This window comes from Agrobacterium fabrum str. C58 (genome assembly GCF_000092025.1).
Taxonomy (GTDB): Bacteria; Pseudomonadota; Alphaproteobacteria; order Rhizobiales; family Rhizobiaceae; genus Agrobacterium; species Agrobacterium fabrum.
The window spans coordinates 1,710,910-1,941,595 of record NC_003063.2 but is presented as its reverse complement, the minus strand read 5'-3'; the positions used below and the strand labels follow the sequence as shown (position 1 = coordinate 1,941,595).

197 protein-coding genes and 5 pseudogenes (2 of these 202 running past the window's edge) are annotated in these 230,686 nt (G+C 58.9%); 91 read left to right on the top strand and 111 right to left on the bottom strand.

Going from position 1 to position 230,686, the window contains the following annotated elements; all coding sequences use genetic code 11:
• From ATU_RS22400 to ATU_RS22370, 7 genes are all read left to right on the top strand, one after another.
• Positions 1 to 416 carry the 3' portion of a hypothetical protein gene (locus ATU_RS22400; RefSeq protein WP_010974146.1) on the top strand. 49 nt of this gene lie to the left of the window's left edge, so the window shows 416 of its 465 coding nt (coding positions 50-465); its start codon lies off the left edge, out of view; its stop codon occupies positions 414 to 416.
• A 1-nt stretch (position 417) separates the two neighbouring features.
• Entirely contained in the window at positions 418 to 1,665 is a 1,248-nt protein-coding gene (locus ATU_RS22395) for an oxalate decarboxylase family bicupin (protein WP_010974145.1), read from the top strand.
• Between the two features lie 111 nt (positions 1,666 to 1,776).
• Entirely contained in the window at positions 1,777 to 2,889 is a 1,113-nt protein-coding gene (locus ATU_RS22390) for an FAD binding domain-containing protein (RefSeq protein ID WP_010974144.1), read from the top strand.
• Between the two features lie 92 nt (positions 2,890 to 2,981).
• The gene (locus ATU_RS22385; protein WP_035257174.1) at positions 2,982 to 3,791 is read left to right on the top strand and encodes a cyclase family protein; all 810 of its coding nucleotides are present in this window, start codon (positions 2,982 to 2,984) and stop codon (positions 3,789 to 3,791) included.
• A 138-nt stretch (positions 3,792 to 3,929) separates the two neighbouring features.
• Positions 3,930 to 4,367 (top strand): curlin, encoded by a 438-nt coding sequence (locus ATU_RS22380; protein ID WP_010974142.1) that lies wholly within the window; start codon positions 3,930 to 3,932, stop codon positions 4,365 to 4,367.
• Positions 4,368 to 4,427: 60 nt separating this feature from the next.
• A complete protein-coding gene (gene csgH, locus ATU_RS22375; RefSeq protein ID WP_010974141.1) occupies positions 4,428 to 4,826 on the top strand; it encodes a curli-like amyloid fiber formation chaperone CsgH in 399 nt (132 codons plus the stop codon).
• A gap of 167 nt (positions 4,827 to 4,993) precedes the next feature.
• Positions 4,994 to 5,407: a hypothetical protein gene (locus ATU_RS22370; protein WP_035257177.1), complete on the top strand. Its 414-nt coding sequence runs from the start codon at positions 4,994 to 4,996 to the stop codon at positions 5,405 to 5,407.
• Positions 5,408 to 5,452: 45 nt separating this feature from the next.
• On the opposite strand, the gene phrB is transcribed toward ATU_RS22370, so the two are convergent.
• The 3 genes from phrB to ATU_RS22355 are packed head-to-tail and all read right to left on the bottom strand — an operon-like array spanning position 5,453 to position 8,108.
• The gene (phrB, locus tag ATU_RS22365; RefSeq protein ID WP_010974139.1) at positions 5,453 to 6,976 is read right to left on the bottom strand and encodes a (6-4)DNA photolyase; all 1,524 of its coding nucleotides are present in this window, start codon (positions 6,974 to 6,976) and stop codon (positions 5,453 to 5,455) included.
• 44 nt (positions 6,977 to 7,020) lie between these two features.
• Entirely contained in the window at positions 7,021 to 7,581 is a 561-nt protein-coding gene (locus ATU_RS22360; RefSeq protein WP_010974138.1) for a GNAT family N-acetyltransferase, read from the bottom strand.
• 59 nt (positions 7,582 to 7,640) lie between these two features.
• On the bottom strand, positions 7,641 to 8,108 hold the full coding sequence (locus ATU_RS22355) for an Lrp/AsnC family transcriptional regulator (protein WP_010974137.1): 468 nt from the start codon (positions 8,106 to 8,108) through the stop codon (positions 7,641 to 7,643).
• Positions 8,109 to 8,229: 121 nt separating this feature from the next.
• Between ATU_RS22355 and ATU_RS22350 the strand changes: the two genes are divergently transcribed.
• The 11 genes from ATU_RS22350 to ehuA all read left to right on the top strand — a co-directional run bounded on the left by ATU_RS22350 (position 8,230) and on the right by ehuA (position 20,142).
• Positions 8,230 to 9,708 carry an NAD-dependent succinate-semialdehyde dehydrogenase gene (locus ATU_RS22350; protein WP_010974136.1) on the top strand — a complete coding sequence of 493 codons (1,479 nt, stop codon included), beginning with the start codon at positions 8,230 to 8,232 and terminating at the stop codon, positions 9,706 to 9,708.
• Between the two features lie 13 nt (positions 9,709 to 9,721).
• A complete protein-coding gene (locus tag ATU_RS22345; protein WP_010974135.1) occupies positions 9,722 to 11,125 on the top strand; it encodes an aspartate aminotransferase family protein in 1,404 nt (467 codons plus the stop codon).
• Between the two features lie 160 nt (positions 11,126 to 11,285).
• Positions 11,286 to 12,734: a MocR-like ectoine utilization transcription factor EhuR gene (gene ehuR, locus ATU_RS22340; protein WP_010974134.1), complete on the top strand. Its 1,449-nt coding sequence runs from the start codon at positions 11,286 to 11,288 to the stop codon at positions 12,732 to 12,734.
• A gap of 67 nt (positions 12,735 to 12,801) precedes the next feature.
• On the top strand, positions 12,802 to 13,821 hold the full coding sequence (eutB, locus tag ATU_RS22335) for a hydroxyectoine utilization dehydratase EutB (RefSeq protein ID WP_046033729.1): 1,020 nt from the start codon (positions 12,802 to 12,804) through the stop codon (positions 13,819 to 13,821).
• Positions 13,818 to 14,831: an ectoine utilization protein EutC gene (eutC, locus tag ATU_RS22330; protein WP_010974132.1), complete on the top strand. Its 1,014-nt coding sequence runs from the start codon at positions 13,818 to 13,820 to the stop codon at positions 14,829 to 14,831. Before eutB ends, eutC begins: the two co-directional genes overlap by 4 nt.
• Positions 14,828 to 16,006, top strand: coding sequence for an ectoine hydrolase DoeA (gene doeA, locus ATU_RS22325; protein ID WP_010974131.1), 1,179 nt, complete (start codon positions 14,828 to 14,830; stop codon positions 16,004 to 16,006). The genes eutC and doeA overlap by 4 nt, the downstream gene beginning before the upstream one ends.
• A gap of 3 nt (positions 16,007 to 16,009) precedes the next feature.
• Positions 16,010 to 17,023, top strand: a complete 1,014-nt coding sequence (gene doeB, locus ATU_RS22320) for a N(2)-acetyl-L-2,4-diaminobutanoate deacetylase DoeB (RefSeq protein WP_010974130.1) — start codon at positions 16,010 to 16,012, stop codon at positions 17,021 to 17,023.
• A gap of 60 nt (positions 17,024 to 17,083) precedes the next feature.
• The gene (gene ehuB, locus ATU_RS22315) at positions 17,084 to 17,935 is read left to right on the top strand and encodes an ectoine/hydroxyectoine ABC transporter substrate-binding protein EhuB (protein ID WP_010974129.1); all 852 of its coding nucleotides are present in this window, start codon (positions 17,084 to 17,086) and stop codon (positions 17,933 to 17,935) included.
• A 60-nt stretch (positions 17,936 to 17,995) separates the two neighbouring features.
• Positions 17,996 to 18,661 carry an ectoine/hydroxyectoine ABC transporter permease subunit EhuC gene (gene ehuC, locus ATU_RS22310; RefSeq protein WP_010974128.1) on the top strand — a complete coding sequence of 222 codons (666 nt, stop codon included), beginning with the start codon at positions 17,996 to 17,998 and terminating at the stop codon, positions 18,659 to 18,661.
• A gap of 12 nt (positions 18,662 to 18,673) precedes the next feature.
• Positions 18,674 to 19,366 carry an ectoine/hydroxyectoine ABC transporter permease subunit EhuD gene (gene ehuD / locus ATU_RS22305; RefSeq protein ID WP_010974127.1) on the top strand — a complete coding sequence of 231 codons (693 nt, stop codon included), beginning with the start codon at positions 18,674 to 18,676 and terminating at the stop codon, positions 19,364 to 19,366.
• On the top strand, positions 19,363 to 20,142 hold the full coding sequence (gene ehuA, locus ATU_RS22300) for an ectoine/hydroxyectoine ABC transporter ATP-binding protein EhuA (RefSeq protein WP_006311385.1): 780 nt from the start codon (positions 19,363 to 19,365) through the stop codon (positions 20,140 to 20,142). Before ehuD ends, ehuA begins: the two co-directional genes overlap by 4 nt.
• Before the next feature lie 27 nt (positions 20,143 to 20,169).
• On the opposite strand, the gene ATU_RS22295 is transcribed toward ehuA, so the two are convergent.
• The 8 genes from ATU_RS22295 to ATU_RS22260 form a co-directional block, all read right to left on the bottom strand.
• Positions 20,170 to 21,165 (bottom strand): hypothetical protein, encoded by a 996-nt coding sequence (locus tag ATU_RS22295; protein ID WP_010974126.1) that lies wholly within the window; start codon positions 21,163 to 21,165, stop codon positions 20,170 to 20,172.
• A 149-nt stretch (positions 21,166 to 21,314) separates the two neighbouring features.
• Positions 21,315 to 22,184: a D-psicose 3-epimerase gene (locus ATU_RS22290; RefSeq protein WP_010974125.1), complete on the bottom strand. Its 870-nt coding sequence runs from the start codon at positions 22,182 to 22,184 to the stop codon at positions 21,315 to 21,317.
• Between the two features lie 66 nt (positions 22,185 to 22,250).
• Positions 22,251 to 22,913: a nucleoside triphosphate hydrolase gene (locus ATU_RS22285; protein WP_010974124.1), complete on the bottom strand. Its 663-nt coding sequence runs from the start codon at positions 22,911 to 22,913 to the stop codon at positions 22,251 to 22,253.
• A gap of 37 nt (positions 22,914 to 22,950) precedes the next feature.
• Positions 22,951 to 23,802, bottom strand: a complete 852-nt coding sequence (locus ATU_RS22280) for a sugar phosphate isomerase/epimerase family protein (RefSeq protein WP_010974123.1) — start codon at positions 23,800 to 23,802, stop codon at positions 22,951 to 22,953.
• Between the two features lies 1 nt (position 23,803).
• Positions 23,804 to 24,799 carry an ABC transporter permease gene (locus ATU_RS22275; protein WP_010974122.1) on the bottom strand — a complete coding sequence of 332 codons (996 nt, stop codon included), beginning with the start codon at positions 24,797 to 24,799 and terminating at the stop codon, positions 23,804 to 23,806.
• Entirely contained in the window at positions 24,796 to 25,812 is a 1,017-nt protein-coding gene (locus ATU_RS22270; RefSeq protein ID WP_010974121.1) for an ABC transporter permease, read from the bottom strand. The genes ATU_RS22275 and ATU_RS22270 overlap by 4 nt, the downstream gene beginning before the upstream one ends.
• On the bottom strand, positions 25,805 to 27,295 hold the full coding sequence (locus ATU_RS22265) for a sugar ABC transporter ATP-binding protein (RefSeq protein WP_010974120.1): 1,491 nt from the start codon (positions 27,293 to 27,295) through the stop codon (positions 25,805 to 25,807). Before ATU_RS22265 ends, ATU_RS22270 begins: the two co-directional genes overlap by 8 nt.
• 117 nt (positions 27,296 to 27,412) lie before the next feature.
• On the bottom strand, positions 27,413 to 28,390 hold the full coding sequence (locus ATU_RS22260; RefSeq protein ID WP_035257185.1) for a substrate-binding domain-containing protein: 978 nt from the start codon (positions 28,388 to 28,390) through the stop codon (positions 27,413 to 27,415).
• Between the two features lie 239 nt (positions 28,391 to 28,629).
• Here ATU_RS22260 and ATU_RS22255 point away from each other — a divergent pair, with 239 nt between their 5' ends.
• From ATU_RS22255 to ATU_RS22235, 5 genes are all read left to right on the top strand, one after another.
• Positions 28,630 to 29,709, top strand: coding sequence for a LacI family DNA-binding transcriptional regulator (locus tag ATU_RS22255; RefSeq protein WP_010974118.1), 1,080 nt, complete (start codon positions 28,630 to 28,632; stop codon positions 29,707 to 29,709).
• A 96-nt stretch (positions 29,710 to 29,805) separates the two neighbouring features.
• Positions 29,806 to 30,129 (top strand): tetratricopeptide repeat protein, encoded by a 324-nt coding sequence (locus tag ATU_RS22250; protein WP_006311375.1) that lies wholly within the window; start codon positions 29,806 to 29,808, stop codon positions 30,127 to 30,129.
• A gap of 123 nt (positions 30,130 to 30,252) precedes the next feature.
• A complete protein-coding gene (locus ATU_RS22245; protein WP_010974117.1) occupies positions 30,253 to 32,136 on the top strand; it encodes a sigma-54-dependent Fis family transcriptional regulator in 1,884 nt (627 codons plus the stop codon).
• A gap of 156 nt (positions 32,137 to 32,292) precedes the next feature.
• Entirely contained in the window at positions 32,293 to 33,366 is a 1,074-nt protein-coding gene (locus tag ATU_RS22240) for a 2,3-butanediol dehydrogenase (protein WP_010974116.1), read from the top strand.
• 112 nt (positions 33,367 to 33,478) lie between these two features.
• On the top strand, positions 33,479 to 35,281 hold the full coding sequence (locus ATU_RS22235) for an NAD(P)/FAD-dependent oxidoreductase (RefSeq protein WP_010974115.1): 1,803 nt from the start codon (positions 33,479 to 33,481) through the stop codon (positions 35,279 to 35,281).
• A 53-nt stretch (positions 35,282 to 35,334) separates the two neighbouring features.
• Here ATU_RS22235 and ATU_RS22230 read toward each other — a convergent pair whose 3' ends face one another.
• From ATU_RS22230 to ATU_RS22215, 4 genes are all read right to left on the bottom strand, one after another.
• Positions 35,335 to 35,964 (bottom strand): type B-1 chloramphenicol O-acetyltransferase CatB1, encoded by a 630-nt coding sequence (locus ATU_RS22230; protein ID WP_010974114.1) that lies wholly within the window; start codon positions 35,962 to 35,964, stop codon positions 35,335 to 35,337.
• A gap of 204 nt (positions 35,965 to 36,168) precedes the next feature.
• Positions 36,169 to 36,351, bottom strand: a complete 183-nt coding sequence (locus ATU_RS22225) for a hypothetical protein (RefSeq protein WP_010974113.1) — start codon at positions 36,349 to 36,351, stop codon at positions 36,169 to 36,171.
• A 198-nt stretch (positions 36,352 to 36,549) separates the two neighbouring features.
• Complete coding sequence (locus ATU_RS22220; RefSeq protein WP_010974112.1) at positions 36,550 to 38,493, bottom strand: methyl-accepting chemotaxis protein; 1,944 nt, start codon at positions 38,491 to 38,493, stop codon at positions 36,550 to 36,552.
• Between the two features lie 408 nt (positions 38,494 to 38,901).
• Positions 38,902 to 41,691 (bottom strand): bifunctional aconitate hydratase 2/2-methylisocitrate dehydratase, encoded by a 2,790-nt coding sequence (locus ATU_RS22215; RefSeq protein ID WP_010974111.1) that lies wholly within the window; start codon positions 41,689 to 41,691, stop codon positions 38,902 to 38,904.
• 363 nt (positions 41,692 to 42,054) lie between these two features.
• Here ATU_RS22215 and ATU_RS22210 point away from each other — a divergent pair, with 363 nt between their 5' ends.
• Genes ATU_RS22210 through ATU_RS22195 form a run of 4 tightly spaced genes read left to right on the top strand, consistent with a single transcriptional unit; the run spans position 42,055 to position 46,647 of the window.
• Positions 42,055 to 42,552, top strand: a complete 498-nt coding sequence (locus tag ATU_RS22210) for a Csu type fimbrial protein (protein WP_010974110.1) — start codon at positions 42,055 to 42,057, stop codon at positions 42,550 to 42,552.
• Positions 42,553 to 42,573: 21 nt separating this feature from the next.
• Positions 42,574 to 43,290, top strand: coding sequence for a fimbrial biogenesis chaperone (locus ATU_RS22205; protein ID WP_006311365.1), 717 nt, complete (start codon positions 42,574 to 42,576; stop codon positions 43,288 to 43,290).
• Complete coding sequence (locus ATU_RS22200; protein WP_010974109.1) at positions 43,262 to 45,700, top strand: fimbria/pilus outer membrane usher protein; 2,439 nt, start codon at positions 43,262 to 43,264, stop codon at positions 45,698 to 45,700. The genes ATU_RS22205 and ATU_RS22200 overlap by 29 nt, the downstream gene beginning before the upstream one ends.
• Positions 45,697 to 46,647: a Csu type fimbrial protein gene (locus ATU_RS22195; protein WP_010974108.1), complete on the top strand. Its 951-nt coding sequence runs from the start codon at positions 45,697 to 45,699 to the stop codon at positions 46,645 to 46,647. The genes ATU_RS22200 and ATU_RS22195 overlap by 4 nt, the downstream gene beginning before the upstream one ends.
• Here ATU_RS22195 and ATU_RS22190 read toward each other — a convergent pair.
• The 5 genes from ATU_RS22190 to ATU_RS22170 form a co-directional block, all read right to left on the bottom strand.
• Positions 46,641 to 48,242, bottom strand: a complete 1,602-nt coding sequence (locus ATU_RS22190) for an ABC-F family ATP-binding cassette domain-containing protein (protein WP_010974107.1) — start codon at positions 48,240 to 48,242, stop codon at positions 46,641 to 46,643. The genes ATU_RS22195 and ATU_RS22190 overlap by 7 nt on opposite strands.
• Before the next feature lie 180 nt (positions 48,243 to 48,422).
• Positions 48,423 to 50,225, bottom strand: a complete 1,803-nt coding sequence (locus ATU_RS22185; RefSeq protein ID WP_010974106.1) for an ABC transporter ATP-binding protein — start codon at positions 50,223 to 50,225, stop codon at positions 48,423 to 48,425.
• 459 nt (positions 50,226 to 50,684) lie between these two features.
• On the bottom strand, positions 50,685 to 51,674 hold the full coding sequence (locus ATU_RS22180) for a Bug family tripartite tricarboxylate transporter substrate binding protein (RefSeq protein ID WP_010974105.1): 990 nt from the start codon (positions 51,672 to 51,674) through the stop codon (positions 50,685 to 50,687).
• A gap of 114 nt (positions 51,675 to 51,788) precedes the next feature.
• Positions 51,789 to 52,484: a superoxide dismutase gene (locus tag ATU_RS22175; protein ID WP_010974104.1), complete on the bottom strand. Its 696-nt coding sequence runs from the start codon at positions 52,482 to 52,484 to the stop codon at positions 51,789 to 51,791.
• 193 nt (positions 52,485 to 52,677) lie between these two features.
• Positions 52,678 to 52,998 carry a GCG_CRPN prefix-to-repeats domain-containing protein gene (locus ATU_RS22170; protein WP_006311356.1) on the bottom strand — a complete coding sequence of 107 codons (321 nt, stop codon included), beginning with the start codon at positions 52,996 to 52,998 and terminating at the stop codon, positions 52,678 to 52,680.
• A 182-nt stretch (positions 52,999 to 53,180) separates the two neighbouring features.
• Here ATU_RS22170 and ATU_RS22165 point away from each other — a divergent pair, with 182 nt between their 5' ends.
• Complete coding sequence (locus ATU_RS22165) at positions 53,181 to 53,384, top strand: CsbD family protein (protein ID WP_010974103.1); 204 nt, start codon at positions 53,181 to 53,183, stop codon at positions 53,382 to 53,384.
• A gap of 70 nt (positions 53,385 to 53,454) precedes the next feature.
• Here ATU_RS22165 and ATU_RS22160 read toward each other — a convergent pair whose 3' ends face one another.
• From ATU_RS22160 to ATU_RS22135, 6 genes are all read right to left on the bottom strand, one after another.
• The gene (locus tag ATU_RS22160; protein WP_010974102.1) at positions 53,455 to 55,266 is read right to left on the bottom strand and encodes an ABC transporter ATP-binding protein; all 1,812 of its coding nucleotides are present in this window, start codon (positions 55,264 to 55,266) and stop codon (positions 53,455 to 53,457) included.
• Between the two features lie 4 nt (positions 55,267 to 55,270).
• Positions 55,271 to 57,055, bottom strand: a complete 1,785-nt coding sequence (locus ATU_RS22155) for a gamma-glutamyltransferase family protein (protein ID WP_010974101.1) — start codon at positions 57,053 to 57,055, stop codon at positions 55,271 to 55,273.
• Between the two features lie 21 nt (positions 57,056 to 57,076).
• The gene (locus ATU_RS22150) at positions 57,077 to 57,949 is read right to left on the bottom strand and encodes an ABC transporter permease (RefSeq protein WP_035257191.1); all 873 of its coding nucleotides are present in this window, start codon (positions 57,947 to 57,949) and stop codon (positions 57,077 to 57,079) included.
• Positions 57,950 to 57,959: 10 nt separating this feature from the next.
• Complete coding sequence (locus ATU_RS22145) at positions 57,960 to 58,907, bottom strand: ABC transporter permease (protein ID WP_006311351.1); 948 nt, start codon at positions 58,905 to 58,907, stop codon at positions 57,960 to 57,962.
• A gap of 67 nt (positions 58,908 to 58,974) precedes the next feature.
• Complete coding sequence (locus ATU_RS22140) at positions 58,975 to 60,483, bottom strand: ABC transporter substrate-binding protein (RefSeq protein ID WP_010974099.1); 1,509 nt, start codon at positions 60,481 to 60,483, stop codon at positions 58,975 to 58,977.
• 80 nt (positions 60,484 to 60,563) lie between these two features.
• Entirely contained in the window at positions 60,564 to 61,349 is a 786-nt protein-coding gene (locus tag ATU_RS22135) for a FadR/GntR family transcriptional regulator (protein ID WP_010974098.1), read from the bottom strand.
• Between the two features lie 234 nt (positions 61,350 to 61,583).
• On the opposite strand from ATU_RS22135, the gene ATU_RS22130 reads away from it, so the two are divergent.
• The 4 genes from ATU_RS22130 (at position 61,584) to ATU_RS22115 (ending at position 64,239) form a co-directional block, all read left to right on the top strand.
• Positions 61,584 to 63,062 (top strand): helix-turn-helix transcriptional regulator, encoded by a 1,479-nt coding sequence (locus tag ATU_RS22130; RefSeq protein WP_010974097.1) that lies wholly within the window; start codon positions 61,584 to 61,586, stop codon positions 63,060 to 63,062.
• 139 nt (positions 63,063 to 63,201) lie between these two features.
• The gene (locus tag ATU_RS22125; RefSeq protein WP_010974096.1) at positions 63,202 to 63,381 is read left to right on the top strand and encodes a CsbD family protein; all 180 of its coding nucleotides are present in this window, start codon (positions 63,202 to 63,204) and stop codon (positions 63,379 to 63,381) included.
• Between the two features lie 7 nt (positions 63,382 to 63,388).
• Positions 63,389 to 63,736: a BON domain-containing protein gene (locus ATU_RS22120; protein WP_010974095.1), complete on the top strand. Its 348-nt coding sequence runs from the start codon at positions 63,389 to 63,391 to the stop codon at positions 63,734 to 63,736.
• Complete coding sequence (locus ATU_RS22115; protein WP_006311346.1) at positions 63,733 to 64,239, top strand: DUF992 domain-containing protein; 507 nt, start codon at positions 63,733 to 63,735, stop codon at positions 64,237 to 64,239. Before ATU_RS22120 ends, ATU_RS22115 begins: the two co-directional genes overlap by 4 nt.
• 103 nt (positions 64,240 to 64,342) lie before the next feature.
• On the opposite strand, the gene ATU_RS22110 is transcribed toward ATU_RS22115, so the two are convergent.
• Positions 64,343 to 64,912, bottom strand: coding sequence for a hypothetical protein (locus ATU_RS22110; RefSeq protein ID WP_006311344.1), 570 nt, complete (start codon positions 64,910 to 64,912; stop codon positions 64,343 to 64,345).
• Positions 64,913 to 65,045: 133 nt separating this feature from the next.
• Between ATU_RS22110 and ATU_RS22105 the strand changes: the two genes are divergently transcribed.
• Together ATU_RS22105 and ATU_RS22100 are read left to right on the top strand one after the other, a co-directional pair.
• Complete coding sequence (locus ATU_RS22105; RefSeq protein WP_010974094.1) at positions 65,046 to 65,708, top strand: response regulator transcription factor; 663 nt, start codon at positions 65,046 to 65,048, stop codon at positions 65,706 to 65,708.
• Positions 65,705 to 67,063: a sensor histidine kinase gene (locus tag ATU_RS22100; RefSeq protein WP_010974093.1), complete on the top strand. Its 1,359-nt coding sequence runs from the start codon at positions 65,705 to 65,707 to the stop codon at positions 67,061 to 67,063. The genes ATU_RS22105 and ATU_RS22100 overlap by 4 nt, the downstream gene beginning before the upstream one ends.
• 102 nt (positions 67,064 to 67,165) lie before the next feature.
• Here ATU_RS22100 and ATU_RS22095 read toward each other — a convergent pair whose 3' ends face one another.
• The 8 genes from ATU_RS22095 to ATU_RS22060 form a co-directional block, all read right to left on the bottom strand.
• Positions 67,166 to 68,818, bottom strand: a complete 1,653-nt coding sequence (locus ATU_RS22095) for an OFA family MFS transporter (RefSeq protein ID WP_010974092.1) — start codon at positions 68,816 to 68,818, stop codon at positions 67,166 to 67,168.
• Between the two features lie 115 nt (positions 68,819 to 68,933).
• Positions 68,934 to 69,278 (bottom strand): formate dehydrogenase subunit delta, encoded by a 345-nt coding sequence (locus ATU_RS22090; RefSeq protein WP_010974091.1) that lies wholly within the window; start codon positions 69,276 to 69,278, stop codon positions 68,934 to 68,936.
• Positions 69,279 to 69,352: 74 nt separating this feature from the next.
• A complete protein-coding gene (gene fdhF / locus ATU_RS22085; protein ID WP_010974090.1) occupies positions 69,353 to 72,235 on the bottom strand; it encodes a formate dehydrogenase subunit alpha in 2,883 nt (960 codons plus the stop codon).
• Positions 72,236 to 72,239: 4 nt separating this feature from the next.
• On the bottom strand, positions 72,240 to 73,796 hold the full coding sequence (locus ATU_RS22080; protein WP_010974089.1) for a formate dehydrogenase beta subunit: 1,557 nt from the start codon (positions 73,794 to 73,796) through the stop codon (positions 72,240 to 72,242).
• The gene (locus ATU_RS22075) at positions 73,793 to 74,272 is read right to left on the bottom strand and encodes a formate dehydrogenase subunit gamma (RefSeq protein ID WP_010974088.1); all 480 of its coding nucleotides are present in this window, start codon (positions 74,270 to 74,272) and stop codon (positions 73,793 to 73,795) included. The genes ATU_RS22080 and ATU_RS22075 overlap by 4 nt, the downstream gene beginning before the upstream one ends.
• 116 nt (positions 74,273 to 74,388) lie before the next feature.
• On the bottom strand, positions 74,389 to 75,312 hold the full coding sequence (locus ATU_RS22070; protein ID WP_010974087.1) for a LysR family transcriptional regulator: 924 nt from the start codon (positions 75,310 to 75,312) through the stop codon (positions 74,389 to 74,391).
• Between the two features lie 101 nt (positions 75,313 to 75,413).
• Positions 75,414 to 76,136 (bottom strand): aspartate/glutamate racemase family protein, encoded by a 723-nt coding sequence (locus tag ATU_RS22065; protein ID WP_010974086.1) that lies wholly within the window; start codon positions 76,134 to 76,136, stop codon positions 75,414 to 75,416.
• Between the two features lie 21 nt (positions 76,137 to 76,157).
• A complete protein-coding gene (locus ATU_RS22060; RefSeq protein ID WP_010974085.1) occupies positions 76,158 to 76,787 on the bottom strand; it encodes a flavin reductase family protein in 630 nt (209 codons plus the stop codon).
• Between the two features lie 129 nt (positions 76,788 to 76,916).
• Between ATU_RS22060 and ATU_RS22055 the strand changes: the two genes are divergently transcribed.
• The gene (locus tag ATU_RS22055) at positions 76,917 to 77,594 is read left to right on the top strand and encodes a GntR family transcriptional regulator (RefSeq protein WP_010974084.1); all 678 of its coding nucleotides are present in this window, start codon (positions 76,917 to 76,919) and stop codon (positions 77,592 to 77,594) included.
• 8 nt (positions 77,595 to 77,602) lie between these two features.
• Here ATU_RS22055 and ATU_RS22050 read toward each other — a convergent pair whose 3' ends face one another.
• From ATU_RS22050 to ATU_RS22020, 7 genes are all read right to left on the bottom strand, one after another.
• Complete coding sequence (locus ATU_RS22050) at positions 77,603 to 78,625, bottom strand: ABC transporter ATP-binding protein (RefSeq protein ID WP_010974083.1); 1,023 nt, start codon at positions 78,623 to 78,625, stop codon at positions 77,603 to 77,605.
• The gene (locus ATU_RS22045) at positions 78,622 to 79,605 is read right to left on the bottom strand and encodes an ABC transporter ATP-binding protein (protein WP_006311331.1); all 984 of its coding nucleotides are present in this window, start codon (positions 79,603 to 79,605) and stop codon (positions 78,622 to 78,624) included. The genes ATU_RS22050 and ATU_RS22045 overlap by 4 nt, the downstream gene beginning before the upstream one ends.
• Positions 79,598 to 81,091, bottom strand: coding sequence for an amidohydrolase family protein (locus ATU_RS22040; RefSeq protein WP_010974081.1), 1,494 nt, complete (start codon positions 81,089 to 81,091; stop codon positions 79,598 to 79,600). Before ATU_RS22040 ends, ATU_RS22045 begins: the two co-directional genes overlap by 8 nt.
• Positions 81,091 to 82,284 (bottom strand): amidohydrolase family protein, encoded by a 1,194-nt coding sequence (locus ATU_RS22035; RefSeq protein ID WP_010974080.1) that lies wholly within the window; start codon positions 82,282 to 82,284, stop codon positions 81,091 to 81,093. The genes ATU_RS22040 and ATU_RS22035 overlap by 1 nt, the downstream gene beginning before the upstream one ends.
• Before the next feature lie 5 nt (positions 82,285 to 82,289).
• The gene (locus ATU_RS22030; RefSeq protein ID WP_010974079.1) at positions 82,290 to 83,237 is read right to left on the bottom strand and encodes an ABC transporter permease; all 948 of its coding nucleotides are present in this window, start codon (positions 83,235 to 83,237) and stop codon (positions 82,290 to 82,292) included.
• 18 nt (positions 83,238 to 83,255) lie between these two features.
• Positions 83,256 to 84,224: an ABC transporter permease gene (locus tag ATU_RS22025; protein ID WP_006311327.1), complete on the bottom strand. Its 969-nt coding sequence runs from the start codon at positions 84,222 to 84,224 to the stop codon at positions 83,256 to 83,258.
• 217 nt (positions 84,225 to 84,441) lie between these two features.
• Positions 84,442 to 86,007, bottom strand: coding sequence for an ABC transporter substrate-binding protein (locus ATU_RS22020; RefSeq protein WP_006311326.1), 1,566 nt, complete (start codon positions 86,005 to 86,007; stop codon positions 84,442 to 84,444).
• 162 nt (positions 86,008 to 86,169) lie between these two features.
• On the opposite strand from ATU_RS22020, the gene ATU_RS22015 reads away from it, so the two are divergent.
• Positions 86,170 to 87,687 (top strand): amidohydrolase family protein, encoded by a 1,518-nt coding sequence (locus tag ATU_RS22015; RefSeq protein WP_010974078.1) that lies wholly within the window; start codon positions 86,170 to 86,172, stop codon positions 87,685 to 87,687.
• A gap of 191 nt (positions 87,688 to 87,878) precedes the next feature.
• Here ATU_RS22015 and ATU_RS22010 read toward each other — a convergent pair whose 3' ends face one another.
• From ATU_RS22010 to ATU_RS21980, 7 genes are all read right to left on the bottom strand, one after another.
• Positions 87,879 to 88,946 (bottom strand): porin, encoded by a 1,068-nt coding sequence (locus ATU_RS22010; protein ID WP_006311316.1) that lies wholly within the window; start codon positions 88,944 to 88,946, stop codon positions 87,879 to 87,881.
• 467 nt (positions 88,947 to 89,413) lie between these two features.
• Positions 89,414 to 91,588 carry a putative bifunctional diguanylate cyclase/phosphodiesterase gene (locus ATU_RS22005; protein ID WP_010974077.1) on the bottom strand — a complete coding sequence of 725 codons (2,175 nt, stop codon included), beginning with the start codon at positions 91,586 to 91,588 and terminating at the stop codon, positions 89,414 to 89,416.
• Positions 91,589 to 91,813: 225 nt separating this feature from the next.
• Positions 91,814 to 92,749: a 2-hydroxyacid dehydrogenase gene (locus tag ATU_RS22000; RefSeq protein WP_010974076.1), complete on the bottom strand. Its 936-nt coding sequence runs from the start codon at positions 92,747 to 92,749 to the stop codon at positions 91,814 to 91,816.
• A gap of 23 nt (positions 92,750 to 92,772) precedes the next feature.
• On the bottom strand, positions 92,773 to 93,504 hold the full coding sequence (locus ATU_RS21995) for an amino acid ABC transporter ATP-binding protein (protein ID WP_004431334.1): 732 nt from the start codon (positions 93,502 to 93,504) through the stop codon (positions 92,773 to 92,775).
• Positions 93,485 to 94,144 (bottom strand): amino acid ABC transporter permease, encoded by a 660-nt coding sequence (locus tag ATU_RS21990; RefSeq protein ID WP_010974074.1) that lies wholly within the window; start codon positions 94,142 to 94,144, stop codon positions 93,485 to 93,487. Before ATU_RS21990 ends, ATU_RS21995 begins: the two co-directional genes overlap by 20 nt.
• A complete protein-coding gene (locus ATU_RS21985) occupies positions 94,141 to 94,845 on the bottom strand; it encodes an amino acid ABC transporter permease (protein WP_004431329.1) in 705 nt (234 codons plus the stop codon). The genes ATU_RS21990 and ATU_RS21985 overlap by 4 nt, the downstream gene beginning before the upstream one ends.
• Before the next feature lie 66 nt (positions 94,846 to 94,911).
• Entirely contained in the window at positions 94,912 to 95,715 is an 804-nt protein-coding gene (locus tag ATU_RS21980; RefSeq protein WP_010974073.1) for a transporter substrate-binding domain-containing protein, read from the bottom strand.
• 295 nt (positions 95,716 to 96,010) lie between these two features.
• Between ATU_RS21980 and ATU_RS21975 the strand changes: the two genes are divergently transcribed.
• On the top strand, positions 96,011 to 96,331 hold the full coding sequence (locus tag ATU_RS21975; protein ID WP_010974072.1) for a hypothetical protein: 321 nt from the start codon (positions 96,011 to 96,013) through the stop codon (positions 96,329 to 96,331).
• 156 nt (positions 96,332 to 96,487) lie between these two features.
• The gene (locus ATU_RS21970) at positions 96,488 to 97,510 is read left to right on the top strand and encodes a LacI family DNA-binding transcriptional regulator (protein ID WP_035257198.1); all 1,023 of its coding nucleotides are present in this window, start codon (positions 96,488 to 96,490) and stop codon (positions 97,508 to 97,510) included.
• 147 nt (positions 97,511 to 97,657) lie between these two features.
• On the opposite strand, the gene ATU_RS21965 is transcribed toward ATU_RS21970, so the two are convergent.
• From ATU_RS21965 to ATU_RS21935, 7 genes are all read right to left on the bottom strand, one after another.
• Entirely contained in the window at positions 97,658 to 98,686 is a 1,029-nt protein-coding gene (locus tag ATU_RS21965; protein WP_006700304.1) for a trans-3-hydroxy-L-proline dehydratase, read from the bottom strand.
• A gap of 10 nt (positions 98,687 to 98,696) precedes the next feature.
• Positions 98,697 to 100,406 carry a cis-3-hydroxy-L-proline dehydratase gene (gene lhpI / locus ATU_RS21960; RefSeq protein ID WP_010974070.1) on the bottom strand — a complete coding sequence of 570 codons (1,710 nt, stop codon included), beginning with the start codon at positions 100,404 to 100,406 and terminating at the stop codon, positions 98,697 to 98,699.
• 109 nt (positions 100,407 to 100,515) lie between these two features.
• A complete protein-coding gene (locus ATU_RS21955; RefSeq protein ID WP_010974069.1) occupies positions 100,516 to 101,757 on the bottom strand; it encodes an NAD(P)/FAD-dependent oxidoreductase in 1,242 nt (413 codons plus the stop codon).
• The gene (locus ATU_RS21950; protein WP_006312398.1) at positions 101,757 to 102,479 is read right to left on the bottom strand and encodes an amino acid ABC transporter ATP-binding protein; all 723 of its coding nucleotides are present in this window, start codon (positions 102,477 to 102,479) and stop codon (positions 101,757 to 101,759) included. Before ATU_RS21950 ends, ATU_RS21955 begins: the two co-directional genes overlap by 1 nt.
• On the bottom strand, positions 102,472 to 103,125 hold the full coding sequence (locus ATU_RS21945) for an amino acid ABC transporter permease (protein ID WP_006312400.1): 654 nt from the start codon (positions 103,123 to 103,125) through the stop codon (positions 102,472 to 102,474). Before ATU_RS21945 ends, ATU_RS21950 begins: the two co-directional genes overlap by 8 nt.
• Before the next feature lie 12 nt (positions 103,126 to 103,137).
• Positions 103,138 to 103,803: an amino acid ABC transporter permease gene (locus tag ATU_RS21940; protein WP_006312403.1), complete on the bottom strand. Its 666-nt coding sequence runs from the start codon at positions 103,801 to 103,803 to the stop codon at positions 103,138 to 103,140.
• Between the two features lie 72 nt (positions 103,804 to 103,875).
• Positions 103,876 to 104,682, bottom strand: a complete 807-nt coding sequence (locus ATU_RS21935; protein ID WP_010974068.1) for an ABC transporter substrate-binding protein — start codon at positions 104,680 to 104,682, stop codon at positions 103,876 to 103,878.
• 318 nt (positions 104,683 to 105,000) lie between these two features.
• Between ATU_RS21935 and ATU_RS21930 the strand changes: the two genes are divergently transcribed.
• Positions 105,001 to 106,038 carry an Ldh family oxidoreductase gene (locus ATU_RS21930; protein WP_010974066.1) on the top strand — a complete coding sequence of 346 codons (1,038 nt, stop codon included), beginning with the start codon at positions 105,001 to 105,003 and terminating at the stop codon, positions 106,036 to 106,038.
• A gap of 67 nt (positions 106,039 to 106,105) precedes the next feature.
• On the opposite strand, the gene ATU_RS21925 is transcribed toward ATU_RS21930, so the two are convergent.
• The 3 genes from ATU_RS21925 to ftsZ form a co-directional block, all read right to left on the bottom strand.
• On the bottom strand, positions 106,106 to 107,071 hold the full coding sequence (locus tag ATU_RS21925; protein WP_010974065.1) for a dihydrodipicolinate synthase family protein: 966 nt from the start codon (positions 107,069 to 107,071) through the stop codon (positions 106,106 to 106,108).
• Between the two features lie 109 nt (positions 107,072 to 107,180).
• Entirely contained in the window at positions 107,181 to 107,879 is a 699-nt protein-coding gene (locus ATU_RS21920; RefSeq protein ID WP_010974064.1) for a GntR family transcriptional regulator, read from the bottom strand.
• A 289-nt stretch (positions 107,880 to 108,168) separates the two neighbouring features.
• The gene (ftsZ, locus tag ATU_RS21915) at positions 108,169 to 109,131 is read right to left on the bottom strand and encodes a cell division protein FtsZ (RefSeq protein ID WP_006312408.1); all 963 of its coding nucleotides are present in this window, start codon (positions 109,129 to 109,131) and stop codon (positions 108,169 to 108,171) included.
• A gap of 379 nt (positions 109,132 to 109,510) precedes the next feature.
• On the opposite strand from ftsZ, the gene ATU_RS21910 reads away from it, so the two are divergent.
• A complete protein-coding gene (locus tag ATU_RS21910; RefSeq protein ID WP_010974063.1) occupies positions 109,511 to 109,954 on the top strand; it encodes a response regulator in 444 nt (147 codons plus the stop codon).
• A gap of 484 nt (positions 109,955 to 110,438) precedes the next feature.
• On the opposite strand, the gene ATU_RS21905 is transcribed toward ATU_RS21910, so the two are convergent.
• The 11 genes from ATU_RS21905 to melA (ATU_RS21855) all read right to left on the bottom strand — a co-directional run bounded on the left by ATU_RS21905 (position 110,439) and on the right by melA (ATU_RS21855) (position 125,824).
• Positions 110,439 to 110,585, bottom strand: a complete 147-nt coding sequence (locus ATU_RS21905) for a DUF1127 domain-containing protein (protein ID WP_071241536.1) — start codon at positions 110,583 to 110,585, stop codon at positions 110,439 to 110,441.
• 217 nt (positions 110,586 to 110,802) lie between these two features.
• A complete protein-coding gene (locus tag ATU_RS21900; RefSeq protein WP_035257202.1) occupies positions 110,803 to 111,405 on the bottom strand; it encodes a hypothetical protein in 603 nt (200 codons plus the stop codon).
• A 134-nt stretch (positions 111,406 to 111,539) separates the two neighbouring features.
• The gene (locus tag ATU_RS21895; RefSeq protein WP_010974060.1) at positions 111,540 to 112,658 is read right to left on the bottom strand and encodes an ABC transporter permease; all 1,119 of its coding nucleotides are present in this window, start codon (positions 112,656 to 112,658) and stop codon (positions 111,540 to 111,542) included.
• Positions 112,655 to 115,432, bottom strand: a complete 2,778-nt coding sequence (rbbA, locus tag ATU_RS21890; RefSeq protein WP_010974059.1) for a ribosome-associated ATPase/putative transporter RbbA — start codon at positions 115,430 to 115,432, stop codon at positions 112,655 to 112,657. The genes ATU_RS21895 and rbbA overlap by 4 nt, the downstream gene beginning before the upstream one ends.
• Positions 115,433 to 115,443: 11 nt before the next feature.
• Entirely contained in the window at positions 115,444 to 116,508 is a 1,065-nt protein-coding gene (locus ATU_RS21885) for an HlyD family secretion protein (RefSeq protein WP_006312415.1), read from the bottom strand.
• Positions 116,509 to 116,799: 291 nt separating this feature from the next.
• Positions 116,800 to 118,173: an alpha-glucosidase/alpha-galactosidase gene (melA, locus tag ATU_RS21880; RefSeq protein ID WP_006312416.1), complete on the bottom strand. Its 1,374-nt coding sequence runs from the start codon at positions 118,171 to 118,173 to the stop codon at positions 116,800 to 116,802.
• A gap of 22 nt (positions 118,174 to 118,195) precedes the next feature.
• On the bottom strand, positions 118,196 to 119,863 hold the full coding sequence (locus ATU_RS21875; protein WP_010974058.1) for an ABC transporter ATP-binding protein: 1,668 nt from the start codon (positions 119,861 to 119,863) through the stop codon (positions 118,196 to 118,198).
• A 13-nt stretch (positions 119,864 to 119,876) separates the two neighbouring features.
• The gene (locus tag ATU_RS21870) at positions 119,877 to 121,013 is read right to left on the bottom strand and encodes an ABC transporter permease (RefSeq protein ID WP_010974057.1); all 1,137 of its coding nucleotides are present in this window, start codon (positions 121,011 to 121,013) and stop codon (positions 119,877 to 119,879) included.
• A 1-nt stretch (position 121,014) separates the two neighbouring features.
• A complete protein-coding gene (locus ATU_RS21865; protein WP_010974056.1) occupies positions 121,015 to 122,022 on the bottom strand; it encodes an ABC transporter permease in 1,008 nt (335 codons plus the stop codon).
• A gap of 143 nt (positions 122,023 to 122,165) precedes the next feature.
• Positions 122,166 to 124,253 carry an ABC transporter substrate-binding protein gene (locus ATU_RS21860; protein ID WP_010974055.1) on the bottom strand — a complete coding sequence of 696 codons (2,088 nt, stop codon included), beginning with the start codon at positions 124,251 to 124,253 and terminating at the stop codon, positions 122,166 to 122,168.
• A gap of 104 nt (positions 124,254 to 124,357) precedes the next feature.
• Positions 124,358 to 125,824, bottom strand: a complete 1,467-nt coding sequence (gene melA, locus ATU_RS21855; protein ID WP_010974054.1) for an alpha-glucosidase/alpha-galactosidase — start codon at positions 125,822 to 125,824, stop codon at positions 124,358 to 124,360.
• Between the two features lie 197 nt (positions 125,825 to 126,021).
• On the opposite strand from melA (ATU_RS21855), the gene ATU_RS21850 reads away from it, so the two are divergent.
• Together ATU_RS21850 and ATU_RS21845 are read left to right on the top strand one after the other, a co-directional pair.
• Positions 126,022 to 126,909, top strand: a complete 888-nt coding sequence (locus ATU_RS21850) for an AraC family transcriptional regulator (RefSeq protein ID WP_010974053.1) — start codon at positions 126,022 to 126,024, stop codon at positions 126,907 to 126,909.
• Positions 126,910 to 126,985: 76 nt separating this feature from the next.
• Positions 126,986 to 127,447 carry a hypothetical protein gene (locus ATU_RS21845; protein ID WP_035257209.1) on the top strand — a complete coding sequence of 154 codons (462 nt, stop codon included), beginning with the start codon at positions 126,986 to 126,988 and terminating at the stop codon, positions 127,445 to 127,447.
• 9 nt (positions 127,448 to 127,456) lie between these two features.
• Here ATU_RS21845 and ATU_RS21840 read toward each other — a convergent pair whose 3' ends face one another.
• From ATU_RS21840 to ATU_RS21830, 3 genes are read right to left on the bottom strand one after another with little or no spacing between them, the layout of a single operon-like run.
• Positions 127,457 to 128,368, bottom strand: a complete 912-nt coding sequence (locus ATU_RS21840; protein ID WP_010974051.1) for a DMT family transporter — start codon at positions 128,366 to 128,368, stop codon at positions 127,457 to 127,459.
• Positions 128,365 to 130,767, bottom strand: coding sequence for a PIG-L family deacetylase (locus tag ATU_RS21835; protein ID WP_010974050.1), 2,403 nt, complete (start codon positions 130,765 to 130,767; stop codon positions 128,365 to 128,367). Before ATU_RS21835 ends, ATU_RS21840 begins: the two co-directional genes overlap by 4 nt.
• Before the next feature lie 19 nt (positions 130,768 to 130,786).
• Positions 130,787 to 132,013: an ROK family transcriptional regulator gene (locus tag ATU_RS21830; protein WP_010974049.1), complete on the bottom strand. Its 1,227-nt coding sequence runs from the start codon at positions 132,011 to 132,013 to the stop codon at positions 130,787 to 130,789.
• A gap of 246 nt (positions 132,014 to 132,259) precedes the next feature.
• Between ATU_RS21830 and ATU_RS21825 the strand changes: the two genes are divergently transcribed.
• From ATU_RS21825 to ATU_RS21800, 6 genes are read left to right on the top strand one after another with little or no spacing between them, the layout of a single operon-like run.
• On the top strand, positions 132,260 to 133,525 hold the full coding sequence (locus ATU_RS21825) for an extracellular solute-binding protein (RefSeq protein ID WP_010974048.1): 1,266 nt from the start codon (positions 132,260 to 132,262) through the stop codon (positions 133,523 to 133,525).
• Positions 133,526 to 133,542: 17 nt separating this feature from the next.
• The gene (locus ATU_RS21820; protein WP_010974047.1) at positions 133,543 to 134,484 is read left to right on the top strand and encodes a carbohydrate ABC transporter permease; all 942 of its coding nucleotides are present in this window, start codon (positions 133,543 to 133,545) and stop codon (positions 134,482 to 134,484) included.
• The gene (locus tag ATU_RS21815; protein WP_006312430.1) at positions 134,481 to 135,323 is read left to right on the top strand and encodes a carbohydrate ABC transporter permease; all 843 of its coding nucleotides are present in this window, start codon (positions 134,481 to 134,483) and stop codon (positions 135,321 to 135,323) included. Before ATU_RS21820 ends, ATU_RS21815 begins: the two co-directional genes overlap by 4 nt.
• Before the next feature lie 4 nt (positions 135,324 to 135,327).
• Entirely contained in the window at positions 135,328 to 136,842 is a 1,515-nt protein-coding gene (gene argH, locus ATU_RS21810) for an argininosuccinate lyase (RefSeq protein ID WP_035257217.1), read from the top strand.
• A complete protein-coding gene (locus ATU_RS21805; RefSeq protein ID WP_010974045.1) occupies positions 136,842 to 137,882 on the top strand; it encodes an ABC transporter ATP-binding protein in 1,041 nt (346 codons plus the stop codon). The genes argH and ATU_RS21805 overlap by 1 nt, the downstream gene beginning before the upstream one ends.
• On the top strand, positions 137,879 to 138,772 hold the full coding sequence (locus ATU_RS21800) for a carbohydrate kinase family protein (RefSeq protein WP_010974044.1): 894 nt from the start codon (positions 137,879 to 137,881) through the stop codon (positions 138,770 to 138,772). Before ATU_RS21805 ends, ATU_RS21800 begins: the two co-directional genes overlap by 4 nt.
• A 15-nt stretch (positions 138,773 to 138,787) precedes the next feature.
• Here ATU_RS21800 and betC read toward each other — a convergent pair whose 3' ends face one another.
• Positions 138,788 to 140,299: a choline-sulfatase gene (gene betC / locus ATU_RS21795; protein ID WP_010974043.1), complete on the bottom strand. Its 1,512-nt coding sequence runs from the start codon at positions 140,297 to 140,299 to the stop codon at positions 138,788 to 138,790.
• 14 nt (positions 140,300 to 140,313) lie between these two features.
• Positions 140,314 to 141,267 (bottom strand): choline ABC transporter substrate-binding protein, encoded by a 954-nt coding sequence (choX, locus tag ATU_RS21790; protein WP_010974042.1) that lies wholly within the window; start codon positions 141,265 to 141,267, stop codon positions 140,314 to 140,316.
• A 94-nt stretch (positions 141,268 to 141,361) separates the two neighbouring features.
• Between choX and ATU_RS21785 the strand changes: the two genes are divergently transcribed.
• Positions 141,362 to 142,258, top strand: coding sequence for a choline sulfate utilization transcriptional regulator (locus ATU_RS21785; RefSeq protein WP_010974041.1), 897 nt, complete (start codon positions 141,362 to 141,364; stop codon positions 142,256 to 142,258).
• Positions 142,259 to 142,284: 26 nt separating this feature from the next.
• On the opposite strand, the gene ATU_RS21780 is transcribed toward ATU_RS21785, so the two are convergent.
• Positions 142,285 to 143,736, bottom strand: coding sequence for an aldehyde dehydrogenase (locus ATU_RS21780; protein WP_010974040.1), 1,452 nt, complete (start codon positions 143,734 to 143,736; stop codon positions 142,285 to 142,287).
• Positions 143,737 to 143,859: 123 nt separating this feature from the next.
• Between ATU_RS21780 and ATU_RS21775 the strand changes: the two genes are divergently transcribed.
• Together ATU_RS21775 and ATU_RS26595 are read left to right on the top strand one after the other, a co-directional pair.
• Positions 143,860 to 144,729, top strand: coding sequence for an AraC family transcriptional regulator (locus tag ATU_RS21775; protein ID WP_010974039.1), 870 nt, complete (start codon positions 143,860 to 143,862; stop codon positions 144,727 to 144,729).
• Between the two features lie 122 nt (positions 144,730 to 144,851).
• The gene (locus ATU_RS26595) at positions 144,852 to 145,028 is read left to right on the top strand and encodes a hypothetical protein (protein ID WP_010974038.1); all 177 of its coding nucleotides are present in this window, start codon (positions 144,852 to 144,854) and stop codon (positions 145,026 to 145,028) included.
• Between the two features lie 96 nt (positions 145,029 to 145,124).
• Here the strand turns inward: ATU_RS26595 and katG are convergent, their stop codons facing one another.
• Positions 145,125 to 147,296 carry a catalase/peroxidase HPI gene (gene katG / locus ATU_RS21770; protein WP_010974037.1) on the bottom strand — a complete coding sequence of 724 codons (2,172 nt, stop codon included), beginning with the start codon at positions 147,294 to 147,296 and terminating at the stop codon, positions 145,125 to 145,127.
• 208 nt (positions 147,297 to 147,504) lie between these two features.
• Here katG and ATU_RS21765 point away from each other — a divergent pair, with 208 nt between their 5' ends.
• Entirely contained in the window at positions 147,505 to 148,413 is a 909-nt protein-coding gene (locus ATU_RS21765; protein ID WP_010974036.1) for a hydrogen peroxide-inducible genes activator, read from the top strand.
• A gap of 61 nt (positions 148,414 to 148,474) precedes the next feature.
• Here ATU_RS21765 and ATU_RS21760 read toward each other — a convergent pair whose 3' ends face one another.
• From ATU_RS21760 to ATU_RS21750, 3 genes are all read right to left on the bottom strand, one after another.
• Positions 148,475 to 149,353, bottom strand: a complete 879-nt coding sequence (locus ATU_RS21760) for a DUF3313 domain-containing protein (protein ID WP_035257222.1) — start codon at positions 149,351 to 149,353, stop codon at positions 148,475 to 148,477.
• A gap of 104 nt (positions 149,354 to 149,457) precedes the next feature.
• A complete protein-coding gene (locus ATU_RS21755; protein ID WP_010974034.1) occupies positions 149,458 to 150,792 on the bottom strand; it encodes a sensor histidine kinase in 1,335 nt (444 codons plus the stop codon).
• Entirely contained in the window at positions 150,789 to 151,463 is a 675-nt protein-coding gene (locus ATU_RS21750; protein WP_010974033.1) for a response regulator transcription factor, read from the bottom strand. The genes ATU_RS21755 and ATU_RS21750 overlap by 4 nt, the downstream gene beginning before the upstream one ends.
• A 179-nt stretch (positions 151,464 to 151,642) precedes the next feature.
• Between ATU_RS21750 and ATU_RS21745 the strand changes: the two genes are divergently transcribed.
• Together ATU_RS21745 and ATU_RS21740 are read left to right on the top strand one after the other, a co-directional pair.
• Positions 151,643 to 152,800: an efflux RND transporter periplasmic adaptor subunit gene (locus tag ATU_RS21745; protein ID WP_010974032.1), complete on the top strand. Its 1,158-nt coding sequence runs from the start codon at positions 151,643 to 151,645 to the stop codon at positions 152,798 to 152,800.
• Between the two features lies 1 nt (position 152,801).
• Positions 152,802 to 155,948 carry an efflux RND transporter permease subunit gene (locus ATU_RS21740; RefSeq protein ID WP_010974031.1) on the top strand — a complete coding sequence of 1,049 codons (3,147 nt, stop codon included), beginning with the start codon at positions 152,802 to 152,804 and terminating at the stop codon, positions 155,946 to 155,948.
• A 20-nt stretch (positions 155,949 to 155,968) separates the two neighbouring features.
• Here ATU_RS21740 and ATU_RS21735 read toward each other — a convergent pair whose 3' ends face one another.
• The gene (locus tag ATU_RS21735) at positions 155,969 to 156,508 is read right to left on the bottom strand and encodes an NUDIX hydrolase (protein ID WP_010974030.1); all 540 of its coding nucleotides are present in this window, start codon (positions 156,506 to 156,508) and stop codon (positions 155,969 to 155,971) included.
• A 113-nt stretch (positions 156,509 to 156,621) separates the two neighbouring features.
• Here ATU_RS21735 and ATU_RS21730 point away from each other — a divergent pair, with 113 nt between their 5' ends.
• Together ATU_RS21730 and ATU_RS21725 are read left to right on the top strand one after the other, a co-directional pair.
• A complete protein-coding gene (locus tag ATU_RS21730; protein ID WP_010974029.1) occupies positions 156,622 to 157,266 on the top strand; it encodes a DUF47 domain-containing protein in 645 nt (214 codons plus the stop codon).
• A pseudogene (locus tag ATU_RS21725) lies at positions 157,266 to 157,835 on the top strand (inorganic phosphate transporter); the annotation flags it as partial. The gene ATU_RS21730 and the pseudogene ATU_RS21725, both read left to right, overlap by 1 nt.
• Here the strand turns inward: ATU_RS21725 and ligD are convergent.
• The 9 genes and pseudogenes from ligD to ATU_RS21680 form a co-directional block, all read right to left on the bottom strand.
• A pseudogene (ligD, locus tag ATU_RS21720) lies at positions 157,816 to 160,119 on the bottom strand (DNA ligase D); the annotation flags it as partial. The pseudogenes ATU_RS21725 and ligD overlap by 20 nt on opposite strands.
• A gap of 3 nt (positions 160,120 to 160,122) precedes the next feature.
• Entirely contained in the window at positions 160,123 to 160,956 is an 834-nt protein-coding gene (gene ku / locus ATU_RS21715) for a non-homologous end joining protein Ku (RefSeq protein ID WP_010974026.1), read from the bottom strand.
• On the bottom strand, positions 160,953 to 161,240 hold the full coding sequence (locus tag ATU_RS21710; RefSeq protein ID WP_010974025.1) for a hypothetical protein: 288 nt from the start codon (positions 161,238 to 161,240) through the stop codon (positions 160,953 to 160,955). Before ATU_RS21710 ends, ku begins: the two co-directional genes overlap by 4 nt.
• A 42-nt stretch (positions 161,241 to 161,282) precedes the next feature.
• Positions 161,283 to 162,176, bottom strand: a complete 894-nt coding sequence (locus ATU_RS21705) for an SDR family oxidoreductase (RefSeq protein ID WP_010974024.1) — start codon at positions 162,174 to 162,176, stop codon at positions 161,283 to 161,285.
• A gap of 202 nt (positions 162,177 to 162,378) precedes the next feature.
• Complete coding sequence (locus ATU_RS21700; protein WP_010974023.1) at positions 162,379 to 164,718, bottom strand: bifunctional diguanylate cyclase/phosphodiesterase; 2,340 nt, start codon at positions 164,716 to 164,718, stop codon at positions 162,379 to 162,381.
• 187 nt (positions 164,719 to 164,905) lie between these two features.
• A complete protein-coding gene (locus ATU_RS21695) occupies positions 164,906 to 166,009 on the bottom strand; it encodes a hypothetical protein (RefSeq protein WP_035257230.1) in 1,104 nt (367 codons plus the stop codon).
• Positions 166,010 to 166,301: 292 nt separating this feature from the next.
• Entirely contained in the window at positions 166,302 to 167,840 is a 1,539-nt protein-coding gene (locus ATU_RS21690) for an ABC transporter substrate-binding protein (RefSeq protein WP_370363071.1), read from the bottom strand.
• 125 nt (positions 167,841 to 167,965) lie between these two features.
• Positions 167,966 to 168,946, bottom strand: coding sequence for a mannonate dehydratase (locus ATU_RS21685; RefSeq protein WP_010974020.1), 981 nt, complete (start codon positions 168,944 to 168,946; stop codon positions 167,966 to 167,968).
• Between the two features lie 66 nt (positions 168,947 to 169,012).
• A complete protein-coding gene (locus ATU_RS21680) occupies positions 169,013 to 169,726 on the bottom strand; it encodes a FadR/GntR family transcriptional regulator (RefSeq protein WP_010974019.1) in 714 nt (237 codons plus the stop codon).
• 206 nt (positions 169,727 to 169,932) lie between these two features.
• On the opposite strand from ATU_RS21680, the gene ATU_RS21675 reads away from it, so the two are divergent.
• The 16 genes from ATU_RS21675 to ATU_RS26940 all read left to right on the top strand — a co-directional run bounded on the left by ATU_RS21675 (position 169,933) and on the right by ATU_RS26940 (position 190,535).
• The gene (locus tag ATU_RS21675) at positions 169,933 to 170,961 is read left to right on the top strand and encodes an ABC transporter permease (RefSeq protein ID WP_006312458.1); all 1,029 of its coding nucleotides are present in this window, start codon (positions 169,933 to 169,935) and stop codon (positions 170,959 to 170,961) included.
• A complete protein-coding gene (locus tag ATU_RS21670) occupies positions 170,958 to 171,857 on the top strand; it encodes an ABC transporter permease (protein ID WP_006312459.1) in 900 nt (299 codons plus the stop codon). Before ATU_RS21675 ends, ATU_RS21670 begins: the two co-directional genes overlap by 4 nt.
• Positions 171,844 to 172,689 (top strand): ABC transporter ATP-binding protein, encoded by an 846-nt coding sequence (locus tag ATU_RS21665; protein ID WP_010974018.1) that lies wholly within the window; start codon positions 171,844 to 171,846, stop codon positions 172,687 to 172,689. Before ATU_RS21670 ends, ATU_RS21665 begins: the two co-directional genes overlap by 14 nt.
• A complete protein-coding gene (locus ATU_RS21660; protein ID WP_010974017.1) occupies positions 172,686 to 173,423 on the top strand; it encodes an ABC transporter ATP-binding protein in 738 nt (245 codons plus the stop codon). The genes ATU_RS21665 and ATU_RS21660 overlap by 4 nt, the downstream gene beginning before the upstream one ends.
• Before the next feature lie 266 nt (positions 173,424 to 173,689).
• A complete protein-coding gene (locus ATU_RS21655) occupies positions 173,690 to 175,756 on the top strand; it encodes an ATP-dependent helicase (RefSeq protein WP_010974016.1) in 2,067 nt (688 codons plus the stop codon).
• 144 nt (positions 175,757 to 175,900) lie between these two features.
• A complete protein-coding gene (gene rfbC, locus ATU_RS21650) occupies positions 175,901 to 176,470 on the top strand; it encodes a dTDP-4-dehydrorhamnose 3,5-epimerase (protein ID WP_010974015.1) in 570 nt (189 codons plus the stop codon).
• A gap of 2 nt (positions 176,471 to 176,472) precedes the next feature.
• Positions 176,473 to 177,528 (top strand): dTDP-glucose 4,6-dehydratase, encoded by a 1,056-nt coding sequence (rfbB, locus tag ATU_RS21645; RefSeq protein ID WP_010974014.1) that lies wholly within the window; start codon positions 176,473 to 176,475, stop codon positions 177,526 to 177,528.
• Between the two features lie 4 nt (positions 177,529 to 177,532).
• Entirely contained in the window at positions 177,533 to 178,426 is an 894-nt protein-coding gene (rfbD, locus tag ATU_RS21640; RefSeq protein WP_010974013.1) for a dTDP-4-dehydrorhamnose reductase, read from the top strand.
• Positions 178,423 to 179,289 (top strand): glucose-1-phosphate thymidylyltransferase RfbA, encoded by an 867-nt coding sequence (gene rfbA, locus ATU_RS21635; protein ID WP_010974012.1) that lies wholly within the window; start codon positions 178,423 to 178,425, stop codon positions 179,287 to 179,289. The genes rfbD and rfbA overlap by 4 nt, the downstream gene beginning before the upstream one ends.
• An 86-nt stretch (positions 179,290 to 179,375) precedes the next feature.
• Complete coding sequence (locus ATU_RS21630) at positions 179,376 to 180,257, top strand: glycosyltransferase family 2 protein (RefSeq protein ID WP_010974011.1); 882 nt, start codon at positions 179,376 to 179,378, stop codon at positions 180,255 to 180,257.
• Positions 180,258 to 180,411: 154 nt separating this feature from the next.
• Positions 180,412 to 182,775 (top strand): glycosyltransferase, encoded by a 2,364-nt coding sequence (locus tag ATU_RS21625; protein WP_010974010.1) that lies wholly within the window; start codon positions 180,412 to 180,414, stop codon positions 182,773 to 182,775.
• An 816-nt stretch (positions 182,776 to 183,591) separates the two neighbouring features.
• Positions 183,592 to 184,668 carry an NAD-dependent epimerase/dehydratase family protein gene (locus ATU_RS21620; RefSeq protein WP_010974008.1) on the top strand — a complete coding sequence of 359 codons (1,077 nt, stop codon included), beginning with the start codon at positions 183,592 to 183,594 and terminating at the stop codon, positions 184,666 to 184,668.
• 54 nt (positions 184,669 to 184,722) lie between these two features.
• Positions 184,723 to 185,643 (top strand): glycosyltransferase, encoded by a 921-nt coding sequence (locus tag ATU_RS21615; protein ID WP_010974007.1) that lies wholly within the window; start codon positions 184,723 to 184,725, stop codon positions 185,641 to 185,643.
• Complete coding sequence (locus ATU_RS21610) at positions 185,643 to 187,496, top strand: methyltransferase domain-containing protein (RefSeq protein WP_010974006.1); 1,854 nt, start codon at positions 185,643 to 185,645, stop codon at positions 187,494 to 187,496. Before ATU_RS21615 ends, ATU_RS21610 begins: the two co-directional genes overlap by 1 nt.
• A complete protein-coding gene (locus tag ATU_RS21605; RefSeq protein ID WP_010974005.1) occupies positions 187,496 to 188,614 on the top strand; it encodes an acyltransferase family protein in 1,119 nt (372 codons plus the stop codon). Before ATU_RS21610 ends, ATU_RS21605 begins: the two co-directional genes overlap by 1 nt.
• Before the next feature lie 289 nt (positions 188,615 to 188,903).
• The gene (locus tag ATU_RS26940; protein ID WP_272872550.1) at positions 188,904 to 190,535 is read left to right on the top strand and encodes a rhamnan synthesis F family protein; all 1,632 of its coding nucleotides are present in this window, start codon (positions 188,904 to 188,906) and stop codon (positions 190,533 to 190,535) included.
• 75 nt (positions 190,536 to 190,610) lie between these two features.
• On the opposite strand, the pseudogene ATU_RS21595 reads toward ATU_RS26940, so the two are convergent.
• Positions 190,611 to 190,760, bottom strand: a pseudogene (locus ATU_RS21595) (integrase core domain-containing protein); the annotation flags it as partial.
• Positions 190,761 to 190,834: 74 nt separating this feature from the next.
• Between ATU_RS21595 and ATU_RS21590 the strand changes: the two are divergent.
• Positions 190,835 to 192,024, top strand: a protein-coding gene (locus tag ATU_RS21590; RefSeq protein WP_113519821.1) for an IS3-like element ISAtu5 family transposase whose coding sequence is annotated in 2 segments (ribosomal slippage) — positions 190,835 to 191,087 and positions 191,087 to 192,024 — 1,191 coding nt in all. Because the reading frame shifts where the segments join, the coding sequence is not laid out codon by codon here.
• A 19-nt stretch (positions 192,025 to 192,043) separates the two neighbouring features.
• Here the strand turns inward: ATU_RS21590 and ATU_RS21585 are convergent.
• Positions 192,044 to 192,348 (bottom strand): annotated as a pseudogene (locus tag ATU_RS21585) (transposase); the annotation flags it as partial.
• 74 nt (positions 192,349 to 192,422) lie between these two features.
• Between ATU_RS21585 and ATU_RS21580 the strand changes: the two are divergent.
• Both ATU_RS21580 and ATU_RS21575 read left to right on the top strand, forming a co-directional pair.
• Positions 192,423 to 193,636 (top strand): IS3-like element IS426 family transposase gene (locus ATU_RS21580; RefSeq protein ID WP_111808666.1). Its coding sequence is split into 2 segments (ribosomal slippage): positions 192,423 to 192,759 and positions 192,759 to 193,636, totalling 1,215 coding nucleotides; the frame shifts between segments, so codons are not numbered across the junction.
• 475 nt (positions 193,637 to 194,111) lie between these two features.
• Positions 194,112 to 195,875 carry an ABC transporter ATP-binding protein gene (locus tag ATU_RS21575; protein WP_010973999.1) on the top strand — a complete coding sequence of 588 codons (1,764 nt, stop codon included), beginning with the start codon at positions 194,112 to 194,114 and terminating at the stop codon, positions 195,873 to 195,875.
• Between the two features lie 80 nt (positions 195,876 to 195,955).
• Here the strand turns inward: ATU_RS21575 and ATU_RS21570 are convergent, their stop codons facing one another.
• Positions 195,956 to 196,726, bottom strand: coding sequence for an IclR family transcriptional regulator (locus ATU_RS21570; protein WP_010973998.1), 771 nt, complete (start codon positions 196,724 to 196,726; stop codon positions 195,956 to 195,958).
• Between the two features lie 114 nt (positions 196,727 to 196,840).
• On the bottom strand, positions 196,841 to 197,650 hold the full coding sequence (locus tag ATU_RS21565; protein WP_010973997.1) for an ABC transporter ATP-binding protein: 810 nt from the start codon (positions 197,648 to 197,650) through the stop codon (positions 196,841 to 196,843).
• A gap of 133 nt (positions 197,651 to 197,783) precedes the next feature.
• Here ATU_RS21565 and ATU_RS21560 point away from each other — a divergent pair, with 133 nt between their 5' ends.
• The 6 genes from ATU_RS21560 to ATU_RS21535 are packed head-to-tail and all read left to right on the top strand — an operon-like array spanning position 197,784 to position 202,780.
• A complete protein-coding gene (locus tag ATU_RS21560) occupies positions 197,784 to 198,587 on the top strand; it encodes an ABC transporter permease (protein ID WP_010973996.1) in 804 nt (267 codons plus the stop codon).
• Positions 198,588 to 198,619: 32 nt separating this feature from the next.
• Positions 198,620 to 199,609: an ABC transporter substrate-binding protein gene (locus ATU_RS21555; RefSeq protein ID WP_010973995.1), complete on the top strand. Its 990-nt coding sequence runs from the start codon at positions 198,620 to 198,622 to the stop codon at positions 199,607 to 199,609.
• 60 nt (positions 199,610 to 199,669) lie between these two features.
• Positions 199,670 to 200,419, top strand: a complete 750-nt coding sequence (locus ATU_RS21550) for an SDR family NAD(P)-dependent oxidoreductase (protein ID WP_010973994.1) — start codon at positions 199,670 to 199,672, stop codon at positions 200,417 to 200,419.
• An 8-nt stretch (positions 200,420 to 200,427) separates the two neighbouring features.
• Positions 200,428 to 201,114: a DUF4286 family protein gene (locus ATU_RS21545; protein ID WP_010973993.1), complete on the top strand. Its 687-nt coding sequence runs from the start codon at positions 200,428 to 200,430 to the stop codon at positions 201,112 to 201,114.
• Between the two features lie 8 nt (positions 201,115 to 201,122).
• Positions 201,123 to 201,971: a fumarylacetoacetate hydrolase family protein gene (locus ATU_RS21540; RefSeq protein WP_010973992.1), complete on the top strand. Its 849-nt coding sequence runs from the start codon at positions 201,123 to 201,125 to the stop codon at positions 201,969 to 201,971.
• A gap of 23 nt (positions 201,972 to 201,994) precedes the next feature.
• Complete coding sequence (locus ATU_RS21535; protein WP_035257748.1) at positions 201,995 to 202,780, top strand: 2-keto-4-pentenoate hydratase; 786 nt, start codon at positions 201,995 to 201,997, stop codon at positions 202,778 to 202,780.
• A gap of 98 nt (positions 202,781 to 202,878) precedes the next feature.
• Here the strand turns inward: ATU_RS21535 and ATU_RS21530 are convergent, their stop codons facing one another.
• The gene (locus tag ATU_RS21530) at positions 202,879 to 203,784 is read right to left on the bottom strand and encodes a LysR family transcriptional regulator (protein WP_010973990.1); all 906 of its coding nucleotides are present in this window, start codon (positions 203,782 to 203,784) and stop codon (positions 202,879 to 202,881) included.
• 159 nt (positions 203,785 to 203,943) lie between these two features.
• Between ATU_RS21530 and ATU_RS21525 the strand changes: the two genes are divergently transcribed.
• Positions 203,944 to 204,990: an aldo/keto reductase gene (locus ATU_RS21525; RefSeq protein ID WP_010973989.1), complete on the top strand. Its 1,047-nt coding sequence runs from the start codon at positions 203,944 to 203,946 to the stop codon at positions 204,988 to 204,990.
• Positions 204,991 to 205,038: 48 nt separating this feature from the next.
• Here ATU_RS21525 and ATU_RS21520 read toward each other — a convergent pair.
• Positions 205,039 to 205,989 (bottom strand): annotated as a pseudogene (locus ATU_RS21520) (bile acid:sodium symporter family protein).
• A 78-nt stretch (positions 205,990 to 206,067) separates the two neighbouring features.
• Positions 206,068 to 206,868: a porin family protein gene (locus ATU_RS21515; RefSeq protein ID WP_010973986.1), complete on the bottom strand. Its 801-nt coding sequence runs from the start codon at positions 206,866 to 206,868 to the stop codon at positions 206,068 to 206,070.
• A 138-nt stretch (positions 206,869 to 207,006) separates the two neighbouring features.
• Between ATU_RS21515 and ATU_RS21510 the strand changes: the two genes are divergently transcribed.
• Positions 207,007 to 208,074: a linear amide C-N hydrolase gene (locus ATU_RS21510; RefSeq protein WP_010973985.1), complete on the top strand. Its 1,068-nt coding sequence runs from the start codon at positions 207,007 to 207,009 to the stop codon at positions 208,072 to 208,074.
• An 85-nt stretch (positions 208,075 to 208,159) separates the two neighbouring features.
• On the opposite strand, the gene ATU_RS21505 is transcribed toward ATU_RS21510, so the two are convergent.
• Positions 208,160 to 208,687 carry a dihydrofolate reductase family protein gene (locus ATU_RS21505; protein WP_010973984.1) on the bottom strand — a complete coding sequence of 176 codons (528 nt, stop codon included), beginning with the start codon at positions 208,685 to 208,687 and terminating at the stop codon, positions 208,160 to 208,162.
• 46 nt (positions 208,688 to 208,733) lie between these two features.
• Here ATU_RS21505 and ATU_RS21500 point away from each other — a divergent pair, with 46 nt between their 5' ends.
• The 4 genes from ATU_RS21500 to ATU_RS21485 all read left to right on the top strand — a co-directional run bounded on the left by ATU_RS21500 (position 208,734) and on the right by ATU_RS21485 (position 211,082).
• The gene (locus ATU_RS21500; protein WP_010973983.1) at positions 208,734 to 209,303 is read left to right on the top strand and encodes a TetR/AcrR family transcriptional regulator; all 570 of its coding nucleotides are present in this window, start codon (positions 208,734 to 208,736) and stop codon (positions 209,301 to 209,303) included.
• 164 nt (positions 209,304 to 209,467) lie between these two features.
• Positions 209,468 to 210,067: a superoxide dismutase gene (locus tag ATU_RS21495; protein ID WP_010973982.1), complete on the top strand. Its 600-nt coding sequence runs from the start codon at positions 209,468 to 209,470 to the stop codon at positions 210,065 to 210,067.
• Between the two features lie 104 nt (positions 210,068 to 210,171).
• Positions 210,172 to 210,507 carry a ferredoxin FdxA gene (gene fdxA / locus ATU_RS21490; protein WP_010973981.1) on the top strand — a complete coding sequence of 112 codons (336 nt, stop codon included), beginning with the start codon at positions 210,172 to 210,174 and terminating at the stop codon, positions 210,505 to 210,507.
• A gap of 11 nt (positions 210,508 to 210,518) precedes the next feature.
• Complete coding sequence (locus ATU_RS21485; protein ID WP_035257743.1) at positions 210,519 to 211,082, top strand: flavin reductase family protein; 564 nt, start codon at positions 210,519 to 210,521, stop codon at positions 211,080 to 211,082.
• Between the two features lie 190 nt (positions 211,083 to 211,272).
• Here the strand turns inward: ATU_RS21485 and ATU_RS21480 are convergent, their stop codons facing one another.
• The 4 genes from ATU_RS21480 to ATU_RS21465 all read right to left on the bottom strand — a co-directional run bounded on the left by ATU_RS21480 (position 211,273) and on the right by ATU_RS21465 (position 216,182).
• On the bottom strand, positions 211,273 to 212,229 hold the full coding sequence (locus ATU_RS21480; RefSeq protein WP_010973979.1) for a hypothetical protein: 957 nt from the start codon (positions 212,227 to 212,229) through the stop codon (positions 211,273 to 211,275).
• Between the two features lie 81 nt (positions 212,230 to 212,310).
• Complete coding sequence (locus ATU_RS21475; RefSeq protein ID WP_010973978.1) at positions 212,311 to 213,996, bottom strand: ABC transporter permease; 1,686 nt, start codon at positions 213,994 to 213,996, stop codon at positions 212,311 to 212,313.
• Complete coding sequence (locus ATU_RS21470) at positions 213,993 to 215,078, bottom strand: ABC transporter ATP-binding protein (protein ID WP_010973977.1); 1,086 nt, start codon at positions 215,076 to 215,078, stop codon at positions 213,993 to 213,995. Before ATU_RS21470 ends, ATU_RS21475 begins: the two co-directional genes overlap by 4 nt.
• A 111-nt stretch (positions 215,079 to 215,189) precedes the next feature.
• Positions 215,190 to 216,182 carry an ABC transporter substrate-binding protein gene (locus ATU_RS21465; RefSeq protein WP_010973976.1) on the bottom strand — a complete coding sequence of 331 codons (993 nt, stop codon included), beginning with the start codon at positions 216,180 to 216,182 and terminating at the stop codon, positions 215,190 to 215,192.
• A gap of 283 nt (positions 216,183 to 216,465) precedes the next feature.
• Here ATU_RS21465 and ATU_RS21460 point away from each other — a divergent pair, with 283 nt between their 5' ends.
• On the top strand, positions 216,466 to 217,599 hold the full coding sequence (locus ATU_RS21460; protein ID WP_035257740.1) for an ROK family transcriptional regulator: 1,134 nt from the start codon (positions 216,466 to 216,468) through the stop codon (positions 217,597 to 217,599).
• A gap of 133 nt (positions 217,600 to 217,732) precedes the next feature.
• On the opposite strand, the gene ATU_RS21455 is transcribed toward ATU_RS21460, so the two are convergent.
• The gene (locus ATU_RS21455; protein WP_035257737.1) at positions 217,733 to 218,659 is read right to left on the bottom strand and encodes an AraC family transcriptional regulator; all 927 of its coding nucleotides are present in this window, start codon (positions 218,657 to 218,659) and stop codon (positions 217,733 to 217,735) included.
• Between the two features lie 93 nt (positions 218,660 to 218,752).
• On the opposite strand from ATU_RS21455, the gene ATU_RS21450 reads away from it, so the two are divergent.
• The gene (locus ATU_RS21450) at positions 218,753 to 219,502 is read left to right on the top strand and encodes an SDR family oxidoreductase (RefSeq protein WP_010973973.1); all 750 of its coding nucleotides are present in this window, start codon (positions 218,753 to 218,755) and stop codon (positions 219,500 to 219,502) included.
• 62 nt (positions 219,503 to 219,564) lie between these two features.
• On the opposite strand, the gene ATU_RS21445 is transcribed toward ATU_RS21450, so the two are convergent.
• From ATU_RS21445 to ATU_RS21420, 6 genes are all read right to left on the bottom strand, one after another.
• Positions 219,565 to 220,359, bottom strand: coding sequence for an inositol monophosphatase family protein (locus ATU_RS21445; RefSeq protein ID WP_169539091.1), 795 nt, complete (start codon positions 220,357 to 220,359; stop codon positions 219,565 to 219,567).
• Entirely contained in the window at positions 220,347 to 221,243 is an 897-nt protein-coding gene (locus ATU_RS21440) for a glycerophosphodiester phosphodiesterase family protein (protein ID WP_010973971.1), read from the bottom strand. The genes ATU_RS21445 and ATU_RS21440 overlap by 13 nt, the downstream gene beginning before the upstream one ends.
• A gap of 46 nt (positions 221,244 to 221,289) precedes the next feature.
• The gene (locus tag ATU_RS21435) at positions 221,290 to 222,156 is read right to left on the bottom strand and encodes an ABC transporter permease (protein WP_035257734.1); all 867 of its coding nucleotides are present in this window, start codon (positions 222,154 to 222,156) and stop codon (positions 221,290 to 221,292) included.
• A complete protein-coding gene (locus ATU_RS21430) occupies positions 222,153 to 223,007 on the bottom strand; it encodes an ABC transporter permease (protein ID WP_010973969.1) in 855 nt (284 codons plus the stop codon). Before ATU_RS21430 ends, ATU_RS21435 begins: the two co-directional genes overlap by 4 nt.
• Positions 223,007 to 224,047 (bottom strand): ABC transporter ATP-binding protein, encoded by a 1,041-nt coding sequence (locus tag ATU_RS21425; protein ID WP_010973968.1) that lies wholly within the window; start codon positions 224,045 to 224,047, stop codon positions 223,007 to 223,009. Before ATU_RS21425 ends, ATU_RS21430 begins: the two co-directional genes overlap by 1 nt.
• A gap of 86 nt (positions 224,048 to 224,133) precedes the next feature.
• Positions 224,134 to 225,363, bottom strand: a complete 1,230-nt coding sequence (locus ATU_RS21420; protein WP_010973967.1) for an ABC transporter substrate-binding protein — start codon at positions 225,361 to 225,363, stop codon at positions 224,134 to 224,136.
• Between the two features lie 145 nt (positions 225,364 to 225,508).
• Between ATU_RS21420 and ATU_RS21415 the strand changes: the two genes are divergently transcribed.
• On the top strand, positions 225,509 to 226,657 hold the full coding sequence (locus tag ATU_RS21415) for an ROK family transcriptional regulator (RefSeq protein WP_010973966.1): 1,149 nt from the start codon (positions 225,509 to 225,511) through the stop codon (positions 226,655 to 226,657).
• A 93-nt stretch (positions 226,658 to 226,750) separates the two neighbouring features.
• Here the strand turns inward: ATU_RS21415 and ATU_RS26935 are convergent, their stop codons facing one another.
• Positions 226,751 to 228,733 carry a phosphatase PAP2 family protein gene (locus ATU_RS26935; protein ID WP_010973965.1) on the bottom strand — a complete coding sequence of 661 codons (1,983 nt, stop codon included), beginning with the start codon at positions 228,731 to 228,733 and terminating at the stop codon, positions 226,751 to 226,753.
• Between the two features lie 232 nt (positions 228,734 to 228,965).
• Positions 228,966 to 230,246, bottom strand: a complete 1,281-nt coding sequence (locus ATU_RS21405; RefSeq protein WP_010973964.1) for an ABC transporter substrate-binding protein — start codon at positions 230,244 to 230,246, stop codon at positions 228,966 to 228,968.
• A gap of 194 nt (positions 230,247 to 230,440) precedes the next feature.
• On the opposite strand from ATU_RS21405, the gene ATU_RS21400 reads away from it, so the two are divergent.
• Positions 230,441 to 230,686, top strand: partial view of a hypothetical protein gene (locus ATU_RS21400; protein ID WP_010973963.1) — the beginning only. 2,277 nt of this gene lie beyond the right edge of the window; 246 of the gene's 2,523 nt are visible here — the first part of the coding sequence; the start codon lies at positions 230,441 to 230,443; its stop codon lies beyond the right edge, outside the window.

Below are 230,686 nucleotides of genomic sequence, written 5' to 3'. Positions count from 1 at the left end.
AGGTCGCAGCGGTGTTGGCACTGGGTGCGATTGCAGTGCTCGGTGGCAATGCTCTCCTGATCAGGAATACCGAACCGGCGCTTGCGGCCTCCGAGGACGTCGCATCGGCCAGCGCCTTCCGCATCCTCACGCCGCAGACGATCGACAGGCTGGCCGGACTTTCCGCCCCTGCGGCGACCGGTGGCAATGCGACCGGAGGCGTGGCTGTTCCGGCCGCGGACAAGACGTCCTGCGTCGCCACCCGTGCCGCCCGGAAAACGGACCGGCATGACACGCTCGATCCCAAAGCCTTCTGCCAGCTGCAGCACCGCCTCTTTAATGCCGAGCTGATCGACCGCATCGCCGTGCTCCAGCTCGCATCACAACCCCGCTTTATCGACACCTCGTCCCAACTCGCCATGAACAAGGAGTTCTGAAATGGAAACGTTGACCAGACGCGCAGTCCTCGCAATCGGCGCCGTCGGCGGCACCGCCCTTGCCGCCAGCACGGCCGGAGCAGCATCTTTCGGCAATCCCGATCAGCCAGCCGAAGGAGCAATCAATGCCAATGCCGCAGGGCTCAGCGACCCCGGCCCGAAAAACCCCGCGATCAACGACCAGTTTCCATCATTCCAGAGCCCGCCGGCGACCGATGTCGGCGACATGCAGCTTTTCTGGGCGTCGTTCAACAATGCCGCCAAACGTATCCAGAACGGCGGCTGGGCCCGTCAGGTGACCAAGTCGGACTTCGCGATTTCGGATGCCGTCTCCGGCGTCAACATGCGGCTGGGACCGGGGGGCATTCGTGAGATGCACTGGCACCGGGCCGCCGAATGGGCGATCATGACCAATGGCCGCTGCCGCATCACCGTGCTCGATCCGCAGGGTCGCGCTTATGTGCAGGATGTCGAGGCCGGTGATCTCTGGTATTTTCCGGCCGGTTATCCCCATTCGCTGCAGGGACTTGGTCCTGACGGGTGCGAATTCGTCATCGTGTTCGACGAAGGCGACCAGTCCGAATACGGCACCCTGCTGTTGACCGACTGGCTGGCGCATACCTCCCCCGAACTGCTGGCCAAGAATTTCGGCGTCGCACAGGATGTGTTCCGCAACATTCCGCTGCAGAACCTCTGGATATTCCAGGGCAAGGAGCCGGGTCCACTGTCCAAGGATCAGGAAGCGGTTGCCGGCACCGGTCTTCCGCCTTTTCCCTTCACCTACAAACTTGCGGCATCAAAACCGCTGAAGGAAAATGCTGCCGGCGTCATTCGCCTTGCGGACAGCAGCGCCTTTACCGTGTCCAAAACCATTGCCGCCGCCATTGAAACGATCAAGCCGGGCGGCGTGCGCGAAATGCACTGGCATCCCAATGCGGACGAATGGCAATACTGGATCAAGGGTGAAGGCCGGATGACCGTGTTCGACGCGGGTCCACGCAGCCAGACCGCCGATTTCCGCGCCGGCGATATTGGTTACGTGAAAAGGAGCCAGGGCCACATCATCGAAAATACCGGAAAGACCGATCTGCAATTCGTCGCGGTCTTCAAGGCTGCCGAATACCAGGAGGTTAGCCTGTCGTCCTGGCTGACGCACACCCCGCCGGCGCTGGTCGCCCAGCACCTGAATGTCAGCATTGAGGATGTGGCGAAATTTCCCGCCAACCAGCCGGCGATCATGCCGGGCTGAACATTTTGTTCCTCTATTGACCGGCGTTTCGGCACGTCCAATCCGCCGGTCGTTCCTCATCCCAACAATGCTCCACGCGCCAATATCCATATCAAAAGACAGGAACGGGCCATGAAACCATTGACAATCCGCATCGCCGGCGGCTCGCTTGCCGGTCTCTTCACGGCGATATTGCTTCAGGAGGATGGGCACGATGTGAGAGTTTACGAACGCTCATCGTCCGGCCTCGCCGGGCGCGGTGCAGGACTGGTGCCGCAGCAGGACTTGTTCAAGGTTCTCGGTCAGATCGGCTGCGAAGACGTCGCCCATGTCAGTGTGGTCGCCAGGGAGCGCATCTACCTCGATGCCGGTGGCCGCGTCGCCCAGCGCCAAAACACGCCGCAGATGCAGGTTTCCTGGGACTACCTCTTTGAGCGCGTGTCCTCCCGTCTCTTGGCGGACACCTATCGTCTCGGACACCATGTCGAAGCGGTTCGGGAAGAACCGGAGGGAGTTTCGTTGTCCTTCGCCGATGGCACGGAGGAGCGCGCTGATCTGGTGATCGGCGCGGATGGTCTGGGTTCGGCGATCCGCAGCGCCGTCAACCACCGCTCGGAGAACACCTATGCCGGTTATGTCGCCTGGCGCGGGCTGGTCCCTGAAACAAACCTGCCTGCCGATGCGGCCCTGCTGCTGGACCGCTTCGCCTTCTACATCGCGCCGGGAATTCACGTTCTGGGCTATCTGGTGCCCGGGCCACGCGGCGAGACCCAGCAGGGACAGCGCCGCTATAACTGGGTCTGGTATCGTCCGACAACGGCGGAAGAGCTTGCCCGAACCTTCACCGGCCGCGACGGCAGGCATTTCGAACATTCCTTGCCCCGCGGCGAACTCTCCGAAAGCCGCCGCGCGCAATTGCGCGAAGACGCCTTTTCGTTTCTGCCGCCGCAATTGGCGCTCGCGGTGGAGGCGGAGGAAACGCCATCCATCCAGGGAATTTTTGATTACGAGGCGGAACAGATGGTGTCGCGGCGTATCGCGCTGGTCGGAGACGCCGCCTTTGTTGTTCGTCCCCACACCGCAATGGGCGTTTCCAAGGCCGCGGGCGACGCGATGGCGCTGCGCGATGCCCTGCGGCAAACGGAGGATCTGCCCAGCGCCCTTTCGCGATATCAGAGAACCCGCCTGCCGGTGGGCAAATCAATTGCCGCCTATGGACGACGCCTTGCCGAAACCGCGATGTAAACACGGGTCAAAAATCAGCAACGCTGCCGCCTTGCGTCACTCCACCTTTGCGCTACGCTTGTGCAGGGAATTCTCAATGGAGGGACTGAGGCATGTGCAATACCTGCGTGATCGAGAACGTGAAACGAAACATGCTGTCACGACGCCTGCTGTTCAAGGGCGCCGTGGCGGGAGCGACGGCAATGGCGGCGGGCGGCCTGGCGGCCCCGGTCTTGGCGCAATCAGCGAGACAGGTGATCGACCTCACCCATAGCTATGACTCTACCTTTCCCACATTCGATGGCAAACCGGGCATAGAATTTGAGTGGGCGGCAGAGATTGCCAAAGACGGCTATCAGCTCCACAAGCTCACCATCTATGAACATACCGGCACGCATATCGATGCACCGTTCCACTTCAGTGCCAACGGCGCGAGCGTCGACCAGCTGGAACCGCAGAAACTCGTCGCACCGCTGGTCATCATCGACATCACCGACCGCGCCAAAGAGGATGCCAATTCCACCGTCGAGGCCGAAGACATCGAGCGCTGGATCTCAGCGAATGGCGACATACCGGCAGGTGCGATCGTGGCTTTGCGCTCCGGCTGGGCGACGAAGGTGAAGAGCCCCTCATTCCGCAATGACGACGCCGGAAAATTCGCCTTCCCCGGTTTCGGCAAATCCGCGACCGACCTGCTGCTCGAGCGCGACACGGTGGCCATCGGCGTTGACACGCTGTCGCTGGACCCGGGCAATTCGGCAGATTTTGCGGTTCACAATTCCTGGCTTCCGGCGGGGCGCTACGGGATCGAAGGCCTGAACAACCTTGAGGCTCTGCCGGTCAAGGGCGCGACCATCATCGTCGGCGCACCAAAGCATAGCGGTGGAACGGGTGGGCCGGCGCGCATTCTGGCTCTGGTCTGAGGCCGCCCACTTTGCAAGAGCAACCTGCCGCCGCCGGCGCATGAACTCCGACTGAATAGTCTCTTCAGCTTCCGTTCTAATGGGACCGTCTAGAACAAAGACGTTCAACCGCGGTCCCATCCGCCTGAGGAGACAGTCATGATCCGGAAGTCTTTCATTGCAAGTGCACTCGTTGCTCTCGTTGGCCTCTCTGCTGCGGCGCCCGCCATGGCCAATGATGTGCGCATCGAACAATATGGCTGGTCCAACTCTGCCGGCGGCGCGCAGGAAGGGTATGGCAACCGAATCCGCACCTACCAGAACGGCGGTTACAACCGGATCGTCGGCCACCAGTATGGTCGTCACAACCTTTCGGCTGTCGGTCAGGAAGGGCATGACAATTACGGTTCCACCACCCAGAACGGCAACCGCAACGTGGCCGGCATCGGCCAGTTCGGCTCCAACCACACCACCATCCTGACCCAGGACGGCAATGGCAACATTGCTGCAGGCGTTCAGGTCGGCCGCGGTTGCAGCGCCAATGTAAGCCAGGGCGGCAACGACAATGTCGCGGCCTTCGTGCAGGCCTGCCCGTAACGACATTGCCATGACGTGAAACGATCGAGATCGAGTACCAGATCATCAGGGAGACGTGCCATGCCCCATAATGTCAGAAACCCGCGCCGCCTGGCGGCAATCCTTGCACTGGCCCTGCTTCCTGTCGGCGCCCTTGCGGCCATATCGACCGCGAAGGAACCGGCCGATGGGCGGTTCTGCGAGATCAAGGCAACACCGCAGGCGGGCATGGTGAGACTGGAGGCCGTCGCCAAGGGTGATACCGGTGCTGGCGGGACTTACTCTTTTCACGTCGAAAAATCCGGCGGCAGCGGCAGTTCCGTCATCAGCCAGGGTGGAGACCTCAACGCCGCCGCCGGACGGTCGCAGCTGCTAAGCTCGGTGACGCTCGATGCGAAGGGAGCCCGCTACAAGGCGGTGCTCGATCTCGTGATCGACGGGAAGAGCTTCACTTGCACGAAGCAGATTGGCGGCGATTAAGTCGCCGCACACTATCAATTTTCACCTGAGAGGGCGCCGTTTCTGGCGCCCTTTTCTTTTGCGCGCGCCGAGTGACTGAACGCGATGTGAATGGGTAATTCCGGTCGGGTTCAGTTGCCGGATGCGATTATGGATCATCGGCAAGGCGCTGACAGATGGAGATAAGAATGGCCCGCAACATATTGAAACTTCTCACCGTCACCCTGCTTGTCGGTGGCCTGACGCCGCTCGGATTCGCAGCACCTGCCCATGCCGGCGGCCGCATCTCCTTCGACCTTGCACCCGGCAATAATGCCGATGGCGACCTGCTTTCGACCGGGCTGCGAGCCTATTCGCTTTACCGCAACTTCAAGGATGCCAACATAAAGCAGCTCGGCCGCGGCAATGCGGCGGGCATCGCCCAGAATGGCGGCGGCAATCTCGGCTTCATCCGGCAGCGCGGCAACGGCCATTCCGCGACGCTGCAGCAGAACGGCAACAACAATGCCTATGGCATTTTCCAGTATGGGCGGAATACGGGCACCAATGTGGTGCAGGATGGCGACAATGGCAGTGGCCTGACCTTCAGTTACGGCTGGTAAGGGCGAAAGGCGGCCCGCCGTTATTCGACAAGCCCTTTGCCTGCATCAGTCAAGCTTTCGCAGAAAAGCGGCAGCCTTTGCCCTCAGGTCATGGCGCACATCCTCGCTCATCCTGGCCCAGGTGGCGTAGGGTTGCGCTAGGCGATGGTTGGATTTCAGCTTTTCCCTGTTGCGGGCGAGGAAGTCCCAATAAAGTGCATTGAACGGACAGGCATTGTCTCCCAGACGCTCCTTCGGATCGTAGCGACAGGTATCGCAATAATCGGACATCCGGTTGATGTAATTTCCGCTGGCTGCATACGGCTTCGTTCCAAGAAAGCCGCCATCGGCGAACTGGCTCATGCCGATCACATTGGGCAGTTCCACCCATTCATAGGCGTCCGCATAGACCTCGAGATACCACCGATGCACCGCCTTTGGATCGATGCCGGCGAGCAGCGCGAAATTTCCTGTTATCATCAGGCGCTGGATGTGATGGGCATAGGCATTCTCGATGGTTTCCGTGATAACCTTAGCCATGCAGTTCATGTGGGTCTTGCCCGTCCAGTAGAAAACCGGAAGCGATCTGTCGTTTTCGAAAAAATTGCTGTCGACATAGTCCGGCCCGGCAAGCCAATAGATGCCACGCATATATTCCCGCCAGCCGATGATCTGACGAATGAACCCTTCGACGGCATTGAGCGGCGCTCCGCCTTCATGATAGGCCCGCTCCGCAGCCTTGCAGACATCAAGGGCGTCCAGCAGGCCGCAATTGATATAAAATGACAGAAGCGAGTGGTTCAGGTTGGGGTCATCCTGCAGCATGGCATCCTGCGTGGCGCCGAAGTTGCACAGGAAATCGTCGATGAAGGCACTCAGCGCCCGCTCTGCATCGGTGCGGGTGACCGCAAAACCGAAATTTTCAAGTTTGCCGAAATTGTCCGGAAACAGTCGCTCGACGGTGTCGATGACCTCTTTTGTTATCTTGTCCGGCGCAAAGACAGGATGTTTAGGTCTCAAAAGATCCGGCCTCGCGGGTTGGCGGTTCTCCGCATCAAAATTCCAGCGCCCGCCGACAGGCTGCTCACCATTCATCAACAAGCCGGTCTTGCGTCGCATTTCCCTGTAGAAATATTCCATCGTCAGGCTTTTTCGGCCCGCAGCCCAGTTCCGGAACTCGCCGTGACTGGACAGGAAGCGCCGGTCGGAGCGGATGTCCACCTGGATGCCAAAGGCTCCGGCAAAGCCATCCATCTCTGACCTGACCCGCCATTCCCCGGGTTCGGTCACGCAGATCCTCGAAGGCGTGAGGTCATCTATTGCCCGCTTCACCTCACCGGTAAACGAGCCCGCATTGTCGGCATCGTCAATTCGCGTGTAACGGACCCGGTAGCCCTCGCCTCGCAATTCCTCGGCAAAGTGGCGCATGGCGGAAAAGATGAAGGCGATCTTTTTCTTGTGATGGCCGACATAGCTTGCCTCCGCCATCACCTCGCAAAGCACGATTGTATCCTGCTTCTTGTCGACGCCATCGAGCGCGGCGATTGAAGGCGACAATTGATCGCCCAGGATCAACACCAGCTGAGACACCGAGAACCTCCTTCAAACCGGACACAAACCTCAACCGGGCGACCTCATGAACCGGGGGGCCATTCTGACTTCAGAACGGCATAGATGAACTCGTCGCCCCATGTCCCGTTGAACCGGTCATTCTCGATCAAATGGGCTTCCTTTCGCAGGCCGAGACGTTCGACAACGCCGATCGATCCATGATTGAGGGCATCCAGCCGCGCAAAAATGCGATGATATCCGAGCGTGTCAAAGCCGAGCGTTATCATGGCCCTCACCGCTTCCGTGGCATAGCCTTTCCCCGAAACCACCGGATTGAAAATGTAACCCACCTCGGCCTGCAGAGCCGCCGCGCTGGCGATTTTAAGAAGGACCTCCCCGGCAAGCGCTCCATCCTCAGCGCGGATGACGGCAAGTCGCAGCGTATCTCCTTCCTTCTCGAAAGAGGCCGAGAGCAGGCCGGAAAACTGCGCCTTCATTGCTTCCGCCGATGGCGGTGCGGAGTACAGGAACCGATAGACGTCGTCGCGCCTGTGGTAGTCCCCATACGCCGCCAGATCCGCGGACTGAAACCTGCGAAGGATCAGCCGGTCGGTCACTATAGGGAGTGAGATATCAGTCATCATCGTAGCGCCTTTTCATCAATCACCGACATCTGGTGGCGCGTCCTCGAAATCACAAGTCATCACACCTCTATTGGAAAGGAAAACCCGGCTTTTACGCGGTCCATCACAACCATGGTCTTGAAACCCTTGATATCGTGGTTTTCGTAGAAGAACCGGCGGGTGAAAACCTCGTAGTCTTCCATGTCCTTGGCCGTGATCACCAGAATGAAATCAGCATCACCAGTGACATAATATCCGATCATGACCTCGCGCGTCGTCCGGATCGCCGCTTTGAAGCGATCGACGATGTCGGCCCGCTCGCGCTCAAGCGAGACGAGTACGATCATGGTGATGCCGCGTCCCACGGCCTTTGGCGAAACGATGGCGACATCCGCCTCGATGATGCCTTCCTCGCGCAGTCGCTTCAAACGCCGCTGACAGGCCGTTGGCGACAAATTGACGATCTGCGCCAGTTCTTCCGAGGTCAGGCGATTGTTTTTCTGGACGGCGTCAAGCAACGCCCTATCAGCTCTATCAAGCGTAATCATGCCGAATTCCTGCGCTTTGCGATGGAAACAAGCATTATTTCGGCGTTAAAACGCATAAAAATGCCGTCTTGCGATCATGCAGCGCCGCTAGGCTGATGGCAAATAAAAAGGGAGCATTTTTATGAAAGGCATCGCAAGCGCTGCGTTGAAAAACCTGCATCGACGCGATTTGATCGAAGACCGTGCGTTTGTGAATGGGGCATGGGTGGAGCGCGATCAGATGTTCGCCATCGTTGATCCCGCGGGAGGCGATCACCTCGCCGACGTGGCGTCCTGCACGCTCAATGATGTCGATTTTGCGATAGACGCAGCCAGCAAGGCTTTCGCCGGCTGGCGCGATATGCTGCCTGTTGATCGCGGCGACATTTTGCGCAACTGGAGTGCGCGCATGCGGGAGAATGCGCATGACCTCGCCACGATCATCAGCGCCGAACAGGGCAAACCGCTGGCGGAATCACGCGGCGAAATCGCCTACGCCGCCAATTTCCTCGACTGGTTCGCGAGTGAGGGGGAGCGATCTTACGGCGAAACAATTCCAACCCATCTGAAGGGCAGCAATCTTTCCGTGCGGATGCAGCCGATCGGCGTTACCGTCGCCATCACGCCATGGAACTTTCCCTCAGCGATGATAGCGCGCAAGGCCGGTGCTGCACTTGCTGCCGGCTGTACGATGATCGTCAAACCTGCTCCCGAAACACCTCTGTCAGCGCTGGCGCTGGCAAGACTTGCCGAAGAGTCCGGCGTACCACCTGGCGTATTGCAAGTTCTGCCGGGAGAAGCCGCACCCCTTGCGCGCCGCCTTCTGGAAAATACCGAGGTGCGGGCATTTTCCTTTACGGGTTCGACCGAGGTGGGACGAATTCTTCTGACGCAATCTGCGGCGACGGTGAAAAAAGCATCCTTGGAGCTTGGAGGGCACGCACCCTTCATCGTCTTCGCAGATGCAGATCTCACAGAGGCCGTCAAAGGCTGTCTGGGCGCAAAATTCGCCACTTCCGGGCAGGACTGTCTTGCGGCAAACCGCATCTATGTGCAGCGCAGCCTTTATCCGCGATTTGTTGAGCGGTTTGCCGAGGCGACGTCCAGGCTGACTGTTGGTCATGGCCTCGAAACCGGTGTCGATATCGGCCCCATGACGCGGCCGTCCGTCGCCGAAAAGTGCCGCCAGCAGGTTGCCCAGGCGCTGTCGGCGGGTGCACGGCTCGTCTGCGGCGGACAGGACAGTCCGCTCGGCGGCAACTTCGTCACCCCCACCGTGCTTGCCGATGTTACCGACGACATGCTGATCGCCCGCGAAGAAACCTTCGGCCCGGTGGCCGCCATCTTGCCGTTCGATGACGAGGCGGAGGTGATCCGCCGCGCCAATGCAACAGAGATGGGACTGGCGGCCTATCTCTACACCAACGATCTCGGCCGGGCGATGCGCCTGACCGACCAGCTCGAATACGGCATGGTTGCCGTCAACACGCCGAAATTCACCGGAGCGCCCATTCCATTCGGCGGCTGGAAACAATCAGGCCTTGGCCGCGAGGGCTCGCGTCATGGCCTCATGGAATATCTCGAACCCAAATATGTCTGCTTCGGCAATCTGGCTGCCTGAAAGGATCTCACCTATGACCATCGACATCAAAAATATCGCGGAAATGGATCGAAACGCCGTTCTGCATCCCTTCACGCAGCTCAAGGATTTTGCCAGCGGTAAACTCGGCGAACCCACCATCGTTGAAACCGGCAAGGGCATCCGCATTCAGGACGCGCACGGCAAGCAATTGATCGATGGATTTGCCGGTCTTTATTGCGTCAATGTCGGTTATGGCCGCACCGAGGTAGCTGAGGCGATTTCGCGACAGGCCTACCGCCTCGCCTATTATCATTCCTACGCCGCTCACACGACGGATGAACTGGCCATCCTTTCCGACCGCCTCGTCAGGATGGCACCGGGCAAAATGAGCAAGGTGTTCTACGGCATGTCGGGGTCCGACGCCAACGAGACGCAGGCCAAACTCGTCTGGTATTACAACAATCTGCGTGGCAAGCCGCAGAAGAAGAAGATCATCTCCCGCGAGAGGGGATATCACGGCTGCAGCGTCGTCGCCGGCTCGATGACAGGCATGAGTTTTTATCACGACCACATGGACCTTCCACGGGTCGGCATCCTCCATACCGGCGTTCCGCATCACTATTGGGGCGCGGAAGCCGGTGAAACCGAACTGGAATTCTCAAAACGACGCGCCGCCGAACTGGAAGCCCTCATTCTGCGCGAAGGACCGGACACGATCGGAGCATTCATCGCCGAGCCGGTGCTTGGAACGGGCGGTATCACACCGCCGCCGGAAGGTTACTGGCCAGCCATCCAGGAGGTTCTCAAAAAATACGATGTGCTGTTGATTGCGGATGAGGTTATTACCGGCTTCGGCCGCACGGGTTCCATGTTTGGTTCACAGCATTACGGCATCGAACCGGATCTGATCACCGTCGCTAAAGGCCTGACCTCGGCCTATTTCCCGCTTTCCGGCGCCATCGTAGGGGAGAAAGTCTACACGGTGATGGAGGACGGCGCGGATCGCGTCGGCGCCTTCTCCCACGGCTACACCTATTCCGGCCATCCTATCGGCGCGGCGGCGGCAAACGCCGTGCTCGACATCGTCGAAAAGGAAGACCTGCCGGGCAACGCACAGGCCGTTGGCAGCTATTTCCAGGAACAGCTGAAGGCGAAGTTCGCCCAGCTTCCTATCGTCGGCGAGGTGCGCGGTGTGGGACTGATGGGCGCTATCGAGTTCGTCGCTGATCGGGAAAAGAAGACCCGTTTTGCCCCTCATCTGACGGTCGGCGCACGCGTTTCAAAGGCGGCGCGCAACGGCGGCCTCATTGCGCGCGCCATGCCGCACGGCGATATTCTCGGCTTTGCACCGCCGCTCGTCACAACGAAGGCGGAGGTGGACGAAATCATCGCCATCGCGGAAGCCGCCGTGCGCACCGTCATGGACGATCTGGTCCAGGCCGGCGAGAAAATCTGATCGGCAGCTCCAGTTTTCAACTATCGCAAATGCTGCTCATTTCCACGGCAACTGCGCCTCTTTACGGCGCAGTTGCCATCTGCGCTGCATAAGGCTTCATCTTTTCGCAGAAGCATGCATAATGTCATGAAATTACCTTCGTCGAAAACGAGACAATTTCATGCGTCGTCAAGCCAATTCACCCAGCCCAGATCCAGTTTCCACAACGAGACCGGTGGCATGGCGGCCGACGCTGGCCAAGCAGAAAGGCGAAACGAAACATTCCGCACTGACGGAACGCATTATTGCCGATATCGACGCCGGCGTTTTGAAGCCGATGGACCGCATGCCGACGCACCGCGATCTCGCCCGCGAACTCGGCCTTTCTGTTCAGACGGTCAGCCTTTCCTACAAGGAGGCGGAGCGGCTCGGTTATCTCAGCGGCGAAATCGGCCGCGGAACCTTCGTGAAGACGCGGGTGACGGAGCGGGCAGGCCGCATGATGCTCGATCACAGCCCCACCGAGGTGCTCGATCTCTCCATCATCCGCGGCGTTTATCTCGATGACCATGAAAATGCCTCTCGCACCATTCTGCGCGAGATGGCCGATAGTGACAATTCTGGCTTCATGCGCCCCTGCCGGCCGGTCGCGGGCCTCGACAGCCATCGCGAAACGGCCAGAACATGGCTTGGCATGATGGGCGTGACGGCCGGTGCGGAACGCATTCTTGTCACCAATGGCGCGGCGCACGGCATTTTTCTCGCTCTGAGCTGCATTATCCGCTCTAACGACGTGGTTCTCTGCGAAAACCTCACGGACCACGGCATTATCGGCCTGTCTAATATCCTCGGCTTCAGCCTCAAGGGCCTGCCCACGGATGAAGAGGGCATTTTGCCTGACGCGCTGGAGGCCGCCTGCGCAGCTGGAGGCGTGCGCGCTCTGGTGCTCATCCCAACCCTTAACAATCCGACCGGGCATGTGTCGGGCGCGGCGCGAAGGCAGGCCATCGCCACGATCGCCGAGCGGTACGGCATTTTTATCATTGAGGACGAAGTCTACCGTCCGATGATCGAGGATGATCTGCCATCCATCACAGAAATGCTACCTGACCTAGGCTTCTTCGTCACCAGCTTCACCAAGACAGTGCTGACCGGACTGCGCGTCGGTTATCTCGTCGTGCCACCCGCCTATTCCATCCGCGCCGCCTCCATCCTGCGGGTGTCGAGCTGGAGCGGAACCTATCTTACCGCCGAAATCGCAACGCGTTGGGTCGAAAACGGCACCGCACGGCGGCTGCTGGATGTCCAGCGCACCGAAGCGCGTGCGCGGCAAAAAATTGCCGTGGACATATTGGGCGACCATATAGGCTCGACCCACCCCCTCTCCTTCTGCGCCTGGCTGACGGTTCCGCCACGCTGGACGGAGGATGGTCTGGTGCGCGCGCTCACGAACCAGAATGTCGCGGTAACCCCATCAGAACCCTTTATTGCCGGTCCGGGCCATGGTGGCGGCATTCGCATATGCCTGGGCGGCCGCCTCAATCATGCAAGCCTCGCCAGGGCCTTGACCACCGTGCGGCAGACATTCGAGCAATTGCCACCGGTTTACGACATAGGTTCGATCGGTTGAGGTAAAGCCTCAAAATCATTGAATCATTACAATATAATAATTGACATGATTTTATTTCGCTCTCAACATGACAATCATGAAGAGCGAAAACCTGTCCATATCCGCCGATAAAAACCAGCTTCCGGTCTCGCTGGCCGCGATAGAGCGGGCGGCAACGCGGCTTTCGGGACAGGTGGAGCGCACGCCGCTGGTTCGCTCGGAGTTTCTCTCCGAACGCTGCGGTCATCCTGTTCATCTCAAACTTGAAACCCTTCAGCCTATCGGCGCCTTCAAACTGCGCGGCGCGATGAACGCGATCCTCTCGCTTGACGATGCGGTGCGACGGCGTGGCCTAGTCACCGCCTCGACGGGCAACCATGGTCGGGCCGTTGCTTACGCCGCCGCCAAACTCGGCATTCCCGCCACGATCTGCATGTCGGCGCTGGTGCCGGCAAACAAGGTTGAGGCGATCCGCATGCTTGGCGCGGAAATCCGGATTGTCGGCAGATCACAGGATGATGCGCAGGAGGAAGTGGAGCGCCTGACAAAAAACCGAGGCCTGACCGCGATCCCACCTTTCGATCATGCTGACGTCGTGGCCGGCCAGGGCACTATCGGCCTCGAGGTCGTTGAAGACATGCCTGAACTGGCGACAATTCTCGTTCCTCTATCGGGCGGTGGCCTTGCGGGCGGTATCGCCGTTGCGGTGAAGGCGCTGAAGCCAAGGGCGCGGGTTATCGGCATTTCCATGGAACGAGGTGCGGCCATGCATGCGTCAGTGAAAGCCGGCCGCCCCGTCTCGGTTTGCGAGGAAGAAACGCTGGCGGATTCGCTTGGCGGCGGGATTGGACTGGCAAACCGCGTGACCTTTGCACTTTGCAAGACACTTCTCGATGAGATCGTGCTGGTCTCCGAAGATGAAATCGCGACCGGCATCTGCCATGCATCCCGCGAGGAAGACCTGAGAGTGGAAGGCGCGGGCGCCGTTGGCTTCGCAGCAATCCTCGCCGGCAAGATCGCGGTGAGCGGCCCTGCCGCCATCATCGTATCGGGCGGGAATATCGATCCGGCGGTCCACAAGACGATCATCGACGGGGGAGTCGCATGAGCCAAATCAACATCCTAACCGAAAAAGATCTGCGCGCTGTCGTGAAGCTCGACCTCTCCGCGATCGATTGTGTCGAGCGGGCCTTTTCGGCGCTTGCTACGGAGGCTGTCGCCATGCCGCCGATCCTGCGGCTCGATATCCCTGAGTTTCGTGGCGAGGTGGATGTGAAGACGGCCTATGTGCCTGGTTTCGACGGATTCGCCATCAAGGTCAGCCCGGGTTTCTTCGACAATCCCAAGCTCGGTCTGCCGAGCCTGAACGGGCTGATGATCCTCTTCAGCGCCAGGACCGGACTAGTGGACGCCATGCTTCTCGACAACGGTTATCTTACCGATGTGCGCACCGCTGCAGCCGGTGCAGTCGCAGCACGGCATCTCGCCCGCGAGGACGCTTCCGTCGCAGCGATTTTCGGGGCGGGCATGCAGGCGCGTCTGCAGCTTGAAGCCCTGACGCTGGCGCGCCCAATCAGATCAGCGCGGATTTGGGCCCGGAACCATGACCGGGCCGAGAAGCTGGCCAGCGATTTCGCCAGAGAGCACGGTATCGACGTTATCGCGATGACCGATCCCCGAGCCGCTCTGCAAGGAGCCGACATCATCGTCACCACGACACCGGCCGAGACGCCGATCCTGCTCGCCGACTGGCTGGAAGAAGGCCAGCATCTGACGGCCATGGGATCGGATGCCGAACACAAAAACGAGATCGATCCGGCCGTGTTTGCCAAAGCGCGCTATGTCGCGGACCGGCTGTCGCAGACCCGCATTCTCGGTGAACTACATCATGCCATCGCCGCAGGTCGTGTCGCGCCGGATCAGCCCTTTCCGGAGCTTGGAGCCATCATCGCCGGCAAGGCGCAGGGCCGACGCTCGAACGACGACATCACCTTTGCCGATCTGACCGGCACCGGCGTGCAGGACACCGCCATCGCCAATCTCGCCTTTACCCGCGCGAAAGACGCCGGCAGCGGCCAAATCATCGAAAACACTGTAAAAATGGGAGACGCAGCGTGAGCGTAACGCTGAACTTTACACGCGAGGAATATGCCGCGCGCCTGTCCAAAACCCGCGATGCCATGGAAAAGGCCGGTATCGACCTGCTTGTCGTCACCGACCCATCCAACATGCATTGGCTGACGGGTTATGACGGCTGGTCTTTCTATGTCCACCAATGCGTGCTGGTGCCGCCGGAAGGCGAGCCTATCTGGTATGGCCGCAAGCAGGATGCCAATGGCGCCAAGCGCACCGCCTACCTCGCCCATGACAACATCATCGGTTATCCGGACCACTACGTTCAATCGACCGAACGGCACCCGATGGATCTGTTGTCGCAGATCGTCGATGACCGGGGCTGGTCAGGCCTGCCGATCGGCGTCGAAATGGACAATTATTATTTCTCGGCTGCTGCCTTCGCATCCTTGCAGAAACACCTGCCGAACGCCCGCTTCAAGGATGCCGCCGGTCTCGTAAACTGGCAGCGCGCCGTCAAAAGCCCGACCGAACTCGACTATATGCGCAAGGCCGGCAAGATCGTCGAACTGATGCACAAGCGTATCGTTGACGTGGTAGAGCCGGGCATGCGCAAATGCGATCTCGTTGCCGAAATCTACGATGCCGGCATTCGTGGCACCGCGGAATTCGGCGGGGATTATCCCGCGATCGTTCCACTGCTCCCATCGGGCGCCGATGCTTCTGCGCCGCATCTGACATGGGACGACAAGCCGATGCGCTTGGGCGAAGGCACCTTCTTTGAAATCGCCGGCGCTTATCGCCGTTATCATTGTCCGCTCTCTCGTACCGTCTTTCTCGGCAAACCGACGCAGGCGTTCCTTGATGCGGAGAAGGCGACGCTCGAGGGGATGGAGGCCGGTCTTGCGGCTGCCAAACCCGGCAATACCTGCGAAGATATCGCCAACGGGTTTTTCGCGGTGCTGAAAAAATACGGAATCATCAAGGACAACCGCACCGGTTATCCAATCGGCCTCTCTTATCCGCCGGACTGGGGCGAGCGCACCATGAGCCTGCGCCCCGGGGACCGCACGGAACTGAAGCCCGGCATGACGTTCCACTTCATGACCGGTCTGTGGCTGGAAGACATGGGGCTCGAAATCACCGAGAGCATTGCCATCACCGAAACGGGTGTCGAATGCCTCTCCAACGTGCCTCGGCAACTGTTCGTGAAAGGCTGAGAGATGTTAAACATCGCGCTACGCCCCTCACCTATCACGCCGACGGTCGATTTTGACAGGAAAGGCGTACAGCACGGTCATCTGCGGCTGCCATACAGCCGCGATGACAGTGCATGGGGGTCGGTGATGATCCCGATATGCGTCATCGCCAACGGCGACGGGCCGACAGCCCTTTTGACCGGCGCCAATCACGGCGACGAATATGAGGGGCCGGCCGCACTTTTCGAACTTGCCTACACACTCGATCCAGCTGACGTCAGCGGGCGTATCATCATCGTGCCAGCGCTCAACTATCCGGCCTTTCGCGCAGGAACACGCACCTCGCCGATCGACCGCGGGAACCTCAATCGCAGCTTTCCCGGTCGGCCCGACGGTTCCGTGACAGAGAAGATCGCCGATTACGTGACCCGTCATCTGTTACCGCTTGCGGATATCGTTCTTGATTTTCATTCAGGTGGCAGGACGCTTGATTTCCTGCCTTACGCTGCCGCTCATGAATTACCGGACAAGACACAGGAAGCCCGGTGTTTCGAGGCGGTGGCAGCTTTTGCTGCCCCCTATTCCATGAAGATGCTGGAGATTGACGCCGTCGGCATGCTGGACACGACAGCCGAGGAACTGGGAAAGGTCTTTGTCACCACCGAGCTTGGCGGCGCGGGCACGGCCAGCGCAAAATCGATCGACATCGCCCGCAAAGGTACCATCAACCTGCTGCGCCACGCCGGCATCCTGACCGGCACCCCGGTGCCGGCGCCGAGCCGCTGGCTGGACATGCCCTCCAGCGACTGTTTCACCTTTGCCGAAGATGACGGGCTCGTCGCCTTCGTCCGCGATCTGGGAGACGCGGTCACGGCGGGTGAAACCATCGCCAGGGTCTACCCCGTTGGAAAAACCGGTCTTGCGCCGGTCGAATACCGTGCCTCCATCAGCGGCGTGCTCGCAGCGCGTCACGTTCCCGGCCTCATCAAGGCCGGCGACTGCCTTTCCGTCATCGCCACGGTCACGGAGAATACCTAGCCAGAAGAATGACGTGAGATCCGAAAACGGACCACGCAACCCAACCAGAGGAGTTAGAACATGAACATGACCAAACTCGCCGGGCTTTCCGCCCTCGCCCTTATCATCGGTGTGACTTCGGCCAGCGCACTCACCCTTGAGGAGGTGAAGAAGCAAGGCTACATCCGCGCAGCGACCGCCAATGAAGTGCCCTATTCCTACATGCAGCCCGACGGCACCTCCGCAGGCATCGGCCCCGATGTCGCCAATGCGGTTCTGAAATCGATGGGCATCGAGGAGGTGAACTGGACGGTGACGCCATTCGGCACGCTGATCCCGGGGCTAAAGGCGCGTCGCTTCGATTTCGCAGCAGCCGAACAGAACATTTCGCCCGAGCGCTGCAAGCAGGTGGCCTTCACTGAACCGAACTCGTCCTATGGCGAAGGTCTGCTGGTGAAGAAAGGCAATCCGAAAAAGCTGACCACCTATGCCGATATCGCCAAGGATCCTGCATTGAAGGTCGCCGTCGTATCCGGCGCCAACAATGTCGATTTCCTGCGCGCCGTCGGCGTCAAGGAAGAGCAGATTGTCTTCATCCCGGCGAATGCAGATGCCATCCCCACTGTCCAGAGTCGCGCCGACGCTTACGCAGCCACGGAGCTGACGGTGTCGGAACTGGCCAAGGGCCAAGCCAATGTCGAGCAGGTGAAGCCCTTCGTTGATCCCGTCGTGAAGGATGCGCCTGTGCGCAATTACGGCGGTTTCGCTTTCCGGCCGGAGGACAAGGAATTGCGTGATGCCTTCAACACCGCGCTCGTCGAATTCCGCAAGACCGACGACTACAAGAAAATCCTCGCGAAATACGGCCTCTCCGAACAGAGTATCGCGGCCGCGGCCGAAAAGAAGGTCGCCGATCTCTGCGCCGGAAAATGACGTCCGCCGGCGCCCGGGCAAAACCGGGCGCCGATTACCAGGAACTCGGGAACACTCCAGATGGACATGACCGCTTACCTGCCGATGTTGTGGCAAGGCGCCGTCGTCACCATGACGATAACGCTTGCAGCCCTCGTTGTCGGCACGGTACTCGCCTTTTTCTTCGGCATTCTGCGCGTCGAGGGTGGACCAATCCTTTCGACTGTCGCGCTGTGCTATACGGAAGTGTTTCGCGGCACCTCGCTGCTGGTCCAGCTTTTCTGGTTCTATTACGCGCTGCCGCTCATCGGTCTGAGTTTTGATCCGGTCACCACCGGCGTCATGGTGCTCGCCGCCCATGCGGGTGGGTATGGCGCCGAGATCGTGCGCGGTGCATTGTCTTCCGTTTCGGTGCAGCAGCTGGAAGCAGCACGAGCGCTGAACTTCACGCGGATGCAGACGCTGTTTCGCATTTCCTTGCCGCAGGCGGTCGTCGAAATGATGCCGGCCTTCGGCAATCTGGCCATCGAAACGCTGAAGCTCTCCTCGCTCGTCTCGCTGATTTCGATTGCCGACCTCACCTTCGCGGCGCAGTCGATCCGCAACCTGACGCTCGATAGCACCAGCATCTATTCGATTACGCTGCTCTGTTATTTCGCGATGTCGCTGATCCTGATGGTCATCATCCGGGTGATCGAACATGTCGTGCGGCGCGGCAATGTCTTTCCGCGCACCCGCCATTCGTAAGGATATTCAGTCATGATGTATGGTTACGAATGGGACACGACCACCTGGATCACCTACACAACCTCGATCCTGCCCATCATTCTGATCGGCCTGACCGTAACGCTGAAAGCAGCCGCCGCCGGTTTTGCCATCGCGCTTGTTCTGGGGCTGGTTTTTGCGCTGCTACGCCGCAGCCGGGTGAAGTTGATTTCCTGGCCGACCGCGGTGGTTGTCGAATTCCTTCGCGATACGCCGCTTCTGGTGCAGCTTTTCTTCCTCTATTACGTGCTTCCGGAATTCGGCATCGTTCTGCCGGCGTTTCTCACCGGTGCGCTGGCGCTCGGCCTGCAATATGCCGCCTATACCTCCGAGGTCTATCGCGGTGGCATGGAGGCGGTGCATCACGGCCAGTGGGAAGCGGCGACGGCGCTTAATCTCACGCGCATGCAGACCTATCGGGACATCATCATCCCGCAGGCCATCCCGCGCATCGTCCCGGCCATGGGCAACTATCTTGTCGCCATGATCAAGGAAACGCCGGTGCTTTCCGTCGTCACGGTTCTCGAGATGATGGGGCTGGCAAATATGATCGGCGAGCGCACCTTCGAATATCTGGTGCCACTGACGCTTGTCGGTCTGATCTTCCTTCTCCTGACCATAATCTGCTCGGCAGGCCTCAGCCGCCTGCAAAGGGCGCTTCCAAAAGCAGGAATACCGTTGCGATGACAAACAACACCAATCAGCCGCTGATCGAATTTTCCGATGTCACGAAGCGTTTCGGCATTTTGACGGTCCTCGACCAATTCAATTTCAGCGTTGCAAAAGGCGAGAAAGTCACCCTTATCGGTCCTTCCGGCTCCGGAAAATCCACGGTTCTGCGCATTCTCATGACGCTGGAACCGTTCCAGGAGGGACAGCTGAAGCTCGCGGATATCTCCTACCATCAGCCCGGCGGTAAAGGCCCCTTCCAAGCCTCGGAAAAACACCTTCGCCAGATCCGTAACCACGTCGGCATGGTTTTTCAGAGCTTTAACCTCTTCCCCCATATGACCGTGCTGCGCAACATTGTGGAGGCGCCGGTGCGTGTGCTGGGCATTGCCCGTGCGGAGGCAGAAGCACGGGCAATCGAACTCCTGAACATGGTCGGCCTGGCCGACAAGAAGGATCACTTTCCAGTGCAGCTTTCCGGCGGCCAGCAGCAGCGTGTCGCTATTGCGCGCTCACTTGCCATGCGCCCACGTGTCCTGCTTTTTGACGAGCCGACCTCGGCCCTCGATCCGCAACTGGTGGGCGAAGTGCTTTCCGTCATCCGCGATCTTGCCCATGAGCACGATCTGACGATGCTTCTCGTCACCCACGAAATGCGATTTGCCCGCGAGGTTTCCGATCGAGTGTGCTTCTTCGACAAGGGCCGCATCTGCGAACAGGGGAAACCGGACGAGATTTTTGGCCAGCCAAAGGAAGAACGGACACGCGAGTTTCTGTCGTCTGTTTTACGGTGAGTTTACAGCCTTCGCAGCTCACGGCGCTTATTCACTAAGGGTCGCCAGAACGTCGCCATGACGGCTGAGCACGATTGACTGTCTGGATCCCGGCCCAGACTGAGTGTCGTCGGCGGGCTGCATCACCCACCACGCGCCAGGATAGTCGTCACGAATATGCCGGGAATTCAAGCGGATTTCCGTGCCGGGCGGAGAACGCTCCGTCCCGACCATTTTTTCTTCAGACAGCCTCGCCCTCCTGATTTCATAGAGGTTTCGCTCGCCATCAAGCGCAAGTGTCACGTCCTCGAGATCGAAATCATCTATGTGGACGATCTGGCCTTCCGGCGTATCGAGAACCCATTTATCTGAATCGACAAAGCCATCGGTATAGACATTGCCGGTGGAGGAACGCAGGGACGTACCCTTCGGCAAGCTGATGCCATCGACGACATTGCCATCGGCGAGAATGCATGTACTGAAAGCGGATATGCCGCCATCCGGTTTCAGGTCAAATTCCACGGGCTGTTTCGCATCACAACGCCAGCCGCTCTGGGTGGTCACACCCTGCCCGGTTATCCGCATATTGTCAGGGGTAAAGCCGATCGTCTCGTAATTCTCGTTGGTTTTGATCGAGATATAACGGGCGATCTCCACGGCATCGATATCCGCAACAGACACAGGATGCGGAAAGAGGGCGCGACGGAAGGACTCTGGTGTATCGGCGACCGACAGTTCGAGTTTCGTGCCTTTGGGCATATCGATCTGGCCAAGGCGCGTCGGCTCCGCGAGTTCCGGGCGATAACTTGCCGCCCTCTCTTTTTCATAGGCATGCATCTGGATGTAAAAATCGCCGATCTGCCACAGGGTGAAGAGTGCGACAGCGGTTACCAGCCCATAGGGCACGACCATCGGGCGCGTCCAGCGTCCTGCCGCATATCGAATGAGAAGCCCCAGTGTCCACACCGCCCAGACGAAGGTCGTCGCGAGAAGGAAGGCAAGGAAAAGCAGCGCTTCGACGGATGGCAGTGCGATAGGGATCATGAAACCAGCGGCCTTGGGCGGATCGTCTTGATCCTGAAGAGACACTGGAGCTTTAGCCGCAAGCGATGGCCAGTTCAACTCGCAGATGATGGCAGTGCCGAACCGGGCGACGGCAGATGGCGGCCGCCCGGTGAGGATATTATCGCAAATCAGCCACCAAGAACGAAGCGGGAGAATGCCAGCGCATTGCGGGCATCTTCATCCATTTTCGCGATGTCGGCGCCACCGCTCAGGTCGCGCCACACCTTGATATCCGAGCCGATGGTGCCGCCTGTCTTGACGAAAGGCTCCATGATTACCGCGCCGGTGTAGTTGATATCACGCAGCGCAAGGCCGATTTCGTGCCACGGCATTCTGCCCTTGCCCGGTACGCGGCGATTGCTTTCACCGGTATGGAAGTGCCCCAGAAGCGGGCCGGCCGTGCGGATGGCGTCACCGAAACTGTCTTCCTCGATGTTCATGTGGAAGGTATCCAGCATGACTTTCACATTGTTCTTGCCGACATCCTTCACAAAAGCGACGCCTTCCGCCGCCGTGTTGAGGACGTGGTTTTCAAAGCGGTTGAGGACTTCGATGCACAGGTTGATGCCGAGATCATTGGCGAAATCGGCAATGCCGTTGATACCCTCGACGCCGCGCGCATAATCGCCTGCCTTGTCGACGGGCTGCGAATAATCGATTGGCCAATAGGAATGCAATGCGCCGCCGATGGTGTGGATATCGAGCTTGGCGACGTTCGAAAGGGTTCTTTCAAAGAACGCCTTGCCGGCCGCACGCACCGCAGCATCTTCCGACGACAGGTTCTTGGTTTTCGACGGACCGATGCCGGCGGTGAGGATGATGCCGTTATCCTTCGCGCTCTTCCTGATGGTCGCGAGTTCGGCGTCGCTGTATTCGTTGATATGGTGGGCGGCGACTTCGATGATGTCGAAACCGAGCTTGGCGACCTTCTCGATATAGGGACCGAACTTGGCGCTCCACTCATGTTCCCAGTAAGAATAATAGATGCCGTGTTTCATGGGTGTCTCTTTCGCTTTTCTGTTTCGCTTGACTTTGAATAGGGAGGCGCAGTCGTTCAGGCGGGCTCAGGACGCGGCGCCTCTTCCCGGATTTCTGACGCGAAGATCAGGCTCCGCGCTTGTGGACGTGATGAAGCGGCCATTGGGAAGATCGTTCTCCTCCACCTTCCTGATGATCTCGTCCTCGCCGAGACCGAAACCAAGCCATCGGTCCCGCAGCCGCGCGCGCAGATCATCCTCGTCGACATCAACGAAGACAGTGAGATCGAAGATCGGTTTCAGACGATCCCATGGCGTCTCTCTGGCGAGGAGATAATTGCCCTCGCAGACGATGATATCGACGGATTGCGGGATCAGCCGACCGCCGGCGCGGGCGATCTCGATGGCGCGATCGAAGACCGGAACGGCGACCACATCGTCCTGATTGGCTTTCAGACGCTCAAGCATATGGCGCAGGCCGTGCGCGTCAAAGGTATCGATAGCGCCCTTGAAGGCACGGCGGTTCATCGCCTCAAGCACGGCATCGTCATAATGAAAACCATCCATCGGAAAAAGTGCCGCGGACACGCCTTCGCCTGCGAGTGCATCGACCACACGTTCGGCGAGGGTTGATTTTCCCGATCCGGGGGCGCCGGCAATGGCAATCATCACGCGCCGGTCATTCGAACCCGCGAAGCACTTCCGCGCGAGGCCAGCAATTTCACCGGCATTATCGTCAATTTTACTCAAGATGCTCCTCGCCTCGAAAAGTGGTTATCGCGACCGGCTACTCGAAAATCCGGTACTGATTTGCCTTGTCGCGTAGAAAGGCCAGCCCCTTCTCCAGGGACTCCTCAGTGTTGGCCGCGACGGGCCGCCACGTCGAAATCGCGCCCGCCATCTCCACCGGCATCGCGGCAAAGCCCTCAAGCGCAAGGACGCCGTTGAACCTTATGGCTGCAAGCGCCGAAAACACCTCGTCCCAGGCGACGTTGCCGAAACCCGGCGTGCCGCGGTCGCTTTCCGACATATGCATATATTTCAGATGGTTGCGGGCAGCGATGATGCCATTGGCAATGCCCTTTTCTTCCATGTTCATATGGAATGTATCGAGATGGATGAAGATGTTGTCAGCACCGATGCGCTCCACCAGCGCCACCGCCTGTTCGGCGGAGTTGAGCAGATGGTTTTCGTAACGGTTGACGGTCTCGATGCCGAATTGCAGGCCGAGCGTTTTTGCGTGGCCGGCGGCTTCGGAGAGCGCCCTTGTCAGATTGTCATATTCACCCCGCGTCGGCGGAAAACCGGTGCGCTCATTGGTTCCGCCATAGGTGACGCCCGTCAGCGCCTTCGCCCCCATGGCGGCAGCTTTGCCCAGCGCCGCCTTAAGATGCTCGACAGCGGCTTGCGGACGGACCGAAGCCCAGGCCGGTTCCGGCAGCACGAGCGAACAGACGGCACTGAGATGGTGCTGTTCCAGCAGGCTGCGCGTGTGTTCCGCATCGACGGAGGCGATATCGACAAGCGGGATTTCGATGAAATCCTGTCCGTAGCTGGCTGCACCGGCAATCGCGCGGGCGGCATTTTGATGGTCCCATTGCAGAGACCACATCATTGCGTGAACACCGAGGCCTTTCACGTCATACCTTCTTTCTGAGAGATGCGAAGTAGCTGGAGAACAGCCCACGCGCCGCCATGACGACGATCATCAGCACGCCCCAGAGCGCGGTCGCCAGATGCTGGTTGGCGCCGAGAAGATTGAGGCCCGACGACAGGAGCTGCAGGACGATAAGCGCGACGAAGACGGGAAGCACCCGGCCGAAACCACCGAACGGATTGATGCCACCGAGAAAGGCCGCCAGCACCGTGATCAGCAGGTAGGATTCCCCATGGCCGACGCGGACGGAGTTGAAACGGGCCAGCATGATGATGCCGGCTACTGCGCACATCAGACCCGAAAGCGTATAAACGAGCACCTGGATCTTGCGGGTGTTGAGACCAGAATAACGTGCGGCCTCAATGTTCGAGCCGATCATAAGAAGACCAAAGCCGAGCTTGGTGCGCGTTAGCAGCACATGCCAGATGCCGACGCAGACGATGAAAATCAGAAGCGGGATCGGCAGACCGAGAAGCGTGCCATGACCGAGCGGCGCCATATAGGCTGGAAAACCGGAGACATCGCCGCCACGGGTGAGAAACTCGCCCAGTCCGCGCAGGAAGATCATCATCGACAGCGTCACCAGAATGGGGTGCGCGCGGGTGTAGGCGATCGCCGCTCCCGTCATCGCCCCGGCGGCTCCGCCGGTGACAAGGGCGGCAAGGCACGCAAACAGGAATGCGCTCGGCGGCGCATCCACCCCGCCATGGGCCTGCAGCACCCAGGCTGCGGCGAGCCCCGACAGATTGGCGGCGAAGGTGACGGAAAGGTTGATCCCGCCCGTCAGCAGCGGCAGCAGCATCGCGAGTGTCAGCAGGCCAAGTTCCGGCAGCTGGAAAGCGACTGAGCCGAATGTTGCAAGCGACAGAAAGTTGTCCGCAAAGGTTCCGAAGATGAGCATGACGGCGATGAGGGCAATCACCGGGCCTGCCATGTCGGCCCCGAAGATCGCGTTGAATTTCCGGATGAGACTGTTCATCGCTGGGCGCTCCCCTTTTTCGCGGATGTGCGAAGCGCACTCGGCAGAAGCTTGTCGAACCGGGTGGAAGACAGCGTGATGGCGACGAGAATGATGGCGCCGACGATCATCTTGAAGGCAAAGGGAGAAACCCCCATCAGGTTGAGGCCGTTCTGGGTAATCGAAACCATCAGCACGCCAAGCACGCAGCCGATGACGGAGCCCTTGCCGCCGCCAAGTCGCGCACCGCCAAGCACGGTGGCAGCAAGCACATCCAGCTCGCGGCCATAAAGCGCGTTCGGCACCACCTCCTGCGCGTAATGCGCCTGCATGAGCCCGGCTATACCCGCCATCAGGCCAAGCCAGCCGAAAGAAATGTAATGCATCGCGCCGATATTGATGCCGAAGCGGCGTGCGCCCTCGGGGTTGTCACCGAAGGCATAAAGCTTGCGCCCGACGGTGGTGCGCGAAATCATGAACCAGGTAGCGACACAGCAGAGGATCATGACGACGACCGGCAGCGTCAGCTCGACCCAGGAACCATCGGGCATTTCGCGCTCGTAAAACACCACACGCGTCGAGAGCCATTCCGGCAGATCGTAGATCGACACACCCTTGGTGAAGAACATCAACAACCCGAAGAAGATGTTGAAGGTGGAGATGGTCGCGACGATGGAAATGATGTTGAGCCGCCAGACGAGGAAGGCGTTGACGAAACCGAGGCTGAGGCCAACGGCACCGGCGATGATGAAACCTTCCGCCCAGTTGCCGCCGCCGAGCGCATTGAGCGCCAGCACCGTCACATATTGCACGACGGAGGCCGCGACAGCGAAGGAGATGTCGATGCCGCCGGAGATCAGCACGACGAGCAGACCGACCGCGAAGATGATGTTGACCGCCGAGACATTCAGCACATCGAAGGCGTTTGATATCGTGAGGAAGCGGTCGGTGGCGAAAGAAAGCCCCGTGCAGAGCAGCACCATGACGACAAGCAGGGTGAATTCGGTCGTATGTCCGAGGATGAGCCTACGCATAGATGGCGGCCTCCAGTTCGGTCAGCGACAGGCGTCGCGGATCATAGGTGGCGTGGAACCGGCCTTCGACCATGTGGATGACCCTGTCTGTATTAAAATAAACTTCCGGCGCCTCATCGGAGATGACGATGATCGACAGGCCCTCTGCGGCGAGCTTGCGGACGATTTCAAAGATGCCGGCGCGGGCGCCGACGTCGACACCCACGGTCGGCGCATCGAGGATGAGAATTTTCGGCCCGATCGCCAGCCATTTGGCAATCGCCACGCGCTGCTGGTTGCCGCCAGAGAGCGTGCGGATCGGATCTTCCGGCAGGCCGATCTTGACGCCGAGCGCTGAAATCCAGCGGGAAACGACATCCGCCTTTTTCGACGTGGAGATAAGACCGCCACTCAACAACTTATCAAGGGAGGCCATGACGAGATTGTCGGCAATCGACTGCGGCTGGTTCAGACCGAGCGACAGCCGGTCTTCGGAGAGATAGGCGACACCAACCCGGATCGCATCCCGGTTGGAATGGAAATCCACCTTCTTTCCATCGATAAGGACTTCACCCGATTGCGGCCGGTGCATGCCGAACAGCGTCAGGGCAAGTTCGGTTCGGCCCGCGCCGAGAAGACCGGTGATCCCCAACGTCTCCCCGCGCCGCAGATCGAAGGAAACATCCTCGAACTCGCCGGCCCGTGTCAGGCCTCGCACCGAGAGAACCACGGGCTTGTCGTCGTGATCGGCGGCAATGACGGCGCTATCGAAGTTGCGGCCGGTCATCAACTCGGTCACGCGAGACTGGGTCATGCCTTCGACCGGGAAAACGCCGACAAGCGATCCATCCCGCAAAACGGTGATGCGATCCGATATCTCAAGCACTTCCGCCAGACGATGCGAAACGAACACGACAGCGACACCTGACGCCGAGAGGTTGCGGACGATATCGATGAGGTAATCGGTCTCCGACTGCGTCAGAGATGCGGTGGGTTCATCCATAAAAACGAGACGGGCTTCGCCAACCAGCGCACGGGCAATCGCCACGATCTGGCGTTGGGCAATCGGCAGTTCCTTGAGCGGCCTGTCGAGATCGAACGAGACACCGAGCCGTGCCAGCGCCTTTTCGGCGGCATTTTTGATAGCGCGCTTGTCGACCAGCCCAAATCTGCCGTTCACCGCATATTGGAAACCGATATTTTCGGCCACCGTCATCTCATCGAACAGCGCCAGATCCTGCCAGATCACCTGAATGCCCAGCGATTGCGCAAGTGTCGGGGTCATAGCAGCGATGGGTTTGCCATCGAAATAGAGTTCCGCATCGCTCTCCGGCTTATAGACACCGGTGATGACCTTGATCACGGTGCTTTTGCCGCAGCCGTTTTCGCCGGCAAGGCAATGCACTTCACCCGGATTGACCTCGAAGGAAACACCCTTCAGGGCGCGTACGCCACCGAAGGTGACCTTGACATTTTTAAGGGACAGGAGCGGTTCTGCGCTCATGATGGCGTATCTCTCCTTTCGCCGCGAAAGCATCGCAGACGTGGCGCTCGGCATAAATTTCGGATGGACGTCGCGCGGGCATCTCTTCCCGCGCGACGCCTTCGGCCTTGGGGAGGATCAGAGGCCCATGGAAACGAGCTTGTCGATGCTTTCCTTGTCGATCTTCAAGAGCTGGTCGACGACGATGGTGTTACCCTTGGGATCGATGGTGCCGAGACCTTCGATAGTGTCGCCGGCCTTGGGTGTTTCGCCCTTGGCGATACGGTCGGCGAGCGTGATGAAGACCTCACCCGCCTGCTTCGGGTTCCACATGAAGCCGCCCGTCAGCGCGCCTGACTTGATGAGCTTGGCGCCCTGTCCCGGCGAGAACGGTCCGATGACGAACACCTTGCCATCCTTGCGGCGCTCTTCAACCGCACGTCCCGCACCGATCGGTCCCTGCGAACCAAAGGCGAGGAAGCCCTTGAGGTCGGCATTGGCCGACATCAGGTCAAGCGCGGTCGAACGGCTCTTGTCGAGGTCTTCCGCAACCCCGTAGCGGTCGCCGACAAGTTTCATATCTGGGTAATTGGCCTTGATATAGGCAATGGCGGCATCGGCCCAGGCATTGTGAAGCGGAACCGTCAGCGAACCGACGAAGACGGCATAAGAACCCTTGCCGCCCATCTTTTCTCCCAGCAGCTTGCCATGCGCTTCACCGAAGCCCTTGGCGGACGCCAGCTCAAAATCCCAATCGGCGCCAAGCTGCTCCGGGGATTCATGGGTGATGACCTTGATACCGGCGGCCTGGGCTTTTTTCAGCACGGGTTCCAGCACCTTCGCATCATTGGGCACCACGCCGATGAAATCGACCTTCTGGGCGATCAGGTCTTCGATCGCGCGCACCTGCAGGGCCGGGTCGGCACTGGTGGGGCCGACCATGAAACCGTCGACGCCGAGTTTGTTGCTCTGCTCCTTGATGCCGGCCTCCATGGCGTTGAACCACGGAATGCCGCCGATCTTGACGACGACGCCCACCTTCGGCCCTTCGGCAAAGGCTGCGGATGAGAGCAACGCCAGCGACAGACCAACCGCCGCAGCAATAATTTTCTTCATTGATGTTCCTCCTCAAAAATTCGGCAAACGAAATCCGCCCGCAGCCCGTTTTTCCCGGACGCGTTCAAAATCTCTCATCTCGCTTATTCGAGACTCTCCCTTGCCACTCCCATAGCAACCACCATGCACAATCGATATTGCCAATCTGCACAATCGATGGTGCAATAACCATATCATGAAGCGCCCTTCCGTCAAGGGGATGCGTGCTCTAATAATCGGAATCAGTTGGGGAGATCACAGTGACGGGCATAAGTTCAAAAAAAGCCACCATTTATGACTTGTCGATATTATCAGGCGCTTCCGCCTCGACGGTCAGTGCGGTGTTGAACGGATCATGGCGCAAGCGGCGTATCTCGGAAGAAACCGCAGACAAGATACTCTCGCTCGCCAAGGCTCAGCGCTACACCACCAACCTGCAGGCGCGCGGCCTTAGAAGTTCGAAATCCGGCCTCGTTGGGCTTTTGGTGCCGGTTTATGACAACCGGTTCTTTTCATCGATGGCGCAAACCTTCGAGGGTCAGGCCCGCAAACGCGGCCTGTCGCCCATGGTCGTTTCCGGCCGGCGCGACCCCGAAGAAGAACGACGCACCGTCGAGACGCTGATCGCCTATTCGATCGATGCCCTCTTCATCGCCGGCGTGACCGATCCCGATGGCGTTCACCAGGTCTGCGCGCGCGCGGCCCTTCCGCATGTGAACATCGACCTACCCGGCAAATTTGCGTCCTCGGTAATTTCCAACAACAGGCACGGCGCGGAAATTTTGACGGCAGCGATCCTTGCGCACGCGGCAAAAGGCGGCTCGCTCGGCCCTGACGATGTCATCCTGTTCGGCGGCCATGACGACCACGCCAGCCGCGAACGTATTGATGGTTTTCATGCAGCGAAAGCCGATTATTTCGGCGTTGAGGGCGGTGACGATATCGAAATCACCGGCTATTCGCCGCATATGACGGAAATGGCTTTCGAACGTTTCTTCGGCCGCAGGGGCCGCCTGCCCCGCTGTTTCTTCGTCAATTCTTCGATCAATTTCGAGGGGCTGCTGCGTTTCATGGGGCGTCATGACGGCGAGGCATTCGGCGACATCGTCGTCGGCTGCTTCGACTATGATCCTTTCGCGTCTTTTCTTCCCTTCCCCGTCTACATGATCAAACCAGATATCGCGCAGATGCTCGAAAAAGGCTTCGAACTGCTGGAAGAAAACCGGACGGAGCCCGAAGTCACCATCATCGAACCGCAGCTCATCCCCCCACGAACCGCCCTTGAGGGGCCGCTGGACGACATATGGGACCCGGTTGCATTGCGGCGTATGGCGAAGTGAAACACCCCGCGAAAGTGCCGAAATCTCCACTTGACCTCAACCGCGCTTGACGTCGTACCGATTTGCAACAGGCATCACCATTGCAACGGAATAACGATGATTGAAAAGCTCATGAAGGTGTTGGAAAGCGGTAGGGACAGCCCCGTCTTGCGCTTTTCCCTCGCGAAGGCCCTGATGGACACGCGGCAATTCGAAGACGCCGCGCAACATCTGCAGGAGGCCATCAGGCAGAATCCCGACTATTCGGCGGTCTGGGCGGCACTCGGTGAATGCCGCGAGCGGCTGGGAGATCACGAGGGCGCCGCCGCGGCCTGGATAGAAGGCGTGGCAGTGGCCATCCGGCGGGGCGACATCCAGGCGAAAAGGCAGATGGAGGTCCGGTTTCGACGTTTGCAGACGCGCAGCCTGAGTGCCAGTTGATGGCAGCGGAAGTTCAGTCGTTCCCTTCTGCCAAAAAATAGACGGAATATTGGCCATGTTCCATAAAACTGGTTATGATCGCCGGAAAAATCACGGGAGGCGGCTGTCTAGAGCCGGTGGTTTATGGGTTTTTCGGATCATATCAAGGAAATCGAGACCGTCGGCCAGGGCAGAAATACCGGCCGGGATGCGGTGGTGCTGGAATCCTGGCGGCGTTGCCTCGACACCTACCAGCTTGATCCGACGAAGGCGCGTGAAGCGGTCATCGTCTCCGAGACACGTCTTCGCGAGCATCGCCAGCAGGCGGAAGACCTCTTGCACATCGCCCGCTCCGGCCTGGAGCGGCTTTACCGGCAGGTGGCGGAGCAGAATTACGTCCTCCTCCTTTCCGATCGGCAGGGCGTGACGGTGGAGTTCCTGGGCGATCCCTCCTTCAACAACAATCTGCGCAAGGCTGGGCTTTATCTTGGCTCGGAATGGTCTGAACCCCGCGCCGGCACCTGCGCCGTCGGCGCCTGCATCGCAACCGGTGAATCACTCACCATCCACCAGACCGATCATTTCGACGTGACGCACACGCCGCTTTCCTGCACCGCAGCACCGATCTACGATACGCAGGGTGCACTGACCGCCGTGCTGGATATTTCACTGCTCAGTTCACCGATCCTGAAGACGAGCCAGAACATGGCCCGCCATCTGGTCTCTTCCACCGTGCGGAGGATCGAGCTTGCCAATCTGATGGCCAGCAGCCGGCATGACCTCGTTCTGCGCTTTGCAGGCGCGCCCGAATTTCTGGATGTCGACCCGGAAGCGGCCCTGTCGGTCGACGGTTCCGGCCGCATCACGGGCATGACGCACGCCGCCGCCCGCCTTCTCGCCGCATCGCGGGGGCTCGACTGGCGCATGCCCGAGCGTCTTCTCGGACAGCGGGTGGAGGAGTTTTTCGAAGCCGGTTTGGATGAGCTTGCCTCCCTCACCCGCTCCAGCCTGCCGCAGGACAGGCGCATCGTCGTTAGAGACGGGACCGTGCTTTATGCGCACGCGATCGAACCGCAGCAGCGCAGGTCGAGCGTTCCGCTTGCCCGCTCGAAACCGCAGCCGGTAACGGAGAGGATCGGCGGTGACGGCCCGGCGGTTCGAAATCTCAGGCGGAAAGTGGAGAAACTCTCGCCTGCAAGACTGCCGATCCTGCTGCAGGGCCAGACCGGCACCGGCAAGGAACATCTCGCCCGCATCATTCACGATGCCAGCGGCGTTTCCGGCCGCTTCGTCGCCGTCAATTGCGCTGCCATTCCCGAACAGCTGATCGAAAGTGAACTGTTCGGTTATCTGCCGGGCGCCTTCACCGGTGCCTTGGCGAAAGGGCGCAAAGGGCTGGTGGAAGAGGCGCAGGGTGGAACGCTTTTCCTTGACGAAATCGGTGACATGCCGTTTGCGGCGCAAAGCCGGCTTTTGCGCGTTCTGGCGGAAGGCGAGGTTCTGCCGGTCGGTGGTTCCACCCCGCAGAAGGTGGATTTCAGGGTGATTTCGGCATCTCACCGTCCCCTGAACGACATGGTGCGAACAGGTGCATTCCGCGAAGATCTCTATTACCGGCTGAACGCGGCGGTCCTGACGCTGCCGGCACTCAGCGAGCGCGACGATTTTCCGTGGCTTCTCGACAGGATACTCGAAAAACACGGCATGCCCGGACGACCGCTGACGCTCTCCAACGCTGCCCGGCTGACGATCCTGCACCACCGCTGGCCGGGCAATATCCGCGAGCTGGACAATGCGATCGCCTTTGCAGCCGCACTTTGCGACGACGGGCTGATTACGGTGGAGGATCTTCCGGAGCAGCTCACCCCCGCCTCCTCCACCCCCATGATCGACAGCCGCGGCACCGATCTTCGCGCATTGCTGGCCGCCTGTAACGGCAATATTTCTGAAGCCGCCCGCCGGCTCGGTGTTGACCGCACGACCCTCCATCGCCGCATGCGGCGCCTCGGCATCGGAAAACCTCACTGAAGGTGAGGCATATGCCACAGCTGTAGCGCCACAGCTGTGGCAGGTCGCAAAACAGGCCTTCCCCAAAACCCAGCGATTTCAGGCCTTCGGTGGAGAAAGCCGTTCTGGCATGGGCATTGCACCTTCTCTGGCATCAAGTGCCATCGAGGAGAAAACATGCGCGCGCTCAGATTTCATGCAGCCAAGGATTTGCGGATCGAAGACATTGCCGAGCCGAAACGGCCTGGCCCGGGACAGGTCCTCGTCCGCAACCGTTTCGTCGGCATCTGCGGCACCGATCTGCATGAATATAGCTACGGCCCGATCTTCATTCCCACCGAACCGCATCCTTTTACCGGCGCCCATGGCCCACAGATTCTGGGCCACGAATTCGGCGGCGTGGTTGAGGCGATCGGCGACGGTGTGACCTCCGTCAACGTCGGCGACCGCGTCTCCATCCAGCCGCTCATCATGCCGCGATCCGGCGATTATTTCGCTGATCGTGGCCTTTTCCATCTCAGCACGCAACTGGCACTGGTCGGCCTCAGCTGGGACGGCGGCGGCATGGCGGAAGCCGCACTTGTCAACGAATACAACGTCCAGAAAATTCCGGACGAGATGACCGACGAAGAGGCCGCACTGGTGGAACCCTCGGCCGTTGCCGTTTATGCCTGTGATCGCGGTGGCGTTACCGCCGGTAATAGCGTTCTGGTCACGGGTGCCGGCCCGATCGGCATGTTGACGCTTCTGGCGGCCCGCGCCGCCGGCGCTACCCAGCTTTTTGTCTCCGATCTGAATGACGCCCGCCTCGAGCTTGCCCGCAATGTCATCCGTGATGTCATCACCATCAACCCCAAGCGCGATAATGTCGGTGATGTCGTCCGCTCGGCAACCGAAGGCAAGGTCGGCTGCGACGTGGCGATCGAATGCGTGGGTAATGAACATGCGCTCAAGGCCTGCGTTGACGCCGTGCGCAAGCAGGGCGTCGTCGTGCAAACCGGGCTGCACCCGCATGAAAACCCGATCGACTGGTTCCAGGTGACGTTCCGTGATCTGGAGATCAAGGGCTCCTGGGCCTATCCGACCCATTACTGGCCGCGCGTCATCCGGCTCATTGCCTCCGGCCTGCTGCCGGCGACGAAGATCGTCACCAAGCGCATCACGCTGGATACGGCCGTGACCGAGGGCTTCGATGCCCTGCTCGACCCCGCCGGCACGCATCTGAAAATCCTGATCGATCTTTCGAAATAGGCTTTTCGCCTGCGCCTGCCGGGAAGAGGAGCCCGGCAGGCGCGGGTATTGGCTTTCGGGGCGGCGACACCGCCGCTCCGCCATCAGACCAAGCACCATGGAGGAGATGAATATGCTTGATGTCAGTCCCGCCACCAAAATCGATACGGTTCTTTCGAAGCTCGGCAATGCGCTTGAAGCCGGCGACATAGACGCCGCCGTCAACCTGTTTCAGGCCGATTGTTACTGGCGCGATCTCGTGACCTTCACCTGGAACCTGAAGACGCTGGAGGGCCGCGAACAGATCCACGACATGCTGGCCAGCCAGCTCGCCGCTATCAAGCCCTCCGGCTTCGTGCAGGATGCAAAAGAGCAGGCCTCTGAAGGCGGCGGCGTCACCGAAGGCTGGTTCGAGTTCGAGACCGGGGCCGCCCGTGGTTACGGTCATATCCGCCTGAAGGACGGGCTGATCTGGACCTTGCTCACCACCATGAGCGAACTGAAAGGCCACGAGGAACCAAAAGGCATTCGCCGGCCGATGGGCGCGGAACACGGCCACGACCGCAGCCGCCGGACCTGGAAGGAAAAGCGCGAGGCCGAGGCTGCGGAACTCGGTTATGCAGAGCAGCCCTATGTCGTCATCATCGGCGGCGGACAGGGCGGCATCGCGCTTGGCGCGCGCCTTCGCCAGCTCGGTGTGCCGACGATCATCATCGAAAAGAACGAGCGGCCCGGCGACAGCTGGCGCAAGCGCTATAAATCGCTCTGCCTGCATGACCCGGTCTGGTACGACCACCTGCCCTATATTCCGTTCCCGGAAAACTGGCCGGTCTTCACACCCAAGGACAAGGTGGGCGACTGGCTGGAAATGTACACGAGGGTCATGGAACTGAATTACTGGGGCTCCACCACCTGCAAATCGGCGCAATATGATGAGACGACCGGCGAATGGACGGTGGTTGTCGATCGTGCCGGAAAGGAAGTCGTGCTGCGGCCGAAACAGCTGGTGCTGGCAACCGGCATGTCCGGCAAGGCCAATGTACCGAAATTCCCCGGGCAGGATGTCTTCAAGGGCGAACAGCAGCATTCCTCGCAACATCCCGGCCCGGATGCCTATGCCGGCAAAAAGGTCGTGGTGATCGGCTCCAACAACTCGGCGCATGATATCTGCGCGGCGCTCTGGGAAGCGGGTGCTGATGTCACCATGCTGCAGCGTTCCTCCACCCATATCGTCAAATCGGACTCACTGATGGAGATCGGCCTCGGCGATCTCTATTCCGAACGCGCGGTTGCGAACGGCATGACAACGCGCAAAGCCGACCTCATCTTCGCCTCCCTGCCCTACCGGATCATGCATGAATTCCAGGTGCCGATTTACGACCGGATCCGGGAACAGGATGCCGAATTTTACGCGGCACTGGAAAAGGCCGGTTTCATGCTCGACTTCGGCGATGACGAGTCCGGCCTGTTCATGAAATATCTGCGCCGCGGCTCGGGTTACTATATCGATGTTGGTGCCTGCGATCTGGTGATCGACGGCTCGATCAAGCTGAAATCCGGCGTGGACGTCTCACATCTCACCGAAAATGCGGTGGTGCTGAAGGACGGCACGGAACTGCCCGCCGATTTGGTGGTCTATGCCACCGGTTACGGCTCGATGAACGGCTGGGCGGCGGATCTCATTTCGCGCGACGTGGCGGACAAGGTCGGAAAATGCTGGGGCCTCGGCTCCGACACTACAAAGGATCCCGGCCCGTGGGAGGGCGAGCAGCGCAACATGTGGAAGCCGACCCGGCAGGACGCCCTGTGGTTCCACGGCGGCAACCTGCATCAGTCGCGGCATTATTCGCAATATCTGTCGCTTCAGCTCAAAGCCAGACAGGCCGGGCTTAAAACACCCGTCTATGGGCTGCAAAAACCACATCATCTGTCCTGATCCAGGCGAAAGCGCCGGCCCGCTCTGTCTGGACGGGCCGGCAATCTTTACCGCTAGAGGCTATCGGACCGCCAGAAACGATAGAGCGCCGCGACATTGCCGCTGGTCATCAGCGGCATTGCAGCTTTCAGCCGCTCCGCCGGCCAGCCCCACCATTTCATCTCGAGCAGCAGGGCGATGCTATCGTCGTCAAACCGCTTGCGGATCGTTTTTGCGGGGTTGCCGCCGACGATGGCGTAGGGCTCGACGTCCTTCGTCACCAGCGCCCGCGTTCCGATCACCGCGCCATCACCGACGGTGATGCCGGGCATGATGATCGCTTCCGAACCGATCCAGACATCGTTGCCGATGACGGTGTCGCCCGCCGGCAGATAACCGTTGGCGGCATTCTCGAATTCCGGCACCTCCGGCATGAAGAAGAACGGGAAGGTACTGATCCATTCGTTGCGGTGCCCCTGATTGCCCGCCATGATGAAGGCGGCGCCCGAACCGATCGAGCAGAAGCTTCCGATCACCAGCCTGTCCGCGCCCTCATCGGGCAGCAGGTACCGGGCGCAATCCTCGAAACTGTGGCCGTGGTAATAGCCGGAATAATAGCTGTATTTTCCGACCACCAGGTTCGGGCTCTTCACCTGCTTGTCGAGTGTAATGCCCCGGAATGGGCTTTCGAAATAGTTTTCCATTGAAATAATCTCACTGCATCTGTTCGCATTAGCTTGCCTTCAGGCAAGCATACGCCAAGCGCAAAACCGACCGGTTTCGCGCCGGATGCTCCTCGCGCTCAGGCGGGAGCTAGATGCAGGTGATACTCGAGGCTTTAATCATGACTCATGGTTAGCCCAAAATACGCCGAAGGCCAAGCGCTGCCGCACACCGGTCGTCAGGCCTTACGACGCTATGGCCAGAATGATAGCGATCCCGATCAGCATCGGCCCCATCCATTTGAAATGACGCACCACCCGCGGCTGGTAAGCGGGGTTTTTAGAGAGAGCCAGATAACCGAACCCCACCAGCGTCATCCACAGGCCCGCGCAGAACATGATGAATTCATCGATATAGGCCGCGATCATGGCTCCCCCTCAGACGCATTGCAGACAGTTGCGATAAACCTAGCGGGCGTGAATGCAAAAGGCAAAGAACAGCGGCGGGCCAGGCCGACGCAGCGTAAAAAGCAGAACACCGGAGATCAGAGCCTGATCCCCGGTGTTCATGTCTGAAACGATGCCCTCAGCGCCCTGCCGGAAGCAAGGGCAGAACGCGGGAGAGGATCAGAACTCCTCCCAGTTGTCCGCTGCGGTATTCAACGCCGCATTGCCGGAAAACGCAGCCCTGATCCTTCCACCGAGGGCGCGGGCGGGCGAAACAGCAGGCCTGTCGGCCGCCGATGCCGTGCGCATGGGTGCTGCGGTCTCCGCATAACCGGCTTCAGAGAGCTTGAACTGCGCAATCAGCCGGTTGAGCGACGATGCCTCGCGGGCGAGGCCGTGGCTTGCCGCCGTGCTTTCTTCCACCATGGCGGCGTTCTTCTGGGTGTCCTGATCCATCTGGTTCACAGCCGTATTGATCTGCTGCAGGCCGGAGGATTGCTCCTGAGCCGATTCCGAAATGGCGGCAACGTGCCGGTTGATTTCCTGCACTTCCGTGACGATCAGTTCCAGCGCCCTGCCGGTTTCGCCAACCAGTTGCACGCCCTGCTGAACCTGCCCGTTCGACGTCGTGATCAGGTTCTTGATTTCCTTCGCCGCATTGGCGGAACGCTGCGCCAGTTCGCGAACCTCCTGCGCGACGACGGCAAAGCCCTTGCCCGCATCGCCCGCACGGGCCGCTTCTACGCCGGCATTCAGCGCCAGAAGGTTGGTCTGGAAGGCGATCTCGTCGATCACGCCGATAATGTTGGAAATCTCATTGGCGGAGGTCGCGATCTGCTCCATGGCGGAGACGGCCTTCTGAACCACTTCTCCGGATTTTTCCGCACCGATTTTCGCGCGGCCAACGAGGTGGCCGGCTTCCTGCGCCCGCTTGGTGGAATCCTTCACCGTCGTGGTGATTTCCTCCAGAGCCGCTGCCGTTTCTTCAACCGCCGCAGCCTGCTGCTCCGTGCGTCTGGCCAGATCGTCTGCGGCCGACCTGATCTCGTTGGCGCCGGCATCGATGCCGCGTGCATTCTGCGCCACCTGGGTCAGCGTCGATTGCAGCTGTTCCGCAGCCCGGTTGAAATCACCGCGAATACCATCAAGATTTGGCACGAAAGGCTGGGCAATACGGTAGGTCACGTCACCTTCAGCAATCCTGGACAGCGCCGTGGCGAGATTGTTGACTGCGAACTGAACGTCGGCGGCCTCCTGCGCCTTCTGTTTTTCGCGTTCGATCCGATCTTTCTCGGACATGGACCGGTTGGCTTCGGTTTCATTCTCGAGCCGCACGCGCGCGATGGCGTTTTCGCGGAAGGCCTGGACGGTGGCGGCCATCTGTCCGACTTCATCCCTGCGGTCCATGCCGTCGATCTCGCTTGCCGTATCACCGGCGGCGAGCGATTCCATCCGGGCGCGAAGCCGCGCAATAGGCGTGGTAATGCCGCGCGACGAGACCAGCAGACCAAGCGCAATCAGGGCGATGGACACCAGTGCGAGGGTGATGAGACCCGTCCAGATCGTCGTATTGGTGCTCGCCGTCAGCCGCTCCCTGCCGTCATTCATGACCTGGATGAGCTGCTCGTTGCCCGCACTGATTTTCGGCGAGACCTCGGTTATCTTCCTGAGCACGTTGAGCGCCATTTGCTGCGCTTCGGCCTGCTTGCCCGCCTGCATGAGGGTGATGACCTGGTTGCCGATCTCCTCGACCTCGACAACACCCTTGAGGATGTCGCGCGCGGCATCCGTGCGCGCCGGCACCAGCTCCATGATCTTGTTCTGGCGCTCTTCGAGCTGCTTGCGATCCGCCCTGAAGGTTTTGACCGCGGCTTCGAAATCGCTGCTCGCCGGGTCGTTGAGGCTGGCGCGCAGTATCTGCATGCCGAGCGCGTTGAGATTGCCGCTGGTTCTGGCGTTCAGCACCGCAGCAAGGGCCTCATGGCCGATGAAATCGCTATAGACGGCGTCGGTTTTTTTATATTGCAGGCTGACGTAGCTTATTCCGGAAAGCGACATCAGGCTCATCAACGAGATGACAAAAACGACCTTCGTTTTTATCTTGGTATTCTTCAGGAAAGACATGAATGGCCTCAAGGCAAGCGCTCTCCAGCCGTCGATAAGGGCGGCCGGGAACCATATGATGAAACATCGCGGGTAGCTGTTGCCCCTCCTCATAGGGCGACAAGCGGATGCCTTTTGAACCGCCGCTGGGGCAACTCAAGGTGGCTCTGCTTGTTCTACCGGCTCCGGATCAACCCTTGGAACCTGCGTATTTTAGATTTCACAAAATCACTAAATGAAGTGTTACCCGACCTATGCAAGTGCTGACAATTCGGCACGCGAGAGCCCATTTAATTTGTTGCATCAAATTATAAGAAACCATCTCCATACAAATGAAAACGCAGCGGAAATCGATTTCCGCTGCGTTCATTCATCTGATGCCGGTCAACTGGGCCGCATTCACAGGCCGAAGCCTGCGAAACCCGATGCTTAGTAGTGCACCGACTGGGAATCGATCGGCGTTGTCTTCGGCGGGGCGAACTTCGTCAGGTCGATCCCTTCGACGGCGGAGCGATACTCTTCAATGCTCGGCGTGCGACCAAGAATTGCAGAGAGCACCACGACCGGGGTGGAAGCCAGAAGCGACTCACCCTTCTTCTCGGCGCTGTCTTCGACGACACGGCCCTGGAAGAGACGGGTCGAGGTTGCGAGAACCGTATCACCCTTTGCCGCCTTCTCCTGATTGCCCATGCACAGGTTGCAGCCGGGACGCTCCAGATAGAGAATGTTGTCGTATTCGGTACGGTTCGAAGTCTTCGGGTTGACGTCATCGAATTCGAAGCCGGAATATTTCTGCAGGATTTCCCAATCCCCTTCCGCCTTCAGCTCATCGATGATGTTGTAGGTCGGTGCGGCAACGACAAGCGGTGCCTTGAACTCGACCTTGCCTTCGGTCTTTTCCATGTTGCGCAGCATCTGCGCGACGATCTTCACGTCACCCTTATGCACCATGCACGAACCGACGAAACCGAGATCGACCTTCTTGGTCGCGCCGTAATAGGAAACCGGACGGATCGTGTCATGCGTGTAGCGTCTGGAGACGTCGTTGTTGTTGACGTCAGGATCAGCGATCATCGGTTCGTTGATGATGTCGAGATCGACAACGACTTCCGCGAAATATTTCGCGTTCGCGTCCGGCTTCAGCGCCGGCGTTTCACCTGAGCGGATTTCGGCAATGCGCTGATCTGCCTTGTCAATCAGGCCCTTGAGCGTCTGGGCGGCATTGTCCATGCCCTTGTCGATCATGATCTGGATGCGCGACTTGGCAATTTCGAGCGACTCGATCAGCGTCTCGTCCTCGGAAATGCAGATCGACGCCTTGGCCTTCATTTCGGCCGTCCAGTCGGTGAAGGTGAAGGCCTGGTCAGCGAGCAGCGTGCCGATGTGGACTTCGATGATGCGGCCCTGGAAGACGTTGTCGCCATGCTGCTGCAGCATCTGCGCCTGCGTGGCATGCACCACGTCGCGGAAGTCCATGTAAGGCTGCATCGTGCCCTTGAAGGTGACCTTGACCGACTGCGGGATCGGCATGGTTGCTTCACCCGTTGCCAGTGCGAGGGCGACGGTGCCGGAGTCAGCACCGAAGGCCACGCCCTTGGACATGCGGGTATGGCTGTCGCCGCCGATAATGATCGCCCGATCATCCACGGTGATGTCGTTCAGCACCTTGTGGATCACGTCCGTCATCGAATGATAGACGCCCTTCGGGTCACGGCCGGTGATGACGCCGAAATTGTGCATGAAGGACATGAGCTTCGGCGTGTTGGCCTGCGCCTTTTTGTCCCAAACGGAAGCCGTGTGGCAGCCCGACTGGTAAGCGCCGTCAACCAGCGGCGAAATGACGGTGGCCGCCATCGCTTCCAGTTCCTGCGCGGTCATCAGACCGGTCGTATCCTGCGAACCGACGATGTTGACCTTGACGCGAACGTCCGAGCCGGCATGCAGCACCTTGCCGGGGGTGACGCCGACGGCATTGCGGTTGAAGATCTTCTCGACGGCGGTGAGGCCCTGGCCTTCGATCGAAATTTCCTTGTTCGGTGCAAAGACCTGGGTCGCCTCGACGCCTAGCGTCTGAGCCGCGAATGTCTGGAGCTTCTTGCCGAAAACGATGGCGTAAGAGCTGCCGGCCTTCATGAATTCCATCTTCTGCGGCGTGAAGGAAGAAGCGAGGTCCACCAGTTCGGTGCCGTTCTCGTCCCGCAGCTTGCGGTTCTTGGCGTCGATCTTGAGGACCGTGCCGGTCTCGACCGAATATTTCTGCTCGAGGATCGGGTTACCGTCATTGTTGAGGATCGGCTTGCCGTCTTCACCGAGCTTCTTCACCCAGTTCTTGAGGTTGATGCCGATCCCACCCGTCACATCGACGGTTGTGGCGAAAATCGGCGAAATGCCGTTGGTGCCGGCAACGATCGGTGCGTAATTCACGAAAGGCACATAGGGGCTGGCCTGCTTGCCGGTCCACAGCGCCACGTTGTTGACGCCCGACATGCGCGACGAGCCGACGCCCATCGTGCCCTTTTCGGCGATCAACATTACCCGCTTGTCGGGGTGCTGCTGCTGCAGCGCGACGATTTCCGCCTGCGCTTCCGGCGAGATCATACACTGGCCGTGCAACTGGCGGTCGGAGCGCGAATGCGCCTGGTTGCCGGGCGACAGGAGGTCGGTGGAAATATCGCCTTCGGCGGCGATGAAGGTAACGATCTTGATCTCGTCGTCGACATCGGGAAGCTTGGTGAAGAATTCGGCCTTGGCGTAGCTTTCCAGAACGTCTCTGGCGATGGCGCTGCCTTCCTTGTAGGCATCACGCAGGCGGAACATATCGGCGTCGTAGAGGAAGACCTGGGTCTTCAGAACTTCACCCGCCTTGGCGTCGATCGCGGCATCGTTACCGAGCGCGACATCGAGCAGCACCTTGATCGACGGGCCGCCTTTCATGTGCGACAACAGCTCCAGCGCGAAGGAAGGCGTGATTTCCGGCACCAGCACTTCACCAAGGATGATCTGCTTCAGGAAGGCAGCCTTGACGCCGGCAGCACTCGTGGTGCCCGGCAGGGTATTGTAGATGAAGAATTTCAGCGCATCGGCGCGGTATTCGCTGCTGGTATCCTCGATGAGCTCAATGATTTCGGCCGTCAGAGCGCCGTCATCGATGGGTTTGGGCGCGAGACCCAGTGTTTCTCTGCTTTTGATTTCAGCCAGGTAATCCAGGTAAAGGTTCATCGCAATCCCAACGTCATGGTGTCTATGGAGCCAAACACAACGCCACCGGACGGTGGCATCGATAGCCCCGGGTTTCTGTTGTTTTCGACTACGCCAACCGGGGCCGGCTGACAAGATGCCGCACTCCGGTAAAGAACTCGTAGACCGATAAAAAGCCGGTTACCGGGTCTTGCCGAGAAGACCCCTGCAAGCTTGCATAAAGTTGCAACCGATAGCGCATTTCACCCGGAAGTTTTCCGGCTCTCGCCGTTAATAAATTATTAACCAAATCAGCACGAGTATTAGCTTATTCTAATTACCCGCTATTGGCGTAATTCGATACCGTGCATGGCCAATCGGCAGCACGACAGCTTGGGAGGCAGCATGAGGTTTTCGGCATCAAGCTACTTGTTACCGCTGGCGGCACTGGTTCTGACACCGGCTTCGGGCCTCGCGCAGGTCGCCACGACGAATTTCAACGTCCAGATCACCATTCAGGCGGCATGCCAGATCAATTCTGCCGGCAATCTCGATTTCGGAACCAATGGCGTGATCGGCGCCCCGATCGACGTCACCAGCCAGATCGTCGTGCAATGCACTGCTAGCACGCCCTTCAGCCTCGGCCTTAGCGCTGGCGCCGGCTCGGGAGCGACGGTTGCCAACCGGCTAATGACGTCGGCTGCGGGTGCGACCATTTCCTACTCGCTCTATACGACTGCTGCACATAGCACGGTGTGGGGCAATACCGTGGGAACGGACCGGCAAACGGGCACGGGAACCGGGGCACCGCAGAACTTCACTGTCTTTGGGCGCGTACCTGCCCAGACGACACCCGCGGTCGGCGTCTATACCGATACGGTGACGGCCACGCTCAATTACTGATCGCCATAGGGAGGATCGCGCATGCGTCTTTTTACCTTAGCGGCTGCGTTTTTTGCCGGTTTGAGTGTTTCACCTTCACAGGCTGCATCCCTGCGGGTCGCCCCCGTACTTCTCGATCTCAAGGCCCCGACAGCGGCCTCCAGCCTTCGCATCTGGAACGATGCAAAAACCCCGATCAACGTGCAGGTCCGGATTTTCCGCTGGACCCAGCAGAATGGCCAGGATGTCTACACGGCGGTAAACGACGTCGTCGCCAGCCCGCCGATGACGCAGCTGAAGGGCGGCGCGGAAAATCTCATCCGCATCGTCCGGCTTTCCAAAACGCCCGTCAGGGCGGAGGAGAGTTACCGCATCATCGTCGATGAATTGCCGCCAGCGGGAAAACCGCAATCCGGCACCGTCAATCTGGTGGTCCGCCACTCCATACCCGTTTTCTTCTCGCCCGCTTCCACCGGAGATGCGGAGCCGGTCTGGAAAGTGACGCCGCAGGGCAAGGGTTACAAGGTCTCGGTGTCGAACGCAGGCGAAAGGCGCATCAGGATCGCCAACCTGATACTGTCAGGCGGCAACGGCCAGCCAATTGGCCGGCAGCAGGGTCTGGTGGGTTATGTGCTTGGCAAATCCGCCGCAACCTTCCTCGTTCCGGCAACGGGCGGCAAGGCCGGCGGCACGCTGAAGATTTCGGCAGACAGCGAAGGCGGCCCCGTCAATGCGACGGCGCGCGTCTCGGGCGGCTAACCTTGCCGTTTTGACGATTGCCGGTTTGACGGTCTTTTTTTCGGGCAGTTTCTCCATGGCGCAGGACATTCCCCCTGCGGCAGCAGCGCCTTCTTTTGCCGCAGGAGAAGCGGGACAATTGCAGCTCGAAGTCTACATCAATGATGTTTCGACGGACCTGATCGCGACATTTCGCCAAAACGACGCCGGATCGCTTCTCATCGAGCCGGATCAGCTGAAGAATATCGGAATTTCCCCGGTCGAGAGCGCGGTCAGTGCGGATGGCTGGATCGATGTTTCCCGGCTGCCCGAGGTGACGGCGCGTTACGATGAAAGCATCCAGTCCGTGCATTTCACCCTGCCCATGGCGGCGCGGGCAAACAAGGTGATCGACGCGTCAGGCAAAAGCACGCACGAAGAAAACAAAGAGACCGAGGAGAAGGCCACGAGCAACTTTGGAGGTCTGGTGAATTACACGATCTATGGCTCGTCCGGTGGTGGCACATGGTCTGACATCGCCGATTTCAACGGCGTTTCCGCCCTTCTGGAAAGCCGGGTGTTCGGCCCGCTCGGCGTATTGTCCTCGTCCCAGGTTCTGAGCACGTCGCGCCTGTCGGAATTCGATACGCAGCGCCTCGATACCACCTGGAGCTATTCGAATGAAGAAACGCTGACGACCTATCGGGCCGGTGATCTGATCACTGGCGGCCTGAGCTGGACCCGGCCGACCCGGTTTGGCGGCTTGCAGATCCGCCGGAATTTCGATCTGCGGCCGGATATCGTCACCATGCCCATGCCCGAATTTTCCGGTTCCGCCGCCGTGCCCTCCACAGTCGATGTCTACGTCAACAATATCCGCCGCCTGTCGCAGGATGTGCCGGAAGGACCCTTCTCCATCACCAATCTTCCCGTCATCAGCGGCGCGGGGAATGCCAGGCTGGTGGTGCGGGATGCGCTCGGCCGCGAAATCGTGTCGGAAACACCGTTTTATACCTCGCCGGACCTGCTGGCGCAGGGTCTCGTCGATTTCTCGGCCGAACTCGGTTTTGCCCGGCGCAATTACGGAACATCGTCCTTCGATTATGACGACAGGCTGCTCGGATCGGCGACGGTGCGTTACGGGGTATCGGACGGGTTCACGGTCGAAGGCCATGCCGAAGGTGGCGAGGATTTCTACAATGTCGGCCTCGGCGGTGTTTTCACGCTCGGAGCCCATGGATTGGCGGCACTGTCCGGCGCATCGAGCCGTTTCGGCGATGAAAGCGGCTATCAGCTTTCCGCAAGCGTCGAGGCCGAACTGCTCGGGGTGAGACTTAATGCACGATCGCAACGGGCATTCGGCGATTATAACGATATGGCCTCCGTCTCCGCCAATACGTCGAAAATCCAACCGATTTCAGGGTTGCTCAGCGTGCGGCCGCCGCGCGCCCTCGACCAGATTTCGGTTTCCACGCAGCTCGGATTCGATGAGACCAGCCTGAACTTCTCCTACACCCAGCTTGAAACCTTTGATGAGCGCCGATCCCGCCTTCTCGGTCTCTCCGCCACGCGGCCCTTTGGCGAAAACGGCGATATCTTCGTTACCGCCTACAAGGACCTTGAAGACAGCAACTCCTACGGCATTTTTGCCGGCCTCTCCTGGTCGTTCGGTGGCGGCGTCTCGGGCTCCGCCGGCATGTCCTCCAATGCCGACGGATATTCCCTGACGGCTGAGGTCGTGAAATCCGAAGAACAGGCGGAGGGAAGTTACGGCTGGCGGCTGCGCGGCGCGCTTGGCGGCAATGATATCGCCTCCGCATCCGGCAGCTATCGCGGCACAGCCGCACGCGTTTCGGCCGGCATCGACCAGTTCAACCGCACGACACAAGCCTATGCCCAGATCGAAGGATCGATCGCGGTCGCCGGCGGCGATGTCTTTATCGGCAACCGGATCGATGACGCCTTCGCCGTCGTGGATGCGGGCGCACCCGGGGTCGATATTCTGCTCGAAAACCGCCCGATCGGCCAGACGAACCGCCGCGGCAAGATATTGCTGCCGAACCTGCGCTCCTACGACGTCAACAACATCACGCTCGACCCCAGCAACCTTCCGGTCGATGCCCGCATCGACCACACCAAACAGACGGTGAGGCCAACCGAGCGTGCCGGCGCGGTCGTCAATTTCAAGGTGGAAACCGAGGGACAGGTGGCACTGGTAACGCTAAAGGCCGAGAGCGGCGACTTCATCGAAACCGGGTCGACCGGCACGATCGACGGCAAGCGCGAGTTCATCGTCGGCTATGACGGGCAGGCCTATCTCGACAATATCGGTGCAACCCACCGTCTCCACATCACGCAGCCCACCAGGGGAAAATGCGAGGCGGAGATCATCGTTCCCACCGCAGGCGCTGAACGCGCCACTCTCGAAACCCTCTGCAGGAGCGTTCAATGAAGGTCCTGACCCGCGCGGCACTTGCCATCGCCGCCGCTTTCGTCGCCTCCCCCGTTCTGGCGCAAAGCTGCACCTTCAGCATGTCGGACATGAATTTCGGCTTCGTCAACCTGGCGGGCGGCGCAGCCGTGGACACCACGGCGACATTGTCGGTGACCTGCAACAACCCGTTGTCGCTGGCGCTTTCCATTCGTATCTGCCCCAACATCAATGCCGGTGGCGGCGGACAGTCAGGCGGCATCCGCCGAATGCTCCAGGGCAGCAACATCCTCAATTACCAGCTCTATCAGACTTCCGCCCGAACAACCGCCTGGGGATCGGTCACCCAGCCGGCGCTCGGCGCGCCGCCACCGATCGATATGGCGTTGCCGCTGCTGATCAACAGCACCACCCGCACGGTTTACGGCAGGATCAATGCGGGGCAGGCCTCTGCCGCACGCGGCCTTTATCTTTCCAGCTTTGCCGGCGGCGAGACCAGCTTCACCTATACGAGCTACACGCTGCTGGCACCGAGCTGTTCCTCCGTCACCCAGAACCCCACGCAGGTGCCTTTCACCGTGTCGGCCGCGGTGGCGCCCACCTGCATCATCTCGGCCCAGAACATCAACTTCGGCAGTCACGGCGTACTCAATACGGCGGTCGATGCGAATGGGGCCATCAATCTCACCTGCACCAATGGACTGAACTACAGCGTGGCGCTGAATGGCGGCCTGAGCAACAGCCCGCCCGCCGCGCGCCAGATGGTGCAGGGTGCGGCGTCGATCATCTACGGCCTCTATCGCGATGTAAGCCGCACCAATGTGTGGGGAAGCGCCGCCGGGCAAATCGCCACGGGCACCGGAAACGGCAGCCTGCAGACTTTGACCGTCTTTGGGCGCGTGCCGGCGCAGAATACGCCTGCACCGGGAAATTACGCCGATACCGTCGTCGTGACGGTAAACTACTGACGTGCGCGGGGTAAGGCGCCAAGTTCCAGCCGCCGATCGATACCGATGCCGGAGAGAAACGCCTCATCATGGCTGACGACCAGCAAGGCGCCGTCATAGGCCCTGAGACCCGCCTCCACGGCCGTAATGGAATCGATATCTAGATGGTTCGTCGGCTCATCAAGGATCAGCAATTGCGGCGGCTGCGGGCCACCGAGAACGCAGGCAAGGCCGGCACGCAACATCTGCCCACCCGAAAGTGTTCCGACGATCCGCAAGGCGGCATCCGCGCGGAACATGAAGCGCGCGAGCGCTGCCCGGCAGGCATTTTCCCCTGATTGCGGGTTGAGCCTGAGGAAGTTATCGCGGATCGACAACGTCGCATCCAGCAGGCTGACCTGCTGATCGAGGAACGCGCCGCTGACACCGAGGTAAACGCTGCCTGCAAAGGGTTCCAAATCCCCTGTTATCACTGATAGCAGCGTCGTTTTTCCCGATCCATTCGGACCGGTGACGGCGACCCGTTGCGGACCGGTTATCTCGAAGGACAGATCCTTAAGCACTGGATTTTCGGGAAAATATCCTGCGGTCAGACCTTGCAGGCTCAGCACGGTTTTAGTCGCGTGCAAGCCGCTGGGCGGCAAGGTGACGGTGACGTCCTGCAGGATTTCGATCCTTTCGCGTGCCGTCCGCAAATCATCCGCCGCTTCGGTTTTCAGGCGGCTGGCGAGATTGGCATTGTCCCCGCTCGTCTTTTCGGCGCGCCTCTTCATACCGCCGGCAGCGATGCGCGGCATGTCTCCCTTCGCCGCTTTTGCAGCACCCTTCGCATCACGGCGCGCCTTGCGTTCCAATGCCTCCTGCGACTTCTTCCTGACCTCGGAGAGGCGCTTTTCGGCGCTGGCAATGTCCTGTTCTGCAGCGGCCAGTTCCAGCACCTTTTGCGCGCGATAATGGCTCCATTTGCCGCCATAGCGCATGGCACCGAGCGTGTTCATCTCGACGATGGCATCGAGGGTCTCGAGAAGCTCGCGATCATGGCTGACCACAATCGCTCCGCCGCGCCAGACCGCCAGGAAATCGACAAGGAACATGCGGCTGTCGCGGTCGAGATTGTTGGTCGGTTCGTCGAGAATGAGGAAATCCGGCACGGCGTGGATCTGCGCGGCAAGCGCTGCCCGTGTGCGTTGCCCGCCCGAGAGCGCAGAAAGCGGTGTGAGGGGGGATGTATCGAGCCCAACCACGGCCAGTGCCTCGGCAATCCTCTCCTCCAGCATCCAGTCGACATCGCCGAGTTCCTCGAGCGTTGCCATTCCCGCCTGCGCGCGCGAAAGGACGTGCAACGCATGGCGCGCCTCGAACAGGTCGGCGATGGTCTCATCGTCCCCGACCTGCACGCTTTGCCGCAGAACGCCGATCCTGCCGGAAAGGGAGACCGTGCCTGTTGATGGCAGCAGCTCACCGGTGATCAGCTTCAGAAGCGTCGTCTTGCCGACGCCGTTGCGTCCCACAAGGCCAACGCGTTCGAGGCCGAAGCGAAGATTGATATCGGAAAAAAGCAGATGACCGTCAGGTGTTGCCCACGAGAGGTCTGAAAGGGTGATGGCATGCGGCATGGATATGGGTTCTCCTGATGACAAGGCGTTGCGGCTTTGTGATCGGGTTGAAATCCATGATGCACCATCCTGTTGGTATTGCGGAGAAAACGCCCTTACGCGAACAAAGCGGCGCGTTCATGGCGTGGGTTCAATGTTCCGAAGGAAACGCCGGGAGGATGCCCCCGGCATTTCTTTTTTTCAGGCCACCAGGCCCTTGGTCAGTTCCAGCGCCTGCCGCTCGAACAGCCGGCGGTAGATGCCGTCATGGAGGCGGATCAGCGCCTGATGGTCGCCCTCCTCGACAATCCTGCCCTTGTCGAACACCAGCAGCCGGTCGAGCGCCCGGACCGTGGAAAGACGGTGGGCAATGACGAGCGTGGTGCGGCCATCCATCAGCCGTTCCATCGCCTGCTGGATCTGCACTTCGCTTTCGCTGTCGAGGCTTGACGTCGCTTCGTCTAGGATCAGCACCGGCGCATCCGCCAGGAACGCCCTGGCAATGGCGACGCGCTGGCGCTCGCCGCCCGACAGCTTGACACCGCGTTCGCCCACCATGGTCTCATAACCCTTCGGCAGGGACATGATGAAATCATGGGCGCTCGCCTGTTTCGCCGCCTGCTCGATCTCACGACGCGAGGCATCCGGCCGGCCATAGGCGATGTTTTCCGCCAGCGTGCGGTGGAACAGGATGGGTTCCTGCTGCACGATGGCGATCTGGCCGCGCAGGCTCGCCTGCGTGACATCGGCGATGTTCTGCCCGTCGATGCGGATAGCCCCCGCCTTTATGTCGTAAAGGCGCTGGATGAGCTTGACGAAGGTTGTCTTGCCCGAACCGGAGTGACCGACCAGACCCACACGCTCGCCCGGCTTGATGGTGACCGAGAAGTCCTCATAAAGCGGGGTTGCATGCGCGCCATACTGGAAGGTGACATGATCGAAGACGATCTCGCCCTTGCCGATATTGATCCGCTTGGCGTCCGGCCTGTCTTCGACACCCAGCGGCATCTTGTCGAGCAGCACCAGCTCTTCCATGTCATTGACGGCGCGCTGCAGGTTGCGGATATCCTGGCCCACATCGCGCAGATAGCCCTGCAACACGAAAAACATCGCCAGCACGAAGGTGATGTCGCCCGCTGTCGCCAGACCCTTCTGCCACATGATGAGGCCGGTGCCGAGGATGCCCGCCTGCATCGATACCATCATGAAGCTCTGGATAGTGCCGTTCAGCGTTCCACGTTTCCAGGTTCTGCGCGTCCGATTGTCCCATTTCACCAGCACATGACCAAGCCGCGTTTCTTCACGGGTTTCGGCACCGAAGGCTTTGACCACCGCGTTGCAGCTGATCGCATCCGCCAGCGCGCCGCCAAGCCGGGTGTCCCAGGCATTGGCAAGCCGCGCCGCCGGCGACACATAACCCATCGAAAGCCCGACCGTGACACCGATATAGATCAGCGAGCCGAGGCCGACGATCAGGCCCATGACCGGCCAGTAACTGCCAAGCACTACGGTGGCGCCCACCAGCATGACGATGGAGGGCAGGAGCGCAACGAGCAGCAGGTCGTTGAGCGAATCCAGCGCCCACATGCCGCGCGTGATCTTGCGCACCGTCGAGCCGGCGAAGCTGTTGGCGTGCCAGTCGGTGGAGAAACGCTGCACCTTGTGGAAGCCGTTATTGGTGACGTCAGCCATGGTCTTCAGCGTCAGCCGGATGATGCCGTTGAAGATGAACCAGCGCAGCACAACACTGGTAAAGCCAAGCGCAACCACGATGACGAAAGCGCGCAGAGCGCCATCACCCGCATTGGCACCCCCATTGTCACCAGCGATGGCATCAACGATCCGGCCGGAAAAGACCGGCACCATCACTTCGGCGAGCGTGCTGGCAACCACCAGCACGATGATGAAACCCACGAGCGCCTTTCGGTGGCTCCAATGGTTGAAAACAAAGCCGAGCACATGGCGATAGGCATCGGCGCGGAAATCGAGCTTCTTGCGAGACATTTTAACCAGCCCGGCGCCACGAAACAGGACGACCGGTCCTCAAAACGGAAGTTGGACGGCACAGCCCGGGCGGGAGACAAGATGATCCCGTCAGATCAATCGGGCTATGAAGGAAAAGAAAACCGCATGTCGGGCGCGCATAAGGCGGGCCGCGAATGGATATGACCTAGTGTCGGGTCATTCCCTGCGGGAGGGTCTTGATGAATGATGATGTCATGCAACGCCTCCCTTTGTTCGATCTGACGCAGTGAAGTATTTTTTTAGCTGAGCCGCTCGAGCTTGCCAAGCAGGTTTTTGCAACCTTGTGGCAAGTGATGTCAAAATAACACACCAGCCGACCGGTCGTCACAATCGTGGCCGCTCCGAGTGCGGCCACGATCTTCGAGGTCAATATCATCCGCCGCGCAATAAGACAGGATGCGCGACGGCAAGCCGGAAGCAGGGATTTAACGCTCCCGATCAGTCCATCTGCACATTCGCGTTCTTGACCACGGGTTCCCATTTGGCGATCTCCGCCGCGACGTGGTCTTTCAGTTCATCCGGCGAGGAGGCGACGATCTTTGCACTGAACTCCGCCATGCGGGCGGCGACGCCAGTATCGGCAAGCGCCTTCTTGGCGGCGGCGTTGAGCTTGTCGATCGCATCGGCCGGCGTGCCGGCGGGCGCAAAGAGGGCGTTCCAGGTATAGGTCTCGTAACCCGGTACGGTTTCGGCAATCGTCGGCAGATCCGGGAAGGACGAAGCCCGCTCCTTGGTGGTCACACCGAGCGCCCGCAAGGTGCCGGATTTTATATGTCCTGACGAAGACGGCAGATTGTCGAACATGATGGAAATCTGGTTGCCGAGAAGATCGTTAAGCGCCGGTCCGGCTCCCTTGTAGGGCACATGCTGCATGCTGACGCCGGCCATGCTCTTGAACAGCTCGCCGGAAAGATGCAGCGGGGTGCCGTTGCCGGAAGAGGCATAGGCATATTTATCGGGTTCAGCTTTGAGGAGAGCGATCAGCTCCTCGACGCTGTTGACGTTGAGCTTCGGATTGACCACCAGCACATTCGGAACCACCACCAGCAGCGAAACCGGTGCGAAATCCTTCTGCGGGTCATAAGGCTTGGTCTTGAGGATGAGCGGGTTGAGCGCGTGGGTGGCAACCGTGCCCATCAGGATCGTATAACCATCGGGCTCGGCGCGGGCCACCCGGTCGGCGCCGAGATTGCCACCGGCTCCGGCGACATTTTCCACCACGATCTGCTGGCCAAGTTCGTCACCCATCTTCTGCGCGATGACACGCGCCACCACGTCGGTGGAGCCGCCCGCCGCGAAAGGAACGACCAGCGTGATCGTTCGATCGGGAAAGCCCTCGGCACTAGCAGTCATTCCCATCATGCCGAAAGACACCGCCGCGGCGGCAAGTTTCAACACGGTGCGCCGTTTTGAAGACCGGTAAATCATGAACCCTCCTTATACATGGCCTCCTCGCCATCGGGGCATAGTAGCTAAAATGCAAATCAGGGCAACCCGCCGGGTGCCGGGCGATCCCGGCAGGTTTTACGCAGCAGAAGCCCGTCAGGCCTTCAGGCGCTCTTCGACAACCCGCCAGTTGACCAGCTTGTCGAGCACGGCGCGGATATGGTCGGGCTTGCGGTTTTCATAATCGAGGTAATAGGCGTGTTCCCAGATATCGATGCCGAGATAGGCCGGGCGGCCAACGGCCACGGGGTTGTTGCCGTCCTCATATCCGATCAGCGCGAGCTTGTTGTCGTCGTCGCGCGTCAGCCACACCCAGCCGGTGCCGAACACCGTGTCGGACACATCGACCGCGCGTTTGATGAAACCGTCATAATCCCCGAAGGTCTCGTTGAGGGAAGCAGCGAGATCACCCGTCGGCCGGTTCGGTCCGCCCGGAACGAATTGATCCCAGTAGGCGACATGGTTCCATGCCTGCGCGGCATTGTTGAAGATTTTGACATCCGCCGCCGCCTTCGACCCGGCGGATTCCTTGACGATCCCGGCCAGCTCCATGTCGGCATAGCGGGTGCCGGCCGCAAGCGTGTTCAGCTTGTCGAAATAGGCCTTATGGTGTTTTCCGTAATGCAGGCCGACCGTTCTTGCCGAAATAACGGGCGCCAGATCGGCCTCGGCAAAGGGAAGTTTCGGCTGTGTCAAAGGCAGTGCGGCCTGCGCGACATGCGGGCGGGGAAAAATCGCAACGGTGGCTGTTGCCGCGCCGGCGGTGAGAATGGTGCGTCTGGTGATGTCCATCATATCCTCCTCATGAACGGTGATATGGGACTAACCCCGAACTACGGCCCTGGTTTCCTCACGCGGATGCAAATCTGTCGCGAACCATGACGATCGGGGTAGCGACGTTGTGTAGACACTCTCCCCGGGGGACAGATGGATGGGTGACCAGCGCATAAAGAAAGGCCCTCCCGATTGGAGAGGGCCTTGCCCATCAGTAGCGATAGTAGTCACGACGGTCGCGGTAGTCCCGGCGATCGCGCCATTCACGCCATTCCCGTCTCGCCTGACGTTCACGCCATTCCCGGCGGCCTTCCCAGCGATCGCGCCGGTCCCAGCCGCGCTCATAACGTGGCGGGCCGTTCGGGCGGCAATAACCGCGCGGTGACAGGTGGAAGCCGCGTCCGCAGGCATAATCCACCGTCTGAACGTGGGATGCCGAAGGTGCGGACGGTTGGCCGACAGGCATGGCATTCGCGCCGGTGCCGAACAGGGCGCCGAAAATCAGTCCGGCGGTTAAAATCATCTTGCGCATCTTATCTCCCTCCTTGTGGGATAGGGGGATTTAGCGCCCAGCCGGGTGAACTGTGGCTGAATGAATCGTGATTTTTTCGTGGCAGCGGGCCGCAGCCGTGACCAACATCGGCGCGTTTAGAAGGAACCCTGCGACGGCTCGTACATTTACCAATGCAAGGAAAAATACAAAGGGAGAGCCAAATGGATTGGAATCGCGTTGAAGGCAACTGGAAGCAGATGAAGGGTAAGGTCAAGGAGCAGTGGGGCAAACTCACCGACGACGACCTCGACGTCATCAATGGCAAGCGCGAGCAGCTCGAAGGGAAGATCCAGGAGCGTTATGGCTACGAAAAGGATCGAACCAAGAAAGATATCGACGACTGGTACGGTCGTCAGGGCTGGTAGAGAAAAGACCCCGCTTCGGCGGGGTTTTTGTATTGTGCCAACTACGTGCCGAGTGGACATCTCTCGATAATCATTCCACCTGCACCAGATGGCCAGGTGATACCGTTCTGTAATGTCGCGTCGGCGCTTCATAACTCATTGTCCGTATCGGGCTTTTCAGCTCGTCATTGGATATGCCGCGTCTCATCCCGCGCCGGGCCGGGTCGGGCACCGGTACCGCTGCCATGAGCTTTTTTGTGTACGGATGCTGCGGATTGTCGAAAACGGCGGCCCGCGGCCCGATTTCCACGATCTCGCCGAGATACATCACCGCTACACGATGGCTGACGCGCTCAACCACCGCCATGTCGTGCGAAATGAACAGGAAAGCAAGATTCAGGCTCTGCTGCAGGTCGAGCAGCAGGTTGCAGACCTGCGCCTTGATCGATACGTCGAGCGCCGAAACGCTTTCGTCGGCGACGATGACCTTTGGATCGAGCGCAAGCGCGCGGGCAATCGCGATGCGCTGGCGCTGGCCACCCGAAAATTCATGCGGGTAGCGATTGGCCATATCGGCCGACAGGCCTACCTTCTCCAGAAGATCGGCCGTCTTTTCCTTCGCCTGTTTCGTGCTGCCTAGCCTGTGCTTGATGAAAGGTTCGGAAATCGCCGTGCCAACAGTCATGCGTGGGTTGAGCGAGGAGAACGGGTCCTGAAAGATCATCTGCACGGATTTGCGCATGTTGCGCAGCCCAACGGTATCGAGCCGCATCACATCGTAACCGTCGAGCGACACATCGCCGGATGACGGTTCCACGAGGCGCATGATCGAGCGGCCTGTGGTGGATTTTCCGCAGCCGGATTCCCCCACAAGCGACAACGTCTCCCCCTGAAAGAGATCGAAGGAAACGTTTTCGACGGCATGGACCGCACCCGTCTGACGCGCCCAAAGACCGGAGCGGATGGGAAACCTTGTCACGAGGTTCTTGACCGACAGAACCGGTGTCTGACCGCACGCAACCGTCTCCGCCACCTCCTGAGGTTCGGTCGAAAGACCGGTTTTGAGGTCGAGCACCGGAAACCGCGTCGGCCATTGCCGGTCATGCATCGAGCCGAGTTTCGGTACCGCCGAAAGCAGCGCCCGCGTGTAGGGATGCTGGCCACGTCGGAATATGTCCTCGGTCGCTCCGGTCTCGACCGCGTCACCGCGATACATCACGATCGTCCGGTCGGCGATTTCGGCCACCACACCCATGTCGTGAGTGATGAAGAGAACCGACATGCCCTCCTCTTCCTGAAGCAGTTTGATCAAGTCAAGAATCTGGCCCTGAATGGTGACGTCGAGCGCCGTCGTCGGCTCGTCAGCGATCAAGAGCTTCGGCCGCGACGCCAGCGCCATGGCGATCATCACGCGCTGACGCATGCCGCCGGAAAACTGGTGCGGATATTCGTCAAAACGGCTCGCCGCGTTGGGAATACGGACCTTCTCCAGAAGCCGCACCGTTTCCGCCCGAGCCTCCTGTTTCGAAAGCCCCTTGTGACGGATGAGGACTTCAGAAATCTGGCGGCCGATGGTGAAGATCGGATTGAGCGAGGTCATCGGCTCCTGAAAGATCATCGAGATATCGTTGCCGCGCACGCCGCGCATCTCTCTTTCGGAAAGCGTCAGCAGATTGCGCCCGTTGAGTAGCACTTCGCCCTCGATGTGGCTGGAGGCCGGGGCGAGCAGGCGCATCAGCGACAGCGAGGTGACCGACTTACCGGAACCGGATTCGCCGACAATGGCGACGGTTTCGCCGGACTTTACATCGAATGAGACGTCGCGCACAACGCTTTTCCACTCGCCATCGACAAGGAAGGAGGTGGTAAGGTTTCGGACGGAGAGGACTGGTTTTGTCTCCATGATGTCACCGTCCCACCGCGTAGGCTTGCATGAGCCGCGGTGTGGCGGCAGCGCGCAGCAGGCCATCCGCATCCCGGCGAGCAGCGGTGAGCCGACCGACCGACCAGGCATCGGCAACAGTGACCCGGTGACCGCGCCGGCGCAGCTCGGCGAGCGTCGCCTCGCCCACCGTGCCTTCCACCATGATTTCACCCGGCGAACTGGTGCGCGGATAAAATGAACCCGGAAAATGCGAGGTGTGGAACAGCGGCATGTCGATGGCCGCCTGCAGGTTCTTGCCGTGGTGGACATAACGAAGGAAGAACGGCAGTTGCCACTGGTCCTGCTGGTCGCCGCCGGGCGTGCCGAACACCATCGACGGGCGTCCCTGATGCAGCGCTAGTGAGGGCGTCAGCGTGGTGCGCGGCCGTTTGCCCGGCGCGAGCGAGGTCGGCAGGCCTTCCTTCAGCCAGAACATCTGGGCGCGGGAATTGAGCGCGAAACCCAGACCCGGCACGATGGGCGAGGATTGCAGCCAGCCGCCCGAAGGCGTGGTGGAGACCATATTGCCCCAGCGGTCGATGACATCGATATGCACGGTGTCACCGCGCTTTTCCGTCAGATGCGACATGGTCGGCTCGTAGACGGTACCCTTGCCGCTCATTTCGGCCAGCATGGCCAGGGTGGCATCCACCTGCTTTTCGTAACCGGGCACGGTGCCGGGGCGCAGTTCCAGCGAGGCCTCACTGCCGATCAACGCCCGGCGTCCGGCATTATAGCCTTCGGAGAGAAGATATTCCGTCGGAATCTGGCCAAATTCCGGATCGCCGTAATAGACCTCGCGGTCGGCAAAGGCGAGCTTCATGGCTTCGACGATGGTGTGGATGAAGTCGGGACCGGACGGGTCCATGGAAGCAATGTCGAAGCCCTTCAGAAGCGCCAGCGATTGCAGCAGAACCGGCCCCTGTCCCCAGGCGGGCGTCTTGGCAATCGTCCAGTCGCGATAATCAAGCGTCTGCGGCGCTTCGACGGTCGCGCTCCACCCGGCCATATCCTGCGCCGTCAGCACGCCCTTGTGCCGTGCGCCGCTGGCATCCATCACCTCTGCGGTCCTCACGTAACCGTCGATGGCTTCCGCAACGAAACCCCGATAAAAGGCATCGCGTGCCGCTTCGATCTGGTTCTCACGGCCGGAGCGCGCTTCGGCTTCGGTGATGATCCGCTGATAGGTCGCGGCTAGAACCGGGTTCCGAAAACTGGCGTGAGGTTCCGGCGCGGCACCGCCAGGCAGCCATGTCTCGTATGATGTCGGCCATTCCCTCTCGAAGAAATCGGCCAGACCCTTGATGGTGGCGGAGACACGCGGCAGCGTCGGGTGCCCGTACTCGGCATAATAGATGGCGGGTTCCAGGACATCGCGCACGCTCATCGTGCCATAGTCGCGCAGCATCAGCATCCAGCCATCGAAGGCACCGGGAATGACGGTGGCGAGCAGCCCGTCGCCGGGGATCAGCTTCAACCCTTCCGACGTATAGTGCTCAATCGTCGCACCACTCGGAGCCGGCCCCTGCGCGCAGATAACCTCAACCTTGTCCTTCTGCTTTGAATAAAACACGGCCGGCATGTCCCCGCCCGGGCCGCAGAGATGCGGCTCGACGATCTGCAGAACGAAACCGGTGGCGACGGCGGCGTCGAAAGCATTGCCGCCTTTTTCGAGGATCGCCATACCAACCGCCGAGGCGATCCAGTGCGTTGAGGTGACGACGCCGAAGGTGCCAAGGATTTCAGGGCGTGTGGTGAATTCAGTCATTCCGATATTCCTTGTAAAAAATCATGCTTCGCGCGGATCGAGCGCGTCGCGCAGGCCGTCGCCGAGGAGATTGAAGCCGATGACGACGAGGAAGATGGCGATGCCGGGCCACAGCGTCATCCAGGGTGCCTGGCTCAGGAAATTCTTCGCGGTGTTCAGCATCGAGCCCCAGGATGGCGCGGGTGCCTGCTGGCCAAGGCCGAGGAAGGAAAGGCTCGCCTCCGCGATGATGGCGGTCGCCACCGTCAGCGTCGCCTGCACGATGATGGGGGCAAAGACATTCGGCAGGATGTAGCGGGTCATGATATCGATGTGGTTCAGGCCGATGGACCTCGCCCCTTCGACATAATCTTCCATCTTGACGGCCAGCACCTGCCCGCGCGTCAACCGCACGAAAATCGGCATGGCGGAAAGGCCGATGGCGATCATCGCATTGGTGAGGCTCGGGCCGAGGAAGGCCGCAAGCGCAATCGCCATGATCAGGAAGGGCATGGCCAGCAACGCTTCGGTGATGCGGGAAATCACCATATCCACCCAGCCACCGAAATAACCGGCAATCAAACCGAAGGGCACGCCAATCACCACCGCGATCATCACGGAGACGACGCCCGCCATCAACGAGGCGCGGGCGCCATAGATCATGCGTGAGAGAATGTCGCGCCCGAGATCATCAGTGCCCAGCCAGTGGGCGGCCGACGGCGCCTTGCGGATGGCCGACCAGCTCGTCGCAACCGGGTCGGCAATCGGCAGGATCGGCGCGGCAATGGCAAGCACGGCGAAAAAAAGCACGATGATCAAGCCGGCGAGCGCCGATTTGTTGCGCTTCATTTTTTTCCAGGCGCGGCTTTCCTGCCGTGCCGCCGGTACGGATAGGTTTTGATCGAGAACGGTCATGATATCAGCCTCAGATTGTCGCCCTGAGGCGGGGATTGAGCAGGACATAGGCAATGTCGGCCAGAAGGTTCATGAGGATGAAACCGACGGCGGTGCAGAGCACAATGCCCTGCACGACGGCATAGTCGCGGGTGAACACCGCGTCGACCGTCATCTTGCCGAAGCCGGGAATGGTGAAAATCTGCTCCGTCAGCACCGCGCCGGCCAGCAATTCGCCGAAAAGCAGCGCCAGCAGCGTGATGACCGGCAGAAGCGCATTACGGAAACTATGCGACAGAATGATCTCGCGCGGCGAGAGCCCCTTGGCACGGGCGGTGCGGATATAGTCCGAACTCAAAACCGCCACCATCGCCGAGCGGGTATGACGCATCAGCGTCGCCGCTAACGCGTTGCCCAGCACGAAGGCGGGCATGATCATGGTTTCGATCGAACGGACAGGGTCTACGAAGATCGATTCATAACCGGACGCCGGCAGCCAGCCGAGCTTCACCGAAACAAGCAGGATCAACATGATACCGAGCCAGAAATTCGGGATGGACAGGCCGGAAAGCGCCACGATATTGGCCGTGTAATCGATCCACGTATTCTTCTTGACAGCAGCCAAAATGCCGATCGGAATGCCGATGACCATGGCAAAAAACATCGCCATGACAGCCAGCTGAATGGTGACAGGCAGCTTCTGGCCGATTAGTTCCAGCACGGGCTGGTTCGTCCGCAGCGAGATACCGAAATCGCCCGTCACCACGCCACCCAGCCAGTTGAGGTACTGCAACGGCACGGGGTCATTGAGGCGATATTTCTCACGCAGGAATTCGATCGTCGCGGGATCACGCTCCTCGCCCGCCATGGCAAGCACCGGATCACCCGGCAGCAGTTTCTGCAGCGAGAAAACGAAGATGGAAATGATCAGAAGCGTCGGGATCGCGACCAGCAGTCGCTTGCCGATATAAACAGGCATGGCATTGCCCCCGTTTGGGTCCGGTCTTGGCGGCCGCACGGCAAGCCGTGCGACCTATGCGAAGCGATCAGTCCTTGGAAACGCCGAGAAGGCGGATCATGCCATCAGGCGAAGGCGCCCAACCCTTGACCTTGTTGGAAATGGCATAGGCATAGGGCTGGTGGCCGAGATAGATGATCGGCATGTCATCGTTGAGGATGACGCTTGCGGCATCGTATTTTTCCTTGCGGACCGCATCTTCGGTCGAGGCGCGGGCCTCGTTCAGCAGCTTGTCGACCTCGGGATTGCAATATTTCACATCATTGATGCCGCCCTTGCAGGTGACGAACTGGTGCAGGTTGCCATCGGGATCGATACGCCCCGACCAGTCGGAGCGGCTGAGCTGATAGTTGCCGGCGGTCTGTTCGGACAGAAGCGTTGCAAATTCGGTCGCCTTAAGGGTGACGTTAAAGCCGGCCTCAGCCACCATGGACTGGATGACCTGCATCATCTGCGTCTGTGTTGTGTTGTTGGCGTGCTGGAGTTCGACATCAAGCGTCTCGTAGCCCGCCTCCTTCATCAGTTGCTTGGCCTTGTCGATGTCGCGCGTCGGTACTGGCAGGTTCTGGTTGAACCATGGGCTTGTCGGCGGGAATGACTGATTGCCGGCTTTGGAGGTACCCTCAAACACGATCTGGCCAATCGCTTCGCGGTCAATCGCGTAAGAGAAAGCCTGGCGCAGGCGCTTGTCCTTGCCGAGAGGATTGTCGGCGCGCGCGCCATTATTGATGTTGACATACATAGCCATGTAACCCGGCCCGATCACATCGGCATAGGTCAGTTTGGGATCGTTTTTGACCGATTCCGCATCGGACGCCGAGATGCGCTCGGCGATATCAAGGTCGCCTGCACGAAGGTTCGCCAGCTTCACGGTAGTATCGGGGATTGGCAGATAAACGATCTTGTCGACGAGGATCTTGTCCTTGTCCCAATAGTCGGCGAATTTCTCCAGCACGATACGGTCCTGCTGGATGCGCTCGACGAATTTGAACGGTCCGGCGCAGACCGGCTTGGAGCCGAAATTCGCACCCAGTTCCTTCGCCGCTTTCGGCGCCACGATCATACCGGCGCGGTCTGAAAGCTGCGCCAGCAGGGTAACGTCAGGCGTCTTAAGCGTAAATTTAACGTCCAGCGGTCCCGTCGCCTCGACCTTCTCGACCGAGGACAGTTCGCTCTTGCGGCGCGATTCCGGCAGCGTCATGTTGCGCTCGATGGTGGCGACGACGGCAGCCGCATCCAGCGTCTCGCCATCGTGGAATTTGACACCATCACGGATTTTCATGGTCAACACCTTGCCGCCTTCGGACCAGGCCCATTCGGTGGCCAGCTGCGGCACGATCTTCATATCCTGCGAGATATCCACCAGCTTGTCGCACATGGCGGTGTAGACGATGCGGCCGACAAAGGTGCGCGACTGCGCGGGGTCGAGCACATCGGCGTCGTCGTTGAGGCCGATGCGCAATTCGGACGATAGCGCCGGCACGGCGAGCACAGCGCTTGCCAACAGCGCAGCAGTCAGTGTCTGGATTTTCTTCATGTTCTTTCCTCTGGTCTGGTTATTTTGACTTTTTTGTCATTGGCCGCCCCCTCAAGGGACGACAGTTTTCACCCGTGGCCTCAAGAAGCCTCGGTTAGCGAATTATCGGCCTCAGCCGCATCGCCCTCCCCGGCTCTCTCTTCCAGAAAGCCGAGCGAGGTGGCGCGGATCAACCTTTCCTGATGCATGAGAAGGTGCTGACGCATGGCTTCACCAGCGCGCGCCGGATCACGGTCGGCGATGGCTTCAACAATGGCCATGTGCTGTTCAAAAGACGCCCTGCCATTCGTACCACTGCGGCGGGCAAGTTCACGGATCGACTGCCATGTATCGTCCTGTCGGATACGGTTGACGACATCGAAGATCGACAGGAACAGCTTGTTGCCGGCGCTCTGGGCGATCTGCCGATGGAGCGAACCGTCCCATAATTCCTTGGCATCGGCATCGGTGCTTTGGCCGGTCTTTTCCACAAGGGCGCGCATACGCTCCACCTCGGCCGGCTTTGCGCGCATGGCAGCAAGCTGCGCCAGTTGCGGCTCGATGCGCAGGCGCACCTCCATGATTTCCATGAAATCCGTACCGGCGACCAGTTCCGTGACCTGGGCGGACCAATCATCCGGTTTTTCACCCACAAAGGTTCCGGCCCCCTGCCGCCGCCAGATCAGGCCCTCTGCTTCCAATACTTCCAGGGCGCGCCGAACGGCGCGGCGGCCGACGTTAAAACTTTCGGCAAAGGCCCGTTCTGTCGGTAAGCGGCCGTCCTTCGAGACCTCATTCGTGTGAATATAGTCCCGAAGGCGAGCAAGCGCGTAGTTGGAGTTGTCGTTGGGACCCGCCGTCAATGCCGCACCATTTCTGTGAACCAATCGTGTATTGGTTCATTTGCGGAGAAATTCGGGTGCAGGTCAAGCGTATTTTTGAACCATAATTTTTGGTGCTCAAAACATGGGCACGAAGCATTTTTCAAAGGCTGCGCGCGGCTTTCATCTGCACGTTCTAGAACAGGGAACCCGACAACAAACGTTCCCTCCGCAACACGCTGCAACACTTGGCGAAACCATGCGTTATAGTCTCGCAGATCATGAGATGCCGGGGGCGATATGGACGACAGCGAGGATATTCCGAAGATCAACCGGCTTGTGTTGCAGAACCTGATAGCCGGGCTGAGTGACGGGCTGATATTGCTCGAAAACGACGGAACAATCGCCTGGGCAAACAGGGCCGCACTTGAGATGCACCGCAAAGAGGCGATATCCGAGCTTGGCGCTGACACCGAAAGCTACAGGCGGAATTTCACGCTTCGCTATCGCAACAACCATCTTCTAGACGAAGGGCAGTATCCGCTTGAACGGCTTCTCGCCGGAGAGACATTCGAAGATGTGACGGTGGAGATATCCCCAAGCGACGATGAAACCGAATGCTGGGTCCACACCGTGCGCGGTCTCATTCTCGAAGATGCCGGCGCGAAACCGGATGTGCTGGTGCTGATCATTCGCGACGAGACACCGCGCTTCGAGGCGGAAGCGCGGTTCGAGAGCGCCTTTAACGCCAATCCCGCGCCCGGCCTGATCTGTAGGTTGGAGGACGAGCGCTTCATTCGCGTCAACCAGGGTTTTCTGGAAATGACCGGTTTCAGCCGCGAAGAGATCATCGGCGTCAGCGTCGAGGAGCTTGGGCTGTTTTCCGAATGCGAGACGGGGGAAGACGCCCTCAAGCGCCTGCATGAGGGCCGCATCATCCGCCAGCGCGAGGCGCTCATTCCCATTCCCGGCGGCGACAGGCTGGTGATCGTGGCGGGCGAAACGATTGCCGTTGCCGAAGAGCCCTGCATGCTGTTCACCTTCGCCGATCTCGATGGCCGCCGAAAAGCCCAGAATGCCCTTCGTCAGAGCGAGGAGCGTTTCTTCAAATCCTTCCGCCTCTCGCCCGTGCCGGCAGCGATTTCGAGGCTGGACGACTTTGTGCTGACCGAAGTCAATGATGCGTTTCTGACGCTATGCGGGCGCAAGGAAGCCGAGGTTGTCGGCAAGACCGCGAGCGAATTGCGACTGTGGGACGATGTTCCGGCGCGGCGCGACATTGAAAAGCGGCTGAAGGACAATATCCCGATCCGCAATGAGGCCATGCGCATGAACCTTGCCGATGATGGCACGGCCGAATGCATCGTTTCCGCCGAACGCGCCGAAATCAACGACCAGCTCTGTGTCATCTGGGCGATACAGGACGTCACCGAACGGCGCAGATCCGAGAACGAGTTGATCGAAGCCATCGAAAGCGTCATGACCGACACCTCCTGGTTCAGCCGCACCGTGGTGGAGCGGCTGGCGGGGCTGCGGCAGAATTCGCGTGGTGCGTCGCCCTCCGCCTCGCTGAAGGACCTGACGGACCGGGAGGAGCAGATATTGTCACTGATCTGCGATGGCTCCAGCGACAAGGAAATGAGCGACCGGCTGAACCTCTCCAAACACACGATCCGCAACCACATCGCCTCGCTCTACGGCAAGATCGGCGTCAACCGCCGCACCGCGGCGGTGATCTGGGCGCGGGAACGCGGTTTTACCGGCCGCAGGGAAAAATAGCGGTCAGCCCGCATAAATTAGGTCAGTTTGTACCAGTTGAACTAGTAGTTATTGCTCTGCAAGGCGCGATTTTCCCGGCCTATCTTTCCATCATGCCGTTATTAACAGCGGCACTCTCGAACGATGGAAGGAATTCGTCATGGATAATAACCGTATCGAAGGTATCGCCCGTCAGACAAAGGGCACCATCAAGGAAGCCGCCGGAAAGATTACCGGCAACGACAAGCTTCAGGCGGAAGGCAAGGCCGAGAAACTGGCCGGCCAGGCGCAGGAGAAGCTCGGCCAGACGAAGGACACCGTCAAAAAAGCATTCAAGTGAACCGCCAATGTTCAAGGTTGGAGGTTTCACCATGATGCTTGCTTGTGAAGTAACGCCGGCGGCAAGCTGTCTCCCCCAGGAGGTCAGCCTTTGTGCCGCCTTGCAAGCCGTGCTCGCCTATGCGGATGGACAGGAACACAGTTCGATCTCCGTCACATCCGTCGAGGGCCGCATCGTGCTCTCGGGCGAAGTGGAAACGCTTTCTGCCTTCGAACGTGCGGTCATCATCGCAGAATGTTTCGCATCGCGGCCGATCATTGCCGATCTGGCGATCCGGCAGCGCCCCCACACCTACCTGGATGCCGCTTCCCCGCGCATCCGCCTCGTGAATAACAACAGGAGTGACAAACAATGAAGAAACTCGTTCTTGCAACGGCAATCGCAACTCTGGCCATTGCCCCGCTCGCTTCCGCCGAAACCAAGCACAGCGGCAAGCGTGCAACGGAAACCGCCCAAAAGGAACGCGTCGGCACCCTGTCCTGTGAAATCGCTGGCGGCGTCGGTCTTGTCGTCGGTTCCAGCAAGGCCGTGAACTGCGAGTTCCGCCAGCGTTCCGGCAAGACGGAGCGTTATACCGGCACGATCGGCAAGCTCGGCCTCGACATTGGCGTGACCGGCAAGACCTATATGAGCTGGATCGTGCTGAATACCGCCGCAAGCCGCGTGGGTGACGGTGCGCTGAGCGGCGACTATGTCGGCGCTTCGGCAGGTGCGTCTGTTGGTGTCGGCGTTGGCGCCAATGCGCTGATCGGCGGTAATGCCAAGAACTTCGCGCTACAGCCGATCAGCGCCGAGGTCGGCACCGGCGTCAACGTTGCAGCGGGTGTATCGCACCTCAAGCTGAAGCGTGCAGGTTAAGTCGCCCATCCGGGCATCTCTCCCCCGGCAATGAGCAACGTAACAGCAAGCGCGCCGCGATGATCGCGGCGCGCTTTTTCAATTGCAATATGGATGAGAAGCATCAGGGCTTCGGCGGAGGCGGCGGTGCGTCCTCCATCGGACCATGGCCGATTTCACCCGCCGGACCGCGCCTCATATCATGCTTGGGACCATGGCGAGGCGGACCGCCTGCCGGGCCCAATGCTTCGATGGTACCATCCTGTCGAACGATATAGCTCGCATGCAACACACCATCATCGAAACGGCCCTGTACGCTGATCGCCTCATCCACCTTCGCGGCTTTTCCATTTTCGCCTTCCGGTCCGGTATCAACGAGGGCACGGCCGCTGTCATCCTGAACGATGAACTTGTTGCCGAAGATTTCCGCCACCTTGCCCTTGAAGGTGACGAGGTTACCTTCCTTGACGGTGGAAATGGCAACGGGCGTCATCGGCGCCATTTCAGGCGTCGGCCTTGTCAGTTTGACCGCACCTGCACCGGCGGCGGCACCGACAGCAAGGATGGCAACGGCCGCGAACGTCATGGCCGCGGTTTTGCGACGGTGTTTCCGGTGTGGCGGCACCGGCGCTTCCGTCGCAGCTTTCGGCGCGGGGGAAGATTCGATTTCTTTATTGTCTTCAGAGTGGGACATGTTGATCTCCTGTTTGAATGGACAGGCATGTTTTAACCGCAGCCGGCCACCAGCAGCCTGAACCTTGTGGTTCAGCTTGAGTTAAGCCTTCCGGGCCTAATAAAACGCATCCAACACCATGAGCAGGCACACTATGCGGGTACTTCTTGTCGAAGACGACGGCGACCTTTCAAAGCGTATCGCGGCCAACCTGCGCGCGGAGAATTTCGTCGTCGACATCGCCCAGAATGGCGAGGATGCCGAACATGCCGGCCTGACCGAGCTTTACGACGTCGCCATTCTTGACCTCGGATTGCCCAGGATCGACGGTGTTTCGGTTCTGAAATCATGGCGGGCGGCGCAGCGCAACCTGCCTGTGCTGGTGCTGACGGCGCGCGACGGCTGGCCGGACAAGGTGGCAAGCTTCAAGGCCGGGGCAGATGATTTCCTGACAAAGCCGTTCAAGGTCGAAGAACTTGTTCTGCGGCTGCGTGCACTGGTTCGCCGCGCCACCGGCCATGCCGCGTCCATCGTTACCTGCGGTTCGCTTGTCTTCGACGCGCAGCTTGGAACCTTCGAACAGAACGGTCTGCCGCTAAAACTCACAGGATTGGAATGGCGCGTGCTCTCCTGCCTCATCCTGCGCAAGGAGGTGGTGGTTGACCGCCGTGAACTCATCGAACGGGTTTATGAAGGCGATGCGGAGGTGGATTCCAACTCCATCGAAGTCATCATTGCCCGTCTGCGGCGCAAGATCGGCGCCGAGCATATCGAGACCGTTCGGGGCCGCGGTTATATGTTGAAGGCCGAGCCATGAGCGAACCCAAGATCAACCATGGACCTTCGATATCGCGCCGCCTAACGGTTTTTTCAGTAATCTTCGTCACCGCAAGCGTGATGATCGCTTCGATCATTCTTTACCTCATCGTTGCCGGCGTCGTGCGTGAACAGATCGACCAGCGGCTCGATACGCAGATCGAAGGCCTGCGCAGCGCCCTTTCCATCGACGAGGCCGGCCGCGTGACGCTGAATGCCGCCCTCGATGGCCCGCCTTTCGACAGGCGCGGCTCCGGCTGGTACTGGCAGATCCGTGGCGAGGGCGTCGCCATCACCTCACGCTCGCTCGCCGGGCAGAGCCTGGACAATCCACCTTCCCCCTTCAACTGGGGCAAGATGATGGAGCATGGGCCGCGTCCCGGCGTCAACGCCGAGCTTCACGGTCAGGACCTCTATCTTCGCTCCATCCAGACCATGGTGGGCGCGAAACTCATCGAAATCACTGCCACCGCACCCCGTTTTGCGCTCGTTGCGCCTGCCCGCAGTGCGCTCTTATGGCTGATCCCGGCCATGACGCTGCTGGGCGCAAGTCTCGTCGCGGGCATTTTCCTGCAGGTGCGCTATGGTCTGCGGCCCCTGCGGCAGCTGACTGCCGACATTTCCTCGATTTCGGCCGGCACGCTGGAACGATTGCCTGACGCGGATGTGCAGGAACTTCGCCCTGCCTCCCGCGAGATAAACCGCCTTGTAGAACAGAACAGCGAAAGGCTGACCGAGACGCGCCTGCATTTTGCCAATCTCGCCCATGGCCTGAAAACGCCGGTCACGAGCCTTTATCTCGCGCTCAACGATACCAACGACCCCGATAATACCATGCGGGCGCTGGTGGACAGGATCGACCAGAGAATCCGCCATCATCTCGCGCGCGCCCGCAAGACCGCTGCCGGTGGCGTGGCTGCTACAACACCGGTCAGGCCGAGGGTGGACGATATTCTCGAGATCATGACGCATATATATGCGGACCGGGGTGTCGTCGCGACTGTGGAGGTGGATGACACCTTGCGGGTGCAGGTCGGGCCTGAAGATCTGGACGAGATTATCGGCAACATTACGGACAATGCCTTCAAATGGGCAAAGGGTCGGGTCAGAATTTCTGCCCGCCAAACGGGGCGCGATATCTTGCTCACGATCTCGGACGATGGCCCTGGCATCGACAACGCTCTCGTCTCAGAGGTATTCGAGCCCGGCAGACGCATGGACGAGACCGTGCCGGGAGACGGTTTCGGTCTTACCATCGTCAAGGAACTTGTCGAACTTCACGGCGGCAGGATCAGCATGGAGCGCAATGGCGATGGCGGGCTTACCTGCCTTCTCACCCTGCCCTCTGCCATATGATGCTCCCAAATCGCGGCCTGTTCCTCGATAAGCTTCTGCCTAGCGCCTGAAACAAATCCGGGCAGCGCAAGGCTGCCCGGAGAATGTCGAAGGCGTCAGTAATCACCCAAACAGCGCAAGGCTGCTCCTCACGGTCACCCACACACCCCAGAGCAGCGGAATACCGACGGCAGCCCAGGCGAGAGCCGCCTTGGCATCCAACCCGCCGCGGCCGATACCGAAGGAGCCAGTGGGGCCGGCATTGGCAGCGGCCGTCTTCGCCTGCAATGCTGCAACCTCAGCATCCGACATGAACCATTTGTCGGCGAGCGGCCGCACGAAGGCATTGGCAATGAGGCCGATGGCCAGCATGCCGGCGAGGATATACATGGTGCTGGTATAAAGCGCAGGGCCCGGAGCAACGCCCGCGGCGATCTGTGCCTCGCGAATATAGTTGACGACCACGGGTCCGGCGATGCCGGCCGTCGCCCATGCCGTCAGCAGGCGGCCATGGATTGCCCCCACGAACTGCGTGCCAAAAATATCGGCGAGATAGGCGGGAATGGTCGCGAAACCACCGCCATACATAGAGAGGATGATGCCGAAGGCGAGCACGAAGAGCGCCTTGTTGCCCATCGTCGCCAGCGTCGGTGCCAGCGCATACAGAATGATGCCGAGAACGAAGAAGCAGAAATAGGTGTTCTTGCGTCCGATCTTGTCGGACATCGACGCCCAGAAGAAACGGCCGCCGATGTTGAACAGCGACAGGAGCCCGGTGAACCCGGCGGCAATCGCTGCGATCTGTGCCTTCTGTCCCGCATCGAGATCGGCAAAACCGACACCCGGCAGGCCGATCAGCGAACCGGCAAAGATTTCCTGCAACATCGGCGAGGCCATGCCGATGACGCCGATGCCGGCAGAAACATTGAGGCAGAGAACCGCCCAGATCAACCAGAACTGCGGTGTCTTGTGTGCGTCACGCAGGTGGACGTGACGGGTGGTGATCATCGCACTTTTGGCGGCCGGTGCCGTCCAGCCTTCCGGACGCCAGCCGGCCGGGGGGATACGATAACCGAAGGCGCCCGCCATCATGAAGGCGAAATAGACCAGCGCCATGACGACGAAGGTCTGCCAGACGCCAATAGAGGCTTCGGTCTTGAAGGTATTCATCAGCAGGTTGGCGAGCGGCGCACCGATCATCGCACCACCGCCGAAGCCCATGATGGCCATGCCTGTCGCCATGCCGCGACGGTCCGGGAACCATTTGATCAGGGTCGAGACCGGGGAAATATAACCGAGGCCGAGGCCGACACCGCCGATGACGCCCGCACCCAGCCACATCAGCCAGAGCTGATGAGTGGCGACGCCGATTGCGGCCACCAGAATGCCGCCGCACCAGCAGCAGGCGGAAACGAAGCCCGCCTTGCGCGGGCCTACCCGTTCCAGCCAGCCGCCCCAGATGGCCGCCGAGCAGCCGAGAAGCACGAAGAACAGCGTATAAATCCAGCCGAGATCGGCCACGCGCCAGTTACACTCCGTGGTGAAAAGCGCCCCCATCAGGGTCAGGCTCGAGCAGCTCGGATCGGTCGCCGGCAGCGCTTTCGACAGCGGCAGCCAGAAAACACTGAAACCATAGGCCATGCCGATGCACAGATGGATGGCAAGAGCTGCCGGCGGCACCAGCCAGCGATTGAAACCCGGTCTTGCAATTATTCGTTCGCGGTCCAAAAATCCGGCCTGCGCCGCCTCTCCCGCCGTTGCGTCTGCTACTGCCATCGACATTACCTCCCTCGTGGATGTCTGGACATTTTCCATTCGCCCCGCCAGGCGAATTTCGATACCGCCGAACGTCCTCCCGTGCGGCGAAAAGCTTTATCGGTTTTCGCCCGGATCAGGCACGCGTCGTTTCCGGCACGCTCGGTTCTGACAGGGACTCGCCCGCAATCGGTCCTTTCCCGCCCGGCGCGCCCTTGGCATCGTCGCCGAGCCCCACGGCATCGGCTGCCGGCGCATCAGGCCTTCTGATCTCTTTCGATGCGGCAAACACAAGCGGCAGAAACTCACCGACGCCCGCATCCACCATCTCGAAGAAGCGGCGGCGCATGCGCGGTTCCCAGAACTTGTTGATATGCGTGGCAACGCCATCCACACGAATATCCTCCGGCTGCGACAGGAAAAACGTCGCGATCTGGTTCGCCATCCTCACCAGCTTTTCATCCGTGTGATTGAGTAACATGACCTACTCCCCGCGCCAGCTCCTCGGGCCAACGCCTCCATGAATGAGAAGGCCGGGACTGGCCCGGCCCCCGATTATTCCGCAGCTTCGAGCTTGCCGGCGATCCGGCGGGACTGACGCGCGAGCGCATCATATTCTTCCTGCCATTCCGTCGGCCCGTTGGAGGGCGACACCTGAACCGCCGTCACCTTGTATTCCGGACAATTGGTCGCCCAGTCGGAGAAGTCGGTGGTGATGACGTTCGCCTGCGTGCCGGGGTGATGGAAGGTCGTATAGACCACACCCGGTGCCACACGGTCGGTGATCAGCGCCCGGAGCGTCGTATCGCCGGACCGGCTGACGAGCTTGATCCAGTCGCCATCCTTCACGCCGCGCTGTTCGGCATCGTGCGGATGGATTTCCAGGCGATCCTCCTCGTGCCAGACGACGTTTTCGGTGCGCCGTGTCTGCGCGCCGACATTATATTGCGACAGGATGCGGCCGGTGGTGAGCAGCAGCGGGAAACGCGGACCGGTGCGTTCATCCGTCGCCACATATTCGGTGCGGATGAACTTACCCTTGCCACGCACGAAACCGTCCACATGCATGATCGGCGACCCTTCAGGGAATTTTTCGTTGCAGGGCCACTGCACCGACCCCTTCTCTTCCAGATAGGCGTAGGAAACGCTGGCAAAGCTTGGCGTCGTTGCCGCGATTTCGTCCATGATCTCGGAGGGATGCGTGTAGTTCCAGGTAAGGCCCATGGCCTGCGCCAGTTTCTGGGTCACTTCCCAGTCAGCATAACCGTTCTTCGGCGACATGACCTTGCGCACGCGGTTGATGCGGCGCTCCGCATTGGTGAAGGTGCCGTCCTTTTCGAGGAAGGTGGAACCCGGCAGGAACACATGGGCATAATTCGCCGTCTCGTTGAGGAAGAGATCGTGCACGACAACACATTCCATGGCAGCTAGGCCGGCGGATACGTGCTTGGTGTCCGGATCGGACTGGAGAATGTCCTCACCTTGGATGTAGATGCCTTTGAAGCTGCCATCAACGGCGGCGTCCAGCATGTTGGGAATACGCAGCCCCGGTTCGTTGTTGAGCTTCACGCCCCAGAGTTTCTCGAACACGTCGCGTGTCGCATCGTCGGAGATATGGCGATAGCCCGGCAGCTCATGCGGGAAAGACCCCATGTCGCAGGAGCCCTGCACATTGTTCTGACCGCGCAGCGGGTTGACGCCGACACCGGGGCGGCCGATGTTGCCCGTGACCATGGCAAGATTGGCGATTGCCATGACGGTGGTCGAACCCTGGCTGTGTTCCGTGACACCAAGACCGTAATAGATCGCGCCATTACCGCCGGTGGCATAAAGGCGGGCCGCACCACGCAGATCTTCAGCCGGTACGCCCGTGAAACGTTCCGTCTCTTCCGGGCTATGCTGCGGCTCGGCGACAAAAGCGGCCCAGTCCTCGAATTCCGACCAGTCGCAACGCTCGCGAATGAAGGCCTCGTTGAACAACCCTTCCGTGACTATCACATGCGCCAGTGCTGTCAGGACGGCAACGTTTGTTCCCGGCAGCAACGGCAGATGGAAAGCGGCCTCCACATGCGGCGTGCGCACAAGATCAATGCGGCGCGGATCGATGACGATCAGTTTCGCGCCCTGACGCAGCCGCTTCTTCAGTCGCGAACCGAAAACCGGATGGCCGTCGGTCGGGTTGGCACCGATGACAAGCACCACGTCGGATTGTTCGACGCTGTCGAAATTCTGCGTGCCTGCGGAGGTGCCGAAGGCCTGGCCAAGACCATAACCCGTCGGCGAATGGCAGACGCGGGCGCAGGTATCGACGTTATTATTGCCGAAGCCGGCGCGAACGAGTTTCTGCACGAGGAAGGTTTCCTCATTCGTGCAGCGCGACGAGGTGATGCCACCAATGGACTCCCGGCCATACTTGCCCTGAATGCGCCGAAACTCCGAAGCAACATAGGCAAAGGCCGCATCCCAGCTCACTTCCCGCCAGGGATCGCCGATATTCTCGCGGATCATCGGGTTGAGAATGCGATCCCTGTGGGTCGCATAACCATAGGCGAAGCGACCCTTGACGCAGGAATGACCGCGGTTTGCCTGCCCGTCCTTCCACGGCACCATGCGCACCAATTCCTCGCCACGCATTTCCGCCTTGAAGGAGCAGCCGACGCCGCAATAGGCGCAGGTGGTCACCATCGAATGTTCCGGCTGGCCGATCTCGATCACCGATTTTTCGGTAAGTGTCGCGGTCGGACAGGCCTGCACGCAGGCGCCGCAGGAAACGCAGTCGGAATCGAGAAACGCCTCGTGCGCCCCGGGCGATACGCGGCTCTCGAAACCACGGCCTTCGATCGTCAGCGCAAAGGTGCCCTGCACTTCCTCGCAGGCCCGAACGCAGCGGGAACAGACGATGCATTTGGACGGATCATAGGTGAAATAGGGATTGCTTTCGTCCTTCGGCATCCAGCGGGCATTGATATCGCCCCCTCCGGTGCGGGACTTGACGTGGTTGTCGCCCTCGTAACCGTAACGCACATCGCGAAGGCCCACGGCACCTGCCATGTCCTGCAATTCGCAATCGCCATTGGCGGCGCAGGTCAGACAGTCGAGCGGGTGGTCGGAGATATAAAGTTCCATCACACCCTTGCGGATCTGCTTCAGCCGCTCGGTCTGGGTATGCACGACGAGACCGGCAGCAACCGGCGTGGTGCAGGAGGCGGGGGTGCCGTTGCGGCCCTCCACCTCGATAAGACAGAGGCGACAGGAACCGAAGGCATCCACCATGTCGGTGGCGCAGAGTTTTGGGACATCGATGCCAGCTTCGCGCGAGGCGCGCATGATCGAGGTTCCCGTCGGAACGGTGACCTGCCGACCGTCGATCGTGAGCGTCACCATATCCGTCGCGTTGGATTTCGGGGTGCCGTAGTCGAATTCGGTTACAAGGGCCATGGTCTTACTCCGCCGCTTCAACACGTGGGATGGGGGCAAAATCTTGCGGGAAATGTCTGAGCGCGCTCATAACGGGATAGGGCGTGAAACCGCCCAGCGCGCAAAGCGACCCAAATTTCATCGTTTCGCAGAGATCTTCGAGCAGCGCCGTGTTTTTCTCCCGCTCGATGCCAAGCGCGATCTTGTCGACAGTCTCGACGCCGCGCGTCGAGCCGATACGACAGGGCGTGCACTTGCCGCAGCTTTCGACCGCGCAGAATTCAAGGGCGAACCGAGCCTGATGCAGCATATCGGCGGTGTCGTCGAAAACCACGATCCCGGCGTGTCCGATAAGACCGCCAGCCGCCGTGAACGCTTCGTAGTCGAAGATCGTATCGAACAACGACACCGGAAAATAGGCGCCAAGCGGGCCGCCCACCTGCACCGCCTTAACGGGGCGGCCGGTGATCGTGCCGCCGCCGATATCGTTCACCAGTTGCCCGAGCGTCAGACCGAAGGCGGTTTCGTAAAGCCCGCCATATCTGATGTTTCCGGCGAGCTGGATGGGGATGGTGCCATGCGACCGGCCGACGCCGAAATCGCGATAGAAAGCGGCACCGCGATCCATGATGACCGGGATGGACGCCAGCGAAATCACGTTGTTGACGACGGTCGGCTTGCCGAACAGGCCCTGCAATGCCGGCAGCGGCGGTTTGGCGCGCACCGTGCCGCGTTTGCCTTCGAGGCTGTTCAGGAGCGACGTCTCCTCGCCGCAGACATAGGCGCCGGCGCCCATGCGTACTTCCATATCGAAAGCGCGGCCTGAACCGAGGACGGAGGACCCAAGAATGCCCTCACGCCTCGCGATCTCGATCGCCTTTTCCATGACCTTGATGGCGTATGGATATTCCGACCGGGTGTAGATGAAGCCCTTGGTGGCACCAACGGCAAGGCCGGCAATCGCCATGCCCTCGATCAGCACGAAGGGGTCGCCTTCCATGATCATGCGGTCGGCGAAGGTGCCGCTATCGCCTTCATCGGCATTGCAGACGATATATTTCTGATCTGCCCTCGCATCTGCGACGGTCTTCCATTTGATGCCGGTCGGGAAACCCGCGCCGCCGCGTCCACGCAGGCCGCTTTCAGTCACCTGCGCAACGATGGCGAGCGGCTCCATGGTGACGGCTTTTTCGAGGCCTTTCATGCCCTGATAGTTGCGGTAATCCTCTAGCGACAGCGGGTCGGTAACGCCGCACCGGGCAAATGTCAGGCGCGTCTGGTTTTTCAGGAAGGGGATGTCCTTCGTCGGCCCAAGACAGAGACGGTGATCGCCACCGTCAAGAAAATCCGCATCGAAAAGTGACGTGACATCGGCGGCCTTTACCGGCCCGTAGGCGATACGGCCATGCTCGGTGCGCACTTCCACCAGCACCTCGAGCCAGAGCATGCCGCGCGAACCGTTACGGACGATCTGGACGTCGAGGTTGCGGCTGGCCGCCTCTCGAGCGATCGCTTCGGCAACACGGTTTGCGCCAACGGCAAGTGCGGCGGAATCGCCGGGAATAAAAACGGTGACACTCATCGACGCGCCTCCGTCAGAATGTTGCCAAGACAGTCATCGTCCAGTCTCGCATGGACCTCACCATCCAGCATCAGGGCCGGCGCCTGCGCGCAGAGCCCGAGACAGAAAACCGGTTCCAGCGTGACGGAACCGTCGGCAGCAGTCTCGTGCCATTCGAGACCGAGGCGGTTCTTGATGGTTTCCGCAAGAGGCTCGCCACCCATCGACTGGCAAGCCTCGGCGCGACAGAGCTTTAAGACATGTCGGCCTTGGGGATGATCGCGAAAATCGGGATAGAAGGTGACGACGCCATGAACTTCCGCGCGCGATATATTCAGCGCGGAGGCGATGATCTGCTTGGCGCTTTCCGGGATGTAACCAAATTCTTCCTGCACCGCGTGCAGGATGGGCAGCAAAGGCCCCTCCAGGTGGAGACATTCGTTGATAACAGCGGAAACACGGGCCGCCTCATCTGCGGCAACCGCTCTGATATTCATAAGCCAGTCCTCCCAAACCGACAGGGGCAAGGAATGATGAGCGGGATATGGTGAAATCCCGTCGCAGCCCTGCATTGGCTGAAAGAATGGCGAGATCGGCAGGATCAGGTCAATAATCAGTTTCCGTCGTTTGATAGGAAATTCCTATCAAATGCTTTTTCCGCCGCTCGCTGGCGGGCCTCGTGAAGCAGCGCCGAGACGAGTGGCGTGTGTGGTTCGCGGTGCGTGGCAATCAGACCGACCAGATGTTCGGCATCCGGCTCAGTGATCGGAATGATTTTTATCTGTTTTGGAAAACCGAATGATTCCGCTAGGTTACGCGGCATTATTGAAGCCCATTGTCCGGTTCGGATATGGGAAAACAGCACGATCATGGAGTTGGATTCCAGTGTCGGCTTTGCCTCCACACCGGCCTCTGCCATGTGTTTGTTGATGATGCGTCGGTTCTGCATATCCGGCGTCAATAGGCATAACCTAAGACCCGACACCTGCTTCCAGGTAACGCTTTCCTGATCGGCGAGCGGCGTTCCACCTGCCGTGATGAGGTGATATCGCTCGGAATAAAGCGGCACGGTGGTGACTCGGCCCAGCGGTTCGTTGTCGAGATAGCTGATTCCCGCATCGATCTCGAGATTTTCGATCTGCCCCAGCACCTGAAGCGAGGTGCGTGACGTGACGGAAAAGGTCACATCGGGATGGCGCGCCTGGAAGGATTCGGTCAATCGCGGCACCATCGCAAGCGCGGTCGGAATGACGGCAAGGCGAATATGTCCGGCAAGGCCCTTGCGGGCAGCGCGCATTTCTTCCCGCATGGTGCGGGTATCGCCGACGATACGACGCGCCCATTCCAGCACACGCTGGCCCTCCGGCGTCAGCCCCTGATACCGCGCCGCACGCACCACAAGACCGACACCCAGCTGGTCCTCCAATTGCCGGATTGCGGCTGAGAGGCTGGGCTGGGAGACACCACACTCCTCCGCCGCCCGGCCGAAATGTTCCGCCCGTGCCAATGCAATAAAAAATTCCAGTTTGTCGATCATACGCTCTCCCCCGCGGCGCGATCACTTGACGGGTGCGCGCGGGAGAACACTAGAACGTGGCGGCAGCGCCCGCAAATGGGCCGCAGGCATTTTCCTGCAAACTAGGCGCAGGCGACGAGGGCTGGCCCCTTTACGCGTGGATAGTCATAGGCATTGACCTTCGAGGTCGTATAACCGGCGCCGACCAGCGCTTCGGCAAGCTTGATCGCAGCCGTAACGCCATCGATGACGGGTACGCCGGTGGCGTCCCGCAGGCGGTCGCAGAGCGACGACATGCCGGCGCAGCCGAGAATGATCGCCTCTGCCGCATCCTCACGCTTGGCGGCCTCGATTTCGCGGCGAAGCAGGGCTTCCGCGACTTCCGGATCCTCCTCAAGCCCGAGAACCGGCAGGTCGATCGCGCGCACCTTTCGGCAATAGCGCTGGGCACCATAATCTTCCACCAGATCTTCGATAATCGGTATGGACCGTGGCAGCGTCGTGATGATCGAAAAACGCCGGCTGATCGTCATCGCGACCTGCACAGCCGCCTGGCAGATGCCGATGACCGGCCCCCGCGCCACTTCGCGCGCGGCGTGAAGTCCCGGATCGTCGAAACAGGCGATCACATAGGCATCCACGCCATGCCCCTCGCCCTTGCGGATTTCCGCCAGAAGCCCCGGAACGGCCATGGCCTCATCCGCCTGCCCTTCGATGCTGACGGGGGTATCGACAGGATTTGCCGCAGAGACGTGGGTATCCTTCTGCTTGACCCGCAAGGCGCTATCGAGGGCCTGCGCGGTCATGGAGGCGGTGGAATTGGGATTGATCAAACGAATATGCATCGCACGCATCCTGAATAGCCTTCACTTGCCGTCAGGCGCGGTGAAATCGGTGATTGGTGGCGCCTTCAGAACGAACTGGCGATCCGAGGTGATGTAATTGTCGGCATGAAGCCGGGCGATCGGCTGGTAGCGATCGGGATCGACATAACGCCCCTCTTCATCGAGGCACTCATTATGGACATGCATGTGCACCACTTCACCCAATACCAGCGTGCGGCGCGGGTAACCGATCAGTCGCTCCACGCGGCACTCGAATGCACAGGGTGATTGCGCGGCATAACTCGCATCGATCTTGCTGCAGGGCTTGGCCGTCAGTTGCGCCATCGACATTTCGTCGACTTCATTGTCAAAGCCGAGGCCGCAGATGAGCATCTGATCCGACAGCGCCATGTCCACCATATTGATGACGAACTCGCCGGTGCGGCGGATATTCACCATCGTATCCTTTTCCTCGCCGCTCAGCTTGGGCTGAATGCCGAGGACGACGATGGGCGGATCATGCGAAAAAACGTTGAAGAAGCTCATCGGTGCTGCATTGTTATGGCCCGCTTCAGAGCGGGTCGTCACAAGCGCGATCGGTCGCGGACCGATAAAATTCGTCAGAAGGCGGTAGCGGCTCTGGGGCTCAAGCGCGCTGAAATCGAATTCCATGATCGGCATCCTAATTTAGTCTACAATTATCTTTCATATTGTTGACAATGTTGCAACCAAAATCCCGTTGATACGGTTGACTTTTTCATTCACATCACGCTTCTCTAGGGCGATTGGGGAGTATGTCGAATGACCGAACAGGCCGGCCCGTCCACACAGCAGATTGTCGAGAAAGTATGGCTTTCGATTGCCGAACGCCGGTTGCGTCCGGGCGTGCAGCTGAAAGAAGAGCAACTGGCGACAATCTTTGGCGTCAGCCGCGCACGAATCCGCCAGGCTCTGTCCGTTCTTGAGCGTGACGGACTGGTGACCATCGTTCCCAATCGCGGCGCTTTCGTCTCCAAACCTTCGGTCGAGGAAGCCCGCGATGTCTTCTTCGTACGCCGTACCGTCGAGCAATGCGTCGTCGAAAGACTGTGCAGGTCCGCCACCAAAACCGATCTCAAAAAGCTGCGCGACCATGTGGCCAAGGAGCGTGTGGCCAATACCAGGAACGTCACGACCGACATCATCAAGCTTTCCGGCGGGTTCCACCTGCTGCTTGCGGAAACGCTCGGTTCTGATTTCCTTTTTACCACCATGCGCGACCTCATTTCCCGCTCGTCGCTCATTACCGCCGTTTACCGTAACACGGATCGCTTCAACTGCGGCCCGGACGAACATGCCGAAATCGTCGATGCGATTGCCAACAATGATCCGTCGCGGGCCATCCATCTGATGACCCATCACCTCGAGCATGTGGAAGCGGAACTCGATCTCAGCGAAATCCGCGACCTTTCCCACGACCTGCGCGCCGCCCTCGGCTGATCCCCTTCTCAGGCGCGCTGTCGCTGGCCTGCCCATTCCGTGTCATCTTCAACCAGATGGCAGGCGACCCGCGTGCCGTTGGCGAGGCTTTTCACTTTCGGCACCTCTGCCGAACATTGCGCTGTTGCGAGCGGACAACGGGGGTGAAACGCGCAGCCCGAAGGCGGCTTCAAAGGGCTCGGCACTTCACCCGCAACAATCTCCCGGTCCCGCTGCGGGGTCTTGATATTGGGGATCGTCTGGAGAAGCAGCCGGGTATAGGGATGGCGCGGATTGGCGAAAAGCTCTTCTGTATCGCCCTCCTCCACAATTCGCCCGAGATACATGACCGCAATGCGGTCCGACATGTGGCGGACAACACTCATGTCGTGGCTGATGAAGAGATAGGTGAGGCCGAGTTCATCCTGCAGGCGGCGCATGAGGTTCAGCACCTGTGCCTGTACCGAAACGTCAAGCGCCGATGTCGGCTCGTCACAGACGAGGAACTCCGGTTCGCTCGCCAATGCACGGGCAATCGAGATGCGCTGACGTTGGCCGCCGGAAAATTCATGCGGAAACTTCTCGCCATCGGAGGCGGACAGGCCCACCGTCTGGAGAAGTTCCTCCACGCGCTCCATCGCCTCGGCCTTTGTCGCGCGCAGCTTCAGCTCGCGGATCGGTTCGGCGATGATGTTCTTCACCCGCCAACGCGGATTGAGCGAAGCATAGGGATCCTGGAAGATCATCTGCGCCGACAGGGGTTTGCCGTTGCCGCCCGACGCGAATTGGAACGCGCCGGCGCTTGGCCGGAAAAGCCCGGTCACCAGGCGGGCAACGGTCGATTTGCCGCAGCCGCTTTCACCGACGATGCTGAGACAGCCGCCAGCAGGAACGGCGAAATCGATATCGTTGACGGCCTGCACGAACTGCCGGGGTTTGCGCTCAATGATGCGGTTGAGCAGCGGGGCCGACACGTCGAAGGTTTTCGTCAGGCCTTTAACGGTCAAGGCCGGCTGATGGGACGCTGCCTTATGGGATGCTGATTGTGTCATGCTGTGCCTCCTGCATTCAGCCAGCACGCACTGGCACCGTTGCCGACGGTTTCAAGTTCAGGCCGTTGCCGCAGACAGCGCGGCCCCGCAAAACTACAGCGGGGATTAAACGCGCATCCGGGCGGGATCGCATCGAGACGCGGCATCGCCCCGTCAATCTGGTTGAGCCGCTCTACCCTAGCGCCAAGCGACGGAATGGAGGCCATCAGGCCCTGCGTATAGGGGTGGCGCGGTTCGTGCAGCACCTGCTCGACCGGCCCGACCTCGATCAGCCGGCCGGCATAAAGCACCGCCACGCGGTCGGCAGCTTCGGCAATGACACCCATATCGTGAGTGACGAGCATGACCGCCGTCTGCTTCTCTTTGCACAGCCGCCGCAGCAGCGAAATGATCTGCGCCTGGATCGAGACGTCGAGCGCGGTCGTCGGCTCATCGGCGATGATGAGCTTCGGCGAGGCCGAGAGGGCGAGCGCAATCACGACACGCTGGCGCATGCCGCCGGAAAACTGGTGCGGATAATGATCGATACGATCCGCAGGCGACGGAATGCCGACATCCCTCAGCAACTGAATGGCGCGTGCACGCGCATCCGCTTTCGACAACGGCAGGTGCTGACGGATTGTCTCCACAAGCTGGGCGCCAACCGTGAAGAGCGGATTGAGCGAGGTCAACGGGTCCTGAAAAATCGCGCCTATCTCACGACCGCGAATACTCTCCATCGCCCGGTCATCCAGCTGATCGATACGGCGCGACCCGAGCCAGATTTCACCATCGGCAATACGGCCGGGCTTTTCGAGCAGGCCCTGTATCGCAAGGCCAGTCATGGATTTCCCGGCGCCGGATTCGCCGACGACACCCAGAATTTCGCCGGGCCTGATCGAAAGGCTGATATCGGAAAGCGCGGTAACAGTGCCGCGCCGACCGGGAAACTCGACCTTGAGATTGCGGACATCGATGACCGATTGGTTCATTTCAACCATGTTGTGCAACCTCCACCTGATAGCTCGGAGGGAAAATTTCGGAGACGGGCGGATTTGCCCAGCTCCGTTCGGGATATTTGGCAATCAGACGATCAAACTGCGCCTGCGCCTGTTCGCGGGCACGCCGCATGTCGATATGGGCGACCTGTCTTTCGCGCATGGAAAGACGACCATCGACAAAAACGGCTCTCGTGACCTTGCCCGAGCCACCGGTCACCAGCGTCGTGATCGGATCGACGCTCGGTGCCATGACGGCATCGTCGAGATCAAAGACAGCGATGTCTGCCCTTGCACCGCTTGAAAGATGACCGAGGTCAGAGCGACCAAGTGCGCGCGCGCCGCCGAGCGTCGCCGCATCGAAAAGATCGGCGCAGCGGATCTGGTCCGGAGCGCCGTCATTGATGCGACAGGTGATCAGACCGACAAGCAGGTTCATAAACATGTCCGCTGGCGCCGTATCCGTTCCCATCGCAATGTTGATGCCGCGTTTGCGGCAGGAAGAGAAGGACGAGAGCGTGCTGCCGCCGCGGCTCGATACCAGCGGACAGTGGACGATCGACACGCCGTTCTCCGCGTATAGCGCCAGATCTTCTTCCGTCGCATTGGTGGCGTGCGGCGCGATCAGCCTTTCGCTGAGAAGCCCGGCTTTGGCGAGCCAGACCGGCGCGGTCGAACCGTGAAGCTTGCGAACCGTATCGACCTCCATGACGCCCTGCGCCATATGGAGACGGAACTTGCAGCCCAGTTCGCGGGCGGCCGCGTCTGTACGCTCGATCAGGCCCAGGGTGGACGTTTCCACTCGATCCGGCGCGAGCATGCCGCGCACCAGATCGCCGTGTCTTCCACTCTGCTTTTCGATGAAGGCAATTGCCTCTTTCAGTCCCTGAAAACCACGCTCCTCATCAAAAACCGGAAACATACGGCCCGGCTCTTCCAGCACCATGCCACCGGAGCGGAAGGCGGGGCTGAGATAAACGCGAAGGCCAAGTTCACCGGCTGCATCGGCGGCCGCCTCGAACTCCGCCACGGTCTCCCCCCAGGCGCGATAAAACAGCGATGCGATTGGCGCTGCGGTGGTGATGCCGTTGAGGAGCAACTGACCGAAGGCGAAACGCTTCTGGAAAGCAAGCTCTTCCGCGGAATACATCTCATAGGGACCGGCCTCGACATAGGACCGCGGCCAGACACGGCCCTTGGCCCAGCCGGGGTGATGATCGATGCCGAGGATCGTCGTATCGAGATCGGAGAGTGCATCGAGATCGATCAGGCCGGGGCTGACGAGAGCATTGCCGAAATCGATACGCCGGGCGACCTCGCCGGGAAATCCGTGTCCGACGAATAGGATCTCGCCATTTTCGAAGACAACCTCACCGTTTTTGAGCAGCCGGTGCGATCCGTCCTTGTGCCCGACAACCCAGCTGGCTGTCAGCAAGGTCCGTCCTTCAGGCCTCTCGCCGAGTTGCAAAGAGTTGAGAGTGTCACTCATCACGGCGCCTCCACTATGGCTTTGCCGTTTCTGGCGGTGACACGGCCGCCTTTGACCACCAGCGGCCGCGGCGTGATATCGACAACGGCATGCGCCAGCGTTTCGCCGGTCAACAGGGTGAAGTCCGCAGCACAGCCGATCTCCATGCCGTAATCTTCAATACCCATGACATCGGCGCCGCCCCTGGAAACGACGTGCAGCACATGCGCAAGTTCGACATCCGAGCGCAGGCCGTTTTTCATGCCGATGATCTTGGCCCGATCCAGCATGTCCGGTTGTCCCCACGGACCCCATGTATCGCGGATACCATCGCAGCCGCCGCCAACGCGCACGCCCGCTTCCTTGAGGCGCATGATCGACGGCACGCTTGCCGATGGCGCACCCGTGGTCAGGATGGCAACGTCGAGCCGCGCGATCTCGTCGATCAGCCTGCCGACGCGCAGATAGTCATTCATGCCGAGTGCAAAGGCATGGCTGATGGCGACATTGCCCTGCATGCCGTTTGCCCGGATGCGCTCGAAGATAAGCTCCATGGTGAAGGCGCCGAGGTCGGCGGCCTCATGCAGGTGGATATCTATCGGGACGCCGTGTTTTGTTGCGAGTTGGAAAAGAATGTCCAGCTGGCCCTTCGGATCGCGGTCGATGCCGCAGGGGTCGATGCCGCCAAGCACCTCGCAGCCCTGCTTCAGGGCTTCATCGAGAAGCTCCACCGTGCCGGGCATGACCATGACACCGGATTGCGGGAAAGCGACGACCTCGATGTCGATGATACCATCAAGCTTTTCACGCGTCTCCCAGATGCCTTCGACCAGTTTCAACCCATGGGTCGGGTCGATATCGACGTGGCTGCGAATATGCGTGCCGCCATTGGCCGCGAGCCCGATGGCATGGCGCATGGACTGGCGATGCGGATCGATGCCGATCTGAACGCGGTTTTCCCGCTCGAAATCGATCCGCTCGCGCAGGATGGCGGCACGGTTGTTGACGTGCCAGGGCATGCCCCACGTCGTCTTGTCCAGATGCGTGTGGGCATCAATGAGACCGGGAACGGCGATTGCACCCTTGCCATCCTCGACCGGGAGGCCGGGTTCGGCGTCGAACTTTCCGAAGCCGGTAATCTTGCCGTTCCTGATCATGATGTCACAGGCTTCGCCCGCCATGGGCCGTACGTTGCGCAGAAGAAGATCGTGCATGGAACTCACCTCAGTTTCGGATTGAGCGCATCGCGCAGCCAGTCACCCAGAAGGTTGACGGTGACGACGAGCAGGCAGAGCTGGAAGACCGGAAACAGCACGATCCACCAGGAGCCGGAGAACAGGAACTGGTTGCCGATGCGGATCAATGTGCCGAGAGACGGCTGGCTGGGCGGCATGCCTATGCCGAGAAAGGAAAGTGTTGCTTCCGTGAGGATCGCCATGCCGAAATTGAGCGTTGCGGCGACCATGATCGGCGTCAGCGTATTGGGCAGGATATGCGCCGCCATGATGCGGCGGGCGGGCACGCCGATCAGCTTTGCCGCCTGAACATAGTCTTTACCGGTTTCGACGATCGCCTGGGCGCGCACCGTGCGCGCATATTGCACCCAGGCGGAAAGCGCGATGGCGAGAATGAGCACTGCGGATGCACCGACCTCCCGCAGGCTATCCGGCAGCATCTGCCGCACGACGGTGGAAACGAGGATGGCGACGAGAATGGTTGGAATGGACAGCGTGATATCACCGATGCGCATCAGCAGGCCATCGGCAAAACCACCGAAATAACCCGCTACCAGACCTGCCGTCATGCCGATGACCAGCGAAAGCACCACGGAGGCGACACCGATGACGATGGAGATGCGTGTGCCGTAGAGAATGGCGGACAGCATGTCCCGTCCCTGCGTATCCGTTCCCAAAAGAAACGGCCATTCGCCGCCCTCCTGCCAGATCGGCGGCAGCTCGGCCTTCCACATGTCGAGCGATGCACCGTCATAGGGGTTCTGGGGTGCGATCCACGGCGCGAAGATGGCCGCCAGGATCAGGATTGCGAGGACGAGCGCACTGATCTTGGCCGATTTGCTGCGGCTGAACGACCAATAGAGATCGCTGTCGCGCATGTGGCTGAAAAGCGACCGGCGGGCGGGTTTTTCCGTTTGCGAAAGGTCTGTCATGAAACCGGCTCCCTTCGGTTAGCGCGCAGTGCGCAGACGCGGATCGATGACCGCATAAGCAATATCGACGAACGTGTTGAGGACAACGAAGATGAAGGAGATGATGCAGAGATAGGCCGCCATGACGGGAATATCGAGGAAGGTGACCGCCTGAATGAACAGCATGCCCATACCCGGCCATTGAAACACCGTTTCCGTGATGAGCGCGAAGGCAATGAGCGAGCCGACATTCATCGTCGTCAGGGTCACCACCGGCATCAGACAGTTGCGCAGAGCATGACGGAAATAGATCCGCCAGCGCGGTATGCCGCGGGCCCGCGCAAATTTCACGAAATCGGACCGCAGAACCTCAAGCATTTCCGCCCGCACCAGACGCATGACAAGCGTGATCTGGTACAGCGAAAGGGCAATGGCCGGAAGGATGAGGGCCGCACGTCCGGATGACGTCAAAAGCCCCGTCGACCACCAGCCGAGTTGGACGACATCGCCGCGACCAAAGGCCGGCGCCCAGCCGAGGGAAACGGAAAACACCAGAATGAGAAGGATGCCGACAACGAAGCTTGGCAGCGAAACCCCGACAATCGACAGGAATTGCAGACCTTCCGTATACCATTTCCCGCGCCGGATCGCCGTCAGAACGCCCAGAGGCAGGCCGACGACCAGCGATATGACGGTGGCCACCAGCACCAGCTCAAGCGTTGCCGGAAACCTTTCCGCGATCAACGGCAACACCTGCTGGCCGTTGCGATAGGAAACACCGAAATTACCCTGTGCCGCATCTTTGACAAATCGCAGATATTGCGTCGGCAGGCTGTCATTGAGGCCCAGCCGCTCACGCAGCGCGGCACGATCCTCCTGCGAGGTCTGCTCCCCGACCATCAGCTCGACGGGATCACCCGCCAGCCGAAAGATGAGAAAGGCGATAAGCGCGACGGAAAGCATGACCAGCACGGCATTTCCCAGACGCTTGATGATGAAAACCAGCATTGTTACCTCTCGGACGCGAGCCTGAGCCACGCGGGCATGCAGGTTCGATCATTCTCTTCCAGAGACGGGCCATGGGTTACGCGCCATGCAAGAACCACGAAACCGTTGCAACTTTGTCGACAATTTCTGACGCAGATCATCGCGCTGCCAGACGGATGCCTGCTGAAAACAACCAAGGCGCTCGGTCGAATGACCGGCGCCTCACTTGCAATCCGTCTTATTTATCGAGCTGGGTCAGCCAATGGCGCGGCTTATTGTCGGCGCGGAAGTCGACGCTCTTGACCTTGGCGAGCATCGCCCAGGCAATCGGCTGCTGGTGCAGCGGCACGAGCATGGTCTCGTCCTTGGCGATCTTCAGCGCTGCCTCTTCGAGCGCCAGGCGCTTTGTATTGTCCTGCTCCTGCGCCGCCTGCGCGACAAGCTTGTCAATTTCCGGGTTGGACCAGCCGCCATAGTTGGAGACGCCCATCGCACCCTTGCGGGTCGAGAGGATCTGCGACAGCATCGAGAAAGCGTCCAGCGTCGGCTCGTTCGCCCAGCTGAGGTTAAACACGTCAGCCTTGCCGCCATTGCGCTTGGGAGACTGTACCGAACGCGGCGCGATGTCGATTGTCGGCTGGAAACCGCCGCGCTTCAACATGTTGGCAACGCCCGAGCAGATATCCTCTTCGTTGACGCTCTCATCATTCATGCAGGTATAGGTGAAGGCGAGGTTCTTCATGCCGGCATCGGCCAGCAGCTTCTGCGCCTTGGCCGGATCGGCGGGCTCAAAGGTATCGAGCGACTTGGCATAACCTGCGATTTCTGGCGCGATCAACGAGCCGGACGGCCTTGCGAGACCACGCATCACCTTCTTGTTGATCAGGTCACGATCGATGGACGCTTCAAAGGCTTGACGGACACGCAGATCGTTGAAGGGGTTCGGCTTGCCGTCTTCCAGCTTTTCGCGGCGGTTGAAGCCGATGAAAAGCGTGCGGAGCTCGGTGCGCTTCTTGACCGAGATATTGGGCGAAGATTCAAGGCGCGGCAAATCCTGGATCGGGGCGGAATCGATGAGGTCGATTTCACCTGACAGGAGGGCTGCGACGCGTGTTGCCGCAGATGCAATCGGCACGAATTCGATGCGGTCGAGATTGTGCTTTTTCTGATCCCACCAGCCTTCGTTTGCAACGAGAACAGTTTTGCTATCGGGAACGCGGCTTTCGAGCTTGAACGGGCCGGTGCCGTTGGTGTGCATGGTGGTGTAGCCATCAACCTTCGACGCGAAGTCGGTAGGCTTCTCGCTATTGTTATCTTTCAACCACTTGGCGTTAAAGATGAAGATATTGGTGATGTCGTTGAGGAAAAGCGACGTCGGAGCACTGACCTCCAGATCGACCGTGTAATCATCCACCTTTTTGACGCCAGCAAAAACAGGAATGTTGCCGCGCAGTGGCGACGTCGCATCCGAAGCTCGGGTAAAAGACGCTACGACATCATCGGCAGTGAAATCTGAACCATCATGGAATTTCACACCTTTCCGCAGGGTGAAGCGCCACGCTTTTCCGTCGATAAGCTTCCACTCGGTGGCAAGTGCAGGCTCAATCTGAAAATCCGGCCCGTAACGAACGAGGCCCTCATAAATATGGTTCAGAAAAGCGAGGTTGGATGTGGACGGCACCGAATATGGGTCTAGCGAGTAAAGATCGGCGCGGCCGCCCCAGCGGAGCGTCTCCGCATGGGCGGGAACGGCAATGGCGGCGGCAGCCATGGCCGCCAGGACAAAACTTCTGATACGGGACATTTGATCCCCCCTTTTTATAAATCGTTGGAAGACCGGCAGGCGGTCCGGTCGGGCAAAGGGAGTATTGTTTCGCCCAAGCTTATTGTCAATAATATTGTTGACAATTATCGTACTCAAAATCGTAAGTTTTTGGATACGAGTTCAAAAGAGGGAGGACGGAATATGACAGGGTTTCTGCTGCTGCACGGAACGATCGTCACGGTCGACAGGGAACGGCGCATTATTGAAGACGGTGCGCTGGCCATAAACGACGACAGGATTGTCGACATCGGCACCGTGGATGAACTGGAACCCCGCCATGGGGGCAAGGAGGTCATTGACTGCCGGGGAAAGCTGATCATCCCCGGCCTGATCGATGCCCATGGCCATGCCGGCCACGCGCTTCTTCGCAGCATCGCTGCGGACACCAATGCGATGTGGATGAAAATCATCACCCCGACCTATTATCACTACGTAACCCGCGACTACTGGTATGCCGACGGGCTGATTTCCGGCATTGAACGATTGCGCGCCGGGGTGACGACGGGGGCCAGCATCATCACGTCAATGCCGCGCGCGGATGACCCCGTCTTCGCTATCAACCATGCCCGCGCCTATAGCGAACTCGGCCTTCGCGAAATCATCTGCGTCGGGCCCTCGGGTCTGCCCTGGCCACATCCCGTCACGCGATGGGAGAGCGGTCAGCCCGAACGTCGCGACGTGAGCTTTGACGAGATGATGGACGGCAGTGAGGCGGTGATCGAGACATTGCATGGAAGCGCCGATGGCCGCATCAGCGTTTTCCTGACGCCTTTCACCATTGTGCCTTCGGTCGAACCGTCCAATGCATCCTCGCCTGATCAGGCTGTGAAACTGACCGAGGGCGACAGGATGCAGGCCCGACGGGTACGCGAGATGGCGCGCAAGAGAGGTGTCAGGCTTCATTCCGACGCCTTTGCCGGGCAAATCCGCATGGCGTTTCAGGACAAGGAAAATGCCCTGCTCGGCCCTGACATTCACCTTCAGCATTGCTGGGGAATCTCCCATGACGAGATCGACATACTGGCCGAGACCGGCACCCGCGTGACACACGCGCCGCCGGGTCGCTCAACCCCGATCATGGAAATGATGTCGAAAAGCATTCGTGTCGCCATCACCACCGATGGTGCCGCCCCGAGCCGCCATTTCGACATGTTGCAGACGGCGCGCCTGGCACAATTCACGCAACATCTCCTGCACAATCACGACCGCTACCTGCTGCCGCCAGGCAAGATATTTGAAATGATCACCATCGATGCGGCCCACGCCATTGGCATGGAAGACGAGATTGGTTCGCTCGAAATCGGCAAGAAGGCTGACGTCGTCATCATCGATATGCGCAAACCACATCTGATGCCCATGTGGATGCCGGTCCACCGCCTGGTGCATCAAGCCCTTGGCAGCGATGTCGACACCGTCTTTGTGGACGGTAAATTGCTGATGGATAATGGACGGGTGCTGACATCAGATGTTGATGCCGCCATCACTTTTGGCCAACAGGAGGCCATGGCGCTGGCCGAACGGGCCGGCCTGAAAGTACATATGCACGATCCTGGCTGGGGCCGCCTGCTGCGCACATTCGACGAACAGGTGTACCCTCCCCGTCCGCCGAAGGACGCGAGCTACCGAGTAACCGACCACGAGTCCGGTCAAGATCACTAAATCTAAAGACGGCGGCAGGCACCCTTCCCAAGCCCTAGCCAGCATCACGACAAAAACTCCCCGGCCTGGAGTGGTCCGGGGAGCAAACCTGACATCATGTCAGGAACTTTGACTGGAGCTAGTGACTCACCCGTTGGAAAACGGGGTGGATCTGAGTTGCCTAACCCGGCTTATGCTTTTTATGCAGACGATTAGAACGAACGCTCGAGGCGAACGAAACCGGTCCAAACTTCAGGCTTCTTTTCGACGTCGAGGTAGTTCGCAGTCAGCCTCGTGGAGAAGCCGTCAGTGATTTTGTAATCAACCGTCAGACCAGCCTTCCAGGCATCGTTGTTCGAGAAATTATCCCAGGAAGCAAGGCCGTAGCCACTGTAATACTGGACGCCGGGGGTGATCTTCAGCTTGTCGGTTGCCTTGATGGCGTAGGAAGCGGCAACGGCCCATTCGGAAACGTTGTAATAGGCGTTTGCGCCGGAAGCCCAGACACCGGCCAGGCCGAGAGTGCCCGGTCCAACGCCAGCTTCTGCGATCAGGCGGACGGCGCCGTTTTCGCGATCGGTGTCATAACCACCGATAAGAGCGAAGGAAACGCTGTCGAACTTGGCGCCGACACCAGCGGCGACACCAACGTTGTTGGAGGTGTTACCGTTCTTGTCGTAGTTGACCTTGTTGTAGCTGACCGAAACGCCCTCCAGTTCGTCAACCGAAACGCCTGCCCAGAACGAACCTGCGTCATAGGTGTAACGAATGGAGTTGAACTTGGAGTTGGAAGCCAGTTCGTCGGTTTCGCCACCGAGGCCATCGTCCCACCAGCTGGTGAACTTACCAACCTTAAGACCAGCAAGTTCGATGAAGGCCTGATCAACAAAAACAGCCGAGCCCTTGTCACTCGAGCCGGACGTCGTGGACGCTGCAGCGGAACCGCTGTCAGCATTGCCCTGGAAGCCGATGAAGCCGCGCAGAACACCGAGCTCGGTGTCGGTACGGGTATCAACTTCAAACTGCGCACGGGTAAAGGAATCCCAGTCGGACTTGCCTGCCTTGTCACGGCCGAAGTCGGTCTGGAAACGGACATAACCCTGGAACTTGAGGCAGGTTTCGGTGCCGGGCATATAGAAGAAGCCCTTACCGAAGGCGTCGCAGACGCGGACATATTCCATTGGCTCGGGTTCGGCCGCGACGATGGCGTCCGCAGCTTTTGCGCCGGATACGGCCGCGAGAGCGGCAGCGGAGCCGATCAAAAGACTCTTGATGTTCATTTGTAATCTCCAGTCAAAAATTTTTTCAACAAATGCGCAAATTTGAGGGCTGGTCTTTCCCTGCCGCCCGCTTCCCTGCGCTGATTGAGCAAATGACAGAAACTACTGCGGAGTCGCAATTCAAATCGAACAAACTCAAATACAATTAAAGTACACATTCAGCTTAAGTAGTAAAATTACAACAATTTAATACTTTAAAATATAGTAATTTCGTCATTTATTACGCAATAATTCTATTTATTACTAAGAATAAATTTTCTAAAATAATAATATTATTACGCTACAGAATAAGTCGAAACCTCGTGCAATCCCGCTAGAGACCGAGAACGCACTTATGGGCGGGATGAGGCGAAGACTTTCCTTGCGGAACCAGAGCGAGAAAGGAAAATGCGCAGCAATAATGCGGCGGTTTGCGGAAGACATGGCAGCATGTGCGCTGCTCCGTCACATCCGTTAAAGGCGGGGGCTTATGACCTGCCGCCGGAGAGGCCGGTGGGGAATATCGTCCTGTTCGCCAACGTTGCCTCGATCGCATCCGCAGGAAGAGGACGACTGAAATAATAGCCCTGACCGTAAGGGCAGCCGGCCGTGCGGAGGAAATTCGCCTGCTCGGCGGTTTCCACGCCTTCGGCAATGACATCGATTCCAAGCGATCCGGCAAGCTGGATCATGATCGTGACGATGGCGCTGTCCTTGGTTTTTTCCGGCAGGTGAGTCAGGAACGACCGGTCTATCTTCATGCAGGACAGCGGGAATGTCTTGAGCATGCCGAGGCAGGAATAGCCGATGCCGAAATCATCCAGCGCCAGGCTGACGCCCATCTGTTTTATGGCGTGCATGATCCGCACCGATGTCTCGACATCCTGAATGATCAGCGTCTCGGTGATCTCGATTTCCAGCAGGGAGGGCGCAAGTCCGGTTTCCTTCAGCACCGACCTGATCTGCTGCACCAGCCCGCCCTGAAACTGACGTGGTGAGATGTTGACCGCCATCTTGACCGGCGAAAGGCCGGCGGCAACCCATGCCTGCGCCTGGCGGCAGGCCTTTTTGAGGATGTTTGCCCCGAGTTCCACGATCAGGCCGGTTTCTTCTGCAAGCCCTATGAATTCTACGGGGCCGAGCAGACCTTCCGTAGGGTGTTGCCAGCGCACCAGCGCCTCAACACCGCTGATCCGGCCATTTGCAAGATCAACCTGCGGCTGGAAATGCAGGACGAATTCGTCCCTTTCCACGGCTTTGCGCATTTCCTCGATCCGGGTGAATTTCTTCCTTAGATCGTCCGCCATGTTCGGTGTGAAAGTGGCGATGCTGTCGCGTCCATTATGTTTGACCTCATACATGGCAAGATCGGCCGCCGCGACAATTTCCGCCGTGGTTTTCCCATGTTCGGGGAAAAAGGCCATGCCGATGCTGCAGGTGACCTTGATGTCGTAATTGCGGATGCGCAATGGCTGGGAAACTGCGGCGCGAATACGCTGCAGGTGCTTTTCGACGTCGTCCTTATGCTCTTCGAGAATAATGACGAACTCGTCGCCACCTACCCTCAGAACGAGATCGTTTTGCCCGAGGCTCGCGGCAATGCGCTCTGCGGTTTTCGACAGCAGCGCATCGCCGATGCTGTGACCGAGCGTATCATTGATCTGCTTGAAATTGTCGAGATCGAGAAATCCGATACCGACCCTTCTGTTCGCCTTTGCCGCCGCTGCCAATATCTCCGGAAGTCGGGTATCGAGGAAACGACGGTTGGGTAGCCGGGTCAGCATGTCATGATCCGCCAGAAAGGCGATGTGTTCCGCCGCCCTTTTGCGGTCTATCGCCAGACCCGCCATGCGCGCCGCAGCGCCGATAAATTCCACCAATGCTTCATCCGGCTTGCGGCCGGCCAGCCTGCACCAGACGAAACCATGCGCCTTGCCTTCACTGGCGGGAATATCGAAACTGAAGGCCGTATCTTCCCCCGAATGGGCGAGGCTTTCGGGATCGCTGACATTGGAGATGAGTGCGGTCAGTCCCGCCTGCTGCGCAAGCGCGGGGGAAACATAAACCGATGGCTCTCCCACTGCGGCCTCAAACACCCGCACGGCACAGGCAAGGCCGGTGGCCAGATTTTCGATGGCCTTGACAAATTCCTCGAGGAAATCCTCGATACGCGCCGCTGCCACAATCATTTCCAGAATATGCGCCTGCGCCTGAAGCAATCGCTCCGAGGCCTTTTTCTGGGTGATATCGCGCGAAGCACCCACGACGCCGATAATCTCGCCGGATTTATCCTTCAGCGGCACACGCGACATCATCAGCCAGCGATCGACATCGCCACGCATGGCGCGTTCTTCATAACCGAGATCCGGCTCGCCGGTGCGCATCACCCGCGCTTCGGTATCGGGAATGCCGGCGTGGCGCGCCGCTTCACCGTGAATATCGTAATCGGTGAGCCCGATCAGCTCCTCTACACTTTCAAAACCGTTTTCATTAACGATGGCGCGGTTGGCAAAAAGAAAGCGCCCTTCCAGATCCTTGGCATAGATAAAATCCGGCACATGGTCGATCATCGCTTCAAGAAGCGTGTGCCGGCCGGAGGGATTAGCATTTTCGCCCATTGCTGGAGAGGCAGATGGCGTTATGTCGCGCTTTTTTCGCGACATCCGATTCTCTTCAGGTGTCTTCGGGCCTTTGGAACGCACCTCTCCGCCTCATCACTTTATAAGGAAGCAGAATAGTAGGATTATACATATTATATAATGATGAACGTCGAGCCGGATTGCGCTGTAAACACCGCTTCAGGCACCTGCGTGGATTACCGCCAGCCAAAATCAAAACGGCGCGGACAAAGCCGCGCCGAAAGATTGCAGGTATTGACGGGGAATGTATCAGACCACCGGTGTCGGCAGCTCCCTGCCGGCGAAATGCGCATCGAGATTGGCGAGAACCAGATCAGCCATGGCGCGCCGGGTCTGGTGCGTCCCGCTGCCGATATGCGGGGCAAGCGTGACGTTTTCGAAGGCGAAAAGCGCTTCCGGCACACGTGGCTCATCCTCGAAGACATCAAGCGCTGCGCCACCGATCATGCCGCTCGAAAGCGCCTCGACCAGTGCCTTTTCATCCACCAGCGAACCGCGCGCCACGTTGACGAGCACACCTTGGGGACCGAGAGCCTTCAGCACATCCGCATTGACGATATGGCGTGTTTCAGCGGTGGCAGCAGCGGCGATGATCAGCACGTCGCAATTGGCGGCGAGCTCTTCGATGCTGTCGTGGTAGTCATAGGCCACATCGCGGCGGTTCCTTGCGGTATAGGAAATGCGCGCGTCAAAACCTTCGAGCCGCTTTGCAATGGCCTGACCGATCCGGCCGAGGCCGAAAATGCCGTAACGGCGGCCGGCCACACGGGTGGAAAGACCCATATCGCCCTTCAGCCATTGCCCCGTGCGCACGTGCTGGTCGGCCTGCGGCACCTTGCGCGCCTGCGCCAGAACAAGGCCGAGCGCGAGATCAGCGACATCAGCGGTCAGCACGTCAGGCGTGTTGGAAACGCGAAAACCGCGTCGCTTGGCCTCTCCCAGATCGACCTTGTCGAAACCGACACCGTTGATGGCGACGATTTCGAGGTTGGGGAGTGCGGCGCCGACATCCGCCGGCAGGCCGATATGACCACCCGTGACGACGCCGCGGATTGCCGCCCCCTTTTCGGAAAGGAATGCCGCCTTGTCTGCGGCCTCAAACAGGCGATGCACGGTGAAGCGCTGCGCGAGTTCTTCCTCCAGTGCCGGGATCAGTGGGCACAGTTGTACGATTTCAGCAGTCATTGATATGTCCTTGTGATCCGGCGCTATTTCACATCGGCCTTGACGAATTGCCGGAGTTCCGGCGTTTGCGGATTGGCGAAAAGTTCTGCCGAGCGGCCCTGCTCCCAGATCTTGCCCTTGTGCATGAAGATGGTTTCGGTCGCCACACGGCGCGCAAAGGCCATTTCGTGGGTGACGAGGATCATGGTCATGCCGCCCTTGGCGAGGTTTTCCATGACGGTCAGTACTTCTTCCGTCAGTTCGGGATCGAGCGCCGAGGTCACCTCGTCGAACAGCATCACCTTCGGCCGCATGGCGAGCGAACGGGCAATCGCCACGCGCTGCTGCTGGCCGCCGGAAAGCTGGTCTGGATAGGAATCGAACTTCTCCGACAGACCGACGAGTTGCAGGACCTCGCGGGCAATGTCCTTCGTTTCCGATTTTGCCACATCCTTGACGATGCGCGGCGCAAGCATGATGTTCTCACCGACCGTCAGATGCGGGAAAAGATTGTAGCTCTGGAACACGATGCCGACGTCGGTGCGCAGCTTGCGCAGCGCCGTGGCATCTCCGCCCAGCGCATGGCCGGCGATTTCGATGCGGCCCGAATTGATCTTCTCCAGCCCGTTCATGCAACGCAGCAGCGTGCTTTTACCCGAACCCGAGCGGCCGATGAGGGCAAAGACTTCGCCACGACCGACCGTCAGCGACACGCCTTTGAGGACTTCCAGAGCGCCAAAGCTCTTGTGAACGTTTTCAACGATTACTTCCGGCATGAAGCCTCCTTTCCAGCCAACGCGACAGCTGGGACAACGGGTAGCAGACGATGAAATAAAGCACGGCCACCGCGACGAAGACACGGAACGGCTGGAACGTGGCATTGTTGATGAGCTGCCCCGCTCTTGCCAGTTCGACGAAACCGATGATCGATGCGATGGACGTATTCTTGACGACCTGAACGGCAAAACCGACGGTCGGCGGCAGGGAAATGCGGATCGCCTGCGGCAGGATGACGTAGCGATATTGCTGGGCGCGGGTGAGCGCCAGCGACTCGGACGCTTCCCACTGTTGCTTCGGCACCGCCTGGATGCAGCCGCGCCAGATTTCGGCGAGATAACCCGATGTATAGATCGTCATCGATGCGCCGGCGGCGATCAGTGGCGGCAGTTCCAGTCCAGCAAGGCTGAGGCCGTAATAGGACAGGAACAGGATCATCAGTACAGGAATGCCCTGGATGACCTGGATATAGGTTCCAGCAGCAATACGCAGCAGCTTGTTATCCGAGGTACGGGCGAGTGCGATGAAAAAGCCGACGATGCCGCCGCCGACAAGCGCAATGATCGTCAGAAGCACGGTCCATTGCAGGGCGGTCAAGAGGAAGCCGAATTCGTTCCAGCCGAATGTTCGAAGCGTCATGACTGCACCTCCGGCAAGGCGGTCATCGTCTTGCGGGCCACGCGGCGGCCGAACAGCCACATGCCGACAAGGGCAAGGATGAGCCGCAGGCTGAGCGCCAGCGCAAGATAGATGAGCGTGACGACGATATAGACCTCGAAGGAGCGATAGGTCTGCGATTCCACGAAGGCTGCGGCGGCCGCGAGTTCATGGGTGGAAATGGCCGAACATATGCTCGATGCCAGCATCATCAGCACGAACTGGCTGCACAGCGAAGGATAGACCTTGGCAATCGCTGGCACGATGATAACGTGGCGATAGATCTGGTACTTCGTAAATCCGAGCGCCTCGCCAGCCTCGATCTGCGACTTGTGCACCGCCTCGATGCCGGCGCGGATGATTTCCGTCGAGTAGGCGGCAAGATTGATCGTCATGCCGATAAGTGCTGCCGTATCGGCTCCAACGCGAAAGCCGAGACCCGGCAGGCCGAAATAGACGATAAAGAGCTGCACCAGAAATGGCGTGTTGCGGATCACCTCGACATAGCCGTCCACGATGATGCGGACGATGCCGCCATTGATGGACCGCAGTGAGGCCAGAAGAATGCCGAAAGCACAGCCGAGCACGATGGAGAGGACCGATAGCTTGATCGTCAGCCATATGCCGCTCAACAATTCGTTCTGATATTGGGCAAGTGCGCCGAATTGAAATGTATAGGACATGCGTCACTCCGTGGACATTTCCCGGCCCGCCGGATTTTCTCCCGGCGGGCGCGTTGAATGGCTCAATCAGAAGCTTGGCAGTTGCGGCAGCGGACGGCCGGTCCACTTCACCGAGATACGGTCGAGATCACCCGACATCTTCATGAGATAGATGGAGGTGTTCAGCCACTGGCGCAGCTCGAAATCCTCGATCTTCGTCGCCATGGAATTGCCCTGCTGGAAGAAGGTGAAGCCAACCTGCAGACCGGCTTCCGGACGCTGCTTGATGATCGCCTCGCCGACTGTGGACGGCAGTGCCACGGCATCCACCTGACCGGCAAGCAGTGCCTGGGCGCTGGTGGAATCGTCTTCGTAGACGACGATTTCAAGACCTTCGACATTGGCCTTGCGCAGCGCGGTTTCCTGCGAGGAACCACGATTGACCGAAACACGCTTGCCCTTGAGGCTGTCGAGATTTTCGAACTTCTGGTCCTTGCCGGAGATGATGTCCATGTTGAAGGCGCTGTAAGGCTGCGTGAACATGACGGTCTTGGCGCGTTCACCTGTCGGGGCGAGCGTCGCGACAAGGAAATCGACCTTGCCGGTCTGAAGTGCGGGGATACGTGCCGGCGGCGTCAGTGGCACCAGCTCCACAGGCAGTGACAGGTAAGAACCAATGAGGTTGGCGACGTCGACGTCATAACCGGAAGGATTGCCCTTCTCGTCCACCATGCCCATCGGTGGAGCGCCGGTGAGAACACCGATCTTGACCTTGCCGCGCGCCGTTATCTCGCTCAGCGAAACGGCATTGGCCGAGGTAGTGGCGGCAAGCGTTGCTGCGGCAACACCGACGGCAACGGTCATGTTCTTCAAAAATCTGGATATGCTCATGGTTTCTCCTCCAACCCTGTAGTGGCTGCCCGCGCGGGAGCAGCGGCCCTTGCGCAAACCGAAAAATGTTCTCGATAACATTTTAACCCGATTTGCAAAAAACTCCTCCCAAGATGACGCAAAGATCCGAAATCGGTAGAATTTTCTATGAAATTCAAACAGTTCGGCTGGTTATCGATTTTCCTCTGGTCGACACCATTTCACGTTCTTGGCAGGATCAATAATGCATGTTATCGGTATCATTGCAAGTCCGATCTACAGAACTGTTGCATCGGCATTCATTCGGGAGGGAACCATGTATACACGCTCGGCAATTTTTGAAGGCAGGATCCACGCCGGTCGGGAGGAGGAGTTTTTCCGCATCGTCGAAGAAAAGCTTCTGCCGGTCTGGAAACGCATGCCGAACGCGCAGGCGGTGCGGGTGATGCGCACGGAGCGCACCGACCCGGATGCGGCGGCGATCATCATGGTGCAGGAAATCGACTATCCGTCGATGGAGGCGGTGGAGGAAGCGCTGGTTTCGCCGGTCAGACTGGAAGGCCGGGTGCTGACGGACGAGATGATGAGCATGTGCGACGGGCGTTTTTACCATCTGGTCTATAGCCGCGTCGCATAAATCCGGTGCACGCCGCGTCAATCGCAATCATGCGGCGTGCTTTCCCTTGATATCTTCGTGTATGTCTTGTCCTGAACCGGTTCCAATTCAGGGAGACATGCTTTGGTGGAGCGCACGCCCTTGGCCGCAGCGTTAGTCACGTCAAAAAAAGCAACCATGAGCGACGTCTCGAAACTCGCGGGCGTCTCCAAGATGACGGTCTCACGGGTGCTGGCCGATCCGGCGCTGGTGTCTGAAGACACGCGCCAGAAGGTGATGAAGGCCATCGAGAAGCTTGGCTATGTGCCAGACCGGATCGCCGGTTCGCTGTCTTCCCGGCGCACCAATTTCATCACCGCCATTTTGCCGACGCTCACCAACTCCAACTTCGCCGACAGCGCGCAGGGGCTCGCCAATGCGCTGCGCGCCGCCGATTATCAATTGCTGATCGGCTACACGATGTACGACCTTCTGGAAGAGGAGCGCGTCATCCGCACCATGATGGAGCGCCGCCCGGATGCCATTGTCGTTGCTGGCACTGTCCATACCAAGATGGCGAGCGAAGTTCTGATGCGGGCCGGCATTCCGATTGTGGAGATATGGGACGTGCCCGAACATCCGATCGATCACGCGGTTGGCTTTTCCAACTACGAAGTGGGAAGAACAGCCGCCAAACATCTGATATCGCTTGGCTTTACGAAAATTGGCGCACTTGGCTCAAGGGCCGATGGCGATGTGAAGGACTGGCGTGGAGAAAGCCGCCTTCTCGGCTTTTCCGCAGCGCTGCGCGAAGCCGGCATTTCCGACGATCTCATCATCCGCGAAGGCAGCGCGCCGGTTTCCTACGACCATGGCGCAAAGACGCTCGGTTCCCTGCTGGCGAAGGCACCCGACGTCGAGGCCATCTTCGCGGTCTCCGATATCTCGGCCGTCGGCGCGCTGATGGAATGTCACCGAAGGGGCATTCATGTGCCTGACCGGATTTCCATCCTCGGCTTCGGCGATTTCGATATCGGCCGGCAATGTTATCCGGCAATCTCGACCATCCGCGTCGACGCCCAGATGATCGGACGTAAAGCGGGCGAATTGCTGCTTTCGATATTGGAGCCGGAAAAGGATGCTGTTGTGCCTGAAGGGGCGCGGGTGGACGTCGGTTTCGAGCTGATCGTGCGGGAGACGACGAAGCGGCTGGGTGGTTGATCCATTCTCTTCCCTTATTCCTGTGCTTGCCACAGGAATCCAGCCGACGTGCGTCTCCGCGGCGAGAGATTTCTTCCAGCCCAAGGACTTGGGCTGGCTGGATCCCTGTGACAAGCACAGGGATGAGGGAGAAGAGACGTGTTCTCTCTACCGCGCACCCCACGTATCCGTCAGCCGATACCCCTCCGGCCATGGATCCGACGGATCGAGCATGTGCTGGTGGATACCCGTGATCCAGCCGCGGCCGGAAATTTCCGGCAGGATGGCCGGGCGGTCACCCACCGTTGTGGTTCCCAGAATGCGACCGGTGAAGGTGGAGCCGATCAGCGACACGGCCGTTAGCGTTTCGCCTTCCTTCATTTCACCGCGTGCATGCAGCACAGCCATGCGGGCCGAAAGCGCCGTGCCGGTCGGCGAGCGATCAACCTTGCCTGGCTGGATAGCGACGGCCGCCCCTGCCCTGAGGCCTTCCGCCGTACGCTCCACCTTGCCGGCGAAGAGGCAGAAGGAAAAATGCCGCCAATCCGGGTTTTCGGGATGGTCGAAACCCAAAGCCTTGTTGGCGGCATTGGTGATGCGCACGCCGAGACGGGCAATCTCATGCGCCTCTTCCGGCTTCAGGCTGAACCCCATCGCTTCGGCATCAACGATAACAAAGCTGTCGCCGCCATAGGCGGTATCGACCTTGAGTTTGCCGAGGCCTTCGACCTCGAGTTCGGCATCGAGCTTGGCGGCGAAGCTCGGCAAGTTCTGCACGAAAATGCGCTCGGCCTTGCCGTTACGGCATTCCGCGCGCACCTTCACCAGCCCGCCCGGTGCTTCCAGCAGCATATGGGTTTCCGGCTCCTGCATCGGCACGATACCGCCATCCAGAAGCACGGTGGAAACGCAGATGGAGTTGGAGCCGGACATGGGCGGCGTGTCTTCCGGCTCCATGATGATGAAGGCGGCATCCGCGTCAGGATGTTTCGGCGGCACCAGCAGGTTGACGTGGCGGAAGACGCCGCCGCGCGGTTCGTTGAGCACGAAATTGCGCAGCGTCTCGTCGCGAGCGATGAAACGGCTCTGCTCCCAGATCGTCTCCCCCGGCGGCGGCTTCACCCCGCCGACGATCACATCCCCCACTTCACCTTCCGCATGGGCGGAAATCACATGAACGGTCTTGATACTGCGCATTCAGTTCTCCTCAGGAAAGCCAGACAGGAAGGCGGGATACGGCACGGCCGGTCAGCGCGCTTTCAACGCAGTCGGCAAGACTGCCGAAGCGCACCGCGCGACCGCTGAGGCCCGGACCGTAATGGGCGTATTTGCCGGAATTGGTCATCAGCGCGCGCGTCTTCGTCGGGAAGACCGGCTCGGAAATCGAACACCAGCAGAGATCCGGCAGCACCTGCACGCCGCTGTCCTTCAAGCTCTGCAGCGTGCCGTCCTTGCCGGCCGCATCGATGACCTGCTGGCCGGCGGTAACGATGACGGCAACATCTGCACGACGTTTGCGGCCGGCGAAAACGGCGGCAAGGGCGCGGCACTCCTCCAGCGAGGCGTGCGGACTGCCGATGGCAACAAGCTGCACCTCCTCCGGCCCATCGTTCAGGAGCGACCAGGCGGCGGCCATATCCTGAAGCGAAATGGTGACGGTTTCCGCGGTTTCGAGCGGCGCAAGCCCGGCTTCCGGCGTCGCGCCCTCGATATGCAGCATCGGCGAGGCAGAGGTGGTGCCGAAGGCGGCGCAGAGTGCTTTCAGATCGTCCCGCGACGGCTTTGCGGCGCCAAGGCCGCGCAACAGGGGAATGCAATCCGGTGCAGCCTTGCCGGCAAGATAACCGACGAGCGGCCAGAAGGCGTCATCAATGCCGGCTGGCAGGGCCACGTCAACGATGCGCTGCGGCCGCCGGTTTTCTTCGATATACACGCCTGAAAGCGGCGCCCTGCCCGTCATCGCAATGCAAAGATCGAGAAAGTCAGGATGTTTGGCGGTGCGGGCGCCGAGCACCGTATTGGCGAAGATCACCGCATTTGATTCGGCCCAGGCAATCGATTCGCCGGCACTTGGAGCACTATCCAGCAGGTAAGGCGAACAGGTGAAGGTGGGCTTGCATCCCATGCGCACATAGGCATCCGCCAGTCTTGCAGCGGGATCGCCGAAATCCTCCGGCACGCCCTGTGCGCGCCAGTTGGCCTTGTCCACGGAAATGGCGTTCATGGTCGAAGGAGCCCGCACCTTGCCGCCCATGTCGGCCATTTTTTCCGCAAAGGTAAGGTTGGCGGGGCTGGCATAGATGCAGCCGTCGATATGGCCCTGGGTGACATCAACAAGCGCGGAAGCCCCCTGCTGGGCGGCCATGGCGACGATGATGCGCATGGCCTGACGCACCGCAATGCCATCACGCCCCACAAGCATCGCCCGGTCGTCGTCATTGAGGTCGAGATGTGCCGTCGCCGGCGGGGCGATGGCAAGCGAGACGCCGTCGGCCTTGATGGTATTTTGATCGATGCTGACATGGGCAGCCCGGGAAAAGCGGGAGAAAGTTTCGGCATCGAGGCGGATGACCGGCAATGCCTTGTCGAACATTTCCGCCGCGACAAGCGCACCCAGCGTCAGAACGTCCTCGGCCTCGCAGAAAACCAGTGCCGAAGGCGCACGGCCGGTGAGGATGAGATCGAGCAACACACCCGAGCCGGTGCAGGAGCCGCGGCTGGTCGGCATGAACAGCACGCCGCCGGTGAGACAGATTCCGTGCAGCGGATGATGCACGTCGATCACCTTGCCGGTGGCGGGATCGACCCCACCCCAGAAGCTCAGCGCCTCTGTCGTTGCGATGACCTTGCCTTCGGCGGCACCGGCCAGAATGCTGCGCGCCTCGGGAGCGGCTGTGGTTGAAACGGCAGAAGACATCGAAAATCTCCCTGAAGCATTTCCGGTAAAAGTGCGCAGTGGTTACGCCCGGAAAATGCGTGAAAAAAAGCTAGAGAATTTTTGCGTTTCGGAGAAAAGCCAGAATTCTCTAGAAACGTTGCGGCGAAAATGCCCTTGTATCGATGGCGGGTTTTTGCCCCGTCAGAAGATCGGCGACGATGCGGGCCGTACCCGCCGACTGCGTCAGCCCCAGATGCCCGTGGCCGAAAGCATAGACCACCCTTGCCGTATGCCGCGCTTGCCCGATGGCCGGCAGGCTGTCCGGGAGCGACGGGCGAAAACCCATCCACTGCTTTCCGCCCTCGGTTTTGAGGCCCGGCAGGAAGGCTTTCGCCTTAGCCAGAAGCGCCTCGGACCGGGCGAAATTGGCCGGAAGCTCCAGCCCGCCCAGTTCCACCGCGCCACCGACGCGGATACCAGACGAGAGGCGGGTAACGACGAACCCGTGGCCGCCGAAGGTGACCTGCGTGCGCAGATCAAAAGCGCCTGCTGGCAGGGTAGTATTATAACCCCGTTCCGTTTCCAGCGGAATTTTTTCGCCAAGCGAACGGGCGATGCGGTGCGAGAAGGCACCCGCCGCCAGCACCACCTTACCGGCCTTGCGGGTGCGGCCATCATGGCTCACCACCTCGACGCCGTCTTCCAGCGGTCTGAGCGAAGCCACATCCAGGCATTCGATACGGCCGCCAATGGTGCGGAAATGGTCGGCCAGCGCCAGCGTATAGAACTTGGGATCGGCGATCGAGAACCAGCCGGGCGTGAATGTGCCGCAGGTAAAGCGCGGTGCGATTCCGGGTTGAATTTCGGACATCTGCTCGGTGTTCAGATGCCGGAACTCGATGCCGTGGCGTTCGCGCGCTTTCCAGCCGGCGAGCGAGCTTTCGAATTCCGCCTCGCTTTCATAGACCTGAAGGTTGCCCTCCTTGCGCAGCATGGCAATGGTGTCGGTCTTTCTGAGGAACGGCTCGAGCTCGGCCCTGGAAAGATCCATCATTGCTGTCTGCGCGGCTGTGGAATGCTCGACCTTCGATGCGGCGCAGGCCCGCCAGAAGCGGAACATCCATGGCGCGATCTTCAGCGCATAGGCTGGCGGCACGCTAAGCGGCCCAAGCGGATCGAGAAGCCACTTCGGCGCCTTCCAGAGAATGCCGGGGGATGCAAGCGGCAGGATATCGGTAAAGGCGAAGGCCCCGGCATTGCCGGCAGAAGCGCCCGCCGCCGGTCCCTCGCGGTCGATGACCGTGACTGAAAGACCGCGGCCCTGCGCGGCAATTGCCGCCGAGAGACCGACGACGCCCGCCCCTATGACAATGACATCATGTGCAGGCATTATCGAACGCTCGCCAGGAACTTCTGCGTTTCTGGATGCTGCGGCGCGCCGAACAACTGGTCGGGCGTGCCGATTTCCGCCATCACGCCCTGATGGAAGAAGGCGACGCGGTTCGAGACATCGCGGGCGAAGGCCATTTCATGGGTGACGCAGATCATCGTCATGCCTTCGTCTGCCAGCATCTTCAGCGTATCGAGCACTTCGCCCACCAGCATCGGATCAAGCGCAGAGGTGACTTCGTCAAACAGCATATATTCCGGCGACATGGCAAGCGCGCGGGCAATCGCCATACGCTGCTGCTGGCCGCCCGACATGCGGTTCGGATAGACCTTCAGCTTTTCGGCAAGACCGACATGGGTCAGTTGCTTGACCGCGATTTCCTCGGCCTTTTCTTTCGAGATGCCAAGAACCTTGCGTGGCGCCAGCATGACGTTTTCCAGCACCGTCAGATGTGGAAACGCGTTCCATTGCTGGAAGACAATGCCGACCTTGCGGCGCAGCTTGTTGAGGTCGGTCGATTTGGCATGCACTTCCGTGCCGTCGATGGCGATCTTGCCGCTGTCGATCGGCTCGAGACCGTTGATGCAGGTCAGCAGCGTCGACTTGCCGGAACCGGAGCCGCCGATGATGGTGACGACCTCACCCTTGTTGACGGTGAGGTTGATCCCTTTCAGAACCTCCAGCGGGCCGAAGGATTTGCGGACGTTTTCGATCTCAATCATTGGGGGACCACCGTCTTTCGAGATACCCGCCGAAACGGGCGATGGGGAAGCTGATAAGGAAATAGATGGCGCCGCAGATCATCAGGATGGTCAGCGGTTCCTGCAGGCGGGTCACGAGGATCTGCGAGGCGCGCAGGAGCTCGATGAGGCCGAGCCACAGCACCAGCGCCGAATCCTTCATGACACCGAGCGTCAGCCCGATCCAAGACGGCAGGGACACACGCGTGGCAAGCGGCAACACGATGTAGCGCATATCCTGCGACCAGGTCATGCCGAGCGACCGGCAGGCGCGGCGCGTATTGGACGGCACGGCACCGATGCCGCCGCGCACGATCTCGGTGCAATAGGCTGCCGTATAAAGCGACAGCACGACGCAGGAGGTGGTGAATGGCGGCCAGCCGAGCTTGGCGATCGACTGGAAGGCATTGCCGAGCACCAGTTGGATGAGCAGCGGCACCGAGCGGAAAATATCCAGAACGAAGGTCAGCGGCAGCGACCAGTAAGGGCCGAACTGGAAACGGATGATACCGAAGATGATCCCCATGATGGTGCCTGCCGTGACAGCGACGGCGGTGACAGCAAGCGTCATGCCGGCACCCTTGGCCAGGAAGGCGAGATCACTCCAGGTGAGAGCGGTTTCAAACATGGCTCACCTCTCTCAGTAACGGAACAGACGTGCAGCCAGCAATCTGGCAGCAAGCGTGACGATCTTGGCGATCACATAATAGATGACCGCAGCGAGCGCGAAGAACTCGAAGGTACGGAAAGAACGCGCATTGAGCGCCTGCGTGACGCCGGCGAGATCCGTATTCATGCCGACCGTGACACCAAGCGAGGTCATCAGGATCGCCCAGACCATCTGGTTGGTGGCCGGCAGGAAGGCGACACGCAGCATCTGCGGCATGATGATCAGCCGGAAGGTCTGCATCGAGGTCATGCCGAGCGAACGGCCCGACCGCGTCTGCGTATCCGGGATGGCTTTCAGCGCGCCACGGAAGTTTTCCGCGAGATAACCGGCATTGTTAAACGCGATGCCGACAAGAAGTGCTGTATAGGGGCTTAAGTGAATGCCGAAATTGCCAAGCCCGAAATGAGCCATGTAAATCTGGAACAGCGCCGGCGTGTTGCGGGCGATTTCGACCCAGACGGCGGCGAAAGCGCCGAGAACGCGGTTTCCGGAGAGCCTGAACAAAGTCAGCAGGATGGCGAAGGAAAGACCGATCACCATTGACAGAATGGCGATCTGCAGAGTCACCACCGCACCGTCCAGAAGCTGCGGCAAAGCCTTCAGCGCCTGATTCCAGTGGAATGTATAATTGAACATGAAGCGCCCGCCTTTTCAGAAACGATCAACGGCGCGATCATTTTTGACCGCGCCGTTTACGAAAAGTCCTGATCAGCGATAAACGCCGTTGACGGTGAGCGAGGGAACCTCGCCGCCAACCCATTTCTTGTAGAGTTCGGCGTAACGGCCGGTACGAACCTGCTGGTTGATGAAGAGGTTCAGGTAGTTGATGAAGCCATATTCATCGCGGTTGGTGAACAGCGACACGTAGTCGATGTCATAAGGTGCCTTGCCGACGACGGAGACGCCTGCGAACTTGCCGCTCTTGACGGTAGACTGCGCAACGGTGGAGGTGGAGACCGTGGCGTCGATCTGACCCTGGCTAAGCGCGAGGAACACGTCAGCCTGGGTCTGGTAAGGACGGAATTCACCCACGCCCCATTCCTTGACCGTCTTCTCGAGAGCGATCGCTTCGAAGGTGCCGGCGGTTGCGCCAACCGTCTTGCCCTTCATGTCTTCGAAGGACTTGATGCCGGACTTGTCGTTGGCGGTGACAGCCATTTCGAAGGCAAAATAAGGCACGGTCATGCCCACCGTCTTGGCGCGCTCCAGCGTGTCGGAGGTCGACGCAACGCCGACATCGACGCGGCCGGACATCAGCGCCGGAATACGCTCGGGGAACGGGGTCTCGACGATTTCAGCCGTGACGCCAAGCACCTTGGCCAGATCGTTGCAATAATCGACATCGAAGCCAACAGGGTTGTTGGCGTCATCACGCGCGCCCATCGGCGGGAAATCGAGCACGACGGCGCAACGCAGCGTGCCGGACGAAATGATGTCGTCAAGTTTGTCGGCCTTGGCCGGCGTAAGAGAGAAAGTGGCGGCCAGGAGGCCGGCGACGATGACCGATTTTTTCATTGTTGATTTGCTCCCATCAATTGGTCTGCCGTTGAAGGCGCGATCACTATTTCCCCATGGCAGCGATAAATCAATATAAAAATACAATGAGTATACAAAAAGAATTTTTTGCGTGTGCGAACGAATGAGATTGGTTGAGCGGCCTGAATGGAAAAAACCGCGTAAGCACGGTGTCGCGGCCTATAGATATATCCACCCTTTCCGGCTGACGCCGATTTGCACGTGCTGGCGCCACGACGTGAAAAGACAGATTGCATTAGCCTCGCCTTTGTATACTTTATGTATTCAAAATGTGCGAGCCAGTATCGGAGAACTATGATGAGCGACACGACCACCTTGACCATTGAGGCACTTTTCCAGCGGGTCGAGTCGATTTTTTTGAGGGCTGGGCTGAATGCTGTGCAGTCGGGCGCGTTGGCGCGCGTCATCACCGCCGGCGAACGAGATGCTTGCAAATCGCATGGGATCTACCGCATTGAAGGCGCACTTCGCACCGTCAAGGCGGCCAAGGTGAAGCCCGATGCGATACCGGAAGTGGCGGAAGACGACGGCACGGCTATCGTGAAGGTCAATGCCATGGGCGGTTTCGCCAACCCCGCCTTCGAGCTTGGCCTGCCGGCTCTGGCCGAGCGCGCGAAACGCCTGGGCCTCGCGGCACTCGTCATCAACGACTGCACACATTTTTCGGCACTTTGGCCCGAGGTCGAGGGACTGACCTCGAACGGACTGGCCGGATTGGTGATGTGCCCGAGCTATTCCACCGTCGCACCCACAGGCGGAACCAAGCCGCTGCTCGGCACCAATCCTTTTGCCTTCGGCTGGCCGCGCAAGGACACGTCGCCGTACGTCTTTGATTTCGCGACATCCGTTGCCGCCCGCGGCGAGATAGAACTGCACCGGCGCGCGAGAAAATCCTTGCCGGAAGGATGGGCGGTGGATGCCGATGGCAATCCGACCACCGACCCGGAGGCAGCGCTTGCCGGTGCCATGCTTCCTTTTGGCGGCCACAAGGGTTCGGCCATCGGCACCATGATCGAGCTTCTCGCCGGCATCATGATCGGCGATCTCACCAGCCCCGAAGTGCTCGATTATCTCGGCACCACGACGCTTGCGCCTTTCCACGGCGAATTGATCGTTGCATTCTCCCCGGAAGCCTTCGCCAAGGGGCGTCCTGGTGATCCCTTCCAGCGCGCCGAAGTGCTGTTCGAGGCCATCATCGGCCAGGGCGCCCGCTTGCCCTCCGGCCGCCGCTTTGCCGCCCGCGCCAAATCCGAGAGCGAAGGCATTACTCTCACGGCCGCCGAAATGGCCGGACTCGATCGGTTGCTGGAGAAGGGACTGGACGCGGTCTCCTGACCGCGTTGAGGATCGGAAATGAAAAAGGCCCGCAAATGCGGGCCTTTTATTTTATCACTGTGATGACTCAGGCAGCCTTGCAGGTCTGCACCGCGCCCGGAAGCTTGCTCCAGTCGGCGTACCAGCTGTTGAACAGCTTGAACTGCGCTTCGACATAACCGCGCTGGCTGTCCGTCAGGGCATCGGTTTCGTTGAAGTGCAGCGTGTATTCCTTGTCGCCCTTCAGCACCATCATGTACTTGAAATAGAGAACCAGATCCGGGCCTTCATCGAAGGAGGAGAGCACGGCAAGCGCCTGCTCCAGTTCCAGCGCGCGGGCGCGGGCATCCGCATCACCCTTGGCCGCAGCCTGCGACAGCTTGCAGAGATGAATGACTTCCTTGGGTAGAACATTGCCAATGCCGGTGATGGCGCCGGTTGCACCACAATTGACGAAGCCATGCACAACGGCGGTATCGACGCCGATCATCAGGGTTACTTCATCATCACGGCTGGTGATGTTTTCAGCGGCATAACGCATATCGGCCGGGCCGCCGAATTCCTTGAAGCCGACGAGGTTCTTGTGTTCGGCGCGCAGCGCGAAGAACAGATCGGCGCGGGTCGCGAAACCGTAATAGGGGCTGTTGTAGATGACAGCCGGAATTTCAGGAGCGGCAGAGAGAATGGCCTTGAAGTGAGCCTTCTGGGCGGCGATGACCGAACCGCGCGACAGAACGCGCGGAATAACCATCAGGCCCTTGGCGCCAACCTTCTGGGCATGGACAGCGTGCGCTACGGCAGATGCCGTGTTGACCGCGCCAGTGCCGACGATAACAGGAATGCCGGCCTTGACCAGGCGCTCCACGCCTTCCATGCGCTGCTCGTCCGTCAGGAGCGGCCAGTCGCCCATCGAACCGCAATAAACAACGGCGGACATGCCGTCGGCGATCAGTTCCTTGCCCTTGCGGACAAGCGCATCGAAATCAGGGGTGCGGTCTTGTCTGCACGGGGTCATCAAGGCGGGGATTACGCCGGAAAAAATGCTGGCCGTCATTATGAGCTCCTAAGGCATATGGTTCTCAGGAATGGACGCAGCTCCGCGCCACCCTTTCGATAAGGACATTACTATCTTGTATTTTATTTGTCGACAAGAAATCGACAAGCTACAGACTTATTTCCAGACGCTCGTTCCGCACCAGCAATTTCTGCACCTGCCGCACGATCTGTTCGGCATGTTCGCGCGCCAGCTTTTCCGAAAGAGCGATATCGCGCGTGGCAATGGCCGCGATCATCGCCTCATGATCATCGACGAAACGCCGCGGCAGGCGATCCTCGTAAGACTGGTAATAAAGCCGCAGAATGCGGCGCCCCTCGTCCAGAAGACGCTTGAACAGGCTGGTGAAATAGGGGTTGCGGCCGGCCTCGGCGATGGCAAGGTGAAGGGCGGCGTTGGTGGAGATCATCGCCAGCGCATTCTGCTCTTCCACCGCGACGGCAAATTCCGCATTGTGCGCCCGGATGCCGGCCAGATCTTCCGGACGGTGATATTGTGCGGCGAGCTGCGTGGTGACCCGGTACATCAGCACCAGCGCATCGAAATAGGTGTGCATATTGAGGAAATCGATATTCGACACCATGGTCGAACGGTTCGGCAGCGTATCGATCAGCCCCTCACCCGAAAGCCTGACCAGCGCTTCACGGATCGGCGTGCGCGACATCTTGAACCGTTCGGCAAGCTGCACCTCATCGATCGGGCTGCCCGGCGGCAGCACCAGATCGAGAATCTCGTCGCGCAGCAGATCATAGACCATCTTCACGCCGGAGCCGCGCTTGCGCTCGGCAGAAGCAATTACATCCGTCATCACCAAATCCCTCTTGTCGACATAAAGAGTACTATTATATTTTTTCGTTATCAACGCCGCGCGGCCGCTTCGCTTTCTCGAATGGCGGAATAATTGTTCAAGAACAACCAAAAAGCCGTCGCGGAAATTACCCGCGGCGGCTTTTAATCGTTCGGTTTGTGGCGTGGGCGCCGGGAGGTTCGATTTATCCCAAGAAAGAGGAGCAGGCCTCTTGTTCTGCTCCCCGGCGGGAGAAGAATGTATCGCACCGTCATTCTTCCCATAGTTCCGTGACGCTGCGAAAGCGCCCTTAGTTACGCAAGCCGGTGGCCACGACGGAAATCTTGAACGCGCCATCGAGCGTGGGGTCGAAGGAAGCGCCCATCACCACGTCGGTCTCTTCGCTCACCGCTTCGCGCACCAGCGTCATCGCCTCGTCGATTTCATAAAGCGTCAGATCGTTACCACCCGAGATGGCCACCAGCGCGCCACGCGCCTCCTTCAGCGAGGGTTCGCCCAGCAGCGGATTGGCGATGGCTGCCGCGGCCGCTTCCGAAGCGCGTTTCGGACCCTTGGCCTGCGCAGTGCCCATAAGCGCGCGTCCGCCATTCTTCATGACATAACGCACATCGGCAAAATCGAGATTGACGAGACCTTCGCGCAGGATGAGATCGGTGATGCACCGCACGCCAAGCGACAGAACCTTGTCGGCAGTCTTCAACGCATTTTCGAAGGTGGTGCCGGCATCGGCGATACGCAGCAGGTTCTGGTTGGGAATGACGATGACGGTATCTGCCGTGTTGAGCAGGTTGGCAAAGCCATATTCGGCCGCCCGCATACGCCGCGCGCCCTCGAAGCTGAACGGGAGTGTGACGACGCCGACGGTGAGGATGTTCTTCGCGCGGCAGGCCTCGGCAATGACGGGAGCAGCACCCGTGCCCGTGCCGCCGCCCATGCCGGCAGTGATAAAGCACATGTCGTAGCCGCTCAGGTGATCCATGATCTCATCGAGGGAATCGATCGCCGCCTGACGGCCGACCTCGGGATCGGCGCCTGCGCCGAGGCCGCCGGTCAGTTCGGAGCTCAATTGCACGAGCCGCGGTGCATTGGTTTTCTTCAGCGCCTGCGCATCCGTGTTGGCAGCGATGAAATCCACACCGCTAATGCCCTCGGCAATCATGTTGTTGATCGCATTGCCGCCACCGCCACCGACGCCGACGACGGCGATATTGGGCGTGTTGCGGGCAATGGTGGCGCGCGGAGACTGGGTCATCGTCTTATTCTCTTTCTAAACTCATAGGGTCCGGCGCCGTTTTGACCGCGGCACGCGAATGATCGGCAAGGCCCCGGCGCCTCTGCCCCGACAGGAGAAGAGGGCCGTAACGCTTTGAATTTTCATGCCAGCCTATTGCGCCAAAATGGCGAATAGCAGGCGTTCCAGGGGGCGAAAGATGCTCCACGGTGACGTTCTCCGACCCCTTACCCGGATGAAAACCGAACCGAATCAACTGCTTCGCTATAGAGTGGTCATAGCCGAAAAGGCACGTCGTTTACACTCCATTCACTATGTTTATCTCACTTTGGAACGAGTTACGGCCCAAGGTGTTTGCTAGCCAACAGCGCTCTGGGGCGCATAGAACGGAGACAGGCATATGTTGGCAGACGTATTGCAAAAAGAAACGGGTTACAGCACGCAGCAGCCGCGTGTCCTGATCGTTGAAGACGAGTTTCTGATCGCCATGGATATCGAAGATTCGATCATGCAGGCGGAAGAAGAGGCCAACGTCATCGGTATCGCCAACCGGCTGGATCAGGCCGTAGCGCTCGGCAGCCGTGCCGATATCGCCTTCGTCGACGTCAATCTTGCAGATGGACAGACCGGACCGGAGATCGGAAGGCGGCTCTCGGAAGATCATGGCGTCGTGGTGATCTTCATGACGGCAAACCCTGAAGTCGTCGTCAATCTCGGTATCGGCGCCGGCGTGATCGCCAAGCCAGTACCGCAGGACGCAGTCGAACAATGCCTTTCCTACGCGCTCGCCAAACGCGCCGGCACCCGCGCCGTAACGCCCATCGGCATGATGGCTTTCGACTGAGCGATTTCCTGAAAACGAAAGAAAATACCCCAAAACAAAAAAGCCTGCCGCGGGAGGAGGTGCGGCAGGCTTTCTGAAAAGATGAACAGCGATATGGGAGGAGGAAAACCGCTGTCCCCGGGGCAATCCTTTGGGAGGAGGAGTAGGATCACCCGCATTACCGAAAGGATGTGGGAGGAGGTACATCCGTTTCGATGATTGGAAGATAGCATTTTTCTGCGCATTTCACAGGCACAAGGTTGCAGCACAGATATGCGCTATATGCATGGCAATTTTCGCACTCCAAAAATACGGCGCGCTATTCGCCGAAGATTGCGTGATCCTGATCGCGAGAGGCGCCAAGCCCTTTGCCTGTGGCAGGACAAACCGCGCGCGTAATGAACCGCATCGCCAAGCAGGAGAGCCATGGAACAAAGGGCTCCAAAAACAAAAACGCCCGCGAAGCGGGCGTTGAAGTATTTATAAGTGGCGATATCGCCTGCATTTACTTGCCGACGGCGGCGCGGGCAACGCTGGTGATCTGGCTGCGATCAATACCGAGATCGTGCAGTTCACGGGCGCTCATGCGGCCCAGCTCGTTGATGGTCTGACGATATTTGCGCCAATTGTTGAAGCTGCGTGTTACGTTCATGACATGACCCTTTCTGAGGTTTAGGTGACGTCAGCAACGTTTTCGTTCCGGCGTCCTTTGATGCCCTCTATATGCGCTTTATCATGCCCAATGAACAGGCAGAATAAGGCAATCCACCCATGCGCTGTGTGCAATGGTTCCAATTTACCTTTTCCAGGAAAATGAGTGACCGCTGAAAATTCAGCCACATGGACGGCGTGGCTACACGGCCCGCGCCTTAAAACTTGTAGCGCAGGCCGAAAACGTTAGCGTTCGTCGCGCCCTTCATATTGCCCAATGTCTTGCCACCGCCGGAGCGGTGGTGAAGGCGCCAGAAGAATTCCGTCGAGGAATCTTCGCTGAAGGAGACGTTGATTTCCGGCCCCAGATAAAACAGGACGTTGGCATTGCCATCATCCTTGATTTCCTGCTCGCGTTCGCGACCCCGCTGTGCGTCCGTGACGAGGCTAAGGCCGGCGGTGAAGCTCGGCGTGATAAACAGCCGCTCGCCGAGCCTGATCTGCTCATAACGCGCGACCGGGCCTGCCCACACCTCACCGGTAAAACCCTTGCCGAACCTTGCGGCAATGCCGATTTCGCCGCCCAGCTTCACATTGCCGAGACGATAGGGATAGAACTGGTAACCGCCGCCCAGAATGGCATTCTTTTCATATTCCACGGGAATGAGGGCAGCGCTTTTCAACATGTCTTCTTTCGTCAACACACCGCCGAAACCGAATATCGCCTCGCTTGTCTCCGAAGCCATATCCTCCGATGCGAAAGACGGTGTCGCGGCCAGTGCGATCATGGCCGCCAGCGACAGACGTGCTGCGATATTCATTTGCTACTCCTGAACAAAGCCCTCTTTTACCCAGCCGTCTCATAGGCATATTCCCCGAAGGCGAACATACCGTTACCGAACACAATTAATTCAACTCGTCCGGAAATGCTTGAAAATGGGCGCTCTTCCGTCGTTCAGCGCAGAAACCGCCGGAAGCGGCGAAGCGCAAAAATGAAGAGCGCCGAGCCGATGGCGAGCAGCGCCAGCAATTGCGGCCAGACCACATCCAGCCCCCCCCCCCTGAAAAGCACCGATTGCGCCAGAATGACAAAATGCGTGTTGGGTGCGAGCAGCATGATGTACTGGATGATATCAGGCATGCTTTCGCGCGGCGTCATGGCGCCGGACAGCACTTGCAACGGCAAGAGGAACAGTATCAGCAGCATGCCGAATTGCGGCATGGAACCTGCCACTGTCGCGAGGAAAATACCCATCGAGGTCATCGCAAAAAGCTGCAACGCCGTTCCAAGCAGGAAAAGGGAAAGCGAGCCTTCGATGGGGATGGCGAGCAGCCCCTTAACGACAACGAAAAGGGAAAATGCCGAGGCCACCAGCACGACAAGACCCATGGACCAGACCTTGCTGAGCATGATTTCCAGCGGCGTGACCGGCATGACCAGCAGATGCTCGACCGTGCCATGTTCGCGCTCACGAATGAGCGCCGCCCCCGTCAGCACGATCGACAGCATGGTGATGGCGGTGATGATATTGTTGATCGAGCCGAACCAGGATTTGTCCAGTTCTGGGTTGAAACGAGAACGTAGCGTCAGATCGACTGGCACCGTCGTCGCGCCGCGATAGCGGTTGACATATTCCTGAACTTCGCTCGTCACGATGTTCTGCACATAACCACCGCCGCTGAAGGCCTGGCTCATGCGGGTGGCATCGATATTGAGCTGGATGGCAGGCTGCTGCCCGGCCATAAGCCGACGCTGGAAATCCGGCGGGATGTTGAGCGCGAAGGTGTCGAGCCCGGCATCCATGCGCTTGTCCATCTCAGCAATGGAAATCTGCTTTGGCGGCGCGAAATAGGGCGGATAAAACGCTGTGCTGATGCGGCCGGAAAGCGGCGACTGATCCTCGTCCACGATTGCGATGGCGGCATTGTTCAGGGTTTCGGGCAACGCGCTGGAGCCGGTGTAGATCTGCAGCGTGAAGGCGTAAACGATCAAGAGCAGCAGCATGCCATCACGCGCAAGCCCGCGCAGTTCCTTGATACCGAGCTGGAAGATATTGGACGAAAACAACCTCATGACGCCTGTTTCCTCAAAAGAGCAGCACCGGCGATGAGCAGCAGCGGAATGGCAATGAGAAGCGGCAGGAAAGAACCGGAAAGACCGGCGAAATCCAGCCCCTTGGAAAAGGTGCCGCGTGAAATAGTCATGAAATAGGTGGCGGGATAGATGTTACCGATAAAGGCCCCCGCCCCCTGCAGCGACGAAACGGGATCGATCATGCCCGAATATTGTGTGGCCGGAATGAGCGTCAGCAAGGCCGTGCCGAAGATCGCCGCGATCTGGCTCTTCATAAAGGAAGACATGACGAGACCGATGGACGTGGCGATGATGACGAAGAGCAAAGCTCCCGTCGCGTAAGCGAGATAACTGCCGGTAAACGGCACCTGGAAGATGAATATCGCAAATGCGGTCAGCAGCAGGAAATTGAGCATTCCGAGCGCCACATAGGGAAGCTGTTTTCCTATCAGGAATTCCAGCCGCGTGGTCGGCGTCACGTAGAGGTTGACGATGGAGCCAAGCTCTTTTTCCCGGACGACGCTGAGGGCCGCCAGCATGGCAGGAATGAGCATCAGCAGCAGCGGAATGACCGCCGGGACCATGGCGACGAGGCTTTTGACATCGGGATTGTAACGATAGCGCGTTTCGATGCTGAAACTACTTTGCGTCGCTGCATTGCCATAGATTTCGCTCGCCTTGCGCGCCAGCCATGTCTGGTGCATTCCCTGCACGTAACCGCGCACGGTTTCTGCCCGCTGCGGCATGGCGCCGTCGATCCAGGCGCCGACCTCCACCGTCTTGCCGCGCAGGACATCGCGGCCGAAACCGGGTGGAATTTCGATGGCGAGGCTGAGTTCCCCGTCGCGCATTCGCCGGTCCATATCGGCATAGTCGCGGATCGGCTCTTTCTCGATGAAATAACGGGAACCGGCTATGTCGAGCACGTAATCGCGGCTGATGGTGGAATCGTCACGGTCCAGTACCGCGAAGGACAGGTCCTCAACATCGAGATTGATGCCGTAACCGATCACGAACATCAGGATGACGCTGCCGAGAACCGCCAATGTGCCGCGAATGGGATCTCGCTGCAGTTCCAGCGCCTCTCGGCGGGTATAGCTGAACATGCGCCGGACATCGAAAAACCGTTTGCGGGCAGGTGTTGCGTGTTGGGTCGGAACCACCTCCGTTGCCGGAGCGGGCGCTATTGCAGGCTCCGCCTTTTTGACACCCGAGGCATCCTCGAGATAGGCGACAAAAGCCTCTTCCAGCGTTTCGGCATTACGGCTTTTGGTAATCGCGTCAGGCGTATCGCTGATCAGCACCTTGCCGGCATGCATCAACGAAATCCGGTCGCAACGCTCCGCCTCATTCATGAAATGGGTGGAGATGAAGATGGTGACATTGTCGTTGCGGGAGAGATCAGCGAGGATTTGCCAGAAGCCGTCGCGCGCCACCGGGTCGACACCCGAAGTCGGCTCATCGAGGATAAGAATGTCGGGCGAATGGATCATCGCCACCGCAAGCGACAGTCTTTGCCGGATGCCAAGCGGCAGGTCGTCCGGCAGCGTATCCATGACGGTGCCGAGATCAAAGCGCTCCGCCATCTCGGCGATGCGCGGCTGAATGGTCGCTTCCGGCAGCTTGAACAGCCGCGCGTGAAGATCGAGGTTCTGTCGTACCGTGAGTTCGGAATAGAGCGAAAAGGCCTGGCTCATGTAACCGACGCGGTGGCGGATCGCCATGTCGCTGGCATCCACCTTGTGGCCGAAAAGCTTCGCCTCGCCTTCACTGGCAGCCAGAAGCCCGGTCAGCATCTTCATGGTGGTGGATTTTCCGCAGCCATTAGAGCCGAGAAAGCCGAAAATCTCGCCGCGCGGGATTTTGAAGCTGACATTGTCGACGGCGGTGAAATCACCGAAGCGCATACTGAGATGCGACGCCTCGATGGCATAGTCACCATCATGCGTCACCCTGCGTGGCGCGATATGCACCTCGTGGTAGTCCTTGCGCTTTTCTTCCGGAAGAAGCGCAATAAAGGCGGCATCGAGATTGGCGGTCGAGGTGCGTTCGAGAAGTTCGCCGGGGGAGCCGGTGGCGAGGATCTTGCCGCCATCCATGGCGACCAGCCAGTCGAAACCGGCGGCCTCTTCCATATAGGCCGTCGCGACAATCACGCTCATGCCCGGACGACCGGCACGGATGGAATCGATAAGTTCCCAGAATTGCCGGCGCGACAGCGGATCGACGCCCGTTGTTGGCTCATCGAGAATGAGCAGGTCAGGATCGTGGATCAGCGCACAGCAGAGCCCGAGCTTCTGTTTCATGCCGCCGGAAAGCTTCATGGCCGGCCGGTCGGCAAAACGTTCAAGACCAGTACTTTTCAGCAACTCGGCAATGCGTGCCTTTCTCTCCCTGCCATCCTGCCCGAACAGCCTGCCGAAAAAGTCGATATTTTCGAAGACTGAGAGGGTTGGATAAAGGTTCTTACCGAGGCCCTGCGGCATATAGGCGATGCGCGGGCAGGTATCCTCGCGGTGGCGCGGATCGGACATATCGCCGGCCAGAACCTCCACATTGCCCTTCTGTATGGCGCGCGCGCCGGAAATCAGAGACAGCAGACTGGACTTGCCGACACCGTCAGGCCCGATAAGGCCGATCATCCGTCCGGCGGGAATTTCGACCGATATATCGGCAAGCGCAACCGTGCTGCCAAAAGCCAGCCGTACATCCGTCAACCGTGCGACCGGGGCGCCGGGATCGTTTTTAGTATTCGTCGCGGAGGGCGTGACCATCGCGGCCACCCTCACTTCACAAGATTGCGTTCGAGATTTTCCGGCCAGGCGGCCTGCGGATCAAGCCGGACATAAGCCATGCCGGGAAGACCGGTTTTGACGTACTGAATATATTTCTGCAGCAGTTCCTGCGGGATCTGCGCCCGCACCCGGAAAGTGAGCTTCTGGCGCTCCTCCTCGGTTTCCACCGTCTTTGGCGTGAATTGCGCCACATCGGCGACGAAGGAGACCTTGGCGGGAATGGTATATTGCGGCGCGGCGTCGAGGATCAGGCGCACATCCGAGCCCATGGATGTGCGGCCAGCCTCGGCCGTTGGGAGGAAAAACGTCATATAGACATCGCCGAGATCGACAAGGTTGAGAACCCGCCCGCCGGCGGAGAGCACTTCGCCGGGCTGGGCGATGCGATATTGCACCCGGCCGTCGCGGGGTGATTTCAGCGTCGCATCGACTATGTCAGTCTCGATGCTCTCAATATCGGCCTGCGCGGCATCGACAGCCGCTTCCGCATCGATGATCTGAGCCTTGGCGGCGTTGATTGCCGCATCAGAGGCGGCAAGCGAGGCCTGCGCCGAGGCAAGAGTGGCGCGGGCGGACTGTTCTGTCGCCTCGCTGTCATCGACGATCTGCTGCGACACGGCGTTGCCGGTCAGCAGCTGTCTTGAGCGCGCATAGGTCTTGGACGCCGAATCAAGCTGGGCCTTGCGCTGTTCCACCACCGCAAGCGCCGAGGTCTTTTCCGCCTCCCGCTGGGCAACGAGGCTATGGGCGGTATCGATTGCGATCTTTGCACGGCGAAGCTGCGCTTCCGCCTGCCGCTTTTTGGCCTCCAGCTGGGCCGTGTCCATCTGGGCAAGCACCTGCCCTGCCTTCACGAAATCGCCTTCGCGCACCATGATGTCCTGAAGGCGGCCGGCAGTTTTGGTGGAGATATCGATCTCGACCGCCTCGATCCGACCGTTACTGGCCACGAAACCGGAGGGCAGACCCTCTGCCGTCAACTTCGACCAGGCGAAATAGGCAGCAATGGCAAGAACCACAACCGCCAGACCAATGAGCAAGCCTTTTTTAGACATCCGTCTTCCCCCTGCGCCCCTGTAGTTTCAACCGTAATACGATGAAACCGAAGAAGCCAGCCACCTTTACGTTCATAATTCATACCTGATATTTCCACTGTTGAAGGGAGAAGACAGGTTGCTGGGGGCTGTTTAGGTGAGGAAGGGCCTCGAGGCTTTGACACACGTCAAGTGAACCACATTACGTCGACACAAGTTCGGCATGGCGAAGGCAAAAAAATGCCCGGGCCCCTGTGGCATCAAGGCCGCAGGCTGAACCCGCGGCCTCGTACTTGCCGTGACTATCGAGCCTTACACCGCCCGCGCCCGCTTCACCTCCGCCTGCGTCCATTCCGGCAACCAGTCGCGGTGTGCGAGCAGTAGGTCGTCTACCAGCGACCATATCTGGTCGAGATCCAGTTCCGCCGCCGTGTGCGGGTCCATCATCGCCGCGTGGAAGATATGGGCACGGTTTTCGCTCATCAGCGCCCGCACCGTCAGTTCCTGCACGTTGATGTTGGTGCGCATCAGGGCGGTGAGTTGCGGCGGCAATTCGCCGATAAAGGTGGGCTGCACGCCGTTATGGTCGACAAGGCAGGGCACTTCTGCCGCGCAATCCGATGGGAGCGAGGTGATGCAGCCGTTGTTGCGCTGGTTGCCATAGATGACGGAGGGTTCGCCAGTCCAGACGGAGTTGATGATGGAGGAGGCATATTCCTTCGATTGCTTAACCTCGATCTTCTCGGCCGAACGATAGGCCGCCGCCTGCCCCTTCCAGCGCTCGATCTGTTCGATGCAGCGCTTCGGATATTCATCGAGCGGGATGCCGAATTTCTCGATCAGGTCGTCGCGCCCCTCCTTGATGAAATAGGGCGTATATTCGGCGAAATGTTCCGAGCTTTCGGTGACGAAATAACCGAGTCGCGTCAGCATCTCGTAACGCACCTTGTTGGGGCAACGCGGGTTCCAGCCGGGTTTTGGCGCACGGCCTTCGCGGTAGCCGCGCACGAGATCGGGATAGAGGTTCCTATAGCTGCCGTCGGGCTGGCGATGCTCGAATTCGAGGAAAAACGCCATGTGGTTGATGCCGGCCGAACGATAGCGGATCTCCTCATAAGGGATATCGAGATCATGGGCGAGTTCCATGGCCGTGCCCTGCACGGAATGGCAAAGGCCAACCTGCCGGATCGTCGGGTATTTCTCGGCAATCGCCCAGGTGTTGATCGCCATCGGGTTCACATATTGCAGCATGACGGCGTTGGGGCAGACGGCGAGGATATCCTCGCAGATTTTCCACAGATGCGGCACGGTGCGAAGACCACGCATGATGCCGCCGACGCCGAGCGTATCGGCAATGGTCTGGCGCAGGCCATATTTGCGCGGCACCTCGAAATCGGTAACCGTACAGGGTTCATATCCGCCGATCTGGAAGGCGACCACGACAAAATCGGCACCGGCAAGCGCCTTTTTCTGGTCGGTATAGGTCTCGGCTTTCGCCTTTGCCCCCAATGTCGAAATCAGCTTGTTGACGACGATGGCGCTTTCTTCCAGCCTCTCGCGATTGATGTCCATCAGCGCAATGGTGGCGCCCGAAAGGGCCGGACGCTGCAGCACGTCGCCGATGATGTTCTTCATGAACACCGTAGAGCCTGCGCCGATAAATGTGATCTTGGGATCTCTTGCCATGTCTACCTCCGGCATTGGGAATTCAAGCGATTTCAAAGGCGGCTCGTACAAGCCGCTGAGTATATTCGGTTTTAGGGTTGGTCAGCACGTCCTCGACGGGCCCTTCCTCGACGATCCTGCCGCCCTGCATGACGATGACGCGGTGGCAGAGCGCACGGACCACCTTCAGGTCGTGCGAGATGAACAGGTAACTCAGGCCGCGCTCGTCCTGCAGCTTGCGCAGGAGGTCGATGATCTGCGCCTGCACGGAAAGATCGAGCGCTGAGGTCGGTTCATCAAGCAGAATAAATTCCGGCTCCAGCGCCACGGCGCGGGCAATGGCGATGCGCTGGCGCTGGCCGCCGGAAAATTCGTGCGGGAAACGCGAGAGGATATTGCCCGGCATGCCCGCTGCCTCCAGCGCATCTCGCACCCGCTCCAGCCTTTCAGCCTTGGTTCTGCCAAGACCGTTAATGATGAGGCCTTCCTCGATAATCTGGCCGATGGTCATGCGCGGGTTGAGCGAAGCGAACGGGTCCTGAAACACGATCTGCATACGCGAGCGCAAGGGTCGCATTTCCGAGCGGGAGCGGCCATCCACCCTCTCGCCATCAAAGATCACCTCGCCTCCGACAGGCTCGTTCAACCGCAGCAGCGATTGCCCGAAGGTGGTCTTGCCGGAACCGGATTCACCAACGAGCCCCAGCGTCTCGTGTCGCTTGAGGGTCAGGCCGAGGCTGTCGACGGCGATCAGTTCCTTCAGTTCGGGTTTGAACAGGCCGCCATATCGCATCATGAAGGACACGCGCACGCCGCTTGCCGTCAGCAGCACGCCGGAATTTTCCGGCAGCGGTTTTGCCGTGCCACGCGGTTCGGAGGCAAGAAGCCTTTTCGTATAAGGATGCTGGGGCGCTGCAAACAGCCGCTCCGTGGTATTGTGCTCACGCATCTCGCCATGCTGCATGACATAGACGTAATCGGAAAACTGCTTCACGATCGTCAGGTCGTGGGTGATGAGAACCACGGCCATGCCGCGCTTCTTCTGCAAGTCTCGAATGAGGTTGAGGATCTGCGCTTGCACCGTCACATCGAGCGCGGTGGTGGGTTCGTCAGCAATCAGCACATCAGGATCATTGGAAAGCGCCATGGCAATCATCACACGCTGGCGCTGGCCGCCGGAAAGCTGGTGCGGATATTGTTTGAGCCGCGCCTCCGGCTCCGGTATCTGCACCTGCCGAAGAAGATCGAGCGCCCTCGCCTCCGCCTCTTTCCGGCTGAGCCTTGAATGAACCCGGATCGCCTCGACGATCTGGCTGCCGATCGTATAGATCGGGTTCAGCGAACTCATCGGTTCCTGAAAGATCATCGAGATGCGGTTACCGCGCAGCGCCCGGCGTTGCCGCGACGAAAACCTCAAGATGTCATCGCCGTTGAACCGCACAGTCGCGGACTTTGAAACCGAGGCCCGCTTTGTCAAAAGCCCCATGATGGTACGGGCCGTGACCGATTTTCCTGAACCGGATTCACCGACGATGGCAATCGTCTCTCCCCGGTAAAGCTGGAAGGAAATATCCTTCACTGCTTCCACGGTGCCGTGTTCCACCTTGAAGGTGACAGCAATATTGCGGGCATCGATGATGGCGTTATCCTGACGGTCATCGGCATCGAAGCGGATGGCGGGGGCGTAGGCGTTGTTCTGGGCAGCTACCATTTGCACGCTCCTCTCAATAGGGATCGACGGCATCGCGCAGGCCATCGCCCAGCGCGTTGAAGGCGAAAACCGTGACCAGCACGAAACCGACCGGGGCCAGGATCCACGGATAGGAACCGATGACGGAATAGGTCGCGGTATCCTGCAGCATCAACCCCCAGGAGATGAGCGGCGGCTTCACCGCAAAGCCGAGGAAACCGAGGAAGGATTCCAGGAGCACGACGCTTGGAATATGCAGGGTGACGGCAACGATCACGTGGCTCATCACATTCGGCAGAATGTGCTGGAAGATGATGCGCCGGTCGGTGGCCCCGACAGCAATCGCTGCCCGCACATAATCGATGCGCGCCAGCGCCAGCGTCTTGCCGCGCACCTCCCGCGACATCTGCGCCCAACCGAGCGCGGACATGACGCCGACCACGAAGAGGAGGAAAACAGTCGTCGGGGCGGTAACCGGAATGAGCGAGGTCAGCGCGAGATAAAGCGGCAATTGCGGGAAAGCGAGCACCACTTCTACGAAACGCTGCAACCAGGCATCCAGCGGCCCGCCGAAATAACCTGATATCAGGCCGACACTGGTGCCGATGACCGTGACGATGGCGACGACACTGAGTGCGATGGCGAGCGAGATGCGCGAGCCATAGATGGCGCGCGACAGCACGTCGCGTCCGAACTTGTCGGTGCCAAGAAAATGCACGGGCTTGCCATCCGTCGAGCCGAAGAAATGCCGGCTCATCGGGATGAGACCCAGAAGCCTGTATTCCGAGCCTTTGACGAAGAAGCCCAGATAAACCGGATTGTCATAGTCCGGCCCGACGATGGGCTGAAAAGTGACCGGATCGAGTTCTGCTGTGTCGGCAGTCGCATAGACGCGGGGGAAAGGACTGAAATTACCGTCCTTGTCGGTGAAACGAACCACTTGCGGCGGTGAGAAGCTGGCGTTGGTTTCCAGCGGGTTCATCGGCGCGAAGAAATCGGCAAAAATGGCGATCAGGATCAGCAAGGCCACCAGCACCAGCCCGAGCATGCCGGTAACCGAGCGTCTGAGACGCCGCCACACCAGCGCGAGATAGGACTCGTTACCCTGCGTGCCGCGTTCGGGCTTTGGCATAACCGCTGTTTCGTTTTTCAGGTCGTCAAATGCCATCATCTCAGGCCCTCCCGAATTCGCGAACACGTGGGTCAAGCATGGCGAGCAGCATATCGGCGATGATGTTGCCGACGATCAGCGTCGCGGCCAGCACCATCATGAAGGTGGCGGTGACATAGACGTCCCCCACCGCCATGGAGCCGACAATAGCGGGGCCGACTGTCGGCAGCGCGAAGATGATGGCGGTCTCGATCTCGCCACTCAGCATGTAGGGCAGCACCACGCCCTGATACATGACGAGCGGATGCACGGCATTCGGCACCGCATGGCGCATGATGACGGCGCCTTCCGAAAGACCTTTGGCACGGGCCGTCTCGACATATTGCGCATTCAGCGTGTCGAGCAGATTGCCGCGCATCACCCGCATATTGTAGGCAAGGCCGCCGAAGACAGCGATGGCGACCACCGGCCAGACATGGCTGACGAGATCGACGAATTTGCCCCACGACCATGGCGCGCCGCCATATTGCGGCGAGAAGAAGCTGCCGATCTCAGACACGTCGAAATGAAACACCATGAGGTAGACGAGGATCAGCGCCATCAGGAAGCGCGGGATCGTCATGCCAAGAAAGGCGATGGTGGAGAGCAGATTGTCGACCCAGGAATATTGCCGTGTCGCCGCCCAAATACCGAAGGCGATGCCGAGAACGGAGGCGAAGATGTGGCAGACCAGCGCCAGCGCAATGGTGCGCGGCAGGCGTTCGCCAACCACATCGGCGACCGGCTTGTTGTAATAGAAGCTGTAGCCAAAATCGCCGCGGGTGATGATGCCGCCGATCCAGTTGAAATATTGAATGACGAGCGGCTTATCGAGGCCGTGTTCGATACGATAGGCCTGCGCCTGCGCTTCCGCCTGTTCGAAGGACGCTCCGCCCTGGTTCATCAGTTGCGAGCGGATGTAGTCGGCATAATCGCCGGGCGGTGCCTGGATGATGGCGAAGGTCACCACGCTCAGGATCAGCAGCACCGGAATGGCGGATGCCACGCGTATCGTCAAAAATCTCAGCATCGAACGGTCTTCCTCGGTTTGGATTGGCCGTGTGTCTCCGGCCGCGCTTCACGCGCGACCGGTACCGGGTGTGCTCCGGGAGGAGTTCTTCAAGTTTCGCATTTCCGCAAGGAAAAGCAGTGTCCGCTTTTCCCGGATATGCTTCAGTTGATCGGCCCGCCCTCGCCCGGCTTGCCGGGAAGCTGCTGCGGGAAAAGTTCGTATTTCCCCTGCTTGTCGGCAGCCACCCACAGGCGTTCGCGGATGATGGCGTCTTCAGCCCAGTTGAACATGAAGATCGGCGTGCCCTGCGGCACATTCGAGAACCGCTTGTTGACGATGAGCGCGCCGGGATATTCGGTGAGACCGATCGTATAGAGGTTCTGCGTATAGACCTTCTGATATTGCTTCATCAGGTCCGCCCGTTCGGCATTGTCCTGCGAGGAGATGAATTTCCGCACGATGTCGGCCATCTCCTTTTCAAACGGCATCAGATCCAGCTCCTTGCCTTCGGGCGAGCGGTGGTTCCAGCTGGTGCGCGGGCCGACAGGGGCAAGCTGCTCGGTATTCTGCACCACGGAGGAAAGCTCGGTGGAGTTGCGCCGCACCAGCCAGTCGAACTGCCCGCCATAATGGGCGGCGTCACGCTGGTTGGAATCGAGGCTGTGGATGACGACACGCAGGCCGAGTTTCGCCATCTGGCCGACGAGGCCTTCCGCAAGGCTCTTGTCCGTCGCGTAGCCATTATTGACCAGAAGGGTAATTTCGACGTTGCGGCCACCCAGCGTTTCCTTGGGGAAATTCAGGAAACCATCGCCATCGGTGTCCTTGAGGCCAATCGAGGCGAGCGCCGCCTTGGCACCCTCAAGGTTGAAGGGGTAATAGACCGTCGAGGCGCGATCATAAAAGCTGGTGCCCGACGAAATGCCGCCCGGATAGATCGCCGTGAAAGGCCCCTTCACCAGGGAGTCACCAATCGCCTTGCGATCGAGAGCGGAAGTGACGGCTTGACGGAACACCTCGTTGCGGTTCAGCTCACGGATCGCTTGTCCCCGCTCGTCGGGATTGCCCCAGCCATTGGCGGAAAAATTCATCTGCAGATTATAACCGATGAGCCTCGGCCCGAAGGCAAGGCGGGCCGGCGCATTCGGGTCGGCAGCGCGTTTCAGCGACGCGACGAAATTCTCCGGCTGTTCGAGATTGGAGAAATCGCCCGATCCCGCCACGGCCTGCACATCGCGGTCCGCCCAAGTGGAAAGCTTGTAGTGAACTTCGTTCAAATAGGGCAGCTGCTGGCCCTTCTCATCCACCTTCCAGTAATAGGGATTACGACGCAGGACGATGAGATCATCAGGCCGATATGACACCGGCACCCATGCGCCCATGACCGGCATGTTCATATATTCCGGCGGGAAAGCGTTCTTGAACTGGTTATAGGTGTTCTTGGAATATTTCGGGTGCTGGGGTTTCAGAATATGCGACGGCCCGGGGCAGAAGCTCGGATAGGCCATGGTGTAAAGATATTGCTTGGGGAAAGCCGCCTTGAAGGTCCATTCGACGGTATAGTCATCGATCTTCTTGAGCGTCGTTCCCTCACCGAAAGCCTCGGGCGATGCGCCGCCGCCAAGCGGTGAGACGTTTGGATCGACGACGGCGTCTTCCCAGTAGAACATTACATCATCGGCGTTGAAGGCTTCGCCATCTGACCATTTCGCGCCCTTGACGAGATGCATCGTCAGCGTGTGGCCGTCTTCAGACCATTCCCAGCTTTTCGCCAGATTGGGCAGCGGTTCGGTGTCCTTGGCATCCACCTGGAAGAGCGGCGCAGTGCGCGTCAGGCATTCGGAAAGGGCGATATCGATGCCGCCCCAGCCCTGGCTCTGGCCGGCAATGTAGTTCCAGCCCTCGGGCCTGCCGCCAACGACATGGCGCATCGTGTCACCGTAAACGCCGACACCGTCAGGCATGTTGCCGGTCTTGTAGACCAGCGGCTCTTCCGGCAGGCGCTCCTTCAGCGGCGGCAGCTTGCCGGCCTTCTCGAATTTCTCGGTGATCCAGTCAGGTTCGCTGTAGCTTGGCAGCGCCTTGAATTCGAGGATCGTGTCGCGCGCCACATAGTTGATCTTGCCTTCCGCCGGAAATTGCGGTGGTTCCGGCGGCGTGGTGGTTTCGAAGGCATTCGCACTGAGTGCGATCATCGAAACACCAAGGCCCAATGCCGAGATGATACCGATCTTGCGTTGAAGTTGCATCGTCATTCCTCCCAAATGGCAGCTCTTCGACCGCCCACCCTCTGTGATCGTTATGGCCGGACGGCGAACTCCCTTCCGCCGCCGGCCTTTTTTCATGCTTTTCCTCAGACAGCCTTTTTCAGAGCCGATTTTTCGGCCCGCAATTCCTCGATGGAGCGCACGTTGCGGCGCGCAGCCCCCGCCCAGTCACGCGTCTTGACGGTGGATTTCGCCAGCCGCTCCTTGGCAGCCGGCACGGCATCGGCATATTGCGGCAGCCAGCGTGCCTGCGCGACGACCATCTCGTCCACCATCTGCCAGACCTCCTCCGGGGTGGCGACGGCACCCACGAGCGGGTCATGCAGCACGGCAAGCTTCAGGAGATCGATATCGCCGCTCACCGCCGCATGCACCGACATGCGCTGCACATTGATCGAAGCCATGCAGGTCGCGGCACAGGCTTCTGGCAGCGTGATGCCCGACACCATATTGATGCCGAAACGATCGACGAAACCGGGCGACTCAATGATCGCGTCGGAAGGAAGGTTGGTGATGACGCCGTTGTTCTTGACGTTGAAATGGCCGCGATAGACACGCCCGGTCTCAAGCGCTTCCAGAATGTGGCTCGCATGTTCGTTAGAGCGTTTCGCCGGCTCGATGGGCTTGGCGGCGGAGGCCAGGAATTGCGGAAACTCGGTTTCGAACCAGTTGCGCGTTTCGGTAGAGTGGCGCAAATAACCGCCGGTTTCGCCGTGGATCCAGTCGGACATGTCGATCCAGCGGGCGATTTCTTCCGGCCGTTTGCGATACCACGGCAGATATTCGGAGAGATGGCCGTTGCTCTCGGTCGAATAGACACCGAAGCGCTTCAGCACATCGATGCGCAACTTTTCCTGCTGCGAAAAGACCGGATGCGCCTCGAAGGCAGCGACCAGCTCGTCCTTTTCGATTCTGCGGCCGTTGAGCCTCAGATCGATGAACCATGTCTGGTGGTTGATACCGGAGCAGATGTAATCCAGCTCGGACGGGGATTCCGCACCGAGAATTTCGGCGATCTGTTCCGCGCCGTGCTGCACGCCGTGGCAGAGACCGACCGTATCCACCTTGCCATATTCGATGGCCGCCCAGGTGTTCATGGCCATGGGGTTGGCATAGTTCAGGAATTTTGCGCCTGGTGCGGCGACTTCGCGGATATCCTTGCAGAAATCCAGAATGACCGGAATGTTGCGCTGGCCATAGAGTATGCCGCCGGCGCAGATCGTATCGCCCACGCATTGGTCGATGCCATATTTCAGCGGAATACGGATATCGTCGGCATAGGCTTCGAGACCACCAACCCGCACGCAGCTGATGATATATTTCGCCCCCTCCAGCGCCCGGCGGCGATCGGTATCCGCTGTCACCTTCACCGGAAAACCATTGGCCTCGACGATCTTTTCGAGGATCGCCTTGATCATATCGAGATTGTGCTGGCTGATATCCGTCAGCGCGACTTCGATATCACGAAATTCCGGCACGCACAGGAGATCGGTGAACAGTTTTTTCGTGAAACCGACGCTGCCTGCGCCAATAATAGCGATTTTGAAACTCATAGCGCCACCTCTGTTGCAAATCGAACGGGTGAAACGGGCCAAAGGATCGTGAAATGGCGCTGCAGAAAAATACCCGTAAGAATCCCGGAAAACCGGCCCTCTTCCCAATTTTTCAGCAACAATATCCCGCTGGCTGTCTCCTCGGATCGGGATTATGCGTATAAAGAGGGAGAGGACCAGAGAAGGATTATGCTTTCATGGGTAATTTTGTGCTGCGGGATTTGATCGATCAGGGACCCGGCATGCGCACCGTCTCGCTGCCGCGCGGCCGCCAGACGCTACACACCATGCCGACCAGCAGCGGTTATGAAATCCGCCGAGGCGGTAATTATGACTGGGACGGGCGCAAGCGTGGGCAGACGCCCTTCACCGTCCTGCAATATTGCATCGCCGGACAGGGCAACCTGCGTTACGAGAACCGCCATTATGTGGTGAGGCCGGGTGAAACCCTGCTGCTGCTGATCCCTCACAATCACCGTTACTGGCTGGAAGACGGAAAGGAATGGGAATTCTTCTGGATTTCCATGAATGGCGAGGAAGCCCTGCGCATTCACCGCAATATCCTCTCCGTCACCGGCCCGATCCTCAAGCTCCAGCAAGAAACCGTCGATCATCTTGCGGAATGCTGCTCGCGCCTCGTCAATGGCGCAGAAACGCCGGGGGCTGCTTCGGCTGTCGCCTATGAGGCGGCGATGACGCTTTATGACGATGTCTTCGGCTCGCACCCCTCCTTTGGCGGCGAATATCGCACCCTGCAACAGGTGCTAAGTTATATCGACAGCCATCTCGGCGAGCGGCTCTCGGTGAGCGACCTTGCGGCGGTGGCCGGCCTCAGCCGGGCGCATTTTTCCCGCATCTTCACGGCGAGCGAAGGTCTGCCTCCGGCGGAATTCGTCCTGCAGCGGCGGCTCAGGCGTGCAGCCAAACTTCTCACCACCGCCGCGAACATTCCCATCAAGGAGGTTTCGGTGCTGTGTGGCTTCGAGGATCCGAACTATTTCTCGAAGGTTTTCCGCAGGCTTTACGGCATCAATCCCAGCGAATTTCGCACCACCGGCATGTATGCGAGCATTCGGCAGGGCTAAAGAAATGCGACTTGGTTTTGACATGTTTCAGGCGATTAAGGATGAACGGTTACGCCGTTTTTGGAGACCGATAGAGGTGAACAGCAAAATCAGGACGATCCTCATCTTTCCGATCAGGGCAATCATCGTTTTCGCCCTCGTTCTCGACGGTATTTTCCGCCCGCTCTACCGGCCGGTCATCAGGGCCATATCAAACCTGACATTCATCCGGCGGCTGGAAAACCGGATCGCGCAGCTGCCGCGCCTTGCCATTCTTCTCTGTCTTGCCGTTCCCTTTGCGATTGCCGAGCCGATGAAGGTCGTCGGTCTCGTCCTCATCGCCCATGGCGCTTTCAAGTCAGGGGTGGCTCTGACGATCCTTGCCCATCTCTCGACCTTCCTGATTGTGGAGCGCATCTATCACGCGGGCCGGGAAAAGCTACTTACCTATGGCTGGCTGGCCTGGATCATGCGTTATGTGCGCTTTGCCCGTGCCTTTTACGATCGCGCCAAGGCTTCGGCCCTGAGCTGGATCCGGCTGCGCCTTCTGGCGCAGTAGCGATAACCGTCACCGTCTGCGTCGCAACCTCTTCAGAAGATATTCCGCAAGTGCGGTGGACTGCAGCGAAACCAGGATGATGGCAATGCCGAGCACGACGCGGTTTTCCGGCACTTCATCAAACAGGAAATATCCGACAGCCGTGACGAACAGGATAGACAGGTAACCGACGGGTGCAAGAACGCTGGCATCGGCGATGCGATAGGCCCGTAGAAAACAATATTGCCCCATCTGTGCCAACAATCCGATGCCGAGCAGCGCAACCCAGTCGAATGAGGCCACCGGCTTCCACGTCCAGATCGCCGGAATGGCGGTGATGACCGCCAACCCGACCGTGTAGAAGACCATCATGACGGTGGTGTTCTCCTGCCGCAGTGCCCGGGTCTGGATCACCGCCAGCGCGCCGAACACCACCGACACCAGAACGACAAGCACGCCGACGCCAAACTCCGCGCCATCAGGCCCGATGACAACAAGAACGCCGACAAATGCAAGACTAGCCCCCACCCAGCGAAAACGGCTCACAGTCTCGCCAAGAAAGGCAACGGCCATCGCCATCGTCACCAATGGCCGGGAAAAGCCAACGGCATTGACGGTCGCAAGCGGCAAGAGGGTGATGGCGATGAAATTGCTGGTGAGTGCGATGGCGTTGCAGCAGATGCGAAAGAGGTTGCGCCAGGGATATTTGACACGCACCATCTCTCCCCTGTGTCGCCAGATCAGCGGCAGGATGAAGATCAGACCGACCATCGCCCTGATAAAGACGAGCTGGAACGCGGGATAGGTGACGCCCTGCGCCTTGACGAGCGCGGTCATGCCACCCGAGACGAGGGTCATGTCCAGCAACAGCCAGCCAACGCCCGCGCGTGTATCCGTTTCGCGCGGGTTTTCCTGTTTCTCACTTTGGCCGTCGCCATTCACGCCGGCTGCACGAGATTGGCCATCAGGCGGAACGCCCCCGGCACAAGCTTGTCCATCTGGTGATGCAGCACAAGGCTGGTATGGGTGTGCCGGCCCTTGCCGATGACACCGGAAACCAGCGCGCCCTTCAGCGGCTGTTCGTCGACATCATGCATCGCAAGCAAGGGCTCGTAGACATCATCCCAGCGCGAGGCGAAATAGAGCCCGCGCTCCTTGTCCCAGCCCGTCCAGTCGGCGGCATCGATGACGTTGGGGCCTGTCAGCAGCGGATGATCGGGCAAAAGAACCGTCACCTCCGCTTTCGGGTCCGTCACTCGCCAGCGCAGTGACGGCTTGCCGATTTCGAGACGCCGAACCGGCGTTGTCTCCGGGTTCCAACCATCCGTCGGACGATGATAGAGCGTAACCAGATGCCCGCCATTCTCCACGAAACGATGAAGCTTATCCGTTGCTGCGGCGAGATCCCTGCGGATGCCGAAGGCGAATATGCCGACGACAATGGTGGTGAAGGAGGAGAGATCGCCGCCGAGCGCCTGTGCATCGAGTTCGGTGACATTGAGACCCATTCGCGCAAGCCACAGGCCCACCCTGTCGGCACCGCCACCAACATACCCCACGCGGGCGCCCTCAGGCAGTTTGAGGTCCAGCGAGAGGATTTTGAGGACGGAAGGGGCAAGAAACCTCGCCCTGCCAATATGGGGATAGGCGATGGGGGTGATTTGGAAGGCGGGTTGTGAACCGACGCTCGCTTCAATCTCAGCAAGGCCGAGCGCCGTTCCTTCCGTGCGTTCGGCCACCCAGTCATCACCACTCTTGCGCACGCTCCAGCCACCGGCAGCGCGGAACGAAACCGGTGCATCAGCACCCTTGATGTGGACCTGAAAACCCTGTGCACCCTGCCCTTGCCCAAGCGGAACCAGCAGCGCCTCAGGCGAGATCGTCAGCGATTGCGCGGGCGTCACAAAAAACGGTTCCTCCAGATCGTAGAGGGCGGAAACCTGACGGTCTTCAACCTTTGCGGAAAGGCGCACCGAGGCATGGCCATTGCCGCCCGCTGCTTTCCAGTCCGGCTGATAGAGCCCGGAAACCGGGGTATCCTGATCGGCCGCAAGCGAAAAGACCAGCGTCTGGCCACGCGACTGAACCGACGACAAAACACCTGAAGGCAGGACCGGGGCGATCTCAACTTCAAATTCAGCCGCCCTATCGGCCAACTCCACAGAAAGGGCCGACCTTCCACCGGGAACGATCTGCGCCGGTTCGGCATAGGCGCGCTCGAAAAGATCAAGCGCCGTCAGAATGGCAGCATCAACCTGCGCACGTTTGCGCGCAATCCTGTGCCCATGCAACGCCTTGAAATCCACGCCCGCGGTCTCATCTACCGTCTGCAATAGCGCAGCAGCGTTCAGGAGTTGTACCGTTATCCGCTTTCTGTCGGGAAAGGCCGAGATTGCCTCGGTGATAGCTCGTTCCGCCTCCGCCAGCGCATTGGCCAATTCGGCATCCAGTCCCGGGAAAGTGGCAAGGTCGGCAAGGGAAGACGGCAGATTGTCTAAGATCGATCCTTCCTCGCCACCTGCACCGCTGGAAAGTTCGAGATGCAGCGGCCAGACTTCCTGCGCCTGCTTCGGCCAATGGCCCATCCCCTGTGACGCGTGGTAATAACGCGACCACTCGCCGATGCGGTCATATTGCGCACCGGTCGCCTGTTCCTTGCCCAGCGCGTTCACTGTCAGCGTTGTTTCCGGCGGCGGTATTTCGTCGTCATAGGTATCGCCCCCGCCCGACCATGCCGGCAGATAGAACTTCGCCACCTGCCACGGTTTGAGCCCCTCGGAAAAATGCTCCGGATAAGCCGAAGGATCGGCGGCCAGCGTGATCGCGCTTTTCGCCGCGCGCGTCATGGCGCGGTGGTGACCGTGCTGCCCCGGCACGTCGAGAAAGGTCGGGATGACGATATCCGGCCGTTCCTTGCGATAGGCGCGCACTAGTCTTTCGACAATGCGGTTCTGGCCCCAGCGCCCAAAAGTCTGGTCGCCATCCTTGGAGAAACCAAAATCGTGGATGATATCCGCCGGGCCATGGCCGAGCCAGCTGATGTCGGCATCGATGACACGCGCGGCCTCCTCCAGCTCCCGCGAGCGGATGACGCCGAGCGCGCCGAGCCGCTCCGGACCCAGCGCATTCTGCCCGCCCTCGCCACGCGTCGAGCAAGCAATGATGGTTCGCATGCCCAGTTCCGTGCGGAAATAGGCGAGAAGCCCGTTCTGCTCATCGTCGGGATGCGCGCCAGTATGCATGACGGTGACGGTGGATTTCAGCGCGCTCAGCTTGCGGTGCAGGCGAATGAGCCATGGATCGGCCATCTGCCGTTCGATGCGCTCCCGGGGGTTAAGCATGGGCGGTCTCCTCCAATATTCAGCCGGGCACCTGCGTTGCGGCACCCGAGGACGTCTCGAGTTTTGGTGTGACGATGTCGAACAGCGGCAAGGCGGCAGCGCCGAGCGCTGCCGTCAACTGTCCGGATTTGCCGTGCATGACGCGCGGCAGTTCCCGCTGCCTGCGGCTTGCGACTGAAGTCGGCAGATGCCCCATGCGCTGAATGATCTCACTGATGATGGCTTCAGGCAGTGCGCCGCCGAGAATGACCGTCTGCGGATCGAGAATGTTTTCCAGCATCGCAACCATGGGCGCCAGATGGGCCGCGGCCTCGTCGATCCACTCCATCACGACAGGATGGCCGGCCTTGAACAGGGCTTCGAGATCGTCAAGCTCCGTATCGGCAACACCGACGTGCCGAAGTTTTTCCTTCAGCACGTAAGCGGAGGCGTAAGCTTCGAGACACCCTCTCTGCCCGCAGGAGGGGCAAAGCCTGCCCTTCGGTGAAACGGTGACATGGCCGATTTCGCCGGCATTTCCGAACGCGCCGCGATAGGGCGCGCCATCCTGAATGATGCCGAGACCGATACCGACGCCGAAATAGATCATGCAGAAATTCGGGATCGCCAGTCCCGCACCGAACAGGCGTTCGCCGACGGCGGCGGCCGTCGCATCGTTTTCCACCACGACCTGCTGGCCGCAGGCCTCGCTCAGCATCTGCCGGGCATCGATACCCACCCAACCGGAAAGTGTCGTCGGTCCGACGGAGGTCATGCCATCGATCTCGAAAGGGCCGGGCATGACGACGCCGGTGCCGAGCAGTCGGCATCCGACATTTTTCGCAACCGCGGCATGTTCCGCCGCAAAGGTTTTGAGGATGGCTTCCGGTGTCGTATCCTTGAGCGGCGTGACACGATGGGTGCGCAGCACTCCCGCCAGATCGAGGCCGACGGTGACCATATGGTCAGCGGCGATTTCCACGCCGATCGTCGCGCCGCCGTCGGGATTGACAGCGAACTGGATCGGCGGCTGGCCCCTGCCGGTGCGACGGCGGCCGAGTTCCTTCAGCAATTCCTCACCCACCAGCTCATCGACGATATTGGCGACTGCCTGGGCTGTCAGATGGGTGATCTTGGCGATCTGGGCGCGGCCAAGCGAGCCGTGCCGGCGCACAAGGTCGAGGACGACTCGCCTGTTGTGCTCGCGGCTGCGCTCAGGATTTTTTCCGATTGCTACGGGATAGGTATCTACCGTGTGCACCGTCATCTCTTCCATTTCCCCGTCCCTAAGAAAATTCATAACGTCCAAATGACGATAAGCGCAATACAATAATTCAAGTAAATTATCTTATTGACAAATGCCCGTGTTCGGAGAACCGTAGAGAACGACCGGGGGTCAGGCTCGTATGGGGTGGGATACGGAAATTCCCGTGACCAACCGAGCCAATGAGCGCGCGCGAAAGCGCGGATAAAGGGAACGATCACTCCGCATCCGGAAGACCGGACGGAGGAAATGGAGGGTTACATGCGCAGGGCAACTCTGTTCGCCGGCTTGGTCGCCGGTTTCAGCACATTTGCATTCAACGCCGCGCAGGCAGTTGAAATCGAATATTGGCAATATGTCTTCGACACACGCGTGAAGGCCATGGATGAGCTGATCGCGGAATTCCAGAAGGCCAATCCTGATATCACCGTCAAGCAGGTGACCTTTCCTTACGCCGATTACCAGACACGCGTCATTGCCGCCAATCTTTCCGGCAAGGGCCCTGACGTGATGCAGCTGTTCTATGGCTGGCTGGACAAGTTCGCGGCTGGCGGCATTCTGCAGCCGCTGCCTAAAGATGCCTTCCCCCATGACAAGATCGAGAGCGAATTCTTCCCGATCGTCAGCGCCATGAAACGCGGCGACGATTATTACGGCCTGCCGACGGCGGTTCGCTCGCTGGCGCTGTTCTACAACAAGAAGCTCTTCACCGAAGCGGGCCTCGACGCCGCCAATCCGCCGAAGACGCTTGATGAATTCGTTGCCGCAGCGGAAAAGATCGCCAAGCACGACGCCGCCGGAAACCTGACAGTTGCAGGTTCCACGCTCGACATGGGCGGCCAGGACCACCAGTGGTGGCGTGAAGTCCTCATTCGCCAATATGGCGGCGAGCCCTATGCCGACAACGACCAGAAAGTGACCTATAATAGCGAGCCGGGTATTCAGGCCCTGAAATTTTACACCAGCCTGCAGCTTGAAAAGAAGATCGGTCAGGTCGGCTTCATGGATGAAGGCCAGGCAGCATTCCGCGCCGGCAAGGCCGGCATGACCATCGACGGCACCTTCCGGCTGGGTTCGTTCCGCACCATCAAGGATTTTGAGTGGGGCGTGACCGAGCTTCCCACCAATGACAAGAACATCCGCTCCAACTATGCGAGCTACTTCGCCAATGGCATCAGCGCCAAGACCACGGGTGAAGAACTCGAGGCCTCCAAGAAGTTCCTCGCTTATATCTCTTCGCCAGAGGCCATGGCGATCTGGCTGAAGACCGTGGGCGAACTGCCGGCGCGGCGCTCTGCGGCGCTGACCGAAGAAAACCTGAAGGACCCGATCTACGCGCCGTTCCTGAAGGGTCTGGAGTATGCCCATACAACGCTGTTCATGGATGAGGCTGCCCAGCGGCAGAACGCCATCGACATGACCAACCGGGTGCTGCTCGAAGGTCAGTCGGTCGAAGATTCCGTCAAACAGGCCGCCGAGGCCGAGCAGGAAATCATCGACGCGGCGAAACCCTGAAAACCGCAGGTTCAGACATGACAGCGATAGATCAACAGGGGGCGGCATCCGGCCGCCCCGGCGGCTCCCTCGGAGATCGCTTTTCCATGCGCACGAAACGGCTTTTGTGGATCTGGAGCTTTCTGGCGATCCCGATCCTGTTTTACAGCGTCATCCGGTTTTACCCGACGCTGCAGGCTTTCTATCTGTCCTTCACCAACTGGGATCTGCTGCGGCCGGCAAAGTTCATCGGCATCGCCAATTACGTCAAGCTGTTCAAGGACCCGCAATTCTGGAAGGTGTTCAAAAACACCTTCACCTATCTCATCGTCGGCACGCCGATCAGCCTTGTGCTGGCTTTCGTCATCGCCTTTTATCTCGACCGGGTGCGCATTCTGCACGGGTTCATCCGCGCGCTTTATTTCCTGCCCTATCTGACGACGGCCGCCGCCATGGCCTGGGTCTGGCGCTGGTTTTATCAGCCGCCGCCCATCGGCATCATCAACGACGTGCTCGGCATGATCGGCATTCCCCAGCAACCATTTATCCGCTCCACCGATCAGGCGCTTTATTCCGTCATGGTAACCGCCATCTGGGCGGGGCTCGGCTTCCAGATCATCATCTTCATGGCCGGCCTGCGCGCCATTCCAACAACATTTTACGAAGCCGCCCGCATCGACGGACTGGGTGAATGGGCGATCCTGCGCAAGATCACGCTTCCGCTCCTGAAGCCTACCACCGTTTTCCTCGTGGTGTTTTCCTCGATTGGTTTCCTGCGGATTTTCGACCAGGTCTATAACATGACCACCAATGATCCGGGCGGGCCACTCGGGTCCACCAAACCGCTGGTACTGATGATCTACCAGACCGCGTTCAATTCCTATGCAATGGGGTATGCCGCTGCGCAGACGGTCGTCCTGTTCACCATTCTTCTTGCCGTGTCGCTGGTCCAGCTCTGGGTGCTGAGGGAAAAGAAATGAGCGAAGCCTTGCCACTCTCCCACGCCCGCATCCGCCCCGGCCGCATCGTCGCCTGGACGCTGCTGTTCATTGGCGGCCTGATCATGGTTTCGCCGCTGCTGTTCATGTTCGCGACCTCGTTCAAGACGGCGGATCAGGTCTATGATCTCAGGCTCATTCCCGCGGCACCGACAATTGCGAACTACATGACCGTGATGGCCGATGGCCGTTTCCTGCGCTGGTTCTTCAACTCGACGCTGGTTGCGGTTCTCGTCACCGTCTCCAACTGCTTTTTCGACAGTCTGGTCGGTTATACCCTGGCGAAATTCGAGTTTCGCGGGCGCTACTTCATCTTCCTCGCCATTCTTTCCACGCTGATGATACCGACGGAAATGCTGGTCATTCCCTGGTATCTGATGTCCAGCCAGCTGGGCTGGCTCGACAGCTACTGGGGCATCATGTTCCCCGGCATGATGACGGCCTTCGGCACCTTCCTGATGAAACAGTTTTTCGAGACCGTTCCGAACGACTTCCTCGAGGCGGCACGCGTCGACGGGCTCAACGAATTCCAGATCTGGTGGAAAGTCGCCCTGCCACTGGTGACGCCGGCGCTCTCCGCACTCGCGATCTTCACCTTCCTCGGCAACTGGACAGCCTTCTTCTGGCCGCTGATCGTCACGACAAGCAAGGAACTCTACACCCTGCCGGTCGGTCTTTCGAGCTTCGCGGTGGAACAGCAAATCCAGTGGGAAATGATCATGACGGGCGCAGCCATTGCGACCATCCCCACCCTCATCGTCTTCATCGTCCTGCAACGCTACATCGTTCGCGGTGTGATGCTGGCGGGCCTGAAAGGATAATATCATGGCCGATATCAACCCGCGCCAGTCGGATACCAGCAAGTTTCCCGATCCCGTTTACAAGGAAACCGTGCTGCGTCCGCTTTTCGATGGCGCCAAGAACCACCATGTCGACGGGTTCCGCCGAATAGACCGCGCCCATCTGGTCATGCTGCGCGAGACCGGCATTCTCGATGCCGAAACGGCGGCCAAAATCGCCGGTGCGCTTGAGGATATCGACAGGACCATCGAACCATCGGAGCTTGTTTATACCGGCGAGGTCGAGGATTTCTTCTTCCTGATCGAGAAGGAGCTGAAAGCCCGCATCGGCGTCGATGTAGCCGGCCGCCTTCACACGGCGCGTTCGCGCAACGATATCGATCACACCCTGTTCAAGATCGGCCTCAAGGACAAGATCGACACGCTCACCGCCAAGGCGCGCGTTCTCTTAAAAGCGCTGATCGATGCCGCCGAGCGCAATCAATCCACCCTGATTGTCGCCTATACGCATGGGCAGCCGGCCCAGCCCACCACCTTCGGCCACTACCTTTCCGCCGCCATCGAGGTGCTGATCCGCGATATCGAGCGTTTTACCGAGGCCCGCCATATCGTCGATCTTTCGCCGATGGGTGCTGCTGCCATCACCACCTCGGGCTTTCCCATTGATCGAGCCCGCGTTGCCGAATTGCTGGGCTTTGCCGCGCCGCTGCGCAATTCCTATTCCTGCATCGCCGCTGTCGACTATACCACGGCGACCTATGGCGCGATCGAGCTGATGTTCCTGCATCTCGGCCGGCTCATTCAGGACTTCCAGTTCTGGACGAGTTTCGAAGTCGGTCAGATCTATGTGCCGAATTCGCTGGTGCAGATTTCCTCCATCATGCCGCAGAAGCGCAACCCGGTACCGATCGAACATCTGCGCCACCTTGCCAGCCAGACATTCGGGCGGGCACGGACCATGCTCGATGTGATGCACAACACGCCCTTTACCGACATGAATGACAGCGAAGGCGAAACCCAGAGCATGGGTTACGAAGCCTTCGCTTCGGCGGGCCGGGTCCTCGATCTTCTCGCCAGCCTCGTTGGCCAGATCAGCATCGACCCTGAACGGGTCGACCAGAACATTCGCCGCTCCTGCATCACCATCACGGAACTGGCGGATTCGCTTGTCCGCATCGAAGACCTGTCTTTCCGCCAGGCGCATGAAATTGCCGCGACCGTCGCCAAAAGCGTTGTCGCTCTGAAAGGCGATCTGCCCAATGACGGTTACCAACCGTTCCTTGGGGCTTTCAGTGGACTGACAGGACGCGAGACCGGCATTGACGAAGAAAAGTTCAGGCAGATCGTCTCGCCGGAGCACTTCGTCGCGGTGCGCAGCCGTTTCGGCGGCCCGGCGCCTGAACCGATGCGAGAGGCGTTTGCAGCCTATCGCGGCAAGCTTGGTGCATTTGAGGCTGAGGCACAACGATCCACCAACCATGAAGCGGCGAAGGCCGCTGAACTGGCAGAGAAATTCACCGCCCTGACGGGAGCGCGATAATGGCGACAATCGAACTCAATCAACTCGTGAAGCGCTACGGCAAGGTCGAAGCGGTCAAAGGCATAGACCTGGCCATTGAAGACGGTGAATTCGTCGTTTTCGTCGGACCCTCCGGCTGCGGAAAATCCACCACGCTGCGCATGATCGCCGGGCTGGAAGAGATTTCCGACGGCACGTTGAAGATCGCCGGAAACGTCGTCAACGAGAAGGAACCGAAACAGCGCAACATCGCCATGGTCTTCCAGAACTATGCAATCTACCCGCATATGACGGTTCGCCAGAATATTGGCTTCGGGCTTTACACCGCAAAACTCGACAAGACGGAAAAGAACCGGCGCATCGAAGAGGCAGGCCGGGTGCTGGGGCTTGAGGCCCTGCTCGACCGCCGTCCCGCGGCCCTGTCGGGCGGCCAGCGCCAGCGTGTCGCCATCGGCCGCGCCATGGTGCGTGATCCCGCCGCCTTCCTGTTCGATGAGCCGCTGTCCAATCTCGACGCTCAGTTGCGTTCACAGATGCGCATTGAAATCAAGCGCTTGCACCAACGTCTTAAGACGACAACCGTCTACGTCACCCATGATCAGGTGGAAGCCATGACCATGGCTGACCGTATCGTAGTGATGAAGGATGGTCATATTCTCCAGGTCGGCACACCGACGGAGCTTTACGAAACGCCTGTCGATATTTTCACCGCCCGCTTCATCGGCAGTCCTTCCATGAACCTGCTGCGGGGTTCAAGAACAACCAACAGCGTCGCCCCCTCCGCCGCGGGCGACCTTCTGGTCGGTGTTCGTCCGCATGACCTGCTGGTTGGTGAAAGCCAAGCCCAGCAGGGAGTATTTACGCTTGAGGGAACCGTAACCGCCGTCGAGCCCCTCGGCCCGGAAACGCTGGTTCATCTGGATACCGACACGACGTCCGTGATCGCCACGGCGAGGGGGAAATCCATTCCCGCTGTCGGCAGCCGGTTGCAATGCCAGGCGGAGGCAGGCGCGCTCTATCTTTTCGATGCGAAGACGGAAAAGCTTCTGGGCCGCGCATGATGACAACAGAAAAAACAGCCGTCATCAGCATCGGCCGGATCTATTGCGACCTCATCTTCACCGGGCTCGAGGAATTGCCGGTGCTCGGTCGGGAACTGTTTGCCCGCGACATGGAAATTGCCGCCGGCGGCGGAGCCTTCATTGCCGCCGCACATTTCGCCCATATCGGCCGCCCCGTTGCGCTGCTGGCAAGGCTCGGCACCGACACGTTTTCGCGCGATATCGGTGAGAAAATGGCACAAAGTGGTGTGGACCTGCAGTTTCTGGAACATGCAACAGATGCCGGACCTCAAGTCACGGTAGCAACCGTGGTCGGTCAGGACCGGGCGTTTTTGACACGCCGCGCCGGTGCCGCCCGGCCTTCGACGCTGGATGCCGCCTTTGCTTGGGACAAGGCACGGCATCTGCACATCGCCGAATTCGCTACTCTGCAAGAGATTCCCGATCTGGTCTCACGCGCCAAGGCAAGCGGATTGTCCGTTTCGCTCGATCCGAGCTGGGATGCAGCGCTGATCTACGACAAAGGCCTGCTCAAGGCCTGTGCCGGTGTCGACGTGTTTTTGCCCAATCTCGAGGAGGCGGAAGCGATCACGGGACGTTCAGAACCGGAAGCGGCCATCAGGACACTGGCGGAGGCTTTTCCCATCGTCGCGCTCAAAGGTGGTGCGGAAGGTGCATGGGTATCTTCTGCGGCCGGGCTTCACCATAGAGCGGCCCAAAAAGTCCCGGTCATCGACACAACTGGCGCAGGCGATGCCTTTAATGCCGGTTTTCTGGATGCCTGGCTTCAGCGGCAGGACGAACAGCAGTGTCTCAAAGCAGGGATCGCTGCGGGCAGTCTTGCCGTACAGGCGGCAGGCGGTGCACCGAGGGTGACCGCCGCCGCTTGAGGCATCCTGGCCGTTTCATTCCCCGCGCGGAAAACGCTGGTTTTCCTCCAGCACGTTGAGGTCCATGTGGTTGCGCATGTAGCGTTCCGAGGCCTTTTGCAGAGGCTGGTAATCCCACGGATAATAGGCGCCGTTGCGCAGCGCCTTGTAGACCACCCACCGCCGCGCCTGACTTTCGCGAACGGCGGCGTCGAACACCGGCAATTGCCAACGCCGACCCATCTCTGCCGAAAGCGATGAGAGCACATCGCTGAAAGCGGGATCGTGGGCAAGATTGGTGAGCTCTTGCGGATCAGTCTCAAGATCGTAAAGCAGCGGCGGATCGGCCTCGCAGACCGACAGCTTGTAGCGGCCGTCACGGATGGCGACGAGCGGCGTGATGGAGCCTTCAGCGGCATATTCCATCGGCACCGGGCCGCGCCCGCCGGTTCCCGCGGCCAGCGCCGCAAGATCTTCGCCATCGGTCCAGCGTTTGAGCGAGGTGATATCTAGCCCGGCAAGCCCACACAGCGTTGGCGTTACATCGAGTGTCGAGACAGGGGCATCGATCAAAGCCGGCTGCCAGCCGGGTGCGGCGATCATCAGCGGCACGCGGGCGGAGCCCTCGAAGAAACACATCTTGAACCATAGGCCACGCTCACCCAGCATGTCGCCATGATCGGACAGGAAGAGAATGATCGTGTCCTCCATCCGCGTCGCGTTCAGGACGTCGAGGATTTCGCCGATCTTTTCGTCGATATAGGAGATATTGGCGAAATAACCACGCCGTGCCCGGCGTATCTGCTCGCCTGTGATCTCGAATGCCTCATGATCACAAGCTTCCAGCAGCCGCTTGGAATGCGGGTCCTGCTCCTCGAAGGCAATCGCCTTCGACTGCGGATCAAGCGCGGCGCAATCCTCGTATAGATCCCAGAACTTGCGCCTCGCCACATAGGGGTCGTGCGGATGGGTGAAGCTGACCGTCAGGCACCACGGCCGGTCATCGAGACGGCGCGACAGGTCATAAAGCTTGCGGGTGGCGTGATAGGCCACCTCGTCGTCATACTCCATCTGATTGGTGATTTCGGCGACACCCGCGCCAGTCACCGAACCAAGATTGTGATACCACCAGTCGATCCGCTCACCCGGCTTGGTATAGTCGGGTGTCCAGCCGAAATCGGCGGGATAGATATCCGTCGTCAGGCGCTCCTCGAAGCCATGCAGTTGATCGGGCCCGACAAAATGCATCTTACCCGAAAGACCGGTGTAATAACCCGCCGCCCGTAGATGATGAGCGTAGGTCGGGATATCGGAGGCGAATTCGGCGGCATTGTCATAGACCCGCGTCCGGCTCGGCAATTGCCCGGACATGAAGGACGCACGGGCCGGCGCGCAAAGCGGGCTTGCCGTATAGGTATTGGCGAAGCGGACAGACCGCTCCGCCAATGCTTTCAGATGTGGCGCGTGGAGAAAATCGGCCGGACCATCGGGAAAAAACGTCCCGTTGAACTGGTCGGCCATCAGGATCAGGATATTGGGACGCGGCATTTCGACTTTCCGGCTTAGAGACCAAGCTTGCCTTTGACGGCATCCGCACCCGGCTTGCCATCGAGCGTTGTCACGCCCTGCAGCCAGCCATCCAGCGCTTTCGGATTGGCTTTCAGCCAGGCCGCTGCCGCCGCCTTGGAATCCTCGCCACCGAGAATGGAACCCATAAGGCTGTTTTCCATGCCGATATCGAACTTCAGGTTCTTGAACAGCGTCGCCGCATTCGGGCATTGCTGCGGCCAGCCGGTGCGGGCGAGCGTATAGACTTCCGCGCCGCCGAAGTTCGGGCCGAAATAGGCGTCACCGCCGGAGAGATAGGCGATATCGATCTTCTCGTTCATCGGATGCGGCGCCCAAGCGAGGAAAACCACCGCCTTCTTGTCCCTGCCCGCCCGCTCCACCTGCGCCAACATGGCCTGTTCACCGGATTCGACGAGCTGCCAGCCTTTCAGGCCAAAATCATTGGCGTCTATGATCTTCTGGATATTCTGGTTGGCGGGCGCGCCCGGCTCGATGCCGTAAATCTTGCTTTCGAATTCATCGGCGTGTTTGGCGAGATCGGCGAAATCCTTGACGCCCTTTTCCGCCATATAGGCCGGCACCGCCAGCGTGAACTTTGCCCCTTCAAGGTTCTTCGTCATCACCTCGGCCGCCTTGGCGGCGTTCAGGTCGTCGACGAAGGATTTCTGCGCCGGCATCCAGTTGCCGAGGAAAACGTCGATCTCGCCGTTTTTCATTGCCTGATATCCGATCGGCACCGACAGCGTCTTGACGTCGGCTTCATAGCCCAGCGCATCGAGCAGGACGGAGGCGACGCCATTGGTCGCGGTAATGTCTGTCCAGCCGGGATCGCTGAGACGAATCGTCCTGCAGGCCGCGTCGTCGGCCGCCTGAAGCGGGGTGGAGAAGGCTGCCACGGACAGAATGAGACCGGCGGCGATGCGATGCAGATGAGAAACGGATTTCATTGCGGCTCCCCTTTTATTAGTCCAGTTTATTGAACACCACATTGTTTTTGCCTGTGAAGCGGGTATTTTTCGATGGTTGATATAAGGAATTTTAATGTCAGAGCGACCGCTCGATCTTGGCTGGATGCGCATTTTCACCGAGGTTGCCCGTCGCGGCAGCCTGACGGCAGCGGCGGCGTCGATGCGGCTGACCCAGCCAGCCGTCAGCTATCAGATCCGCAGGCTGGAGGAGGAACTCGGCGTCGCGCTCATTCGCCGCAAGCATCGCGGCATCGAACTGACGGCAGAGGGACAGCGGCTGTTCGAGATCGTTTCGCGCAATGTCGACGCCATCGACCTTTTGGCGCAGCAGCTTCGCCGGACGGAAGAGCGGCAGACCATCCGCCTGCACACGGACTACGCCTTTTCGTCATTATGGCTCATTCCGCGCATGCATGGGTTTCGTGTGCTGAATCCCGACATCAATATCCAGATCGTCGCCACACAGGATCCGCTGGGACAGGGCAAACACGATAGCGACGTGATGATCATCTTCGGTACGCGGCAGGAAGCGGGCGACGGGGCGGTGTTGCTGCTTTCGGAAAAGGTGACGCCGGTCTGCTCACCTGCCCTGCTCGCCGAAACCCCTACACCCACGTCCATCGCGGATTTTTCGCGACGCAAGCTTATCCATCTCGAAAACACCTCACAGGCGCACTGGTTCGACTGGGCGGCTTATTTCAAGCATTTCGGCGTGCAGAGAGGCGCCGACCACGATGGTGGCGACATCAGCTTCAACAATTACACCATGGTGGTGCAGGCAACCATCGGCGAACAGGGTTTCGCGCTTGGATGGGCCGGGCTCGTCGATCCCCTGCTTGAGGCCGGCGTGCTGGTAACGGCGGGTCCGAGCCTTGATGCACCGGGGCGCGGTTATTGGCTGATGCGGCCCAAGAACAGTGACAATGCGGTGAGAAAACTCACCTCCTGGCTGATCGACGAGCGGCGATGACGCCGCCCGCCAAGGTATCAGGACGTTCAGATCGGGTAGTGAAGCGGCCCGTCCTGCAGCGTGACCCAGCGCAATTCGGTGAATTCGGCGATACCCGCTGTGCCGCCGAAACGGCCATAACCGGAAGCCTTGACCCCGCCGAAGGGCAACTGGGCCTCATCATGAACGGTCGGGCCGTTGACATGGCAAATGCCGCTTTCAATCCGCGCGGCAACGGAAAGCGCCCGCGCCTGGTCCCTGCCGAAAACGGCGGCGGAAAGACCGAATTCGCTTTCATTGGCGATGCTCACGGCCTCATCGATGCTGCCGGCCCGGATGATGGATACGACCGGGCCGAAGCTCTCCTCCGAATAAAGCCGCATGGCCGGGGTGACGCCATCGACGGCGATCGCGTCAAGCATCGTGCCATCGCCACCGCCACCGGCAACCCGCCTTGCACCCTTGGAGACGGCGTCATCGACCAGCACCCGGATACGCGAGGCTGCTTCGGCACTGACCAGTGAGCCGAGCGGTGTCTTGCCCTCGCGCGGATCGCCCGCCGTCAGGCTGGCGGCCTTTTTCGCGAAAGCTTCGACGAATGTATCGGCAATGCTGTCAAGCACGATGATACGCTCGGTTGACATGCAGATCTGCCCTTGGTTCATGTAGGCGCCGAATGCAGCGGCAGCGACCGCCGCGTCGATATCGGCATCGTCAAGCACGATGAAGGGCGCCTTACCGCCAAGCTCCAGCAGGGCGGGTTTGAGGTAGCGGCCCGCCGTTTCCGCAATGACGCGGCCGACACGGGTGGAGCCAGTGAAGTTCACCCTTCTGACCGCCGGATGGGCAATCAGCGTTTCAACGATCTTCGCCGCATCGTCCGGCGCGTTGGAAATGGCGTTCAGCACGCCTTTCGGCAGTCCTGCGGAGGCAACCGCTTCGATGATCAGGGCGTGGGTCCGCGGGCAAAGTTCCGAGGTCTTCATGACAACCGTATTGCCGCAGGCAAGCGGGGTGGCGATGGAGCGCACGCCGAGAATGACCGGCGCGTTCCACGGCGCCATCGACAGCACGACCCCTGCCGGCTGACGGAGCGCCATGGCCATGGTTCCCGGGCGGTTCGATGGGATGACTTCGCCCGTGATGTGCGTGGTTAGACTGGCCGCCTCCACCAGCATATCGCTGGCGAGCATGACGTTAAAACCGGCCCAGGCCTCCGTCGCGCCGATCTCCTCCATCATCGCCTGAATGATTTGCGGGCCCGCCGCGCGCAGCGCCTCGGCAGCCGCAAGCAGGTGGCGGCGGCGTTCACCGGGCGTGGTGGCGGACCATTTCGGGAAAGCGGCAGCGGCAGCATCGGCCGCGTTCGTCGCATCTTCAACCGAAGCGGCGGCGGCACTCGTTACGGCATCGCCGGTGATCGGGTTGTTCCGTTCGAAGCGCTTGCCGTTCGCGGCCGCGCAATGATCGCCGCCGATGAAAAGATTTACAGTCTGCATATGTCTCCTCCTGTCGGGCGACCTTCTCCTCAAGGTCTTCCGCCCGTTATGAGCGAAGTTTAGCAACGACAGCCTCTGATAAAATGCACTAGTATGGCTCGTTATTGTACTTTTGAGGGATGAATGGCGTTTCAAAATCACAATGCCGGCAACGGCCAGGCCACGTTGGCGCGGATATTAAATTCGTCGCTGCGGGTGAGCGAGGTGAAACTCAGCCCAGTTAATGCCCACCTTATCCTGCTCGCCGCCGGCCATGCGCAAGTTATTGGCGACGGTGAAGCCATTACCCTGCCCGCACCGGGATTGGCCTGGTTGCCGGCTGGCCACGCAAGCCGTCTGCGGCTGGAGGCGGGAAGCCGGGCCTCGCTATTGTCCACCACCGAGATCGGCCTTGCGCATGCGATGCCGACAGGGACAAGCGCAATCATCCTTCGCAATGGCCTGCAACGTGTCCTTACAGAGACACTTGCGGAGAAGGATCATGCGGAGCTGGCGGGTTATCTGGAGACCATCGCCAATGAAAACCTCAAACCGACGGCAGCCACCGAAACGATCATTACCAACCTTCTTTCCGTCACGCTGATCCGCATATGCCAGCATGCCACAACGGAAATCGGTGCGGTTTCCCTGCCATCGGGCATGACGGAACGTTTTGTTCTGCTGGTCGCGCAACACAAATGCGAGCATTGGAGCGTTGACGACTATGCCCGCGACCTCGGCATCAGCCGCGACCGGCTGGGCTCGATTATCAAAAACGCGACGGGCCTCTCACCACAAGCCTACATTCATCGCGAACTGCTTTCGGAAGCACACGATCTTCTTCTGAACTCTTCCCTGCAAGTTGCTGAAATCGCGTTTCGTTTGGGGTTTCAGGATCCAGGTTATTTCAACCGCTTCTTCACCGGCAAGGAGGGCAAATCTCCCGGCCGCTTCCGCAGAGCGGCGATGCGCGCACAAGATATTCCTCTGCCTTCCTATGCCGCCTGGCCCTGAGTTTTCACAAATGGCGTGGCGCACAATCGGTAGCGTTCGGCCCTCTGCGGAATTGTCTATCTGGAACCCACCTCTTCGTCATTCGTTGAATGAAGGACGAAACAACGCGAAGGGAGAAAACGATGAACGAGAAAAAGGAAGCGGGCGATTTCGCCGACAAGAAGCGTGAAGAACAGGGCCGTGGCGTGATTGTCGCTGGCCCGGATGCGCATGAAAACGAGAAGAGTGGCAAGACGCCTGCTGGACCAACTGAAAAGTCGTCACCCGAGCGGCAGGTTCCGTCTTCCGACCGCCGTTGAATGAATATGGGGCCTCCGTCATCGAGAGGAAGCCGCCACAAAAACACCTCCCCGATCGCTCGGGGAGGTGTTGTCTTTTCGGCTAATCGCTTCCGCTCAGATCAGATCGAAACGGTCGGCGTTCATCACCTTCGTCCAGGCGGCAATGAAGTCGCGGGCGAATTTTTCCCTGTTGTCGTCCTGCGCATAAACTTCCGCATAAGCGCGCAGGATGGAGTTGGAGCCGATCACGAGATCGACGCGGGTTGCCGAATATCTGGCTGCGCCGGTCTTGCGATCACGGATCTCATAGAGATTGTTGCCGGTCGGGACCCAGGAATAGGCCATGTCCGTCAACGTCGTGAAGAAGTCCGTTGTAAGCGCCCCCGGCTTATCGGTGAAGACGCCATGCGCCGCACCGCCGTAATTGGCGCCGATGACGCGCAGGCCGCCGATGAGGACGGTGAGTTCCGGCGCGGTGAGGCCAAGAAGCTGTGCCCGATCGAGCAGCAGCTCTTCGGGGCTGACGACATAGTCCTTCTTCACCCAGTTGCGGAAACCATCCGCCAGCGGCTCAAGCGGCGCAAAGCTGTCGGCATCCGTCTGCTCGGCGGAAGCGTCACCACGACCGGCCGCGAAGGGCACGGCGATATCGAAACCAGCCGCTTTCGCCGCCTGCTCCACGCCGTAATTGCCAGCCAGAACGATCACATCGGCGATGCTTGCACCGGTTTCGCGGGCAATCGGCTCCAGAACCGAAAGCACGCGGGAAAGACGGGCGGGCTCATTGCCTTCCCAATCCTTCTGCGGTGCGAGACGAATACGCGCGCCATTGGCGCCGCCGCGCTTGTCCGAACCACGGAAGGTGCGGGCACTGTCCCATGCGGTTGAAACCAGATCGGCGACAGAAAGGCCGGAGGCAGCGATCTTAGCCTTGACGGCAGCGACATCGTAGCTCGTGGAGCCTGCCGGGATCGGATCCTGCCAGATCAGGTCTTCAGCCGGAACATCCGGGCCGACGTAACGGGACTTCGGCCCCATGTCGCGATGCGTCAGCTTGAACCAGGCGCGGGCGAAGACATCAGAGAAATGGTCCTGATCGTCCTTGAACTTCAGCGAAATCTCGCGGTAGATCGGATCGACCTTCAGGGCCATGTCGGCGTCGGTCATCATCGGGATGGTGCGGATCGACGCATCCTCGACATCAACAGGCTTGTCTTCTTCGGCGATGGTAATCGGCGCCCATTGCGATGCACCCGCGGGGCTGTGCGTCAGGGTCCACTCGTGCTTGAACAGCATGTCGAAGAAGCCGTTGTCCCACTTGGTTGGTTCGCTTGTCCATGCGCCTTCGATACCCGACACCACGGTGTCACGGCCAATGCCGCGGCCCTTGGTATTGATCCAGCCGAGACCCTGATATTCCGGGCCAGCAGCTTCCGGATCGGGGCTGAGATTGGCAGCACTGCCATTGCCATGGGACTTGCCGATGGTGTGGCCGCCGGCCGTCAGGGCAACGGTTTCCTCGTCATCCATCCCCATGCGGGCAAAGGTTTCGCGCATCTGCGCCGCCGTCGCCAGCGGATCGGACTTGCCGTTGACACCTTCCGGGTTGACGTAGATCAGGCCCATCTGCACGGCGGCAAGCGGGTTTTCCAGCGTCTCGGGCTTGCTCACGTCGCCATAACGGCCGTCGCTCGGCGCCAGCCATTCCTTTTCGTCACCCCAATAGGTGTCCTTTTCCGGCGCCCAGATGTCTTCGCGGCCGAAGGCGAAGCCGAAGGTCTTCAGACCCGCGACGTCATAGGCGATCGTGCCGGCGAGCGCGATAAGGTCGGCCCAGGAAATCTTGTTGCCGTATTTCTTCTTGATCGGCCACAGCAGGCGGCGGCCCTTGTCGGTGTTGACGTTGTCCGGCCAGGAATTGAGCGGTGCAAAACGCTGGTTGCCGGTATTGGCGCCGCCGCGACCGTCTGTGACACGATAGGAACCGGCGGCATGCCAGGTAACACGGGCCATCATGCCGACATAACTGCCCCAGTCGGCCGGCCACCATTCCTGGCTGTCGGTCATAAGCGCGCGCAGATCGGCCTTGAGGGCTTCGACATCAAGCGTCTTCAGCGCTTCGCGGTAGTTGAAGGAGGTGCCGAGCGGATTGGTCTTGGTGTCGTGCTGATGCAGGATGTCGAGGTTTAGCGCGTTCGGCCACCATTCGGTCACCGATTTGCCGGAGGCCGTATTGCCTCCATGCATGACGGGACACTTGCCAGCCGGTTTTGAAGTTGCGTCCATTTCGCCCTCCGATGGGATTAGCAATTAAACAAATTATCAGTTCGACATGTGCAGCATTCCGAGCCAGAGGCAGCGGCAGGTCTCAAACGACCTGCTGCGATGCCGATGATCATCCACAGCTACAGCTTCTTTCTGTCATGAAGATGACTAACAGCCGGGTTCCATAATTTCCAATTGTATATTCTAAAGGCTGCGATATGCTGAGCTTATGATTGCCCTCTCCATGAAACATCTCCGTTATTTCGATGCGCTGGCCAAAATCGGCCATTTCGGGCGCGCGGCGGAAGCCTGCGCCATCTCCCAGCCTGCACTGTCCTTGCAGATCCGGGAACTGGAGGAATTGATCGGTGCGCCGCTCGTCGAACGCGGCAGCCGCCAGATCCGGCTGACGGCGCTTGGTGACGAATTTGCCGAGCGCACCCGGGCAATCCTGCGTTCGGTGGACGAATTGCAGGATCTGGCGCGCGCAGGGCATGGCCCTCTCAGCGGCCGCCTGCGCATCGGTGTCATTCCCACCGTCGCACCCTATCTTCTGCCGCAGGTGATCAAGACACTAACGCGGCACTATCCCGGACTGGAAGCACGCCCGCGCGAGGCGGTGACGCAGAAGCTCATCGAAGACCTTCTCGAAGCCCGGCTCGACATGGCAATCGTCGCGCTGCCCGTCTCGGAACCGGCGCTGGAAGAAGTGCCGCTATTTTCGGAAGAATTCATTCTGGTACGGCCGATGGAGGATGCCGGCATGCCGGTGCCGAGCGCGGACAAGCTGGGTGAAATGCGCCTGCTGCTTCTGGAAGAAGGCCATTGTTTCCGCAACCAGGCGCTCTCCTTCTGCAGCACCACGAATGCGCCGCCGCGCGTGCTGATGGAAGGCAGTTCGCTGTCGACGCTGGTACAGATGGTTGGCGCGGGCATCGGCGTCACGCTTATTCCGCAGATGGCGGTCGATATGGAGACGCGACTATCCACCGTCTCGGTGTTCCGTCTGGCGGAGCCGCGCCCGTCCCGCACCATCGGCATCGTCTGGCGCAAGAGCAATCCGCTTTCGGCGCAGTTCGCCCATATTTCCGAGATCGTCCGCGAATGTGGCCTTCAGAAACTCGGTCTCGCGCCGTAATGGCTTCGGCCGGATGATCGCGCGCATCGCAACGCGCGCGATCTGAGAAGGGGCGGATGCCCTATCGCGACCCTGCCCTTGCATGTTTGTCGGTCCATTCGGGTGGCGCGCCGAACTTGTCGGCCACCATGCCCTGCAAGCCGCGTGACCGGCCATAGGCATCACATTCGACATATTTCGGTCTTCCACCCAGGGCGGAGCGAATTCGATGGCCGGAAGGCACAGAGAGATCAAGCCCCTCGGAGACTTTGCCCTTCACCAGAATGCGCGCGAAATAATTGGAGAAATCGGCGGCAAGCCCATAGGCGTCGCCGATTTCCGACACACGAGGTTTGCTGGTGATGGAATTCGCGCCCTTGGACCAGACGGCTGCCGCGCGTTGCACGCCGGCACTGTCCACCGCCTCAGCCTCGACGGCCAGTCCGCCGAGCCCGACAGGCAGACGCGGCACGCTGACGGGCAGGACAAAACCGCTGCCGAGCGTAACCGCCGTGGACACCCCCGCCATGGTCTTGTTGGTCGGCACCAGATCGGTGACGACCGTGCGCACCGTCATGTCCGCCGGCTGACCGAGGGCGGCGATCCGGTATTTGTCACTGAGCGCCACGCAGATGGCGCGATCCAGCGCATTCGAAACGAGTATACGATCCTTCTCCGATGTGACCCGCGACGAAGCCGCAAAAGAAAAGGTGGTCGGCACTATGGCGACGGTCTTGATGCCGGCCAGCCCGTAGGCGTCAACGAAAGTCCGGGATTTGGTGAACTTGCCTTTGGCAGGGCTGAACTGCGCGTAGGACGTCAGCGTACCGCCTTCCTTCAGCGGCACCGAGCTGCAGCCGGACATGATGATCGCAATGGGCAAGGTCGCGAAGGCGGCGCCGCGGCTGCGGCGACACCTCTCACCGAAAGCCCGGGGTAACAGATTCCACCATTGTTGCACTGTACGTACTCCGGTTGCGTGGTTGATCTTATGCCCCGCACGGTACGACAGCCAAAATTGCGGCAACATTACAATTGCCACCCGTGGATAGCCGCAAACCAGGCTCAGAAACGCAGCCGGAAGGTGCTTCCGAAAGCGCTGCTCTCCAGAAAGACCCGTCCGCCGTGAATGGCGACGATCTGCTTGACGAGGCTGAGGCCAAGTCCGGCGCCCGTGCTGCGCGGCGTGATTCGATAAAAGGGCTCGAAAATCCGCTGCTGCTGGTCTTCGGCGATCCCCTGCCCCTCATCGGAAATCACGACCTCACCGTCGGCGAGAACAGACACATGGATCATCCCCTTATTTCCGCCGTGATCGATGGCGTTGCGCACGATATTGCTGATGGCACGTGGCAGGGTGAACGGGTTGCCCTGTAACTCATAGGCGACGACCGCCGTTTCGAAGGCGATGTCGTAACCGGCCGAAAGCGCAAGCGGTGCGAGATCAGCAACGACCGTACGGGTTATATCGACGAGGTCCACCCGCTCGCGCCGATCGTTCACCTGGTCATTGCGTTCGAAGGCCAGAAGCTGCTCGGCGGTCTCACCGAGGCGCGCCACATCCGCCAACAAACGTTGTCGCTCCGGCCCGGGCAAACCCTCGATCCGGGTCTGCATGATCGCAATCGGGGTTCTGAGCTCATGCGCCGCATCGATGAGGAACCGCTGGCGCGCCCGGAATTGCTCTTCCAGTCGCTCGAGGATACTGTTGAAGGAAAGGATGAGCGGGACAACTTCCCGCGGCACATCCTCGACGGGAAGTTTCGAACCGCCACGCCGGGGGTCGATCTCGGGTGCCTTTTTGACGACGGAACTGAGACCCGCAAGTGCCTGACGCACGATGCGGGGCACGGAAAAGAACACGGCGGGCAGGATAACCGCCAGCAACGGGACGTAAATCTTGTAGGTCTCGGCAAGAAGCGTCAGAAACTGCGCTCTCACATGCGTGCTTCCGCCGAACATGACCCTGACCGGACCCCACCTCGTCTCCAGGCTCTCGACCATGGCACCCTCGGCGGTGCCTTTGCCACCGCGAATATCGGCATCCGTCAACAGATAGAGATACCGCGACAATTCGGCATATGCAGTCGGCACGGCGCCATAGGTGGCCACCCGCCCGTCCAGCGTGGAAACCGCGAACCAGAGCGTACCGTTCTCCGCCGTCAGAGCCCGCAACATCGGGCCATCGATAACCACAAGTCCCTTTTGCGGATCAAGCGACAGCGACTCGTCCAGTGCGTCCGACAGATCGCCCCAAAGCGCGATATTGGGCGAAAGGATCATCAATCCATAAACACAGAGCCCGACGATAACGACAGCGATCATGGCGGAAACGACGATGCTGAGCTGCCAGCTCAATTGCCACCAAAGCGACGGATTGGACTTGCCCTGCGCTTTCATGCGTCTTCCTTCAGCAGATAACCGATGCCGCGAATATTGTGCACGCTCACCCCGGCTGAAGCATCGAGCAGGCGTTTGCGCAGCCGAGATATATGCGCGTCGAGCGCATTGGACTGGATTTCCTCCTCGTAATTGTAGACGGCCGCCTCGAGGGTGGAGCGCAGTACCGACTTGCCCTTGCGTTTGGCGAGCGCAACGAGGACCAGAAGCTCGCGTCTGGGAAGATCGAAGGGAAGCGAATTGATGGTGACGCTGAGATGCAGCGGGTCGATCACGATCCGGCCGGCCGCAATCTCGGCCGGTGCGAGACCTGATGGCCGCCTCAGAACAGCACGCACCCGCGCCAGTAGCTCACCGACGAGAAACGGCTTGCCGAGATAGTCATCCGCGCCGCCATCCAGCCCTGCGATGCGGTCCTCCGGTTCGTTCATCGCGGTCAACAGGATGATCGGTGTATCGACACCGGCGCGGCGCAGTTTCGGGATGAAGGCGAGCCCTTCCCCGTCCGGCAGCCGGCGGTCGAGCAGAATGGCGTCGTAAAGGTGCTGGCGCGTCAGCTCCATCGCGTCACCGAGCCGCATCGTATGGTCGATGACGATGCCCTGCTTGCCGAGCGTCGCCGACAGCGCATCCGCCATTTCCTTTTCATCTTCGATCAACAGAAGTCTCATGGATCACCGTCCCTTCGCTATCCGTTGTCTGCCCGAAAGGTTGCGGCAGTATTGCGGCGAAGAGGCCACAGTGGGGTAATGCTGCTGCAATTGTGGTTGCCTATCCAGAGGTTATCCGCCTGCAAGACAGGCGATGCGACCGCCTCAACCGGCGGCCCTGCGACAGGAAGGATCACGATATGGCGCTGCAATGGGTGAAGAGAACGATCAAGGCAGGGGCCGCGCTTGCGGGCTGTGTTCTCGTCGTCACCGCTCTCGATCCGGCACGCGGAAGCGTGGATGCGAAAGAGCGCGTCAAGGGTATCGTAGCGGCGGCCGCGATGAGCCCGGCCGGCATCCCTTTCGAACTGGCGGCACAGGAAATCGCGACGATCGGCACGCGCCCGATGGCGGAGCGGCTCAGCATCAGCGGCGAGCTTCAGCCCGTCAACCGCGTCCTGATCCGCGCCCGCGAGGCCGGAAAAATTCTCGAGATGAACGTCCGGGAGGGACAGGCGGTTCGGGCGGGCGACATGCTTGTGCGTTTCGAAACCGACGAGTTGCAATCAACCCTGCTGCTCCGGCAAAGCGACCGGGATGCGGCCGAGGCCGAGCTGATGCTGGCGATGCAGGCCCTGGCTAGAACCGAGCAGCTGGCTGCGAAAAACATCGCTTCGACGGAACAGCTAGACAAGGCGAAAAGCGATGTCGTGGTAAAGACGACAAGGGTGCAGAGCCTGTCTTCGCAGGTGGATATTGCCCGCCTCGCCCTTCGCAACGCCGAAATCCGCGCACCATTCGACGGCACCGTCACCCGGCGCGTGGCAGAGACGGGCGCGCGTATCGGCGCGGATGGCGAGCTTCTGACGCTGGTCGATACCAGCGAGCTGGAAGCGAAGGTTCTCGTCGCCACCCGCGATATTCCACGCGTCGCCCGCGGCCAGACGGCGGAACTGGAGATTGACGGCCTCGCTGGCCAGATCGTCAAAGGAACGGTCGAGCGCATCAGCCCGGTGGCCGAGGACGGCACGCGCGTCGTCGCCGTCTATCTCAGGCTTGCCAATCGCGATGGGCAATTGTGGGGCGGAATGTTCGCCGGCGGATCTATTCTGCTGCGTGAAAAAAACGATGCGCTCGTCGTTCCCGCCATCGCGCTGCGCAAGGATGAGACGGGCTATCATGTGCTCAAGATACAGGACGGTCATCTTCGCCGCCAGACGGTTGCCGTGGGGCCACGCTGGAACGGCGGCAGCCTGATCGAGATCGGCGCGGGTCTTGCGGATGGCGAGACGATCCTGACGGTGCCACTTCCCGAATTGCGCCCCGATATGGCCGTCACCATCGACAAGGCAGGCTGAGATGTTTCTGACCCGCATATCTGTCAACCATCCCGTCTTCGCCACCATGATGATGGTAGCACTTCTGGTCATGGGCGCTTTTTCCCTACAGCGGCTGGGGCTGGATCAATATCCCAATGTCGACGTTCCCGTTGTGGTGGTCGTCACCAGCTATCCCGGCGCGACGCCGGAGACGGTGGAAATGGAGGTGACGCGCCCGGTCGAGGATGCGCTGAACGCCATCGGTGGCCTCGATGAGGTGACGTCCACCTCCTATGAGGGACGTTCCGTCGTCGTTGCGAAGTTCAAGCTCGAGGTTCAGAGTTCCGCCGCCGCGCAGGAGGTGCGCGACAAGATCGCCGCCATCGAGGCGAATTTTCCGGAAGACACCAAAAAGCCTGTCATATCGAGGTTCGATCCCGCCGCAGAGCCGATCCTGTCGCTGGCGATCAGTTCGACATCGCTCGATGTGCCTGCACTCGCCACCCTCGCCGAGCAAAAGGTGGTGCGGCAATTGACGACCGTTGCGGGCATCGGACAGGCAACGTTGGTCGGCGGCCGCAAACGGCAAATCGATGTGACGATCGATGAGACGCGGATGCGCGCGCTGGGGATCGGCGTCAACGAGGTGGTGACTGCGCTGCGGGCTGGAAACAGCAACAGCCCGGCCGGCAGCGTCGTCGATCCCGTCTCCGAACGCACCATTCAGATACAGAGTCGCATAGAGGAACCCGAGGCCCTGCTGGATATGGTGGTGGCACGGCGCGGCGGCGTGGCCATCCTGCTGCGCGACGTCGCCACGCTGTCCGAAGGGGCGGCCGATGCCGAAAACCGCGCCATTTATAATGGCCAGACGGCGCTGGCGATCGATATAGTCAAGGTTCAGGACGCCAATACGGTGCAGGTGGTGAGCGATGTGAGGAAGCGCCTCGATGCGCTCAACGCCGAGCTTTCACCGCAAAATATACAGCTGCGCATCGTGACGGATTCATCGATACCGATCCAGGAATCCGTAACCCAGGTGCAGACCACGCTGATCGAAGGTGCAGCACTCGCCGTCGCCATCGTCTTCCTGTTTCTCAATTCCTGGCGCAGCACGGTCATCACCGGTCTGACGCTGCCGATCGCGATCATCGGCACACTCACGGTGGTCGATTTCCTCGGTTTCACGCTCAATACGCTCAGCCTGTTGGCGCTGACACTGTCCATCGGCATTCTGGTGGACGACGCCATCGTGGTGCGCGAGAACATTACCCGCCATCTGCACATGGGCAAGTCCCATCTGCGCGCCGCCCTCGACGGCACCGGTGAAATCGGGCTTGCGGTGATCGCGACGACGGCGACGATCGTGGCGGTTTTCCTGCCGGTCGCTTTCATGGACGGTATCGTCGGCCGGTTTTTCTATCAGTTCGGCGTCACCGTTTCCGCCGCCGTGCTGATCTCGCTTTTCGTCGCCTTCACGCTCGATCCGATGCTGTCGAGCGTCTGGTATGATCCCGATGCGCAGGCCGATGCGAAGCGTGGCCCGATTGGCCGCCTGATCGCCCGTTTTGACCACGGTTTTGAATGGATGGCCGGGCAATACCGGCATGCGATCGACTGGACATTGCGCCACCGGCTCGTCACCCTGCTTGTTACCGCAGGCATTTTTATCGGCAGCCTGTTCATGGTGCCGCTGGTCGGCACGGAATTCGTGCCAGATGCCGATGAGGGACGCTTCCAGATCAATCTCACCGCGCCGGTCGGGTCTTCGCTCGATTACACGACAGCGAAGCTACAGCAGGTCAAAAAGGCGCTAAGGGAATTTCCTGAAGTCGAGATGCTTTATTCCACCATCAATACCGGCGGCGCGGCCGGCAAACATCGCGCCGCCATTCTTGTCGGGCTCGTACCGCTTTCGGCACGCGAGCAGACTCCGCTTTCCCTTGCCGAGCCAGTCCGCAAACGCTTGTCGGCAATTCCCGGGATCGAGATCAATATCCTGCAGAATGGTCTCGGTGGCGGCGAAAGCCCGGTGCAGCTGAGCATCCTCGGCGACGACCGGGCAGTCCTCGAAAAAATCGCAAACGGTCTTGTGGAGGACATGAAAAAAATCCCGGGTCTGGTGGAGGTGACCTCCAGCACCAAGGACGTGACCTCCATCCTCTCGGTCCGATTGAAGCCCGCGGCGGCAAGCGATCTCGGCATTGCCAGGGCCGATCTCGCCGCCGCCCTGTCTGCCCTCATCGGCGGCGAGGATGTTTCCAAATGGACCGACGCGCATGGCAACAGCTACGATATCGTTGTTCGCCTGCCCGTCGAGCGGCGCTCCGATGCAGCACGTCTCGGGGAGTTGATGATCACGACCGGCCGCACCGGGGCGAACGGCGCGCCGCTGATGGTACGCCTCGATCAGGTCGCCGATATCGGCACGGTGGCGGCACCGGCGGAAATCCGCCGCTTCGACAATCGTCGCGAAATACTGGTGTCGGCTAATATCACCGGTCGTACGCTTGGGGATGTTACGGAGACCCTGCAGGGCCTGACCGCCAGCCGCGATCTGCCGGCTGGTTATCGCATCCGTTTCGGCGGCGAGGCCGAAACCATGCAGGAAACCGTCGGCCATATGGGGACGGCGCTCAGCATGGCCATCATCTTCATCTACATCGTGCTCGCCTCACAATTCGGCAGCTTCCTGCAGCCGCTTGCCATCATGGTGTCGCTGCCGCTATCGCTCATCGGCGTCCTCCTCGGCCTCATGGTGGCCGGCAGCACCATCAATATGTTCTCGCTGATCGGCTTCATCATGCTGATGGGCCTCGTGACCAAAAACGGCATATTGCTGGTGGATTTCGCCAATCGCGAACGGCGGCGCGGCCTTACGCTGAATGAGGCACTGGCGAATGCCGGCGTCATCCGCTTCCGCCCGATCATCATGACGACGCTCGCGATGATCTTCGGCATGATCCCGCTCGGTCTCGCCGTCGGCGGAGGCGGCGCCCAGCGCGCACCCATGGCACATGCCGTGGTGGGCGGCCTCATCAGCTCCACGCTGCTGACCCTGATCGTTGTGCCCGTCATCCTGTCCTATATCGACAGCATCACGCGGCGTTTCGCCCGCCTGTTGCCGAAGGCGCCGGACGAGGTGGCAGAAAGGGGAGTAAAAAATCGAACAGTGTCAACAGTCTGAGCCTGTCTCCGGCGTTGCGCTCAGGGCTTCCCGCTGTCCTGTCGCTTCTTTTTGCCCTTGGGCTTGAAATCAACCAGCAACGATTTCAACTCAATGTCGCGAACGCGCCTTGCCGCCTCATCGGGGCGCACCCATTCCGAGAGGCGTTCGCCACTTTCCTTGAAACTCGCATCCGCCTCCGTCACCTCTATCTGGAACACATCGACCATGCAGGGCACGACATCGCCATTGTCGAGCATCTTCAGATAGGTATAGCGACCGATGGCGTCCTTTCGCACCCGGCCCCGCACGCCCGCCTCCTCCCATGCCTCGATGGCCGCCGCCTGATGCGGCTTCTTGCGTTTCATTGGCCAGCCGCGCGGAATGATCCAGCGTCCGCTGGTCCGGGAGGTAACGAGGAGGATTTCGATAGTCCCGCCATCGGCATAACGGAAGCAGAGCGCGGCATATTGCTGCCGGAAAGCGCCGGTGAAGAGCTTTTCCGGAACAGCAGCCAGCTGCTGAAGCAATGTGAGTGGACGGGCCGGGCGGGTCTTCCGGCGTTTCTTGGCGGGTTTCATATCCGTTGATAGTGCCGATTTTCCGGGTTGCATCAATGCCCCGCGTGCATTTATGACAGTTTTATGACAATCACCCCCCACAACTAATAAAGCGCCATTGAGGGCCAATTCGCATGATGAGTATTTTTCGCAAGCTGATGCCGCGCGAGGACCGTTTCTTCGACATGTTCAGCAAACATTCCGAAACCGTCATCAAAGCGGCTGCAGCCCTTGATCAACTTTTGAGCGGCATCGACGTCGAGAAGAACTGCGACCTCATTGTCGCCCTTGAGAATCAGGCCGATGACATCACTCGCGAGGTTCTGCTTGCAGTCAGGCGCAGCTTCATCACGCCCTTCGATCGTGGCGACATCAAGGATCTCATCCAGTCCATGGATGACGCCATCGATATGATGCACAAGACGGTCAAGACCATTCGCCTGTTCGAACAGAGCGAATTCGACCCGCTGATGAAGGAGATGGGCCACGAGATCGTCCGCGCGGCCGGCCTCATCGCGGAAGCCATTCCGCTTCTCAACAAGGTCGGCGCGAACGCGCAGCGCCTCTCCGCCATCGCCGAAGAGGTGACCCGTGTCGAAGGCCGCTCCGACGATCTCCACGATCAGGGCCTGAAAGACCTCTTCCGCCGCCATGGCGCGAACGGCAATGCGATGGCCTACATGATCGGCAGCGAAATCTACGGCGAACTCGAAAAGGTCGTCGACCGCTTCGAGGATGTGGCCAATGAGATCAGCGGCATTGTGATCGAGAACGTCTGATGGATGTCGCACTTGCCCTGCCGCTGCTTGTCGGCCTCATCGCCATCGCGCTGTTCTTCGATTTCCTGAACGGTCTGCACGACGCCGCCAATTCCATCGCCACCATCGTTTCCACCCGTGTGCTGCGGCCGCAATATGCGGTCGCCTGGGCGGCTTTCTTCAATTTCATCGCCTTTCTGTTCTTCGGCCTGCATGTGGCCGAAACGCTCGGCACCGGCATCATCGATCCGGCCATCGTTTCACCGCAGGTCATCTTCGCGGCACTGATCGGGGCGATCGTCTGGAACATCGTCACCTGGATTTTTGGCATTCCTTCCAGCTCGTCGCATGCGCTGATCGGCGGTCTCGTCGGTGCGGGTTTTGCGAAGGTGGGCTTTAATTCCATCGTCTGGTCCGGCCTGCTGAAGACCGTCGGCGCCATCTTCATGTCACCTGCCATCGGCTTTTTCCTGGCGCTGCTTCTCGTCCTTGCCGTGTCGTGGCTGTTCGTGCGGCAGACGCCCTTTGCTGTTGACCGCACGTTCCGGATCATGCAGTTTATTTCCGCTTCGCCGTATTGCCCCGGCCATTGCGCAGATAATCGATGAAGATGCGACCCTGACGCTTGGCCTTGGTGGCGACGGAGAGATATTTCTCCGGCTCGGCCTTCGACATATCCGTGGCCATGGCTTTGGCGAAGGCCTTGACGGGCGCCCAGCCCGCCTGCGGTTTCAGCGGCGAGACCACATGCAGCCCCTTGCCGCCCGACGTCTTGACGAAAGCGGCAAGGCCCGCCTCTTCGAAGCGCCGTTTGAGTTCTTGCGCCGCCTCGATCACCGCGTCCCAGGCCACATCCTCGCCGGGGTCGATATCCATGGTGATCATGTCAGGCTTTTCCCAATTGGCGGTCGTTGCGCCCCATGGGTGGATTTCAAGTGCTGCGGATTGCACGAGCGCCATCAGGCCATCGAAATCCGTGATGCGGATCAGCGGTTCGCCCCCCTTGTCCTTGGGATCCTTGATCTGCTCGATCGCTTTGTTGATGCCGCGCCAGGCGTGTTTCTGGAAAAACCGTTGGCCCTCTATGCCCTCGGGGCAACGCAACAGCGCCAGCGGCCGGTTGACGACAAAGGGCGCCATATGCCGCCAGACCTGCGCATAATAGTCGGCCAGTCCCTCCTTGGTCACGCCGTCATTTGGCCAGTAAAGCCGGTCGGGGTGAGTGAACTTGATCTTCGACTGCGACTGCGGCGCATTGCTATCCGACACGGCCTTCTCCTCGCGTTCGATCTCTCCTGCCGGCTTGTCTTCCCGCAAACCCCGGAAGGATGCATGACGCAGATTTCCATCTCCTGACCAAGCGCGAAACTCCACCTCCGCCACCAGTTCCGGCTTCACAAAATGGAGATCGCGGCGGGCAAGCGCGGTCAGCTTGTCGCCAAAGGGGCTGTCCTTGCGTTCCAGCGGCTTCAGACGAGAAAATATCATCTCCGCGACGTCGCCGGAATAACCGGTTCCGACACGGCCGACATGGCGCAGCTTGCCGTTTTCATAGACCCCTAGAGCCAGCGAGCCGATGGCATGCTCCGACGTCGAAGAGACGGTGTAACCTCCGATCACGAATTCCTGTCGCATCGAACATTTGGACTTTACCCATTCGCCCTTGCGGCCGGACACATATTTGCTGCTTTTGACCTTGGAAATCACGCCTTCGAGGCTGAGCCGGCAGGCATGGTCCAACACCAGCGCGCCACTTTCCTCGAAATGTTGGCTGTAGCGGAGATGGGGATCGCCGGCCGGTAACAGCTTCTCCAGCAGTGCCTTTCGTTCGCTCAACGCCGCGCCGCGCAGGTCGCTCCCATCGAGATAAAGAAGGTCAAACGCATAAAAGACAAACCGGTCGTCGCGTCCTTCGCTCAGGTCCTGCTGCAAGGCAGAGAAATCGGAAGCGCCGCTATCGCGTTCGACAACGATTTCACCGTCGATCAGAACAGTTTCCGCCGGCAGCGCCGTGAGTGCAGCCGCCACGGCGGCGCCGAATTTTTCCGTCCAGTCCAGCCCGCTGCGGGTCAACAGCTGAAGTTTGCCCTGATCGACTCGCGCCTGCAGCCGGTAACCATCGAATTTGATTTCGTGCAGCCAGCGTGATCCCTCCGGCGGTTTTGGCTTCAGCGTGGCGAGTGCCGGCGGCACGAAAGAGGGCAAGGCCTGTTTGCGTGCTCCTTTGGGCAGCGCATGCGCCTGTTTCTGGCCGGATGTCGAGGCGCCGGCCTTTTTCGAGACCGGCTTGGAATTCCAGGTATCCTCCGGTTTTTTTGCGACCTCCTCGACACTGCGGCCGGTCTTTACCGATTCCGGCCTTTCCTCGAGAATATCAGCACCGCCTTTGTGCCTCGCCTCCTCATCGTCACCCTTGATCAGCAGCCAGTTCTCCCGGCTCTCTCCGGGCTTGCCGTGCATGCGCACCAGATGCCAGCGGCCTTTCAGCTTCTCTCCCTCGAGCTCGAACTCCAGATGGCCCTTTCGATATCCTTTCCCGGCATCACCAATCGGCTGCCAGATGCCGCGATCCCAGACGATCACAGTGCCGCCGCCATATTGTCCCTTGGGGATGACGCCTTCGAAATCGCCGTAGCTCAGTGGATGGTCCTCCACATGCACGGCAAGGCGCTTGTCTTCCGGATCGAGGCTCGGGCCGCGCGTCACCGCCCAGCTTTTCAGCACCCCGTCCATTTCAAGGCGAAAATCGTAATGCAGGCGGCGGGCATCGTGTTTCTGGATGACGAAACTCGATCCCGGTTTTTCAGCCTTTGTGCCTTTGGGCTCCGGCGTCTTGTCGAAACTGCGCTTGGCGTTATAAGTCTGCAATCCCATGGATCAGCTCGCTTTCCGCGAGGCCTTGCGGCCTGATGACGTGGCCTTTTTCCCGCTGCCTGCTCCGGCACCGGCGCTGCGGCGCAGGGCCTCCTTGAGATCGATGATGTTGTCTTCCTTGCGCGGCGGCGGTTTGGCGATTTCCCGGCCTTCGATCTTGGCTTTCACCAGTTCCGCCAGCGCATCATTATATCTGTCACTATAATCGGCGGGATCGAATGTACCCGCCCGCTTTTCGATGATGTGGCCGGCAAGTTCCAGCATTTCATCGTCGAACTCGATATCGGGGATCGACTTGAAAACGGATGTTTCCGAACGAACTTCGTAGCTGAAATTCAGTGTGGTGGCGACAAGCGCCTTGCCGCTCGGGCGGATCAGCAGAATGCGGTTGCGGCGGAAAAGCACGGCTTCGCCGAGGGCCACGACATTCTCGTCGTCCATGGCCTTGGCGAGAAGCGTCAGCGCCTCTTCGCCATCCTCCCCGGTCGGCGCGAGATAATAGGACTTGTCGAAATAGAGCTTGTCGATTTCGTCGCAGGGCAAAAAGTGTTTGACGTGAATGACCTTGTCGCTGTCAGGCATCAGCTTTGCGATCTCGTCTCCCTCGATGACGATATGATCGCCATTGTCGAGTTCATAACCCTTGACCTGATCATCACGAAACACCGGCTCGCCGGTATCGCTGTCGACATATTGCCGCTCGACGCGGTGACCGGTCTTGCGGTTGACGATATTAAACGAAATCTTCTCCGCCGAAGTAAGCGCGGAATAAAGGCCGATTTCACAGTTGAAATCGGCAAACGACAGATGCCCTTTCCAGCTCGCCCGGCGATTCATGACCGTCGCCCCTCACCAGCGTGACGTAAGGAAGCTTCACCGCGTCCGCCACCGGCGAGAATGCGCTCGATCGCCGGCACGTCGTCTTCCGCCAGAACCGGTACTGGATCGGAGGCCATGGCTTCCAATACCTCCGGCGACAGACCGCCGTTGCGAATGACCCATTCCATGGCCTCGCGTGTCTGCCGTTCCGCTTTCAACTGCGCATAAAGCGCCAATATCAGCCGGTCGCGGACATCGAAGTTTTTCAAGCCTTTTTCTGAACGTTCTGACTGCTGTTTCATGTCGAAACCCTTAAAGACAGCCCTGCAATAGCGAAGATTGCCTCAGGCAATACCTCTCCCACCGGTCACGCCATATACTTCACCATTGATGAAACTCGCATCCTGCGAGGCGAGCAGCACATAAACAGGTGCCAGTTCCACAGGCTGTCCCGGACGGCCGAAATCGCTGTCCTTGCCGAAGTTCTTCACCTTCTCATCCGGCTGGCCGCCACTCGGCTGAAGAACCGTCCAGAACGGACCGGGCGCTACCGCATTGGCGCGCACGCCCTTTTCGATCAGCTGCTTTGCGAGCGCCTTGGTATAAGCGACGATACCGGCCTTGGTCGTGGCGTAATCGAGAAGGATGGCCGATGGTTCATAGGCCTGGATGGACGCGGTGGTGATAACAGACGCACCCGGCTTCAGATATGGAACAGCCGCCTGCGCAATCCAGTGCAACGCATAAAGATTGGTCTTCATGGTGCGGTCGAAATCATCGGTCGAGAGCTCTTCGATGTCTTCGCGATATTGCTGCCTTGCGGCGTTAATGACAAGAATATCAAGCCCATTGAGATCGCTGACGGCTTTCTCGACCAGTTCACGGCACCATGCCTCGTCGGTAATATCGCCCGGGAGCGCTACCGCCACGCGGCCTTCCGCCTCGATCAGTGCAACAACTTCCTCGGCATCCGATTCTTCCTCCGGCAGATAGGATATCGCGACATCGGCACCTTCCCGCGCAAAAGCGATTGCGACTGCGCGCCCGATGCCGGAATCGCCGCCGGTAATCAGTGCCTTGCGCCCCGCAAGCTTGCCGGTGCCCTTGTAGCTCTTTTCACCATGATCAGGGAAAGGCGTCATATTCGTCACCAGACCCGGCATTTCCTGGGTCGGGGTTGAAAACGGCGGGCGGGGATACTGGCTGCGCGGGTCTTGCGGCTCTAGGCGGTCTGTCATCGCGGACTCTCCCATCGATAGAGGTTCATTCAAGGCGCGTTCACGACAGGAGGTCTAAACCCCAGGTCAAACTGATCAACGCTGCCCCAGAGGCAGCGGCAGCATGGACACGCCACATGCAACCCTAACGATCTGCCTCTGCTCTCGTTCCAAAGAATATGGGAAAGTCTGCGCGCGGGCGCGATGCGCCGCCGCATCTTCGTCAAACGGAATGTTTCTTCCGTTTGGCGGTGCTCGCGGCAGGAGCCGGTGCCACATCGGGTCGTCCGAAGAGATAACCCTGCGCCTGGGCACAACCCTCATCGACCACCATGCGGTATTGCGCGTCCGTCTCGATCCCCTCCGCCGTCACCGGCAGATCGAGGCTGCGACCAAGGCCGATCACCGCACGCACGATGGCGCGGGCATTGTCATCCTCGCTCATGGCGGCGATGAAGCTGCGGTCGATCTTGATCTTGTCGAAGGGGAAGCTCTGCAGGTTGCTGAGCGACGAGTAACCGGTGCCGAAATCATCCATGACAATAGCAACCCCGAGCGCCTTCAGCTGGTTGAGGATGACCAGCGTCGCCTTGCGGTCCTTGAGAAGTGCTGCCTCGGTAATCTCCAGCTCCAGCCGGTTGGGCGAAAGCCCGGTCTGCATCAACACCGTGCAGACGACATGACCGAGATTGGCCAGCGAAAACTGCAGGGGCGAGACATTCACCGCAATCTTCAGATGTGGCGCCCAGGTGCTTGCCTGCCGGCAGGCCTCACGCAGCACCCATTCGCCAAGCGAGATGATGATCCCGCTTTCCTCGGCAATCGGAATGAAGACATCCGGCGGGACCACGCCCCTTGTCGGGTGCTGCCAGCGCACCAGCGCCTCGTAACCGACGACCTGGCCGCATTCGACAGACAGGACCGGCTGATAATTCAACACCAGCTCGTCCCGGTTGATGGCGAGCCGCAAATCGGTCTCCAGCTGGCGGCGCTCACGGGCTTCCTGGTCCATCAACGGATCGTAGAAGGCGAGGATGCCACGACCACCCATCTTGGCGCGGTAAAGCGCGAGATCGGCGGCATGCATGATGCTTTCATGATCCTGCCCGTCGCGCGGGAACACGGCGATGCCGATGCTGACGCCGACGGCGGTCGGGTCATTGACGACATTCATCTTCAGGGCGAACATGCCAAGGATTGTTTCGGCCAGCAGGCGCGCTTCGTCCGCCTTCGTATGCCGGGCGGTCAATATCACGAATTCATCGCCGCCAAGACGGGCGACCACATCGCCTGCCCTTGCACATTCATCGAGAATGGCGGCGACTTTTTTCAAGACACGGTCGCCTTCGGCATGGCCGAATATGTCGTTGACCGCCTTGAACCGGTCGAGATCGAGCGCCAGCAGCGCAAATTCATCCTCCTCGTCGCCATTGTCGATCTGTTGGTGAAGACGGGTCTGGAACATGGTGCGGTTTGAGAGGCCTGTCAGGACATCGTGGCGCGCGAGATATTCGATTTCGCGCTGCGCTTCCCGCTTTTCCGTCAGGTCGCGAATGGCCATCACCTCGCAGGGGCGGCCGCGATATTCGATGGTGCGCACACCAAGTTCGAAGACCTGTGCCTGCCCGCCCCGCTCGCGGATCGCTTCCACCGGCGCAGGACGCGACAGATAGGTGGGCTGTCCATCGACGGCCTTGAAGAGATCGTCGGGATTCCGTCCCACAAGCGATGCCTCCTCCCGACCGAGAAGGCCGGCAAAACGGGTGTTGAGTTCCACGATCCGCCCGTCACGGACGACGGCGAGGCCGTCAAGTGTGGCATCCACCAGTCCTTTGAGATCGACAAGGTAACGATCCACCAGCGCAGCGACGGCGGTGGCAAAAAGGATGAGGAAGGTGACGCCGGAAATGGCGCCGATCATGATCAGCCTGCCGACATTATCGGGATCAGGCCCTGACATGGATGGATCCGGCGTGAGAACCGTGGCCGACATGGCCGTGAAATGCAGCGCGCAGATGCCGAAGATCGCCGCTCCGGCCGGCGCCGCAATGCGCTTCCATGAGGCGAGACGACGGAAAAGGAAAAAGGCGAGAACGAAGGCCGCCCAGGAGACCGCAGAACCGCCAAAAACCGGGCCCCACCGATAGCTGATCGTGGCCGCGACATCCATGCCCGCCATCCCAACGAAATGCATGACGGCAACCGACAGGGTGACCAGCGTTCCGACGATGAGCGATGAGTAGATGGCCTGCGAGCGGGCCACGAGCGCCAGCCAGAAACCAAAAACGGCCAAAGCGGCTGAAAGAGCCGTGAAGAAGAAGTCGTAACCGATCGGAACCGCGCCCCTATAGGCGAGCATGGCGACGAAATGGGTGGCCCAGACACTCAGCCCGGCGGCAAAGGCCGCAACCAGCACCCAATAGGGCTTGCGCCCCGCCGGACTTTCATCCGCGCGCAACAGAAGATGAAAAAAAGCAAACATGCCAAGCAGGCAGATAACAGCTGCAAGAAGAACGACCGCGTGGTCGTGCTGTATGGCAACGCATTCCAAAACCGTGAACATGCTGCACTCTCCCAGCCTTCGAAGAACCGCTCACGGTGGCACTATGGAAGTGCTTTATTTATAAATCTCTAATGCAACTAATGATAATTGTGTCAATATTTTTTCGCGCAGCAAAAAGTGTTCAGACCGGCGTGCCAAGCTGTAACACTTTCGGCAAACCGGCCCGAAGAAAATGGTGCCAGAGGCTTTATTTCCAGCTTCGATAATCGGCCGCGGTGCATCCGAAAGGTGCCGGGCCGTCGGAGAAACGCTCCTGCAAGCGCGCACAACCCCACTCATTGAGTGCCGTCGGCAGCATGTTGTTGATGTGCATGCCGGGTGAGTTGAACTGCGATGGAGCGCTGGTGATATACCACAGCCAGTAACCGAAGACCGCGACGATGATGACGGCGACGATGGCAACGAACGTTCCCAGTCTGCGCAGGAGGCTCGGTCCTTTCTTTATCGCCGCGCCCTGGGCCGCGACGCCCGACTGTGTCTCATTCGCGAGCAGCGGGGCAAGCGAGGCGAGAACCTCTGCCCTCTCCTGCTCAGTCAGGTCGATCCGCTCCAGCTGGTCGTCGATGAGAACCGGCAGCGCGCTGTTGCCATGCAGGACCGCCAGCGCAACATCGTGTTTGTCGGTGTGACCGACGACAACGGGAATGCGACCCCGCTCGAGATGGGTGAAGGATTGCCGCTTGGTCTTCCCGTCCCTCACCGTATCGGCATAGGTGACGAAGAGACGGCTGCGTTTTTCGGCAACCGCCGTCAGTGCAACCGGAATGACGGTCAACGGTGCTGCATGCCGCAGCTGCAGGCGAACCCGCAGCACACGGATAAGCGTGAACAACATTGCGAGGCTGCCGAAACCAAGCAGGGCAACAAACACGCCAAGCGTGATGATGCGGTTCCAGAGCATGTCGAGACCCAGCGAAATCGTTGCGAGTTCCGGGTTCTTCGCGGAAATCACCAGACCGGTTTCGTAATCACCGGAATGGAAATCGACGAACATCACCTCGACGTCCTTCTTGTAGCTGACGCCGCCATGATCGTAGGAAAGCTCCGCCTCGCAGGTCGTGAAGATCGCCTTGCGCGTCTTGCAGCTGCCGTTGATATCGCCGTTTTCGATTTCCAGCGGGTCCTTGCTGATCTGATAATCGCGCAGAATGCCCGGACCTTCGGCCACCAGCATGACGGCTAGGATCGCGACAAGCACCGGAATGGAAAAATAATAGGCAGGAGGCACCGAAATGACGCCACGCTTGAGGCTCAACGGCCGCGACGGAAGTTTTATCTGGGCAAGATTCATGGGGGACAACACATCTGCGAGAGAGTGGCGGGCGAAGCCTATGGCTCGTACCCGACGGAAGGAATGGTCACCACCGGTGTCTAATCCGGTGAAGCCTTGGAGAAAACCCCAAAAATTCACGGGATAGTCGCAAGAATTGCGTATTTCCAGAAAATGCACGCGACATCGTGGCTGGCGCTTCAAGCCGTGCAAGCCAAAGAGCCGAGGTTACCGCAAGCCGCCAAGCAGACTGAAATAAAAACGGGCGGTAAAACCGCCCGCTCTCTATTCATGGGAAGCATTTGCCTGGCCGTTATTCCTTTGTCACGTTTTCCAGGCGGGTCGTCTGGCTTGGATGCCCGACATAGTCCTTCACCCGCGCATTCAGCACGATAGGCTCGAATCTCTCGAACATCGGCAGCACTGCCGGCTTCTGGGCAACGAACATCTCCTGCATCTGCGTGTAGATTTCCCCCCGCTTCTTGGCATCGGGCTCCAGCGAAGCCTTGGCCGTGAGCGCCGTCAGTTCCGGGATGTCCCAGGCCGAGCGCCAGACGAAATTGCCGGCATTGTTGGCGGCAAGCGAATTGTCGGGGTTGCTGGAAAACTGCTCCATCGATCCGAGTACATTGGGCATATAAGCGCCGGTCTGCGGAATGAGCAGATCGAAATCGCGTGCACGGTGCGCTGCGATCACGTCAGAACCATTGCCCTGCTGAATATTGACCTTGATGCCGATCTGGCTGAGCGAGGCCTGAATAGCAGTGGCAAGGTCGATGCGTGGCGTCTGCGCAATCGTCTTCAGATTGAGCGTGAAGCCGTTCTCATAACCGGCCTCCTTGAGGAGTTCCTTGGCCTTGGGAACGTCGAGTTTCCAGTCCGGACTCGGGATGGCGTATTCGAAGTTCTCCGGCACCGGCACGGTCCGCGTCCGGCCGTAAGGCCCCATGATGGTTTTTTCCATCCCCTTGTAATCGATACCATAGGCAATCGCTTCACGAACCTTCGGGTTCGACAGGGGCTCCTTGCCGGCATTCATGGACAGGACGTAAAAACCGCCCGTCGGCACGCGCTGGATCTGAAAGCCTTCCTTATTGTTGAAGGTGGCGAGATCGGCCGCGGTCAGCGCGCTGGCGATATCGATGTCACCACGGTCCAGCATCAGGCGCTCGACCTGGCTTTCCGGCACATGTCGCACGATGACGCGGCGCATTTTCGGGCTGCCGGCCACATAATCCTTGTTTGCCTCCAGAATGATGATCTCATTCGGCGACCAGCGATTGAGCGTGAAGGGCCCGGAACCGGCGGAATTGGTTCTGAGCCAGCCATTGCCCCAATCGCCATTGACTTCATGCGACTTGAGCTCCTTGCTATCGACGACGCTGGCGATGACCATTGCGAGGCGATAGAGCAGCAATTCGGAGGTCGTCTCCCCCGAAAGACCAATCCGCACGGTCATTTCATCCGGGGCGGTCACCAGCTTGTCGACATTATCGGCATTGTAGCCAACGCGCTTCAGGTTCGCGGCGGCTGCCTGGTTCATCTTCAACAGCCGGCTGAACGAATACACGACATCTGCCGAGGTTACCGGGTTGCCGGAGGCAAAATTCGCTTCGCGCAGATGGAAGGTGATGCCCTTCTCGTCCGTTTCCCAGCGCTCGGCGAGCTGCGGGGAAACCTTGCCCGACCCATCGACGGAAATCAGCCGATCGTAGAGATTGGCCATGATTTCGTTGGCTTTTGCTTCGGTGGCCTGATGCGGATCCAGTGACAGCACCTGCGCCAGCGACGTTGCGACAATGAGCTGGTCGTTCGGCGTTTTGGCGAAAACTGGGGACGCCTGCATCAGCATCGCGCCCAAAGCCGTGGTGAATGCGAGACGGATCATAGATTTTTTCATACCTGCTCCTCCTACAGATCGGTCATTCAAGATGGAAAAAGGCCGGCGGCACTGCGCAGCGCCACCGACCCAAAAAGTCAGAGATGTTTGTTATCCAGCGCTTCGATAAGCGCTGCGATGTAGCCGTAACAAAAACCGAAAGCGACACCGACAGGATCACGGCCGGCGATCGTCGGCACATGGTCAGGCATGATCATGTAGCGATAGCCGAGTTCGTGATAGAGCTTCAGCGAGCGCACCATGTCCATATCGCCTTCATCGGGGAAGGTTTCCATGAAGGACAGCTTGCCGCCGCTGATATTGCGGAAATGGACGTTGAAAATCTTGTCGCGGCTGCCGAACCAGCGGATGATATCGTCGATCTCCTCGCGCGGATTGTCGAGCATCTCGCCGATGGACCCCTGGCAGAAATTCAGACCGTGATAGGGATTTTCACGCATCTGCACGAATTTCTTCAGCCCCTCGATGGTTCCAAGCACACGGGTGACACCCTTGTAGCCGGGCGGTGTGTAGGGATCATGCGGATGGCAGGCGAGGCGCACCTTGTTGCTTGCGGCAACCGGCACCACGCGCTCGAGGAAATAATCGATGCGCTCCCAGTTCTCGTCTTCGGAGAGAACGCCGGCCAGACCCGGATCGGCATTGTGGTCGGCCTTGTCCCACCGCCAGGCTTCGTTCAGCGAACCGCCGCGGCCAAGTTCCATTTCGGTGCGCGGAATGCCGATGAGGTTGAGATTGTATTTCGCCGCCGGAATGCCGGCTTTGGCGATATTTTCAATCATCGTGCAGACGGCGTCGATCTGCCGGTCACGCTCCGGACCGGCAAGCAGGATATCCGGATACGATGCCTGTTCGATGGGACGGGACGGCAGCGGCAATTGCACCATGTCCAGAACGAGGCCGAAGCTTTCGACCTTGTCGCGCAGACGCTCGAAGTCGTCCAGAACCCAGCTAGCGGGTTTTCCGGGCGGGTCAGCGCTTATGTTTTTGACACCGAGCTGCGCCCAAACCTTGAAATCCTCATCATCGCGCGCAGCAACCTGGGTACCGACATACATCGATTCTCTCCTCTCCCATGCAAGTCATCATATGACATCGCATGAAATAAGATGAGTGTCGAGATGCTATTGCGCTTCCGAAAGCAACCGGTACCGACGCTGGCTCGCAAGCATGTGCTCACGCATGGCTTTTCGTGCCGCCTCGGGATCCTGCTCTACGATGGCCCGCAGGATAGCCTCATGCTCTGCCTGCACCTTGCGCAGATAATTCGCATTGCCGGTTTCCGGCAGCGTCGGAAATTGACCACGCGGAATGGAGCGTGAGCCGAACTGGCGAAGAGCCTCAAGGTAAAAGCGGTTATTGGTGGCAATCGCGATGGCGGAATGAAACTCGTAATCGGCATCGACAGTGGTTTCGCCGGCGTCGATGGCGCGCGCCATTTTCCTATGCGCCGCAGAGATTGCAGCCTCCTGCTGGGCCGTCCGGCGATAAGCGGCAATCGCCGCCGCCTCGCCTTCCGTCGCAAGCCGGAATTCCAGCATTTCCAAGGTTTCGGCGATCGTGCCGACTTCCGATTGCGTCAGCTTCACGCCGGTCCATTCGCTGGCATTGCTGACGAAAACACCCTTGCCCTGGATGGGAACGACATAACCCGCAGACCGAAGGTCGGCGATTGCCTCGCGCACTACCGTCCGGCTCACGCCATAGGTCCGCTCAAGCTGCGGTTCGGTGGGCACCTGGTCACCATTTTTCAGTTTTCCACTGCGAATTTCTGCGCTGAGATTATCGATGATCTGTTGTGCCCGCCTCTCCCGCGGCCTCGCCTTATCGCCAATCATGCCACTCTTCCCTCTTGCAGAATACGAATCCCTTCGCTACTCATATGATGACATGACAGCACGTCATATGTTTTCATGTTAGCTCAGGGAGGAGTTGGGATGAAGTACCATCAAGAGTTTTTACAGAGGAGAATTGCGCGTCTGCGGCGAGCGGCGTTTGCGTTCTCCGGCACTGAAGGGCTTCCTGCAGGAAAGCGCGGCCAGCAATGACTGAGATTTCCCTGCGCGGGCTTGGACATCGTTTCCTGCAACTGATCGTCAGCCTCTTCATCCTGCTCTGCATCACGTTCATCATCGGCCGCGTCATGCCGACCGATCCGGTCGGCGCGATCGTCGGCGAGCTTGCCGATCCCAAAGCCTATGAGGCGATGAGGGCACGGCTTGGTCTCGATCTGCCGCTCTACCAGCAGTTCTTCATTTATCTGCGCGGCCTGCTCCATGGCGATTTCGGCATTGCGATCCTGACCGGGAACCCGGTGACCCGCGATCTGGCACAGGCCTTCCCCGCCACCTTCGAGCTCGCCACGCTCGCCATCATCATTTCCACCATCATCGGTGTTCCGCTAGGCCTCGCTGCCGCCCTCTTCCGGGATACGTTCATCGACAAGTTCGCGCGCGTCTTTGCGCTGGTCGGACATTCGATACCGGTCTTCTGGTTCGGCATCGTCGGCCTTGTGATTTTCTACGCCAGCTTCAACCTCGTCGGCGGACCCGGTCGGGTCGATGTTTTCTACGAAGGCATCGTTGAACCGAAAACGGGGCTGATGCTCGTCGACAGCCTGCTTGCGGGCGAAACGGAAATCTTCTGGAACGCGCTGTCGCACATCATCCTGCCGGCCATCATTCTGGCCTATATGGCAATGGCCTATATTACCCGCATGACCCGCGCCTTCACGCTTGAGCAGCTTAGCCAGGACTATGTGATCGCCGCACGGGCAAAGGGCGTCAGCCCGACACGGACGATAACCCGGCATGTGCTTCCCAACATCGCCGTGCAGCTGATTACCGTTCTCGCAATCTCCTATGGCAACCTGCTGGAAGGCGCCGTCGTTACCGAGATCGTCTTTTCCTGGCCTGGTATCGGTCAGTACATGACTAACGCGCTGCTCATCGGCGACATGAATGCCATCCTTGCGGCCACAATCGTCATCGGCTTCATCTTCATGTTGCTCAATTTCCTTGCGGATCTCGCCTACACAACGCTCGATCCGCGGACGCGGGAGGTCGCACGATGACCGACATCACCCACACCAATCCCGTTCCTCGCCGCAGCGCCCTCTCCCGCCTGTCAACCACCACGGGGCGCACGCTGCGGAAGCTCGCGGACGAACCGCTTGGCATGTTCGGTTTTGCAATCCTGGCCATTCTGGTTCTGGTTGCGGTTTTCGCGCCACTGATTGCCCCGTTTGACCCGGCCAGCCAGGTTCTCGAAAACGCGCTTCAGCCTCCGAGCTGGGCGCATCTGGCCGGCACCGACGAATTCGGCCGCGATATTTTCAGCCGGCTCGTTTATGGCACCCGCATCACCATCCAGACCGTGCTTTCGGTCTCGATCATCGTTGGTCCGATCGGCCTCGCCATCGGTGTGATGGCCGGTTTCTTCGGCGGACGCACCGATGCGATCCTGATGCGTGCCACCGATATCGTGCTGTCCTTCCCGTCGCTCGTTCTGGCCCTTGCCTTTGCGGCCGCCATGGGTGCCGGTCTCGGTACGGCGATCATCGCCATATCGCTGACGGCCTGGCCGCCGATTGCGCGCCTTGCCCGTGCGGAAGCGCTGGTCGTTCGCAATACCGACTACGTTGCCGCCGCCCGCCTTTATGGTGCCTCGCCGCTGCGCATCCTGTTTTTATACATAGCGCCGATGTGCATTCCCTCCGTCATCGTGCGACTGACGCTGAACATGGCCGGCATCATCCTGACCGCGGCTTCGCTCGGCTTCCTGGGCCTCGGGGCGCAACCGCCGCTGCCGGAGTGGGGAGCCATGATCTCGAGCGGCCGCAAATTCATGCTCGACTACTGGTGGGTCGCCGTCATGCCCGGCATCGCCATCCTGCTCACGAGCCTTGCCTTCAACATCGCCGGCGATACGCTGCGCGACCTTCTGGACCCGCGCCATGCCCGCTCCTGATAGCTCCCCCATCCTCTCGGTCCGCAACCTCAATGTCCGGTTCGGCCGCAACAGCATTCCGGCCGTGTCCGATGTCAGTTTCGATGTCGGCCGCGAAAGGGTCGGCATCGTCGGTGAGTCCGGCTCAGGCAAGTCAACGACCGGCCGGGCGGCCATGCGGCTTCTGCCAAAAAGCGCCACGGTAACCGCCGAGCGCATGGATTTCCTCTCGCAACCGCTGCTCGAAAAATCCGAGCGCCAGATGGGCGCGATCCGCGGCAGCGAGATGGCGCTGATCATGCAGGACCCGCGTTATTCGCTGAACCCGGTGCTGCCGATCGGAAAACAGGTGGCGGAGGCGGCAGAAATGCATCTGGCGCTTAAGGGTGCGGCGGCAAGAGACGCTGCACGCAATATGCTGCTGCGCGTCCGCATCAGTGACCCCGACCGGGTGATGGGGCTCTACCCACATCAGATTTCGGGCGGCATGGGGCAGCGCGTTATGATCGCCATGATGCTGCTGGCAAAACCAAAGCTCGTCATCGCCGACGAGCCGACCTCGGCTCTCGATGTGAGCGTGCGCAAGGATGTCCTGCTGCTGCTGGATGAGATGGTGCGCGAGAACGATGCCGGCCTGATCCTCATCAGCCACGACATCCGCATGGTCGCAGCCTTCTGCGAGCGCGTTCTGGTCATGTATGGCGGGCGCGTGGTGGAGACACTGACGAAGCTCGAAGATGCGCAGCATCCCTATACACGGGGCCTGATCGCGGCGATGCCCGATCCCCGCAATCCCGTCCGGCGCCTCAAGGTGCTGGACCGTCAGGCAATCGATGCGGAGGTGCTGCGATGATCACGGTGGACAAGCTTGATGTCGTCTACGGCACGAAAGAAAACCAAAACCACGTCGTGCGCGGCGTCAGCCTCACGGTCAATAAAGGCGAAACGCTCGGCATCGTCGGCGAGAGCGGTTGCGGCAAATCGACCTTGCTGCGGTCACTGGCGGGGCTGGAGGCCGGCTGGACCGGATCGATCAGCTTCAACGGCAAGCCGGTCGGCAAGCTGCGCGGCCGCGAGGAACTGAAACTGGCACAGATGGTGTTTCAGGATCCCTATGGTTCTCTGCATCCGCGCCATCGCATCGGCCGGGCCTTGGCCGAACCGATCCGCGCCATGGGTCTCGGCGACGGCTGGTCGAAAGTGCCCGCTGCCCTGCAGCAGGTCGGCCTGCCCGCACATTTTGCCGAACGGTTTCCGCATGAACTTTCGGGTGGCCAGCGCCAGCGCGTGGCCATCGCCCGCGCCCTGATACTCGAGCCGCCGATCCTGCTGCTCGACGAGCCGACATCGGCGCTGGACGTCTCTATCCAGGCGGAAATCCTGAACCTGCTTGCCGACCAGCGCGAGGAACGGGACCTGACCTTCGTTCTCGTCAGCCACGATCTCGCGGTCATCGCCCATATGTGTGACCGGGTTCTCGTGATGCAGAATGGAAGTTTCGTCGATGAACTGACCAAGGCAGACCTTGAAGCCGGCGTGACCCATGCGCCCTACTCCGCTGAGCTGTTCGAAAGCAGCTTCCTGTGAAAACGGAAGGGGCCGCTCGCGTCTGGATCAGTTCAGCCGGTCTCCATTTTCCCTAAAGATTCGCCGAGCGTTACTTCTGCCGTAACGCCGTGGCATCACGTCGGAATCGGCCAAAAACAGCAAAGGCCATGCGTTCAGCATTTGTTCTAGCTTCATAAGTGAGTCTTTGCTAATCATCGCAGCAACGACGCGACCGGTGGACCGATACCGCCGTGGCAATTTCTGAAGCGACCCTCGTGGATGCGCGAATATTAGGGAATGCGAGGATGGCGGTTGCCTATCTGGACAAGTTGAACGAGCAGCAGCGCAAGGCGGTGGAACACGGTGTCGGCCTGGCGGATGGAGAGACGGCCGGTCCGCTGCTGATCATTGCCGGCGCCGGTTCCGGCAAGACCAATACGCTCGCCCACCGCGTCGCCCATCTGATCGTGAATGGCGCCGATCCCCGCCGCATTCTGCTGATGACGTTTTCGCGGCGGGCTGCCTCCGAAATGTCGCGGCGTGTCGAGCGGATCTGCAAGCAGGTTATCGGGGCAAATTCGGCAATCATGACCGATGCACTGGCCTGGTCAGGCACGTTTCACGGTATCGGCGCACGCCTGTTGCGCATCTATGCCGAACAGATCGGGCTCAATATCGATTTCACCATCCACGACCGCGAGGACAGCGCCGACCTGATGAACCTTGTCCGGCACGAACTCGGTTTTTCCAAGACAGAAAGCCGCTTTCCAACGAAGGGGACATGCCTTGCGATCTATTCGCGCGCCGTGAATTCCCAGACGCCGTTAAAAGACATTCTTCGCCAACACTATCCATGGGTCGCCGACTGGCAGAGCGAACTGAAGGAACTGTTTGCAGCCTATGTCGAGGCCAAGCAGATCCAGAACGTGCTCGATTACGACGATCTCCTGCTCTACTGGGCGCAGATGGTCAGCGATCCCATTCTGGCTGATGATATCGGCAACCGTTTCGACCATGTGATGGTGGATGAATATCAGGATACCAACCGGCTGCAGGCCTCGGTGCTGATGGCAATGAAACCCGGTGGCCGCGGCCTGACCGTGGTGGGCGACGATGCGCAGTCGATCTATTCGTTCCGGGCCGCGACGGTGCGCAACATCCTCGATTTTCCGGCGTGCTTCAACCCGGCGGCCGATATCATCACGCTGGATCGCAACTATCGCTCGACGCAGCCTATTCTGGCCGCCGCCAATGGCGTCATCGACCTGGCGCGTGAACGTTTTACCAAGAACCTGTGGACAGAGCGGCAGTCGCTCGAGCGCCCGAAGCTCGTGACGGTGAAGGATGAAACCGAACAGGCGAATTTCATCATCGACCAGATTCTTGCCAATCGCGAAACCGGCACGACGCTGAAACAGCAGGCCGTGCTGTTCCGCACCTCTAGCCACAGCGGCCCGCTCGAAGTTGAACTCACCCGCCGCAATATCCCCTTCGTCAAATTCGGCGGCCTGAAATTCCTCGACAGCGCCCATGTAAAGGACATGCTGGCGGTGCTCCGTTTCGCCCAGAACCCGCGCGACCGCGTCGCCGGTTTCCGGCTGCTGCAGATGCTGCCAGGCATCGGGCCGAAGAAGGCCGGCAATATCCTCGATACGATAGCCCCGGACCCGGAGCCCCTGCTTGCCCTTGCCGAAATTCCACCGCCGCCGAAGACCGGTGACGACTGGACGGCTTTCACGCAATTGCTAGTGGGGCTGCGGCGGGGCCCGAACGGCTGGCCGGGCGAAATCGGCTTGGCGCGCCTGTGGTACGAGCCCCATCTCGAACGCATCCATGAGGATGCCGACACCCGCAAGGCCGATCTGCAGCAACTCGAGCAGATCGCCGGCGGCTATCCTTCACGCGAGCGTTTTCTGACCGAGCTGACGCTTGACCCGCCGGACGCCACCAGCGATCAGGCCGGCGTCCCGCTTCTCGACGAAGACTATCTCAGCCTCTCTACCATCCATTCGGCCAAGGGCCAGGAATGGCGTTCCGTGTTCATCCTCAACGTGGTCGATGGCTGTATACCCTCCGACCTCGGGGTCGGCACCAGCCAGGAACTGGAGGAAGAGCGCCGGCTACTCTACGTCGCCATGACCCGCGCCAAGGACAACCTGTCGCTGATCACCCCGCAACGTTTCTTCACTGGTGGGCAGAGTTCTCAGGGCGACCGGCATGTCTACGCTGCCAGAACCCGCTTCATACCGGCGACATTGCTGCAGTTTTTTGAGACGATGAGCTGGCCGTTGGTTTCGATTGCAGCTTCGGAGCGGAGCGCTCAGCAGATCCGGATTGATGTGGGGGCAAGGATGCGGGCGATGTGGAAGTAAGAAGGGCCGCTGACCGTCAACATCATCGTCCTTTATGCACTAACGAACCATACCCTTGTGTAGGTGATCAAGAAAGCGTTATTGACTGTCCGTCCCGATAAAGCCATATCACCTTGAGTAGGCAGATGAGACAGGATCCGCGAAGTGCAACTAGAAGTATTTCCGATATCAGGCTTGAAAAAGATAATCCCGGCTCGTTTCGGCGACAACAGGGGCTACTTCAGCGAGGTTTTCAAACGAGAGTGGTTTCGCGAAAATGTAGCGAATGTAGAGTTCGTACAAGATAATGAATCCCTGTCCGCCCAAGCCGGAACCGTTCGCGGACTCCATTTTCAGACAGAACCTTTTGCGCAGGGCAAACTTGTTCGATGCATTCGTGGGCGACTGCTCGATGTGGCGGTCGACATCAGAACAGGCTCACCCACCTTTGGTCAGTGGGCCGCGGTCGAGCTGTCACCGGAAAACGGTGAGCAGCTTTGGGTGCCGGCTGGGTTTGCCCATGGCTTCATGACGCTCGTTGCAGACACGGTTATCTCATATAAGGTAACCGCCCCCTACAGCGCAGCGCACGACCGCGGCGTTAAATGGGACGACCCTGCCATCGGCATCAACTGGCCGAACGTGGCCGACTGCGTGCTTTCCGACAAGGACGCCAAGCAACCGCTCCTGTCCGAATTGCCCGAATATTTCACCTACCGAAACACCGAGAACTGATGATGCGCGTTCTAGTTACCGGCGGCGCCGGATTTATCGGCTCAGCCCTCGTACGTTACCTTGTAAGCGAGGTCGGTGCGGATGTCCTCACTGTAGACAAGCTGACTTATGCGGGGAACCTAGCCTCCCTCAAGCCCATTGAAAACGCGCCGAACCATCGTTTTCTCCAGGCCGACATATGTGACCGAGCCGCAATGAATGACGCCTTCGCGACATTTCAGCCGGATTATGTGATGCACCTGGCCGCCGAAAGCCATGTCGATCGCTCCATAACCGGCGCCGCTGATTTCATTCAGACCAATATAAACGGCACTTTCACAATGCTGGAAGCAGCGCGGCAATATTGGAGCAGCCTTGCGGATGACGCCAAGGCGAATTTCCGCATGCTTCACGTCTCCACCGACGAGGTTTACGGCTCGCTCGGAGACGACGGCCTTTTCGAGGAAACAACGCCTTACGACCCTTCCTCGCCCTATTCCGCCTCGAAAGCCGCAAGCGATCATCTCGCCACGGCCTGGCAGCGCACGTATGGCCTTCCAGTCGTGATCTCCAACTGCTCCAACAATTATGGGCCATTCCACTTCCCGGAAAAGCTCATTCCTCTGATCATTCTCAACGCCTTGGAAGGCAAGCCGCTGCCGGTCTATGGAAACGGCGCCAACATACGCGACTGGCTTTACGTGGAAGACCACGCACGCGCGCTTTGGCTTATCGTGCAAAAAGGCCTTGCCGGAGAAAAATACAATGTAGGCGGCAGAAATGAACAGAAGAATATCGATGTGGTAAACTGCATCTGCTCCATTCTCGATGAGTTGCGCCCGCAATCAAAACCCTATGCGAATCTCATCCAATATGTGACGGATCGTCCCGGCCACGATGCCCGCTACGCCATCGACGCGACAAAACTGGAAACCGAACTCGGCTGGAAAGCGCAAGAAAACTTCGCCACCGGCATTCGCAAGACTGTGGAATGGTACCTTGACAATGCATGGTGGTGGCAGCCGCTGCGTGAAGGTGTGTACTCCGGAGAGCGCCTTGGCGTTCTGACAAAGGGCTAATCGTATGCGGCTGGCAGTTACCGGCAGAAACGGACAGGTCGTGAGCGCCCTTCAAGCTTTGGCGGGCGCAGATCTTGAAATCGTGACCTTAGGAAGACCCGAACTCGATCTCGTGCGGCCGGAGAATGTCCTGCAGGCGCTTCGTGAGGCCAAGCCAGATGTCGTGGTATCGGCTGCCGCCTACACCGCCGTCGACAAGGCAGAAAGCGAGCCGGACATCGCTTTTGCCGTCAATCGGGATGGAGCAAAGGCGGTCGCGCAGGCGGCAAAAGAACTTGGCGTTCCCGTCATTCATCTTTCCACGGACTATGTTTTCGACGGCAGCAAGGCCACGGCTTATGTGGAAAGTGATCCGACAGGTCCTACTTCTATTTACGGACGCTCAAAGCTCAAGGGCGAAAGAGCCGTTTCGGAGGCAACCGACAATTATGTGGTATTGCGGACGGCATGGGTCTACTCGGAATATGGCAATAACTTCGTGAAAACCATGCTCAAACTGAGCGAGAGTCGCGACGAGATTAATGTGGTCGCGGACCAGTTCGGATGCCCTACCTCAGCCACCGATATTGCTGCTGCGGTGGTAGCAATTGCAAGAAAGCTCGTGGAAGATTCCTCCGCTTCTCTTCGTGGGATTTTTCATCTGTCTGGAACAGGCGAAACGACCTGGGCGAATTTTGCGAAACAGATATTCGCATTTTCAGCGGAAAACGGCGGAAAGTCGATGATCGTCAACGACATCACGACTAAGCAATACCCAACTCCGGCCCCACGCCCGGCAAACTCGCGGCTTAACTGTAGGAAGCTAGAAGAGATTTACGGACTAAAGCTTCCCAGTTGGCAAACATCAACTCGCGAGGTGGTCACCGCTCTTGCGCAGACCAAAAAGGAAAAGTCATGAAGGGCATCATTCTGGCCGGCGGCAGCGGCACGCGCCTCCACCCCATGACACTGGCGGTCTCGAAGCAGATTTTGCCTGTCTACGACAAACCGATGATCTATTATCCGCTGACCACCCTCATGCTGGCCGGTATTCGTGAGATACTGATCATCTCGACACCCCACGACATGCCTCTTTTCCAAAACCTTCTGGGCGACGGATCGAAATGGGGACTTTCAATCGAATACGCCGTTCAGCCGAGCCCGGATGGGCTGGCGCAGGCATATATGATCGGCGCGGACTTTGTGGCCGGCTCGCCATCCTGCCTTATCCTGGGTGACAACATCTATTACGGTCACGGCCTGCCCGACTTGCTTGAGAGCGGTACCAGCGTTAACGACGGCGCGACCGTGTTTGCCTATCACGTCAACGACCCGGAAAGATATGGCGTGGTCCACTTCGACAGCGAAATGCGTGCTCTTTCCATCGAAGAAAAACCGCTCAAACCGAAATCAAACTGGGCAGTTACCGGTCTCTATTTCTACGACGCAGATGTAGTCGACATCGCAGCCAATCTCAAACCGTCGCCCCGTGGCGAATACGAGATAACGGATGTTAATCGTGTGTATCTCGACCGCGGCAAGTTAAAGGTATCGATCATGGGCCGCGGCTATGCTTGGCTCGATACTGGCACCCCTGACAGTCTCCTTGAAGCCGGCGAGTTCGTCCGCACGCTTGAAAAGCGACAGGGATTCAAGATCGCCTGCCCGGAAGAGATTGCGATGACTAAGGGTTTCATTACACACGCAGATTTTGCGTTGCTAGCAGAAAACGCGGGTAAAGGCGATTACGGCGTTTATTTAAGAAAGCTTGCCGCACCTTAAAGGATGGGCAGTCATTCAGTATCTGCAGTGAGCTGCAAGCTTCCTTCCGATACACTGAACTCAAAGGTAGATTCTATTGGAGTGATATGACAGCGTTGCCACTCTCCGCCGTTACAGTGGTTTCGGTTTGCTATAACAGCGATAGGCTTATCCGGGATTTGGTTACAGCAATCCCGGACGAGACCCCTATTATCTTAGTCGACAATGGTCATACCAATACCTTTGCTGACCTCCCTCCCCACAGGAACGTGATAATTGTGAAACTCGATCACAATCTCGGGTTTGGCCGGGGGTGCAATGCTGGTGCTGACGTTGCGCAAACTCCCTGGATTTTGTTTTTAAATCCCGACGCCAGACTCAATCCGGGGGCAATCGAAGGTCTTCTTCAGGCAGCGGCCCAGTATCCCTCAGCAATTGCATTTAATCCACGAATTTATAACGAGGACGGAAGCCCGTATTTTAAGCGACGCTCATGGCTTTTGCCCCGCCAACACTACATGAAAAAAGGTTGGCCAAGCGCAGACGCTGTGGTTCCGGTGCTGAGCGGCGCAGCGCTTTTTGTATCAAAGAAGAGTTTTGATTACATCGGTGGCTTCGATCCGAGTATCTTCATGTACCATGAAGATGATGATCTATCCCTAAGGTTATCGGCTCTTGGCGAGTTGAGATTTGTACGAAACTCCACAGTAGTTCACTTTGCTGGTTATTCCTCTGGAAGATCCCCCGAGATTGCTAGGTTCAAGGCGTACCACATGGCTCAGTCAAAGATTTATGCCGGGCAAAAGCATCATCGACCCTTTGCTAAAACTTCCACCCTGTTGCAAGGCTGCCTTCTCCTTTTGTCACCGCACGTGTTTTTTTCGGCTCGACGTAGGGCAAAAGCTCTTGGATTCCTTCACGGTGCTCTTGCTAAGATCTGGTCCGAACTTTTAAACGCGGCGTCGACAAGCTCTCAGAAAAAGACTTGAGCAGAACGGCCGGATATTTGTCGACACACAAGTAATATACCTATGTGTCACAGCACACCTATAAGATGATGCGCTCGACTTGCAAACCATAATACGGTATCGCGATCAAAATGCGAAGCATTTGCCGCAACCTGTGCAGAGTTAGGAATACGATTTGGGCGGACACCGTGAAAACGAAAGCAATCAGATTGAAAATCTCTTCGCGGACATCGATTTTATATCCGGAGAGGTAGATTCACTCCAACGTGGAAATTGGGCAAGCAAAGTGTCGCTGACACGACTGCTTAAGAACCTCCTTTACTCACGCCTGCTCTACAGAATGTCGAAACTCAAGTGGTTCAGCCCGCGTCGACGCGCGCGTTTTTTCAAGTCGGCAGAGAAACGTGATCCGATGTTGCTGGTGCAAAAAGTCGACCAATTCTGCATGAAATATTATCGGCGCGTCAATCAAAATGAGGCGCTGGCAAAACGTAACGCAGAGTTAGGCAGCAATAATGGGCTCAGAGTTACCGCTATTGTTCCAAACTACAATCATGCGAAATACCTGCCACAACGCATTGAAAGTATTCTCAATCAAACCTACCCACTCATTGACATCATCATTCTGGACGACTGTTCAACCGACAACAGTCGCGAGGTCATAGAAGCCTATGTTGACAAATATCCGGGACGCATAAAGTCAATACTCGCGACGAAGAATTCAGGCAATGTATTTCGGCAGTGGCAGAATGGTCACTCCCAGGCCACGGGCGACATCTTGTGGATCTGCGAAAGCGATGACTTCTGCGAGCCAACCTTTGTAGAACGTGCAATCCGCGCCTTCAGAGACCCTAGCGTGATGCTCTCTTTCGGAAGCGTCCAATACGCCAATACCTCAGGTGAATTTGTGGAGGGACTGGATGACTACCGCGAGCAATGCGAACCGGGCATATGGGATCGCACCATCGTCCGCCCCGCGTCCGAATGGTTTTGCAAAGGTTTTGGCGTTAAAAATGTGATCCCCAATGTTGGAGGCTCACTATGGCGTCGATTTCCTATTTCCAACGAGGTTTGGATTCAAGCCTCGGAATTCAAGATTATGGGCGATTGGTTCCTATACTCCGTAGTCGCAGGAGGCGGACAAATAGCGTACGAACCCACGGCGGTCAGCTATTTTCGCATTCATCCGAATAATACGTCAGGAAAAAAAGCGCAAAGCGACCCTTCATATTATAACGAATACTTTCAAATCATGAGAGTCTTGAAATCAAAATGGCCTATATCAGAAGAAACACTCAACCGCTTTCTCGACGAAGCCTATAAGAATTTTCGACGGTCGCGTGTAAGTGGCGTAGAGTTCGAATCTATTATTAAAAGCGATGAACTGCGAGCAACTTCCCGACTGAAGCCCCACGTCTTAATTGGACTGCTCGGCTTTACGTTTGGCGGCGGCGAAATATTCCCTATCCATTTGGCAAATGCGCTCCACGACCTGGGAGTGCTCGTTTCGCTTTTACAGGTTCACACGACTGATGATCAACAGCGGGTGAAACAATTGCTAAATCCTGCTATTCCCATCTACAATGCAAGCCAGGTAAGAGAAATGGGAGTAGTTAATTTTGTGGAGCGCGCTGGGATATCGATTATTCACTCCCACGTCGCGAACGTAGATAAACTCTTCCTCGACAGCGGCCACTTGCCATGCGCATACTTCTCCACCTTACATGGTTCGTACGAAGCGATGAAAATTTCGAAGACTAGGATCAGTCGATGGAGCAAGAAGGTCGATCGTTTCGCATATTTAGCCGAGCGTAACCTTGCACCGTTTGAAGGCTTGAACATCCCAGACAGTAAGTTCTTAAAAGTACGAAATGCCATTCCGTTGGATGAGAGACCATTTCCAAAAACTCGAACCGAATTGGGAATATCGAAAGACACGATTGTCTTTTCTCTGGCAGCACGAGGTGTTGAGGGCAAAGGATGGGTCGAGACCGTTCAAGCTTACCTGAAATTGCGAGAACGCCGCCCAGACATTTCATTGGCATTACTTTTGGCTGGAGAGGGAACCAGCGTGGAAGATGCCAGAAAGATCGCGGCCAGCGATCCAACGATTCAATTTCTCGGATTCATCAGCGAGGTTCATGGACTATATCGACTTAGTGACGTGGCGCTGCTTCCCAGCCGATATCCAGGCGAGTCATTCCCGCTAAGCCTTATTCAGGCTTTTCAGGTCGGAGTTCCGTGCATTACCACCGACGTTGGTGAAATCCGAAGTATGACGACACTTGGTTCAAAACAAGCTGGCATCATTTTTCAGCCAATTGACGATACAGAAATGTTTGTGGATGAGCTTTCGCAATTCATGGAGAGAATTCTCGAAGCATCTTTGAGGGAGGAACTACGCCAGACCGCAAATAGCTTGGGTAAATGCTTTGAAATCGAACAGTTGGCATCAGAATACCTTCAGCAATACCTTTTATTGATCAAAAGCAACCATGCTGAGGAGCATGAGCGTGCAATAATGCAAGGCTCGTCCTAAAGCGTACAATCATGAAAGTTTTTGACATTTATCGTCCGGCTTGATCCAAGGCTTCAGAACAAGCTGACTATCCCTGCGTTTCGTCGGCACACTCGGGTTAGAACCTCCACGTCTTTGCACCTGAGTTCTGAAATCCTGCTGCGTGCCGGGAGAAGGACAGGTCAAGAAAACCGTCAGAATTCTCGTAGCCGCGGAGGGCAAGATGATGGACTCGTGGATTCGGGAACGCTGACCCCTTGGCCACAGCATTATCGCCACGCGGCGGCAGGATTCACTATATAGGAATCCGCCCGGCTCGAGCGCGGATGTTTGGAGTAACGAGTACCTTCTTTATGGCATTGCCCGCCATATTTGACGGCCTCGTCGAGCGGAGCAGCCAGGCTTCACCGATATGCTTGATCACCCTCGAGCTTAATTGTTATAGTGTGCCTGCATCATTTGCAAACCACGAATCAGCCTGCGGATCTATCCTGAGCGGTTGGCCGTTGCAGCGGAGGCGCAATATTCTCTAAGCATGTCAGGGCCTTTAGGACGCTAATGCAGTGTTAAGTGCAGAGGCCGCCCCACCTCATCACCTTATGAGGGCTATGCGCCTATGCGGTTGATATTTTGCCTTGTCCACACGTAGCGCTAATTCGTCGATGCCGTGTGACCGCCAAACGCGCCCTAGCGGCTTCTCATTGCGTCGATTAGTGGGGAAAATCGGCCTAGCCACGTAGATTTGTTATTTTCTGGGCTATATACGACAAAAAACATTATGCTTATGGGCGGAAAAAAGCCTGCCGACCTACGTAAAAAAATAGCCGGAGCGATTAAATGCGTGATTGTATTCTAGTAACTGGAGGTGCGGGGTTTATTGGCTCAGCTCTCAGCAAGCTAATTTGTGCCTCTGATCTGCCGGTGGTCACTGTCGATAGCTTTCTTGAGCAGGTACATCCGAGTGGAGAACGGTCCGAGTTTATGGACGACCGCGTCATTCTACTGAAGCGGGACGTGCGAGACGCGAATACTTGGGCTGACCTGCTAGCAGAATATCGACCGGTGAAGATTGTACATTTGGCCGCGGAAACGGGAACAGCGCAGTCGCTTACCGAAGCAACACGTCATGCGTCGGTAAATGTAGTAGGGACAACGGAAATGCTCGATGCGTTCGCACGCGCGAATGTTCGACCCAACCGCATCGTCTTGGCGTCAAGCCGTGCTATTTATGGTGAGGGCATGTGGCGGGACACTTCGACTGGAGTAGATTTCTATCCAAAACCTCGGACCCATGAAATGCTGGCCAAAGGGCAATGGGTACCGAGCGGCCCCAGCGGAGCGGCCGCTATACCTCTCCCGCACAACGCTTCGATTGTCGTACCACGGCCGACCAGTGTATATGGGGCGACCAAGCTAGCGCAGGAGCACGTTCTCGCTTCGTGGTGTGGAGCATTCGGAGTACCCCTGAGTATACTGCGACTTCAAAACGTGTATGGCGAAGGGCAGTCGCCTTATAACTCGTATACCGGCATTATCAATGTATTTCATCGGCTTGCTCGAGAAGGTCAGGCGATACCGGTGTACGAGGACGGGCTTATAGGTCGCGACTTCGTTCACATTGATGATGTAGTTGAAGTTATCGCACGTGTGTTGGCAGACAATAGTGGTGTTGATCACAAATTTGACGTGGGCACCGGGACGGAAACAACTATCTTGGAAGCCGCCGAAGTTATTGCTGAACTGCATGGGGCAGCTAAGCCTGTAATTTGCGGCAAGTTTCGGGACGGAGATGTCAGGGCAGCTATTGCCGACGTAGGTGCAATGCGTGCAGCAACAGGTGTTTCGTCGAAGGTATCGTTTGTCGAAGGGTCAAAGCGCGTCGGCGATTGGTTGATTCGTCGTGGACACATTTAATAGGCGCATGCTTGCCGGGCTGCGTTAGAGGACTAAGGCTAGATAGTAGGGAACATGCTTCAGTTACAAAAAACAAGCCATTGCGGCGTGTCGATTCAGGTTCAATCAATACTGTATCATGTAGATGAAGCGTCTATCGGCAGAGCTCTGGAGTCGCTCGCAAGGGCAATTGAACTTGCTGTAAGGGACGGACACTGTACCGAGGTCCGAGTGAGTTATGGCGATACGTCTGCGCAACGCTGTCTTTCTGAGGCTACCCTTGAGCGCTTCGTAGCTGAGTTTTCAGGGACGTTTGACCTATCGTATTGTTTTTTTAACGAGAACCTTGGTTCCGCTCGAGGGCACAATCGCCTATCGGAGCACGCAGATACCGACTTTCTGCTCATTCTCAATCCCGACGTAGTGGTTTCCCCACGGCTGTTCGAAAACATGCTTGCACCATTCAGCTACGAAAAGACGGGTATGGTGGAGGCTAAACAACTTCCAATCGAGCATCCCAAGGCCTACGACCCAACTACTGGCGAGACAGGGTGGGCGACGACCGCTTGCGCGCTGACCCCGACCGCTCTCTTTAACTCGATTGAGGGTTTTGATGCAGACACATTTTTTCTGTATTGCGATGATGTAGATTATTCATGGCGTATACGCGAGGCGGGATACAAGGTGATTTTCATGCCTAGTGCCGTCGTTTTTCATGACAAACGTGTCTCGCAACGAGGTGCGTGGCAGCCATCTAGCGCGGAACGTCGCTACTCGGCCGAGGCAAGTTTATTGATGGCCCACAAGTGGTCAAGACCTGATCTGGTTAAGCGAATTGCATCTGCATTTCGCAATGGTGGTTCCGACGAACTAGCCGCACTCACGAAGTTCGAGGAGAAGAAGGCCGCTGGGACGCTGCCGGCACCACGAGACGCTGCCCATCGTATTGGCGGATTCGATGGTCATTTTTATACCAAACATAGGTTTGTACTCTGATGTTGAACCCAGATGGACACTATGATCATGCATTTGAGCGAGACAACGTCTACGGCCATGCTGTGGCGTTGCTTATGCGATATCGACCCCTTGAGCCGGAAATGCAGACTAGTACCCGAACCGTTCATCTCGATCTAGGTTGTGGTTTTGGCCGAATTGCTGAGCCGCTCACAGAGATACTAGGGTGCGACTACATTGGTATTGATGGCGCGGCAGACGGTTTGCAATCGCTCAAGTGTCGTGGCTTCGAAGCCCATGAACTGCTGTTCGATACGTACGAGCAGACATTGAACGCTCTTCGAGAGATCTTGGGCGTGCGACAGGTGAGCTCATTGACAATGCTTGACACGCTCGAGCACTTGCCAAATGGCGATATGGTTTTGCGCGTCATTCGCGAGCTAATTGGGAAAACAAATGCTCCAGCGGTTATTAGCGTTCCTAATGTTGCGCACCGGGATGTTGGCTTCAAATTAGCATTCGGTCATTGGGACTATACGCGCTCGGGTTTGCTCGACCACACGCATACTAGGTTATTCAGTCGCACCTCGCTTAAGCGGACCTTTGGGACTGCCGGGTTGCATATTGTTGATCGCAACGACGTGACGTTGGTTAGCAGCGATCAATATTTCCCCAACACTCACCCAGCGCTTGCAACGGGAACAACACTTCATTCCCTTTTGAAAACCTTGCGCGAGAATGTTGATGATTCGGCCGTTGTAAATCAATTTGTAAGTTTGGTTGTTGCAGGACCGCAAGTTAGCGACCACGCTTACCTTGAAGATAGTGTGCGACACTCCGCACGTCCATTCTTGTCCATTGTCATGCGAACTCAGGGCAAGCGTCCCCACTGCTTAGATGAGGCATTGACTGCGCTAGCTGGCCAAGAAGACCGCGACTTCGAGTTGCTCCTAGTCGGGCACAAATTGTCGCTTGAACAGCAAATATCTGTAGAACGTGCGATAGAGGACAGTCCGGAGTGGCTTCGCAAGGCGACTCGGCTTATTCGAGTCCAAGATGGCAATCGGACTCGGCCACTCAACCGCGGCTTTGAAGAAGCACTAGGGGAATATATCGCCATTCTGGACGATGACGACATTCCCATGGCGCACTGGGTTTCGACTTTTCGAACACTGGCGGAAAAGAAGCCTGGCGCAATGCTCCGTGCGATTTGTGCCCGCCAAGACGTTGATACTGTGACTGTTGGTGGGAGAAAAGGGGTTCGCGCAGTCGGTGGTTTCGATCCGTATCGGGCTGAGTTCGACATTGTCCAGCACTTGGTGATGAACCAATCTCCAACGTGCGCGCTGGCCTTTCCACGGGGCGCCTTTCACGAACTCAACATTAGGTTCGACGAATCGCTGACAACCACTGAAGACTGGGATTTTTTGCAACGGGTTGCGATTGTTGTCGGGGTGAGCTCTTCCCAAGAGATCACCTCAATCTATCATTGGTGGAAGCTCACAGAGGACTCCTCACGTACTGACCACAATGAAGCTGAGTGGAAGTCAAACCACCTCGCGGTCTACCGGAAGATCGACAGCCTGCCGATCCTACTGCCGGCCGGCTCTGCGCAACAATTGCGTGATCTGTACAATCTGGCAATGACCGGAATGCCTGCGTATGAAGGAGACAGGGCGTCCTGTGTGAAGGAGATCACCGCAATTCTCACTTCGAAAAGTTGGCGCTGGTCAGTACCCCTGCGTTGGCCTGCGATGCGGAGAGGGCGAAAAGATCCTAGGGTTGAGGATCTTGCGAGTATGACAGACTTACAACTTGCAACACTCTTGGCTCGCCTACGGCGATCGGGGTCTTGGCAAAAAACGAGGATTTTCCACGGTGATCGGCGGAAATAATGAGCGTGGTTGCAACTAGAACACATGATCAGCCTGATAGTGAACAGTATGGAGACAACTTCGCCGCTATTCGACTGATCGCTGCTGTGCTTGTGGTGTTTGGCCATTCTTTTCCACTCACCGGTGGTCATGGACCGGGCTATCTGGGTAACCCGGTATCCACGCTGGCGGTGAAGGTGTTTTTTGTGATCAGCGGCTACCTAATATCGGAGAGTTGGGTCCGAGATCCGAACATGGTGCGCTTCCTTCTGCGGCGCAGTTTACGAATTTTTCCTGCTCTGATCGTTCTTTGCCTAGTCACTGTTTTCGTTGTGGGGCCAACCCTCACAGCATTGCCCGTTAGTACCTACTTCGACAAATCCGGTACGTGGAGCTATTTCTGGAACGTAGGCTTATTGCCCAACTATAGTTTGCCTGGCGTGTTTGCGAGCAACATTTATCCCAACGCAGTAAATGGCTCGCTTTGGACGCTGCCAGTCGAATTTCTGATGTATCTCATCATACCGCTTGTTCTTCTTTTGCCAATGTCGCGATATGCTGCGCTTGCTGCGGCCCTAGCGCTGTCAGCGGCTTCAGTTTGGTTCACCCGTATGCATATTCCGGATGCGCCCCCAGTTTTTTGGGGCACCAACTCGTTGAACGTATTAGAGATGGCTCCATATTTCCTCTGGGGGGCCGCATATCGATTATGGTGCAAAGGGGGGCAACACGTGAATCTGCAGGTAGCTGTACTCATGCTCCTGTTGCTCCCGCTGCTTGCCACCGATTGGCTTCGCTCCGAGGTCGTGGCGCTGATTGTTGTGCCATACCTAACTCTTGCATTCGGTCATGCTGGACCGCCAGTCTTCGCTCGGGTTGAGCGATACGGCGATTTATCCTACGGGGCATATCTTTACGGCTTTTTATGTCAACAGATTGTTGCGCACTTCCTACCTTCGGCCAATCAATCGCTAAACTTCCTCCTTGCTGTAGTTCCCACTCTCCTCCTGGGAATGCTCTCTTGGAAGCTCGTTGAAGAACCAGCTCTGAAGTTGAAGCCCCGTCGGAAGGTAAGGCGCTCAGATGTAATTGCCTCCAAAAACGCAACACAGCCGTTTTCCACGCATCCAGGGGGTTAGCACTTGATATGTACGACAGACCGTGCGCTCCATCCTCTCACGCCAAACGCTGATCTTTACGAGGACATGTCGTTAGCGCCTAAGTTGGAATGCTGTTAGTTGTGCGGAAGCATCGGCCGATAACCTCCCATAAGCGGTCGACGACCGCGATCGGTCGTTTACCGTGCCAATAGTAGGGATATTATATCTCGCCCCCCTGTGCCGTTTGTTGTTGCGCCCTTGGTAGGTTGCGCGACAGAATTATGAATAGTTATGTTTAGTAAAGGACTGCACGATGCACGGAGTTAATGTGACCACGTTCGCGAAAGAAGTGAATCGACTGATTGTGTATTTTTTTTGGGACGCCGATGGCATTGTAGATAATTATGTAATTCATGCGTTAACTTCGCTTCATGATTATGCATCAAAAATAGTGGTAGTTGTAAACGGACATGTAAACGAAGATGGTTTAAATAAACTGAGATCTGTGTCGAATACATTAATACTTAGAGATAATTATGGGCTTGATGCTTGGGCCTACAAAGCAGCGTTTGAGCAGTTGGGATATGAGTATATTGCGAGTTTTGACGAAGTTCTCGTTACAAACTTCACGTTGTACGGTCCAGTAATCCCACTTTCAGATATGTTCAAAAAAATGGATGCAACTGCATGTGATCTGTGGGGCATCGCTGGCTATAATCAGAAAACGTCCGATGGGTCAGAGGTTCAGCACATTCAATCTTTTTTTGTTTCCTATCGCAGGTCCTTAACTTCCACTAAGGATTTTGAAAACTACTGGAATCAACTCCCAAAAATTGAAACCTACGCGGATTCCGTTAATCTTCACGAGCTATCCCAGACACCATATTTCGCGGCTCGCGGTTATACTTTCGCTAGCTGGGCATCAACTGAAAAATATGCCAATGTTTCCCCAGCAAACTTCATAATCACGTGTGCAGATCGCCTGCTGGTGGAGGATGGCTGCCCATTCATAAAACGACGAGCGCTCTTTTTTTCAAATGGTCGGTTTGAACCTGGGAGTGGTATTCAAAAGATTGAGCATATAACCAACTTCATAAAAAGTCGCACCGACTATGATGTCTCTATGATTCTTGAGAACATGTCGCGAACTCAAAAACCCGTTACACCACCCTGCAGCGAAGGCGCCCTAGCTCAGAGTCCTCGTGTCTCACGTCTTCAAAAATTTAAAATGAAAATTGGATCGCGCGTTCACCCGAGCCGAACAGCTAGAAAGTCTTTCAGAAGGAAACTCGCAGAGAAGACCAGCGGCCCCGTTCCGCTCGAGCAAGAAGATCTTATTTGGAAACGCTATCTGGATTGTTTTCGTTACAAAAAGCCGGAAGCAAATTTGATGGAGACATGGGTTCCGAACATACAACACATCGGCAAATATTCCTACGCCGCACCAGACATTTGTATTGTAAGCGTAGGAACTGTGATTGGGTCATTTTGCTCTATCGGTCAAAGAGTTGTGATAGGGCATGGCAATCACCCAAAAGCGTTTTTATCGACATCGCCATTTTTCTATTTCGATGAATTAGGTTTCAAATCTCAAAAAATGCCAACCCACGACGGATTTTGGTATATCGAGCCTGTAATTATAGGAAACGACGTATGGATTGGGGATGGTGCTTGGATCAAGAATGGAGTTAAAATAGGAGATGGGGCCATTATAGGCGCGAGAGCCGTTGTCACTAGGGATGTTCCTCCTTATGCCGTTGTGGCGAAGAGTCCCGCACGAGTTATAGACTATAGATTTGACGCAGATACAATACAAACCCTTTTAGCTAGTAAATGGTGGGATTTACCGGATGATATTATTCGTCAAATTCCCTTTGATGACATTGAAAAAACAATATTGTTTTTGGCATCATTGAAAAAAAACGACGGCACCGAGATTGAGTGTGCATTAGAGATTTGACCTGCCATCAGTAGAAAGGTGGCTCGGTTTGTCTGAACAGTTCGGGGCGTTTTGCTAAGTGGATTTCCGCCTCGATTATGCTGCCACCATCATCGGTGCCAGCGCGTTGAAGTAGGTCTGATCCGGCGCCTGCTGGTCAAGGGATTAATGTGGGCGTCGGCTATTGTAAAAGGTCAGATATCGGCCGATGCCGACGCGGGCCTCGGACACGGTCTTGTAGGCGTGGTGATCTGAACTGACCTGCCACTGCGAATTTCCTCCAGAATTGATTAGAGTCCGGCCCATCAGAGGACGGACGAATGAAGAAGCAGAGATTTACGGAAGAGCAGATCATCGGTGTGCTGCGTGAGCAGGAGGCTGGCGCAAAGGCCGCCGACCTTTGCCGCAAGCACGGAATTTCAGAAGCGACGTTTTACAACTGGAAGGCCAAATACGGCGGCATGGAAGTGTCCGAGGCGAAGCGCTTGAAGGCGCTCGAAGATGAGAATGCGAAGCTGAAGAAGTTGCTGGCCGAGCAGATGCTGGACGTTGCCGCGCTCCGCGAGCTTCTTTCAAAAAAATGGTAGGGCCCGCCGCCAAGCGTGACGCGGTCACGCATCTGAAGGCCGTTATGGGGCTTTCGGAACGGCGGGCCTGCCAGATTATATCCGCCGACCGCAAGATGATCCGCTACCGATCCTGCCGACCACCGGAAGTCGAGCTGCGATTGAGGCTGCGCGATCTGGCCAATGAGCGCCGGCGTTTCGGATACCGACGGCTGTTCATTCTGCTTCGGCGCGATGGAGAGCCGTCCGGCGTCAATCGCATCTATCGACTGTATCGCGAGGAAGGTCTTTCCGTTCGCAAGCGGAAAGCCAGGCGGCGCGCTGTCGGCACCCGTGCGCCGATTCTCGTCGAAGCAAAGGCAAATGCCCGCTGGTCGCTGGATTTCGTCCACGATCAGTTCGCCTGCGGCAGACGTTTCCGCGTGCTCAACATTGTCGATGATGTGACGCGCGAATGCCTGGCGGCGATCCCGGACACCTCGATCTCCGGCCGCCGTGTGGCTCGTGAACTGACGGCACTGATACCACGGCGGGGGAAACCGGGAGTGATTGTTTCGGACAACGGCACAGAACTCACCTCGAACGCCATCCTCGCCTGGTCGAAAGATCACAAGGTTGACTGGCACTACATCGCACCAGGAAGGCCAATGCAAAACGGCTATGTCGAGAGCTTCAACGGCCGCATGCGTGACGAGCTGCTGAATGAAAGCCTGTTCTTTGGTCTCGACCATGCCCGCAGCGCTATTGCTGAATGGGCGGACGACTACAACCATTTCCGACCGCACTCATCGCTCGGATACCAGACCCCGGCAGCCTATGCCGGAACCATCGCCGCAACCGGCTCCAACGCCACGCAATATGGAAGCTTCGCGTTTCCGCCGGTTGCTCACACCGCGCCATTTGGCGTATCAAAAACCGCAGAGGCTCTAATCGCTGCCGGATGAAAGTTCAGTGGTAGGTCACTTTCCGCCCAACAATCCCGCCTTGCCGAGCGCACCGGATAAAAAATCGTTTTCCAGCGTTAGCTCCCCGATCTTGGCGTGCAGCGTTTTGACGTCGATGGCCGGCCCCACTGGCTCCGCCTTCGCTTCATCACCAAAAAAGCCTGTCGCCCCCTCAGGGAGCTGGTCTTTCCATTGCTTGATCTGGTTGGCGTGCACATCGAACTGCTGGGACAATTCCACCAGCGTTTGTTCGCCTCGGATGGCGGCTAGCGCCACTTTTGCCTTGAAAGCCGGGCTATGGTTCCGGCGCGGTCGTCTCGTCATGTGAACTGCCCCCCATTTCGACCGGACAGTCGGCATAAGCAGAAAGGCTCAAGCACAGGCTTGAGGACAGGCTTATGTCTAACGACTATCGACACGTTGAATTGCTGACGGGTGATGTTCGCCGCAGGCGGTGGACAACCGAGCAAAAGCTGACAATCATTGAGCAGAGTTTTGAACCCGGCGAGACGGTATCTTCGACCGCTCGCCGTCATGGCGTGGCGCCCAATTTGCTTTATCGGTGGCGCAGGCTCTTGAGCGAGGGAGGTGCTGCAGCCGTGGATTCTGACGAGCCGGTTGTCGGGAATTCGGAAGTGAAGAAACTGGAGGATCGCGTCCGGGAGTTGGAGCGCATGCTCGGTCGCAAGACGATGGAGGTCGAAATCCTCCGCGAAGCCCTTTCCAAAGCGGACTCAAAAAAACGGATATCGCGGCCGATCTTGTTGCCGAAGGACGGTTCGCGATGAAGGCCGTCGCAGACACGCTGGGCGTCTCCCGTTCCAACCTCATCGAGCGGCTGAAAGGCAGATCAAAGCCGCGTGGGCCATACAACAAGGCCGAGGATGCAGAGCTTCTGCCCGCCATCCGCAGGCTGGTGGATCAAAGGCCAACCTATGGCTATCGGCGGATCGCCGCGCTCCTCAATCGCGAAAGGCGAGCCGCCGATCAGCCTGTCGTCAACGCCAAACGGGTCCATCGCATCATGGGTAACCACGCCATGCTACTGGAGAAGCACACAGCCGTTCGCAAGGGCCGCCTCCACGATGGCAAGGTCATGGTCATGCGCTCCAACCTGCGCTGGTGCTCGGACGGCCTGGAGTTCGCCTGCTGGAATGGCGAGGTCATTCGTCTCGCCTTCATCATCGACGCCTTCGACCGCGAGATCATCGCCTGGACGGCCGTTGCCAATGCAGGCATTTCCGGCTCAGACGTGCGCGACATGATGTTGGAGGCGGTCGAGAAACGCTTCCATGCAACCCGAGCCCCGCATGCTATCGAGCATCTCTCTGACAATGGCTCGGCTTATACCGCGCGGGACACGAGGCTGTTTGCGCAAGCACTCAATCTCACGCCCTGCTTCACGCCGGTCGCCAGCCCGCAGTCGAACGGCATGTCGGAAGCCTTCGTCAAAACGTTGAAGCGGGACTATATTCGGATATCAGCTCTACCGGACGCCCAAACAGCGCTCCGGCTCATCGACGGATGGATCGAGGACTACAACGAAATCCATCCCCATTCCGCGCTCAAGATGGCTTCCCCTCGGCAGTTCATCAGGGCTAAATCAATCTAGCCGACTTGTCCGGTGAAATGGGGTGCACTCCATCATGGTATCTCCTGTTCCCGGCATCTAAGCCGAAGTCAGGCAGAAATTCCACTTATCCTAGCTGTTCAGATTTCCTGAGCCAGCTCTCATCCAATCTCGGCACATGACTTCCTAACCCAAACAGCCTCCGGTAAACCCGACACAGTTCAACTCGTCCGAAGAAACTCCATATATTGACACGCCGAGATATGGCGACTATCTCCGTGACGCGATTTGCATCAAACTCATAGTTCAAGCGCAACTCCTGGCGGGAATTATGGATGATTGATGGTAGTTTAGAATAATTGTTAGCGTCGCGACGGACAGTTCAGTTGACAAGACGCATTGACTCAATTGGGCCACTAAAATCACGAAGAGGGTTGATGTAGGCAGGTGATACGGCGCCGCAAGCAATGTGAGCGCTCTCTTTCGGACCCCATCTTAAACTCGCAAGGATGCTTAAGTGATCGGATCATTTTTGTCGCCAGACGACAAAAAGTTGCTGACGCGGCTTTTTAAAGAAAATTTCAAAAAACACGTTGGCTGGTATTCTGCGGCGATTGTGGCAATGTTGCTGGTTGCGGGCACAACCTCGCTCAGCGCGTGGATCATGCGTGACATTGTCAACAGCGTCTATTTGAAACAAGGTTTCGATGTCGTTCTTGAGATTGCCTTTGCCGTTGCAGCCATCTTCATCGTCAAGGGGCTCGCTACCTTCGTGCAAAGCTACTATCTTAGCAAAGCGGGGAACAGCATCGTTGCCGAACAACAACGCAAGATCTACGATCGGCTTCTGAAGCAGGGCGTGTCCTTCTTCCAGAACCTGCCATCTTCAGAACTCCTTGTCCGCGTTACTTACAACGCTCAGGCTGCGCGCAGCGTGATCGACACGATCGTGACATCTTTCGTCCGCGACCTATTTTCCCTTCTTGGCCTGATCATCGTGATGTTTGCCCAGAATTTCCTTCTGAGCGCGATTTCCATGATTATCGGCCCTGTGGCGATATTTAGCGTTCGTCTCGTGCTGCGGCGCGTTCGAAAGATCATGGAGGCGGAACTTGCTTCACTGGGCGAAATCGTCAACGTCGTGCAGGAAACGAGTATTGGCGTTCGCGTTATTAAGGCATTTTCGCTTGAGAAACTAATGCGCCAGCGCATGAACAAGGCCGTGTCCGACGTCGAGCATCGTGCAAACGGCATTGCGAAGCTTGAAGCAGCAACCAGCCCGATCATGGAGACCCTGTCTGGCCTCGCCATTGCAGTCGTCATCGCCGTTTCCGGTTATACCGTGCTTGAAAAAGGCGGATCACCGGGTGACCTGATGGCCTTTATCACCGCTTTGCTTCTTGCTTACGAACCAGCAAAGCGTCTGGCCCGCATGCGAGTCCAAATTGAAGGCGGCATGATCGGCGTGCGCATGATGTTCGAGGTTTTGGACGCTCCATTGACACTTGCCGAGAAAAAGGATGCCCAGCCGCTCCCCAAGGCAAGCGGCAATGTGGAACTCAAGAACGTCAGCTTCGAATATGTTGCTAACCAGCCTGTTCTGAAGGACGTCAGCGTCCTCTTCGAAGGTGGTAAGATGACTGCGCTGGTCGGACCTTCCGGCAGCGGCAAGTCGACGATCATCAACCTCATGATGCGTCTTTATGATCCGCAGAGCGGTTCCGTCGAGATCAACGGGATGGATTTGCGCGACGTGTCCTTCGCCAGCCTGCGCGAGCATGTTTCTTACGTCGGCCAGGAAACCTTCCTTTTCTCTGGAACGGTGAAGCACAATATTTCCGTCGGTCGCGACAACGCTACCGATGAGGAAATCATCGCCGCGGCCAAGGCGGCAAACGCACATGATTTCATCATGAACATGCCTGATGGTTACGACAGCAAGCTTGGCGAAAACGGCTCCGGTCTGTCTGGTGGCCAAAGGCAGCGCGTTGCAATCGCCCGCGCGATGCTAAGAGACGCAGACATATTGATCCTCGACGAAGCAACAAGCGCGCTCGATTCGGAATCCGAAGCGCTTGTCCGGGACGCGCTTGAGCGTTTGACGCTTAACAAGACATCCATTGTCATTGCCCACCGGCTCTCTACAATAAACCGGGCCGACAAGATTGTCGTTATGGATAATGGTCAGGTTGTGGAGCAAGGAAGCCGTCGCGAGTTGCTCGCCACGGATGGTCTCTACAAGCGCCTGCACAGCATCCAGTTCGATGCGGATGTAGCCTAAGTCAAACAATTATCGGGCGGTATTGCCGCCCGATCCTTATTAAGCTTTCGTATTCATTTTATTCGACAGGTTCATGCCGATTACCAGGCGATTTCCATATCGCTCGCTGCCCTGACCAGAAGCGGCAGAATTTCCGCAACGCGTTCATCGGTCAACCGGGTCAGCGGCGCGGCGACGCTCATGGTGCCGACGACGTCCTTCCCCTGGCGGATGGCAACCGCGATTGCCCCCACCCCCTCCTCGGCCTCGCCAACCGCGCGGCCGTAACCGAGTCGGGAGACGGAATCCAGTTCCTTGTTCAGTGCCTCGATGGTGTTGATGGCTTTGGCGGCCTGCTGGCCGGGTTGGCCCAATCCGGCGTCGAGCGCGATCCTGAGCGCCCGCTCCCTGTCGAGGCTTGCAAGCCATATTTTGCCATTCGCCGTGGCATAGGGAACGATACCAGCGCTCATGTCGGGTTCGAAGACCAGACCGGAACGACGTCCGCGCGCAGAGCCGACCCAGACGAGTGTGTTGTTCTGCACGGCGGTCAGGCGAACGAGTTCACGGGTGCGCTCCGCAAGATCGTTGAGGATCGGCTGGCGCAGATCCGAAACCTGCAGCCGGGCCAATTGTTTCTGGCCAACCAGCGCCATGCGCATTGTCAACGCGTAACAATCGCTTTCCGGGCTCTGCCACGCCCAGCCGTTTTCGATAAGCGACGTGAGGATACGGTGGCAGGCGCTTTTGGGAATATCAAGCTGGTGCGCGACATCGGAAAGCTTCAGCGGCTCCTCGGCCAGGGCGAGAAGCTCCAGCATGGCGATCGTCCGCTCGACGCCGCCGCTTGGTACGTTGATCGTCCTGTCCATCTCATTCTCCGGTCGCAGGGGCACGGCCACTATCCGGAGAAAATCCGGGGCGATGCGCAAATGGGTTTTTACGGCGGCTCTTGCTTCTACCGAAAGACAAGAGACGCCGCCGGTTCAGGCATGGCGCTGCAGAATGCCGCGCGAAAGGAATATCTCGGTGATTTCCTCGGACTTTTCGATAAATTCCGGCTCGCGCCGTGCCGCCAGTCCGCGTGGGCGCGGCATGTCGATCTCCAGCACTTTTTCAATCCGGCCCGGCCGCGGCGTCATGACTATGACGCGGTCTGCCAGAAGTACCGCCTCGTCGATGGAATGGGTGATGAACACCACCGTCATGCGATTTTTCAGCCAGAGCGCTTCGAGATCGATACGCATCTGTTCGCGCGTCAGTGCATCCAGCGCACCAAAAGGTTCATCCATCAGCAGAAGCCGCGGCTGAAGCAGCAGCGCGCGCGCAATGGATGCGCGCTGCTTCATCCCGCCGGACAGTTCGTGCGGATATCGGTTGGCAAAGTCTTTAAGGCCAACGGATTCAAGAAGCGCTAACGCGTGGGGTCTCAGTTCCTCACGGTTCCTGCCGGTCATTTCAGCCGGGAAAAGCACGTTGTCGATAATCGTTCTCCAGGCCAGAAGCACGTGATTCTGGAAAACGATGCTCATGCCGCGCGGCGGGTCCTTTGACACGTCACCAAAGACGGATATCTGGCCTGTGCTGGCCTGAGAAAGCCGGGAGATCAGCCGCATCATTGTTGACTTGCCGCAGCCGGAAGGGCCAACAATCGCCACGAACTCCCCGCCGCCGATCGTCAGGTCGAGCTTCTCCAGCGCCACGACCGGCGCATCGGCATGCCTGAAATATTTGCTGACGCCCTCCAGTAACACGCCCGGCTCATAGGCCTTCACGTCGTTTTTCTTCTGCAACATGCATTCCTCCCGCTGCATTCCAATTCTCGTGTTTCACCTGAATTACCACTTGACGAAACATCAGTCCATATGGAACATTGTTCCAATAATGAAAAATTGCTCGCTGAACAGCTGGGCAATTTCGGGAGGACACATGTTTTCGAAAATACTGGGGGCCGTCAAAGGCCAGACCCACACGATTGGCAGCCTCGTGGGCGCAGGGATCGTGTGGGAGATCGCGGTTAGGGCACTCAAGGTGCCAGAATATATTCTGCCAGCTCCAAGCAGAGTGTTTGCGGACCTTTATAACAACGTGCCGGTGGTGTTCACGGCATCGCTTTATACGCTGCAGCCGATGGTGCTGGGCTTTCTGGTGGCAGTGGTCATGGGAACGCTTCTTGCGCTTCTGGTGGTCTATTCGCGAGCTTTCGAGGCGATCTTTTATCCGCTGCTGGTGATCCTTCAGATCATCCCGAAGATCGCTATCGCACCGCTCTTCATCATCTGGGTCGGCTTCGGACTGCCGTCCAAAATTCTGCTCGTCTTCCTGCTTTCGTTTTTCCCGATCGTCGTCAACTCCATCGTGGCCTTCAAATCCATCGAGCCGGACGTCTACGATCTCGCCAAAAGCTATCGGGCGGGACGCCTGAAGATTTTCTGGAAGGTGGAACTGCCCGGTGCCCTACCCTCGCTCTTTGCGGGTTTCAAGGTGGCCGCAGCACTGTCTGCAACAGCGGCAGTCGTGGCGGAGTTCGTCGCCTCGGACAATGGGCTTGGCTACCTGCTGCTCAACTACAACGGCAACATGAACACCAGCATGACGTTTGCCGTGATCATCGTTCTCAGCCTGCTTGGGCTGCTTCTCTACGGCATCGTGGAACTGATCGAGCGTTTCGCGATCCCATGGCACGTGTCCCAGCGCCGGGAGGACTTCACTGTTGGGAAAAGCACGACCTGAATTCGGACTTTAATCAAAAACGGGAGGGTAAAATGTTCAATACCATGAGAAAAACACTGACGGGTAGCGTGGTCGCGCTCGCCATTAGTCTAGCGGGCATTCAGTCAGCCGCGGCTGAAGACAAGGTGACGCTCCGTCTCAATTTCCTTTTGAGTGGTGTCCATACTATCTTTTATTACGGCGCTGAAAAAGGCTTCTACAAGGACGCCGGCATCGATCTGCAAATCGGCGAAGGCCAGGGCTCTGCACGCACGGTCCAGTCGGTCGCAACCGGGGGTGATATGTTCGGCATTGCCGATGGCGGGAGCGTGATTGCTGGTGCATCTAAAGGCGCACCTGTCAAATCCGTGCTTGGCCTGCTTAACACCTCTCCTTATGCAATGACGTTTCGCGCAGATTCGGGTGTGAAGTCCATCAAGGACGTAGAAGGCAAGACTGTTGCGGCCAGTGCTGGCGAAGCTTCACTTGCCCTCCTGCCCGCCCTCTGGAAGAAGAACGGCGTCGATGCGTCCAAGGTCAATATTCTGAACGTCGATGGCCCTGGCAAGATCATCGCAATCATGCAGGACCGCGCCGCAGGCATCCTCGGCGGACTTGAAAACCAGGTCGTGGTTCTAAACTCCAAGGGTCTGAAGCAGAACGTGTTTTCCTTTGCAGAGCTCGGTGTCAACACGCAAGGCCTGACAATCATTACCAACACGAAGCTGATCGACAGCAATCAGGATCTGGTCAAGCGCTTCGTCGCCGCATCGCTGAAATCGATCGAGGCGGCCAAAGCGGATCCGGACGCCGCCGTTGCGGCAGCGGTGAAGGAAAAGCCGACAGGGGATCCAAAGCTTCTCAAGGAGCAGCTTGACATTTCACTTAAGCTTCTTCCATCACCTTCTGCCCCATCCGCACCGCTTGGCGAAATGGCCGCGGCAGACTGGCAGCAAACGCTTGATCTGATGAAGGAATATCAGGACATAAAGACCGATATGCCGGCGGGCGCCTTCTTTACCAACAGCCTGATCGCGAAATAGTGGCAACGCCAGGAGCCCGGCCAGCTCTGCCGGGCTCACTGCGGAACAATGGTTTCAAACATGTCCACACATTATGATCTCGACGGCCGGGTGGCGGTCGTCACTGGCGCTACCGGCGGCTTCGGTGTCGCCATCAGTCAACGACTACGCGACTGCGGGGCAACGGTAATTCACTGGGACCTGCCAGCTGCCGTGAAAGATGGTGCCCTTGGCGATCTCCCACATGCCGGTGTTGATATCAGCGATGCAAAAAGCATCGAAACGGCTGCCATCGATCTGAAGCAGCGGTTCGGCAGGCTGGATATTCTCGTCAACAATGCAGGTATTGTCGGCAATGTCGCTCCTTTGTGGGAAATTCCCATCGAGGAGTTTCGCAGGATCATTGACATCAATCTGTTCGGCTCTTTTCTGGTCTGCCGCGCGCTGGTGCCATTAATGATCGAAACGGCTAGAACGAGCCGTTTCGGCCGCATCGTTAATGTCGCTTCCATTCAGGCCAAGGAAGGCATGCATCAGGCAGCCGCCTATAGCGCCTCCAAGGCAGGACTCGTGGCCATGACCAAAAGTCTCGGCAAGGAACTGGCGACGGCGGACATTCTCGTCAACGCCATCACTCCAGCCGCTTCCATGACGGCGATGAGCATCGATGCTCCGAAGGAACGGCTGGACGATATTCTGTCCCGCATCCCCATGCGTCGTTTTCTCGAACCTGCCGAGGTCGCCAACATGGTGGCCTGGCTATCTTCTTCCGAATGCAGCTTTTCGACCGGCGCGGTTTTCGACCTCTCCGGCGGTCGTGCAACATATTGAGGTAACCAATGTCTCTCCTGGGAAAAGCCGTCGTCGCCATCTGGAACGACATCCTGCCGGAAGGTCGCGATAATTTCATCGAGTGGCACAATCGCGAACATATCCCCGAGCGGGTGTCCGTCCCGGGTTTCCTGCGCGGGCGCCGTTACATCGCCGTGCAGGGAACGCCTGAATACTTCACGCTCTATGAGGCGGCGGATGCCCAAGTGCTCGTCGGCCAGCCTTATCTTGAGCGACTGAACAATCCCACGCCCTGGACGAAGCGTTCAACTGCCGACTTCCGCAACACGACCCGTGGGGTCTGCAGCACCAACTATTCCTATGGATGCGGTGACGGCGGCTTCATCGCCACCTTCCGTTTTGACGCGGTAGAGACCGAGCAAGCGACAATCCAGCCCATGCTGATCGACGCACTTGCAGGAGCCGGCAAGCTCAACGGAATCACCGGCGCGCATCTGTGCATCGCAGACAATGCTGCGAGCAATCTCGAAACGGCCGAGCGGAAGGGTCGACAGGTCGGCGTACCCAACTGGATTGTCATGATTGAGGGCGGCTCTGCCGCGACCGTCTCCGATGCTGCAGAGGGCCTGCAGCAACAGCTGTCCAGGGTCGATCTCACAGGACCGCTGGAACTAGGCCTTTACCGCCTTGAATTTGCGCTCGCAGAGAATGCGCTTCAGCAATCAGCCGCATAGGAAACAGAATGAAACTTCTTCGTTACGGCCCCCTTGGGCAGGAAAAACCGGCGGCGCTCGACGCCGAAGGCAACATCCGCGATCTCTCTTCGGTCATCAGCGACATCGCCGGATACAGCCTCTCACGCAGTTCCCTCGACAAGCTGGCGAAAATCGATCTTTCGTCACTGCCGAGCGTACCATCAGATGTGCGCATTGGCCCCTGCGTCGGTGCCGTGGGCAATTTTGTGGCGGTCGGCCTCAATTACATCGACCATGCGCTGGAAACCAATACGCCTGTTCCTGACGAGCCGGTGCTTTTTAACAAACATACCTCGTGCATTTCCGGACCGAATGATCCGATTTGCCTGTTGAAGGATTCGGAAAAGACCGACTGGGAAGTGGAAATTGCGTTCGTTATCGGTGAACCTGCCTACCATGTGCGAGAAGAAGACGCCCTCTCCGTCGTCGCAGGTTTCTGCGTCTGCCACGATGTCTCCGAACGCGCCTTCCAGATAGAACGTGGTGGGCAGTGGACGAAGGGCAAAAGCGGCCCGACATTTGGGCCCCTCGGCCCATGGTTGGTGACCCCGGATGAAATCAGCGATGTGCAAAATCTTGACCTTTGGCTCGACGTTAACGGGAAGCGCATGCAGACCGGCTCGACATCCAGGATGATTTTTCCGATAGCGACGCTTGTGTCTTACATCAGTCGTTTCATGCGTCTTATGCCAGGTGACGTGATCACCACAGGGACGCCGCCCGGTGTCGGCCTTGGCATGAACCCTCCCGTCTTCCTAAAAGCCGGCGACGTGGTCGAACTCGGCATTGATGGCCTTGGCAGACAGCGGCAAATCGTGACAGCATTTGGCGCATGAGATCATCAGGAGACATGAGCGGAATGACGGCGATCGAAAAACTGGCGGAGCGTTTTGCAAAGGCAAGTCGGGAAGGTGCGAGAATTCCTCTGGCGAAGCTGGAGGCGGAGGGCCTCATTCCCGGCACGCTGGCGGAGGGGATGGCGGCCCAGCGGGACTTTGCCGGATATTGGGGAAAACCGGTTGCCGGCTGGAAGCTGGCGATCCGCCCGGATGGCGAGGCCGTTGGGGCGCCCATGTTCGATTGCTGCGAGGTCAATGAAGCCAATGTCGCTTCCTTTCCGCTTCATGGCACCGAAGGCATCGAAGTCGAGATCTGCTTTACGCTCTCCGCCGATATTCCCGCCGCGGCAGAAGGGCCACTGACCAGAGCCGATCTGATGCGCTACATCGATGAGGTCCATCTGGGCGTCGAACTTCTCCGCTACCGGCTGGCGGAAAAAAATCAGGTGCCATTTCCGCTTTTCCTCGCGGATCGCCTTGCCAACCACGGCTTTGCCATCGGTCCGCAGGTGGATAAGGGCATTGTGGAGGTTTTTGCCGGTAATGGCGATACCCTGCCGCAGCTCGTTGTCACAGAGGAATCAGTGGAACTTTTTAGCGCCACGGTGAAACACCCGAATGTCGACCCGCTTGCGCCGCTATTGGCCTTTGCCAATGGGGCACTCAACACGGGTGGCATCCTGAAGACAGGCAATGTGGTGACGACAGGCAGCCTCTGCGGGGCGCTTCCGGGCACACTGTCCGTCGATACCCACATCAGGCTGGGATCGGTCGGTGCTTTCACCCTGTCGGGTCCGAAAGAATAAGCCTCCCGCCTATCGGGTAAACGATCCAGTTTGCCGAACGACTGGTCATGACACGCAAAACAGGCACCGTCTTTAACCGGCGCCTGTTTTGCGGCGCGTCATTTCACCCGCCCATATTCACCGAGAAAATCGAGTAATGCCCGGATGCGTGAGGGCAGCGGTCCCCGCTGGCCGACATAGACGGCATGAAAGGTCTCCGTTTCGCCCGTATCGAGATGATCGAGAACGGAAACCAGCCGGCCGGCGGCGATATCCTCCCGAATGGTGAAAGCCGCCAGGCGCACTAACCCGACACCGGCAAGCGCCAGACGACGAAGGCCCTCGCCATCGCTGACCTGCACACGTCCCGTCGCGGGAATGACGACGGTCTTGCCGCCGTCCTGCAAAGGCCAGCCATCGATCGACCGGGCGTAACCCAGTGCAAGGCAATTATGTCCTTCAAGATCGCTGATGGTTTGCGGCACGCCGCAACGCTTCAGATAATCCGGGGCGGCGGCGATGACCATGCGTGTTTCCCCGAGTTTTCGGGCGACCAGACTTGAACTTTTCAAAGGCCCGGCGCGAACCGCCACATCCATGCGCTCTGCGAGAAGGTCAACCACCAGATCCGTCTGAACGATATCAAGCGTAATCTCAGGATGAAGCGCCAGAAACCGTGGCAGGATGGGTGCAAGGATATGCGTTGCGTAAGAGGCGCTGGTGTTGATCCGCACACGGCCGATGGGCCGCTCACGTTCGCCGGCGGCGCGTTCGGCCTCTTCGAGATCGGCGAGAATACGGGTGGCCCTTTCGTAGAAAGCGCAGCCCTCCGGCGTTATCTGAAGCTGCCGGGTGGACCGGTTGAGCAGACGCGCCCCCAGCCGGCTTTCCAGCCGGGCGATGAGCTTGCTCACCGCCGAAGGCGTCATATTCGCCGCCGCCGCCGCGCGTGAAAAGCCGCCGAGTTCGACAACCCGTACGAAGATTTCCATCTCCCCTGCCCGGTTGATTTCCAGTCGCGCCATGATGACTTCATCTCACAAGTGATAGTATTTTCGGCATTCTATTTCATGCAAGCGCGAGCGTCTATCTTCAGGGCCATCGCAACCCACCACGGGATGGACAGGCATAACGCGGCCACGCGCTCAGCGCGCTACCATCCCGAAGCAAGAAGGCAATGCCCCATGGAATATCGCTATCTCGGCAAATCCGGCCTGAAAGTGCCGGTCCTCAGCTTCGGCACGGGCACCTTCGGGGGCTCAGGCCCGCTTTTCAGCAACTGGGGCACCTCTGATGCCACCGAGGCCCGTCGCCTTGTAGATATCTGCCTCGAAGCCGGCGTCAACCTGTTCGATACGGCTGATGTCTATTCCAACGGAGCGTCGGAAGAGGTGCTCGGCGAAGCCGTCAGGGGGCGGCGTGACAGCGTTCTGATCTCGACCAAGACCAGCCTGCCGATGGGTGATGGGCCAAACGAGGCCGGCTCCTCCCGCTTCCGGCTGGTGCGTGCGGTGGAAGATGCGCTGCGGCGGCTGCAGACCGATTATATCGACATTCTCCAGCTCCATGCCTTCGATGCCTTCACGCCGGTGGAGGAGGTGCTGTCGACACTTGATATGCTCGTCCGGTCCGGCAAGGTGCGCTATACCGGCGTGTCGAATTTTTCCGGCTGGCAGGTCATGAAATCGCTTGGTGTCGCGGATCGATATGGCTGGCCGCGTTATGTGATCAACCAGGTCTATTATTCGCTTGTTGGCCGCGATTACGAATGGGATCTGATGCCGCTCGGCGCCGATCAGGGTCTGGGCGCCATGGTCTGGAGCCCGCTTGGCTGGGGTCGCCTGACCGGAAAGATCCGCCGCGGCGCGCCGTTGCCCGAGGGCAGCCGCCTGCATGAGACCGCAAGCTTCGGCCCGCCGGTGGATGAGGAGCATCTCTACCGCGTGATCGATACACTGGACGCCGTGGCGGAAGAAACGGGCAGGACCGTGCCGCAGGTTGCGCTCAACTGGCTACTCAGACGCCCTACGGTTTCCACAGTCATTATCGGCGCGCGCAACGAGCAACAGCTTCGCCAGAACCTCGGTGCCGTGGGATGGGAACTGACACCCGAGCAGGTGGCAAGGCTGGACGAAGCAAGCGAGACGACGGCGCCCTATCCGCATTTCCCATATCAGCGACAAGCGGGCTTTGCCCGACTTAATCCACCGGCCGTAACTATGCCGTTCTAAGGCAGGGTCGGGCCGCCTGAATTGCAGGCGGCCTGACAGCTATGAGCTTCAGGCGACTTTGTTTCCGGGGCCTTTTTCTACCCGGCCCGAAAACCAGTTCGCCAGAATGGCACCGGAAACATTGTGCCAGACGCTGAAAATGGCGCTGGGAACGGCAGCAAGCGGCGAGAAATAGGCGGTGGCAAGTGCCGCTCCGAGCCCTGAATTCTGCATGCCCACCTCAATGGCGATGGCCTTACGTTTGGCCAGAGACAAGCCCGTTGCTTTTGCCGCGAGATAACCCAGCAGGTAACCAAGGCCGTTATGCAGCACCACCACGGCAAAAATCATCAGGCCCGATTGTGCAATTGCCGCCTTTGACCCACCCACAACGGCTTAGACAATCAGAACGATGCCGATAACACTAACCAGGGGCAGAGCGGGGACAGCCGCTTTGACGATACCGGGCACGAGCTTCTGCAGGGCAGCACCAAGTGCAAGCGGAAGCAAAACAACCTTGACGATGCTCAGGAACATGGCCCAGCCATCAACGGGCAGGAACTGGCTTGCGAAGAGCCAGACGAGGAAAGGCGTCACGAGCGGCGCAGCCAGCGTCGTAACGGAAGTGCAGGCAACGGACAAAGCCACATCGCCCTTGGAGAGGTATGTCATGACATTAGACGACGTTCCTCCCGGGCAGCAGCCGACAAGAATGACGCCGGCGGCGACCTCCGGTGGCATCGGAATAATGCGGGTGAGGAGGACCGCCAGGAGCGGCATGATCAGAAATTGTCCAAGCACGCCGATCGTTACGTCGAAAGGTCGTTTAACGACTTCTCGGAAATCATCCACCGAAAGTGTCAGCCCCATGCCGAACATGATGATCGATAGAAGCGTAACAATCCAGGGCGCAATCTGCCTGAAGGTCTCTGGAAAGAAAAACCCGAGCACGGCAAACAGGATGACCCAAATGGCAAAGGTCTTGCCTACGAATGCCGAGAGACTCGCCAGCGTTTTCATATTCTACTCCCACAATGAACACGAAACCCCGTCTAGACTTCAAGTGTGCCGTGTCAAGGTCACTCCGGCGACAAAGGGTCAGAACCGGTACGTCAAGCCAAGGACCGGTCCACTGAGCCGGGAGTCAAAAACATAACCATCGTGTGAATAATCGACGTCGAGCACCTTGTAGCCCGCGGAGACCGACAATGTGTCCGTGAAGATGTAGTTCACCGTCGCGAGCGCCGACCAGGTGAGATCAGATCCCGCTCCGAAACCACCAATATCGACCTGCCCCTGAACGGACAGCTTGTCCGTCAGGCTGAAAAAGGCCCGCGCGCCGATGACGGGATCTACCCAGCCGAAACTCTCCCTATGGGTGGCGGAAACGCTGCCGATCAACGAATGGCTGGCAGTGACTGCGACGTCGTTGGAAATGTGCCAGAAGCGCGCGCCAGCAAGCGCGTCGAGAGAAAACCCGTCTGCATCGATGATACGGTACCCCGCCTGCAGCGTCGCCATGAATTCCTGCGTATCGACATTCGCATCGATAATGGCGCCGGCCGGCAAGGTTGGCAAACCCGGAATTTGCAGCGCGGGCAGCGGACCGGCTGCCTTGCTGTCGGTGGTATCGACATACATCATATCGCCGGAAAGGACGAAGCGGTCGTAACGCCCCCAGATATTGAGAAACCCACCGAAATTGAGATCATCCATGACGTCGGAAAAGGATTTTTCCACATGAAGGGTCGGTGCACGCTGGAACGGCGATATGTTGCCGTTCAAACCCGTCGCCCACAAATATCCCGTGGCTTGGAATGCCCAGTCGGGGCCATCAACTCCTGCGGGCGTGGCAGCAACTTGATCTGCGCCTGCGGCCGGGGTTGCGGAAAAAGCCATAACGGCCGCAAAAGCTGAGAATTTTAGCAATAGCTTCTCTCCGGTGGATCGCTGAAGCTAAACCTATTTGACTCCCCTCAACAAGTCCGATTTTCTATCATACGCTGTATCTTACGCCGCAAGCACCGGAGGCTTTCCATGCGCCCGAAGACCCTGCCGTTTTTTTCCGCCTGCACTGCTGCGATCTTTTCCATCGCGACGCTCACCACATCGGTTGCCGAGGCCTGCACGCGTTTCGTTTATATAGGTGAGAATAACCAGGTCATGACGGCGAGATCCATGGACTGGAAGACGGATGTGGGAACCAATCTCTGGGTCTTTCCCCGGGGCATGGAACGGTCCGGCGAAGCCGGGCCCAACTCCGTCAAATGGACATCGAAATATGGCAGCGTCATCGCATCGGGTTATGATGTTTCCACGACTGATGGCATGAACGAGGCGGGTCTTGCGGCCAATGTCCTCTGGCTCGTCGAGTCGAGCTATCCCGATTATGACGGAAAGTCGCCGGGTCTATCCATCGCCGCGTGGGCGCAATATGTGCTCGACAACTTCGCGACGGTGGAAGAGGCCGTCCGCGTCCTTGAGAAAAACCCGTTCATCATCGTGACCGACAGCGTGCCGGGCGAAGAACGCCTGGCAACCTTGCATCTCTCGCTTTCCGATGCGAGTGGCGACAGCGCGATCGTCGAATATATCGATGGCAAGCAGGTCATCCATCATGGGCGTCAGTACCAGGTGATGACCAATTCGCCGACCTTCGACGAGCAGCTGGCGCTGAACGCCTATTGGACCCAGATTGGCGGCACCGTGATGTTGCCGGGGACGAACCGCGCATCGGATCGTTTCGTGCGTGCATCCTTTTACGCAAACGCCATTCCCAAAAGCGAAAATCCGGTCGAAGCCATCGCCAGCGTCTTCAGCGTCATCCGCAATGTTTCTGTTCCCTACGGCATCACCACGCCGGACCAGCCGAATATTTCCTCTACCCGCTGGCGCACGGTCATAGACCACAAACGCAAGCTCTATTTCTTTGAATCCGCACTGACGCCGAATGTCTTCTGGATCGACATGACAAAACTCGACCTTTCGAAAGAGACCGGTGCGGTGAAGAAACTCGACCTGGGGGCCAATCAGATCCACATCTATTCAGGCATGGCGAATGAGAGCCTGAAGGACACCAAGCCTTTCAAGTTTCTCGGGCTTTGAGGGCGCAAATCACGCAAAGGCAGGGAGCAGTTGGCGAGGTCCACCATTCCTTGCCTTCCCTCGAACATCATGAACCTGAAGAGCATCACGAGAAGCGGTAGTGCAATCGAACGCAGCCCTTTTCGATTGCCGTTGCGCTGACGAGAGTGGGACTGGCTCGATGCCCGGTGAGAGGAAAAAGAGGCTCGCCTGAGCCGAGGATTTCCGGGATGACGTAAATCTCGATTTCATCCAGTGCACCGCGCTCCAGAAAGGCCATTTGCAGCTTTCCACCGCCCAGCATCCAGACATCGCCGTCATCGAGAGCGCGCAATTCCCTGATCAACGAGCCCACATCGTTGTACACCTCCAGAGGTCCCTTTGGCTCCTCGATCGGCCGAGACGTGACGACGATGACACGCTGATCTCCATAAACCCAGGGCGACTGTTCACTGGCGATGAAATCATAGGTCGCCCGCCCCATGACCACGGTTCGAATTCCCTTCAGGAAAAGCCGGTAATCGTGTTCGCCGAGGTCCATGTCATCATATTTGAAGAGCCAGTCGAGAGAGCCGTCTCCAGAAACGATCTGCCCGTCCAGGCTCGCCGCGATATATCCGCGAATGACCGCCATATCATCCTCCTTGATTTATAAATGAATATACGTTTATATATAAGCCATGCCAAGACACAAGTCGATTTCAGATGATCAGGTGCTGGATGCCCTGCTGCCGCTCATGTTGCAGACAGGCCCCGACGGGCTGACTTTTGCCGCAGCCGCAAAGGCCTGCGGCTTATCTGCGGCAACCCTGGTGCAGCGTTACGGCAAGCGCGAAGATCTTGTCGAAACCGTGCTTCTGCGCGCCTGGGACAGGCTGCGGGCGGAAACGGAAACAGCCGACGAGGAGGAGCCGTTGACGTCCCAGGGCGCCATATCCCTTCTCTTGCGCCTCATGCCGCCTCAATCCGCAGAGCAGAACGCCAGTGACGGGCTGTTGCTGCTCAGGGAAGATATTCGCAATCCGAAGCTGCGGGCGAGAGGAGCCCTCTGGGGACACACCCTCGCCCACGCGCTTGGCCGCCGCCTTGCCAGCGACAAGGATAGAGCGGAGCGGCTCGGGTGGCAGATGGCCGCCGTGTGGCAAGGCGCACATACATGGTGGGCATTCGTCCGCGGGGAAGATGCGGGCTCGGCAATCCGCAGGGCACTCGAAGAATGGGTCGCCGTGGTGAACGTCGACGAGCGATAATCCGCGCCATCGTGGCGCATGTTTCATAAGCCCGCCAGCTCGTGGATTTACCCCCCAAAAACCGCTTGACCTCAACCGTGATTGAGGTCCTAGAAGTGTTGTCACCTTGTTTTCGCAAGGCTCTTTCCATGCTCTTGAGCGAACAGTTGACAAAGGAATACCCCATGGCTTTCCAGCTTCCCGACCTCCCCTACACCCATGATGCGCTCGCCCCTTCGGGCATGTCCGAGGAGACGCTGAAGTTCCATCACGATCTCCACCACAAGGCCTATGTCGATAATCTCAACAAGGCGATCACAGGTACGGAATGGGAAAAAAGCAGCCTCGAGGACATCGTCCGCGGCACGTATGAGAAGGGCGCTGTGGCGCAGTCCGGCATATTCAACAATGCCTCCCAGCACTGGAACCACAATCTCTTCTGGGAGATCATGGGGCCGCAAAACCACGCGATCCCTAGCCCGCTGGAAGATGCGTTGACGCAGTCTTTCGGCACGGTGGCGCTGTTCAAGCAGAATTTCGCCCTCGCCGGCGCCTCGCAGTTCGGTTCGGGCTGGGCGTGGCTGGTGGTGGATACCGATGGCAAGCTGAAGATCACCCGCACGGAAAACGGCGTCAACCCGCTGTGCTTCGGCCAGAAGGCGCTTCTCGGCTGCGATGTGTGGGAACACAGCTATTACATCGATTTCCGCACCAAGCGTCCGGCCTATGTCGAGAACTTCCTCGACAATCTGGTGAACTGGCAGGCAGTCGCCGCCCGCCTCTGATTTGAGCCCCACCGACCCGGCCGGTCCCGCTGCCCACGACGGCTGGCCGGGCCAGGCGCAGCCGGACAGCCGCCGTCCGGCTGCAACTCCATTTGAGCATCCCCATGCCCTATGTCGTCACTGAAAACTGCATCGCCTGCAAATACATGGACTGCGTGGAAGTCTGCCCGGTCGAGTGCTTTTATGAAGGCGAGAACATGCTCGTCATTCATCCTGATCAATGTATCGATTGCGGCATCTGCGAGCGCGAATGTCCGGCGGCGGCGATCAGGCCGGATACCGAGGCCGGGCTGCATGTCTGGCTCGACCTCAACCGCCACTATTCCGGCATCTGGCCGCGCGTGCACCAGAAAAGAACACCGCCTGACAATGCCGATACCATGAACGGTGCTGCGGCCAAGTTTTCCATTTTATCGAAGAACCCGGGAGCGGGCGGTTAGCCCGGCACTGCATGTCTCATAATCTCAGGCTGATCGATGGCGGTGTGGTCAATCACGCGCATATTCCGCTGAAAACCTCCACCTCTCCGACGATCTCGCCGCGTGAATTCAAGGACGCCATGGCGGGCCTCGCCTTCACCGTGGCCGTGGCCACGGCCTCCCATGCCGGAGAACGGATCGGACGTACGATCACATCCTTCATGCCGCTCAGCGCCGAGCCGCCGCTTCTGATGATCTCCATCGACGCCAGCAGCCGCATGGTCGATCTCATCGCCGCAAGCCGGCGCTTTTCCGTCGCGGCGCTTTCCAGAGGGCAGGAGGAGATCGCCGATGTGTTCGCCGGAAAAGGAAACCTCCCGGACCGGTTTGCCGTCGGCAGCTGGGATGTGTGGCCCTCGGGAAGCCCAAGGCTTGCCGCGGCACTGCTCTCCATGGATTGCGAACTCGTCGGCTCCATCGATGCCGCCGACCATATCCTCTTCGTCGGCGCCATCATCGAAGCGACGTGCGATCCGTTGCGCGAAGTCCTGCTCTGGAGTGAACGCAACTATAAAGGCGCGGAGGCAAGTCGTTAGCTCAACTAGGGATTTTCTCTCCCACGATCTCAGATCCGCAGCGTCTTTTTTTCGCGTTCAAAGGGCGGGGCCGGACATTTAGAAAGGCGGCAATAACTGACTACCCGCACAGGCAGTCAGCTAAGATATTTTAGCGGCAGTCGCTTCGGAAGACCAGCAGCGCTAAATACCTGTCTGCACGGATATCTCCTCACCGCGCCTTCATGCACACCACGGTCCTGTCATCGCTGAATTCGCTTGATGTTGACCCCTTCACCGAAGGGTACTCGTTGAGCTTGTGAAAATCTGCCGTTTCGACGCGGGCGAACTCGGCTTCCCAGTCAACGACGTCGATCCCGGTGGGCAGTGAGAGATAGCCGTCAGTGAAGATTTCCAGGCTGTTGACCGTGTCCTTGGCGAGCGACAGGTCAACCGTCCCTTCCTCCATCACCATCCCGCCATTGATCGAGGCGTATCCCAATACATGGCCTTGTCTGTTCGCATAATGTGGCTGAACGCGAATGCCGCCCATCAGAAACTCTTCGACGGCTTCGATCTCGTTTTGAAGCCCGCTTGCGGCAGCAGCTGTTATGATCACTTTTTCAGCGTCCACCCCTTTCATGATCCCGGCTTTGACCGCGGCTCGAAGTCCGGAAAATATTGTGGCGCGGGTTTTCGCCTCCGCTGCATCACCGTCTCCAAATGACGCGAAAAGCTGTTTGAAGACGTGGATGCGCGCCGACGTGCTGACCCGGTCGATGAGCTTGGAATGTTGGAGGAGCCTGTCTCCATTGATCCGAATACCTGAATCGCCAGCCAGAAGCAGCCGCAAGCTGTCACCCATATCGGCAACGATGGCGAGCGTGGTCGATGGTGGATGGCTGGCATTGATGCGCTCAGCTTCCTTTTTCAGGATATCGCTGATGGTCTGGAACAGCGTGGTTGACTCGCAATTTTGCAAAGTACCTTTGATGCTCATCTCCGCCACTGCATTTGCGGCAGCAAGGGCTGCGATCCGGCCGGAACTAAGCCCGTCGTAGTTTGCCCCGGTCGGGTCGGTCGCACCGTCGAAAACGGCGAAAACCCGTCCCGGAAGAAGAATTGCCACATCGTCCCCCGGCGTTGCGGCATTCTTGTATTTCGATTGCGAAAAACTCGCGATATTCATCGTATTGTTTCCTTGCAGAGGGGAGCAGGCGGCGACACGCCGGTCGCCGCTGCTTTAGTCTTTCATGAGGGTTTCAAGTGGTCAGACGAACGAGGCTTCCTTATCTTCCGAAAGGCGGAAGACCACGAAGACACAGACCCCGGTACTGACCAGAAGCAGGGTGGACAGCGCCGCCGCCGTGCCGAATTCTCCGTCAATCACCTGGATATAAATCAGGACCGGCATGGTGATCGTTCGTGCCGTGTAAAGGATCAGCGTCGAGGACAGTTCATTGATGGCGGTGATGAAGCTCATCAGCGAACCGATGATGAGGCCGGGCAGCATCAGCGGCACCGTCACCGACAGAAAGGTCTTTGCCGGCGAAGCTCCGAGATTGACCGCGGCCTCCTCAATAGACGGCTTGATCTGCCTGAGGATCGATGTCGTCGAGCGAACGCCATAGGGCAGCCGGCGAATAAACACCAGAAGGACGATGATGAGCGCCGTCCCGGTGATATCAAAGGGCGGATAACGGAACGTCGTGACATAACCGATCGCCATGACGACGCCGGGAATGAGATAGGGCACCATCAATAGCAGATCCAGCGAACCGGAGACCGCATTGTCGCGTCGAACGACGATGAAGGACAGCAGGCCGGAGACGATGGCAATAAGCACGACGGCGGCAAGCGCAAACATGAAACTGTTGGCAATCGCTTGCGGTGAATCCCGAAGGATGCGGGAATAACTGTCCAACCCGAAGCCCCCGGTGAAAACCGGGCCACTGGTCGCAAGAAACGAGGTGTAGATCACCGTGAGCGACGGCAGCATGGCGATGAACACCACCAGATAGCAGAAGCCGTGGACGATGAACGATTTCAGCGGGCGCATGGACTGCTTGACCGGCCGGTTGGTCAGCGAACTGGCGTAACGGCGCTTGGCAAGAATGTGCCGCTGCAACAGAAGTGCCGCCATGGAAATAGCAATCATCACCATCGAGATCGTCACGGCCATGGTCGGCGTACCGGCCATTTCGGAGGTGTATTGCGCATAGGCGATGGTCGAAAGCGTTCGGATGCCCTTGCCGAGGATTGCCGGCGTTCCGAAGTCGGCGATGGACAACACGAAGCAGATGATCGCGCCGGTACTGACGGCCGGAAAGACCAGCGGCAGCGTGATCTTGCGGAAACGCTGGAACGCTGTGCAGCCGAGATTTTCCGCCGCATCCTCATAGGACTTGTTGATGGTGTTCAGCGCATTTTCCGTCATCAGATAGATGTAGGGGAAAAACTTCAGGCTGAAGACCATCACGATGCCCGGAATCCCGTAGATCGTCGGCAAGGAAATGCCGGCGAAGGACAGCAGATTGGTGACAGCACCATTGGCACCGAACAGCATGATCCAGGCATAGGCACCGATGAACGGTGGCGCACAGAGCACCAGCACCGCAAATGTAGCGATGAACGTTCGCCCCTTGATGCGATAGCGGGAGGTACAAAAGGCAAGCGGAATGCCGAGAAGGCAGGCGCCCAGCATGCCCAGCACACCGATGACAAGCGTATTCCAGAGTGCGACCGTATAAAAACGCCGTGTGAACACTTCTGCATAGTTGCTGAAACCGAATGCACCGGTTTTGGCGTCGAAGAAACTGATAAAGAACACGCTGAAAATCGGCAGGATCAGAAAGATCGCCAGCAGGATGACGGCGAACACCGTCACGCTCGTCCAGAAACCCGGCAGTCGCAGGCGGAAACCGCCCGTCGTTGCAGTCGCAGCCATATCCGTCATGACAGGCGCTCCCCGGTTACACCGTCACCGAACAATTGCGTATCGCCCGCAAACCAGGAGAACGTCGTTTTCTGGTTTGGCTGAAGCGCGATGATCTCCGGCGATGGCTTGGTGATCGCCTCGATTTCCTCACCCGACGAGAGCACGGCGGCGACGTTCATCTCACGACCAGTGAAGCTGACCTGCCGTATGGTCACGGGCAGTTCGATGCGCTCATCACAATTGCCTATGGAAGGACCAATAGAAATCGCCTCCGGGCGGATCGCAGCGACGATCGTCCGGTCCTTGGAAATCGCATCCGCCTGCGGCAGCGTCACCTTGAGGCTGGATATGGATGTTTGCCCACCCGTGCGGTCGAGCGTCAGGAAATTATTGGCTCCCACGAAGGACGCAACAAAGCGGTTGGCGGGATTGTTATAGACTTCCCACGGCGGTGCAGCCTGCTGAATGACGCCGCCATACATGACGCAAACCAGATCGGACATGGCAAGCGCCTCTTCCTGATCATGCGTGACATAGACGGTGGTGATGTTCATGGCCTGCTGGATTTCACGCAGTTCCCGCCGCAAATCCACGCGAAGTTTGGCGTCAAGGTTGGACAGCGGTTCGTCCATCAACAGGACTTTGGGGTTGATGACGAGTGCGCGCGCTAGACCAACACGCTGCTGCTGGCCGCCGGAGAGTTCGTGCGGCATACGCTTGGCATAGGGAGCAAGCTGCACGACATCAAGAATCTTGCCGACCCGTTCGCGGATCTCGGCTGAAGATGACTTGCGCTGTTTCAGACCGAAAGCAATGTTGTCGAATACGGAAATATGCGGAAAGACTGCATAATCTTGAAACACCATGCCGACATCGCGCTTGTGGGCAGGCACGTGCTCTATCGCCTGTCTTTCGATGCTGATGCTGCCGCTGTCCTGCTGGTGAAAACCGGCAATCGTGCGCAGAAGCGTGGTCTTGCCACAACCGCTGGGTCCAAGAAGCGTGAAAAACGATCCTGATGGAATGGAGATATTGATGTCGGAGAGAGCAACGACATCCCGGTAACTTTTCTTGATGCTGGTAATTTCTACGGCGGCCATGTGCTGCTCCATGACATATCCTGCGCGGCACGCGACCACGGTGGACGAGACAAAAATGCGATTATGAATGCGACCGTGGGGACGGCGGCCTTCGCCGCCGCCCTCAACGTCTTACTGGACGTCGAGCAGGATGTCGTTCCACTTTTCCATCAGGCGGGAGCGGTTGTCCGCAGCCCACTTGAAGTCATATTTCGCATCCGGAACATCGGAGAGCGGCACAAGGGCCACGTTGGCCGGAACGTCGGTTCTGACGGAACGACGACCGGCTTTCACTACGACTTCCTGCGCTTCCTTGGAGACGATGAAATCGATGAAGGCCTTGCCGTTTTCAGAATTGGGCCCGCCCTTGACGAGCGCCATGCCGTCAGGCGCGATTGCCGTGCCTTCTTTCGGATAAACGATCTCTACCGGGGCGCTGCCCAGCTTGTAGCGCAGCGCAGCGTCTTCGAGCGTAATGCCGACCGCCTGCTCGCCATCATTGACGAAACGTGGAACCGCGCCTGACGATGTGGACAGAACGGAGTTGCCGAGAATGCCGGTATAGATCTCCCAGCCCTTTTCCTCACTGTCGAAGTCCTGCAAAACCGTCGCCATTTGGATATAGGCGGAGCCGGACTGATCGGCACGGGCCGAGGAAATCAGGCCCTTATATTCAGGCTTGGCAAGATCGGCCCAGGATGTCGGAACCGGCGCGCCTTTCAGCGCTTCCTTGTTGACGATGAAGGCCGTAACGACTGCGGTAAAGGGAACCCAGTTGGTGCTCGGCGAAAAGGCGGGGTTGATCGATGCTGCCTCGACAGGCTTGTAAGGTTCGAAGAGGTCGGCGGAAAAGTCGATGACGGTGCCATCAACGCTCCAGATCACGTCGCCCGCCGCTTTGCCGGTTTCCGCCTTGATGCGGTTCATCAGCTCGCCGGACCCGGCTTTGACAAGCTCGACTTTGGTGCCGGTCTTCTTTTCAAACAGCGGCAACAACTCGTCCATGAGTTGCTGCGGCGCTGCAGAATAGACCACGACCGTGCCTTCCGCGTGGGCGAAAGCCGCACTGGCAAGGAAGGTTGCGCCGGCAACAAGGCGCGCGAAAATAGTGCATGATTGACGCATAAAGGGTGCTCCGTTTTTTTGTTCCCTGACACACGATGTCCCGCGACTTAATTTTTCACTGTTTTTTGTCGTCACAGCTCGTTGTCTGCTATTTATTTTCTTTACGTAAATTAATAAGTCAAGCGCGAATTCGTTACGAAAATTAAAATGAACTATTGCTCTGATAAACAAAGGTATTTTGATAAATTTACAATATCGCCCCTCAACCCAGACCGGGAAATTTGCTGTACAATCGCGTCGTTTGCGTTATTCAATCCAACGTTACGTCTCTCGGGAGAATGGCTTGATCGACCTCGGCTACAATGAACGGCGTCTGCTCGAGATTTTGCGCGGCAAGGGAGGCATGTCCCGTATAGAGCTGGCGCGCGAGATGGACGTGTCGGCACCGACGCTCACGCGTCTGACATCCAGCCTTCTTGAATCCGGCCTCGTCGTCGAGGCTGAGGAAGCACGCAACGACGGCAAGCGCGGTAAACCGTCTACCGCCATCGAGATCAATCCGAACGGCCTTTTCACACTCGGAGTCTACTTCAATCCAGATGACTTGCGGGTCTGCATCGCAGATCTCAATGGCACGATACGGCACGAAGTCAGATCTGACTTGGAAGACTACAGCTTCGAGCACATCATGGAGACGGCGAAGGCCGCCGCACGCCAGGTGCTTGAAAAAGCAAAGGTCAAAAAAAAAGATGTGCTTGGCTGCGGCATCAGCTTTCCGGGCCACTTCAAACGAGACCGTGGCCATGTCTTCCGCATCAGGCAATTCGAGAGCTGGCATGACATCGATGTCGACAAGGACTTCCAGCCCTATTTCGACTTTCCAGTCTTTCACGAAAACGACGGCAATACCGTTATTCTCTCGGAGCTGTATTACGGCGCAGGCCGAAGCATCCGCAATTTTGCGATGATCTGGCTGACGTACGGCATAGGCGGTGCGGTGGTGGTGCAGCGCCATCTCTATCGCGGGACGAACGGCAATGCCGGTGAGTTTGGCGGTCTGTTTCCAAAATCCCATCCGCGTCCTTCGGGACAGGACCTTTGCGACACGCTGGCCGTTCACGGCATGGATATCAGGCGTTTGAAGGATATCGATGAAAGCTATTCGGATCATCCGGCCGTGGTTGCCTGGCTTGAAAGGGCAACGGATCAGCTTCGCTTGCTCGCGCTGACCGTTGCCCGAACGATCGACCCCGGTGCCATCATTTTTGGCGGATCGCTACCCGACTGGATTCTTGAACATATCGTGCAGCGCATCGGTTCGTTGGAAATGCTGGGCGAGGATTTTTTCGTCGAGCCCCCGGAAATACGCAAATCGATGATGAGCGACCTACCCCATCTCGGCGCCGCCAGCATACCGATCTACCGCGCCACAACGCCGAGCTATTATTCCGGCCGCGCGCTTAAGGGATGGGCTTAGTCGCTGTTAGACGGCAGCCTTCCTACCCAGTAACGGATTAAGTTGCCGGCTGTCTGCACCTGTGGAGCGAACGCGCCTGTTCCGCCCTCCCTTACGATAATCCTGGTGACCTCATCGCCATGACAGGCAACTGCTAGAGAAAACTTACCTGCTGCCCGCGTCTGTCATTCGCCCGGGCAAAGCTTCCCGGCGCAATCCCCATTCTCCTACGGAAAGCGGTGCTGAATGCGCTGGCGGATTCATAACCGATTTCATCGGCGATATGATCGAGCGATTTTACGCCACGAATGAGGGAATCTCTGGCAAGCGCCATCCGCCACCGGGCCAGATATTCGATGGGCGCGCAGCCCACCATTTCAAGGAAGCGCGCCGAAAATGCCGAGCGCGACATACCGGCGATGCCCGCCAATTCCGCAACCGTCCAGCTTGCACGGACATCCGCATGCATGGCCGATAAGGCGCGCGCAAGCCCCGGCAAACGCATTCCCTTCACCAGTCCTGCAGGAATTGCCACATTGCCAGCGTCTGGCCGGCGCAGCGCTTCAACCAGAAGAACCTCCAGCATGCGCCGGATGATCAGTTCCTTGCCCGGATCTTCGCCTGCGCATTCCTCAGACAGCAGCTCGATCAGCCGCGCCAGCCGGGATGCCCTCTTCTCCGCTGCCGGCACGTAGATGAGACCGGGCATAAGCGACAGGAGAAGCGAAGCGTTGATACGTTCAAACGCGAAGCTTCCGCCCAGCGCGAGAAAATCGGGCATCCCCTCCTGTTCGCCATGGCGGACGGCCCGATCTTGCGGTTCAACCGGAACACAATCGACACCGGTCTCACTGCAAAGCGAAAAAGCGGGCGTTGTGGGCAAAAGCAGGAAATCGCCACGTCCCAACCGGAGAGGATCCCGCCCTTCGATCATCACCCAAGCTGCACCGGCCAGAACAAGCGCAAAACCCGGCGCATCATGGGCGCGATAGCGCACTCCCCATCTGCCCTTGCCGGAAATCGGCTTGGAGACGGCGGCGCTGGGTCGCAAAAGGTCGACGATATCGCTGAGAGGATCCATGATTGGACGATCAATAACAAATAATAGCCGTTTGAGCATATATCATCCAATCCCGACCGTCTATCTCCTGCGCATCAACAACGGAGATTTAAGATGACCAACACCATCCTCATTACCGGCACGTCGTCGGGTTATGGCAAAGCAATTGCCGAACTGTTCCTCGCACGTGGCTGGAACGTTATTGCGACCATGCGGCGCCCGAGTGCTGCTCGCTTCGCCGGTGATAACGGCCGGCTGCGCGTGCTGCCGCTGGATGTGACGGAAGAGGCGAGCATTGCAGCAGCGATCGAGGCCGCCGGCCCGATCGACGTGTTGGTGAACAATGCCGGCATCGGTATGGTCGGCGCTTTCGAGGCAACGCCGATGTCGGCAATCCGCACGATCTTCGACACCAACAGCTTTGGTGTGATGGCCATGACGCAGGCTGTCATTCCGCAGATGAGAAAGCGCCAGTCCGGCACGATCATCAACGTCACGTCCACTGTTACGCTTGCTTCCTTCCCGCTTGCGGCCGCTTATACCGCCAGCAAGCAGGCAATCGAGGGTTTTACCGGTTCCCTCGCGCATGAACTGGCTCATTTCAACATCGGCGTGAAGCTGGTAGAGCCAGGTTATGCCCCGACAACCGGTTTCACGAACAACGCCATCCTGCCGCTGGAGCAGCTGCTTCACGATGATTACGCGGCCTTCGCAAGGCCAGTTCTCGAGGCTTTTGCCACACCGGCTTTGACGACCCGTGAAACCGATGTTGCAGAAGCGGTCTGGAGCGCGGTGCATGACACGTCGGGGCAGCTCCACTTTCCAGCAGGCGCGGACGCCGTTGCTCTGGCCCAGAAAAACTGAGGTTCAGAGAACCAGCAAGATGCTGAGTGGCTCGGAGCACCCAGCACCTGCTTTCAAAAAGTTCACGCAGGTTCCGCCGGCGCCTTTTCAACGACTTCCGGCCAGAGCCCTTCCGTCACCGTCATCAGCGCAGACGTTCCCGCAGCAACCCAGGGAATGCCGCTGCCGGAGCGGGTTCCGATGCGGACATCAAGACCCGCTTCCCGCGCGAGAACGACGCCACCGGCGATGTCCCACATGGTCGTCAGTTTCTGCAGATGGCCGTCAAAAATGCCGCGCGCGGCAAAGGCAAGGCCGATCGATGTCGAGCGGATGGATTCCACCACCCAGCCGGCGTGTCTGAGCCCGACGCTGAGAGCCGCCACTTCTTCCGCATCGGCGGCGGCACTGTCGCCGAGCGACATGACCTGCACATCCTCGAAGGGTACATGGCGGGCAAGCGGTTTGCCGTTCAGCATCAGCCCGGTTCCATCTGCCGCCGCGTAGATATCCTTAAAGATCGGCATGGCGACGACGCCGAGTTCCGGCCGGCCATTGCGCACGAAGCCGAGTGAGATGCCCCAGAGCGGCGAGCCGCGCAGAAAATTGGCTGTGCCGTCGATCGGATCGATGATCCAGTAGGCGTCATCGGCCACACCGCCCATTTCTTCACCCAGCACGGTTTCGCCGGGAAACGCCGCCGCCAGCCGGTCGCGGACCAGCTTTTCCACTGTGGTATCGGCTTCCGAGACGAAATCCTGAAAGCCCTTCGTCCGGGTGGCAATGGCGTCGCGCGCCTCGAAAAAGCGAAGGGCAAGGCCCATCGCTTCTTCGATGATGGCAACGGCGCTTTCGAGGCGCTCGCTCATCGTGTCCATGCCCTGCCCGTCTCGCCGGCACCCGCCTTCAGCCAAGCGGTGAAGGCTTCGACTTCATCCGTCTGGATCGCACCCGTGCCAGCCTCGGCAAGAGCGCCCCACACGGCCTCCGGGTTTGAAAGCGCGCGGGTATCATTAAAGTCAAGGCAATGGGAAACATCGAGCGAGTTGATCCAGAGGCGGATATTCTGGCGCTCCATCTCGGCACGCCCCTCGGCCAGATCAGCGATATCGGTGAATTTCACCTCGATCATCGGCGCCTTCAAGGCTTCGATCCGACGCAGATCCTCGGCAAACTTGCCCTTCCTCACCGGAAACATCGGCATATGCGGGATCCTGCCGAACCAGTGGGAACCCAGCACCTCGAAACGTTCGGCCTCAGGATCAACATCGGTCTTGACCAGTACCTGATCTTCGACGCCGAGCCGCAGCACGGTCTCCATGACCTGCGGCAGATCGCGGGTGAATTTGGTATCGATATTGACCGTGATCCTGCCACGCGCCTCTTCCAGCACTTCTTCCAGCGTCGGCACGCATTCATCGGTCACGTCAGCACCGTCACCGCCCGCACCGGCCTTCAGCTTCGCTGCTCGAACAACCTCGAAGGGCAGCGCGCTCACGGTTCCCTTGCCCGTCGTGGTGCGGTCCAGCGTTTCGTCGTGAATGACGACCAGTCGGCCGTCGGCCGTCGCCTGCGTATCGATCTCGATCATCTCGACACCGGCCGCGACCGCGGCGCGGACGGAGGCGAGCGAGTTTTCGGCGGTGGCCGTCCAGAAACCGCGATGGGCGATGGTCAGGATGGCCGGATTGTCGCGCGTGCAGAGCGCGAGAACATTGCAGGCATTGGAGGTCTTTCGGGAGGTAGCAAGTGTCTGGTGCATGGTTTTCACTTTCGGACGTTGCAATTACCGGGTTTGGCTGCCCGGATCAGATTTTCCCCATGCCCGCCGCCATCAGGTCATCGCGCAGGATGCGGCCGGCGATGATGAAGACGATGAGTGCGGGAAGAAGCAGGATGAAGGAGACGATCGAGGCGAGCGGCAGCTGCATCGAATAGGGGTCGAGATACATGTAAAGCTTGATCGGCAGGGTCTCGACAACAGGCGCACCGACGATGAAGGACTTGTCGAATTCCTCAAAGCTGCCGATGAAAGACATCAAACCGCCGGCGAGAAGGCCGGGCACCGCCAGCGGCAATATGATGTGGAGGACGATGCCGACAGTTCCGGCACCGAGCGAACGCGCGGCGTGGATGAGGTCGTCCGGAATGGTCTCCAGCGCTGCCGTCATCAACCGGATCATCAGCGGTAGCGTGCCAACGATCTGCACGAGGATGACCCCCGTCACCGAATAGGCAAGGCCAAAAAGAAGAAACACCTGCCCGATGCCGACGGCAACAACCAGCCCCGGAATGATGATCGGCGCCAGAATGAAAATCTCCACCAGCCGTTTCAGCCGGAAGGGAAACCGCGCCATCGCCCAGGCGGTGGGTAGCGCGATGGCGGCCGTCAGGAAGGTGACGACGATGGCGATGACAATGCTGTTGATGGCGGCGCGGATGAGGCTTGCATCGCCCAAAATGCCTGCCCAGCGCGCCGTGGTGTAATCCTTCGGCACGACTAGCGGCGGCGACCAGCCATCGGCGATGCTCCAGAGAAACATCAACGCCAGCGGCAGGGCAATGGCAAGCGTCAGCGTGCCATAGAGACCGATCGAAACGAAAATCCGGTCCTCCGGCGTGAAGGCGCGGCGGCGGGGAGTGATGGCAGGTTCAATGGTGATAACACTCATCATGCGTCTCCTCGGTTTTGGCCGGGGCCGATGCGGGATGTCAGGGAATAATAAAGAATAAGCACGGTGACGGCGAAGAGGCTCAAAATCATGCCCATGGCATAGACCTGATTAAAACGCCCCTGATTAAACTCCTGGATCATCAGCACCGAAAGCGGCCGGGCAGTCGGCGGGCCGACGATGTCAGGAATGGCGTAAGAACCCATGGAGCCGATGAAGGTCAGAAGAATGGCGGCGGTGATACCCGGCATGGCGAGCGGCACCTCCACGAAAAAGAAGGTCTTCAGTCGCGAAGCGCCAAGCGTGCGCAAAGCGTAACGGATATCCTCGGGTATAGCGGCAAAGGCGCTGGTGATGATCAGCGTCATAAAGGGTATCTGTTTCCAGACGCTGGCGAGAATGACGCCGATGCCCCAGCCGTCGCGCACGAGCTTGGGCAGTTCCAGCCCGAGCGGCGCGACCAGCCGGTCGAGAAAACCGCCTCTTTCGAAAACGACGATCACCATCAGACCGACGATGATGCCCGGCACCGCCATCGGCAGTTTGTAAAGGCCGCTGAACAACTTGCGCCCGAGAAAGCTCCTGCGGATCAAAAGCGCCAGCGGCACCGAAGCCGCAAGCGAGACGATGACAGGCATGACGCCGTAATAGATCGAGGTTGTGAGACCCCGGATCATCGACGCGCGGGTGAAAATCCGCTGATAGAACATCAGCGTGAAGCTGCCATCTTCCTGCCTGAAGCTGCCGATCAGCGCCGACAGCAGCGGCCCGCCGAAGAAGACCAGAAGATAGCCAACACCCGGCAAAAGCAGGAGGAGAAGCTGGGCGCGCCTGTCGCGGAGAAGCCCGGCCATCATGCCGCCTCCCCCGCCACACTGTCATCAAGAAGATGGACTGAGCCGGGAAACTGCAGCGCGACCCTCTGTCCGGCATCGATCAGCGTTTCCGCGCCGGACTGGCTGACCCGGATCTGGCGACCGCCGATCTCGACGGTGTAAAGCGCATTCGCACCCATGAAGGAAACGGCGGAAACCGTGCCGTCACCGGCCTGATCGGCGCAGATGTGGATGTTTTCCGGGCGAGCGGAAATCTGCACATTGCCGGCAGCAGCCTGATCCAATGTCACGGACTGGCCCCAGGGCAATTGCGCCTGCTGGCCCTCAGCGGAGACCGGCAGAAGATTGGTCTGGCCGAGAAAGCCGGCGGTAAAGGCGTGTTTCGGTGCGCGGTAAAGCTCAAGCGGCGTGCCGATCTCGACCACCCGGCCGGCATTCATGACGACGATCCGGTCCGACATCGCCATCGCCTCGGCCTGATCATGCGTCACATAAAGGCTGGTGGCGCCGATACGGCGGTGCAGTTCGGTCAACTCATGGCGCAGTGTGTCGCGGAGCTTGGCGTCGAGGTTGGAGAGCGGCTCGTCGAAGAGAAGCAGGCTCGGCTGCATGACGATGGCGCGCGCCAGCGCCACACGCTGCTGCTGCCCACCGGACAATTGCCGAGGCATGCGATCCACTAGCCCGGTGAGATTGCAAATTTCCAGCGCATGGGCGATGCGGCGGGCACGCTCGTCCTTCGCGACCTTCTTCATCTTCAGACCGAAGCCAAGGTTTTTCGCGACCGACATATGCGGGAAAAGCGCATAGGACTGGAATACCATGGCGATATCGCGCGCTTCCGGCTGCGCCTGATCAATACGCTTGCCGCCCAGCCGGATTTCGCCGCCCGAAGGCTGGCTGATGCCGGTGAGGATGCGCAAAAGCGTCGACTTGCCGCAACCGGAGGGACCAAGAATGGTGACGAACTCGCCCCGCTCCACGGTGATCGATACCGGATGAAGCGCCCGGCTCGCCCCGTAATCCTTGCTGATATTGCTGATCTCGAGTTCACTCATGACGAGCCTCCCTCATATTTTTTTGACCAAGGGTATCCGGACCGTGCTGGCACTTGCGGCCGCACGGTCCGGTGATCCCGACGGCGTTACTGGTTGAGGACTTTTTCATCGAGCGCTTCGGCAAGCGCTGTCGACATGTCCCAGAAAGCCGGCAGCGACAGGCGTGGATAGACGCTTTGCGGCAGAACATGCTCCTGCACAGCCTTCGGCATCAGATCGTTGGTGACATCGGTGCGCGGAGAACGCGAGGCCTTGTTTTCCAGCTTCCAGAGCTGGAATTCCTTGCTCATCGCCATATCGATCAGAAGCAGCGCCGAGGCGACATTCTTCGCATTGGCCGGCACGAACATCGCGTCACCGGAGCCGACCTGGCCCTTTTCAAGAAGCGTGACGCGGAAACTATCAGGCAATTGTTTGGTGCCGAGGAAGCTCATGACCTGATCTTCCCAGACGGTGCCCATATAAAGCTGCTGGTTGTTGATGAGGTTGAGCGTATCGGCATTGCCGTTGGTGAGTTCGGCCACGGCCAGAAGACGACGATAATAATCCCAGACGGGCGTGAGGCACTCGGACTCCATGGCCCAGTCTTCGGCCTGCTGCAGCGTCTGGTTATAGTCGGTCAGCTGCTTGCGGCAGTCGCCGGTAAGATAATTAAGCGCCACCGAATAGATGAAGCCGCCGCCCGAACCACCCTTGGCCGGCAGGGTGACGCCAAGCCGCTTGGGGTTCTTTTCGGCCCAGACAAGAAGGTCCTCGAAGCTCTTCGGCACATCTTCGGCCTTCACGAAAGCAGAGTGATAACCGATCGCCGTCTGGTTGAGATGCACCAGCGGGAAGCTGCCGCCATGCGGCTTGCCGAACACGGTTTCGGCCAGTTCCGGATTGTAATTGGCCATGTTCGGCAGGATTTTCGTCAGCGCGATATTGCCGACAACGCCCTTGGAAGACAGCAGCGGATAGCTGCCGCCACCGGCGAAATAGGCGTCGACGGGCGAATCCTGCCCTGCCGCCTGTACCGCGATCAGCTGCTGGTTGGCCTGATCGCCCTTCACGTCGCTATAGGCGACCTTGATGCCGTATTTGGCTTCAAAACGGGTGATCAGCTCCTTCCACGTATCGGCGAAACTGCCGGCGAAATTATACATCGTCACCTTACCTTCGGCTTTGGCGGCGGGAACGACGATGTCGTAGAAATTGTCGCGCGTGACCTTGGAGAGGTCGAAGTCGAGATTTTTCATATTGCTGTCAGCCGAAAGGCAGGGCGCTGCCGTCGTCGCCAGCGCAAGCGCGGCGATCGCAAAAAATTTCAGGCGCATTGAATGGTTCCTCCTGGGGAGCCGTTGTTGACCGGCCCCTTATTAATACACTTTAAGTGTAATATTTGTGACAGTCCAGTGAAAAATGCTGTCGCAAAGCGGTAGCCCTTGTTGCCGCCGCCCCCCGCAGCCGTTATCCAAGGCCATGACGACAGATCAGACGCCCCACCAGACCTTCGACCGACAGCCGCTTGCCAGCGAAAACGAGCGTCTCATTCTGGATATCGTGCGCCGCCATGGCCCCATTGCCCGGTCCTCGATCACCGGCCACACCAACCTCACGCAGCAATCCGTGCACCGGCTGATCGAAGCCCTGCAGGAGCGCGGGCTTCTGCAAACCGGCGCGCCGCTCAAGGGCACACGCGGCCAGCCAAGCCCCACCATCGAGCTGGTGCCGGAAGCGGCCTATTCGCTCGGCATTTCCATCAACACCGACTCCGTGGTGATCTGCATCGCCGATTTCCGCTGCAACGTGATTGTCGAAGAGAAACTTAAGATGCTTCCGGAAGACCGGGAGGAGACGCTTGCGGCCTTGTCGCAGGCGCTTGATCGGCTGTTGGCAGAACACGGGATCCCGCGCGAGCGACTGCTTGGTCTTGGTTTTTCCATGTCCGGTTTCTTTGTGTCGGAAGACCGCGCCTTCAATGCGCCGGAGCCCTTGCGCGACTGGTCGCTGATGGATCTGAAACCAATCCTTGAGAAACGCTTCCGCCTGCCGGTCTGGCTGGAGAACAACGCCACCACGGGCGCGATCGGTGAAAGCCTTCGTGGTGTTGGCTCCTGGTGCCAGACCTTCGCCTATCTCTCTTTCAATTACGGTTTTGGCGGAGGCTTGATCCTCGGCGGGCAACCGTTCCACGGCTTCCATGGCAATGCCGGCGAATTCAGCGGCATATACAGCCCGGATGAATCGTCCAAACGGCCGGCCCTGCAATATCTGATCGCCACCCTGCAGAAAAACGGCGTCGATATTCATTCGATCGAACCGCTCTATCAGCAGTTCGACCCCGCATGGCCGGGCGTCGAAGAATGGCTGAACGAGACCATGCCGCAGGTGGACAGGCTGGTGGCGAGCCTGATCGCAGTCATCGACCCGCAGGCCATCGTCTTTGGCGGACAATTGCCGCGCGCACTTGGCCAGATGATGATCGAACGCACGCACATGCCTTCCCAGCGCGAACATCGTTATGGAGTCGGCCCGAAGGAGGCGAAACTGGTTCTCAGCGAAACGGTTGGTGATCCCTCGGCAATCGGCGCGGCACTATTGCCGCTCAGGGTCCGTTATTTCCTGTAGGGCGGCCGGATCGGTCCATTGCATCGCGGCAAGCCGAATGGCGGCCAGAGGGCGCGGCCTCTTGGGCCGCACCCTGCAATATTTTGTATCGGCTTATTCAACAACCACCGACAGTGCAGAGCCGGTATAGACCGGTCGCACCTTCACATTGCCCGCATCAATCGTGGCGAATGTGCCGGTCAGGCCGTTGGCGGCGATCACATCGAACCGCGTACCGGCAGCCGGAGCGCCGCCATCGAAGGTGAGCTTCAGCGTCGCGCCGTCCAGCACCGCATTGCGTTTGATCCGCAGAGCAACTTTTTGCGGATCAAGCACCAGCGTGCCGCCAGACTGCGTATAATCACCACCGATGGCGACATCCCTGCCCGCCGCAAGCGAGAGCGTGCCGCCCGCGACCAGCACGCCACCGGTTCCAAGCGCATCGGCGGAAGACGCAACCAACGTTCCGTCCCTGACAATCGTGCCGCCGCCATAAGTATTGTTGCCGCTGAGCGTCAGCGCCCCGCTGCCCGATTTGACGAGACGCCCTGCCCCAGCAATATCATTCGTCCAGCGGTCTGCCGCATTGAACCCGCCAGAGGCGGCGTCCATCGTCACTTCGACATCGCCGTCAAAGGCGCCATAACCACCGGCAGCAGCGACCAGATTGATCCGGCCCCAGCCATTGCTGTCATCGAGCAGCGGATAACCAGCCTCGATGCCGGTGGAGAACAGCACCGCGCGGCGCTCTGCGGCATTGAGATAGGGAAGTCGTGTTTCCAGCAGAACCTCGGCCCCCTTCGGCACCACCATCGCCGCGTCACCCGCGGCCTTGTCGCGGCTGAAGGAGAAGGTCATGCGCCGGCGATACTCCGCACCGTTCTTCGCCGCATCGGCAAAACGGTCGACGTCAGGCTTTGCACCATGGGCAAAATCGATGAGGGACTGGCCCTGCGGCAGGCGTTTGGCGAAATAGGCCTCTACGGCGTCATGCGCAGCCTTCTTCACCTCGGCATTTTTCGGGTCCTGCAACATGGCGGCGGCCATGGCGGTGGCGGTGATGCGGCCGCCGATCACATCGAGCGGTGAATGCATACCGGCGACGATGCGGCTTTCACCGAGTTCGGAAGCCGCCGTCAGCAATTCGGAAAAACGCTCCGGCACGGCATAGGCATAAGCGATGGCGGCGAGATAGGCGGCATTGGTGTGCCCGCTCGGAAAACCGCCATCCTTGGCGCGGCCGCGATTTTCGCGGGCATATTTCAGCGCCGGCACAATGACACCAGGGTCGCTGTCGTAGCTTTCGAATGAGCGGTCGCCAATCATTTCCTTGCCGGTCTCGATCACCTCACCCTTGTCATTCATGCGCCAGGGTCGCGGTGTGGAATAGAAATATTTCGCCGGCGATGTCGTACCCTCAGGGCCGCGGATTACCTTCATGAAGGCGACGAAATCCTTCAGCTCGCTATCCGCCGCACCGGCCTCGGTGCCCTTGTCGTCTTCCTTGCGGATGATGACGTCGTTCGGGTCGAAATCGGCAAGCGTATGATTGATCGTCGTCGTCGCACCCGCCCCTTCGCGATACCAGTCGGCAAGCGGGCCCATGCCGTCGATGACGCTGTAACCCTGCGAACGGCGGTCATTCATATAGGCTTCGAAGGCAGCGGCGCGTGTGCGGTTGTCGCCGGTTACGGACAACACATAACGCATGTTTTCCTGCCAGACGGCGGGATCGACGATCCTCACATGGCTGAAATCCGGCGGACCATCGCTGTTCGCGCCGCCATCGACCCATTTTTCATCGCCGAGTGTCCAGATGCGGTTGAAACCGGAGAGGATTTCGATAATCGGATTGTCCCGGTCGTCATAGGCGCGAACGTCCTCGCCTTTGGCATTTTTGCCCGTCTGATTGCGATAATTATCGGCAAGCGGCAGCGGATAGGACGCGACAGGCTCCGGCACCGCGATGGCATAACCCTGGCCCGCCGGTCCGTTGCTATCGAATGCCGCAGCGCCTTGAACGAAAACCAGCAATGCGGCGGAGGCAAGCAGGGTCGAGCGTGCGGACGGAAAAGACGACATATTCAGTTTGGCCATGACGAATCCTATGATTTTAAGCGAATGACGCGTGACGAAAACAGGCGACGCGGTTTTCCGCGCGCCTCGTCATCAGGTTTAAACGGCGCTTATTTCAGTTTTTCGATGGGGCTGATCGAGGCAGCATATGCGGCGATATCCGCTCGCAAGGAGGGGATGGATATGCCCGGAGAGAGCCTCCGGGCATGGTCTTCGATGGCCGAATTCTTCCGGCAAGGCCGATGAGTGCCGATTATTTCTTGACCGCAACCGCCTCGTTGATCTTGGCGACATCGTCTTCCAGAACCTTGTAGGTCTGGTCGAGCGTCAGCTCGCCGACGATCAGCTGGCTCATGCGCTGGACGATCTGCTGATACATGGCGCTGCCGCCCTTGGCGCGCTCGAATTCGCGGGCGGCCTGCGGCACGTTCTTCTTGTTGTCGAGGAAGACCTGCATCGCCGCCTTGGCGTTTTCGCTCTTCAGCTTGTATTGCGGATCGGCGATCTCGGCGCCCGTCAGAACGACGTAGTTTTCGGCGATCTCCCGCTGTACCTTCTCGGAGCCGAGGAATTCGATGAAATGGGCCACATCCTCGGGATATTTGCTGCGCTTGAAACCGACGATCGCGGTGCCGCCAGGCATGGCGTAGCAGCCGGCATCGCCGCAGGGCGCATTGATCGCGGTCCACTCGAAGGTATCGCCGATCTTGTTCTGGAACGGATTGACCATCCAGTTGCCGGCCAGATACGTCACGACATTGCCGTTGACGAACTCGTCTCCCATGTTCTTGTACTGCGAACCGCCGGCGGCACCCCACATTTCCTTGGGGAAGCTGCCATTCTGCGTCCATGAAAAGAGATCGGCGATATATTTCTTCGCCGCATCATCAGGGAAGCTGAACTTGCCGTCCTTCACATAGGTCGAACCATACGAAAAGGCGCCGCCGGAGAAACGGTGGCCGGAACGGTCCATGGTGAAGGGAATCTGCACGCCCGTCGCCTTGGCGACACGGGCGGATGCCTCAACGATCTCGCCAAATTTCGCGGTCGGGCCAGGCAAGGGTTCACCGGCCTGCTCGAACAGCGTCTTGTTGACGAAGGGCAGGTTCAGCGTCTGCGACGCCATATAGCCATTGATCGACTTCGGATCGTTGACATTGGGCAGGCGCAGCTGGTCGAGGCTTGCACCGTGCAGCTTCGCGAAGGCTTCCGCATCCTTCATATAAGGCCGCATGTCGAGATAATAGGGCGCCAGCTGCCAGTCGGTGATCTTGGCGATGTCAGGGCCCTCGCCCACCGCCAGCTGCACCGGCAGCTGCTTGGAAACCGCATCATAACCCGACGATACAAAATTGATCTTCACATCAGGATTGGCTGCCTCGAACTCCTTGCTGAGCGCGGCCATGCGCTGCACGTAACCCTGGTCGTCATCCGTAAAAAGAAACGTGATCGTGCGGGTCTCAGCCTGGGCAGCCGCCAGACCGGCGACGGAGGCTAATACAAGGGCGCTGACCCCCGAAAACAATTTCATCATGCTCATCCTCCCAATGAAAACATTTTCACAAATCGAATGAAAGCTCCTCTGCCGAATTCGATTTATAATGTTTTGCGGCTTGACAGAATAAACGTCAAGCTGTTTGTTTTGCGTAAATTGCACGGATCGACGCAGATAAGCGAAATTCTGTTCGTGAAAATAATTTCATTATCGATCGACGGGAGGCGATCCATATGACGGATGCAGCATTAGCGGCGAGCGCCTCGCAGCCGACCTATAGCGTCGGCAACGGTGAGACGGTAACGGCATGGATCGTCTCGGATCTGGTGGAGACATCGTTTCCGGGCACGCCGGCACCGGCAGAAGACCGGGTCAATTACCGCTTCATCAACGGTTTCGTTGATGTGGGTGACCTGCCCTGCCGCAAGGCTTTCCAGCAGACCATGATCGGCCGTGACATCAAGCCTGATACGGACTGG

What these genes read in the sequence shown, in the direction of transcription:
- ATU_RS22395 (WP_010974145.1), top strand. Translation starts at nt 418, where the DNA reads ATGGAAACGTTGACCAGACGCGCAGTCCTCGCAATCGGCGCCGTCGGC.
- ATU_RS22390 (WP_010974144.1), top strand. Translation starts at nt 1,777, where the DNA reads ATGAAACCATTGACAATCCGCATCGCCGGCGGCTCGCTTGCCGGTCTC.
- ATU_RS22385 (WP_035257174.1), top strand. Translation starts at nt 2,982, where the DNA reads ATGTGCAATACCTGCGTGATCGAGAACGTGAAACGAAACATGCTGTCA.
- ATU_RS22380 (WP_010974142.1), top strand. Translation starts at nt 3,930, where the DNA reads ATGATCCGGAAGTCTTTCATTGCAAGTGCACTCGTTGCTCTCGTTGGC.
- csgH (WP_010974141.1), top strand. Translation starts at nt 4,428, where the DNA reads ATGCCCCATAATGTCAGAAACCCGCGCCGCCTGGCGGCAATCCTTGCA.
- ATU_RS22370 (WP_035257177.1), top strand. Translation starts at nt 4,994, where the DNA reads ATGGCCCGCAACATATTGAAACTTCTCACCGTCACCCTGCTTGTCGGT.
- ATU_RS22360 (WP_010974138.1), bottom strand. Translation starts at nt 7,581, where the DNA reads ATGATGACTGATATCTCACTCCCTATAGTGACCGACCGGCTGATCCTT.
- ATU_RS22355 (WP_010974137.1), bottom strand. Translation starts at nt 8,108, where the DNA reads ATGATTACGCTTGATAGAGCTGATAGGGCGTTGCTTGACGCCGTCCAG.
- ATU_RS22350 (WP_010974136.1), top strand. Translation starts at nt 8,230, where the DNA reads ATGAAAGGCATCGCAAGCGCTGCGTTGAAAAACCTGCATCGACGCGAT.
- ATU_RS22345 (WP_010974135.1), top strand. Translation starts at nt 9,722, where the DNA reads ATGACCATCGACATCAAAAATATCGCGGAAATGGATCGAAACGCCGTT.
- ehuR (WP_010974134.1), top strand. Translation starts at nt 11,286, where the DNA reads ATGCGTCGTCAAGCCAATTCACCCAGCCCAGATCCAGTTTCCACAACG.
- eutB (WP_046033729.1), top strand. Translation starts at nt 12,802, where the DNA reads ATGACAATCATGAAGAGCGAAAACCTGTCCATATCCGCCGATAAAAAC.
- eutC (WP_010974132.1), top strand. Translation starts at nt 13,818, where the DNA reads ATGAGCCAAATCAACATCCTAACCGAAAAAGATCTGCGCGCTGTCGTG.
- doeB (WP_010974130.1), top strand. Translation starts at nt 16,010, where the DNA reads ATGTTAAACATCGCGCTACGCCCCTCACCTATCACGCCGACGGTCGAT.
- ehuB (WP_010974129.1), top strand. Translation starts at nt 17,084, where the DNA reads ATGAACATGACCAAACTCGCCGGGCTTTCCGCCCTCGCCCTTATCATC.
- ehuC (WP_010974128.1), top strand. Translation starts at nt 17,996, where the DNA reads ATGGACATGACCGCTTACCTGCCGATGTTGTGGCAAGGCGCCGTCGTC.
- ehuD (WP_010974127.1), top strand. Translation starts at nt 18,674, where the DNA reads ATGATGTATGGTTACGAATGGGACACGACCACCTGGATCACCTACACA.
- ehuA (WP_006311385.1), top strand. Translation starts at nt 19,363, where the DNA reads ATGACAAACAACACCAATCAGCCGCTGATCGAATTTTCCGATGTCACG.
- ATU_RS22295 (WP_010974126.1), bottom strand. Translation starts at nt 21,165, where the DNA reads ATGATCCCTATCGCACTGCCATCCGTCGAAGCGCTGCTTTTCCTTGCC.
- ATU_RS22290 (WP_010974125.1), bottom strand. Translation starts at nt 22,184, where the DNA reads ATGAAACACGGCATCTATTATTCTTACTGGGAACATGAGTGGAGCGCC.
- ATU_RS22275 (WP_010974122.1), bottom strand. Translation starts at nt 24,799, where the DNA reads ATGAACAGTCTCATCCGGAAATTCAACGCGATCTTCGGGGCCGACATG.
- ATU_RS22270 (WP_010974121.1), bottom strand. Translation starts at nt 25,812, where the DNA reads ATGCGTAGGCTCATCCTCGGACATACGACCGAATTCACCCTGCTTGTC.
- ATU_RS22265 (WP_010974120.1), bottom strand. Translation starts at nt 27,295, where the DNA reads ATGAGCGCAGAACCGCTCCTGTCCCTTAAAAATGTCAAGGTCACCTTC.
- ATU_RS22260 (WP_035257185.1), bottom strand. Translation starts at nt 28,390, where the DNA reads ATGAAGAAAATTATTGCTGCGGCGGTTGGTCTGTCGCTGGCGTTGCTC.
- ATU_RS22250 (WP_006311375.1), top strand. Translation starts at nt 29,806, where the DNA reads ATGATTGAAAAGCTCATGAAGGTGTTGGAAAGCGGTAGGGACAGCCCC.
- ATU_RS22245 (WP_010974117.1), top strand. Translation starts at nt 30,253, where the DNA reads ATGGGTTTTTCGGATCATATCAAGGAAATCGAGACCGTCGGCCAGGGC.
- ATU_RS22240 (WP_010974116.1), top strand. Translation starts at nt 32,293, where the DNA reads ATGCGCGCGCTCAGATTTCATGCAGCCAAGGATTTGCGGATCGAAGAC.
- ATU_RS22235 (WP_010974115.1), top strand. Translation starts at nt 33,479, where the DNA reads ATGCTTGATGTCAGTCCCGCCACCAAAATCGATACGGTTCTTTCGAAG.
- ATU_RS22230 (WP_010974114.1), bottom strand. Translation starts at nt 35,964, where the DNA reads ATGGAAAACTATTTCGAAAGCCCATTCCGGGGCATTACACTCGACAAG.
- ATU_RS22225 (WP_010974113.1), bottom strand. Translation starts at nt 36,351, where the DNA reads ATGATCGCGGCCTATATCGATGAATTCATCATGTTCTGCGCGGGCCTG.
- ATU_RS22220 (WP_010974112.1), bottom strand. Translation starts at nt 38,493, where the DNA reads ATGTCTTTCCTGAAGAATACCAAGATAAAAACGAAGGTCGTTTTTGTC.
- ATU_RS22215 (WP_010974111.1), bottom strand. Translation starts at nt 41,691, where the DNA reads ATGAACCTTTACCTGGATTACCTGGCTGAAATCAAAAGCAGAGAAACA.
- ATU_RS22210 (WP_010974110.1), top strand. Translation starts at nt 42,055, where the DNA reads ATGAGGTTTTCGGCATCAAGCTACTTGTTACCGCTGGCGGCACTGGTT.
- ATU_RS22205 (WP_006311365.1), top strand. Translation starts at nt 42,574, where the DNA reads ATGCGTCTTTTTACCTTAGCGGCTGCGTTTTTTGCCGGTTTGAGTGTT.
- ATU_RS22200 (WP_010974109.1), top strand. Translation starts at nt 43,262, where the DNA reads ATGCGACGGCGCGCGTCTCGGGCGGCTAACCTTGCCGTTTTGACGATT.
- ATU_RS22195 (WP_010974108.1), top strand. Translation starts at nt 45,697, where the DNA reads ATGAAGGTCCTGACCCGCGCGGCACTTGCCATCGCCGCCGCTTTCGTC.
- ATU_RS22190 (WP_010974107.1), bottom strand. Translation starts at nt 48,242, where the DNA reads ATGCCGCATGCCATCACCCTTTCAGACCTCTCGTGGGCAACACCTGAC.
- ATU_RS22185 (WP_010974106.1), bottom strand. Translation starts at nt 50,225, where the DNA reads ATGTCTCGCAAGAAGCTCGATTTCCGCGCCGATGCCTATCGCCATGTG.
- ATU_RS22180 (WP_010974105.1), bottom strand. Translation starts at nt 51,674, where the DNA reads ATGATTTACCGGTCTTCAAAACGGCGCACCGTGTTGAAACTTGCCGCC.
- ATU_RS22175 (WP_010974104.1), bottom strand. Translation starts at nt 52,484, where the DNA reads ATGGACATCACCAGACGCACCATTCTCACCGCCGGCGCGGCAACAGCC.
- ATU_RS22170 (WP_006311356.1), bottom strand. Translation starts at nt 52,998, where the DNA reads ATGCGCAAGATGATTTTAACCGCCGGACTGATTTTCGGCGCCCTGTTC.
- ATU_RS22165 (WP_010974103.1), top strand. Translation starts at nt 53,181, where the DNA reads ATGGATTGGAATCGCGTTGAAGGCAACTGGAAGCAGATGAAGGGTAAG.
- ATU_RS22160 (WP_010974102.1), bottom strand. Translation starts at nt 55,266, where the DNA reads ATGGAGACAAAACCAGTCCTCTCCGTCCGAAACCTTACCACCTCCTTC.
- ATU_RS22155 (WP_010974101.1), bottom strand. Translation starts at nt 57,055, where the DNA reads ATGACTGAATTCACCACACGCCCTGAAATCCTTGGCACCTTCGGCGTC.
- ATU_RS22150 (WP_035257191.1), bottom strand. Translation starts at nt 57,949, where the DNA reads ATGACCGTTCTCGATCAAAACCTATCCGTACCGGCGGCACGGCAGGAA.
- ATU_RS22145 (WP_006311351.1), bottom strand. Translation starts at nt 58,907, where the DNA reads ATGCCTGTTTATATCGGCAAGCGACTGCTGGTCGCGATCCCGACGCTT.
- ATU_RS22140 (WP_010974099.1), bottom strand. Translation starts at nt 60,483, where the DNA reads ATGAAGAAAATCCAGACACTGACTGCTGCGCTGTTGGCAAGCGCTGTG.
- ATU_RS22130 (WP_010974097.1), top strand. Translation starts at nt 61,584, where the DNA reads ATGGACGACAGCGAGGATATTCCGAAGATCAACCGGCTTGTGTTGCAG.
- ATU_RS22125 (WP_010974096.1), top strand. Translation starts at nt 63,202, where the DNA reads ATGGATAATAACCGTATCGAAGGTATCGCCCGTCAGACAAAGGGCACC.
- ATU_RS22120 (WP_010974095.1), top strand. Translation starts at nt 63,389, where the DNA reads ATGTTCAAGGTTGGAGGTTTCACCATGATGCTTGCTTGTGAAGTAACG.
- ATU_RS22115 (WP_006311346.1), top strand. Translation starts at nt 63,733, where the DNA reads ATGAAGAAACTCGTTCTTGCAACGGCAATCGCAACTCTGGCCATTGCC.
- ATU_RS22110 (WP_006311344.1), bottom strand. Translation starts at nt 64,912, where the DNA reads ATGTCCCACTCTGAAGACAATAAAGAAATCGAATCTTCCCCCGCGCCG.
- ATU_RS22105 (WP_010974094.1), top strand. Translation starts at nt 65,046, where the DNA reads ATGCGGGTACTTCTTGTCGAAGACGACGGCGACCTTTCAAAGCGTATC.
- ATU_RS22100 (WP_010974093.1), top strand. Translation starts at nt 65,705, where the DNA reads ATGAGCGAACCCAAGATCAACCATGGACCTTCGATATCGCGCCGCCTA.
- ATU_RS22095 (WP_010974092.1), bottom strand. Translation starts at nt 68,818, where the DNA reads ATGGCAGTAGCAGACGCAACGGCGGGAGAGGCGGCGCAGGCCGGATTT.
- ATU_RS22090 (WP_010974091.1), bottom strand. Translation starts at nt 69,278, where the DNA reads ATGTTACTCAATCACACGGATGAAAAGCTGGTGAGGATGGCGAACCAG.
- fdhF (WP_010974090.1), bottom strand. Translation starts at nt 72,235, where the DNA reads ATGGCCCTTGTAACCGAATTCGACTACGGCACCCCGAAATCCAACGCG.
- ATU_RS22080 (WP_010974089.1), bottom strand. Translation starts at nt 73,796, where the DNA reads ATGAGTGTCACCGTTTTTATTCCCGGCGATTCCGCCGCACTTGCCGTT.
- ATU_RS22075 (WP_010974088.1), bottom strand. Translation starts at nt 74,272, where the DNA reads ATGAATATCAGAGCGGTTGCCGCAGATGAGGCGGCCCGTGTTTCCGCT.
- ATU_RS22070 (WP_010974087.1), bottom strand. Translation starts at nt 75,312, where the DNA reads ATGATCGACAAACTGGAATTTTTTATTGCATTGGCACGGGCGGAACAT.
- ATU_RS22065 (WP_010974086.1), bottom strand. Translation starts at nt 76,136, where the DNA reads ATGCATATTCGTTTGATCAATCCCAATTCCACCGCCTCCATGACCGCG.
- ATU_RS22060 (WP_010974085.1), bottom strand. Translation starts at nt 76,787, where the DNA reads ATGGAATTCGATTTCAGCGCGCTTGAGCCCCAGAGCCGCTACCGCCTT.
- ATU_RS22055 (WP_010974084.1), top strand. Translation starts at nt 76,917, where the DNA reads ATGACCGAACAGGCCGGCCCGTCCACACAGCAGATTGTCGAGAAAGTA.
- ATU_RS22050 (WP_010974083.1), bottom strand. Translation starts at nt 78,625, where the DNA reads ATGACACAATCAGCATCCCATAAGGCAGCGTCCCATCAGCCGGCCTTG.
- ATU_RS22045 (WP_006311331.1), bottom strand. Translation starts at nt 79,605, where the DNA reads ATGGTTGAAATGAACCAATCGGTCATCGATGTCCGCAATCTCAAGGTC.
- ATU_RS22040 (WP_010974081.1), bottom strand. Translation starts at nt 81,091, where the DNA reads ATGAGTGACACTCTCAACTCTTTGCAACTCGGCGAGAGGCCTGAAGGA.
- ATU_RS22035 (WP_010974080.1), bottom strand. Translation starts at nt 82,284, where the DNA reads ATGCACGATCTTCTTCTGCGCAACGTACGGCCCATGGCGGGCGAAGCC.
- ATU_RS22030 (WP_010974079.1), bottom strand. Translation starts at nt 83,237, where the DNA reads ATGACAGACCTTTCGCAAACGGAAAAACCCGCCCGCCGGTCGCTTTTC.
- ATU_RS22025 (WP_006311327.1), bottom strand. Translation starts at nt 84,224, where the DNA reads ATGCTGGTTTTCATCATCAAGCGTCTGGGAAATGCCGTGCTGGTCATG.
- ATU_RS22020 (WP_006311326.1), bottom strand. Translation starts at nt 86,007, where the DNA reads ATGTCCCGTATCAGAAGTTTTGTCCTGGCGGCCATGGCTGCCGCCGCC.
- ATU_RS22015 (WP_010974078.1), top strand. Translation starts at nt 86,170, where the DNA reads ATGACAGGGTTTCTGCTGCTGCACGGAACGATCGTCACGGTCGACAGG.
- ATU_RS22010 (WP_006311316.1), bottom strand. Translation starts at nt 88,946, where the DNA reads ATGAACATCAAGAGTCTTTTGATCGGCTCCGCTGCCGCTCTCGCGGCC.
- ATU_RS22005 (WP_010974077.1), bottom strand. Translation starts at nt 91,588, where the DNA reads ATGTCGCGAAAAAAGCGCGACATAACGCCATCTGCCTCTCCAGCAATG.
- ATU_RS22000 (WP_010974076.1), bottom strand. Translation starts at nt 92,749, where the DNA reads ATGACTGCTGAAATCGTACAACTGTGCCCACTGATCCCGGCACTGGAG.
- ATU_RS21995 (WP_004431334.1), bottom strand. Translation starts at nt 93,504, where the DNA reads ATGCCGGAAGTAATCGTTGAAAACGTTCACAAGAGCTTTGGCGCTCTG.
- ATU_RS21990 (WP_010974074.1), bottom strand. Translation starts at nt 94,144, where the DNA reads ATGACGCTTCGAACATTCGGCTGGAACGAATTCGGCTTCCTCTTGACC.
- ATU_RS21985 (WP_004431329.1), bottom strand. Translation starts at nt 94,845, where the DNA reads ATGTCCTATACATTTCAATTCGGCGCACTTGCCCAATATCAGAACGAA.
- ATU_RS21980 (WP_010974073.1), bottom strand. Translation starts at nt 95,715, where the DNA reads ATGAGCATATCCAGATTTTTGAAGAACATGACCGTTGCCGTCGGTGTT.
- ATU_RS21975 (WP_010974072.1), top strand. Translation starts at nt 96,011, where the DNA reads ATGTATACACGCTCGGCAATTTTTGAAGGCAGGATCCACGCCGGTCGG.
- ATU_RS21970 (WP_035257198.1), top strand. Translation starts at nt 96,488, where the DNA reads ATGAGCGACGTCTCGAAACTCGCGGGCGTCTCCAAGATGACGGTCTCA.
- ATU_RS21965 (WP_006700304.1), bottom strand. Translation starts at nt 98,686, where the DNA reads ATGCGCAGTATCAAGACCGTTCATGTGATTTCCGCCCATGCGGAAGGT.
- lhpI (WP_010974070.1), bottom strand. Translation starts at nt 100,406, where the DNA reads ATGTCTTCTGCCGTTTCAACCACAGCCGCTCCCGAGGCGCGCAGCATT.
- ATU_RS21955 (WP_010974069.1), bottom strand. Translation starts at nt 101,757, where the DNA reads ATGCCTGCACATGATGTCATTGTCATAGGGGCGGGCGTCGTCGGTCTC.
- ATU_RS21950 (WP_006312398.1), bottom strand. Translation starts at nt 102,479, where the DNA reads ATGATTGAGATCGAAAACGTCCGCAAATCCTTCGGCCCGCTGGAGGTT.
- ATU_RS21945 (WP_006312400.1), bottom strand. Translation starts at nt 103,125, where the DNA reads ATGTTTGAAACCGCTCTCACCTGGAGTGATCTCGCCTTCCTGGCCAAG.
- ATU_RS21940 (WP_006312403.1), bottom strand. Translation starts at nt 103,803, where the DNA reads ATGTTCAATTATACATTCCACTGGAATCAGGCGCTGAAGGCTTTGCCG.
- ATU_RS21935 (WP_010974068.1), bottom strand. Translation starts at nt 104,682, where the DNA reads ATGAAAAAATCGGTCATCGTCGCCGGCCTCCTGGCCGCCACTTTCTCT.
- ATU_RS21930 (WP_010974066.1), top strand. Translation starts at nt 105,001, where the DNA reads ATGAGCGACACGACCACCTTGACCATTGAGGCACTTTTCCAGCGGGTC.
- ATU_RS21925 (WP_010974065.1), bottom strand. Translation starts at nt 107,071, where the DNA reads ATGACGGCCAGCATTTTTTCCGGCGTAATCCCCGCCTTGATGACCCCG.
- ATU_RS21920 (WP_010974064.1), bottom strand. Translation starts at nt 107,879, where the DNA reads ATGACGGATGTAATTGCTTCTGCCGAGCGCAAGCGCGGCTCCGGCGTG.
- ftsZ (WP_006312408.1), bottom strand. Translation starts at nt 109,131, where the DNA reads ATGACCCAGTCTCCGCGCGCCACCATTGCCCGCAACACGCCCAATATC.
- ATU_RS21910 (WP_010974063.1), top strand. Translation starts at nt 109,511, where the DNA reads ATGTTGGCAGACGTATTGCAAAAAGAAACGGGTTACAGCACGCAGCAG.
- ATU_RS21905 (WP_071241536.1), bottom strand. Translation starts at nt 110,585, where the DNA reads ATGAACGTAACACGCAGCTTCAACAATTGGCGCAAATATCGTCAGACC.
- ATU_RS21900 (WP_035257202.1), bottom strand. Translation starts at nt 111,405, where the DNA reads ATGAATATCGCAGCACGTCTGTCGCTGGCGGCCATGATCGCACTGGCC.
- ATU_RS21895 (WP_010974060.1), bottom strand. Translation starts at nt 112,658, where the DNA reads ATGAGGTTGTTTTCGTCCAATATCTTCCAGCTCGGTATCAAGGAACTG.
- rbbA (WP_010974059.1), bottom strand. Translation starts at nt 115,432, where the DNA reads ATGGTCACGCCCTCCGCGACGAATACTAAAAACGATCCCGGCGCCCCG.
- ATU_RS21885 (WP_006312415.1), bottom strand. Translation starts at nt 116,508, where the DNA reads ATGTCTAAAAAAGGCTTGCTCATTGGTCTGGCGGTTGTGGTTCTTGCC.
- melA (WP_006312416.1), bottom strand. Translation starts at nt 118,173, where the DNA reads ATGGCAAGAGATCCCAAGATCACATTTATCGGCGCAGGCTCTACGGTG.
- ATU_RS21875 (WP_010974058.1), bottom strand. Translation starts at nt 119,863, where the DNA reads ATGGTAGCTGCCCAGAACAACGCCTACGCCCCCGCCATCCGCTTCGAT.
- ATU_RS21870 (WP_010974057.1), bottom strand. Translation starts at nt 121,013, where the DNA reads ATGATGGCATTTGACGACCTGAAAAACGAAACAGCGGTTATGCCAAAG.
- ATU_RS21865 (WP_010974056.1), bottom strand. Translation starts at nt 122,022, where the DNA reads ATGCTGAGATTTTTGACGATACGCGTGGCATCCGCCATTCCGGTGCTG.
- ATU_RS21860 (WP_010974055.1), bottom strand. Translation starts at nt 124,253, where the DNA reads ATGCAACTTCAACGCAAGATCGGTATCATCTCGGCATTGGGCCTTGGT.
- melA (WP_010974054.1), bottom strand. Translation starts at nt 125,824, where the DNA reads ATGAGTTTCAAAATCGCTATTATTGGCGCAGGCAGCGTCGGTTTCACG.
- ATU_RS21850 (WP_010974053.1), top strand. Translation starts at nt 126,022, where the DNA reads ATGGGTAATTTTGTGCTGCGGGATTTGATCGATCAGGGACCCGGCATG.
- ATU_RS21835 (WP_010974050.1), bottom strand. Translation starts at nt 130,767, where the DNA reads ATGCTTAACCCCCGGGAGCGCATCGAACGGCAGATGGCCGATCCATGG.
- ATU_RS21830 (WP_010974049.1), bottom strand. Translation starts at nt 132,013, where the DNA reads ATGACGGTGCACACGGTAGATACCTATCCCGTAGCAATCGGAAAAAAT.
- ATU_RS21825 (WP_010974048.1), top strand. Translation starts at nt 132,260, where the DNA reads ATGGAGGGTTACATGCGCAGGGCAACTCTGTTCGCCGGCTTGGTCGCC.
- ATU_RS21820 (WP_010974047.1), top strand. Translation starts at nt 133,543, where the DNA reads ATGACAGCGATAGATCAACAGGGGGCGGCATCCGGCCGCCCCGGCGGC.
- ATU_RS21815 (WP_006312430.1), top strand. Translation starts at nt 134,481, where the DNA reads ATGAGCGAAGCCTTGCCACTCTCCCACGCCCGCATCCGCCCCGGCCGC.
- argH (WP_035257217.1), top strand. Translation starts at nt 135,328, where the DNA reads ATGGCCGATATCAACCCGCGCCAGTCGGATACCAGCAAGTTTCCCGAT.
- ATU_RS21805 (WP_010974045.1), top strand. Translation starts at nt 136,842, where the DNA reads ATGGCGACAATCGAACTCAATCAACTCGTGAAGCGCTACGGCAAGGTC.
- ATU_RS21800 (WP_010974044.1), top strand. Translation starts at nt 137,879, where the DNA reads ATGATGACAACAGAAAAAACAGCCGTCATCAGCATCGGCCGGATCTAT.
- betC (WP_010974043.1), bottom strand. Translation starts at nt 140,299, where the DNA reads ATGCCGCGTCCCAATATCCTGATCCTGATGGCCGACCAGTTCAACGGG.
- choX (WP_010974042.1), bottom strand. Translation starts at nt 141,267, where the DNA reads ATGAAATCCGTTTCTCATCTGCATCGCATCGCCGCCGGTCTCATTCTG.
- ATU_RS21785 (WP_010974041.1), top strand. Translation starts at nt 141,362, where the DNA reads ATGTCAGAGCGACCGCTCGATCTTGGCTGGATGCGCATTTTCACCGAG.
- ATU_RS21780 (WP_010974040.1), bottom strand. Translation starts at nt 143,736, where the DNA reads ATGCAGACTGTAAATCTTTTCATCGGCGGCGATCATTGCGCGGCCGCG.
- ATU_RS21775 (WP_010974039.1), top strand. Translation starts at nt 143,860, where the DNA reads ATGGCGTTTCAAAATCACAATGCCGGCAACGGCCAGGCCACGTTGGCG.
- ATU_RS26595 (WP_010974038.1), top strand. Translation starts at nt 144,852, where the DNA reads ATGAACGAGAAAAAGGAAGCGGGCGATTTCGCCGACAAGAAGCGTGAA.
- katG (WP_010974037.1), bottom strand. Translation starts at nt 147,296, where the DNA reads ATGGACGCAACTTCAAAACCGGCTGGCAAGTGTCCCGTCATGCATGGA.
- ATU_RS21765 (WP_010974036.1), top strand. Translation starts at nt 147,505, where the DNA reads ATGATTGCCCTCTCCATGAAACATCTCCGTTATTTCGATGCGCTGGCC.
- ATU_RS21755 (WP_010974034.1), bottom strand. Translation starts at nt 150,792, where the DNA reads ATGAAAGCGCAGGGCAAGTCCAATCCGTCGCTTTGGTGGCAATTGAGC.
- ATU_RS21750 (WP_010974033.1), bottom strand. Translation starts at nt 151,463, where the DNA reads ATGAGACTTCTGTTGATCGAAGATGAAAAGGAAATGGCGGATGCGCTG.
- ATU_RS21745 (WP_010974032.1), top strand. Translation starts at nt 151,643, where the DNA reads ATGGCGCTGCAATGGGTGAAGAGAACGATCAAGGCAGGGGCCGCGCTT.
- ATU_RS21740 (WP_010974031.1), top strand. Translation starts at nt 152,802, where the DNA reads ATGTTTCTGACCCGCATATCTGTCAACCATCCCGTCTTCGCCACCATG.
- ATU_RS21735 (WP_010974030.1), bottom strand. Translation starts at nt 156,508, where the DNA reads ATGAAACCCGCCAAGAAACGCCGGAAGACCCGCCCGGCCCGTCCACTC.
- ATU_RS21730 (WP_010974029.1), top strand. Translation starts at nt 156,622, where the DNA reads ATGATGAGTATTTTTCGCAAGCTGATGCCGCGCGAGGACCGTTTCTTC.
- ku (WP_010974026.1), bottom strand. Translation starts at nt 160,956, where the DNA reads ATGAATCGCCGGGCGAGCTGGAAAGGGCATCTGTCGTTTGCCGATTTC.
- ATU_RS21710 (WP_010974025.1), bottom strand. Translation starts at nt 161,240, where the DNA reads ATGAAACAGCAGTCAGAACGTTCAGAAAAAGGCTTGAAAAACTTCGAT.
- ATU_RS21705 (WP_010974024.1), bottom strand. Translation starts at nt 162,176, where the DNA reads ATGACAGACCGCCTAGAGCCGCAAGACCCGCGCAGCCAGTATCCCCGC.
- ATU_RS21700 (WP_010974023.1), bottom strand. Translation starts at nt 164,718, where the DNA reads ATGTTCACGGTTTTGGAATGCGTTGCCATACAGCACGACCACGCGGTC.
- ATU_RS21695 (WP_035257230.1), bottom strand. Translation starts at nt 166,009, where the DNA reads ATGAATCTTGCCCAGATAAAACTTCCGTCGCGGCCGTTGAGCCTCAAG.
- ATU_RS21690 (WP_370363071.1), bottom strand. Translation starts at nt 167,840, where the DNA reads ATGCTGATGCAGGCGTCCCCAGTTTTCGCCAAAACGCCGAACGACCAG.
- ATU_RS21685 (WP_010974020.1), bottom strand. Translation starts at nt 168,946, where the DNA reads ATGTATGTCGGTACCCAGGTTGCTGCGCGCGATGATGAGGATTTCAAG.
- ATU_RS21680 (WP_010974019.1), bottom strand. Translation starts at nt 169,726, where the DNA reads ATGATTGGCGATAAGGCGAGGCCGCGGGAGAGGCGGGCACAACAGATC.
- ATU_RS21675 (WP_006312458.1), top strand. Translation starts at nt 169,933, where the DNA reads ATGACTGAGATTTCCCTGCGCGGGCTTGGACATCGTTTCCTGCAACTG.
- ATU_RS21670 (WP_006312459.1), top strand. Translation starts at nt 170,958, where the DNA reads ATGACCGACATCACCCACACCAATCCCGTTCCTCGCCGCAGCGCCCTC.
- ATU_RS21665 (WP_010974018.1), top strand. Translation starts at nt 171,844, where the DNA reads ATGCCCGCTCCTGATAGCTCCCCCATCCTCTCGGTCCGCAACCTCAAT.
- ATU_RS21660 (WP_010974017.1), top strand. Translation starts at nt 172,686, where the DNA reads ATGATCACGGTGGACAAGCTTGATGTCGTCTACGGCACGAAAGAAAAC.
- ATU_RS21655 (WP_010974016.1), top strand. Translation starts at nt 173,690, where the DNA reads ATGGCGGTTGCCTATCTGGACAAGTTGAACGAGCAGCAGCGCAAGGCG.
- rfbB (WP_010974014.1), top strand. Translation starts at nt 176,473, where the DNA reads ATGCGCGTTCTAGTTACCGGCGGCGCCGGATTTATCGGCTCAGCCCTC.
- rfbD (WP_010974013.1), top strand. Translation starts at nt 177,533, where the DNA reads ATGCGGCTGGCAGTTACCGGCAGAAACGGACAGGTCGTGAGCGCCCTT.
- rfbA (WP_010974012.1), top strand. Translation starts at nt 178,423, where the DNA reads ATGAAGGGCATCATTCTGGCCGGCGGCAGCGGCACGCGCCTCCACCCC.
- ATU_RS21630 (WP_010974011.1), top strand. Translation starts at nt 179,376, where the DNA reads ATGACAGCGTTGCCACTCTCCGCCGTTACAGTGGTTTCGGTTTGCTAT.
- ATU_RS21620 (WP_010974008.1), top strand. Translation starts at nt 183,592, where the DNA reads ATGCGTGATTGTATTCTAGTAACTGGAGGTGCGGGGTTTATTGGCTCA.
- ATU_RS21615 (WP_010974007.1), top strand. Translation starts at nt 184,723, where the DNA reads ATGCTTCAGTTACAAAAAACAAGCCATTGCGGCGTGTCGATTCAGGTT.
- ATU_RS21610 (WP_010974006.1), top strand. Translation starts at nt 185,643, where the DNA reads ATGTTGAACCCAGATGGACACTATGATCATGCATTTGAGCGAGACAAC.
- ATU_RS21605 (WP_010974005.1), top strand. Translation starts at nt 187,496, where the DNA reads ATGAGCGTGGTTGCAACTAGAACACATGATCAGCCTGATAGTGAACAG.
- ATU_RS21570 (WP_010973998.1), bottom strand. Translation starts at nt 196,726, where the DNA reads ATGGACAGGACGATCAACGTACCAAGCGGCGGCGTCGAGCGGACGATC.
- ATU_RS21565 (WP_010973997.1), bottom strand. Translation starts at nt 197,650, where the DNA reads ATGTTGCAGAAGAAAAACGACGTGAAGGCCTATGAGCCGGGCGTGTTA.
- ATU_RS21560 (WP_010973996.1), top strand. Translation starts at nt 197,784, where the DNA reads ATGTTTTCGAAAATACTGGGGGCCGTCAAAGGCCAGACCCACACGATT.
- ATU_RS21555 (WP_010973995.1), top strand. Translation starts at nt 198,620, where the DNA reads ATGTTCAATACCATGAGAAAAACACTGACGGGTAGCGTGGTCGCGCTC.
- ATU_RS21550 (WP_010973994.1), top strand. Translation starts at nt 199,670, where the DNA reads ATGTCCACACATTATGATCTCGACGGCCGGGTGGCGGTCGTCACTGGC.
- ATU_RS21545 (WP_010973993.1), top strand. Translation starts at nt 200,428, where the DNA reads ATGTCTCTCCTGGGAAAAGCCGTCGTCGCCATCTGGAACGACATCCTG.
- ATU_RS21540 (WP_010973992.1), top strand. Translation starts at nt 201,123, where the DNA reads ATGAAACTTCTTCGTTACGGCCCCCTTGGGCAGGAAAAACCGGCGGCG.
- ATU_RS21535 (WP_035257748.1), top strand. Translation starts at nt 201,995, where the DNA reads ATGACGGCGATCGAAAAACTGGCGGAGCGTTTTGCAAAGGCAAGTCGG.
- ATU_RS21530 (WP_010973990.1), bottom strand. Translation starts at nt 203,784, where the DNA reads ATGGCGCGACTGGAAATCAACCGGGCAGGGGAGATGGAAATCTTCGTA.
- ATU_RS21525 (WP_010973989.1), top strand. Translation starts at nt 203,944, where the DNA reads ATGGAATATCGCTATCTCGGCAAATCCGGCCTGAAAGTGCCGGTCCTC.
- ATU_RS21515 (WP_010973986.1), bottom strand. Translation starts at nt 206,868, where the DNA reads ATGGCTTTTTCCGCAACCCCGGCCGCAGGCGCAGATCAAGTTGCTGCC.
- ATU_RS21510 (WP_010973985.1), top strand. Translation starts at nt 207,007, where the DNA reads ATGCGCCCGAAGACCCTGCCGTTTTTTTCCGCCTGCACTGCTGCGATC.
- ATU_RS21505 (WP_010973984.1), bottom strand. Translation starts at nt 208,687, where the DNA reads ATGGCGGTCATTCGCGGATATATCGCGGCGAGCCTGGACGGGCAGATC.
- ATU_RS21500 (WP_010973983.1), top strand. Translation starts at nt 208,734, where the DNA reads ATGCCAAGACACAAGTCGATTTCAGATGATCAGGTGCTGGATGCCCTG.
- ATU_RS21495 (WP_010973982.1), top strand. Translation starts at nt 209,468, where the DNA reads ATGGCTTTCCAGCTTCCCGACCTCCCCTACACCCATGATGCGCTCGCC.
- fdxA (WP_010973981.1), top strand. Translation starts at nt 210,172, where the DNA reads ATGCCCTATGTCGTCACTGAAAACTGCATCGCCTGCAAATACATGGAC.
- ATU_RS21485 (WP_035257743.1), top strand. Translation starts at nt 210,519, where the DNA reads ATGTCTCATAATCTCAGGCTGATCGATGGCGGTGTGGTCAATCACGCG.
- ATU_RS21480 (WP_010973979.1), bottom strand. Translation starts at nt 212,229, where the DNA reads ATGAATATCGCGAGTTTTTCGCAATCGAAATACAAGAATGCCGCAACG.
- ATU_RS21475 (WP_010973978.1), bottom strand. Translation starts at nt 213,996, where the DNA reads ATGACGGATATGGCTGCGACTGCAACGACGGGCGGTTTCCGCCTGCGA.
- ATU_RS21470 (WP_010973977.1), bottom strand. Translation starts at nt 215,078, where the DNA reads ATGGCCGCCGTAGAAATTACCAGCATCAAGAAAAGTTACCGGGATGTC.
- ATU_RS21465 (WP_010973976.1), bottom strand. Translation starts at nt 216,182, where the DNA reads ATGCGTCAATCATGCACTATTTTCGCGCGCCTTGTTGCCGGCGCAACC.
- ATU_RS21455 (WP_035257737.1), bottom strand. Translation starts at nt 218,659, where the DNA reads ATGGATCCTCTCAGCGATATCGTCGACCTTTTGCGACCCAGCGCCGCC.
- ATU_RS21450 (WP_010973973.1), top strand. Translation starts at nt 218,753, where the DNA reads ATGACCAACACCATCCTCATTACCGGCACGTCGTCGGGTTATGGCAAA.
- ATU_RS21445 (WP_169539091.1), bottom strand. Translation starts at nt 220,359, where the DNA reads ATGGACACGATGAGCGAGCGCCTCGAAAGCGCCGTTGCCATCATCGAA.
- ATU_RS21440 (WP_010973971.1), bottom strand. Translation starts at nt 221,243, where the DNA reads ATGCACCAGACACTTGCTACCTCCCGAAAGACCTCCAATGCCTGCAAT.
- ATU_RS21435 (WP_035257734.1), bottom strand. Translation starts at nt 222,156, where the DNA reads ATGATGAGTGTTATCACCATTGAACCTGCCATCACTCCCCGCCGCCGC.
- ATU_RS21430 (WP_010973969.1), bottom strand. Translation starts at nt 223,007, where the DNA reads ATGGCCGGGCTTCTCCGCGACAGGCGCGCCCAGCTTCTCCTCCTGCTT.
- ATU_RS21425 (WP_010973968.1), bottom strand. Translation starts at nt 224,047, where the DNA reads ATGAGTGAACTCGAGATCAGCAATATCAGCAAGGATTACGGGGCGAGC.
- ATU_RS21420 (WP_010973967.1), bottom strand. Translation starts at nt 225,363, where the DNA reads ATGCGCCTGAAATTTTTTGCGATCGCCGCGCTTGCGCTGGCGACGACG.
- ATU_RS21415 (WP_010973966.1), top strand. Translation starts at nt 225,509, where the DNA reads ATGACGACAGATCAGACGCCCCACCAGACCTTCGACCGACAGCCGCTT.
- ATU_RS26935 (WP_010973965.1), bottom strand. Translation starts at nt 228,733, where the DNA reads ATGGCCAAACTGAATATGTCGTCTTTTCCGTCCGCACGCTCGACCCTG.
- ATU_RS21405 (WP_010973964.1), bottom strand. Translation starts at nt 230,246, where the DNA reads ATGATGAAATTGTTTTCGGGGGTCAGCGCCCTTGTATTAGCCTCCGTC.